The 230,686-nt window shown below is 43.4% G+C and carries 227 protein-coding genes, 2 tRNA genes, 1 other RNA gene, 12 pseudogenes, 1 riboswitch and 5 other annotated features (2 of these 248 cut by a window edge); of the genes and pseudogenes, 52 read left to right on the forward strand and 190 right to left on the reverse strand.

Going from position 1 to position 230,686, the window contains the following annotated elements; all coding sequences use genetic code 11:
• Together NSU16_RS12940 and NSU16_RS12945 are read left to right on the forward strand one after the other, a co-directional pair.
• Positions 1-511 carry the 3' portion of a sialate O-acetylesterase gene (locus NSU16_RS12940; RefSeq protein WP_339191077.1) on the forward strand. It extends 332 nt beyond the left edge of the window, so only the last 511 of its 843 coding nucleotides appear in the window; its start codon lies off the left edge, out of view; it ends in the stop codon at positions 509-511.
• Positions 508-1,035 carry a PadR family transcriptional regulator gene (locus tag NSU16_RS12945; RefSeq protein WP_339192689.1) on the forward strand — a complete coding sequence of 176 codons (528 nt, stop codon included), beginning with the start codon at positions 508-510 and terminating at the stop codon, positions 1,033-1,035. The genes NSU16_RS12940 and NSU16_RS12945 overlap by 4 nt, the downstream gene beginning before the upstream one ends.
• A gap of 748 nt (positions 1,036-1,783) precedes the next feature.
• On the opposite strand, the gene ant(6) is transcribed toward NSU16_RS12945, so the two are convergent.
• Entirely contained in the window at positions 1,784-2,638 is an 855-nt protein-coding gene (ant(6), locus tag NSU16_RS12950; protein ID WP_339191080.1) for an aminoglycoside 6-adenylyltransferase, read from the reverse strand.
• A 249-nt stretch (positions 2,639-2,887) separates the two neighbouring features.
• Here ant(6) and NSU16_RS12955 point away from each other — a divergent pair.
• Positions 2,888-3,159, forward strand: a pseudogene (locus NSU16_RS12955) (ImmA/IrrE family metallo-endopeptidase); the annotation flags it as partial.
• Positions 3,160-3,191: 32 nt separating this feature from the next.
• Here the strand turns inward: NSU16_RS12955 and NSU16_RS12960 are convergent.
• The 3 genes and pseudogenes from NSU16_RS12960 to NSU16_RS12970 form a co-directional block, all read right to left on the reverse strand.
• Positions 3,192-3,467, reverse strand: a complete 276-nt coding sequence (locus NSU16_RS12960) for a barstar family protein (protein ID WP_010335048.1) — start codon at positions 3,465-3,467, stop codon at positions 3,192-3,194.
• Positions 3,433-3,720 (reverse strand): ribonuclease domain-containing protein, encoded by a 288-nt coding sequence (locus tag NSU16_RS12965; RefSeq protein WP_339192690.1) that lies wholly within the window; start codon positions 3,718-3,720, stop codon positions 3,433-3,435. Before NSU16_RS12965 ends, NSU16_RS12960 begins: the two co-directional genes overlap by 35 nt.
• A gap of 59 nt (positions 3,721-3,779) precedes the next feature.
• A pseudogene (locus NSU16_RS12970) lies at positions 3,780-3,934 on the reverse strand (hypothetical protein); the annotation flags it as partial.
• On the opposite strand from NSU16_RS12970, the gene NSU16_RS12975 reads away from it, so the two are divergent.
• Entirely contained in the window at positions 3,933-4,199 is a 267-nt protein-coding gene (locus NSU16_RS12975; protein WP_339191083.1) for a hypothetical protein, read from the forward strand. The pseudogene NSU16_RS12970 and the gene NSU16_RS12975 sit on opposite strands and share 2 nt — an antisense overlap.
• Before the next feature lie 11 nt (positions 4,200-4,210).
• Here the strand turns inward: NSU16_RS12975 and NSU16_RS12980 are convergent.
• Positions 4,211-4,348, reverse strand: a pseudogene (locus NSU16_RS12980) (XtrA/YqaO family protein); the annotation flags it as partial.
• Here NSU16_RS12980 and NSU16_RS12985 point away from each other — a divergent pair.
• Positions 4,347-4,430 (forward strand): annotated as a pseudogene (locus tag NSU16_RS12985) (ImmA/IrrE family metallo-endopeptidase); the annotation flags it as partial. The pseudogenes NSU16_RS12980 and NSU16_RS12985 sit on opposite strands and share 2 nt — an antisense overlap.
• A gap of 139 nt (positions 4,431-4,569) precedes the next feature.
• Here NSU16_RS12985 and NSU16_RS12990 read toward each other — a convergent pair.
• From NSU16_RS12990 to NSU16_RS13005, 4 genes are all read right to left on the reverse strand, one after another.
• Entirely contained in the window at positions 4,570-5,178 is a 609-nt protein-coding gene (locus tag NSU16_RS12990; RefSeq protein ID WP_339191086.1) for an ABC-2 transporter permease, read from the reverse strand.
• 1 nt (position 5,179) lies between these two features.
• On the reverse strand, positions 5,180-6,040 hold the full coding sequence (locus NSU16_RS12995) for an ABC transporter ATP-binding protein (RefSeq protein ID WP_339191088.1): 861 nt from the start codon (positions 6,038-6,040) through the stop codon (positions 5,180-5,182).
• Positions 6,040-6,417: a GntR family transcriptional regulator gene (locus NSU16_RS13000; protein WP_010335052.1), complete on the reverse strand. Its 378-nt coding sequence runs from the start codon at positions 6,415-6,417 to the stop codon at positions 6,040-6,042. The genes NSU16_RS12995 and NSU16_RS13000 overlap by 1 nt, the downstream gene beginning before the upstream one ends.
• A gap of 463 nt (positions 6,418-6,880) precedes the next feature.
• Positions 6,881-7,132 (reverse strand): hypothetical protein, encoded by a 252-nt coding sequence (locus NSU16_RS13005; protein WP_339191089.1) that lies wholly within the window; start codon positions 7,130-7,132, stop codon positions 6,881-6,883.
• Between the two features lie 132 nt (positions 7,133-7,264).
• Between NSU16_RS13005 and NSU16_RS13010 the strand changes: the two genes are divergently transcribed.
• From NSU16_RS13010 to nikE, 7 genes are all read left to right on the forward strand, one after another.
• A complete protein-coding gene (locus tag NSU16_RS13010; protein WP_010335054.1) occupies positions 7,265-7,381 on the forward strand; it encodes a YjcZ family sporulation protein in 117 nt (38 codons plus the stop codon).
• Between the two features lie 170 nt (positions 7,382-7,551).
• Positions 7,552-7,641: a YjcZ family sporulation protein gene (locus NSU16_RS13015; protein ID WP_024122253.1), complete on the forward strand. Its 90-nt coding sequence runs from the start codon at positions 7,552-7,554 to the stop codon at positions 7,639-7,641.
• A gap of 366 nt (positions 7,642-8,007) precedes the next feature.
• The gene (nikA, locus tag NSU16_RS13020) at positions 8,008-9,624 is read left to right on the forward strand and encodes a nickel ABC transporter substrate-binding protein (RefSeq protein WP_339191092.1); all 1,617 of its coding nucleotides are present in this window, start codon (positions 8,008-8,010) and stop codon (positions 9,622-9,624) included.
• A gap of 9 nt (positions 9,625-9,633) precedes the next feature.
• Positions 9,634-10,578, forward strand: coding sequence for a nickel ABC transporter permease subunit NikB (gene nikB / locus NSU16_RS13025; RefSeq protein WP_339191095.1), 945 nt, complete (start codon positions 9,634-9,636; stop codon positions 10,576-10,578).
• On the forward strand, positions 10,575-11,405 hold the full coding sequence (gene nikC, locus NSU16_RS13030) for a nickel ABC transporter permease subunit NikC (protein WP_268505155.1): 831 nt from the start codon (positions 10,575-10,577) through the stop codon (positions 11,403-11,405). The genes nikB and nikC overlap by 4 nt, the downstream gene beginning before the upstream one ends.
• An 18-nt stretch (positions 11,406-11,423) precedes the next feature.
• On the forward strand, positions 11,424-12,251 hold the full coding sequence (gene nikD, locus NSU16_RS13035; RefSeq protein ID WP_339191098.1) for a nickel import ATP-binding protein NikD: 828 nt from the start codon (positions 11,424-11,426) through the stop codon (positions 12,249-12,251).
• Positions 12,252-12,282: 31 nt separating this feature from the next.
• A complete protein-coding gene (gene nikE / locus NSU16_RS13040) occupies positions 12,283-13,119 on the forward strand; it encodes a nickel import ATP-binding protein NikE (RefSeq protein ID WP_326218055.1) in 837 nt (278 codons plus the stop codon).
• 168 nt (positions 13,120-13,287) lie between these two features.
• Here the strand turns inward: nikE and NSU16_RS13045 are convergent, their stop codons facing one another.
• Positions 13,288-13,452 carry a hypothetical protein gene (locus tag NSU16_RS13045; protein ID WP_326218056.1) on the reverse strand — a complete coding sequence of 55 codons (165 nt, stop codon included), beginning with the start codon at positions 13,450-13,452 and terminating at the stop codon, positions 13,288-13,290.
• 298 nt (positions 13,453-13,750) lie between these two features.
• On the reverse strand, positions 13,751-14,515 hold the full coding sequence (locus tag NSU16_RS13050; protein WP_339191101.1) for a metal-binding protein ZinT: 765 nt from the start codon (positions 14,513-14,515) through the stop codon (positions 13,751-13,753).
• A gap of 200 nt (positions 14,516-14,715) precedes the next feature.
• Between NSU16_RS13050 and NSU16_RS13055 the strand changes: the two are divergent.
• A pseudogene (locus tag NSU16_RS13055) lies at positions 14,716-14,840 on the forward strand (hypothetical protein); the annotation flags it as partial.
• A gap of 99 nt (positions 14,841-14,939) precedes the next feature.
• Here NSU16_RS13055 and NSU16_RS13060 read toward each other — a convergent pair.
• The 4 genes from NSU16_RS13060 to NSU16_RS13075 all read right to left on the reverse strand — a co-directional run bounded on the left by NSU16_RS13060 (position 14,940) and on the right by NSU16_RS13075 (position 16,607).
• Positions 14,940-15,296, reverse strand: coding sequence for an SH3 domain-containing protein (locus NSU16_RS13060; protein WP_004398671.1), 357 nt, complete (start codon positions 15,294-15,296; stop codon positions 14,940-14,942).
• 48 nt (positions 15,297-15,344) lie between these two features.
• Entirely contained in the window at positions 15,345-15,704 is a 360-nt protein-coding gene (locus NSU16_RS13065; RefSeq protein WP_004399021.1) for an SH3 domain-containing protein, read from the reverse strand.
• 272 nt (positions 15,705-15,976) lie between these two features.
• Entirely contained in the window at positions 15,977-16,078 is a 102-nt protein-coding gene (locus NSU16_RS13070) for a hypothetical protein (RefSeq protein WP_251187865.1), read from the reverse strand.
• A gap of 142 nt (positions 16,079-16,220) precedes the next feature.
• Positions 16,221-16,607 carry a VOC family protein gene (locus NSU16_RS13075; protein ID WP_015251599.1) on the reverse strand — a complete coding sequence of 129 codons (387 nt, stop codon included), beginning with the start codon at positions 16,605-16,607 and terminating at the stop codon, positions 16,221-16,223.
• Positions 16,608-16,881: 274 nt separating this feature from the next.
• On the opposite strand from NSU16_RS13075, the gene NSU16_RS13080 reads away from it, so the two are divergent.
• The 3 genes and pseudogenes from NSU16_RS13080 to NSU16_RS13090 form a co-directional block, all read left to right on the forward strand.
• A complete protein-coding gene (locus tag NSU16_RS13080; protein WP_339191103.1) occupies positions 16,882-17,127 on the forward strand; it encodes a spore gernimation protein GerQ in 246 nt (81 codons plus the stop codon).
• A 17-nt stretch (positions 17,128-17,144) separates the two neighbouring features.
• Positions 17,145-17,507, forward strand: a pseudogene (locus NSU16_RS13085) (spore coat protein).
• Positions 17,508-17,524: 17 nt separating this feature from the next.
• Positions 17,525-18,235 (forward strand): annotated as a pseudogene (locus tag NSU16_RS13090) (alcohol dehydrogenase catalytic domain-containing protein); the annotation flags it as partial.
• A 152-nt stretch (positions 18,236-18,387) separates the two neighbouring features.
• On the opposite strand, the gene NSU16_RS13095 reads toward NSU16_RS13090, so the two are convergent.
• The gene (locus NSU16_RS13095) at positions 18,388-19,041 is read right to left on the reverse strand and encodes a VOC family protein (protein WP_339191105.1); all 654 of its coding nucleotides are present in this window, start codon (positions 19,039-19,041) and stop codon (positions 18,388-18,390) included.
• A 525-nt stretch (positions 19,042-19,566) separates the two neighbouring features.
• The gene (locus NSU16_RS13100) at positions 19,567-20,265 is read right to left on the reverse strand and encodes an aspartate/glutamate racemase family protein (RefSeq protein ID WP_268450280.1); all 699 of its coding nucleotides are present in this window, start codon (positions 20,263-20,265) and stop codon (positions 19,567-19,569) included.
• A 290-nt stretch (positions 20,266-20,555) separates the two neighbouring features.
• Here NSU16_RS13100 and NSU16_RS13105 point away from each other — a divergent pair, with 290 nt between their 5' ends.
• A complete protein-coding gene (locus NSU16_RS13105) occupies positions 20,556-20,942 on the forward strand; it encodes a CotD family spore coat protein (protein WP_339191107.1) in 387 nt (128 codons plus the stop codon).
• Between the two features lie 200 nt (positions 20,943-21,142).
• Here NSU16_RS13105 and NSU16_RS13110 read toward each other — a convergent pair whose 3' ends face one another.
• From NSU16_RS13110 to NSU16_RS13120, 3 genes and pseudogenes are all read right to left on the reverse strand, one after another.
• The gene (locus NSU16_RS13110) at positions 21,143-21,421 is read right to left on the reverse strand and encodes an HPr family phosphocarrier protein (protein ID WP_268505160.1); all 279 of its coding nucleotides are present in this window, start codon (positions 21,419-21,421) and stop codon (positions 21,143-21,145) included.
• A 141-nt stretch (positions 21,422-21,562) separates the two neighbouring features.
• A pseudogene (locus NSU16_RS13115) lies at positions 21,563-21,750 on the reverse strand (aldo/keto reductase); the annotation flags it as partial.
• 70 nt (positions 21,751-21,820) lie between these two features.
• The gene (locus NSU16_RS13120) at positions 21,821-22,225 is read right to left on the reverse strand and encodes a MerR family transcriptional regulator (protein WP_010335066.1); all 405 of its coding nucleotides are present in this window, start codon (positions 22,223-22,225) and stop codon (positions 21,821-21,823) included.
• 464 nt (positions 22,226-22,689) lie between these two features.
• Between NSU16_RS13120 and NSU16_RS13125 the strand changes: the two genes are divergently transcribed.
• Together NSU16_RS13125 and yraA are read left to right on the forward strand one after the other, a co-directional pair.
• Positions 22,690-23,739: an NAD(P)-dependent alcohol dehydrogenase gene (locus NSU16_RS13125; protein ID WP_229146712.1), complete on the forward strand. Its 1,050-nt coding sequence runs from the start codon at positions 22,690-22,692 to the stop codon at positions 23,737-23,739.
• Positions 23,740-24,049: 310 nt separating this feature from the next.
• The gene (yraA, locus tag NSU16_RS13130; RefSeq protein WP_010335069.1) at positions 24,050-24,559 is read left to right on the forward strand and encodes a cysteine protease YraA; all 510 of its coding nucleotides are present in this window, start codon (positions 24,050-24,052) and stop codon (positions 24,557-24,559) included.
• Between the two features lie 104 nt (positions 24,560-24,663).
• Here yraA and NSU16_RS13135 read toward each other — a convergent pair whose 3' ends face one another.
• The 6 genes from NSU16_RS13135 to NSU16_RS13160 all read right to left on the reverse strand — a co-directional run bounded on the left by NSU16_RS13135 (position 24,664) and on the right by NSU16_RS13160 (position 32,448).
• A complete protein-coding gene (locus NSU16_RS13135) occupies positions 24,664-26,712 on the reverse strand; it encodes a GH32 C-terminal domain-containing protein (RefSeq protein ID WP_339191110.1) in 2,049 nt (682 codons plus the stop codon).
• Positions 26,713-26,849: 137 nt separating this feature from the next.
• Positions 26,850-27,677, reverse strand: a complete 828-nt coding sequence (levG, locus tag NSU16_RS13140) for a PTS fructose transporter subunit IID (RefSeq protein ID WP_024122268.1) — start codon at positions 27,675-27,677, stop codon at positions 26,850-26,852.
• A gap of 20 nt (positions 27,678-27,697) precedes the next feature.
• Positions 27,698-28,501, reverse strand: a complete 804-nt coding sequence (gene levF, locus NSU16_RS13145; RefSeq protein ID WP_339192691.1) for a PTS fructose transporter subunit IIC — start codon at positions 28,499-28,501, stop codon at positions 27,698-27,700.
• 4 nt (positions 28,502-28,505) lie between these two features.
• A complete protein-coding gene (locus NSU16_RS13150; protein WP_339192692.1) occupies positions 28,506-29,006 on the reverse strand; it encodes a mannose/fructose/sorbose PTS transporter subunit IIB in 501 nt (166 codons plus the stop codon).
• Entirely contained in the window at positions 29,006-29,446 is a 441-nt protein-coding gene (levD, locus tag NSU16_RS13155; protein WP_326203133.1) for a PTS fructose transporter subunit IIA, read from the reverse strand. The genes NSU16_RS13150 and levD overlap by 1 nt, the downstream gene beginning before the upstream one ends.
• Positions 29,447-29,637: 191 nt before the next feature.
• Positions 29,638-32,448, reverse strand: coding sequence for a sigma 54-interacting transcriptional regulator (locus tag NSU16_RS13160; protein ID WP_339191113.1), 2,811 nt, complete (start codon positions 32,446-32,448; stop codon positions 29,638-29,640).
• Positions 32,449-33,125: 677 nt separating this feature from the next.
• Between NSU16_RS13160 and NSU16_RS13165 the strand changes: the two genes are divergently transcribed.
• Positions 33,126-34,499: an amino acid permease gene (locus NSU16_RS13165; protein ID WP_229146701.1), complete on the forward strand. Its 1,374-nt coding sequence runs from the start codon at positions 33,126-33,128 to the stop codon at positions 34,497-34,499.
• Positions 34,500-34,778: 279 nt separating this feature from the next.
• On the opposite strand, the gene NSU16_RS13170 is transcribed toward NSU16_RS13165, so the two are convergent.
• Complete coding sequence (locus tag NSU16_RS13170) at positions 34,779-35,411, reverse strand: LysE family transporter (protein WP_268445749.1); 633 nt, start codon at positions 35,409-35,411, stop codon at positions 34,779-34,781.
• 152 nt (positions 35,412-35,563) lie between these two features.
• Between NSU16_RS13170 and NSU16_RS13175 the strand changes: the two genes are divergently transcribed.
• The 5 genes from NSU16_RS13175 (at position 35,564) to NSU16_RS13195 (ending at position 40,757) form a co-directional block, all read left to right on the forward strand.
• A complete protein-coding gene (locus NSU16_RS13175) occupies positions 35,564-36,391 on the forward strand; it encodes a TrmB family transcriptional regulator (protein ID WP_339191116.1) in 828 nt (275 codons plus the stop codon).
• Between the two features lie 234 nt (positions 36,392-36,625).
• The gene (sigV, locus tag NSU16_RS13180) at positions 36,626-37,126 is read left to right on the forward strand and encodes an RNA polymerase sigma factor SigV (RefSeq protein ID WP_010335079.1); all 501 of its coding nucleotides are present in this window, start codon (positions 36,626-36,628) and stop codon (positions 37,124-37,126) included.
• Positions 37,126-37,983 (forward strand): anti-sigma-V factor RsiV, encoded by an 858-nt coding sequence (gene rsiV / locus NSU16_RS13185; RefSeq protein WP_229146698.1) that lies wholly within the window; start codon positions 37,126-37,128, stop codon positions 37,981-37,983. The genes sigV and rsiV overlap by 1 nt, the downstream gene beginning before the upstream one ends.
• A gap of 129 nt (positions 37,984-38,112) precedes the next feature.
• On the forward strand, positions 38,113-40,020 hold the full coding sequence (locus NSU16_RS13190; protein ID WP_339191119.1) for an acyltransferase family protein: 1,908 nt from the start codon (positions 38,113-38,115) through the stop codon (positions 40,018-40,020).
• Between the two features lie 449 nt (positions 40,021-40,469).
• Positions 40,470-40,757, forward strand: a complete 288-nt coding sequence (locus NSU16_RS13195) for a YrhK family protein (protein ID WP_010335082.1) — start codon at positions 40,470-40,472, stop codon at positions 40,755-40,757.
• 325 nt (positions 40,758-41,082) lie between these two features.
• On the opposite strand, the gene cypB is transcribed toward NSU16_RS13195, so the two are convergent.
• From cypB to NSU16_RS13230, 7 genes are all read right to left on the reverse strand, one after another.
• Entirely contained in the window at positions 41,083-44,247 is a 3,165-nt protein-coding gene (gene cypB / locus NSU16_RS13200) for a bifunctional cytochrome P450/NADPH--P450 reductase CypB (protein WP_339191121.1), read from the reverse strand.
• Between the two features lie 16 nt (positions 44,248-44,263).
• Positions 44,264-44,854 carry a TetR/AcrR family transcriptional regulator gene (locus tag NSU16_RS13205; protein WP_339191123.1) on the reverse strand — a complete coding sequence of 197 codons (591 nt, stop codon included), beginning with the start codon at positions 44,852-44,854 and terminating at the stop codon, positions 44,264-44,266.
• A gap of 222 nt (positions 44,855-45,076) precedes the next feature.
• Positions 45,077-45,634, reverse strand: a complete 558-nt coding sequence (locus NSU16_RS13210) for a methyltransferase domain-containing protein (RefSeq protein ID WP_339191125.1) — start codon at positions 45,632-45,634, stop codon at positions 45,077-45,079.
• Between the two features lie 178 nt (positions 45,635-45,812).
• Positions 45,813-45,968 (reverse strand): hypothetical protein, encoded by a 156-nt coding sequence (locus tag NSU16_RS13215; RefSeq protein ID WP_339192693.1) that lies wholly within the window; start codon positions 45,966-45,968, stop codon positions 45,813-45,815.
• Positions 45,969-46,134: 166 nt separating this feature from the next.
• Positions 46,135-46,284, reverse strand: a complete 150-nt coding sequence (locus tag NSU16_RS13220; protein ID WP_003237348.1) for a YrzI family small protein — start codon at positions 46,282-46,284, stop codon at positions 46,135-46,137.
• 396 nt (positions 46,285-46,680) lie between these two features.
• Positions 46,681-47,481, reverse strand: a complete 801-nt coding sequence (locus NSU16_RS13225; protein ID WP_010335087.1) for a formate/nitrite transporter family protein — start codon at positions 47,479-47,481, stop codon at positions 46,681-46,683.
• Between the two features lie 263 nt (positions 47,482-47,744).
• The gene (locus NSU16_RS13230; RefSeq protein WP_010335088.1) at positions 47,745-48,113 is read right to left on the reverse strand and encodes a DUF2294 domain-containing protein; all 369 of its coding nucleotides are present in this window, start codon (positions 48,111-48,113) and stop codon (positions 47,745-47,747) included.
• A gap of 317 nt (positions 48,114-48,430) precedes the next feature.
• On the opposite strand from NSU16_RS13230, the gene fdhF reads away from it, so the two are divergent.
• Positions 48,431-51,373 (forward strand): formate dehydrogenase subunit alpha, encoded by a 2,943-nt coding sequence (gene fdhF / locus NSU16_RS13235; protein WP_339191128.1) that lies wholly within the window; start codon positions 48,431-48,433, stop codon positions 51,371-51,373.
• Between the two features lie 19 nt (positions 51,374-51,392).
• Positions 51,393-51,875, forward strand: coding sequence for a DUF1641 domain-containing protein (locus tag NSU16_RS13240; protein ID WP_010335090.1), 483 nt, complete (start codon positions 51,393-51,395; stop codon positions 51,873-51,875).
• 32 nt (positions 51,876-51,907) lie between these two features.
• Here the strand turns inward: NSU16_RS13240 and NSU16_RS13245 are convergent, their stop codons facing one another.
• The 5 genes from NSU16_RS13245 to NSU16_RS13265 form a co-directional block, all read right to left on the reverse strand.
• Complete coding sequence (locus NSU16_RS13245; protein ID WP_010335091.1) at positions 51,908-52,138, reverse strand: YrhC family protein; 231 nt, start codon at positions 52,136-52,138, stop codon at positions 51,908-51,910.
• An 84-nt stretch (positions 52,139-52,222) separates the two neighbouring features.
• Positions 52,223-53,362 (reverse strand): bifunctional cystathionine gamma-lyase/homocysteine desulfhydrase, encoded by a 1,140-nt coding sequence (locus NSU16_RS13250; protein ID WP_339177406.1) that lies wholly within the window; start codon positions 53,360-53,362, stop codon positions 52,223-52,225.
• Between the two features lies 1 nt (position 53,363).
• Complete coding sequence (locus NSU16_RS13255; protein ID WP_339191131.1) at positions 53,364-54,287, reverse strand: O-acetylserine dependent cystathionine beta-synthase; 924 nt, start codon at positions 54,285-54,287, stop codon at positions 53,364-53,366.
• A 62-nt stretch (positions 54,288-54,349) separates the two neighbouring features.
• Positions 54,350-55,045: a 5'-methylthioadenosine/S-adenosylhomocysteine nucleosidase gene (gene mtnN, locus NSU16_RS13260; protein ID WP_286058256.1), complete on the reverse strand. Its 696-nt coding sequence runs from the start codon at positions 55,043-55,045 to the stop codon at positions 54,350-54,352.
• Between the two features lie 20 nt (positions 55,046-55,065).
• Positions 55,066-55,707 carry a class I SAM-dependent methyltransferase gene (locus tag NSU16_RS13265; protein ID WP_339191132.1) on the reverse strand — a complete coding sequence of 214 codons (642 nt, stop codon included), beginning with the start codon at positions 55,705-55,707 and terminating at the stop codon, positions 55,066-55,068.
• A gap of 192 nt (positions 55,708-55,899) precedes the next feature.
• Between NSU16_RS13265 and NSU16_RS13270 the strand changes: the two genes are divergently transcribed.
• Positions 55,900-56,103 carry a YrzA family protein gene (locus tag NSU16_RS13270; RefSeq protein ID WP_010335096.1) on the forward strand — a complete coding sequence of 68 codons (204 nt, stop codon included), beginning with the start codon at positions 55,900-55,902 and terminating at the stop codon, positions 56,101-56,103.
• Between the two features lie 34 nt (positions 56,104-56,137).
• Here the strand turns inward: NSU16_RS13270 and NSU16_RS13275 are convergent, their stop codons facing one another.
• From NSU16_RS13275 to cymR, 21 genes are all read right to left on the reverse strand, one after another.
• A complete protein-coding gene (locus NSU16_RS13275) occupies positions 56,138-56,848 on the reverse strand; it encodes a YrrS family protein (RefSeq protein WP_229146681.1) in 711 nt (236 codons plus the stop codon).
• Positions 56,849-56,912: 64 nt separating this feature from the next.
• The gene (locus tag NSU16_RS13280; protein WP_339191133.1) at positions 56,913-58,667 is read right to left on the reverse strand and encodes a penicillin-binding protein 2; all 1,755 of its coding nucleotides are present in this window, start codon (positions 58,665-58,667) and stop codon (positions 56,913-56,915) included.
• Between the two features lie 53 nt (positions 58,668-58,720).
• Positions 58,721-59,194 carry a transcription elongation factor GreA gene (gene greA / locus NSU16_RS13285; RefSeq protein ID WP_010335099.1) on the reverse strand — a complete coding sequence of 158 codons (474 nt, stop codon included), beginning with the start codon at positions 59,192-59,194 and terminating at the stop codon, positions 58,721-58,723.
• A gap of 248 nt (positions 59,195-59,442) precedes the next feature.
• Positions 59,443-60,078, reverse strand: coding sequence for a uridine kinase (gene udk, locus NSU16_RS13290; protein WP_010335100.1), 636 nt, complete (start codon positions 60,076-60,078; stop codon positions 59,443-59,445).
• 6 nt (positions 60,079-60,084) lie between these two features.
• Positions 60,085-61,353 (reverse strand): U32 family peptidase, encoded by a 1,269-nt coding sequence (locus NSU16_RS13295; protein ID WP_326191020.1) that lies wholly within the window; start codon positions 61,351-61,353, stop codon positions 60,085-60,087.
• 18 nt (positions 61,354-61,371) lie between these two features.
• On the reverse strand, positions 61,372-62,301 hold the full coding sequence (locus NSU16_RS13300; protein WP_168748336.1) for a peptidase U32 family protein: 930 nt from the start codon (positions 62,299-62,301) through the stop codon (positions 61,372-61,374).
• A 5-nt stretch (positions 62,302-62,306) separates the two neighbouring features.
• Positions 62,307-62,960, reverse strand: coding sequence for an O-methyltransferase (locus NSU16_RS13305; RefSeq protein ID WP_168748337.1), 654 nt, complete (start codon positions 62,958-62,960; stop codon positions 62,307-62,309).
• 151 nt (positions 62,961-63,111) lie between these two features.
• Positions 63,112-64,194 (reverse strand): endolytic transglycosylase MltG, encoded by a 1,083-nt coding sequence (gene mltG, locus NSU16_RS13310; protein WP_339191136.1) that lies wholly within the window; start codon positions 64,192-64,194, stop codon positions 63,112-63,114.
• A 126-nt stretch (positions 64,195-64,320) separates the two neighbouring features.
• Positions 64,321-64,602 carry a DUF1292 domain-containing protein gene (locus NSU16_RS13315; RefSeq protein ID WP_010335105.1) on the reverse strand — a complete coding sequence of 94 codons (282 nt, stop codon included), beginning with the start codon at positions 64,600-64,602 and terminating at the stop codon, positions 64,321-64,323.
• 17 nt (positions 64,603-64,619) lie between these two features.
• On the reverse strand, positions 64,620-65,036 hold the full coding sequence (gene ruvX, locus NSU16_RS13320) for a Holliday junction resolvase RuvX (protein ID WP_010335106.1): 417 nt from the start codon (positions 65,034-65,036) through the stop codon (positions 64,620-64,622).
• A gap of 7 nt (positions 65,037-65,043) precedes the next feature.
• Positions 65,044-65,310 (reverse strand): IreB family regulatory phosphoprotein, encoded by a 267-nt coding sequence (locus NSU16_RS13325; protein WP_003225903.1) that lies wholly within the window; start codon positions 65,308-65,310, stop codon positions 65,044-65,046.
• Positions 65,311-65,394: 84 nt separating this feature from the next.
• Positions 65,395-68,031: an alanine--tRNA ligase gene (gene alaS, locus NSU16_RS13330; protein WP_168748338.1), complete on the reverse strand. Its 2,637-nt coding sequence runs from the start codon at positions 68,029-68,031 to the stop codon at positions 65,395-65,397.
• 333 nt (positions 68,032-68,364) lie between these two features.
• Positions 68,365-69,426, reverse strand: a complete 1,062-nt coding sequence (locus NSU16_RS13335) for an AI-2E family transporter (protein WP_339191139.1) — start codon at positions 69,424-69,426, stop codon at positions 68,365-68,367.
• Between the two features lie 123 nt (positions 69,427-69,549).
• Positions 69,550-69,684 carry a YrzQ family protein gene (locus NSU16_RS13340; RefSeq protein WP_010335109.1) on the reverse strand — a complete coding sequence of 45 codons (135 nt, stop codon included), beginning with the start codon at positions 69,682-69,684 and terminating at the stop codon, positions 69,550-69,552.
• Positions 69,685-69,705: 21 nt separating this feature from the next.
• Positions 69,706-69,897, reverse strand: a complete 192-nt coding sequence (locus tag NSU16_RS13345; RefSeq protein WP_010335110.1) for a hypothetical protein — start codon at positions 69,895-69,897, stop codon at positions 69,706-69,708.
• Between the two features lie 10 nt (positions 69,898-69,907).
• Entirely contained in the window at positions 69,908-70,387 is a 480-nt protein-coding gene (locus NSU16_RS13350) for a PRC-barrel domain-containing protein (RefSeq protein ID WP_229146667.1), read from the reverse strand.
• A gap of 103 nt (positions 70,388-70,490) precedes the next feature.
• A complete protein-coding gene (locus NSU16_RS13355) occupies positions 70,491-72,887 on the reverse strand; it encodes an ATP-dependent RecD-like DNA helicase (RefSeq protein WP_326333910.1) in 2,397 nt (798 codons plus the stop codon).
• A 24-nt stretch (positions 72,888-72,911) separates the two neighbouring features.
• Positions 72,912-73,568, reverse strand: coding sequence for a tetratricopeptide repeat protein (locus tag NSU16_RS13360; protein ID WP_339191142.1), 657 nt, complete (start codon positions 73,566-73,568; stop codon positions 72,912-72,914).
• Positions 73,569-73,616: 48 nt separating this feature from the next.
• Positions 73,617-74,732: a tRNA 2-thiouridine(34) synthase MnmA gene (gene mnmA / locus NSU16_RS13365; RefSeq protein WP_286058251.1), complete on the reverse strand. Its 1,116-nt coding sequence runs from the start codon at positions 74,730-74,732 to the stop codon at positions 73,617-73,619.
• Positions 74,733-74,760: 28 nt separating this feature from the next.
• The gene (locus tag NSU16_RS13370; RefSeq protein WP_339191145.1) at positions 74,761-75,903 is read right to left on the reverse strand and encodes a cysteine desulfurase family protein; all 1,143 of its coding nucleotides are present in this window, start codon (positions 75,901-75,903) and stop codon (positions 74,761-74,763) included.
• 19 nt (positions 75,904-75,922) lie between these two features.
• A complete protein-coding gene (gene cymR, locus NSU16_RS13375) occupies positions 75,923-76,339 on the reverse strand; it encodes a cysteine metabolism transcriptional regulator CymR (protein ID WP_003225879.1) in 417 nt (138 codons plus the stop codon).
• 201 nt (positions 76,340-76,540) lie between these two features.
• Here cymR and NSU16_RS13380 point away from each other — a divergent pair, with 201 nt between their 5' ends.
• The gene (locus NSU16_RS13380) at positions 76,541-77,806 is read left to right on the forward strand and encodes a replication-associated recombination protein A (protein ID WP_339192694.1); all 1,266 of its coding nucleotides are present in this window, start codon (positions 76,541-76,543) and stop codon (positions 77,804-77,806) included.
• 42 nt (positions 77,807-77,848) lie between these two features.
• Here the strand turns inward: NSU16_RS13380 and NSU16_RS13385 are convergent, their stop codons facing one another.
• The 5 genes from NSU16_RS13385 to NSU16_RS13405 form a co-directional block, all read right to left on the reverse strand.
• Entirely contained in the window at positions 77,849-78,613 is a 765-nt protein-coding gene (locus NSU16_RS13385) for a tRNA threonylcarbamoyladenosine dehydratase (RefSeq protein ID WP_059293512.1), read from the reverse strand.
• An 83-nt stretch (positions 78,614-78,696) separates the two neighbouring features.
• Positions 78,697-78,889: non-coding RNA, 6S RNA (gene ssrS, locus NSU16_RS13390), on the reverse strand.
• Positions 78,890-78,949: 60 nt separating this feature from the next.
• Complete coding sequence (aspS, locus tag NSU16_RS13395) at positions 78,950-80,728, reverse strand: aspartate--tRNA ligase (protein ID WP_326227518.1); 1,779 nt, start codon at positions 80,726-80,728, stop codon at positions 78,950-78,952.
• Positions 80,729-80,741: 13 nt separating this feature from the next.
• On the reverse strand, positions 80,742-82,016 hold the full coding sequence (hisS, locus tag NSU16_RS13400) for a histidine--tRNA ligase (RefSeq protein ID WP_168748344.1): 1,275 nt from the start codon (positions 82,014-82,016) through the stop codon (positions 80,742-80,744).
• Between the two features lie 89 nt (positions 82,017-82,105).
• Positions 82,106-82,336: a binding site (T-box leader), on the reverse strand.
• Positions 82,337-82,392: 56 nt separating this feature from the next.
• Positions 82,393-82,563 (reverse strand): YrzK family protein, encoded by a 171-nt coding sequence (locus tag NSU16_RS13405; RefSeq protein WP_010335119.1) that lies wholly within the window; start codon positions 82,561-82,563, stop codon positions 82,393-82,395.
• 131 nt (positions 82,564-82,694) lie between these two features.
• Here NSU16_RS13405 and NSU16_RS13410 point away from each other — a divergent pair, with 131 nt between their 5' ends.
• On the forward strand, positions 82,695-84,248 hold the full coding sequence (locus NSU16_RS13410) for an SH3 domain-containing protein (protein ID WP_339191148.1): 1,554 nt from the start codon (positions 82,695-82,697) through the stop codon (positions 84,246-84,248).
• Positions 84,249-84,274: 26 nt separating this feature from the next.
• Here the strand turns inward: NSU16_RS13410 and dtd are convergent, their stop codons facing one another.
• From dtd to NSU16_RS13450, 8 genes are all read right to left on the reverse strand, one after another.
• Positions 84,275-84,715, reverse strand: a complete 441-nt coding sequence (gene dtd / locus NSU16_RS13415) for a D-aminoacyl-tRNA deacylase (RefSeq protein WP_168748346.1) — start codon at positions 84,713-84,715, stop codon at positions 84,275-84,277.
• A 12-nt stretch (positions 84,716-84,727) separates the two neighbouring features.
• Positions 84,728-86,932, reverse strand: a complete 2,205-nt coding sequence (relA, locus tag NSU16_RS13420) for a GTP diphosphokinase (protein ID WP_339191151.1) — start codon at positions 86,930-86,932, stop codon at positions 84,728-84,730.
• A gap of 167 nt (positions 86,933-87,099) precedes the next feature.
• Positions 87,100-87,612 (reverse strand): adenine phosphoribosyltransferase, encoded by a 513-nt coding sequence (locus NSU16_RS13425; RefSeq protein ID WP_010335123.1) that lies wholly within the window; start codon positions 87,610-87,612, stop codon positions 87,100-87,102.
• Positions 87,613-87,617: 5 nt separating this feature from the next.
• Entirely contained in the window at positions 87,618-89,978 is a 2,361-nt protein-coding gene (gene recJ / locus NSU16_RS13430; RefSeq protein WP_339191154.1) for a single-stranded-DNA-specific exonuclease RecJ, read from the reverse strand.
• A gap of 66 nt (positions 89,979-90,044) precedes the next feature.
• Positions 90,045-90,380 (reverse strand): lipopolysaccharide assembly LapA domain-containing protein, encoded by a 336-nt coding sequence (locus NSU16_RS13435; RefSeq protein ID WP_010335125.1) that lies wholly within the window; start codon positions 90,378-90,380, stop codon positions 90,045-90,047.
• Positions 90,381-90,456: 76 nt separating this feature from the next.
• Positions 90,457-90,954 carry a cation:proton antiporter regulatory subunit gene (locus NSU16_RS13440; RefSeq protein ID WP_268448753.1) on the reverse strand — a complete coding sequence of 166 codons (498 nt, stop codon included), beginning with the start codon at positions 90,952-90,954 and terminating at the stop codon, positions 90,457-90,459.
• Between the two features lie 158 nt (positions 90,955-91,112).
• Positions 91,113-93,326, reverse strand: coding sequence for a protein translocase subunit SecDF (gene secDF / locus NSU16_RS13445; RefSeq protein ID WP_339191159.1), 2,214 nt, complete (start codon positions 93,324-93,326; stop codon positions 91,113-91,115).
• 37 nt (positions 93,327-93,363) lie between these two features.
• The gene (locus NSU16_RS13450) at positions 93,364-93,660 is read right to left on the reverse strand and encodes a post-transcriptional regulator (protein ID WP_010335127.1); all 297 of its coding nucleotides are present in this window, start codon (positions 93,658-93,660) and stop codon (positions 93,364-93,366) included.
• A 115-nt stretch (positions 93,661-93,775) separates the two neighbouring features.
• Here NSU16_RS13450 and spoVB point away from each other — a divergent pair, with 115 nt between their 5' ends.
• On the forward strand, positions 93,776-95,332 hold the full coding sequence (gene spoVB / locus NSU16_RS13455) for a stage V sporulation protein B (protein WP_339191161.1): 1,557 nt from the start codon (positions 93,776-93,778) through the stop codon (positions 95,330-95,332).
• 3 nt (positions 95,333-95,335) lie between these two features.
• Here the strand turns inward: spoVB and NSU16_RS13460 are convergent, their stop codons facing one another.
• Positions 95,336-95,992 carry a DUF421 domain-containing protein gene (locus NSU16_RS13460; RefSeq protein WP_010335128.1) on the reverse strand — a complete coding sequence of 219 codons (657 nt, stop codon included), beginning with the start codon at positions 95,990-95,992 and terminating at the stop codon, positions 95,336-95,338.
• Between the two features lie 196 nt (positions 95,993-96,188).
• Between NSU16_RS13460 and NSU16_RS13465 the strand changes: the two genes are divergently transcribed.
• Positions 96,189-96,578: a TIGR04086 family membrane protein gene (locus NSU16_RS13465; protein ID WP_229146619.1), complete on the forward strand. Its 390-nt coding sequence runs from the start codon at positions 96,189-96,191 to the stop codon at positions 96,576-96,578.
• 55 nt (positions 96,579-96,633) lie between these two features.
• Here the strand turns inward: NSU16_RS13465 and yajC are convergent, their stop codons facing one another.
• The 9 genes from yajC to iolG form a co-directional block, all read right to left on the reverse strand.
• Positions 96,634-96,900 carry a preprotein translocase subunit YajC gene (gene yajC, locus NSU16_RS13470; RefSeq protein ID WP_010335130.1) on the reverse strand — a complete coding sequence of 89 codons (267 nt, stop codon included), beginning with the start codon at positions 96,898-96,900 and terminating at the stop codon, positions 96,634-96,636.
• Positions 96,901-96,947: 47 nt separating this feature from the next.
• Complete coding sequence (gene tgt / locus NSU16_RS13475; RefSeq protein ID WP_168748352.1) at positions 96,948-98,093, reverse strand: tRNA guanosine(34) transglycosylase Tgt; 1,146 nt, start codon at positions 98,091-98,093, stop codon at positions 96,948-96,950.
• Between the two features lie 26 nt (positions 98,094-98,119).
• Positions 98,120-99,148 (reverse strand): tRNA preQ1(34) S-adenosylmethionine ribosyltransferase-isomerase QueA, encoded by a 1,029-nt coding sequence (queA, locus tag NSU16_RS13480; RefSeq protein ID WP_339191164.1) that lies wholly within the window; start codon positions 99,146-99,148, stop codon positions 98,120-98,122.
• A gap of 26 nt (positions 99,149-99,174) precedes the next feature.
• On the reverse strand, positions 99,175-99,375 hold the full coding sequence (locus NSU16_RS13485; RefSeq protein WP_010335134.1) for a DUF2905 domain-containing protein: 201 nt from the start codon (positions 99,373-99,375) through the stop codon (positions 99,175-99,177).
• Positions 99,368-100,372: a Holliday junction branch migration DNA helicase RuvB gene (gene ruvB / locus NSU16_RS13490; protein ID WP_010335135.1), complete on the reverse strand. Its 1,005-nt coding sequence runs from the start codon at positions 100,370-100,372 to the stop codon at positions 99,368-99,370. The genes NSU16_RS13485 and ruvB overlap by 8 nt, the downstream gene beginning before the upstream one ends.
• A gap of 10 nt (positions 100,373-100,382) precedes the next feature.
• Positions 100,383-100,988 (reverse strand): Holliday junction branch migration protein RuvA, encoded by a 606-nt coding sequence (gene ruvA, locus NSU16_RS13495; RefSeq protein ID WP_010335136.1) that lies wholly within the window; start codon positions 100,986-100,988, stop codon positions 100,383-100,385.
• Between the two features lie 138 nt (positions 100,989-101,126).
• Positions 101,127-101,636: an intercompartmental signaling factor BofC gene (locus tag NSU16_RS13500; protein WP_326191005.1), complete on the reverse strand. Its 510-nt coding sequence runs from the start codon at positions 101,634-101,636 to the stop codon at positions 101,127-101,129.
• Between the two features lie 47 nt (positions 101,637-101,683).
• Complete coding sequence (locus NSU16_RS13505) at positions 101,684-102,991, reverse strand: MFS transporter (protein WP_010335138.1); 1,308 nt, start codon at positions 102,989-102,991, stop codon at positions 101,684-101,686.
• An 84-nt stretch (positions 102,992-103,075) separates the two neighbouring features.
• Entirely contained in the window at positions 103,076-104,101 is a 1,026-nt protein-coding gene (gene iolG / locus NSU16_RS13510) for an inositol 2-dehydrogenase (protein ID WP_010335139.1), read from the reverse strand.
• A gap of 237 nt (positions 104,102-104,338) precedes the next feature.
• Between iolG and NSU16_RS13515 the strand changes: the two genes are divergently transcribed.
• Positions 104,339-104,989 (forward strand): phosphotransferase, encoded by a 651-nt coding sequence (locus tag NSU16_RS13515; protein ID WP_010335140.1) that lies wholly within the window; start codon positions 104,339-104,341, stop codon positions 104,987-104,989.
• 41 nt (positions 104,990-105,030) lie between these two features.
• Here the strand turns inward: NSU16_RS13515 and NSU16_RS13520 are convergent, their stop codons facing one another.
• Positions 105,031-105,153, reverse strand: coding sequence for a hypothetical protein (locus tag NSU16_RS13520; protein WP_010335141.1), 123 nt, complete (start codon positions 105,151-105,153; stop codon positions 105,031-105,033).
• 204 nt (positions 105,154-105,357) lie between these two features.
• Between NSU16_RS13520 and NSU16_RS13525 the strand changes: the two are divergent.
• Together NSU16_RS13525 and NSU16_RS13530 are read left to right on the forward strand one after the other, a co-directional pair.
• Positions 105,358-105,685: pseudogene (locus NSU16_RS13525) on the forward strand (DUF5412 family protein).
• Between the two features lie 268 nt (positions 105,686-105,953).
• The gene (locus NSU16_RS13530; protein WP_268445646.1) at positions 105,954-107,408 is read left to right on the forward strand and encodes an alanine/glycine:cation symporter family protein; all 1,455 of its coding nucleotides are present in this window, start codon (positions 105,954-105,956) and stop codon (positions 107,406-107,408) included.
• A gap of 46 nt (positions 107,409-107,454) precedes the next feature.
• Here the strand turns inward: NSU16_RS13530 and NSU16_RS13535 are convergent, their stop codons facing one another.
• The 6 genes from NSU16_RS13535 to nadB all read right to left on the reverse strand — a co-directional run bounded on the left by NSU16_RS13535 (position 107,455) and on the right by nadB (position 113,827).
• On the reverse strand, positions 107,455-108,174 hold the full coding sequence (locus NSU16_RS13535; protein ID WP_268505184.1) for a YebC/PmpR family DNA-binding transcriptional regulator: 720 nt from the start codon (positions 108,172-108,174) through the stop codon (positions 107,455-107,457).
• A 103-nt stretch (positions 108,175-108,277) separates the two neighbouring features.
• Entirely contained in the window at positions 108,278-108,889 is a 612-nt protein-coding gene (locus NSU16_RS13540) for a YhcN/YlaJ family sporulation lipoprotein (protein ID WP_010335145.1), read from the reverse strand.
• Positions 108,890-109,037: 148 nt separating this feature from the next.
• On the reverse strand, positions 109,038-110,201 hold the full coding sequence (gene safA, locus NSU16_RS13545) for a spore coat assembly protein SafA (RefSeq protein WP_010335146.1): 1,164 nt from the start codon (positions 110,199-110,201) through the stop codon (positions 109,038-109,040).
• A 117-nt stretch (positions 110,202-110,318) separates the two neighbouring features.
• Positions 110,319-111,422 (reverse strand): quinolinate synthase NadA, encoded by a 1,104-nt coding sequence (nadA, locus tag NSU16_RS13550; RefSeq protein WP_339191167.1) that lies wholly within the window; start codon positions 111,420-111,422, stop codon positions 110,319-110,321.
• Positions 111,409-112,278, reverse strand: coding sequence for a carboxylating nicotinate-nucleotide diphosphorylase (nadC, locus tag NSU16_RS13555; protein WP_339191170.1), 870 nt, complete (start codon positions 112,276-112,278; stop codon positions 111,409-111,411). Before nadC ends, nadA begins: the two co-directional genes overlap by 14 nt.
• Complete coding sequence (gene nadB, locus NSU16_RS13560) at positions 112,232-113,827, reverse strand: L-aspartate oxidase (protein ID WP_339191173.1); 1,596 nt, start codon at positions 113,825-113,827, stop codon at positions 112,232-112,234. The genes nadC and nadB overlap by 47 nt, the downstream gene beginning before the upstream one ends.
• A gap of 102 nt (positions 113,828-113,929) precedes the next feature.
• On the opposite strand from nadB, the gene NSU16_RS13565 reads away from it, so the two are divergent.
• Together NSU16_RS13565 and NSU16_RS13570 are read left to right on the forward strand one after the other, a co-directional pair.
• The gene (locus NSU16_RS13565; RefSeq protein WP_339191175.1) at positions 113,930-115,111 is read left to right on the forward strand and encodes an IscS subfamily cysteine desulfurase; all 1,182 of its coding nucleotides are present in this window, start codon (positions 113,930-113,932) and stop codon (positions 115,109-115,111) included.
• Complete coding sequence (locus tag NSU16_RS13570) at positions 115,077-115,619, forward strand: transcription repressor NadR (protein ID WP_339191177.1); 543 nt, start codon at positions 115,077-115,079, stop codon at positions 115,617-115,619. Before NSU16_RS13565 ends, NSU16_RS13570 begins: the two co-directional genes overlap by 35 nt.
• A 21-nt stretch (positions 115,620-115,640) precedes the next feature.
• Here NSU16_RS13570 and pheA read toward each other — a convergent pair whose 3' ends face one another.
• From pheA to NSU16_RS13590, 4 genes are read right to left on the reverse strand one after another with little or no spacing between them, the layout of a single operon-like run.
• Positions 115,641-116,498 (reverse strand): prephenate dehydratase, encoded by an 858-nt coding sequence (gene pheA, locus NSU16_RS13575; protein WP_010335152.1) that lies wholly within the window; start codon positions 116,496-116,498, stop codon positions 115,641-115,643.
• Positions 116,499-116,515: 17 nt separating this feature from the next.
• A complete protein-coding gene (gene thrR / locus NSU16_RS13580; RefSeq protein WP_010335153.1) occupies positions 116,516-116,959 on the reverse strand; it encodes a transcriptional regulator ThrR in 444 nt (147 codons plus the stop codon).
• Positions 116,960-117,013: 54 nt separating this feature from the next.
• Entirely contained in the window at positions 117,014-118,300 is a 1,287-nt protein-coding gene (obgE, locus tag NSU16_RS13585) for a GTPase ObgE (RefSeq protein ID WP_010335154.1), read from the reverse strand.
• A 34-nt stretch (positions 118,301-118,334) separates the two neighbouring features.
• A complete protein-coding gene (locus NSU16_RS13590; protein WP_268448730.1) occupies positions 118,335-118,913 on the reverse strand; it encodes a sporulation initiation phosphotransferase B in 579 nt (192 codons plus the stop codon).
• 77 nt (positions 118,914-118,990) lie between these two features.
• On the opposite strand from NSU16_RS13590, the pseudogene NSU16_RS13595 reads away from it, so the two are divergent.
• Positions 118,991-119,113, forward strand: a pseudogene (locus NSU16_RS13595) (hypothetical protein).
• A 119-nt stretch (positions 119,114-119,232) separates the two neighbouring features.
• On the opposite strand, the gene rpmA reads toward NSU16_RS13595, so the two are convergent.
• From rpmA to valS, 16 genes are all read right to left on the reverse strand, one after another.
• Positions 119,233-119,517: a 50S ribosomal protein L27 gene (gene rpmA / locus NSU16_RS13600; protein ID WP_003222623.1), complete on the reverse strand. Its 285-nt coding sequence runs from the start codon at positions 119,515-119,517 to the stop codon at positions 119,233-119,235.
• A 12-nt stretch (positions 119,518-119,529) separates the two neighbouring features.
• The gene (locus NSU16_RS13605) at positions 119,530-119,871 is read right to left on the reverse strand and encodes a ribosomal-processing cysteine protease Prp (protein ID WP_026014751.1); all 342 of its coding nucleotides are present in this window, start codon (positions 119,869-119,871) and stop codon (positions 119,530-119,532) included.
• Between the two features lie 3 nt (positions 119,872-119,874).
• Positions 119,875-120,183, reverse strand: coding sequence for a 50S ribosomal protein L21 (rplU, locus tag NSU16_RS13610; protein WP_003222620.1), 309 nt, complete (start codon positions 120,181-120,183; stop codon positions 119,875-119,877).
• A gap of 13 nt (positions 120,184-120,196) precedes the next feature.
• Positions 120,197-120,274, reverse strand: a sequence feature (ribosomal protein L21 leader region).
• A 57-nt stretch (positions 120,275-120,331) separates the two neighbouring features.
• Positions 120,332-121,198, reverse strand: a complete 867-nt coding sequence (locus tag NSU16_RS13615) for a M50 family metallopeptidase (RefSeq protein ID WP_010335158.1) — start codon at positions 121,196-121,198, stop codon at positions 120,332-120,334.
• Entirely contained in the window at positions 121,191-121,985 is a 795-nt protein-coding gene (locus tag NSU16_RS13620; protein ID WP_339191181.1) for a M23 family metallopeptidase, read from the reverse strand. The genes NSU16_RS13615 and NSU16_RS13620 overlap by 8 nt, the downstream gene beginning before the upstream one ends.
• Positions 121,986-122,134: 149 nt before the next feature.
• The gene (gene minD, locus NSU16_RS13625; protein ID WP_010335160.1) at positions 122,135-122,941 is read right to left on the reverse strand and encodes a septum site-determining protein MinD; all 807 of its coding nucleotides are present in this window, start codon (positions 122,939-122,941) and stop codon (positions 122,135-122,137) included.
• Position 122,942: 1 nt separating this feature from the next.
• A complete protein-coding gene (gene minC / locus NSU16_RS13630; protein WP_168748367.1) occupies positions 122,943-123,623 on the reverse strand; it encodes a septum site-determining protein MinC in 681 nt (226 codons plus the stop codon).
• 52 nt (positions 123,624-123,675) lie between these two features.
• Positions 123,676-124,194 carry a rod shape-determining protein MreD gene (mreD, locus tag NSU16_RS13635; protein ID WP_339191183.1) on the reverse strand — a complete coding sequence of 173 codons (519 nt, stop codon included), beginning with the start codon at positions 124,192-124,194 and terminating at the stop codon, positions 123,676-123,678.
• A complete protein-coding gene (mreC, locus tag NSU16_RS13640) occupies positions 124,191-125,063 on the reverse strand; it encodes a rod shape-determining protein MreC (protein WP_010335163.1) in 873 nt (290 codons plus the stop codon). The genes mreD and mreC overlap by 4 nt, the downstream gene beginning before the upstream one ends.
• Positions 125,064-125,093: 30 nt before the next feature.
• Positions 125,094-126,107: a cell shape-determining protein MreB gene (mreB, locus tag NSU16_RS13645; protein ID WP_010335164.1), complete on the reverse strand. Its 1,014-nt coding sequence runs from the start codon at positions 126,105-126,107 to the stop codon at positions 125,094-125,096.
• A gap of 91 nt (positions 126,108-126,198) precedes the next feature.
• Positions 126,199-126,894: a DNA repair protein RadC gene (gene radC / locus NSU16_RS13650; RefSeq protein WP_326196290.1), complete on the reverse strand. Its 696-nt coding sequence runs from the start codon at positions 126,892-126,894 to the stop codon at positions 126,199-126,201.
• A 36-nt stretch (positions 126,895-126,930) separates the two neighbouring features.
• The gene (locus tag NSU16_RS13655; RefSeq protein WP_010335166.1) at positions 126,931-127,500 is read right to left on the reverse strand and encodes a Maf family nucleotide pyrophosphatase; all 570 of its coding nucleotides are present in this window, start codon (positions 127,498-127,500) and stop codon (positions 126,931-126,933) included.
• Between the two features lie 150 nt (positions 127,501-127,650).
• A complete protein-coding gene (locus NSU16_RS13660; RefSeq protein WP_339191185.1) occupies positions 127,651-128,649 on the reverse strand; it encodes an SPOR domain-containing protein in 999 nt (332 codons plus the stop codon).
• Positions 128,650-128,781: 132 nt separating this feature from the next.
• Entirely contained in the window at positions 128,782-129,528 is a 747-nt protein-coding gene (locus tag NSU16_RS13665) for an A24 family peptidase (protein ID WP_168748370.1), read from the reverse strand.
• Positions 129,529-129,668: 140 nt separating this feature from the next.
• Entirely contained in the window at positions 129,669-130,961 is a 1,293-nt protein-coding gene (locus NSU16_RS13670) for a folylpolyglutamate synthase/dihydrofolate synthase family protein (protein ID WP_339191188.1), read from the reverse strand.
• Positions 130,962-131,020: 59 nt separating this feature from the next.
• Positions 131,021-133,663, reverse strand: a complete 2,643-nt coding sequence (gene valS, locus NSU16_RS13675; RefSeq protein WP_010335170.1) for a valine--tRNA ligase — start codon at positions 133,661-133,663, stop codon at positions 131,021-131,023.
• Positions 133,664-133,722: 59 nt separating this feature from the next.
• Positions 133,723-133,944 (reverse strand) — a binding site (T-box leader).
• A 166-nt stretch (positions 133,945-134,110) separates the two neighbouring features.
• Between valS and NSU16_RS13680 the strand changes: the two genes are divergently transcribed.
• Positions 134,111-134,302, forward strand: a complete 192-nt coding sequence (locus NSU16_RS13680) for a hypothetical protein (RefSeq protein WP_010335171.1) — start codon at positions 134,111-134,113, stop codon at positions 134,300-134,302.
• Positions 134,303-134,321: 19 nt separating this feature from the next.
• On the opposite strand, the gene cotN is transcribed toward NSU16_RS13680, so the two are convergent.
• From cotN to hemA, 8 genes are all read right to left on the reverse strand, one after another.
• A complete protein-coding gene (cotN, locus tag NSU16_RS13685; RefSeq protein WP_168748373.1) occupies positions 134,322-135,347 on the reverse strand; it encodes a spore coat protein CotN in 1,026 nt (341 codons plus the stop codon).
• A 32-nt stretch (positions 135,348-135,379) separates the two neighbouring features.
• Positions 135,380-137,431, reverse strand: coding sequence for a LysM peptidoglycan-binding domain-containing protein (locus tag NSU16_RS13690; RefSeq protein WP_339191189.1), 2,052 nt, complete (start codon positions 137,429-137,431; stop codon positions 135,380-135,382).
• A gap of 135 nt (positions 137,432-137,566) precedes the next feature.
• Positions 137,567-138,859, reverse strand: coding sequence for a glutamate-1-semialdehyde 2,1-aminomutase (gene hemL, locus NSU16_RS13695; RefSeq protein WP_168748375.1), 1,293 nt, complete (start codon positions 138,857-138,859; stop codon positions 137,567-137,569).
• 29 nt (positions 138,860-138,888) lie between these two features.
• Positions 138,889-139,863, reverse strand: coding sequence for a porphobilinogen synthase (hemB, locus tag NSU16_RS13700; RefSeq protein ID WP_010335175.1), 975 nt, complete (start codon positions 139,861-139,863; stop codon positions 138,889-138,891).
• Positions 139,860-140,648 carry a uroporphyrinogen-III synthase gene (gene hemD, locus NSU16_RS13705; RefSeq protein ID WP_339191191.1) on the reverse strand — a complete coding sequence of 263 codons (789 nt, stop codon included), beginning with the start codon at positions 140,646-140,648 and terminating at the stop codon, positions 139,860-139,862. The genes hemB and hemD overlap by 4 nt, the downstream gene beginning before the upstream one ends.
• Positions 140,638-141,579 carry a hydroxymethylbilane synthase gene (gene hemC, locus NSU16_RS13710; RefSeq protein ID WP_010335177.1) on the reverse strand — a complete coding sequence of 314 codons (942 nt, stop codon included), beginning with the start codon at positions 141,577-141,579 and terminating at the stop codon, positions 140,638-140,640. The genes hemD and hemC overlap by 11 nt, the downstream gene beginning before the upstream one ends.
• Before the next feature lie 36 nt (positions 141,580-141,615).
• Entirely contained in the window at positions 141,616-142,446 is an 831-nt protein-coding gene (locus NSU16_RS13715; RefSeq protein WP_010335178.1) for a cytochrome c biogenesis protein, read from the reverse strand.
• 7 nt (positions 142,447-142,453) lie between these two features.
• Positions 142,454-143,821 (reverse strand): glutamyl-tRNA reductase, encoded by a 1,368-nt coding sequence (gene hemA / locus NSU16_RS13720; RefSeq protein ID WP_339191193.1) that lies wholly within the window; start codon positions 143,819-143,821, stop codon positions 142,454-142,456.
• Between the two features lie 230 nt (positions 143,822-144,051).
• On the opposite strand from hemA, the gene NSU16_RS13725 reads away from it, so the two are divergent.
• Complete coding sequence (locus NSU16_RS13725) at positions 144,052-144,549, forward strand: hypothetical protein (RefSeq protein WP_339191196.1); 498 nt, start codon at positions 144,052-144,054, stop codon at positions 144,547-144,549.
• Positions 144,550-144,574: 25 nt separating this feature from the next.
• Here NSU16_RS13725 and yihA read toward each other — a convergent pair whose 3' ends face one another.
• The 13 genes from yihA to ilvB all read right to left on the reverse strand — a co-directional run bounded on the left by yihA (position 144,575) and on the right by ilvB (position 161,671).
• A complete protein-coding gene (gene yihA, locus NSU16_RS13730) occupies positions 144,575-145,162 on the reverse strand; it encodes a ribosome biogenesis GTP-binding protein YihA/YsxC (RefSeq protein ID WP_010335181.1) in 588 nt (195 codons plus the stop codon).
• Positions 145,159-147,483 carry an endopeptidase La gene (gene lon / locus NSU16_RS13735; RefSeq protein ID WP_168748380.1) on the reverse strand — a complete coding sequence of 775 codons (2,325 nt, stop codon included), beginning with the start codon at positions 147,481-147,483 and terminating at the stop codon, positions 145,159-145,161. The genes yihA and lon overlap by 4 nt, the downstream gene beginning before the upstream one ends.
• Before the next feature lie 180 nt (positions 147,484-147,663).
• Positions 147,664-149,322, reverse strand: coding sequence for an ATP-dependent protease LonB (gene lonB, locus NSU16_RS13740; RefSeq protein WP_010335183.1), 1,659 nt, complete (start codon positions 149,320-149,322; stop codon positions 147,664-147,666).
• 152 nt (positions 149,323-149,474) lie between these two features.
• The gene (gene clpX / locus NSU16_RS13745; protein ID WP_010335184.1) at positions 149,475-150,737 is read right to left on the reverse strand and encodes an ATP-dependent protease ATP-binding subunit ClpX; all 1,263 of its coding nucleotides are present in this window, start codon (positions 150,735-150,737) and stop codon (positions 149,475-149,477) included.
• A 271-nt stretch (positions 150,738-151,008) separates the two neighbouring features.
• Positions 151,009-152,283, reverse strand: a complete 1,275-nt coding sequence (gene tig / locus NSU16_RS13750) for a trigger factor (protein WP_010335185.1) — start codon at positions 152,281-152,283, stop codon at positions 151,009-151,011.
• Positions 152,284-152,510: 227 nt separating this feature from the next.
• Complete coding sequence (gene ddcA, locus NSU16_RS13755) at positions 152,511-153,515, reverse strand: DNA damage checkpoint antagonist DdcA (protein WP_268445589.1); 1,005 nt, start codon at positions 153,513-153,515, stop codon at positions 152,511-152,513.
• 121 nt (positions 153,516-153,636) lie between these two features.
• Positions 153,637-154,236 (reverse strand): 3-isopropylmalate dehydratase small subunit, encoded by a 600-nt coding sequence (gene leuD / locus NSU16_RS13760; RefSeq protein ID WP_010335187.1) that lies wholly within the window; start codon positions 154,234-154,236, stop codon positions 153,637-153,639.
• Between the two features lie 12 nt (positions 154,237-154,248).
• Complete coding sequence (leuC, locus tag NSU16_RS13765) at positions 154,249-155,667, reverse strand: 3-isopropylmalate dehydratase large subunit (protein WP_339191199.1); 1,419 nt, start codon at positions 155,665-155,667, stop codon at positions 154,249-154,251.
• Between the two features lie 51 nt (positions 155,668-155,718).
• The gene (leuB, locus tag NSU16_RS13770) at positions 155,719-156,816 is read right to left on the reverse strand and encodes a 3-isopropylmalate dehydrogenase (protein ID WP_286058220.1); all 1,098 of its coding nucleotides are present in this window, start codon (positions 156,814-156,816) and stop codon (positions 155,719-155,721) included.
• A gap of 20 nt (positions 156,817-156,836) precedes the next feature.
• A complete protein-coding gene (locus NSU16_RS13775; RefSeq protein WP_010335190.1) occupies positions 156,837-158,393 on the reverse strand; it encodes a 2-isopropylmalate synthase in 1,557 nt (518 codons plus the stop codon).
• Positions 158,380-159,408 (reverse strand): ketol-acid reductoisomerase, encoded by a 1,029-nt coding sequence (gene ilvC / locus NSU16_RS13780; protein ID WP_010335191.1) that lies wholly within the window; start codon positions 159,406-159,408, stop codon positions 158,380-158,382. The genes NSU16_RS13775 and ilvC overlap by 14 nt, the downstream gene beginning before the upstream one ends.
• Positions 159,409-159,431: 23 nt before the next feature.
• Complete coding sequence (gene ilvN, locus NSU16_RS13785) at positions 159,432-159,950, reverse strand: acetolactate synthase small subunit (protein WP_326227480.1); 519 nt, start codon at positions 159,948-159,950, stop codon at positions 159,432-159,434.
• Positions 159,947-161,671, reverse strand: coding sequence for an acetolactate synthase large subunit (gene ilvB, locus NSU16_RS13790; RefSeq protein ID WP_010335193.1), 1,725 nt, complete (start codon positions 161,669-161,671; stop codon positions 159,947-159,949). The genes ilvN and ilvB overlap by 4 nt, the downstream gene beginning before the upstream one ends.
• A gap of 121 nt (positions 161,672-161,792) precedes the next feature.
• Positions 161,793-162,042, reverse strand: a binding site (T-box leader).
• 436 nt (positions 162,043-162,478) lie between these two features.
• Here ilvB and cotQ point away from each other — a divergent pair.
• From cotQ to NSU16_RS13805, 3 genes and pseudogenes are all read left to right on the forward strand, one after another.
• Positions 162,479-162,805: an inner spore coat protein CotQ gene (gene cotQ / locus NSU16_RS13795; RefSeq protein ID WP_229146574.1), complete on the forward strand. Its 327-nt coding sequence runs from the start codon at positions 162,479-162,481 to the stop codon at positions 162,803-162,805.
• A 170-nt stretch (positions 162,806-162,975) separates the two neighbouring features.
• Positions 162,976-163,430: pseudogene (locus tag NSU16_RS13800) on the forward strand (GNAT family N-acetyltransferase).
• A 185-nt stretch (positions 163,431-163,615) separates the two neighbouring features.
• Positions 163,616-164,443 carry a YsnF/AvaK domain-containing protein gene (locus tag NSU16_RS13805; protein ID WP_229146570.1) on the forward strand — a complete coding sequence of 276 codons (828 nt, stop codon included), beginning with the start codon at positions 163,616-163,618 and terminating at the stop codon, positions 164,441-164,443.
• Between the two features lie 54 nt (positions 164,444-164,497).
• Here the strand turns inward: NSU16_RS13805 and NSU16_RS13810 are convergent.
• From NSU16_RS13810 to sdhC, 18 genes and pseudogenes are all read right to left on the reverse strand, one after another.
• A tRNA-Arg gene (locus NSU16_RS13810) sits at positions 164,498-164,571 on the reverse strand.
• Positions 164,572-164,940: 369 nt separating this feature from the next.
• A complete protein-coding gene (locus tag NSU16_RS13815) occupies positions 164,941-166,971 on the reverse strand; it encodes a hypothetical protein (protein ID WP_339191203.1) in 2,031 nt (676 codons plus the stop codon).
• A gap of 14 nt (positions 166,972-166,985) precedes the next feature.
• Positions 166,986-167,462, reverse strand: coding sequence for a hypothetical protein (locus NSU16_RS13820; RefSeq protein ID WP_151280732.1), 477 nt, complete (start codon positions 167,460-167,462; stop codon positions 166,986-166,988).
• A gap of 11 nt (positions 167,463-167,473) precedes the next feature.
• On the reverse strand, positions 167,474-168,388 hold the full coding sequence (locus tag NSU16_RS13825) for a hypothetical protein (RefSeq protein WP_339191206.1): 915 nt from the start codon (positions 168,386-168,388) through the stop codon (positions 167,474-167,476).
• 594 nt (positions 168,389-168,982) lie between these two features.
• A pseudogene (locus tag NSU16_RS13830) lies at positions 168,983-169,612 on the reverse strand (recombinase family protein).
• A 66-nt stretch (positions 169,613-169,678) separates the two neighbouring features.
• On the reverse strand, positions 169,679-171,148 hold the full coding sequence (locus tag NSU16_RS13835; RefSeq protein ID WP_339191209.1) for a hypothetical protein: 1,470 nt from the start codon (positions 171,146-171,148) through the stop codon (positions 169,679-169,681).
• Between the two features lie 320 nt (positions 171,149-171,468).
• Positions 171,469-171,542 (reverse strand) — tRNA-Arg (locus NSU16_RS13840).
• Positions 171,543-171,672: 130 nt separating this feature from the next.
• Positions 171,673-172,182 (reverse strand): YfcE family phosphodiesterase, encoded by a 510-nt coding sequence (locus NSU16_RS13845; RefSeq protein ID WP_339191211.1) that lies wholly within the window; start codon positions 172,180-172,182, stop codon positions 171,673-171,675.
• Between the two features lie 14 nt (positions 172,183-172,196).
• Complete coding sequence (locus NSU16_RS13850; RefSeq protein WP_168748466.1) at positions 172,197-172,793, reverse strand: XTP/dITP diphosphatase; 597 nt, start codon at positions 172,791-172,793, stop codon at positions 172,197-172,199.
• A 12-nt stretch (positions 172,794-172,805) separates the two neighbouring features.
• Positions 172,806-173,543: a ribonuclease PH gene (gene rph, locus NSU16_RS13855; protein ID WP_010335199.1), complete on the reverse strand. Its 738-nt coding sequence runs from the start codon at positions 173,541-173,543 to the stop codon at positions 172,806-172,808.
• A 110-nt stretch (positions 173,544-173,653) separates the two neighbouring features.
• Complete coding sequence (gerM, locus tag NSU16_RS13860) at positions 173,654-174,754, reverse strand: spore germination protein GerM (RefSeq protein WP_029441379.1); 1,101 nt, start codon at positions 174,752-174,754, stop codon at positions 173,654-173,656.
• A gap of 115 nt (positions 174,755-174,869) precedes the next feature.
• Positions 174,870-175,688: a glutamate racemase gene (racE, locus tag NSU16_RS13865; protein ID WP_081720844.1), complete on the reverse strand. Its 819-nt coding sequence runs from the start codon at positions 175,686-175,688 to the stop codon at positions 174,870-174,872.
• A gap of 7 nt (positions 175,689-175,695) precedes the next feature.
• Complete coding sequence (locus NSU16_RS13870; RefSeq protein ID WP_010335201.1) at positions 175,696-176,136, reverse strand: MarR family transcriptional regulator; 441 nt, start codon at positions 176,134-176,136, stop codon at positions 175,696-175,698.
• A gap of 238 nt (positions 176,137-176,374) precedes the next feature.
• Positions 176,375-176,599 carry a spore germination transcription factor GerE gene (gene gerE / locus NSU16_RS13875; RefSeq protein ID WP_003184172.1) on the reverse strand — a complete coding sequence of 75 codons (225 nt, stop codon included), beginning with the start codon at positions 176,597-176,599 and terminating at the stop codon, positions 176,375-176,377.
• A gap of 115 nt (positions 176,600-176,714) precedes the next feature.
• Positions 176,715-177,158 (reverse strand): thioesterase family protein, encoded by a 444-nt coding sequence (locus NSU16_RS13880; protein WP_326190978.1) that lies wholly within the window; start codon positions 177,156-177,158, stop codon positions 176,715-176,717.
• A gap of 58 nt (positions 177,159-177,216) precedes the next feature.
• Positions 177,217-177,978: a succinate dehydrogenase iron-sulfur subunit gene (sdhB, locus tag NSU16_RS13885; RefSeq protein WP_010335203.1), complete on the reverse strand. Its 762-nt coding sequence runs from the start codon at positions 177,976-177,978 to the stop codon at positions 177,217-177,219.
• Positions 177,979-177,980: 2 nt separating this feature from the next.
• Positions 177,981-179,741, reverse strand: a complete 1,761-nt coding sequence (gene sdhA / locus NSU16_RS13890; protein ID WP_010335204.1) for a succinate dehydrogenase flavoprotein subunit — start codon at positions 179,739-179,741, stop codon at positions 177,981-177,983.
• A gap of 35 nt (positions 179,742-179,776) precedes the next feature.
• Positions 179,777-180,385, reverse strand: coding sequence for a succinate dehydrogenase cytochrome B558 (gene sdhC / locus NSU16_RS13895; protein ID WP_029441380.1), 609 nt, complete (start codon positions 180,383-180,385; stop codon positions 179,777-179,779).
• A 292-nt stretch (positions 180,386-180,677) separates the two neighbouring features.
• Between sdhC and NSU16_RS13900 the strand changes: the two genes are divergently transcribed.
• Positions 180,678-181,124, forward strand: coding sequence for a YslB family protein (locus NSU16_RS13900; protein ID WP_010335208.1), 447 nt, complete (start codon positions 180,678-180,680; stop codon positions 181,122-181,124).
• A 41-nt stretch (positions 181,125-181,165) separates the two neighbouring features.
• On the opposite strand, the gene NSU16_RS13905 is transcribed toward NSU16_RS13900, so the two are convergent.
• From NSU16_RS13905 to zapA, 14 genes are all read right to left on the reverse strand, one after another.
• Positions 181,166-182,398 (reverse strand): aspartate kinase, encoded by a 1,233-nt coding sequence (locus tag NSU16_RS13905; RefSeq protein ID WP_326332318.1) that lies wholly within the window; start codon positions 182,396-182,398, stop codon positions 181,166-181,168.
• A gap of 124 nt (positions 182,399-182,522) precedes the next feature.
• Positions 182,523-182,702: riboswitch (Lysine riboswitch) on the reverse strand.
• Positions 182,703-182,766: 64 nt separating this feature from the next.
• On the reverse strand, positions 182,767-184,539 hold the full coding sequence (gene uvrC / locus NSU16_RS13910; RefSeq protein WP_010335210.1) for an excinuclease ABC subunit UvrC: 1,773 nt from the start codon (positions 184,537-184,539) through the stop codon (positions 182,767-182,769).
• Positions 184,540-184,674: 135 nt separating this feature from the next.
• Positions 184,675-184,989 (reverse strand): thioredoxin, encoded by a 315-nt coding sequence (trxA, locus tag NSU16_RS13915; RefSeq protein ID WP_003222500.1) that lies wholly within the window; start codon positions 184,987-184,989, stop codon positions 184,675-184,677.
• 313 nt (positions 184,990-185,302) lie between these two features.
• The gene (locus NSU16_RS13920) at positions 185,303-186,790 is read right to left on the reverse strand and encodes an alpha-N-arabinofuranosidase (RefSeq protein WP_168748474.1); all 1,488 of its coding nucleotides are present in this window, start codon (positions 186,788-186,790) and stop codon (positions 185,303-185,305) included.
• Positions 186,791-186,994: 204 nt separating this feature from the next.
• Positions 186,995-187,972 carry an electron transfer flavoprotein subunit alpha/FixB family protein gene (locus tag NSU16_RS13925; protein ID WP_339191216.1) on the reverse strand — a complete coding sequence of 326 codons (978 nt, stop codon included), beginning with the start codon at positions 187,970-187,972 and terminating at the stop codon, positions 186,995-186,997.
• Positions 187,973-188,007: 35 nt separating this feature from the next.
• The gene (gene etfB, locus NSU16_RS13930) at positions 188,008-188,781 is read right to left on the reverse strand and encodes an electron transfer flavoprotein subunit beta (protein WP_339191219.1); all 774 of its coding nucleotides are present in this window, start codon (positions 188,779-188,781) and stop codon (positions 188,008-188,010) included.
• Positions 188,782-188,795: 14 nt separating this feature from the next.
• Positions 188,796-189,572, reverse strand: coding sequence for an enoyl-CoA hydratase (locus tag NSU16_RS13935; protein ID WP_268448271.1), 777 nt, complete (start codon positions 189,570-189,572; stop codon positions 188,796-188,798).
• 14 nt (positions 189,573-189,586) lie between these two features.
• Positions 189,587-190,171 carry a fatty acid metabolism transcriptional regulator FadR gene (gene fadR / locus NSU16_RS13940; RefSeq protein ID WP_251187590.1) on the reverse strand — a complete coding sequence of 195 codons (585 nt, stop codon included), beginning with the start codon at positions 190,169-190,171 and terminating at the stop codon, positions 189,587-189,589.
• A 118-nt stretch (positions 190,172-190,289) separates the two neighbouring features.
• The gene (locus NSU16_RS13945; protein WP_010335216.1) at positions 190,290-191,972 is read right to left on the reverse strand and encodes an AMP-binding protein; all 1,683 of its coding nucleotides are present in this window, start codon (positions 191,970-191,972) and stop codon (positions 190,290-190,292) included.
• 187 nt (positions 191,973-192,159) lie between these two features.
• Entirely contained in the window at positions 192,160-192,564 is a 405-nt protein-coding gene (locus tag NSU16_RS13950; protein WP_010335217.1) for a DUF350 domain-containing protein, read from the reverse strand.
• A 14-nt stretch (positions 192,565-192,578) separates the two neighbouring features.
• A complete protein-coding gene (locus NSU16_RS13955; RefSeq protein ID WP_339191222.1) occupies positions 192,579-194,936 on the reverse strand; it encodes an endonuclease MutS2 in 2,358 nt (785 codons plus the stop codon).
• Positions 194,937-194,956: 20 nt separating this feature from the next.
• Positions 194,957-196,669: a DNA polymerase/3'-5' exonuclease PolX gene (gene polX / locus NSU16_RS13960; protein WP_339191224.1), complete on the reverse strand. Its 1,713-nt coding sequence runs from the start codon at positions 196,667-196,669 to the stop codon at positions 194,957-194,959.
• Between the two features lie 72 nt (positions 196,670-196,741).
• Positions 196,742-197,275 (reverse strand): CvpA family protein, encoded by a 534-nt coding sequence (locus NSU16_RS13965; protein WP_339191227.1) that lies wholly within the window; start codon positions 197,273-197,275, stop codon positions 196,742-196,744.
• Positions 197,276-197,281: 6 nt separating this feature from the next.
• Entirely contained in the window at positions 197,282-197,539 is a 258-nt protein-coding gene (zapA, locus tag NSU16_RS13970) for a cell division protein ZapA (RefSeq protein WP_010335221.1), read from the reverse strand.
• 133 nt (positions 197,540-197,672) lie between these two features.
• On the opposite strand from zapA, the gene rnhC reads away from it, so the two are divergent.
• On the forward strand, positions 197,673-198,614 hold the full coding sequence (gene rnhC / locus NSU16_RS13975) for a ribonuclease HIII (RefSeq protein ID WP_339191230.1): 942 nt from the start codon (positions 197,673-197,675) through the stop codon (positions 198,612-198,614).
• 36 nt (positions 198,615-198,650) lie between these two features.
• Here rnhC and pheT read toward each other — a convergent pair whose 3' ends face one another.
• The gene (gene pheT / locus NSU16_RS13980; protein ID WP_339191233.1) at positions 198,651-201,065 is read right to left on the reverse strand and encodes a phenylalanine--tRNA ligase subunit beta; all 2,415 of its coding nucleotides are present in this window, start codon (positions 201,063-201,065) and stop codon (positions 198,651-198,653) included.
• A gap of 15 nt (positions 201,066-201,080) precedes the next feature.
• Positions 201,081-202,115: a phenylalanine--tRNA ligase subunit alpha gene (gene pheS / locus NSU16_RS13985; RefSeq protein ID WP_059335559.1), complete on the reverse strand. Its 1,035-nt coding sequence runs from the start codon at positions 202,113-202,115 to the stop codon at positions 201,081-201,083.
• 83 nt (positions 202,116-202,198) lie between these two features.
• On the opposite strand from pheS, the gene NSU16_RS13990 reads away from it, so the two are divergent.
• Positions 202,199-202,447, forward strand: a complete 249-nt coding sequence (locus NSU16_RS13990; protein ID WP_081720845.1) for a hypothetical protein — start codon at positions 202,199-202,201, stop codon at positions 202,445-202,447.
• A gap of 24 nt (positions 202,448-202,471) precedes the next feature.
• On the opposite strand, the gene NSU16_RS13995 is transcribed toward NSU16_RS13990, so the two are convergent.
• Positions 202,472-203,218 (reverse strand): RNA methyltransferase, encoded by a 747-nt coding sequence (locus NSU16_RS13995; RefSeq protein ID WP_339191235.1) that lies wholly within the window; start codon positions 203,216-203,218, stop codon positions 202,472-202,474.
• 120 nt (positions 203,219-203,338) lie between these two features.
• On the opposite strand from NSU16_RS13995, the gene sspI reads away from it, so the two are divergent.
• From sspI to NSU16_RS14015, 4 genes are all read left to right on the forward strand, one after another.
• Positions 203,339-203,554 carry a small acid-soluble spore protein SspI gene (gene sspI, locus NSU16_RS14000; RefSeq protein ID WP_010335228.1) on the forward strand — a complete coding sequence of 72 codons (216 nt, stop codon included), beginning with the start codon at positions 203,339-203,341 and terminating at the stop codon, positions 203,552-203,554.
• A gap of 68 nt (positions 203,555-203,622) precedes the next feature.
• Positions 203,623-204,729, forward strand: coding sequence for a sugar diacid recognition domain-containing protein (locus NSU16_RS14005; RefSeq protein WP_268505217.1), 1,107 nt, complete (start codon positions 203,623-203,625; stop codon positions 204,727-204,729).
• A gap of 103 nt (positions 204,730-204,832) precedes the next feature.
• The gene (gene glcD, locus NSU16_RS14010) at positions 204,833-206,245 is read left to right on the forward strand and encodes a glycolate oxidase subunit GlcD (RefSeq protein ID WP_339191237.1); all 1,413 of its coding nucleotides are present in this window, start codon (positions 204,833-204,835) and stop codon (positions 206,243-206,245) included.
• Positions 206,242-207,576, forward strand: coding sequence for a (Fe-S)-binding protein (locus NSU16_RS14015; protein WP_339191239.1), 1,335 nt, complete (start codon positions 206,242-206,244; stop codon positions 207,574-207,576). Before glcD ends, NSU16_RS14015 begins: the two co-directional genes overlap by 4 nt.
• A gap of 37 nt (positions 207,577-207,613) precedes the next feature.
• Here NSU16_RS14015 and NSU16_RS14020 read toward each other — a convergent pair whose 3' ends face one another.
• The 16 genes from NSU16_RS14020 to NSU16_RS14095 all read right to left on the reverse strand — a co-directional run bounded on the left by NSU16_RS14020 (position 207,614) and on the right by NSU16_RS14095 (position 224,841).
• Positions 207,614-207,997 (reverse strand): VOC family protein, encoded by a 384-nt coding sequence (locus NSU16_RS14020; RefSeq protein ID WP_339191241.1) that lies wholly within the window; start codon positions 207,995-207,997, stop codon positions 207,614-207,616.
• Positions 207,998-208,030: 33 nt separating this feature from the next.
• Positions 208,031-209,827, reverse strand: coding sequence for a carbon starvation protein CstA (gene cstA, locus NSU16_RS14025; protein WP_168748487.1), 1,797 nt, complete (start codon positions 209,825-209,827; stop codon positions 208,031-208,033).
• 111 nt (positions 209,828-209,938) lie between these two features.
• Positions 209,939-210,832, reverse strand: a complete 894-nt coding sequence (locus tag NSU16_RS14030; protein WP_339191245.1) for a DUF4097 family beta strand repeat-containing protein — start codon at positions 210,830-210,832, stop codon at positions 209,939-209,941.
• A complete protein-coding gene (locus tag NSU16_RS14035; RefSeq protein ID WP_326190963.1) occupies positions 210,829-211,383 on the reverse strand; it encodes a DUF1700 domain-containing protein in 555 nt (184 codons plus the stop codon). Before NSU16_RS14035 ends, NSU16_RS14030 begins: the two co-directional genes overlap by 4 nt.
• The gene (locus NSU16_RS14040; RefSeq protein WP_339192695.1) at positions 211,380-211,706 is read right to left on the reverse strand and encodes a PadR family transcriptional regulator; all 327 of its coding nucleotides are present in this window, start codon (positions 211,704-211,706) and stop codon (positions 211,380-211,382) included. Before NSU16_RS14040 ends, NSU16_RS14035 begins: the two co-directional genes overlap by 4 nt.
• Positions 211,707-211,857: 151 nt before the next feature.
• Positions 211,858-213,360 (reverse strand): alpha-L-arabinofuranosidase AbfA, encoded by a 1,503-nt coding sequence (abfA, locus tag NSU16_RS14045; protein WP_339191247.1) that lies wholly within the window; start codon positions 213,358-213,360, stop codon positions 211,858-211,860.
• Positions 213,361-213,378: 18 nt separating this feature from the next.
• The gene (gene araQ, locus NSU16_RS14050) at positions 213,379-214,224 is read right to left on the reverse strand and encodes an arabinose ABC transporter permease AraQ (RefSeq protein ID WP_026014752.1); all 846 of its coding nucleotides are present in this window, start codon (positions 214,222-214,224) and stop codon (positions 213,379-213,381) included.
• On the reverse strand, positions 214,225-215,166 hold the full coding sequence (locus NSU16_RS14055) for a sugar ABC transporter permease (RefSeq protein WP_010335239.1): 942 nt from the start codon (positions 215,164-215,166) through the stop codon (positions 214,225-214,227).
• Between the two features lie 35 nt (positions 215,167-215,201).
• Positions 215,202-216,503 carry an ABC transporter substrate-binding protein gene (locus tag NSU16_RS14060; protein WP_168748489.1) on the reverse strand — a complete coding sequence of 434 codons (1,302 nt, stop codon included), beginning with the start codon at positions 216,501-216,503 and terminating at the stop codon, positions 215,202-215,204.
• A gap of 30 nt (positions 216,504-216,533) precedes the next feature.
• A complete protein-coding gene (gene egsA / locus NSU16_RS14065) occupies positions 216,534-217,718 on the reverse strand; it encodes a sn-glycerol-1-phosphate dehydrogenase (RefSeq protein ID WP_339191249.1) in 1,185 nt (394 codons plus the stop codon).
• Positions 217,715-218,533, reverse strand: coding sequence for an HAD-IIA family hydrolase (locus NSU16_RS14070; RefSeq protein ID WP_339191251.1), 819 nt, complete (start codon positions 218,531-218,533; stop codon positions 217,715-217,717). Before NSU16_RS14070 ends, egsA begins: the two co-directional genes overlap by 4 nt.
• A complete protein-coding gene (gene araD, locus NSU16_RS14075; protein ID WP_010335243.1) occupies positions 218,511-219,200 on the reverse strand; it encodes an L-ribulose-5-phosphate 4-epimerase in 690 nt (229 codons plus the stop codon). Before araD ends, NSU16_RS14070 begins: the two co-directional genes overlap by 23 nt.
• A 12-nt stretch (positions 219,201-219,212) precedes the next feature.
• Entirely contained in the window at positions 219,213-220,898 is a 1,686-nt protein-coding gene (gene araB / locus NSU16_RS14080) for a ribulokinase (RefSeq protein ID WP_339191254.1), read from the reverse strand.
• 15 nt (positions 220,899-220,913) lie between these two features.
• Entirely contained in the window at positions 220,914-222,404 is a 1,491-nt protein-coding gene (araA, locus tag NSU16_RS14085) for an L-arabinose isomerase (protein WP_268472258.1), read from the reverse strand.
• 181 nt (positions 222,405-222,585) lie between these two features.
• Complete coding sequence (gene abnA, locus NSU16_RS14090) at positions 222,586-223,557, reverse strand: arabinan endo-1,5-alpha-L-arabinosidase AbnA (RefSeq protein WP_326218138.1); 972 nt, start codon at positions 223,555-223,557, stop codon at positions 222,586-222,588.
• Positions 223,558-223,755: 198 nt separating this feature from the next.
• Complete coding sequence (locus NSU16_RS14095) at positions 223,756-224,841, reverse strand: M42 family metallopeptidase (protein ID WP_029441383.1); 1,086 nt, start codon at positions 224,839-224,841, stop codon at positions 223,756-223,758.
• A gap of 187 nt (positions 224,842-225,028) precedes the next feature.
• Between NSU16_RS14095 and ysdB the strand changes: the two genes are divergently transcribed.
• Positions 225,029-225,421: a sigma W pathway protein YsdB gene (gene ysdB, locus NSU16_RS14100; RefSeq protein WP_010335249.1), complete on the forward strand. Its 393-nt coding sequence runs from the start codon at positions 225,029-225,031 to the stop codon at positions 225,419-225,421.
• A 17-nt stretch (positions 225,422-225,438) separates the two neighbouring features.
• Here ysdB and NSU16_RS14105 read toward each other — a convergent pair whose 3' ends face one another.
• The 4 genes from NSU16_RS14105 to infC are packed head-to-tail and all read right to left on the reverse strand — an operon-like array spanning position 225,439 to position 226,887.
• The gene (locus NSU16_RS14105; protein WP_010335250.1) at positions 225,439-225,708 is read right to left on the reverse strand and encodes a DUF1294 domain-containing protein; all 270 of its coding nucleotides are present in this window, start codon (positions 225,706-225,708) and stop codon (positions 225,439-225,441) included.
• Between the two features lie 53 nt (positions 225,709-225,761).
• Positions 225,762-226,121, reverse strand: a complete 360-nt coding sequence (rplT, locus tag NSU16_RS14110) for a 50S ribosomal protein L20 (RefSeq protein ID WP_003222420.1) — start codon at positions 226,119-226,121, stop codon at positions 225,762-225,764.
• Between the two features lie 31 nt (positions 226,122-226,152).
• Positions 226,153-226,353, reverse strand: a complete 201-nt coding sequence (rpmI, locus tag NSU16_RS14115; protein WP_003222418.1) for a 50S ribosomal protein L35 — start codon at positions 226,351-226,353, stop codon at positions 226,153-226,155.
• Positions 226,354-226,365: 12 nt separating this feature from the next.
• A complete protein-coding gene (gene infC / locus NSU16_RS14120; protein ID WP_071543361.1) occupies positions 226,366-226,887 on the reverse strand; it encodes a translation initiation factor IF-3 in 522 nt (173 codons plus the stop codon).
• Between the two features lie 56 nt (positions 226,888-226,943).
• Positions 226,944-227,074: a sequence feature (ribosomal protein L20 leader region), on the reverse strand.
• 337 nt (positions 227,075-227,411) lie between these two features.
• Between infC and NSU16_RS14125 the strand changes: the two genes are divergently transcribed.
• Positions 227,412-228,044 (forward strand): hypothetical protein, encoded by a 633-nt coding sequence (locus tag NSU16_RS14125; protein ID WP_339191258.1) that lies wholly within the window; start codon positions 227,412-227,414, stop codon positions 228,042-228,044.
• A gap of 31 nt (positions 228,045-228,075) precedes the next feature.
• Here NSU16_RS14125 and lrgB read toward each other — a convergent pair whose 3' ends face one another.
• The 4 genes from lrgB to lytS form a co-directional block, all read right to left on the reverse strand.
• Entirely contained in the window at positions 228,076-228,771 is a 696-nt protein-coding gene (gene lrgB / locus NSU16_RS14130; RefSeq protein WP_010335252.1) for an antiholin-like protein LrgB, read from the reverse strand.
• Between the two features lie 21 nt (positions 228,772-228,792).
• The gene (lrgA, locus tag NSU16_RS14135) at positions 228,793-229,233 is read right to left on the reverse strand and encodes an antiholin-like murein hydrolase modulator LrgA (protein WP_010335253.1); all 441 of its coding nucleotides are present in this window, start codon (positions 229,231-229,233) and stop codon (positions 228,793-228,795) included.
• 134 nt (positions 229,234-229,367) lie between these two features.
• Positions 229,368-230,093 carry a LytTR family DNA-binding domain-containing protein gene (locus NSU16_RS14140; RefSeq protein ID WP_229146524.1) on the reverse strand — a complete coding sequence of 242 codons (726 nt, stop codon included), beginning with the start codon at positions 230,091-230,093 and terminating at the stop codon, positions 229,368-229,370.
• Positions 230,071-230,686, reverse strand: partial view of a two-component system sensor histidine kinase LytS gene (gene lytS, locus NSU16_RS14145; RefSeq protein ID WP_268445487.1) — the 3' portion only. 1,166 nt of this gene lie beyond the right edge of the window; the window shows 616 of its 1,782 coding nt (coding positions 1,167-1,782); its start codon lies off the right edge, out of view; it ends in the stop codon at positions 230,071-230,073. Before lytS ends, NSU16_RS14140 begins: the two co-directional genes overlap by 23 nt.

Raw genomic sequence — 230,686 nt, forward strand, 5'->3', positions numbered from 1 at the left:
TTGTGGAATCCTTTGGCACCAAGGTGAGAGTGACAGTTATCGTTCACTACATGAAACGTATTACGAGAAATTAACTCTTATCATCGAGACGCTAAGAAACGAGTTGAAACTTGATGAGGTACCGTTGATTATTGGAGGGCTTGGTGACTTTCTTGGGAAGACCGGTTTTGGGCAGCACGCGACTGAGTTTCGACAGGTTAATGAACAATTGCTGCGTTTTGCTAATGAAAAACAGAATTGTTATTTTGTTACTGCAGCAGGTTTGACTGCGAATCCTGATGGCATTCATTTAGACGCAGTTTCACAACGCAAATTCGGTTACCGCTATTTCGAGGCTTTTTCGAAAAAGTACCATATCCTGAAACCCATTTCGGAAGAGGAGCAATCACTAAAAGTGAATGGTGACTATTCTAAAACAGAACAGATTTACCTTCATAGTATGGATTTGGCTTCGGGTAAAATCACGTACGCGGAATTTGAGGCGCGGATGGCGGAGGTGATGAAACCATAATTCCCTTACTTATCCTTGGCTTGCTTATCCAAAATCCCGGAGCTCACGGCTATGAACTTCTGGCCTTAATGGAAAAACGTCATTACAAATACATTGTTAACTTCACGAAAGGTTCATTTTATTACAATCTGCAGCAGCTTGAAGAAAAGTGTTTTATTGAACAGATTCAGCAGAAACCCTCAACCAGTGGGCGTGAAATCCGTAACTTTAAAGTCACAGAATCGGGAAGGGCAGAATTCGAGAAATTAATGATCAAATACGGCACCAAATCGGAATATGTGAACCTGCAATTTTATGGGGCGTTACTCTTTGCCGATGAATTCGACAAAAATAAATTACTGGATCTGATCCAATCACAAATCGACCAGACTAAAACTCGAATCGAGCTCCTTGATGAATACCTGTCCATCACTCAAGAACTTTCCGGCACAATCAATTACTTTCGCCGTATGAACGAAAATTCCCGTTCACATCACTTGGTTAATTTAGAGTGGTTCGAAAAATTGAAAGCAGAAATAGAGTGAACGATTGCATAATAAAAAAATGCAATGTTAAATGTAGTTACCTAAATATAAAACCTGTGTCGTAGATATCTAGTAACATCATTGATACAGGTTTTATACTCCTTCTTTATTTAAACCAGTAATAGGATTGTCAACACTTGCCCCCCAACAAGAGCAAGTGAATCTGCTGCGTGTTCTTCTTTTTCAATCCTTCGTATTAATAACCACGATTTACACCGTTATCTTTCTCATTTATGTTTCTTATATATTCTAATATATAAAAATGAAGTTGCTGATTACATAAGGAGCGTTTATTGTGAAGAGAACCATTGAGTTTTTTTTAAGTTTATAGGGAGCCTTTTGGGTGGGGTAGCATCTATTCTAGCTTTAGGTACCGCCTACCTTGATTTATTTTTTCATTTGATCAGATACTTTGAAATGACAAGCGACCTCCTTGTTGGTGCATGGGTATCTTTGATCTTTTCATGCGTTGGGTTTACCGCTTCAATTGTTGTCTTATTCAAACCAAAGTTGAGCAGTGTTTTACTTTTTATCTCAGGAGTTGGAGGACTTATATGTATTGATTGGTTTTACTTAATACCAGCTATACTTATGATCATCCCTGGAATCATGGTATTTGTAAGGAAAGGAAAAATGAAGACTGAAACAATTTAGAGAAGAGTATTATGATAGACTCTTCTTTTTTCATTAGTTTAATTTCTTCTTTGTACACAAGAAAACCTCCCGCTAAGGAGGCGGATTTATGCATTCATTTTAATGAGTTATAAATACTTTCCGTATACTTCGTGATAACTTTTCCATAATCTAGATACTTATATCTAAGACTTTTTGATACAACTTTTGAATATTTGCTAAATAATTCATAGCAAGTAAATAACGACTTCCACATTTCTTGATACCCATTCATAGAATATGTAGACATTAGCTCTTCCCATTCTTTATTTGAAAGGTAACGGTTAATAAATTTATAGTTCTTCCCCATACTAAATGTATACCCTTGCTGGGATGCAATATGCCATGCCATCATTCTCAATAAATTAGGACGTACAATCTCATTTAAATGGTCAATTGCAAAAAGTATTTCTTTTCTTGCTAATCCTTTTACTACGTATGTCGAAACCATCCAGAACTCATTACAGCAATCATCAAATTCCCTTGCAGAAGGCTCTTTAATCCAATATTGACTATCATTTGGGATTACTTTATTTTTGATGAAATTATCCTTATCAAGCAAGACCTCAACCAAACCATCGTTCTTAGCAAAATAATCTTCTACTTCACTGATTGGAATAAGGGTTAGATCTAATTTGTTACCATCCTCAAAAAGAATGATGTATGAAAACCAGTTACCTAATTCGGGAGGAAAAAGTTCCATATCTTCGGGTTTTTGCATCATAATCCGAGTACCAAAGCTTTCAAGCCACCGATCATTTTCTTTAAAAGATTCCATATCAGTTACAAAATAAGAAATGTCATAGTCTTGGAAGTTGTCGGGGAGAATATTTCTGTTTGTACGCGATCCTTCCAAAGTTACCAATCGGATTCTTTCATCATTCAAAGCAAAGTCTAAAAAAATGTCCAACATTACCTGTTCACTCCGCATTGCATGTATTCCTCCATTTCAACTTTTTCTTTTTGCAGCCTAAATACCTCTAACTCTAAAACCGAATATGGCTCTAATTATGAAACAAACACTTTTCATTATCGATTATTGTCATTAATTAGTTAGCAGCTCTTCAAGAAACACCACCCTTATCTTAGATGCATTTTCCCGTGAAAAAAGTCTTAGTTTTCCCTATAATATTTCACGAATCCAATTTTTAGATTGTCGTCTTTAAGGAGGTTTTTCATCTTGAGGTATACAAACAGTCATTTAGAGGATTGCTTGAAAACTTATACAGGAAGATTGATATGACAGAGCCTGAACGAATGAATTTTGAACGGATTTCCGAGTCTTTAGATATCAGGCTCTCATTTAAACCTGTTACAAGCTTCGCGCTAAAATACAGTGGAATTTATAATATATGCTTGGACAGCCGAAAAAGCCGAGTTGAACAATGGTATGATTTCGCGCAAGTTTTCCATATATAGACATGAAGGCGATAAAAAACAATGCCAGCAACTCTTTTCAAGTTCACAAAATTAAAAAAGAAAGTCTACTCTATTATTATTTTAAACTCATCCTCTAATTCCTCTTGAGCCTCGTGTAAAACTTCTAATGTATCATCAGCGTATGAACCTAAAAACTTTTTACTAAACTCAAAATGTCTCCAAACTAAAGTTTGCGGCAACTCTATCCACCCTGTAAGGCAATCCCATAAAGCATCTAAATTTTCCCCATAGTAGTCTGGGAAGTCTAATTTATCTTTTAATGCATTATGTAACCCTTCTTTATTTTCAAAATCTTTTCCATCTACAATTATTTTTTTCATTAAAAACTATGTCCTCCATTATTATATTTTTAACTAACGTTTTAGAATGATCTGTTGTTTTATATATTAATCCATCATTCGAATAGAGTAATCTGACATTCCCTCTGTAACCTGTGATATAGTTTATATCAGCTTCACGCCACACTGTATTTTTAGCTTTAGGAAGACGTTTTTCTCTGTTTTTGTAAATATCTCCCCCGATACTTTTCCCCGGTGCTACTTTTGATAAATTTACCTTTTTTGCTTTCCTAATTTTCTTGCTTCTCCTTTATTTATGTAATTTTCCGGCACCGGCCATTGATCGCCATCTCATCCATACTGAGCAACACCCCATTTCACATTAGAGTTGCTGAACCATAGAGTACTCCCGGCAACTGTTGAACCTCTTTCACCATCCAGTGATAGCTGTTGATTAGATTTTCCGTTATCCTTAAAGAACTAATACATATAAGCAGGGAGCTAGCCATGATTGAAAAATACACAACTGAAGTTTCTTTAGACTTTTTTAATGGTGATGAAACAGATTTAAAGGATACAATTGAGGAGATTAAACTTTTTGCAAAGACATATGAGAACGATAAAGTAACCGTGCTAAGTGTTACTGAAAACGAATCTTCAAAGGGAAAAAACTATAAAGTTCTTTTACAGCATGAAAGAGATACAGATAATCCAGGACGTAAATATGAATATGATGAAGAAAAACTATTCGGTTTTTTTGAAGATGAAGAATAGTTATTCCCCCGTTAGCGCATACAAAGAACCCACATTTTAGTGGGTTTTTTCAAATCTATCTGATGATTAATCCGCGCAAAGCTGCCCTTTACAGTTTGGTTCACTGTTCTGCCATGCTCAGGAGCTTCTAAGACATGCGCAGTACCCCGTTTGAACATATATTACAGGAAGCTGACCCAGCATTTATTTAATCAATCAGTGAGAGAAAATCTATGCTCCCCCCTTTTGTAATTAATAATGAAATCCCCATCATGCATTTACGCGAAATGAAAAAATGATTTAAGATACCGTTCCTTTTGCAACATATGAGAATAGGGATGGTTAAACCAATCAGTAAAAATCTCTTTCTGTAGAATTCTACACCCTTCCTTTAAAATACTTTATTTTTATAAATACGTATCGATAGAAGCCAAGAACAAACATATAAAATCATAACCGAAAACAGAATTAAGAAATAAATATTAAGATTTTGTAATGATAATAATATTCGAACACATTCTCTGATTATATCATTCAAATTTCGGAACAAGGTATTAACTAATACCATATAAATACCAAGTAAGATAAGTGAGCCTTTGAACAAATATTGGCTGTTAATCTGATAACTAAATGGAAAGATAAATGAAGCAGATACCATCACAAGGCATACGATAAACATTAGATCTATCCATGTTGTTAGTTCTCTATGAATGATCAAGTTCCCTATGAAAATGGTAAAAACTACAATCAAAGTAAAAATAAGTACCCCAATGTACTTTGAACTAACAATTTCCCTTCGTGTATAAGGCAATGAATTCAGCAGAGTATTTATTCGGACTTTTTCATCCATTGAAAAAGCGTTCATTATTATGACAATACTAAATAAAAAACCTGACCAGATATATGATATATTTAACGTTAAATAAACAAATAAAGCAGGCAGTAATATCATAAGAGATTTCTTTTGTAAAATGATATCTTTTCTTATTAAGTGAAACACCTTACTTAGCCCCTTTCTTTGTATAGAACATCAGCTCTTCAATCGTTGGTTTTTCGATCAATACTAAATCACCAAACACATCTTCTACCCGTGCTTTATTGGCTGCTAATGCCTCAAAACCAGCATTAGATTTCCGAATGGAGATGAACTCCTGTTCTGTATCTCGATCTAATAGCTCCATGCCTCCTTTTACAATGGCGTACTCTTCTTGAATTTGATACGATTTCTTTGTGAAAATATGCTCGCCATTATGAATAAAAGTAATATAATCTGCAATACGGTCTAAATCTGTTGTTATATGAGTAGAAAAGAAGATCGTTTTCTTTCCATCTTGCATTATATTATGTAGTATATCTAGAAACTCCCTGCGAAATATTGGGTCTAACCCCGATGTAGGTTCATCCATAATAATTAACTCTGCATGATGTGATAAGGCTATTGATAAAGAAGCTTTCATCATCATTCCTTTAGAAAATGATTTAATCTTTTTATTTAACGGCAGTTCAAATTTTTCAACATAGTAATTAAATAGGCTATCATCCCAATTCATATAGCAGGGCCTTATCACCTTCTTCATTTCTGCAAATGTTAAGTGTGAGTAGAACATATTTTCATCAAAGACAAAGCCAATCCGTCGCTTAATCTCTTTTTCATGTTTTTTATGATCTAGCCCAAATATTGATATTGACCCGCTATCTGGTTGCAATAAGTTCATCATAAGTTTAATCGTTGTAGATTTTCCAACACCATTACCACCAATAAACCCAGTTATAAATCCTTTTTTAACTGTCATTGAAATATCTTTTAGTTGAAAATCACCAAATGATTTATACACATGTTTTAATTCAATAACATTTTCCACTATTCTTCCTCCCTATATAATAGTGTAAGTATGTCCTTTAATTCTGTAAGTGAGATGCCAATTTCTTTACTGTTTTGAATTGCCGTCAACAATTGCTCTTCAATCACCTTCATTTTTCTCTCTTTCATCATCTCACTATCCTGCTCCGATACAAAAGAACCTTTCCCAACAACCGAATATATGAATCCGTTCTTCTCCAGTTCCTCATAGGCACGTTTTGTTGTAATAACACTTATATCCAAATCCTTCGCTAACTGTCGCATTGAAGGTAAGGATTGCCCTGCTTGTAATTCATTGGTCAAAATATGTTTTTTAATTTGAGTATAAATTTGCTCATAAATAGGTTCTTTTGAATGATTGGAAATGATAATTTGCATATAAAACCCCGCTGTCATATTGTATATATACTTTATATACAATATACCCAAATTAATATCTGAATACAACTCTTTTTTAATCCAATCCTTCGAGTTTATCGTTTGGTTAAGTGTAGAGCTGTAATGCTTCATCAGTTGAGAAGGTTTATTTCTTCACAATTTATAATTAAATTGCTAATTATGTATACACTCCAAATCAGAAAGAAACACATATTACATAAGAATTAGGATAAAATTTTTAATAATGTACAACATTAATGTAGTTCCCATGAGCAAAAGTTTTCTTTAAGGAGTGTAACAGCCTGAGATACAAACAAAAATAAGCCCCCTACCTAGAACATAATATCCAAGTAGAGGTGCATATAAAAATGAGCAGGTATATAATTGTGTGCCGACGTATTATCTCCAGGTTATTTCAAGAGAGACTCAAATCCCGATTTCGTTTTCGTTCCATAAATGCCGTCTATATCGGTATTGTTTGCTCCTTTATCTTGGTTGCCGCCAGTACTTTTTGAATTTGTGTTACCTTCCCCTCTCTCGTTGGGCCCTTCACTTTGAAAATGCCAGACGGCAGCGTATAAGACGTTTTTTTGCTGCTTGGGCTTAATGGTTTTTTTCTTGCCGCACTTGTTTGGCTTGAGCCTGATTTCCCGTCCGACGCCTTCCATTCTGCTTCTATGGCAGCCTTAACTCTGGCAAGATCCGATGTGGACAATACTTGCCTAACAATGATCTCTATTTCAATTTAGACTAAAGTATCATTTTAAAATTCATTTCAACTAGCATCCCTTTCAAAGGAACTCGACCCGCATATCATGTACTATCCTTTTTTACTGGAGGTGGACATATGGGATACTCAAATGGTTGTGGTAGCTCCTTCGCATTAATCGTGGTGCTATTCATCTTACTAATCATTGTTGGAGCAGCTTTCTTCGGAGGCTATCCAGAAGGCGTTCCTATTTAACCGATATGCAGGAGTACCACCCTGTTCTGTTTGACGCCATAAGAAACTTTTATGGCGTTTAAATTTGTTTTTTAGACAAAAAATTCATTTTTTCTTATTTAGACGTCAATCTATGTCGAAAACTATCGTTTGGCATATCTTATACTATCCTCACTAAAGGAGGTGGCAATATGTCTAATGGTTACGGTAGTTCCTTCGCGTTAATCGTGGTGTTATTCATCTTGTTAATCATTGTCGGAGCAGCTTTCTTTAGATATTAAGTTAAATCTAGACTAACTCCTCCCGTAGCAGCACCTCCCTGTTCGGCTAAACGCCATAAGAAATCTTTATGGCGTTTTGTAATGTGATTAACTCCTTATCCTGATGTTTCTGTACCAGGGAAATATAAATTACAAATCTTCATCTTTCTGAAACTCTATGAGCTTTTTTAAAACGTCCACAGTTTTACCTTACATCATTCATATTGATCCAGAGCCATTTTATACGCTCAGCTGAAGTTATATAGTGTAGCAATATAAAACAAGAACATCGGGTTCCAAAACAATACCTATATTCTTACATTGACAAGGGTATGCTGCCTCCTTAAAATGAAAATGATTATCAACGTCAATTAGGGGGAAATACAGATGCTTAGCGGGAAGATTCGTTTGAAAATTAAATTTACTTTCGTATCGATACTCATCTTTTCTATTTTATTAGCAGGATGTACAAATGCAGGACCAACAGAGAAGAAAGCTCCTCACAATATGGTCACAATTGCTTGGCCTAGAGATATAGGAGAAATAAACCCACATGTCTATAATCCTTCCCAATTGTTTACGCAGTCAATGGTGTACGAGCCTTTGGTCTCTTATGAAGCGGGCGGAAAGCTTAAACCGCATTTGGCTGAGTCTTGGGATATATCTCATGACGGCAAAGTGTATACGTTTCATTTGCGTAAGAATGTAACATTTTCTGATGGGACAACATTTAATGCAAAAATCGTGAAAAAGAATTTTGACTCCATTTTAAAACATCCTGAGTTACATAGCTGGTTAGGGTTTATTACAAAAATAGCTCAAACAAAAGTGATCGATAATCATACATTTCAATTGACACTGACTGAATCATATTATCCAACCATTCAGGAGCTTGCAGTTGTACGGCCTGTTCGGTTTTTAGGTGAGGCTGGGTTCCCTAAGGATGGCGATACATCAAAAGGTGTAGCAAAACCGGTCGGGACGGGCCCATGGGTATTGGAAGAGCATAAAACCGATGAATATGCGATTTTTAAACGCAATGAAAATTATTGGGGTGAAAAGCCTAAAGTCGAGAAAATCAAGGTGAAAGTCATCCCAGATGCAGAAACAAGAGTACTTGCATTTGAAAAAGGTGAACTGGACTTAATTTACGGTGAAGGCGTCATCAGTTTGGATGCATATAAGCAGCTGCAATCGACAGGTCAATATGAAACAAGCCTTTCCGAACCGGTGGCGACGAGACAGCTTGTCATGAATACAAAAAAAGAACAGCTTTCTGATGAACGTGTTCGCCAAGCCCTGCACTATGGTTTTAATAAAGACGCCATGGTGGAAGGCATTACCTCCGGATTAGAAGAAAAAGCAGATTATATTTTGCCGACAACCTTACCATACACGTCTGATATTGATGTAAAGCCAGTGAAATATGATGCGGAAAAAGCGGGAGCGTTATTAGATGCAGCAGGCTGGAAGCTTCCGAATGGCAAGACGGTGCGAGAGAAAGACGGAAAGCCTCTTGAATTTAGTTTAATGTATGATTCAGCGGAATCCATTCAAAAAGCAATGGCAGAAACGCTGCAAGCAGAGTGGGCAGCGATCGGGGTGAAGTTGAATCTTGAAGGAGTAGAATTGGCGACTCAGGTTAAACGGTTCAAAGCGAATGAATTTGATATGAACTTCTTTAGCAACTATGGCGCACCTTATGATCCGCATACCTTTGTAAACATTGTCGCGTCAAAAGGATTTGGATTTAATGAAGCGATTTCGGCATATCCAAACAAGAATGAGCTATTGAAGCAGATGGCAAAAGTTCCTGAAACAACTGATAAAAAAGAGCGTCAACATCTTTACTCATCTATTTTAACATCCCTTCAAGATCAGGGAGCCATCGTTCCGATCTCTTATATAAAAAAGACAGCGATCTACCAAAAGAATATTACAGACTTTACTTTCCCTGCCAACCGTGATGAACATCCATTTACAGGTATTCGCATTAAGCAGTAGGAGGCTTTTATGGGCATCTATATATTGAAACGAATCATGTCCATCATACCAGTGTTTCTTTTAGCTACAATTCTGACAACTGGAATGATTCAACTCTCACCGGTTGACCCGGCTGAAGCGTATGTAGCCGCAGCGCATATCCAGCCAACCGATGACATCCTAGAGCAAAAAAGACATGAGTTTGGCTTAGATCAACCATTCTTTATTCAATATGTAAACTCTATTTTGAAGAAATGCCAATTCGATTTCGGCATTTCTTATGTTTCGAATAAGCCGGTTTGGGACGAGGTTACACTCCGAATGCCAGCAACGATCGAACTGGCGCTTGGTAGTTTATTGATCGCGGTGGTTGTCAGTGTGCCTCTCGGCTTCTTTGCGGGAATGAAAAGAAATCGCGCAATTGATCATATCAGTCGCTTCATTTCCTTTTTCGGGGCATCCATTCCGACTTTTTGGTTAGGATATATGTTGGTTTTTTTCTTTTCAGTTCAATTAGATCTTTTTCCAGTAGAAGGATTTGGGACATGGCAGCACCTCGTACTGCCGTCATTGACGCTGGCGCTTCCTTTAATTGCAATGTATACAAGACTTTTGCGCGCCAGTGTTATAGAAAACCTGCAAGAACCATATGTACAATACGCAAAAATCAGAGGCTTGAAGAATAAAAGCATTATGGCTAAGCATGTATTGAAAATGGCCATTTCTCCGATGATTACAGGCCTAGGAATGAATCTTGGCAAACTTCTCACCGGAACCATTATTGTTGAAGTGGTTTTTTCTTGGCCTGGCTTTGGCCGTTATTTTATTGAGGCCATTTTCAATCGTGACATCCCTGTCATTCAATGCTATGTGTTCATAGCCGCCACATTTTTTATATTGAGTAGCTTAATCGTTGATCTCATTCAAATGTATATTGATCCGCGCATTTCCAGGAAAGAAGGGCAGTATCGATGATCACAAGCATACGCATGATATGTAAAAGTCAAAAAGTGATAACGGCATGTATTATCATATTATCAATTCTATTTCTCATCGCTGTATTTGCCCCTTGGATTGCGCCGAATAACCCTGTTGCTGTTCATTTGGCATATAAGCTGCACCCTCCATCCTTGGAATTCCCTTTAGGAACTGATCATTTAGGAAGATGCAACTTATCCCGCCTTTTGTACGGAACACGAATTTCTTTGGGATTTGCAGTGCTCATTTTTATTTCCTCACTTGTGATCGGTCTCATCGTCGGTACGATTTCGGGATATAAAGGCGGATGGATTGATCATCTGTTAATGAGATGTTGTGATGGTGTGATGGCCTTTCCGAACTTAATTTTAGTTCTTGGTCTAGTGGGCATATTCGGACCTGGACTTCCTCAAGTCATTCTTGCCCTCATGCTTGTGCAATGGGTCTATTATGCGAGAATCTTTAGAGGAATGGTGCTTAGTCTGAAAGAGGAGAACTTTATAAAAGCCGCACAAATCAATGGGTCATCACAATGGAAGATTCTGAAAAAACATATCATACCTAATGTGCTCCCTCCCCTCGTTGTCATGGGTACATTGGAAATGGGCTGGGCCATTATGGACATATCCGCTATGTCGTTTCTTGGATTAGGCGTCCAGCCACCGGCTGCGGAATGGGGAGCGATGATTCATGAAGGTAAATCGTATATCCGGACGAACCCTGAGTTGATGATTTATCCAGGGATGATGATCATGATTGTGGTTGTAACGTTCAATTTATTGGGCGAGAGCTTATCAGAAAGATACGGAGTCAAACGTCGATGATAAAAAGGAATGAGGAAGTTGGGAACAGAACAATCACCGGTGCTGCAAGTTAGAGATTTGCATGTACAGGCCAAAACGCACAAAGGAATTTCTACTCTAGTGCAAGACGTCAATTTCGAACTGAGGCGCGGTCAAGTCCTTGGCCTGATTGGTGAGAGCGGATGTGGAAAAACAGTAACAGGCATGTCCATTCTTCAGATGCTAGATCAGAAAACAACCAAGGTGAAAGGAAGCATTTCACTCCTAGGCCGAGAATTAAACGGATTGGCAGATAAAGAAATGCGCAAAATACGCGGCAAAGAAATTGCCTATATTATGCAAAATCCGATGAACGCTTTTACACCCGTTTTTACGATTGGTCATCAAATGATTGAAACGATTCGCTCTCATACGTCTTTTAACAAAAAGCAGGCAAAGGAGCTTGCAATCGAAGCGTTGCATAATGTGAGCTTATCCAATCCTATTAAACTTTTAAAATCTTACCCTTTTCAATTAAGCGGCGGAATGCTTCAACGGGTGATGATTGCAACTGCTGTATGCTTACATCCAAGCATTCTCATTGCGGATGAGCCCACAACCGCACTAGACGTAAATAATCAGAAGACCGTGCTGAAACATTTAGACGCCATGCGCTCTGAATGCGGAACGGCGATTTTGCTTATATCTCATGATCTGGGCGTCATTGCTGAAATGGCGGATGAAGTCGCTGTGATGCAGAAAGGAAGAATCGCAGAAAAAGCAGATGTGTTTCAGCTGTTTGATGCACCAAAGCATGAATATACAAAGAAGCTATTAGGGGCACGTTTGACATTGCCAATTGATGAACGTGCCATTGGGTCAATTTGACGAAAGAGCGGCATTTTAATGAGGTGAACAAGTGAGTTTATTACAAGTGAAAGAAGTCTCTCATCGTTATGCTGAGCGTTCATTATTCAAATGGAAATTTCAATCTAAACAAGTCCTATCTGATGTCAGCTTTTCGATTGAGAAGGGTACATGCTTAGGCTTGATTGGGCCAAGTGGAGCCGGTAAGAGTACATTGGGGAAAGTGTTGCTTGGTTTAGAACGGCCGCAATCAGGTCAAATCCTTTTTCAAGGCCATGATATGTATAGCGTAGATAAATCGATCCGGCGAAAAATCCGCCGTGACCTTCAAGCTGTCTTTCAAGATTCATACTCGTCCGTCAACCCGCGAATGACGGCGGAACAGATTATTGCAGAACCATTAGAAAACTATGAAACCCTCACTGCGGCGGAACAAAGACGAACCATTATCGAGTTGTTGGAAAGAGTAGGCCTAAGTGAAAATGATTTAACAAAATATCCGCACCAATTCAGCGGCGGGCAATTGCAGCGGATCAATATCGCCAGAGCAATTTCGCTCAAACCGAAACTGATCGTTTTAGACGAATCAGTCAGCAGTCTGGACATGGTTACCCAAACGCTTATACTCGATTTGTTAAAAGAGCTCAAAGAAGAATTTGGGTTATCGTATTTTTTTATTACGCATGATTTGAAAGCCGCTTATCAATTGAGTGACACATTAGGTGTACTAGATAACGGAAAATTAGTTGAGCTATACGAGTCCAAACTTCAGTTCTTTGCATCAGACCATCCAGCAGTAAAAGAAATGAGAAGCTCCATACTTGCAGAACACCCGCGCTTTCGTTCGATAGGAAGAGGAACGACGCTACAAGAAGAAAGGCGCGTGTAGATATATAGCATTTCCGGTTACATCGTTTTTTCATGATATTTGCTTTAACGAGCACGGCATGTCTCTTGTTGTTCAAAGCATGGAGTGCTGATATCAATAGAACGGTTGCACCGTTAACTGCTTTCAACTCACGGCTACTCATGCCACATTTTAACCAATGTTCCTGCTTTAAATATGACATTGAAAAAGAACCGCTGGCTTTAAACCATTGGTTCTTTTTCTCTTACTGTTTTTGCTTTCGTTATTGTGTTCGCATAACATACACTCACAGAACTTTGAAATAATACCAGAGAAAATAAAGCCACTACCAAGTGCTTCTTCATCTTTAGTCATTTCATTTTTTCCTCATACTCTCCCCTACTCTTCACCCTATCTCCAAAAAGCTTTTACCCAACCGTTAAGTTATTACGTATCTTAACTTTGTTAATGAGCCGTCAATCCCGTTGCGAAGAGAAAGAAACGGATAAAAACGAAAGTGGGCAAAAAAGCTGCTGACGAGGAGTCAGCAGCTAAAGGTATTTAAACATTCAAACTCCATAAAGGACTAAGCTTGTTTTTCCCCATTTTATCAATTTTCCACAGTGAAAAAATAACCGTTTGGAATAGAAATGCATGGTATGTTCCTCTTCATTTAATGCGCCATCATATCATGAGCAATATCGTGTCCGTCCATTTCTGACGGGTAGTAGGTAGGCCAGTTTTTCACTTCATCAAGTAAAGCTTCACGGTCCTCACCCCAATACAGATGGTAATGGCTAGCTTTAGTCGGGTAGATACTGTGATCGCTAAACTGAATATACTGAGGAAGTCCTTCAGCTTTTTTAGCTAGTTTAAATATGTATCTTACCCCTCTATTGCCCGCATCATATGTTAGAATTTCATACCCGTCATACGTATACTTACCTGAATATTCTTTTCCATTTTTGAAGAACGATACAGTATCTTTTTGGATTACAATACGGTCAACATCTGTTTTATACCCTTTTTTATAATACTCTTTATATTCTTCAGCTGTCTTGTCACCTTCATGTTTTGATTTATATGAAAATACTTCGTCCAGAGTGCCATCTTGCAGGTATGGATATACAGATTGCCAGTCTCCTTCCCAATCAGAAAGTGAACGATCCTTTACTTGGCTGTTTTTAAAATAGCCTTCATGAATTTTTTCTGTCTCTTCATCATGTGTATGACTATGACTATGGCTATGATTATGATCGTGATCATGAGATTCTGATGTTTGCTCTTGCGTGTTAGAAGAGTTTTCTTCACCTGCTGAGGGTGATGTTGCTGTTTTATTAGACTCACCTTTAGATGAACCTGAAGTCTGACATCCTGCCAATATTAGTAATAAACCAATCATAAATATCCCTAATCTCTTTGCAAATAAAATTTTCATTACAACACTCCTTTTCTCAAACCGAAATAATTACGATTTGTATTATACAATTATCTTGTTCAAAAATCAAAGGGAAAATGCTCCTAATCTCGCTTGAATGTTGCCGGGAGCAGATGGCAATGGCGATTTCATTAGAATCCTACTTTGTTAATCAGATATTCTTTTAAAATGCGAAAATCTATGATAGTCCATGAGCAGAGATTTGTTGTGAAGTACACCTTTTTAGGAGAACAGGATTGCGGGTCAGCCGTTTATGTTTAGGTGGGTCGATACAGATGAAAAGACCGAGTTCCATATTATGGATGAAGCGCTCGATAGCGGCATTCCACTAATGCAGGTGCGGAAGACATAATAATAGCAAAAACCATACCAATATTGTTGGTATGGTTTCTCTTGAAGAGACTCTATTGTACGAATTATATAGCTAGTTGCATTTGTAACCGACAGGGCCGTCTGAGCCTGTGTAGACATATGTGTCAGAAACATATCCAATGTTCACGACACCACGTGAATCTTTCCACTGGATTTGATCCCAAATATTACTCGTTCCATACTTTCCGGTAACAGTCGTCCCATAAGCGTAACAATAGTAAGGAACACGTGAACCGCTAGGAATGGAAAGCATAATAGGATAGTTTGTACCTGGACCGCTGCGCATATTTACAGGCGCACCGCTGCTTGTTGAGACAGTAAAGTACTGAACGGCAAGTGCTTGACTGGAAAAAATGAATAATGATGCGATCATCACGGTTAACATACTCAGCATTTTCAGTTTAGTCAATGTCATCCCTCTTTCTTCAATTTCTTCATTTTAAGAACGATACATATGCTACCAGCTGCATTTAGGAACTACCGGGCCGTCTGAGCCTGTATACATATATGTATCAGAGACAAATCCAGGAACGATCTCCCCGCTGGCAAGCGTCCGTTCTGTGTAGTTCCAAATATTACTCGTTCCATACTTTCCAGTTACAGTTGTACCGGTTTTGTAGCAGTAGATCGGGATGCGGGTTCCGCTCGGAATAGTAGTCACAATCCCCCAACTTGTACCCGGGCCGCTGCGCATATTGACAGGAGCACCACTGCTTGTTGAAACCGTATAATACTGAGCTGCAAGTGCATGGCTAGAAAAAATGAACACAGATGCAATCATCACCGTTAGCATACTTAGCCTCTTTAGCTTATTCACCTTATACCCTCCCCTTATAAATGCCGTACGTTTTGACTTTCTTACATCCAGTTAAGGATTTACTTTCAGATACCATGCCCCCTCCCCTCCCATATATTTATCAATGTACCATAAACTAGATCTTTCAAAAGTGGAATTATTCCTATGTTTTCGACAATTAAGGATACAAAATAAATGGTAGTCAGGCTTGATACTGATGGTGTGTTAAATTTGGCTTTTAATCATTTATCCAGTCAGTAATCACGATTGACAATTAGGAAAAAGGACATGGATCAAGCGGTTTCGTGCCCACCAATTAACTCAATCAGTGTACTGCTGCCTTGTATCCACGCTTCTCCTCGATTCATGGATACTCCACCTTTTTCACCAATCAAAAACGGACACCAAACAAATCAGCGTAAATGCTGCAAGTTCAGTGTCCGCAACCTATTATGACTTTGCTTTCTTTTACTAGGGCGTATAAAAATGATGAGGTACGTTATCAAACGTTATTCTATGATTTTGCGAGTCGAAAAATCATAACATTTTATATATTTCAATCAGATTATGATCTGGATCTCTGAAGTGAGCAACTCGGGCACTCCATTCCTTGCGATCATGCGGTTTATTCACACATTTAACTCCTTTTTCGTGTAAATCGTCATATGTTTTATCAACATCTTCTACCTTAAACTGAAGCAAAAATTTTGATTGAGCTTCTCCTTCCAAGGACTTTTTTTCCTCTCCAACGATTTCAGCCATCGTTTCTCGAGATAAAAGCTCTATTTTCGTTTCCCCATTATCAAAGAGTGCATATTCCATTTCATTCTCTAACCAACTTATCGGAAGTCCTAATGAATCTTTGTAAAACTCGACGCTTTTCTTAAAATCATTCACCAAAAGTCTAATTTGTAACAGCTTCATATCGAGTGCCTCCTATAAACCATACTTTTTACTGGTCATCCAATTTAATGATACAAAAGGAAACCTGACAGCACTATGTCAAGTTTACATAAATAAATTTCCATACTTCACCTTATTTCAGATTTAAGTGCAGTTTATTCCATGTCATAAGAAATGTACGCTAACGAGCAAAAACAGCGATTCTTAAAACAAAAAATGATACCGAGTGTACTTTCTGTAAGCTTCAACGTCATTTCCAGGAAATGTAACGTTGATAAAAGGAGGTTACATCAATATGGATCATCAAACATTGGCAGCTCACGAGGCTGTTGACTTACATGAAATCGTGAACTTTAAAACACTTTGTATAGCGAAATCAAAGTTAATGCAATGGCTTTTGTTTGACCAAGAACTGAAGGATTTGATGCAAAAAGATGTGCAGCAATCCATTCAAGACCTTACTGAATTACAGGCGGTGTATGAGCGTGTCTCATTTCAGGCCCCTGTCCCTCAAAGCCGCCCAACGCCAATCATCAATTGAAAGGAAGGTAAGCCTCTTTGAATTATTTAGACCCCATTAATTCGCTGAATGTGCCTGAACTAGCAGACACTACATTCGCGATGGATTTTCTTATACGAGCTAAGGAAGGCGTAAGGAATACTGCTGTAGCTTTGACAGAAACCGCTTCACCAGATGTAAGAGCTTTGCTGCGGAAACAGCTGATGCAAGGAATTGCGATGCACCAAGAGATTACGGAACTATGATCAGCAAAAAATGGTTCCATCCATATGAGTTGAAGCGAACAGTATAAGCTGGATCAGCTCTCTGCAAAAAACACGATCATGGTCGGCAATATGAACCTCTTTCCTGATGAAACAAATCGCAAAGGGATGTTTGACCGGACACCTGATGAACACTAACACTGGAGGTTTTAAGCATGAAGGCAGTAACGTATCAAGGCACTAAAAATGTTGTTGTCAAAGATGTCCCCGATCCAAAGATTGAAAAATCCGATGACATGATTATCAAAGTCACCAGTACAGCCATTTGCGGATCAGATTTACACTTAATCCATGGATTCATTCCTAATATGCATGAAGACTATGTCATCGGCCATGAACCGATGGGAATTGTTGAAGAAGTTGGGCCAGGGGTTACAAAGGTAAAAAAAGGTGACCGCGTCATTATCCCTTTTACGATCGCCTGTGGGGAATGCTTTTTTTGTAAAAACCAGCTGGAAAGCCAATGTGATCAGTCTAATGACAATGGGGAAATGGGTGCTTATTTCGGCTATTCAGGGCAAACTGGCGGTTATCCAGGCGGGCAAGCCGAATATTTAAGAGTGCCGTTTGCAAATTTCACCCATTTTAAAATCCCTGAATCTTGTGAGGAACCCGATGAGAAATTATGCGTGATTGCCGATGCCATGACCACCGGCTTTTGGAGTGTGGACAATGCCAGCGTAAAAGACGGCGATACAGTTATCTTTCTCGGCTGCGGACCAGTCGGCCTGGTTGCTCAAAAGTTTTGTTGGCTAAAAGGCGCAAAACGTGTCATAGCAGTTGACTATGTAAACTATCGCTTACAGCATGCGAAACGTACAAACAAAGTAGAAATCGTTAATTTTGAAGACCATGAGAATACAGGTATTGATCATATTACCATCAAACAGGTATATGAGAAGTGCCATTATTACTGAATTTTCCGACAGAAGAGAGGATAAAATTTGGGAATATAGGGATGACAATGCAAGCAAAAATAATGCATGAAAGATATGTCACACACCAATTAAAAGCTTGATTACTCATCAAAATTTTTGATGATCCCTCGGTCAGTTTCAATCATAAGTGGTGCATCTATACCGTATTTATCCGAGAATATCCACCTTCTTCCGACAGGACCTAATAAAATATAGACTCCCTCTTCATACTCCCCCATGAAATGTAAATGACTTTTTGAAAAAGGTTCATCATTTCTTTGCCGAATTCCCAACTTTAAAAGGTAATCAAAACATTCTTCAACATGATTTGTAGATAAACCAATCTCGCTTATCCCTATTACATTGTCGGGCGTGAATTCTTTTGACCTCGTTTCCGGAGAGGTTTCTAATCGAGAAATAAACTCAACAATATTACCTGCTGGATCTTCAAAATATATCGATCTTGCCTTTGCATTTGCAAAATATACTTCATCATCACCATTTTCTTCAAGTAAATTAACCTTCTTTTTCAGCCATTCTTTAGCTTCTGCGAAAATATTCGAATGGATATTAAACGCAAAATGATAGTAATAGCGATTCACTTCGTCTTGATGCAAGGTTAAAATGCTTTCTCCCACTTGAAATGTGGCTAATGTATCAGTTAACGCCAGCCTTTTAAATTGAAGGATATCTTTATAAAAGCTTACAGTTTGATTAAAATGAGAAACAAATATTTCAAGATTTTTTATTTTCATTATTCACACCCCCTCTCTTAATATATCTAAAATGAGAAACAAATTCTTTCTACATTTAGCTTATTTAATCTACATCATTAGACTGAAAAATAAAGAACTACATAAATTTGTTTTTCATTATTATTCATTAGCTTTAAGGATGGATGAAATGAATCACCTTGGTTTTTTATTTCAAAAATCTGTAACAGCTGAAGTAAGGTCATCATCAATCTATGCCTAGGCATAGGCTTCAGGATTGTCATCTGATTCCTGAACTCGTCACCCGTGTCATGTCTAAAACTGGATAGGTATACCGTTTAGTATATAAGAACAGATATACTCACCTCACTACGCAATTGTTTTCAAAGTCTATCTATTGTGTTAGTGAGACCTTGCTGCGTCTTCAATATCTTCAAACACAATTTTCAGTGGAAAGGATCATAATATTATCACCCCTATAAAGAGCCTCCTATTTTATGACTTGTATAAACATAATAAAAAAACCGCTCTTAAAAAACGGTTTTAGAGTATAGGAAGGAACTGATTCTAAGATGAAATCGAAAGAGATTTATTCACTGCTTCTCGAGCATGGATTAAGGTTGTATCAAATATTGGCACTTTGAAATCTTCAGCTTTTACTAGTAATCCAATTTCAGTACATCCGAGAATTATTCCCTCCGCTCCTCTATTCATCAAATTATTTATGATGGTGTGATAAATGTTTTTCGATGACTGTTTAATTTCACCCAAACATAGTTCTTGATAGATAATATTATTTATTAATTCTCTTTCATTATCATTAGGCACAATAATATTAATGCCATGAGTCTCAATACGAGTTTTATAAAAATTTTGCTCCATTGTATATTTGGTACCTAGTAATCCTGCTGAACGAATATCTTGTCTGTTCATTTGAGCAGCAGTTGCATCGGCAATATGTAAAATAGGTATTGTGATCATTGCTTGGATATAACTAATTACTTTGTGCATAGTGTTTGTGCATATTACAATAAAATCTGCTCCGGCTTTTTCTAATGATCTTGCTGCTTCCCCCAAGGTTTTACCAGCTTTATTCCAAGCTCCTTCTGATTGAAAGTGTTCAATCTCTTTAAAATTAACACTGTACAAAAGACACTTTGCCGAATGTAACCCCCCTAACTTCTTTTTTATTTCCTCATTGATAATTCGATAGTACTCAGCCGACGACTCCCAACTCATTCCGCCAATAAGACCAATCGTTTTCATAGCCCACCTCGATTTAAAATTCGAAATATTATTAGTATTTTAATATATAAGTCATTTTAATACCAGGACTGCTATTATCAATTATAAAATGATTGATTGGTCTTCCAGGCCCGTAGCTACGGTGGAAATATAATTAAAATGATAGAAAACTATGCCCCTTTCTTGTCATGTGTATCGAAATCCTAAAATAATAGCGGATTTTTTATAATATGAGTTTCTTGTCTAGGACAACCTTTTTTCTTCATCATAACTTATATTGTAAGACAAGATTTTTTGAGAGGGTGATTTTGATGAGCTGCAACAACGGTGGGTTTAGAACTGTGGACGAATTCATGTTCGGCTCTCGTCGCGGGAATAACGGTACCAATAGCTTCAATGGCTTCAATGGTTTTAATGGGGGTAACGGAGGTAATGGAGGTAATGGAGGTAACGGAGGCAACAATGTAGAAACAATTGTTTCTCCCACAAGAAATGTTGTAAATACGACTACCAATGAACGTACTGTTAGACGTGTTCAGCCTACTCATATTGTTAATGTTAATAGAAATGTTACAAGAGTAGAAAATTATTATCCAGTGACACAATCTGTAGAGAATGAAAATATCGTTGAGGAATATGATTGTGGAAGTGACTTAAGAAATCCATGCTGTAAACCAGTAAAAAGATGCAATAGGTAATCATTCAGTAAAGATTCATTTTAGGCATCCTTATGGATGCCTTTTTTATTACCCTATCCTTTCCAATTATAAGATTTCGGCTTTAAAATAAGAGAAATGAGTTGTTTCTTTAAAGATAGACATTTAACAAAACGCTCCTATAAAAAATAGGGACTTGGAGCGAGTCCCTGAAAATGATAAAAAAAGAGAGGTTTTCTACCTCATTTCTTTGTGAACTTGTTTTTTTGCAAATGATCTTCTATCACTTGTAAAGCCTGTTTCTCGTCAACGCCATTAGCTCTTACCCTAATGTGGGTATTAGGTTTAATTCCTAGTGACATCACATCAATGAGGGACTTGGGTGTATTTTTCAGATCGACAGCTTGCCCTTGATATTCAAGATATATACTGGAGCTAAATTGACAAGCCGCACGTACTAACAAGGCCGCTGCACGTGCGAAGCCTGTACTCGCGATCATTGTAAACTGTTTTTCTATCATTCTCCCTGCTCCTTAGGCCTGAGAATTCCTTGAAGAATTGGAATAGGCCAGTTTTTATCATACGCCCTCTATTCTTTCTCTCAATCCGAAACATAGTATCTTGTTGATTTCCAGCAATATCGTTTTCGAGCACAATAAATGATGACCAACTATTCGGTGAGGTACATATGGTTCTTCTAGAAACCTAACTTCTTGAGTCGTCAATTTAACTGCAAGAGCATCTACGGCATCTTCAAGGTGTGACATTTTCGTAGCACCGTTACAGGCTCTTTCTGCAGCAGCCAGGCAAACGCGATATGGATACGGGGAACACCGCGTTTTTCCGCGATTTCCCCTGCTCTTTTATGATAAATGTTAACAAAGAAGGAATTGTTTCATTCATTCTAGCCTTACTTGCACTTATCCATGAAAACTTTCCATTTTGGGTCTGCTTTTGAGTTTGTCCTCATTTTCGCGCAGTTTCCCATCATAATCCTCAATTTTTTTATTTAATCTTTTTATTGTTTCATCAATTTCTCTCCGCTTTTCTATCAATCGCTGTCTTTCGTCCGCCAGGATATTTTTGCGGGCTTCTACTGTTCGGTCTCCTTCAGTAAATAACGTTGTATATTCAATTAACGCGTCTATCGTTAGTCCAGCATTTCGCATGCATTTGATGAATTCAACCCATTTGATATCTTCTTCACCATAATCGCGGATGCCGCTTTCTTTTCGTTTTACCGGCGGGATCAATCCAACACGTTCATAATAGCGGAGCGTTGCGGCTGTTAGGCCAAACTGCTTTGCCACTTGCGTAATATTCATATTTTTCACCTCTTTATCCTGCTGTTTTTGAAGATAACACTTAAAGTTCACTTTAAGTCAAGAAGAAACAAATTGAAACTGCTGACGTATTTCTCAATCTCATTCTTCAGGAGATGTCGAGAATATTCCGCCGCACGCAAAACATTGGCATGGCGCAACTAAAGACAGTGGGTGTGTGCATATAGCCATTACTTCTGGAGAGGCGGACCTGTTCATGATGAATGGTATGATACATGATAAAACGAACGCATCGAGTCAATTGATTCGATGCGTTCGTTTTATTTGATCGATCATACAGAATTTAATACTTAATTGTTTACTCTTATACTTTTATAAAAATATGTTTCTTAAAAAACTCTTGCCTTAAAGTGGACTTCAAGGTTTAAAGTGATGTTGAACACACCTGACAAACATCAAGTGACATGTTCTTATCTGGAAACTGACTATATGAAAGGAAGGTCTGTATGTGTAATCATCATAAAACTCGTGTATTAAGCGTACCAAATGCTAAAGCGAAATTTGAACAGACTACAATTGAAAGAAGAGAATTACGGGCGCACGACGTCTTAATCGACATTAAATTCAGCGGTATTTGCCATTCCGATATCCACAGTGCGTTCGATGAATGGGGCGGAGGAATTTTTCCAATGGTTCCCGGTCACGAAATCGCCGGAGTTGTGGAGGCTGTCGGAGCAGAAGTCACAAAATTCGCTGTCGGAGATCGCGTTGGCGTCGGCTGTTTTGTTGACTCCTGCGGAGAATGCGAATACTGCCTCAGTGGTGAGGAACAGTTCTGCACTAAAGGTGTTGTCCAAACTTATAATTCACTGGACTATGATGGAAATCCGACGTATGGCGGGTACAGCCAAAAAATCGTTGTCACTGACAGGTTCGTTGTTCGGATACCGGACAGTTTGGAGCTGGATGTCGCCAGCCCTCTATTGTGTGCAGGGATTACAACATACTCCCCTCTAAAACACTGGAACGTCGGCCCAGGGAAAAAGGTTGCGATTGTAGGAGTTGGCGGGCTTGGTCATTTGGCGATTCAATTTGCGCATGCTTTGGGTGCAGAGGTAACCGTCCTGAGCCGCTCTATGAATAAGAAAGAGGAAGCTCTTGAACTAGGGGCAGACCATTACTATGCAACCAGTAATCAAGCTACATTTACTGAATTGGCCGGGCGTTTTGACGTAATCTTAAATACAGTATCCGCGAACCTTGATGTAGATGCCTATTTATCAATGCTTCGGATAGACGGAACCCTTGTGAATGTAGGGGCACCGGCCGAGCCGGACAAATATAGTGTATTCTCTTTAATCATGGGCCGCCGCAGCCTAGCGGGTTCTCTTGTCGGCGGAATTCCAGAAACACAAGAGATGCTTGATTTCGCTGCTCAGCATGGCATTGCACCTAAAATTGAGGTGATTCGTGCCGATCAAGTGGATGAAGCATATGAGCGTGTTCTTCGCAGTGATGTACGCTACCGATTCGTTATTGATATGTCTACATTATAAATCGGAATAGTTGTAAAAGGTGGGGGTAGCCATACTATTTTTTGTTTATTGCACTCCGCTCCACAGGACGTGAAAGTCATACCAAAAAGTCTACTTATAAAAAAAGAAACAGGTTGAGAAGATGCTTTCCTTCTGCTTCGTTTTGGCGGCAATTTTACCAAATTGTGATAAATGATATAAAAACCATAAAACCTATAAAGCAACGCCTTCGCAGGACTCCTGCGAAGAACATCTGACAAGCAAATATTTTGAAGGAAGATGTACCTGCCTGTTATTCTATGGTATATAAGATTTCATAGGAGGTATAAATATGAGCAAAAAAATCGCTGTTCTCGTTACAGACCAATTCGAAGATATTGAATATACAAGTCCGGTAAAGGCATACGAAGAAGCTGGGCATAGCGTCGTAGCCATTGATTTGGAAGCGGGCAAGGAAGTTACCGGTAAACATGGCGAGAGAGTGAAGATTGACAAAGCGATCTCCGATGTAGATGCTAGTGAATTCGATGCCCTATTGATTCCTGGAGGATTTTCCCCAGATTTGCTTCGCGGAGATGACCGCCCAGGTGAGTTTGCAAAAGCATTCGTAGAAAATGAGAAACCTGTTTTCGCTATTTGCCACGGCCCGCAGGTACTCATTGATACGGATCTTCTGAAAGGCAAAGACATCACTGGCTACCGCAGCATTCGCAAAGACTTGATCAATGCCGGTGCAAACTACAAAGACGAAGAAGTAGTCGTTAGCCACAACATTGTAACAAGCAGAACACCTGATGATTTGGAAGCATTTAACCGCGAATCATTGAAACTGTTGAAATAACACAAAGGCACAGACGGTTTGAGTCTGTGCCTTTTTTATAGAGAAGTGTATTAGGTCTTCTCTAATCACAAGTCCTTTGATTCAAGTATCATCTTTTCAATTCTTTATCTTCTGACATCCAAGCTTCCCGCGTTGACATTCTGGAAGGCTGCTGTTGCATCCCAAACGTTCAAGCCAAATTGGCCTTCTGAGAATGCAGAATCCTCAGCATCTATCACCAGACGGTCATCCAAATATATTTTAAAGTGAGTGCCTTGAGCCACAGTTTTCAGATGATACTTTTTATTTATATCTATCGGTGTTTTATATTCAGCAATAACAGTGGCAACACCATCCTCAAATTTAAAAAATTTCACCAGATCATGTTTCGCATCCACATTGGCTACATAACCATTTTGTGCATCTTTGTCTGAACGAAACACAAGAGCTCCTGCCCCTTTTCCGTTCCCATCTTTAACTGTAATGTCAGATTCATAGGTGGAATCTGCTCCAGATGCTGAAGACATAATGAAGGAATCGCCGTCTGATCGTCCTTGTTTTCCATCAATTGTGTCAGCCCACGTACCGTTTACAGTTGTCCAGCCAGTCAAATTGGATATAAACGGTGACGCTCCCCATACTTTATTTAAAGGATGAATCGTTAGGGAGTTTACCTTAATACGGCCATTAACAGCATATAATTCAAGACCTTTGCTTGATCGATCTGGAAGAATGATGTCAGTCAACACCTGCTGTCCGTCATTGCCAAATACTTCGACTGAAGAGCGGTCAACAAAAATACGCATTTTTATCTTTCCATTTACCGGCTTCAGCGGAGCTGCTTGTTTCCCAGTGTTAAAGGTTGGATTGAAGGTGACATTTCCGGATTGGCTTCGGTCAACGAACAGTTTGCCGCTCTTTTGATGGTAGCCGACTTTTGTATATTGATGTCTCCCTGTTCGAACCTTAAAACCAAATTCAGAAGCCGAACCTGGGTTCACTTGAAACTCTGCATTCATTTCATAAGCATCTCCAGATAGGCCCGCCAATACATTACTGCTCTCTGGCGATATGCTCTTATTTTTCCACTCATGTGAGGCCCCCCGGATGGATTGCAGCTCTGTTACTGGTGTTTGAATGACTCTGACCCCTTTAGAGAACGCTTTCAATTTTACTTCTCTTGGAATAGTCATTGCACTTCTCCATGGAGATGTAGGAACATCGTTGGCATATTGCCAATTGCTCATCCACCCTAGCCAAAGCCGCCGTCCGTCTGAAGATGGTGTATCAGACCAAGAAACAGCTGCATAAAAGTCTTTACCGTAGTCGGTCCATAATATTTTGTCTGGGGGGTTTTCGTTCTTAAAAGTTGTTCCATCGAAACTCCCTACAAAATATTGCATGCCTGATCCTCCTGAAACCGCACCGTTTCCGACACTGACTTGCATCACCCATTTCTTTTGTTTCGGATTGCCGTCTACAGGAAGCTCAAATAAATCCGGGCATTCCCATACGCCTCCATGACTACCTTGTCCTTGCCCAAACTCACTTGCATATGTCCACCGCTTCAAGTTTTTCGATGTATAAATGAGAATTCGGTCACCAGCTGCCAGCACCATCACCCACTTTTTATCTTTTTCGTACCAAAACACTTTCGGATCGCGAAAGTCTTTTTTTCCCGGGTTAGGAATGACCGGATTACCTGAGTATTTCGTCCACGTTCTTCCTTTATCATTACTATAGGCGATGCTTTGCACTTGGCCGTCTTCGTGATCCTGCGTATATATAGAGACAAGCGGCTTCTCCTTTCCGGTTTGAAAACCGCTTGTATTATTCCAATCGACCACTGCGCTCCCGGAAAAAATCGTGCCTTTTTCATCTGGTGACAGCGCTATAGGGAGATGCTTCCAATGAACTAAATCCTTGCTTACTGCATGGCCCCAATGCATTGGCCCCCATTGCAGACCATATGGATGATGCTGATAAAACAAATGATACTCCCCTGCATAATAAACCATTCCGTTTGGATCATTCATCCAGTTTGCCTCTGGTGTAAAGTGATATTGAGGACGGTAATCCTCATCATAGTAGCTTGAATCGGCTGCACTTACTGGTAGTGTCATAGTAAACAGCATGGTGAACAGGATCACGACTTGAATAAGCTTCTTTTTCATTCTGATTCTCTCCTCTCTAACATTTGAACACATTCAAGAGAGACAACTGCACGAGTGGATCCGTGATAAAAGCTGTATTAAATGATGAAGAGGTTATGAGAAAGACTGCAGGTTCTCCCCTTTTTACCTGTTAGCGCTTATGCCAGAAATCCAGCCCAATAGCCAAGAATACCGATCACAAATATGCCAACAATAATAAGGAGCGGATTTACTCCTTTTCGCAGCATCCATGCCACTAATAAAGTCAATCCTAAAGGCAGCACCCCCGGCATAATGCTGTCTAAAATATTTTGCACGGTTTGAACGTCAACTTTTCCGTTATCATCTTTAATTCTTGAAACAACGATTGGGATGTTGATGGTGGTCCACTTGGAGACCAAAGCTCCCATCACAAATAACCCGAGGATGGATGCACCTTCTGTCAGTTTTTGAATACGATTCCCTGCTAAATCCTGCAAAATCTCCATCCCTTTTACATAGCCGTACTTTAAACCGTAATATTTTGTGGTTAATCTGATGGCATTCAACAGAAAAAAGAACAGCAGAGGACCGGCAATGTTTCCGCCTAAAGCAAGAGAAGCCCCTAAAGCAGCCAATACGGGACGTACGGTTCCCCAGAAAATAGGGTCACCCACACCCGCTATCGGACCCATTAAACCGATTTTCATCCCGCTTATTGCTTTCCCGTCAATTCCTTTATTGTTTGCCATTTCTTCTTCCATGGCAGCTGTCACCCCAAATATGGGTGCGGACAGCCACGGATGTGTATTAAACCATTCCAAGTGCCGCTGCAATGCTGCGTTTCTTTTCGCTCCCGGACCGTACAATTTTTTGATCGCCGGTATCATCACATAGCAATATCCCATTGCCTGCACTCGTTCAAAGTTAAATGAGCCGAGCAAGAAATTCGAACGGATAAACATACTGAAAATGTCTTTTTTCGTTAATCTTTTTTCTTTCTCCATTTTTCATCCCCCCTCGTTCTTTATGCATCAAGATCATCATCATCATAGACAGCGGCATTGCTGCCGTCTGCGGCTGCGGCGACTGCTCCGTGTGCGCTATGTTTTTGCATAACCTGCTGATATAAAAGTGCCAGACAAAGGCCGAGAGCGCCAAACCCTACTAAATTGAAATCGGTAAACGCTGCCAACAAAAAACCAATATAGAAAAACGGCTTCAGATAAGGGATATTCATCATATTGATCACCATGGCATACCCCACAACAACAATGATGCCTCCGCCTATTTGCAACCCTTTGGTAATGACTTCCGGAATATTTCCCAAGAACGCCTGAACAGCGCTCACACTGATTAAGGCCACAATCAAAGTCGGTATCATGACACGCAGCGCTTGAAACACCATAGCGGTAATATGCATAATTTCAATTCCTTTGATATTTCCCTCCCTCGCATATTTATCAGCACGGTGAATGAAAAAGACAGTAATTGTTCGGACAAAAATAGTAAGCGCTTGACCTGCAGCTGCCAAAGCAACAGCGACGGCAATGCCTTCACCAATGCCTTGATCAGCGGTAATCACCAAAATGGTTGAAATCACAGAGGCAATAGCTGTATCCGGTGCCATGGCAAGGCCGACATTCATCCAGCCCAGCGCCATCAACTCCAGCGTTCCTCCTAAGATAATTCCTGTTTTCAGATCACCCAGCACCAGGCCAACCAACGTGCAGGCAATCAGCGGACGGTGTGTTTGTCCTTCATCCAATACACTTGCTATACCTGTAATGGCTGCAATGAGTAACAACAAAATAATTTGTATTGACGTCATCATCTCATCCCCTTGATGATTTTGTTACATTTCTTAAAATCTCCAAAAAGTCTTCGCTGGCATCAGAAGGCAACTGCCTCAATTCCAGTGTGACGCCTAATTCATTTAATAATTCAAACGCCTCTATATCCTTTTCCGTTACGCTGACTGATTTGGTGATTTGCCGGCGATTATTCTCAAAACGCATACCTCCGACATTTACGGTTTTGATAGGGACGCCTGCTTCTATGAGAGATACAACATCGGATGGGTTTTCAAACAAGAGCATCGCCGTTACCCCTTCGTAGCGCGGACTATGAAACGCCTTTGCCATTTTAGAAACTGATACGGCACTCGCCTTTACATTGGAAGGAGCAACCGAAAGGATCAGGGTTTTTCTCATTTCATCCTGCGCAACATCAGCTGACACCACGATGATTCGGTCTGCTGCATGGACTTTAATCCATCTTGTCAGGATTTGTCCGTGAATAAAGCGGTCATCAATTCTTGCCAATGTAATGTTCATCATAGTTCATCCTCTCTTTTTTCTTCGCTGACTGTTTTCACTTTTTCTAAATGTTCACTGCAAACTTGGAAGCTTTGCTGGCTCATTTTTTTTAAGTGATTCAGCAATTCTTTGAGTTTCATGTGTTCTCTTAGGCTTAATACCTCCAGTACGATCGGCAGGTTAATGCCGGCAGCCATATCCATCCTTTGATCCTTAACGATAAAGGAAGCAGCTGCGTTATACGGTGTACCTCCAAAAATATCAACTAAAAAAAGCACCTCATTTTCTTTCGGTATATCCTGAAGCGTCTGATGATATTTTTCTTGCAGCGTTTGGATGCCCTCTCCTTTAAAAAACGGAACCGCTATCAAATGATTTTCTTCCCCGAATATCATGCCTGAAGACTCTTTTAATGCTATGGGAAAGTCCCCATGCCCGCTAATAATGACTGAAATCATAACACGTTTGCTCCTTTCCTTTTTCATACACCCATTTATAATGCAAGTATCGTGCCAAAGAAGCTGTGTTAAGCGTTTTCATTTGTTTTACAGCACATAAAGAAAGCTGATTGAAACACTTGTGGATACAAAAATAAACCTGTATTAAAATGGCGTTCCATTTAATACAGGTTTACGTAAAAAAACCGCTTTTAACACATGTGGCCATATACTTCTTCAGCAAAAATGGCGGCTATATATAATTTTTCATCATCGCTTATGTTCAGCCCTAATTTTTCTTCATAAGGGATTAATGTTCGCTCTGTCACCTCAAAAATCTCTTTCAGCTGATCGGTTATTTCGTCTTCTTCGGAAAAGGCAATCGGATTCTGTTTAATCACCCTTTCAAAGGCAAAAGCCGTATGCATAATCACTTTAATCATCACTGTGTTATTAAAAATGATGCCTAGCTCGTCTTGAATGGTTTGAAGCCACTCTAATAAGATATCTATAATGTGATGGGGGTTCAAAAAAACCAGATACTTTTTCAAACTATCCTCGCAAAGCTCCCGTACAATGATGTTTGTGCCCGATAATCCATTACTCATCGGGATGGTGCCTTTTGTGATCGCCTGTTGGATCATCTTCTCTCCTTCACCTTCAATTAAGACCTCCAAGGATACATGCGGAGCATTGATTTTAGGATCTTTTGTTCCTACTGTCGCAAGGATCTCATACTCTTTTTCGATTTCTTTAATGCTGTTTGCCAATTTAATCGATGATACGGTCAATATGTGGATAGGTGCATCAGAGGCCTTGTTTACGATTGTTGTTAAGATGTCTTCCAGCTTTTTCGCCGTTCCGCTGCCTGTTGTGCAGATCGAAACCAACGCCCTCTTTTTGCCTGGTGAGGCGGCAGGCTGCCGATCCCATAACTCAATAAAATCCTTTGTGACCGAATCATATATGGCATGTAAATGTAAATTCAGATAGTTCACCTTTCTGACGGCGTCCAGCACCATTGAGGTCGTGACATTGCTGATTGTTTTGATTTTGATGCCTGTTTTTTCTTCAAGCTTGCTTTCCAGCATTGCAAGTGACCCCATGTCAACAAGCATTAAAACACCTTCACCTTCATCTACCTGCTTCATTTTCTCCGCTAAGCGTTCCATGATTTCCGCAGGTGAAACAGAAAGAGGCATATCGACGGCCGCAATTGGGGTGCTCCCTAAAAGCTCCGTCGCTACTTCAACCATTGAACTCGCCATGCTATTTCCATGTGCGGCAACCACAATTCCAACTCTTTTGTTTTCTTTTAACGTTTTGATGGAATGAATCAGCATCGTTAAGTAGATGACTTCTATTTCCGGGACGGTTACTCTGAAGTGTTCCTGAATTTTGTCTTTAAATATGAGCGCCACCTCATACTCTTTCACATGTGTATCACGGATTTCATCTGTTTCCTGCGCATTTAAAACATCAATTTGCTTACCGCGTTTTAAAAATGAATCGATATGCATACTTAAGAAATAAATAAATTTACGGTCAAATGTGCAATTTAATTCATCTTCTGCTACTTCTTTTAATTGCTTCGTCATTTGAATCACGTCGTCCTCAACAAATGTCAGCAGGTTGTCATTTCGAAAAGCCCTTTGGTTAAAAAAGCTTCTGACATGCAAATGAATATCCGTTAAAATATATTGGTTTATTTCCTTTTTGGACAAACCTTCTTTGTTTAACACTTCGACCTTTTTTTCTATCAAATGATACAAATTAAATGATAGATCATCATCAATTTTTGTTGTTTCATCTTCTACTATCGGGGATATGATGGTAGTGATATTGACATATTCAGAAATCGTTCTGCTTCTTTTCATGTTTTTGCTGCTTGACATCCAATCTTGCTTGATTTCATCCGGGAGATCCCGAACGGTTAGTTCCACAACTTCATCTCTGTCAAGATTATGTAAAAATCCATGTGCACAAACTAATTGTACATTTGATTTCAGCTGTCCCACATTTCCAAATTTCGCAGAATGAATCAATGCATTATATACATCGATATGCACACTTAGATTCTTCTTGATACGCTCTGCTTCTTTTCCCAATAAAAACGTTGTCAGATCAACTCTTTCTTTAAGAGATCGTTCTTCCAGCGATGGAATATGAATCGTCATTGGAATTCTTCGCAAAAATGTTTTTAATAAGGCAGAATTAGGATTTTCGGTAGTTGCGCAAATAAATAATACTTTCGATGTTCGTTTATGCTCAGTTTCTCCAAGGCGGTTATAAGATCCGCTGTCAATGAAATAAAACAGCATTTCTTGTCCCTCAGGCGGAAGACGATGGATTTCATCCATAAACAGAATGCCCCCGTCGGCCTGCTCAACTAAACCGGCTTTATCTTCGTTCGCGCCAGTATATGCTCCTTTCTTATGACCAAATAATTGAGAGAGTAATAATTGAGGATTGTTATAGTAATCTGCACAATTAAATGTGATGAACGGAGAACCAGGCTTCAAAATGTCAGAATAAGTCGCAAACTGATAAATTCGGTTCGCAAAAAGGGATTTACCGGAGCCTGTTGGCCCTAAGAGGAGCATGTGCAGACCGTGTGGAGGATAAAAGACAGCTGCTTTTGCTTGAGAAATTGCTTTCTTCAAACTCCCTTTTGCTCCAATCATAAGTTCTAAAGGATTCATAGAAATGTTTTGATGTATCTTTTTTGGGTTTTCAGAAAACTGCTTCAGCTCTTTAACTTCCATTATCTCTGTATCCCATTTTTTGTTGAATGCTTTCTCCACTACTTCCACCGGAATGTAGCGCACGGGGAACGTTTTAATCTTTATCACCTTTTTGGACCGCACGAGATTGTTTAATTCAAAACTGACATTGGACCGGTCTATCTTTAATTGCTGAGCAATTTCCTTTGCTGAATTTCCCTGCACGTTTAGAAGATGATGTACGTCAGTCTTATGAAAATTTTGCAGCAGCTGGCGGTATATTTTATCAATCCTTTTCATCTATATCATCCTTTGTCCTTATTAGTCAAAATGGAAAAAACGGACATCAGTTTTTATGCCTTGTACTGAGGGAATCTTATCTCATTTAAGACCTTGCATTCACATGGATCCTTTCTTTTTGAATATTCCGTTAAATGTTTTGATATGCAGGAAACAATCAGCATCCTGTCTCACTAGATTGCACCAATTAAAAATAATTACGAACAGACGCCCTTTCTATTTTTGGTGTTTTTGATCTATGATTTACTCAGGTTGTCCCCCTTCAAAAGTAATAATTCGTAAACAGTTTATCACTCTTCGGGAACATATTGATGACAAAATTCCGATACTGCGGTAAATGCATCTTATAGATCAGGACAAACAACCCAAAAACTCAATCTCTTATCTTGACTGAATGTTAACTAGTTATCTTCTTCTCACATTATTATTTTAATAAAAAAAAATAGTGGGATATATATGAGAGCGGTAGAAAAGAAACCCTTTACACCTCCTGATGGATATGACACCTTATAAAAATAGAAAAGAAAGATAATAAGTTAGTTACATTTAATTAAAAAAATCAATAAAATTTAATTTAATTTACGTTTCCTGTTATAATGATAGATAAAAAAATTTAGGAAGCTATGATACCTAAACAACCAAGATAACTTATATTTTTTATTGGAGGAAAACATAAAGTGACGGACGATTCCACTATGGACCATTCTCTGCACAAACGAAAATTGTCCAGAGGCCTTAAAAACAGGCACATACAACTCATAGCGATTGGGGGGGCAATCGGAACTGGTTTATTCCTAGGATCAGGGAAATCAATACATTTTTCAGGCCCCTCTATTTTATTTGCTTACATGATCACGGGTGTATTTCTCTTTTTCATTATGCGTTCACTGGGAGAGCTGCTCCTATCTAACGCGGGGTATCACTCTTTTGTTGATTTTGTAAGAGATTATTTAGGAAATATGGCAGCATTTATTACTGGCTGGACATACTGGTTTTGCTGGATCTCACTTGCTATGGCTGATTTAACAGCTGTCGGACTTTATACCCAATATTGGTTTCCTGATGTACCCCAATGGATGCCAGGGTTCATTGCGCTTGTGATGTTGCTCATTATGAATCTCGCGACTGTCAAACTTTTTGGAGAATTGGAGTTCTGGTTCGCGTTAATCAAAATCATCGCAATACTGGCACTGATTGTTATCGGTATTGTCTTGATCATAAAAGGATTTTCCACACAGTCAAGCACAGCCGCCTTCACGAATCTTTGGAGTCACGGCGGCATGTTTCCAAATGGTTTACATGGATTTATTCTCTCATTCCAGATGGTCGTGTTTGCGTTTACGGGCATTGAACTTGTGGGGCTTACTGCAGGCGAAGCAGAAAACCCAGAAAAAGTAATTCCTAAAGCCATTAACAATATTCCTATTCGGATTTTACTTTTTTATATTGGCGCTCTTCTTGTGATTATGAGTATTTATCCATGGAATATCATCAATCCTGCTGAAAGCCCATTTGTTCAAGTATTCTCAGCGGTCGGTATCATAGCAGCCGCCAGCATCATAAATTTTGTTGTACTGACATCTGCTGCTTCAGCTGGCAATAGTGCTCTATTTAGTACAAGCCGGATGGTATACTCGCTTGCCAAGGATCATCATGCACCTGAACCATTGCAAAAGCTGACTGCCTCAAATGTACCAAGCAATGCCTTGTTCTTTTCAGCCATTGCTATTCTGATTGGTGTTATTCTGAACTATATAATGCCAGAGCAAGTCTTTACGCTTATCACAAGTGTTTCTACTATCTGCTTCATCTTTATTTGGGGCATTATTGTGATTTGCCATTTGAAATATCGGAAAACAAGACCAGATGTCGCAAAGGTGAATACATTTAAAATGCCGCTTTTTCCATTATCCAATTACGTAACACTGGCTTTTCTAGTGTTCATCCTGGTGGTGCTGGCACTCGCGAAAGATACGCGTGTTTCTCTATTTGTCACTCCAGTTTGGTTTCTCTTATTGATGATTGCGTATAAAGTTCGTAATACTAAGTGAATATCATAAAAAAGACAAGGGAGTTATGATCCCTTGTCTTTTTTGTGTGCTTGCGAGGCACTAAAAAGCTTATTGTCCTTATAGAAATCAATGTATCAGGTAAACTGCAGAAACTAAAGGGCCTTCTATATATTTTCTGCTAACAATAGGATATTGCTTGTTTTATGATCCCGCTCAGTTAGTGACATGATGTTTTTCCATACGAATATCTACCAATACACTTATGAGGAAAATAAAGAATCCTTATTTATCCATAGACTCCGTATAAATGGCCGCTCATCAACTCAAACCAGTTTTGATACCAAACCCAACTAGCATGATCCCCGTTATTTTTTGAAAAGCTTTCTGGAACTTGGGATTTTTCATCCATTTTTTTGCGTAATCAATTATATAAACGAGAAAGAGGAACCATAACACCGCTAAAAGGGTGAGAATCGAAGCTAATATAATAAGCTGCTGGTTTACATTTCCCTTCAGATTGATGAACTGGGGCATGATCGTGACATAGACCAATACCGTTTTGGGATTGAGAATGTTGCTAAGAGACCCTTGCATAAAGGAAGATTTATAGTGTCGTTTCGGAGAAATTGCTGCGGTTTTTGCTTGGGCTTGCATGTCGTCTAAAGAGAACATATTCTTTGCAAAAAAACTTTTTATCCCTAAATAAATTAAGTATGCTGCTCCCAAATATTTGATCGTTGTGAAAAGAATCACCGACTTGGCTATAACCATTGATAAACCTAGAATGGCAATAACCGTCCAAAAAGAAAGTCCCGTTGCCAATCCGAGAATATTATAACGGCCAGCCTTTGCGCCATACCTAAGGGTATTTTTCATAACAAGCATCGTATCTGCTCCTGGAATGATAACCATCATAGCAGCTATTGGTATGTATGCGAGTAAGCTGTGCATGTTCTTTCCCCCTTTAAATGAATCCCCTAATACATAGTGACTACAAAAGTAACTCCTTATAAAAAGTGTATCAATACGTTTGGAAAAAATCAATATGGTTTGTTAAAATAGCGATTACAAAGGCAGCGACTGCTTTTTATATTGGAGGATGTATGAAGGAGAATATATTAGACATTTTAAAAAACCTCAATTTTACCGAATATGAATCAAAAGCTTATCTGGCCTTATTGCAAGAATCGCCTTTAACAGGCTATGCGGTAGCCAAAAATTCCGGCGTGCCTCGTTCAAAAATATATGAAGTCTTGGAAAGCCTTGTCTTAAGGGGAGATATTTTTGTAAGTCACGGAAATACGCCCCAGTATGTCCCCGTACCCGCTAAAGAACTGGTTAAAAACCGCCGGCGTAAAGCGGAAGAGAATTTTGACCAGGCTGAAAAATACTTTGAAAAATTTGAGCAGACCGCAAATGACCGGGAAAATATCTGGAATATCACCGGCCGCAATGAAATTCTTGAAAAGGTGAAGGCTTGTATATCATCAGCAAAAAAAAGAATCCTCTTAGAAATATGGAAAGAGGATTTTAAAGAAGTGGAATCAGAACTTAAACAGGCGGCAAATAAAGGTGTCATCGTCACTATTATTGCGTACGGAGAGATCGCATCTGATTTTGCTAATGTTTATCTTCATGATATGAGCAGTGAAATTACAGAAGAGTATGACGGACGGTGGCTTGTTTATAGCGGAGATGATTCAGAAGTTGTAGCAGGTATTGTCTCTCTTGGGAACGATAGCCGCGCTGCATGGACAATGCATGTAGGGTTAGTCATGCCTATTACAGAAGTAATCATTCATGATCTGTATCTCATGGAAATTATGAAGAAGCATAGAGGGCTTTTAGAAGATAGTTTTGGAAAAAACCTCATCCAGTTACGCCGCAAATTTTCAATCCACTCAGATTTTAAAAAACATTACTTGGAATAGAACTGTATATTATGTAACCAAAAAACATGGCTCGTCTCCACAAGCCATGTTTTTTTATGCACTCACCAATTAAAAGGATCTTTTCCGTTTATTTTTAAGCAATTGATCCTCCCCTCCCGCTCCTGATCATTTTTAAAAAAATGATATCTGCGCAAACTATTTTTTAAACTGCCTCGTCTATCCTAGGTACCATCCAACGATATACGTATATTCGAAAAGGAGCCCTTTATTGCAATGAAGAAAAAACAAACAACAAAAGCGTTGCTTGTCACGTGTATAACTGACCATAAGCAAGATTTCTACAGGTTAGCCTTCAGTTATGTGAAAAATCAAGATGACGCGTTAGATATTATTCAGGAATCTATAAAAAAAGCGCTCAGCTCAGTTGAAACGGTCAGAAACCCTGAGACAATAAAAAGCTGGTTTTATAAAATTTTAGTTCGTACAGCTATTGATTTTTTGCGAAAACAAAAAAAGGTAAAGGTGATGGATGACGAAACGATAGAGTTTTTAAGCTCAGGAAAGAAAGATCACTATAAGGACACTGATCTTCATGAAGCGCTCGACGAATTGCCGTCCCACTATAAAACAATTATTATTTTGCGTTTTTTTGAAGACCTCAAACTAGAAGAAATTGCGGAAATTACAGGGGAAAACTTGAATACCGTCAAAACGCGCCTTTACAGAGCATTGAAGCTGATGCGCATTCAGTTGACGAAGGAGGATCTTTCTTAATGGATAAGAGATTACAGCAATTAAAAGAAGAATATAAAAATGTTCAGATTCCTAAAGAACTGGATATCATTGTCGAAAAAGCCCTTCAGCAAAAACCAAAAAAGAAAAGAATCGTCATGTGGCCGACATCAGCAGCTGTCGCGGCAGCTATTTTATTCACTGCACTTGTCAACATCAACCCAGATGCAGCTCAAGCTATGTCAAAAATCCCTGTCATCGGCAAGATCGTCAAAGCCATCACTTTTATTGAGATCAAAGAAGAGAAAGATCAATCAAGCATCGATGTCAAAACGCCTGCTCTGTCGGGACTTTCTAATAAAGAGCTTGAAAACAGCATCAACCAGAAATATTTGAAAGAAAGCAAGAAGCTATACAAAGAATTTATACAGTCCACATCCAAAAACAAAAAAGGACATCTCAGCATCTACAGTGATTACGAGACAGTAACAGATACGCCAGATTTAATTTCTATTCGGCGTGATATTGAAAAAACACAAGCATCATCTTACACACAAAGCCGTTATATCACAATTGACAAAAAGAACGATATCTTACTTACCTTAAAAAGCTTATTTAAAGATGACCGCTATATCAAAGTCATCAGCCAAAACATCAAAGAACAAATGAAACAGCAAATGAAGGAAGATCCAAATAAAATCTATTGGGTCACTGACGAGATTGCAGAACCATTCAAACACATTCAGCCTGATCAAACGTTTTATATTACAGAAGACCATAAACTTGTGATTTCATTTGATGAATATGAAGTTGCACCCGGCTATATGGGCGTTACAGAGTTTAAAATTCCGACCAGTGTCATCTCAAATCTGCTCATGGGAGAACGTTATGTTCGATAACAGAAAAACATCCATGTCATCCTCTGGCATGGGAGTTTTCCCTTTCGCAAAGGGACCTGACAACTATCAAGAAGGCGTAATCTCGCAGCCAAAGCAACAAGAATATCTGCACATTATTGGAGGAATACCATGTATCACAAGACACAACATCACCGCTACATCACTGGACTCGATGGCCTTCGGGCCTTTGCCGTCCTGGCAGTTATCGCTTATCATCTAAACTTCAATTGGGCTAACGGAGGCTTCATTGGAGTTGATATCTTTTTTGTATTATCAGGCTATTTAATTACTTCTATCATATTACCGGCACATGGAAATGATATCAGCCTTGATTTTCGGGACTTTTGGGTGCGCCGAATGCGGCGGCTTCTGCCAGCGGCATATTTTATGATCATTTCTGCTGTTATTTGGGTCGTCGTGTGCAACCGGGAACTATTGCACACTGTACGCGGAGATGCCCTCTCTTCTCTCTTTTACATGAGTAATTGGTGGTTTATTTTTCATAAACTCTCGTATTTTGATAGCTTCGGCTCCCCGTCACCGCTTAAAAATCTTTGGTCATTGGCCATTGAAGAGCAATTTTATATGGTATGGCCGATGTTCTTGGTTGCTGGGATGTACATATTTAAAAACCGTGCTAAACTGGCGGCGGCGGTGTCATTGCTTGCGCTCTTTTCAGCCGTGATGATGAGCGTATTGTATGAACCCGGCGGAGATCCGAGTCGCGTGTACTACGGCACAGATACTCGTTCGTTTGAACTTCTCATAGGGTGTGCTATGGCTCTAATATGGCCGATGAAAAGACTGTCTTCAAACAGGCTGTCAAACAAACTGAAGCGCCTTTTGCATGTCACAGAACTTTCGGCGTTTTGTGTTTTAGTATTGTGTGTCTATTTTACAGATGAATACGAACCTTTTCTTTACAGAGGCGGAATGTTTTTAATAAGCACTACCGCAGCAGTCCTTATTGCATGTGTATCCCACCCTAGCAGCTTTTTGGGCATTCTGCTTTCATGGAGGCCTCTTCGTTGGCTTGGAACAAGGTCATACGGTATTTATCTTTGGCACTACCCTGTTATTGTGTTAAGCACGCCAGTTCAAGAAATCGGAAACCCTGTTTTATGGCATATCGTGCTAAAGATCATCGCTACATTTATACTCGCCGAGCTTTCCTATCATTTTATCGAGAAGCCTATACGGACACAGGGATTTAGATCGTTTTTTCGCCGTATTTTTATCCATAGAATCAGAGAATGGAAAACGACATCTGTCGTCAGCAAAATGTCAATTGGTCTCATCATTCTCGCTACACTTATTTTTGCGGGAGGGCTGTCTGGGCTAGCCGGGGAGCAAAAGCACCCCACCAAATGGACGTATAGCTCACAAGAAACAAACGGTGATACCAGCCAGGCTTCTGAGGATAGAAAGAAAGCTGAAGCCAATGAAGACAGTGAAAACAATCCCGAACAAAAGACAACAGACTCCAATCAAGATCAAAAGCAAAACAAAGATAATGAACAAGAGACTAGTAAAAATAAACACAAGCAATCTCAGCAACAGAAAGAGCCGGCAGCTACTGATAAAGAAGTATTAGCTATAGGGGATTCCGTCATGCTTGATATCGCCTCCAGCCTTCGCCAGTCACTTTCACATGTCACAATTGATGGGAAGGTGGGAAGACAAATGTCTCAGGCTTTAGAATTGACACGGGAATACAAGTCTTTTAATCAGCCGAATAAAGCTGTCATCATTGAGCTGGGAACCAACGGCTACTTTACAAACAGCCAAATCGATCAATTGCTTACATCTTTCTCAAAAGCTCATATCTATCTTGTCAATACACGTGTGCCCCGACAATGGGAAAGCAAAGTGAATGAATCTTTACGGCAGCAGGCTGACGCGCGTGACAATATTACGTTGGTTGACTGGCATGCAGAAGCTCTCCAGCATCCGGAGTATTTCACCCCTGACGGCGTACACTTGGTTCCTCAGGGGGCTAAAGCTTTAACCGCTCTTATCGTTCAGGCAATTAAATAGATTAGCAAAAAAGAGGTCCTGCTGAGGACCTCTTTTTTTGCGATAGATCAATTCCAGTTACAGGCCCATCGCATGCACAAATTGCTTTTAAAAAAGGATTGCCTGTCACATTGATGACATGGACCAGGCATAAAACCTAATCTATTGGAAATTTATATTCTGCATTCTAAAATTATTCCTTCCGTTTCGTTCTCAATTTCACTTAATACGATAATAATATTCGATCCGTTAGTCATACTGTCACCCCTTTCGTTTATGATTCATTAATATTACAATATATTTCACTTTATGTAAATAATTAGGTTTAAAAACCTCGCAATCTCTCTGCCTAACTTGAGAAATGGCTGACTTATTTATGGTCCTAATGGATCTTTATTTCTAGCTGTGAAGACCTTATGTTTACCTATCGTTTCCGTGAGGGTAAGCAAATATAGAATGGGGGGATCATAGTGTCAGCTAATGCAGAAAATGAAATGAAAAAGCAAATAAATCGGTATGAGCCATTTTTCAAAAAACGATATAAAGTTCTCTATACAGTAAATGATTTTATCATTGGCGCTTTATTTTTCATCGGCAGCTTTTTCTTCTTTTACGATGAATTAATGTCTGCAGGAATATGGCTGTTTGCAGTTGGCAGCTTCCTGCTTTTAATCAGACCGACGATTCGACTGGTTCATGATTTTCATTACAGAAAGCATCTTGAGCGTCAATATCAACAAGGAGTGTCCTCTGACTAGTTTGAAGAAGCGAACAGTCTGAAACCTGTGGGGCATTCAAGTGCCGGGTCTCAATCAGACAGTCTAACTCAAACGGCAGGATGAAGGCAAAACGCCTGATTAAGTCAATAAAAAATCGAACTCCAATACACAAATATATAACTTTATAACTATTTATATATAAAATAATAGAAAAAAACCTAAAGTTTTATATCTTTCGGACGATAATAATAATAAGGCCGGCGCGATACTCCCTATAACATCCTTTTCAGTAGATTTCAATATCGTGCCGGTTTTTTTCACATGCTAAAGTAATCCCGCCATCTCTGGCGGGATTTATTTTTACCTACATTCCTGTCCATACATCTTTTACATATCGTTTTTGATCTTGCAGCGTCTTCAGCCATTCTGCTGACGCTTCCTGACTTGCTCCTTTGTCACCTTCATAAGCCGCACGCAGAGTGTTCTCTACTTCAGGAGCCATATGCGCACCATCGCCGCATACATAAACGTGCGCACCTTTTTCGATCAGTGAAATTAATTTCTGTGCATCTTGTTTTAGCAAGTGCTGAACATATACTTTTGGCTCGTCTTCCATTCGTGAATAGCATCGATGGACTGTTACCAAACCGTCGTTTTCCGCCTGGTCAAGCTCTTCTTTATAAAGATCGTCATGATCAGGACGGCGGCACCCAAAGTATAAATGAGCTTCGCCAAGCGCACTTCCTTCCTTCTTCAGAACGGACCTGGCCTGGATGAAACCTCTGAATGGCGCAATTCCTGTGCCCGGTCCCACCATAATAAGAGGGGTTTCGGGATCATATGGCAGCTGGAATCCAGATTGCGGCGTCCGAATGAAACAGGCAATCGTATCACCTTGACGGAGTCCGGCTAAATAATTGGATGCAACGCCTTTGTATTCTCCGCGTCCACTCCAAGCTGTCGCCTTTACAACTCCTACCGTCATACTGACCTTATTTGCTTTGACCTTCGGTGAGCTTGAAATTGAATAATATCTCGGCTTTAGTGATGGTAAAAGCTCTAAAAACCGTTCAAACGGCATTTCACAGGCCGGATAGTCCTCTAACAGATCCAGCATGGTCACACGTTTGGTCAGAACCTGTTCCTTGTACATTTCATCACTTGATATAAGCAATTCCAGCTCTTTTTTATGAGGCGGGCATACTGTATATGAAGCCAGCTCACGAAGCTGAAGCCTTGAAGCAGAATCCTGCAGCTCTACGTAGGATGATAATAACTCCGTAACTCTGATTGGCCGATCCAGCGGAAGGTGAGCCATATGCGGGCTTCCGTTCATTTTTATCACAGCATGCGGCTGCAAATCGAATCGATTGAGAACCCGTTGAACCAGCTCTTGGCTGTTTTTCGGCAATATTCCGATGTGGTCGCCTTCTTTATACGTTTTTGAATCAGGGAGCTGCAATTCTAAATGACGAGTCGAACGCAAACTACTTGCTAACTGAAGTTCGCGATTTTCAAGAACGATACCTTCAAACGCGCCATACGCTTTGGCAAGCGGTGTCTCCGTTGTTTCACTGAGAAACGTAATGGATAGTGAAGGCTTCGCTTCTTTCTCTGTTATTTCGTTCACATGAAAGGCTTCCATTGTTTCCTTCCAAAAGCGGTTCTCCCAAGACTCGCGATGGCTTTCAAAGTCGTCAGCCGCATCTCCTTCCCCAATGGATGTCAAACGTGATGCTCCTTTTGATGCCATCATGTCATCGATAAGGCGAGGAATTCGCTGATACGTGCTGGCCCAGCTCCGGTTTCCGCAGCCGAATACCGCATAGGAAACATCCTTTAATTGACCTTCCTCCAGCTCTCCCAGCCACTCGACAAAGCCAGCAGCATTATCAGGCGGCGCTCCATTATATGAGGCAGTCACAATGACAACAGCACCTTGGTCAGGGAGTTTTCCGATGTAATCATCAAGAGATGCAGTTTCCGCTGTAAAGCCGAGCCGGCGCCCGTAAGCAGCCAATTCACCCGCCATGCCTTCTGCGGTGCCGAGATTTGAACCGTAAAGAACGAGTAAAGGTGTGCCGTGTTTAGGTTTTGACTCGTTTTCCTTCGTTTCTTGCGCGGTGCCAGTCTGTTCTTTTTTCTGAACATTCATTTGGACCGTTTTCCTTTGTTTCACTGTAATTTTAAAATTATCCGGTTTAATTGTTAATGCCTCTTTGATTTTGAGCTCATAACCGGTGTGATTAATCAATTCAAAATGCTTTAACACAAGGCCGAGAACCATTGTCGCTTCTTGAAGCGCAAACTGCATCCCGATACACGCGCGCTGGCCGTTTCCAAACGGTTTATACGCATGGTGAGGAATATTCTCAGGGTTCTCAAACCGTTCCGGACGAAAATCTTCTGCATCTTCACCCCAAGCGTTTTGGTCTCTGTGAAGTTTTGGGATCAAGACGGAGACGGGCTGTCCTTTACTGATAGGATATTCACCGCCTAAAACTGTATCCTCCTTGGCATAAAGAGAAAAAGCAGGCGCTGTCGGATACAGCCTAAGCGTTTCATTGAGTACCATCCGGACATATTTCAGCTGCTGAATATGTTTATATTCTGGCGTGTCTTCCGTTAACACGCGATCGGCTTCCTCCTGAGCTTTTTTTAGTTTTTCTGGATGTTTAAGCAGGCAGTAAATCGCAAAGGAGAGCAAGCCGCTCGTTGTTTCATGGCCTGCAATTAAAAATGTGATGATTTGATATCTGATATTTTCATCATCCAGTGTCTCACCCGTTACAGGATCTTTTGCATAAAGCATGAGCGATAACAGATCCTTAATATTTTGATCCGGATGTGCTTTTCGCTCTGCTATTATTCTGTCGACCAGCGAATTCATCACTTCGATATCCTTTTGAAACTGCTGTCTCGTTTTGACCATCATCTTATCCTGCAGGCCCAGTCTTTTTGTTTGATTCATTCCCTCTTTTAAAGCCCGGAGCATGCTGGTGATAAACGGATGCTGTGTATCACGGTAAAAGCTGTTAAACCGATAGTTAAATCCGCATAACCCGATGGTATCTAGCGTCAGGCGGGTCATATCGTCCGCCACGTCAATTTCTTCATTCGGATTCAGCCGGCTCCATTTTTGAATCAGCTGTGTCGCGATATCCAGCATCATAGAATGATAGCCTTTCATTGCTTTTTGACTGAAGCTCGGCAGCAGAATACGATGGGCTTTCTGCCAATTCGGCTCGTGCGTCCAGCTTGTAAACAATCCGTCTCCTCCGAACTCACGCACTTTCAGCAAGCCTTTTCCAAGGTTTTTGTCAAAGCGGCTCTCGTCACACACTTCAGCAACGAGTTCATGGCCTGATACGAAAACGCCGGATACACCTGGAAAATCAAAACGGAAAATCGGCCCTAACTCATCAGCAATCCGCCATAAGGATTGAGAAAGCTGTTCCTTTTCCAAATGCGGGAGGTTTTTTAAAGGTCCGTATGTTTTCGGCTGAGGTATTGCACTTGCCTGTTTCATAAACATCTTCCTTTCTTTATTCTTCTGAAGTCAATGAATGAAGTTTAATCGCGTCCCAGCAGCACTGCTCCAATTCAGAAATCAAATCAGCATTCATCTCTATATCACCTTGTTGCATTAGCTGGTACAGCTTGAGAAATGCGCCTAATACAATCGCAATTAATACATTGGAGGGCAAGGAGCGGATCACTCCTTCTGTTTTTCCCTTATTAAAGAAATCGTCAAGCATTTGAGTCAGGTTTTCTATCATTTTTTTGCTTGTTTCATTCAAATAGTGAGCATCCTTTTTCGTCTCAAGGAAAAAAAGCGAGTAGTCGCTCTCCTTCGTAAATTGAACGAGACAGCAAAATATGTGGCGAAAGCCCTCTCTGACAGGCATTTCTGAATAATTGCGCTTTACCTTTTCTGAAAAGCGCTGAATGCTTTCTTGAAACAAAACATTGACGAGTGTTTCTTTGCTGTCAAAGTAGCGGTAAATCGTGCCTGTACCAACTTCAGCTCTTTTTGCTATCATTGGGATGGTGGTGGCATCAAATCCTCTTTCCGTAAAAAGCGATAGCGATGCCTTCATGATCAAATCGTATTTACTGATAAGTGCGGATGCCATGTAAACTTAAAACCTCCGTTTCTATTAGGAATGAATATTCATTCCGCTTGTTCATAAATGATATCCACTCTGCCACGAATCACCTCTTACCCATACTTATGTTTATAGTTTATATGAAAAAAACTTTTTTTAATATAAATGCTATGCAAAATATATAAAATTAAGAAAATATACCCAATCCTCTAGATGTCAGAAGTCTGGATATATTTCCCGAGAAATTTTTTATTTAACAGCAATTATACAAAGACACGAATCACGTTCGATGACAGAAATGTCTCTAAAATGCTGATCTTGCAGCAATTGAATATATTTTTTCTCGCTTTTTTCTGCATTGTTATCAATACTGATGTAAAATCGGCCGTCAATTTGAAGCACTCGATAAATCTCTCTTAATGCGAGCCTGACATCAGTACAAGTCTGAACCGTATGTAACGAAAACACTTTATTGAAGGTACGGTCTTCAAAGGGGATCCTTTCCGGATGGCCATAGAGAATGTCCCCCTGATCTGTTTTCTTTTGCTTTCGGATTGCACGGGACATCTGTCTTACTTTTCGCTTAGAAGAATCGATGCTTTTGATGCTTCCCTTTTCAAGTTTTTCCGTTATTTTCTTAAAGACAGAGCCGTTTCCGGTTCCAATTTCTAAAATTCTGTCATTTTCTTGTATGTCTATAGAATCAATCATCATATGCTCAATTGTTTTCGTTTGCTTATATTTCCTAGAAAATAATTTCAATAGGTTAGATCGTTTATAAAGTTTGTTTTCTAGCATCTTAAACACCTGCTTTTGGTTTCCTGTGTTTATTTATTATATTGAAAAAATAAACATCGCTTCATTTCTTATACAGAATGAAGATATGAACTAGACGGCAATATGTTTAGAAATGTTTCAACAGAACTGAACATTTTCATTTTTTCCCGCAAAAAAGGCAGAAAACAAATTGTTTTCTGCCCGCTTTTTAATGCCAATGATATGGGAACATATACAGCCTTTGCTGCTGGTTCGCCAGTCTCTGCTGACGGAATGGATTGCCATAGCCGTGTTTGAAGGAATGCGGCATGGATGCATAACCATGGCCTATCGACGGCAGCCTTTTTTGTTGAAAGTTCATGATGCCATCACCTGCCCTTACATAAAGTGCTGCTGCTTTTTTATGATATGCAGGACAGCATTTCCTTGACAGCTTCATTCGCTACACTTGATCCTTCTCCATCGTATAATGCATCAATAGTTCCATTTTAAGCATATGTCATCTCTCCCTTCCTGTTTTTTATTTGCTCTTAGCGCCAGTTTGTCAAATAAAGATGTTTCAGCTGAGATTCTTTCATTTCGTCATAAATCTGCTCGATCTGCTGTTCTCGTTCGAACTCTTCCGGGCTTTTAAACCGTTTGTTGATCGTTAAAGTCAAAAAGAATAGGTTAATCGTCATATCGCTCACCCCCTTTCAAAGTCCGCTCCAAGCGAAATAACCCGCGGCATCTCCCTGCTGCGGGCACATAAAAAACCGCAGACAAAAGAAGACACCCATCCTCTACTGCCTGCGGGGAGTTGCGTATGTCCGACGATTCCGATTTTAATGCGTGCGATAAGCATCGGTTAAGGAAGGACACGAACTCTTCCACAGGCTGAATAAACCATTATACATTCCTTGTACATTACGTGAGCCACTAACTGGTCTGCGTCGTTGTCGCATTGTCATTTTGATTCAGCCTCCTTTGCTTTTTTTCTTACTTTGTAAGTATATCCACCAAATTCCATTTTGTAAACATCTTTTTCTAAAATTGGACGTAAATTGTGTGATTTATCGATTGTCTTTGTCCCTTGTTTATGAAACCTGCTTCATTTCTTTTCTTAAGCGGTCTTTCTTGTGATATGCAATAAAATAGATGAATCCGACAAACACGGCTCCTCCAATAACATTGCCGATAAAAGCCGGTATGAGGTTACCGATAAACTGCCCCCACGTAAACGAGCCGGCAAAAATGGCAGCCGGAATCACAAACATGTTGGCGACAACGTGCTGAAATCCGATTGCCACAAAGGCCATGACAGGGAACCAGATGCCAAAAATTTTCCCTGCCCCATCTTGAGCACCGAAGGAAAGCCAAACTGCAAGACAGACCAGCCAGTTACAGCCGATGCCGGAAACGAGAACCTTGCCAAAGCTCATATCAAGCTTTCCTTGCGCGACAGCAATCGTCTTTTCCAAATATGGCCCCGTTTCGGTTAACCCGACAAGATGACCGAAAAAGTAAGCAACAAACAAAGCGCCGATCAGATTCATAATGGTGACGATCACCCAATTAACCGCCAAATCCTTTAGTGATATTTTTCTGGAAAATAACGCCATTGCCACTGACATCATATTTCCTGTAATCAGTTCAGCCCCTGCAAGAACCACAAGTATCAGCCCTACAGGAAATACCGCAGCACCGATAAAACTGGACAGGCTTCCCCATTCTTTTGGAAGATCGCCGATCACCCTGATATCAAGCAAATAGCCGAATGCGATAAAGGCACCGCCTAAAAACCCTAGCACCAAGAGAGACAGCAGCGGAAGCTTTACCTTTTTCATCCCTGCTTCAATTGCTGCTTCTGCTATTTCATCCGGTTTCCGAAAACCCATACTACATACGCCTCCATTGTTTCTTCATTTTTACAGTTATAAAAGAAAAGCAACAAAAAAGGCAGCACTCAAATAACCTGTATCCATCAGGTGTTTGAATGCTGCCTAACTTGTTGCATACCCATACAACAACATCAAGCAGAATTAAGATGTTGGTAGAGAATATATACAGTTCGTGCATATATTCCATTGCTTTTGTCCTTCTATAACTGCAGTAAATACATCATAACAAATGTGACAATTTTGTGTCAACGGCAAATATGCTAGTTATAAAGGACTTCTTTTTGGTCATCAATTTTTCGATCAAAGACAAATACAGATACGGCGATATTTTCTTCAATTTTGATGTCAGAAAACAAATGAACAAGCTTAGCCCCGATCAGTTCCTCCATTCCTTCCGGCGTTTTTTTAGAGTAAAGGTCTTGAATCAGGCTTGTCCGGGCCGCATGCACCATTTCTCTTCCCTCAGGCGTGCGGGCGATAAACTGCTCGCTCGCGCTTAAATTGCCGTAGAGCGTTGACACAGCCATATTATCTACAAATACCGTGTGAATCCGTTCAGGTCCTTTTCCGAACAATTCTTTGCGAAGTTTTCGAATAATATCATTGAACTCATGAATTTTCTTTGACATGCTCATTACCCCTTCCGATTTTGCCTTCATAAAAGGCCGTTCCCGGTTCCCCTCAGGACATTTCACTTGGTTAAAATTTTCCTGTCATATTGTATTATAATAAATATCACTTTATAATAAAAGCAGTGTTGATGGATTTGTAATAGGATCTTGTTATGAGTCTATCGGTTTATAAAAATCAAGGATTGGTCTGTTAGTAAGACTTGCTAGTGAACTATTCCGCCATGTGTGTTTACACCTTCTGTGAATGAAAGACAGGTGTATCTATACATGGCTTTTTTTGACTTCTTGATAGAAAGATGGAGGGGAATATGAATATGATGGACGATAAGTCGATCAGTGTCCGCGTTGACGGAACAGAAATTCAAGCACGAGCAGGGGCCACAATTTTAGATATTTTAAATGGAAATGGGATTGAGTATCCGCAAATCTGCCATGTCCCAGAGGTTGACCCGATTCAAACATGCGATACATGCATTGTAGAGGCAGACGGAAAGCTGGTTCGTTCATGCTCTACGGTCGCTGAAAACGGAATGTCAATTGATCTTTCGGGAAATCGCGTGAAAGAGGCGCAAACCGAAGCAATGGACCGGCTGCTTGAAAACCATTTGCTGTATTGTACGGTATGCGATAATAACAATGGGAACTGCACGCTGCATAATACAGCGGAAATGATGGGGATCGAGCATCAAAAATACCCTTATACGCCAAAAGAAGATCCGTCTTGCGCGGTTGATATGTCTCACCCGTTTTACCGCTATGATCCAAACCAATGCATCGCCTGCGGCCAGTGTGTTGAGGTGTGTCAGAACCTTCAAGTCAATGAAACGCTCTCTATCGACTGGGAACGCGATCGTCCGCGGGTTATTTGGGATGAAGGAGTTCCCATCAATGAATCATCTTGTGTCAGCTGCGGCCAATGTGTCACGGTTTGTCCGTGTAATGCACTGATGGAAAAATCAATGCTTGGCCAGGCTGGCTTTATGACAGGTATCAAACAGGATGTCATGGAACCAATGATTGACCTTGTCAAAAATGTTGAACCGGGGTACGGCAGCATTTTCGCTATTTCTGAAGTTGAAGCGGCTATGCGTGAAACAAGAACGAAAAAAACGAAAACGGTATGTACATTCTGCGGCGTCGGCTGCTCCTTTGAAGTATGGACAAAAGGACGGGATATCTTAAAGGTCCAGCCTGTTTCCGACGCTCCGGTTAACGCGATTTCTACATGTGTCAAAGGAAAATTCGGCTGGGATTTCGTCAATTCTGAAGAACGGATTACAAAGCCTTTAATTCGTAAAAACGGGGCTTTTGTTGAATCTTCTTGGGAAGAAGCCCTCGATTTAGTCGCAAGCAGATTAGGTGCAATAAAAGAGACATACGGCAAAGGCTCTGTCGGATTCATTTCTTCTTCTAAAATTACGAATGAAGAAAACTATGTCATCCAAAAATTAGCGCGTCAGGTATTTGAAACAAATAACGTCGATAACTGCTCTCGCTACTGTCAGTCTCCTGCAACAGACGGGTTGTTCCGTACTGTCGGTATGGGCGGTGACGCAGGCACGATTAAAGACATTGCCAAGGCCGGTCTCGTCATCATTGTCGGCGCCAATCCGGCTGAAGGACATCCGGTGCTTGCTACACGAGTAAAACGTGCACACAAACTCCACGGACAAAAATTGATCGTTGCCGACCTGCGGAAAAATGAGATGGCTGAGCGGTCAGATCTGTTCATTAGCCCTAAACAAGGTACAGACCAAGTATGGCTGATGGCCGTTACAAAATATATGATCGACCAAGGCTGGCATGATCAAGCGTTTATTGATGAGAACGTGAACTACTTTGAAGACTATAAAGAAACACTTAAAACCTATACCCTTGATTATGCAGAACGCATCACAGGCCTCTCAAAAGAAAACATCATTCAAATTGCCGAGATGATTCGTGATGCTGACGGCACTTGTGTTCTTTGGGGAATGGGTGTTACTCAAAATACAGGCGGCTCCGATACGTCAGCAGCGATTTCGAATCTGCTTCTGGCAACAGGCAACTACCGCCGTCCGGGTGCCGGCGCTTATCCTCTGCGCGGCCACAATAACGTTCAAGGCGCTTGCGACATGGGAACATTGCCAGGCTGGCTTCCGGGATATCAGCATATTACGGATGACGAAGCACGTGCCAAATTTGAGAAGGCTTATGGTGTGGCGATTGACGGAAAACCAGGTTTAGACAATATCCAAATGCTTCATTCCATTGAAGAAGGTAAGATGAAGGCCATGTACCTTGTTGGGGAAGATATGGCACTTGTCGATTCGAATGCGAACCATGTGCATGATATTTTATCAAGCCTTGATTTCTTCGTGGTTCAGGATATTTTCCTGTCGAGAACGGCGCAATATGCCGATGTCGTCTTGCCTGCCGCTCCATCTCTTGAGAAGGATGGAACGTTTACCAATACAGAGCGCCGTGTGCAGCGATTGTATCAAGCACTTCCGACACTTGGAGACGCGAAACCGGACTGGTGGATTATTCAAGAAGTGGCAAACCGCTTAGGAGCCGGCTGGAACTACAGCCATCCAAGCGACATTTTCTCTGAAATGGCCAGCCTTTCTCCTCTGTTTGGAAAAGCCAGCTATGAGGTGCTTGAAGGCTGGAACAGCTTCCTATGGGGCAGCTTCACAGGTGAAAGCACGCCGCTTCTGTATGAAGACGGATTTAATTTCCCAGACAAAAAAGCCCGTTTTGCACTGTCTGATTGGACTGAACCTGCCGCTTTCCCTGAAGAATATGATCTTCACATCAATAACGGCCGGATGCTTGAGCATTTCCATGAAGGAAATATGACAAATAAATCGAAAGGCATTCAATCCAAAGTGCCGAATGTATTCGTCGAAGTATCGCCAGAGCTTGCACAGGAGCGCGGCATTTGTGACGGTTCACTGGTTCGCCTTGTTTCTCCGTTCGGAGCTGTTAAATTAAATGCGCTCATTACTGACCGTGTGCGAAAAAATGAACTCTACCTGCCGATGAACTCGACAGACAAGGATTCAGCGATTAACTTCCTGACTGGGCCTGCGGCAGATAAACGCACGAACACGCCTGCTTACAAACAGACGAAGGTTCGCATGGAGGTGCTTGGAGGCTGTGAAAGCACACCGCTTCCTAAAACAAACCCGCGTAACAAGAAACGGAATCCGCAAAACGGCGTCGAGGCAGAAAGAAAATGGAATCGTCCTGGTTATGTCCATTTGACTGATTAATTGAAAGGGGGAAACGAAAATGGCCACTCCGATTACAACGATCAAAAAAGAAACAAAAACAGCGGAGCAAATCAAGCTTGAGAAAATTGAGGAGCTGAAGGAGCTGTTGACGGAAAATGAGGATGCCGTCTCGAAAACGATGACGTTAATGAGTGAACTTAATGAGCTTGGTATCTTTGATGCAGCGGCAAGCATGCTGAGGGCGAAAGAAGACATCGCCAAAATCGCGCTTGGCCAGGTATCTCGCGAGCCGGTCACAAACCTCATCAACACGATGATGGCGGCTGGAGGCGCTTTGACAAAGGCTGATCCTGCGTTTACAGGCAAGCTATTAGAAAGCGTGATGGCGGGAACCGAACAGGCGCAAAGCTTTTTAAAAGAAGACAAGAAGGTCGGCATTCTCGATCTCTTAAAAGCGATGAACGATCCCGATATCAACAGAGCAGTCGGCTTCGGACTTCAGTTTTTAAAAGGCATGGGAAAAGAGCTGCGGGAAGAATAACAAAAAACAGCCATCAGTTGATGGCTGTTTTTTTACTCGTCGGCTTCTTCCAAGCGCTTCTTATATACGAGTGAACGGTCGGCGCAAAAGAAAGCGCCGGCTAAAAACACGCAATCCGTCATAAACATAACCGATTTCTGGCCTAACGTTAAGCCCTGATCAGGAAGAACCGCGCCTATATATAAAAAAGTGCTGACTGCAAGCAAGGTAAAAGCGAAATGCTTGTAGTCTTCTTTTAATGATTTCATTCTATTCTTCTTCATAAGAGAATCACCTGCCAGATTCATAGTATACGACTATTATAATATAATCTGGCAGCTTACAGAGAAAGTAAATCTATCCATTTGTTATAAAATGTTAAGAGCCTGCTCGATATCTTCCAGCAAATCCTCTCCATCTTCTATTCCCACAGAGATTCTGATCAAGCCGTCCGTAATGCCGAGTTCAAGCCGGCGCTCTCTCGGGATAGAGGCATGTGTCATCCTAGCCGGAACAGAAATTAAGCTTTCTACAGCGCCCAGACTTTCCGCAATTGTAAACAGCTTAAGTTTGCCTAAAAAGGCATCCACTCGCTCTTCACTGCCAATATCAAAGGAGATCATGCCTCCAAAGCCTGATCCTTGAGATGTCGCAAGCTCATGCCCCGGATGGTTTGGAGAACCAGGGTAATATAACGTTTGAACAGCAGGATGTTGCTCAAGAAAGCTTGCAATTTTCCGGGCGTTTTGATCAATTGCTTCCATTCTGAGCCCCAGTGTTTTGATTCCTCTCATTAACAGCCAAGAATCCTGAGGGCCAAGCACGCCGCCTGTTGAATTTTGCACAAAATGCAGCTCTTCTCCTAGCTCTTTCGAAGCTGTAATAACTAAACCGCCGACAACATCACTGTGTCCGCCGAGGTATTTAGTCGCACTGTGAAGCACGATATCAGCGCCTAAAGTAAGCGGCTGCTGAAAATACGGGGTGTTAAAGGTGTTGTCTACGATTAGAAGAACACCCGCTTTTTTCGCAATATCTGCCATCAGTGATAAATCGGTGATTTTGAGAAGCGGATTTGTCGGTGTCTCAATATAAATGGCCTTTGTGTTGGGACGAATCGCTTTTTCCACTTCTTCTCTGCTGCTTGTATCCACAAAAGTTGATTCAATGCCGAGACGGTTAAGCACTTTTGTCATTACACGATATGTGCCGCCGTACACGTCATCAGTCAATACAACATGGTCTCCGCTGTTAAACAGCATCATAACACCTGTGATTGCAGCCATTCCAGAGCTGAACGCATAGCCTGCTTCCCCGGCTTCGAGCTCTGTCACAAGCGTTTCCAGTGCAGTTCTTGTCGGGTTGGCCGTTCTTGAATATTCATAGCCCGTATGCTGGCCTGCTTTTGGCTGCTTGTACGTGCTCACTTGATATATCGGTACGGAAACAGCTCCTGTTTTCTCATCACCTGTAATCCCGCCATGTACCATCATTGTTTTTTTCTTCATATCAGATGCCTCCTTCGTATATATGTTTGCTGATATACCGATCACTGCTGTCTGGGAATACTGTGACAATATTTGTTCCGGCAGACGATTTTTTCGCTTCCTCCAATGCCGCATAAAGCGCTGCACCTGAAGAGCTTCCAATCAGCAGGCCTTCTTTTTCAGCCGCTTCTTTTACAAGCCTAAAGGCATTCTTATCTGTTACCGTATATATTGCATCAAAATGGCTTTCATCCATATAGTCAGGAATAAACTCCATGCCGATCCCTTCTGTTTTATGAGCATGAGGCTCTCCGCCGTTTAATATGGAGCCTTCCGGTTCGACAATCACTGTTTTGACTGCGGGATGTTTTTCTTTTAAGAAGGATGCTGTTCCCGCGAATGTGCCTCCTGATCCTGCACCTGCGACAAACGTATGAATATTGCCGTCAAGCGCTTTCCATATTTCAGGGCCAAGCGTCTTATAGTAAGTCGATGGATTTACTTGGTTTTTAAATTGCAAAACACAATAGGAATTTTCAATTTCTGTCTCCAGCTGTATCGCTTTTTGAATAGCTCCCTGCATTCCGTCTTTACGCGGCGTATGGACGATTGACGCTCCCAGCGCCTGCATAATCTGCTGCTTTTCTTTGCTGAAATGTTCTGGGACACAGAAAATGGCCTTTAAGCCATGTTTTCTGGCGTTAAGGGCAAGTCCGATACCTGTATTGCCGGCCGTTGCCTCTATAATAACTCCCCCGGGCTTTACTTTGCCTGATTCCAGAGCGTCACGGATCAGCATGTCTCCCAGTCTGTCTTTTATGCTGCCGCCAGGGTTCATCATTTCCAGCTTGGCATATATAAACACTCCTTCAGGAATATCGAAATTCTTCAAGCGGAGAAGCGGTGTATTCCCAATCAGCTCAGTAATGTCCGTAATAACTGTCATATATGTCCTCCTCCTTGATAGAGGTTGTTTTAAAGAAAACGGAGGAGAACACTCCTCCCGTTTTAATGAATTCGTTTGATCACTTTTAACACAAGCTCTGTTGAGTTAACAGCGGCCTGCTCTAAAAATTGGTCAAATGAAACATGTGATTCTTTTCCTGCGATATCAGATAATGCTCTGATCACAACAAACGGCGTTTTAAATTGGTGGCACACTTGAGCGACTGCCGCTGCCTCCATTTCAACCGCATACAGATCAGAAAATCTCGCACGCACCTCTTCGACCCGCTTCGGATCATTCATAAAGGAATCGCCTGTTGCGATTGTTCCCTTTGCAACTTGAATGCCATCAAGCTCAGAAATCGCTTCTTCAGTAATGCTGATCAGCTTTTCATCTGCGGCGTAAGCAGCCGGAAGGCCTGGCACCTGTCCGTATTCATAGTCAAAGGCCGTTACATCTACATCATGATGGCGAACGTCAGTAGAAATGACGACGTCTCCCACATTCAGTGTATGATGAAATCCGCCAGCTGAGCCTGTGTTAATCACATAATCAGGCTTGTAGCGATCAAGCAGAAGTGTCGTGCTAATCGCAGCATTCACTTTTCCGATTCCTGATTTTAAAAGAATGACTTCAGTTCCTTCATATTGGCCTGTTGTAAATTCACAGTGCGCGATCGTTTCTGTTTTGGCATTTTCCAGTTTGTTTCTTAGGATGGTTACTTCTTCTTCCATTGCTCCGATGACTGCTAGTTTCATCTATACACATTCCCTTCACTTTACCGTTTGATCGCCTCCATTATCCACACGAAATCGTTTTGCTGAATGAATTGGACTGCAAAACCTTCAGCTGTAAACATCTCTTTCATCGTTTCCAATGTGGGATAATGCTCCGTCTTTAAATCATTCGCCAGCTGATAAAAGCCCTGAGAACGCGCTTTATCAATAGCTTGATTATACGCTTCTTCATGTTCAAAGACAGTATCGGCAAACACTATTTTATCATGCATGTGAAGGTATTTGCCATATTGCTTTATTGCGGCTCGTTTTTCTTCGTCAGTTAAATGATGAAAAGCATATGAACTGACAATCGTGTCAGCCTGAAATGGCGGTTCAGGGAATGTCAGGAAGTCTCCGTCGACAATTTCTGCCCTGCCGCGGAGCTTGTCAGATGCTAACTTGCGCATCGCCGGAGATGGCTCGACACCAAATACAGATTTTCCCGCTTCAAGCAGTTTCGCTGTCAAGTTGCCGGTCCCTGGCCCAAATTCTAACACACGTATTCCTGACCGGCTGACAATGGCATCCAAAATGTCATTATAGCCTCTGAACGCCTCTTTATACTGAATATCAAAACCTTGAACTGTTTGATCATAAGTTGCGGCCCAATCCTCAAAGAGAGGGATAAATTCACGCCCCATAGTTGTCACACTCCATATTTTATAATTCCTATAAGTATACTATGAATTAATGATGGAACAGTTCCTATCTTACCACATCTTTTTGAAAGTAGGTACTAAAACACTTTGTGTTTTTTATCCAGTCATATATTGCGTGTATAGCATAAAAAGGCTTATACTTCATATGACTTGTAAAGGCGGAGGGGTCAAAAGATGAATTTTCAATTGGAACTGATTAAAGACAAAGTAGAATTTTTCGAAGCGGCATCCCTGCAGGAGCTTGAAAAGAAAATCAACACACAAATTGAAAACAATAAAGCAATCATGCTGCGTGTGAAATCTGTCTCGCATCAAACTGCTGTGGCAGACGGAAAATTTTTTTACAGCGCCGTTGTTCATTTCGCAGCTGAGGTGTAAAACAAAAGCAGCCGAAAGATTCGGCTGCTTTTGTTTATTTTAATTTTTCTACTTTCGTGGGCTTCCAGCCTTTTCCGTCAACCCATGTAATCGTTACCTGGTATTTCTCTCCGCTCGTTTTATCTAAAATCTTACCTTTGGCATCCTGAGGGCTGCCGTTATTTCCGAGCCAGAGGACGGTCATGTTATCTGTTGAAACACCGGTTGCATATGATATGGCTTTCAGCATTTCGGCCCAGTCTTGTGAGCTTGAATCATAAGTGGCGGCATGCTCACCCTTTTGCTCAGTTCCGACTGCTTTCCAGTCAGGATTTTCATACGTTTTTTCCACATCACTTGATGAGCCGCCTTCTGTGACTTTTGCGTCTTTAAGTGGGTCATCTGAATCTGAGCTTGAGTCTGAATCTGAATCAGAGTCATCACTTTTAGAAGAATCATCTTTTTTGGAATCTGAATCAGAGTCAGAAGATTTCTCAGAATCCTTTTCGCTTTTGTCAGATGTATCTTTCTTACTGTCTTTTATATCCTCATCCGATTTCTTTTCCGTCTTTCCTGAAGCCGGAGATTCCTGTTTTTGCGCCGTTTCAGAATCCTTGCTGACATCTTTGCTAGAAGGACTGTTAATGAACAGATTGGCTGCTACTACAACAATTAGAATAGATACGATTGCGATTAAGATGTTAAGCACTAAATTAGCTTTCCTGCGCTTATCACGGTTTTCATAACGAGATTGATTATTGCTCAATAATTCTGCACTCCTTTATCCCTCTTGGCTCAGCATATATTTTATCATGTGCTGAGAAGTTGTTCTATTTCTGATTGATTTCAATTTCGTGTACTTTTTTAACAATATCATAAAAAACCGAATTTGTCAGAGCCTTATCCCCCGGCGTATCCATGTGTAAAACGACAAGCGCGTATTTCGGCTTATCCGCGGGAAAATACCCGGCAAACCATTTTTCATAAAGCGTTTCTTTTTCTTTAGAAAGCTTGCCTGTCTGGGCGGTGCCTGACTTCCCTGCTACAGTATACGAAAGATCCTGAAACCTTCTGCCCGTTCCGGAAGGAGATTCCACCACCCGCCGCAGCATTTTTTGAAGCTGCTGCGCCGTATATTTGTCTATCGTTTCTCCTTTAAGCTTCTGATCTTTAAACTTCACAAGCGTTGTACCATTTTTGTATTCAATCTGCTCTGCGATTTTGATCTGCCGCTTTTCTCCGCCGCGGGCGATTGTCGCCATCATATTAGCTACCTCGAGCGGTGTTACCTTTACATTTTTCTGCCCGATCGCTGTTTGTGCAATTGCTTTTTTGACTGATTTGTCTTTTTCATCCCCCCAAATCACGCCGCTTTTTTCATTATAGAGTTGGCGGAAATCTGACTCGTGGTACAGTTTTCCTTCCCAGCCTGCCCGATCTGTAAGGGACAGCTTTTCTGACATGTCTTCAATGACGGAATGGTCTTTCTTCATTAATTGTTCGGCGAGACTTGTAAACGTGTAATTGCAGCTTTGCGCGAAACTTTCTTCAAAGGACAGGGTTCCTTTATCGTCCCCCGGTTCGCCGTACAAGTTTAAATTGCAATTAAAGGTTTGACTCGGCTTTACCGCGTTTTGCTCAATCGCAGCTGCCGCTATCACAGTTTTAAAAACGGAGCCGGGATAGATTGGCGTCAGCATGTAATTTTGAAGCGTGTTTTGCCTGGACACATCGGCATCCGGTTTGCTTACGATGCCCAATACACTGCTCTTTTCGATGTCCAGCAGCACCGCTCCTCCTTTTTTCAGCCCCTGATCATCTAGTATGCCTTCTATCGCTTTTTGAATGCTGTGATCAATTGTTGTTTTGACTTGCAGCGGATAAAATGAGTTGGCCTCAGCTGTATATTTGACGTCCATGCCGAACAAAGGGTTTCCTTTTCCGTCCACATGATACAAAAGCTTCGTGTCCTGTTCCGGAAGCAAAAACTCATCAAATGTCCGCTCTAAACCAGTTGTGCCGATTTTCGTTTTAATCGGCAGGTTTTCCTTATCAGGATACTTACTGCGGAGAAGCGCCGGATCTTGATTGGTTGTGCCTATCGTATGCGAGGCAAGACTGGGCTTGTCTTCATTTTCCATATATACGCCGTAAATGCCAGGATATTTCAAAGAATTGATTTTTGTAATAGATTCCTTCGAAAGTGTTTTGATTTTCTTTTGATGTAAAATGACTGGTTTTTTCGATTTGGCAAGAGTCTGATGCAAATCATCTTCAGTCATGCCGAGAATCTCTGCGACTTTTTTAATCGGCCAATCCTGTGTTAACAGAAAAGGGAACAAGACAACCGCAGGCTCGCTTGTGCCAGTCAGTGCCTGGCCGTTTCGATCTAAAAACGATCCTCTGCCATCAGAAATGAGCACTTCCTCCGTTCGCTGATTGACACTTTCCTGTATTAAATTAATTTTCTTTTTAGAAAATGATTCTGTGAAAAACAGCTGAATTTCCGCCAGCCTCAGCAGAAGCAGAAAAAACACGATTAAAAAAGCCAGAACAGCCAGCTTCATTCGTTTCGATATCTTCATAAAAAAACACCTCACCCACATTGTGGACGAGGTGTTTCTTTGTTAAACGGATATTATGAAATTTTCACAATTTTCACGAGCATTTCTCCGCCCGGTGTCTGAACTGTGACTTCATCATCTACTTTTTTGCCAAGCAGGCTTTTAGCAATCGGCGAATCGTTTGAAATTTTTCCTTCAAACGGATCAGCTTCTGCGCTTCCGACGATTGTATAAGATTCTTCATCGCCATCAGGCAGTTCGACGAAAGTGACGGTTTTCCCTAAACCGACAACGTTAGAGCCGCCGTCATCTTCAATGATTTTCGCATTGCGGATCATATTCTCAAGAGTCGTTACACGGCCCTCTACGAATGCCTGCTCTTCTTTCGCTGAGTCGTATTCAGAGTTTTCGGAAAGATCCCCAAAACTTCTCGCGATTTTGATGCGCTCTACTACTTCTTTTCGTTTAACCGTTTTCAAATATTCTAATTCTTGTTCAAGTTTTTGTTTTCCTTCTACAGTCATAGGAAAAACTTTCTCTTGTGCCATGTCCCTTCACTCCTTCTGGTTGTCCCTCAACATCTTCGATTATGTATGAGAGCATAAACTAAAAATACAAGAATGAGAACACAGGGCAGTCCTCGTTCTTCTCTCCCATATTGGTACTGTTTATCTTAAACTGAATCTTGTGGTTCTGCAAATATTTCGCGTTTATAAACAGGGAAAGAAGGGAATTTTACATCCCCTTCCTGCCTATACATAATATGGTCAGAGTTATTTATGTCTATGCTATGGTATTACAAAATCGCGTTTTGTTCAAGAATGGTTTGAATTTTTGTGACCATCAGATCAATTGCAACGTGATTTTGTCCGCCTTCCGGGATAATAATATCAGCGTACCGCTTTGTCGGTTCAACGAATTGATTGTGCATCGGGCGGACAACAGACACATATTGTTCAATGACAGAATCAATAGAGCGCCCGCGCTCATTAATATCTCTCATAATCCGTCTGATGATGCGCAAGTCAGCGTCTGTGTCTACATAAAGCTTGATATCCATCAGGTCGCGCAGCCTTTTATCTTCAAGAACAAGAATGCCTTCAAGAATAATCACGTCTTTCGGCTCTACGTGAACCGTTTCTTCCGACCGTGTGTGGAGCTTATAATCGTAAATCGGCTTTTCAATCGGACGGTAATTCAATAGATCTTGAATATGCTCGATTAAATAGTCATTATCAAACGCAAGCGGATGATCATAGTTTGTATTCAGCCTTTCTTCAAATGGAAGGTGGCTTTGGTCTTTATAATAGAGGTCTTGCTGGATCATTAAAATCGAGTGTCCTTTGAATTGTTCATAAATTGAACGTGTGACACTCGTTTTTCCTGAACCGGAACCTCCTGCGATTCCAATGACTACTGGACTCTTACCCATGGGTGATTACTTCCCCTTTCTCATCATGTTGCTCGGATAAATCTTTTTGTCTAATTTGAATTTGACAATTTGCAGGGGATGGCGGGCAGCGTCTAGCTCATTTCCGTCTTCGTCCCAAATGGTATCAATTGTATGTGTAAAGTTTTCGATTTCCGGACCAAAAAATTCCACTTCGTCACCTTTTTTGAAGAAATTGCGCTGCTGAAGAGTGACCATTTGTGTATCCTCATCATAATTCAGCACTAAGCCGACAAAATCAAATGTTGTTTTTTTGCCGTGCTCGCCGAACATTTGCTCTTCATAGCCTGGTGTTCCTTCGAAGAAGGCTGTCGCAGTGTCACGGTTGGCGCATTTATCAAGCTCTTCCAGCCATTCTTTTTGAATCACAAAGTTATCGGGATCAGCGCAATAAGCGTCAATTACTTTACGATATACGCTGACAACTGTCGCTACGTAGTGAATGGATTTCATCCGTCCTTCAATCTTTAAGCTGTCGATGCCCATTTCAATCATTTTCGGAATCGACTCAATCAGCTTCAAGTCTTTCGGACTCATTGCAAACGGAGCATCTTCTTCACTGTATAAAGCAACGGCATTGGCCCCGTCGGTTTGATATAAATCATAATCCCAGCGGCATGACTGGCAGCAGCCTCCGCGGTTGGAATCGCGGGCTGTCATGTGATTGCTCAGGACACAGCGGCCAGAGTATGCAATACACATCGCACCGTGGATAAAGGATTCAATTTCGATATCTACTTTTTCTTTCATTTCTCTGATTTCGAGCGCGCTTGTCTCACGGGCCAGCACCACACGGTCAAGCCCTTCTTCCTTCCAGAACTGAACAGCCTTCCAGTTGGAGAGAGATTGCTGCGTGCTCAAATGAACCTCAACGTGAGGCGCTACTCTGCGGCAGGTTTCGATAATAAGCGGATCGGCCACAATGATGCCGGCAACGTTGGCGTCGCCGAGAGCTTTTAAATATTCTTCAAGCCCATCAATATTCTCGTTATGAGCAAAAATATTTGTTGTGACGTAAATTTTCGCGCCGTATTTTTTCGCAAATTCCACGCCCTCTGCGATTTCTTCAATCGTAAAGTTATCCGCATTCGAACGAAGCCCGTATTCCTGCCCTCCGATAAAGACGGCGTCCGCTCCGTAATGTACAGCAATTTTCAGTTTTTCAAGATTCCCCGCAGGCGCGAGAAGCTCTGGCTTTTTCGTAATCACACGCTTACCATCAACTATTTTAGAAATCTTATCATTTACGGCAGTCATAGCGTAACCTCCTTTTCATTAATAAACCGTTTCTTTAAAGAAGAAGCCGGTATCTATTTTTCTGTTTACTGGCTGAATGTTTTCAATGCGTTCGATCCAGTCTTCTTTTTTCGCTTCATATTCGTCACGGTTTTCCGCACACAGATCAATCGCTTCTCTGTACATGCTGGTGACTTCCACTAAGTATTCAGATGATTTCAGAACACCGTCGATTTTGAACGAATCGACTCCTGCATCTATTAGATCTTCAAGTTCATCAATGATACACACATCGTTCGGGCTCATGATATGTGTGCCGTTCTCATCTTCGAAAATCGGATATTTATTATGGCGTTCCTTATCATGCAGGAACATGCCGGATTCTTTTTTCTTTCTTTCAATGTCCATGACTTTTCCTTGGTATTCGAAATAGTTTCCGATCAAGGAACGTTTCGATTGGAACATGCAGGTCATTCCATGCACCTGAACTTCAATTTCAACTTCTGCGTTTTCTTTGATCTCGACAATGCTGTCCATATTTAATTCTCTGGCAAGCACAGATCGAGCCGCGCCTTTACGTCCCCAGTAGTTGCATGTGTAATAGTTGGTTCCTGTCGTTTCTGTGCTCCAATGAAGCTTCAGATCCGGCGCTGATTCACGTGCAGCCATAAGAACGGCAGGATCGCCGAATACAGCTGCATCAACGCCCGTTTCCGCTAAGAAAGCAAGATAATCGCCTAGTTCTCCCACTTTATCGTTATGAAAAATTCCGTTTACGGCAACGTATACTTTTGCTCCTTCGTTATGGGCAATGTCTACGGCTTTCGTTACATCTGCACGTGAAAATTCCCCAGCTAATCTCAGACCGTATCTCTGTTCCCCAACTAAAAACGCAGTTGCCCCCGCCTGAATCAGCGGCAAAATGTCTGCCGTACTTGTCGGTGTGACTAAGAGCTCTGGTTTTTTCATGACGTTCACCTCTTCTTTTTACTAATCGCAAGCCCGTCCCCAACAGGGATAATCGCAGTTTGATAATCCGGATGATTCATCAGCCAATGATTATACTCATCGATTTTCGATACCAGCCTGCGCCTTCTTTTTGATTCTATTTTGCTGTAATCCTCTGCCACCAGACCTTTAAACAGCACATTGTCTGTTAAAATCACCCCGTCTGGCGAAAGCATCGGTTCATATAAGTGAAAAAAGTTTTGATATTGACCTTTAGCAGCATCAATGAAAATCACATCATATGGCGCTGTGACATGAACGGCTTCTGCTAATTCAAGCGCGTCCCCGTAAAACACATGGATTCGGTCATCAAGCTGAAAATCCTTTATGTTGTGAACAGCTTCCTCATGGCGTGTCTCATTGCGTTCAATCGTATATATTTCTGCAGACGGCAGTGCCAGCGCCATTCGGATGGCCGAGTAACCGATAGCCGTTCCGATCTCCAGTATTTTCTTCGCCTGTTTGACTGACAGGATTTGGAGCAGCACTTCTATGCCCGCTTTTTCCATAATCGGAACATGATGTTCTTCCGCATATGCTTCCAGCTTCCTCACGTTATCCGGCTGAGGCTTCAATAATGCTTCTATATAGTCATTTATTTGTTCATAGCGGTCTGTCACAACAAACAGCCTCCCGTTCTAAAAAGGAGTGCCCCAGTCTTTGACACAGGACACTCTCTGAGCACAACTTGTATACGTTAGTAAACAACCCGATATATTTTATCATAAAACCTTACGAAATGCGAATAAAAGGAGAGCTTTTGCTCTCCTTTTATTTCTGATTTTTTGCCGAAATATATTTTTCTTTTGCTTTATTATGTTCTTTTAATGTTTTCGTAAATACGACCTCACCGTTTGATTTTGCTAAAAAGTACAGATAGTCCGTTTTATCCGGATGAAGCGCCGCTTCCCAAGAAGACATTCCGGCATTGGCAATCGGACCTGGCGGCAGACCGGTGTTTTTGTACGTATTGTACGGCGAATCGATTTCAAGGTCCTTATAAAGCACCCGGTCTTTATGTTTGCCAGCCGCATACAAGACGGTCGGATCTGTCTGAAGCGGCATCTTCTTTTTCAGCCTGTTATAAAAGACGCTGGATATTTTATGGCGATCGGCTTTTTCAGTCGCTTCCTCTTCGATCAAAGAAGCCATCGTCAGCAGCTTATGCACAGAAAGCTTTTCTTTCTTCATTTCTGTTTTGTATGTCTTCACATAAGAATCTGTCTGTTTCATCATCTCAGTTATGATGTCCTCAAGCGACGTATCCGGATCGTGGAATGGATATGTAGCCGGGAATAGGTATCCTTCCAGCGGATGCTTTATATTTTTCTGAAAAACATCGTTTGTAACGGTGTCCGGAAATTCCTTTTTCAGCTGATTGATAAACGTTCTATCGTCCAGCTTTGTCATGACCTGTTTTGTTGAGTATTTCGTTTCCTCAGCAATGGCTGTGGCGATTTGTGTCAGCTGTTTCCCCTCAGGCACCGTAATTTGAAAGGCGTAGCTTGTAGCCCCGTTTGTCAGCTTCTTGATAATGGCATCCAGATCCATTCCTTTGTTCAGATGATAGTACCCGGCTTGGAATCCCGAAGCTTTTTTATATTTCACATAGTACTGAAATGCCTTTTCACTTTTTATGACATTGTTTTCCTTCAAAATCGATGCGATCGCAGATACAGATGATCCGCTCGGAATGTTAATATTAACTGTCGTTTTATTGTTTTTTTCAACAGGTTCCAGAAGTGATTTCCCATATAAAAATGCTCCGCCTATGATGAGAAGCAGCACAATAACGGAAGACAGTACAATTCTTTTTTTATTTAGAAATGATTTTTTTTGCTGATTAATATACATAAGGTCTCCTCCCATCAGCTTTTATACTACATGATTCATGCTGTTTCGGCAATTTATTACAAAAAAACGTCTCTTGATAAGCAGAAAAAAAGCCGGAGCAGTATAGGCTCCGGCTTTTGCGCGGTTTTACTCTTCGTCTTCTTCCGCTAAAAACGTGTTTAATGTCTCTTCGATCATATCCCATTCTTCATCGGTTTCGATCGGGAATAGTTCGCCGTCTTCACCATCTTCGTTTGGCGTAAAGCTGGAAGCAAGAATTTCTACTTCTTCGTCATTCTTTGTTTCAATTGGGTAGTACAAAACATAAGATTTGCCAAACTCTTCGTTTTCAAATGTAAACAGCACTTCGCAAAGCTGTTCATTTCCTTGATCGTCAACAATTGTAATATTTTTTTCGCCGTGTTCCATTATATTCACCTCTGGCTTTAATTTAAACTGTCAAGATATCCTTGCAGAATCATAACAGCCGCCATTTTATCAATGACTTTTTTTCGTTTCTGCCTGCTGACATCAGCGGCAATCAGCATTTTTTCAGCCGCCATTGTGGTAAGACGCTCGTCCCACAGCACAACAGGTACATTGTACGTGGTTTCAAGCACTTTCGCAAATGCTTGGCTGGCTTCGCCTCTCGGGCCGACAGTTCCATTCATGTTTTTAGGAAAGCCGAGCACGATCTTATCTATAGTATAGTCTTTTGTCAGTTCAGATAAACGAGGTAATCCGTAATCGCCCTCTGCTTCATTTATCTTTATGGTCTCAATGCCTTGAGCAGTCCAGCCCATTTCGTCGCTCAGAGCAACACCGAGTGTTTTGGTTCCTAAATCGAGCCCTAATATTCTCATTGTTTATTTACGCCTCTTTATGCTGTTCTAAATAAGACTTCACCAATTCCTCGATTAATTCGTCTCTTTCAAGTTTGCGAATTAAATTGCGAGCGTCACGATGCCTAGGAATATAAGCGGGATCACCTGACAGCAAGTATCCGACAATCTGATTGATTGGATTGTAGCCCTTTTCCTGAAGCGCGTCATACACTGTGATCAGCACCTCATTTACGTTAGTTTCGGCAGAATCATCGGAGAAATTAAATTTCATCGTTTTATCAAACGAGCTCACCGTTTTGCACCTCTTTCCCAAATTCGCAGGCAAAGTTCAGCCTGGGGTCCTTATCTTACCATCATTCTACACTACATGGGCAAATTATAAAACGGATTTCACCCAATCTTCTACAGAAGCCAAGGCTTCTTCTAATTTTTCCGGCTGCTTTCCGCCTGCCTGTGCCATGTCCGGACGGCCTCCGCCGCCTCCGCCGCAAACTTCCGCGGCTTGTTTGACAAGCTTGCCGGCATGAAGGCCTTTTTCAATCAGATCCTTAGTAACACCGGCAGAAATATTGACTTTATCATTTTGCACAGCGCCAAGCACGATGACCGCAGAGCCGATTTTTGCTTTCAGTTCATCAACCATTGTACGGAGATGGTTCATATCTTTGGCGTTTACCTTTTCCGCAAGCACGCTGACACCATCAACTTCTTTTACTTTTGATAGTATGGCGCCTGCTTCAACGTTGCCGAGTTTCGCCAGAAGAGATTCATTTTCTCTTTGCGCTTCCTTCAGCTCAGCCTGCAGCGCAGCAACGCGTTTCGGCACTTCTTTGATATTTGTTTTCAGTTCGTCGGCAGTCTGCTTCAAAACGGAGATCTGGCTGTTCATTTCTACGTAAGCGCCTTGTCCTGTTACAGCTTCAATCCGTCTAGTGCCAGCTCCGATTCCAGACTCAGATACGATTTTAAATAAGCCGATTTCCGCTGTGTTGCTGACATGGCATCCGCCGCAAAGCTCTAGGCTGTAATCTCCAACTTGAACAACCCTTACAATATCACCGTATTTTTCTCCGAACAGAGCCATAGCTCCCATTTCTTTTGCTTCAGCGATCGGTTTCAAATCAATGCTGACCGGGATGCTTGCCCAAATCTTTTCGTTTACAATAACTTCAATTCGTTCGAGCTCTTCTTTTGTCACTTGCCCGAAGTGTGAGAAGTCGAAACGAAGGCGGTTTTCAGTTACAAGAGAGCCCGCCTGATTGACATGCGTTCCGAGAACATCTTTCAATGCCTGGTGCAATAAGTGCGTTGCCGTATGGTTTTTAATGACGCCGCTTCTCATATGATCTTCAACCTCAGCTGTTACATGCATGCCTTTTTGAACGGTTCCGCTCTCGACAACACCTTCATGCACATGCTGGCCGTTCGGCGCTTTTTGCACATCTTTCACTTTTACCACTGCCAGCTCGCTGCGTAAAAAGCCTTTGTCGCCGATTTGACCGCCGCTTTCCGCATAGAAAGGTGTTTCGTCAAGAATGATCTGTACAGTTTCGCCTTCATGCGCTTCGTCAATTAACTGGCCGTCCCGCAGAAGCACAATCACATTGGCATCAGCCTTTGTTTGGGAGTAGCCGACAAAGGTGCTTTCTTCTGTTATGTCGCGTAATGCGCCGCCCTGCACCTGCATGCTGCCGACATCCTGACGAGCATTTCTGGCCCGCTCGCGCTGCTGGTTCATTTCTTCTTCAAAGCCTTTATGGTCAACTGTCATGTTCTCGTCTTCCGCATATTCTTCAGTCAGTTCAACTGGGAATCCGTACGTGTCGTAAAGTTTAAACACATCCGCACCTGAAATGACGCTGCTGCCCTTATCTTTTTCCTTTTTGATCATTTCTGACAAGATGGCAAGCCCTTCATTCAGTGTTTCGTGGAAGCGTTCTTCCTCTGTTTTAATGACTTTTGAAATGAATTCTTCCTTCTCTTTGACTTCAGGGTAAAAAGCAGCCATGATCTCAGCAACAACCGGAACAAGATCGTACATGAACGGACGGTTGATATTGATCGTTTTGGCATAACGCACAGCGCGGCGCAATAAACGTCTTAATACATAGCCGCGTCCTTCATTAGACGGAAGCGCCCCGTCACTGACAGCAAAAGCAACCGTTCTGATGTGGTCGGCGATGACTTTAAATGCAGTGTCTTTTACATTGTCTTGGCCGTATGCTTCACCAGAAATCGTTTCTGTCGCTTTGATGATTGGGACAAACAAATCAGTATCGAAGTTTGTCGGGACATTCTGGATGACAGATACCATTCTTTCAAGTCCCATGCCTGTATCAATGTTTTTCTTTGGAAGCGGCGTATAGGTGCCGTCCGGGTTATGGTTGAACTCAGAGAATACAAGGTTCCATACTTCAAGGTAACGGTCATTTTCTCCCCCAGGATAAAGCTCTGGATCATCTGGATCGTTCCCGTACGCTTCACCGCGGTCGTAGAAAATTTCTGTGTTCGGTCCGCTCGGCCCTTCGCCGATGTCCCAGAAGTTCCCTTCCAGGCGAATAATTCTTTCTTCCGGAATACCGATTTTTTTCGCCCAAAATTCATATGCTTCTTCATCTTCCGGATGAACCGTAACAGAAAGAAGCTCTTCATCAAAACCAATCCACTTGTCACTCGTTAAAAACTCCCAAGCCCATGTGATCGCTTCTTCTTTAAAGTAATCGCCGATGGAAAAGTTTCCGAGCATTTCAAAGAATGTGTGATGGCGCGCGGTTTTACCCACATTTTCAATATCGTTTGTTCTGATTGCTTTTTGAGCGTTTACGATTCTCGGATTTTCCGGCACAACGCGGCCGTCAAAATATTTTTTCAGCGTCGCAACACCGCTGTTGATCCAAAGCAGTGAAGGATCTTCATGCGGCACTAATGACGCGCTCGGCTCTACAGCATGTCCTTTTTCTTTAAAGAAATCCAAAAACATTTGACGCACTTCAGCAGAAGTTAAGTGTTTCATTGTATTTCCTCCTCTATAAAAATCGAAATTCTCTTCAGTGACAGCAAAAAAGCCCTCCCCCTATGCAAACCACACGTTTACACAGGGACGAGAGCTGTCTCGCGGTACCACCCTGATTACGGGCCTTATGATTCGCCCGTCACCTTTCATCCCATAACGCAGGATGTGCGGCAGCGATTAACTGCACTCAGGATTAGCTTCCTCCGATCTTCTGATAAAGCTCCTTTCAGCTTACGGAGCTTCTCTCTTTAACAGGGCTTCGGCGTACTCAGATCCGTCACTCGAGATTCGTATGTATTCTACGAGAAATTATAGACAAGCGGCACGCCAATGTCAATGCTCCGTCTGCATCCGCAGAAAATGGATCATCATCACCTTTAAAACAGCCGCAGCAGGCACTGCCAGAATCATGCCGACAATCCCCGCCAGCTCTCCTCCGGCAAGAAGCGCAAGCATAATCACTACAGGGTGCATCTTGAGGCTTCTGCCGACAATGAACGGACTGAGGACATTCCCTTCCAAAAATTGAAGCACGAACACCGTAATGACAACGACAAGGACGGCCTTCACAGAAATCGTCATCGCAATTAAAAGCGCAGGAACAGCGCCGATAAAGGGCCCGAAGTACGGGATGACATTCGTAATACCCGAGATAAGACCCAGTATCAGCGGATATGGAAGGCCAAATATCCAAAATGTGATACCGGCTACGGCTCCGAGAATCAAGCAGACGAGCAGCTGGCCGCGAATGTAATCACCGAGAGAATCATCTACATCTAGCAAAAAAGCGCTGCCCCGCTTCCTCCACGACTTCGGCGTCAAATACCACACCGTTTTTTTCATCAATTCGATGTCCTTGACCATATAAAACACGAGAAAAGGAATCGTTGCCGCAATTAAGAAATAGTCGAGCACTTTACGGATTCCGCTGATTGCCCCTTCGATTGTGCCGGCGAAAAACGCCTCTGTCTGCCTAATCATTTTGTCTATGCGCTGATGCATGCCGTCCGGCCAGTCATCTGTATGGTTATGCACATGGAGAAGGAGCCCATTGTACGTCTCGGCAAACATAGGTATATTTTCTGACAGATCCGTCAGCTGCACGATTAGAACAGGCACACCTTTATATAATGCCCAGCCCAGTCCGCCAAAAAAAAGGACGTAAATCACCAAAATGCTTAAAGTCCTTGGCAGACCTTTGTCATGAAGCCACTCAGTGACCGGCAGTAATAAATAAGAAATAAAAATAGAAATGATCAAGGGAATAAAGATTGATTTTATGACGAGCCACAGGGGAGACCATAACATATCAAGCATACAAAAGACATAGACTGTTAACAGGACCAATAAACAAATGGCCACCCATAACAAAAGCTGCACCGGTTTCTGGAGCATCTGCTTTCACCTCTCCTTTATCTTTTGAGGATTATAAGGAATTATTCTTTTATGTTTCCCCTTCACGACGGCTTACATAGGCTTACATAAAAAGGATACTCTAAAGAGAGTATCCTTCATTCCTTAAAACATTTTCATCATTTTTTTTCTCATCCGCTTCATGCTTCGATTATTATTCAGCATGTCAGATTGAGTCGCCATTCGGTACACGAGAGCCCCAGCTCCCATCGCCAAAAGAGAAGTCATTGTCCGATTCATCCTGCGCATCTCCTTTCGATATTAAAAATTGATGCTGCGTTCATCCTCAGAAAACAAATCATCCAGGCTGCTTAGCGTTCCGTCTTCTTCCACTTGATGAGTTTCAATCTTCCCTTTGACCACTGTCAGCTCAATGAAACAGCCCCAGCAATAATATTGGTTCACGCCGATTTTCCCGATGTCCTTACTTTTGCAGTTCGGGCATATAAGCATACTCACACCTCTATCCGTTCAGAACGATCTCGTCTTTCCGCACCTCTACAAGCGAATCTGCTCTTTGGATGTGGCGTTTACATCCCGCCAAGTCAGAAAAGAAACCGTCCGAGAGTTCATATGCTACGATTATGCCCCTGTCCAAACAAAAGTATACATCTTCCAGCATCCCCAAAATATCACCCTCTTGCGATTTCACGAGCTTCATTTTCATCTGCTCATATGTGAAGCATGATTTCGGAAGAGGCAGAAGCTGCTCTGCATTGACTGCAGCCAATATCCGGTCATGAAGAATGCAACTGATATCACATGCACGTAAAAGCGCATGATGGTTATGAAAAAGACGTTTTTGTTCAAGAATAAATCCGAGACAATTTCCTTCAAGAGAAAAACAAATATCAGAAATCGTCCCAAGATAAACAGAAGTTTGTTCTGAATATACAGGAAATCCTTCTACCTCATGGCATGTTCTCAAAGTGTGATCAACCACCTTTTGTTGAACAGGCTTAGGTTTTGCTTTTCACCTTTGACACATACGATGAAATCACTTCCACCCCCAATGAAAAAAGCCCCCGCAAACACGGGAGCCCCTTTTACAGCTGTTCTTCTTTCATAAAATCGAATGGCGTAATGCCTTCCATTCCGATATTTGCGTCGTGCACGCTGAACGGGAGCTCTTTTTGCAAAGCTGCAAGCTCAGCATCCATTTCAGCCACCTGCGCTGACAGCCTGTTTTTTAGTGAGGTCTGTCTGACAGTCGCGTCATTATTTTTCACGCCCCACTCCAGCGCTTCCTCTTCCCCGCATAAAATGAGAAATTTCTTCGCCCTCGTGATAGCGGTATATAGAAGGTTTCTTCTGAGCATTCTATAGTAGCCCTTCACTACAGGAAGAACCACGATCGGAAATTCACTGCCCTGCGATTTATGAATAGAGCAGCAATACGCATGAGTAAACTGACTGAAGTCTTTTTTCGTAAACGTCATTTCATTGCCGTCAAAAGAGACAACAGCCATGTCTTCTTTTTCTGTGTTTTCCTTCGCATAGAAAATGGAAGTGATTTCTCCAATGTCGCCGTTAAACACATTGTTTTCCGGCTGATTGACAAGTTGCAAAATTTTATCCCCGGTTCTATAGACAACGTCGCCGAACTTAATTTCCCTCCGCTTTTCTTTTGGAGGGTTTAAAATATCCTGCAGCATCACATTCAGCTCATTGATTCCAGCTTTCCCTCTATACATCGGGGCGAGGACCTGAATATCTTTTGCCGTATATCCTTTTTTCAATGCATTCGCGACAACCTTCTCAACCACTTCTTTAATTTGCGAACCACCGCAGCGAATAAAGGAGCGATCCTTTGTCGGAGCAGTCAGATTGTTTGGAAGCAGCCCGTTTTTCATCTCGTGGGCAAGCTCGACAATGGACGATCCTTCCGCTTGTCGATAAATGTCTGTCAGTCTTACAGTCGGAATCACCTGGGATGCCAAAAGGTCTCTGAGCACTTGACCGGGTCCGACGGAAGGCAGCTGGTCTTCGTCTCCGACAATGATAATTTGAATATGATCAGGGATCGCTTTAAACAAATGATTCGCAAGCCATATATCAAGCATACTCGCTTCATCGATAATCAAAAGCTTCCCTTCAATCGGCTGGTCCTCTGTATGAGTAAATCCTTCCGCACCGTTCCAGCCGAGCAGCCGGTGTATCGTAACAGCCGGAAGACCAGTTGACTCACTCATTCGTTTCGCCGCTCTGCCTGTAGGCGCGGCCAGCACAATCGGAAAGGCTTCATCTTTTTTATAATCCGACGGATCAAGTGAAACACCGTGAAGTTCTCCATACAATTCCACAATGCCTCTGATTACCGTTGTTTTTCCTGTACCCGGTCCTCCCGTTAAAAGAAGCATCGGTGACGACAGCGCTTTTTGTATCGCTTCCTTCTGACTCGGCGCGTACTGAACATTCATACGCTCTTCCAATTCTCCCAAAGCCATCAGAAATTCTGATTCTGGAAACTGGTCGTCATATTCAGTTTGGCTTGCGATCTGTTTCACACGCTTTGCCACATTTTGTTCAGCGAAAAACAGCGACGGAAAGTAACATCGTTCATCTTCTATAACAATATCCTTATTTTCTCCAAGCGCAATAATCGCGTTAGCGGCATCCATTTCTGCAATGCGCTGCCCATCTGCCGCTGACTGGTTTAACAGCGTTTGGGTTTCGATAATCAGCTGTTTCGTTTCTATGTACGTATGCCCTTCTGACAGGCATGTCGTTTCTAGCGTGTATAAAATAGCCGCTTTTACCCGCTCAGGATGATTCCCTGAGAGCCCCATTCTTCCGCCGAGCTCATCTGCTTTTCCAAACCCGATGCCTTCCACATCTCTTACAAGCTGATAAGGGTTCTCCTGAATTTTTTCCAGCGTCTCGGATTCATAGGCCTGGTAGATTTTCATAGACAGCTGAGGGCCGAAGCCAAATTGATTCAGCGAAATCATAATTTGCTCCAGTCCCTGATGCCGTTGCAGGGCACCGGCAAGGGTGTCAGCTTTCTTTTTTGACAGTCTCGGAACATCATAAAGGACTGAAGAATCAGCCAAAATTTTATTAATCGCTCTGTCACCCAGCTTTTTCACAATCTCTTCAGCGGTTTTTTTACCGATTCCTTCAAACAGATCGCTCGACAAATACTGAATGACGCCTTCTTTTGTTGTCGGGATCTCCTTTTTGAAGTGCTCAGCTTGAAATTGCAGTCCGAACTTTGGGTGAGTAACGGTTTTTCCGTAAAACGTGTAGGTCTCTTCTTCTTGAAGCGCAGGGAAGTAGCCCGTCACGGATACGACTTTATCTTCAATAGCTTCGGAGGTCTCTGTGACTTTCACTTTCAGAACCGTATATAAATTGGCGTCATTATGATAAATGACGGTGTTTACTGTCCCTTTTAAAAAGGGCTCCTCCTCCATTTTCAGCTGATCCGGGTGCTGCTGCACGAGCCGTCCCTCCTCCTGAGCTTTTTATGATGGGTCGATTAGGTTTTTTGCATGAAGCGCCAGCATATGATCCGGCTGGATTTCGATTGCCTTGTCCAGCATTTCAAGCGCTTTTTCACGATTTTCTTTATAAGCATAAGCGACACCGGAATTATAAAACGCATCCGCGTGCCCCGGGTCTTGCTCTGTTACAGCTTCGAATTGGCTGAGTGCTTCGTCCAGCATGCCTTCGTTCGCCAAGCACATCCCGAATTGGAAACGCGCTTCTGTATCGTCTTCATTCAGCTCGACCGCTCTTTGTAAATATGGCAGAGCGAGCTTAGGCTGCTCAAGCTTTACGAGAACCGTTCCGAGCATGTAGAAAAGATCACCGTTCTCCATTCCGGCACGCAGCGCTTTTTCAAACATGTCTTTCGCTTCTTTGTACTTTTCTTTTACCACATAGACATTTCCTGCTCCATAATAAGCAGTGGCGGCGCTGCTGTCTAATTCAAGCGCTTTATCATAAAACGCTAAAGCCCGTTCCAGTTCATTTACGGATGAAAGCAGGTTAGCAAAGTTAATATAAGGAATTGCGTCTTCTTTGTTTTCTTCAATCGCTTTTGTAAAAGCCTCTGCCGCTTTTTCGTAATCGCCTTCTTGCATTGCCGCTATACCGGCTTCATTGTAATCCACAGTCATCTTCCTTTCATTAAAAAACCCCAACTCGCTGTTGAGGTTTTTTTCATTTTATACATACCACAATTTTGTGCCATCTTTATATACGTCATCAATGGTTCCGCCGCCAAGGCATTCTTCGCCATCATAGAAGACAACGGCTTGTCCCGGTGTGACAGCACGAACCTGCTCGTCGAAAATAACCTCCGCTTCGCCTTCTCCAGTCATTCGAACTGTAACTTTATGGTCTTCTTGACGGTAACGGAATTTGGCTGTGCAGGAAATTTCTTCGCCATCCATTATATCCGAACGAACCCAGCTGATATTAGTCGCTGTGATTTTATCGGAGTAGAGGAGCGGGTTGTGGAACCCTTGGTCGACGTAAAGGATGTTCTTTTCAAGATCTTTACCGACCGCAAACCAAGGCTCGCCGCTTCCGCCGATTCCAAGGCCGTGACGCTGACCGATCGTGTAGTACATTAATCCGTCGTGGCGTCCTTTTACTTCACCATCCATCGTCATCATATCACCCGGCTGCGCAGGGAGATATTGACTGAGGAATGTTTTGAAATTGCGTTCGCCGATAAAACAGATGCCTGTACTGTCTTTTTTCGCCGCCGTTGCCAGATCTGCTTCTTTGGCAATTTCACGTACACGGCTCTTTTGAAGCTCGCCGATCGGGAACATCACTTTGCTTAGCGTATCTTCTGTCAGCTGATTCAAGAAATACGTTTGATCTTTGTTTTCATCAATGCCGCGCAGCATTCTGACTTTGCCGCCGCTTCTGTCGACCCTTGCATAGTGGCCAGTCGCTAAATAGTCGGCGCCAAGTGACAGTGCATGCTCCAAAAATGCCTTGAATTTAATTTCTTTGTTGCACAGCACATCCGGGTTTGGTGTTCTGCCTGCTTTATATTCATCGAGGAAGTATTGAAATACCTTCTCGTAATATTGCTTTTCAAAATTAACGGCATAGTACGGAATTCCGATTTGATTGCAGACGCGGATCACATCTTCATAATCCTCTGTCGCCGTGCAGAAACCATTTTCGTCCGTATCATCCCAGTTTTTCATAAAGATTCCGATTACGTCATAGCCCTGTTCTTTTAACAGCAGAGCCGCCACAGATGAGTCTACTCCGCCGGACATGCCGACAACGACTCTTGTATCCTCCGGCCGTTTTTCCATTTCATTCACTCCAATAATTAAGTCCGCCTTATTGTGTTAGCCGCTTTACAACAGCAGCCACATGTTTGGCAGCGGTTTTCACTTGCTCAGCCGTATTTCCGAGACCGAAGCTGATTCGAATTGAGGACGTCAGCCGTTCGCTCTCTTCACCGAACATGGCAGTCAGAACATGTGACGGCAGGACTGAACCAGCAGTGCACGCTGATCCGCTGGAGACCGCGACTCCCGCCATATCAAGATTTACCAGCAGTGCCTCCACAGATACACCGGGAAAATAAAGGTTCATGACATGCGGAAGGCTATGCTCTTGATCTCCATTGATCTCGAATGCCACACCGGCATCCTTAAGCGTGCCGGCTATGATTGTTTTAAACGATTGATACTTCTCGTTTTTTTCGTCCCGATCTTCGCCCGACAGCTTGACCGCTTCTTTCAGCCCGACAATTCCCGGAACATTTTCTGTTCCGGCACGGCGTTTTCTTTCTTGCTCTCCTCCGAATAACAACGGAGAAAGCTTTACATCCTTACTTGCATATAAAAAGCCTGTCCCTTTTGGCCCGTTGAGCTTGTGCCCAGAAACAGACAGAAGGTCAATATGGCTGCTTTTCACATCAATTGAAAAAAACCCGAATGCCTGAACAGCATCGGTATGAAAATAAGCCGTGTGTTCCTTCAGCAGCTGGCCGATTTCATCGATCGGCTGCACAGTTCCGACTTCGTTATTTCCATACATCACCGTCACAAGGATTGTATCATCACGGAGTGCTTCTTTCACCTGATTTGCACTGACTCTGCCGTTTTCATCAACATCCAGATACGTCACTTCAAATCCGTCTTCCTCCAGTTTTTCACATGTGTGAAGCACGGCGTGATGCTCAATTTTTGTCGTGATGATATGTTTTCCCTGATTTTTTCTGGCAAGCGCAGTTCCCATTATTGCTAAGTTGTCAGCTTCCGTTCCCCCGCTAGTGAAAATAATTTCCTGTTCTGCCGCACCAATTTCAGCTGCAATGTGCGCTCTTGCTTCGTCCACCCATTTCCGTGATTCCCTTCCAAATGAATGAATGCTGGATGGATTGCCGAAATTTCCGGAGAAATGCGGTATCATTTTCTCCAACACGCGATCATCCATCGGAGACGTTGCGGCGTGATCCAAATAAATCCGTTCCATTTTGTTTTACACCTCTGATCTAAATATAGAACATATAAGCTTCTTGCTCTCCATCTGTGTAGCTGGCAAGGTCCTCTAATGTTGTGCTGTCTAACACTTCTTTGACAGCGTCCCGTATGCGGATCCACAGCTCCCGTTTGGCAGGCTCCTCGTCTTCGAGCACTTCCACAGGGCTGATCGGGCCTTCAAGCACGCGGATGATGTCTCCAGCTGTAATGGCATCCGGCTCACTTCCTAATACGTATCCACCATAAGCGCCTCTGATGCTTTTGACTAAGCCCGCATTTCGGAGCGGTGATACCAGCTGCTCTAAATAATGCTCTGACAGATTATTCGTCTGTGCGATGCTTTTTAATGAAGTCGGGCCTTCGCCATGCTTTTTCGCGAGCTCAATCATAATGGTGAGACCGTATCTTCCTTTAGTTGATATTTTCAACATGAACACCTCTGTTATTTCATGATTTTCCACATATATAATGGTAATTTCTATATAATTCGTCCGTTTATTAAATAATAGACCAACTGCTATTATAGCATACCTTGTTCGAATTTTCATGGAAGCCGGAGGAAACGCGGCTTCCCCCTTTTCTAATTTCCGGTTTTCCGTTACCCTGTAATTAAGTAAGGAGAGATGATGATGAAGCCATTGGCATATCGGATGCGTCCGACGAAAATAGAGGATATTATCGGCCAGCAGCATCTGGTGGCTGAAGATAAAATTATCGGCAGAATGGTTCAGGCAAAACATTTGTCATCGATGATTCTGTACGGGCCGCCCGGAATTGGAAAAACCTCAATCGCAACCGCAATCGCGGGTTCAACAAGTATTGCTTTCCGCAAGCTGAATGCCGTTATTAACAATAAAAAGGATATGGAGATCGTAGCTCAAGAAGCCAAAATGTCTGGCCAGGTCATTTTGATTTTGGATGAAGTCCACAGACTTGATAAAGGAAAACAGGATTTTCTATTGCCTTATTTAGAAAATGGCATGATTATTTTAATCGGCGCCACTACAGCTAACCCATATCACGCCATAAATCCGGCCATCAGAAGCCGCACGCAGATTTTTGAGCTTGAGCCATTAACACCCGAATTGATTAAACAGGCTTTGGATCGGGCTCTTCATGATGAGCACCGGGGGCTTGGCACATACTCCGTTTCTATTGATGATCAGGCGATGGAGCATTTTGCCCAAGGATGCGGGGGCGATGTCCGTTCCGCTTTAAATGCGCTTGAGCTTGCTGTATTGTCAACAAAGGAGTCTGCGGACGGCGTGATTCACATTACATTAGAGACTGCGGAAGAATGCCTGCAGAAAAAGAGTTTTTCCCACGATAAAGACGGTGATGCGCATTATGACGTATTGTCCGCCTTTCAAAAATCGATCCGAGGCTCTGATGCCAACGCCGCTCTTCATTATTTGGCTAGATTAATTGAAGCGGGTGACTTGGAAAGCATCGCGAGAAGACTGTTGGTTATCGCCTATGAAGATATCGGCTTAGCCAGCCCGCAAGCAGGGCCGAGGGTGCTGCACGCAGTTCAGACCGCCGAACGGATTGGGTTCCCTGAAGCGCGCATACCGCTGGCCAATGCGGTCATTGAGCTCTGCCTCTCGCCGAAATCCAATTCAGCTATTCTAGCTATCGATGAAGCGCACGCGGACATCAGAGCAGGAAAAATCGGCGATGTCCCAAAACATTTAAAAGACGCGCATTATAAAGGGGCACAGGAACTAGGAAGAGGCATCGACTATAAATACCCTCATAATTATGAAAATGGATGGGTTGAACAGCAGTACCTCCCTGATCCTTTAAAGAACAAGCAATATTACAAACCGAAGCAGACTGGTAAATTTGAATCTGCGTTAAAGCAGGTGTACGATAAATTAGTAAAAAGAAAATAAAAAAACAGCCTTGAATATGCTTCAAGGCTGTTTTTTATTCCATTATTTATCCTTCACGCGTTTAATTTCAATATCTTTCAAAAGATCCATGACAACATGACCGCCCATAATCAATCCTGCAACAGACGGCACAAAAGCATTAGAGGACGGCGGCATTTTGGCTTTGCGAATTTTCGCATCGTCATTTCCGACTTCTTTTCTGACGTCTTCCCGGATCACAATCGGGCTTTCATCGGAGAAAATGACTTGAACGCCCTTTTTGATGCCTTCTTTACGGAGTCTCGTACGAACCACCTTTGCGATCGGGTCCGTATGCGTTTTAGAAATATCAGCGATTTGGAAACGTGTCGGGTCTGTCTTGTTCGCAGCACCCATGCTGGAGATCAGCGGAATATCGCGTTTCAGACATTCTTTCATTAAATGGATTTTATAATGAATGGTGTCTGACGCATCAATCACATAGTCAAGGTTATACTCAAAGAATTGCTCATACGTTTCTTCCGTATAGAACATTTTTAAGGAAATCACTTCACACTCAGGGTTAATGTCCGCAATTCGCGCTTTCATTAAATCTACTTTCGGCTGACCGACAGTAGAAAGAAGAGCATGAAGCTGACGGTTTACGTTTGTAATGTCCACATCATCCTTATCAACAAGCAGGATGCGCCCGACGCCTGAACGTGCAAGCGCCTCCGCTGCGAACGATCCGACGCCCCCAACTCCGAGCACAGCAACTGTGCTGTTTTTCAGCGTTTCAAGGCCTTCTTTTCCAATAGCTAATTCATTGCGTGAAAACTGGTGTAACAAGAACCTCACTCCACATTCGTAATCTGGTTTTCATATGATAAATGGCTGTTACAGAAACAGCCGTTTTTTCTGCGCATAAAAAATAAAGTCCCAATTGTGCCGTTGCAGCTTTCCTTTGTTTTGAACCCGCTCTCAGCAGGTGGGTGCCCTCTTTTAAATCTTGTAAGTCCTCTTTACCGAATGAAAAGAGGCATGTACGCCATTTAAAAATGCGGGCTCCCAAATCAAAAAAATGTTCGGTCAAAACTAGGTGTACAACTAACACATCAGGACTTTATTTAACTTGTCAAAATCATATCACAGACGATTTTGATTTTCAAGAATCGAACTGCACATTCAGTTCTTTACTTTTGATTTAATAGAAAGGTGAAGTTCATCAAGCTGCGCGTCGCTTACTTCTCCCGGCGCATCTGTCATCAGACAGCTTGCACTTGCCGTTTTCGGGAAAGCGATCGTATCTCTCAGATTCGTACGGCCGGCAAGAAGCATCACGAGACGGTCTAAGCCAAGCGCGATTCCGCCGTGCGGAGGAGCGCCGTATTCAAATGCCTCAAGAAGGAATCCAAACTGTTCTGCTGCTTCTTCTTTTGTGAAGCCAAGCAGTGTAAACATTTTTTCCTGAATATCCTTTTCAAAAATACGGATCGATCCTCCGCCAAGCTCATAGCCGTTTAAGACGAGGTCATAGGCTTGTGCTTTCATGTCCTCAGGCGCTGTTTCAATCAGCTCAAGGTCTTCACGGACAGGCATTGTAAACGGATGGTGCGCTGCGTAAAAACGGCCTTCCTCCGCATCATGCTCTAAAAGCGGCCAGTCAATCACCCATAAGAAATTGAAGAGGTTTTCGTCAATGAGTCCGCGTTCTTTCCCAAGCTTTAAGCGCAGGGCGCCGAGTGATGCGGCAACAACTTCGAATTTATCCGCTCCGAACAGCAGCAAGTCACCCTCAGCGGCTTCAAGCGCTTCAATTAGCTTAGACTGCTTTTCATCATCAAAGAATTTGGCGATTGGGCCTTTCACTCCGTCTGCTTCGACCTTCACCCAAGCAAGTCCTTTCGCTCCGTAATTTGCGGCAAACGCACCTAGAGCATCAATGTCTTTTCTTGAGTAATCGCCGGCTCCGCCTTTTACGTTGATGGCTTTGACTACACCGCCGTTTGCCACAGCTGATGAGAACACCTTAAATTCAGTATCTTTTACAATGTCAGATACATCTGTCAAAAGCATGTCAAAGCGAGTATCTGGTTTATCAGAACCGTATTTGTTCATCGCCTCGTCATACGTCATTCGAGGCAGAGGAAGCTTGAGTTCCACACCTTTCGTTTCACGCATAATCTTTGCCATCATATCCTCAGCCAATGACATAATGTCTTCCTGGCTCATAAAGGACATTTCAATATCGATTTGCGTAAACTCAGGCTGGCGGTCCGCACGCAAGTCCTCATCACGGAAACAGCGGGCAATCTGATAATAGCGTTCAACGCCTGAGACCATCAGAAGCTGTTTAAATAGCTGCGGAGATTGAGGCAGCGCATAGAATTCACCTTCGTGCACACGGCTCGGCACCAAATAGTCACGTGCCCCCTCAGGTGTGCTTCCTGTTAAAATCGGCGTTTCAATATCAAGAAACCCTTTTTCATCTAAAAAGCCCCGAGCAGCTCTCGTCACGTTATGGCGCAGCTGGATCGTTTGAAACATAGCCGGTCTGCGCAAATCTAAGTAACGGTATTTTAAACGCACGTCCTCTGATACATCATCCGCTTGATCAGAAATGGCAAACGGAGGCGTCTTCGCAGCACTCAATACAGTCACTGCATCAGCGTGAATTTCAATCGCGCCTGTTTTCAAATTCTTATTCACTGTACCTTCTTCGCGGGCAACCACTTTTCCTTGAATATCAAGTACATATTCGTTTCTGATGCCTTCCGCAATAGCAAGCGCTTCTTTTGATACATCAGGGTTAAAAACGACTTGAACAATTCCCGTACGGTCACGCAAGTCAATAAAAATCAATCCGCCGAGGTCCCGTCTTTTTTGGACCCAGCCTTTCAGCGTTACAGATTCGCCAATTGCTTTTTCAGTCATTTCGCCGCAATAATATGTTCTTCCAAACAATGCGTTCCACTCCTTATCCCTTTTGGTTTGCTTTCATTACATGTATCAATTCATCAAGAGCCACTTCAATCTGTTCGCCTGTTTTTGCATCCTTTACGTTGATTTTGTTTTGAGCAAGCTCATCCTCTCCCAAAATCGCAATAAATCTGGCGTTGAGGCGGTCAGCTGTTTTAAACTGGCCTTTCATTTTTTTATTTTCGTAATCAATCTCACTGGAAATGCCGGCTTCTCTCAGTTTGTATACCAGCGAAACGGAATAATCCTTCGCTTTTTCGCCAAGCGTCACGATATAGCAGTCAATTCCCTGGTCAACCGGCAGTTCTCTTTTTTCAGCATCAATTGCGGCAAGCAGGCGTTCAATGCTCATCGCAAATCCGATGCCGGGCGCCTCTGGTCCGCCGATTTGTTCGACCAATCCGTCATAGCGTCCGCCGCCGGCAAGCGTTGTAATCGCGCCAAAGCCCTCCGCATTGCTCATGATTTCAAATGCGGTATGGTTATAATAATCCAGCCCTCTCACAAGATTAGGATCAATTTCATAAGAAATGCCGAGATCGTTTAAATATTGCTTCACTTTTTCAAAATAAGCGGCTGATTCTTCATTTAAGTAAGTAAGAATAGAAGGTGCCGATTTCATCAGCTCATGATCCCGGTCCTTTTTGCAATCCAAAATTCTGAGCGGGTTGGTGTGCAGGCGTGACTGACAGTCTGAACAAAATTCCTCGATGCGCGGCTCAAAGTGTTTCACGAGCGCTTCTCTGTAGCTTTTGCGGCTGTCCCGATCGCCAAGACTGTTTATTACAAGCTTGACGTTTTTCAAGCCGGCCTTCTGGTAAATACCCATCGCCAGCGCCATTACTTCAGCATCTATTGCAGGGTCTTTCGAACCGATCGCTTCGATGCCAAACTGATAAAACTGGCGGTAACGGCCCGTCTGCGGACGTTCGTAACGGAACATCGGCCCGACATAATACAGCTTTGTCGGCTGAACAGGATTTGCAAATAATTTATTTTCATTAAAAGCGCGAACTGTTGCAGCAGTTCCCTCGGGGCGAAGCGTCAGGCTTCTGCCTTTGCGGTCCTGGAAGGTGTACATTTCTTTTTGCACAATATCCGTAGACTCCCCGACGCCTCTGGCGAACAGTTCTGTATGCTCAAAAATCGGCGTGCGGATTTCTTTATATTGATAAGTTCGGCAAGTGTCTCTCATGATTTGTTCAACATACTGCCAGCGCTCTGATTCTCCAGGCAGAATATCTTGTGTTCCTCTTGGAATGTTATATCCCATGTGTAGACCTCCTATGTATTCCTTATAAAATATACATTTATCGTCAATGATGAAAATGAAAAAAACTCCCGCCCCTACTATACACTTATAGTAGGGACGAGAGTTATACCCGTGGTGCCACCCTAGTTGGAATATTTTCGTATTCCCGCTCGATCCTTTAACGCAGGTTCACGTTCACTGCCTAATGACGGTATCACGCGTTCAGCAGGAAACCTCCGGAGTGTTGTTTCGAGAAAGACGCAATGGGAGCCGCTTTCAGCCTGGGGCGGTTCCTCTCTAGCCATGCAATCTGACCTACTCTTCTCCATTATTGGTTCAACAATTTAATTTATTATGTACTCGATTTCTATTATAATAATGGCATTGCTGTACTCTGTCAAGCTTTATTCCGGTTGTTTTTCTGCTGTGATGCTTCTTTGGACATAAGACCAAATTCAGTTGCCGTTTCAGTGAGATAACCAATTGTATCTGGATCGGCATGATCACTGAAATGCAGGTTTCCTTCGCCGTCGTGAAATGCACGCCCCATTTTTGGATGATATTTCATGATTTGCACACCTTTTTCATTGTATTTATGCCTAGTATAAACAAATCATTTTATTTTTATTTAAAAATCAGAAAGGACTTTACGATATTAAAAAAGAATGCTTTTTTTAGATCATTAGAAAGGAGGACACAATGAGCAAGAAACACTTTGTTCTTATTGTATGTATTATCGTCGCCGGGGCGCTTTTCCCGCCATTTTCTGCCGTTACAGCCGCTCAGGGAGAAGCGGTCATCGCAACAGATGAAATGAATGTCAGAAGCGGCCCGGGACTTAGCTACGGCATCATGGCGGAGGTGAAAAAAGGAGAACGCTACCCCATCTTGAAGGAAGACGGAGACTGGGTGCAAATACAGCTTGGTTCCGGAGATAAAGGGTGGGTTGTCTCCTGGCTTATTACTAAGGAAAAACAGGCAGGCACAAGCTCCACTGACAGCAGTAAAACTGTTACATCAACAGATCCAGATTTACGGATGAGAACAGGCCCTGGTACATCATACGAAGTCATCGGCAAATTCCCGCAGGGCAGCCAAGCCTCAGTGATTGAAAAGGATTCCGGCTGGGTCAAGATTTCATATCGAAATTCCACCGGATGGGTATCTTCCGAATACGTCACATCAGGCAGCGGCAGTTCAGCGTCTGAGGAAAGTGATCAGACAGAATCATCTGGTTCAACAACGGGAACGGTTGGCGTTTCTTCACTGAATGTCAGAGGCTCCGATTCACATGATGCAGCGATTATAACAAAACTTTCACGAGGAACGAAACTTACAATCCTCGAAGAGAAAAACGGCTGGCTCCATATTGAAGTGAATGGGCTAAAAGGCTGGGTCGCAAGCCATTACATTGTGACCAGTTCTCACCCGGATGAAAATTCAGCTGATGTCAGCAGTTCAGACAGTACCAAAAAAGCCTATATCGTATACGAAGGAACGAATTTAAGAAGCGATGCCTCAACGTCAGCTTCTATCGTTAAACGCACAGCCAAAGGCGATGCGTACACCATTACCGGATCAAAGGGCAGCTGGTATGAAGTAAGACTTGACAATGGGCAGACCGCTTATGTCGCCAACTGGGTTGTGCAGACGTCTAAGAGCGCTGAAGAATCTGGGGAGCCGCCTGTCGCTGATTCCGCTTCCGGAAGCGGGTCGCTGAAAAATAAAGCGATTGTTGTCGATCCGGGGCATGGAGGAAAAGACAGCGGAACAATCGGCTATTCAGGCCAATTCGAGAAAAAACTGACGATCAAAACGGCGCAACTGCTGGCCAGCAAACTTAGATCAGCAGGAGCAGACGTGTATGTGACACGGCAGGATGATACATTTGTCAGCTTACAGTCACGAGTCTCGACGTCTCATTACCGCAACGCAGACGCCTTCATCAGCATTCATTACGACAGCTTTGCGGATACTTCTACAAGGGGCAGCACAGCTTATTACTACAGTCCTGCAAAGGATCAAAAACTGGCATCAGATGTACACTCTGAAGTGGTTAAGCGATCTTCAATTCCTGACCGCGGGGTACTATTCGGAGATTATTATGTGCTCCGCGAAAACAAACAGCCCGCTATGTTGTACGAGCTAGGATATGTAAGCCATCCGCAGGAAGAAGCCATTGTACATAGCAATTCATACCAAGAAAAAGTAACAGACGGAATTGAGAGCGGATTGGAGAAATATTTTCAATAAAAAAAGCTGCCTTTTGGCAGCTTTTTTTATTTTGAATCCATAATCAATGTAACCGGTCCGGAGTTTGTGAGCTTTACATCCATCATAGCCCCGAATTTTCCGGTTTCTACTTTGATTCCTTTTTCACGAAGCAAGTCATTCCATTTTTCATAAAGGCCCAAAGCCTTATCAGGTTTTGCGGCGTTCATGTAGTTCGGGCGCCGTCCTTTTCTCGTATCTCCGTAAAGCGTAAACTGTGAAACAGACAAAACCTCTCCGCCTGTATCCAGAAGCGACAAATTCATTTTTCCATCACTGTCATCGAAAATGCGAAGATTCACCATTTTTTCCGCTAAGTAAGCGGCATCCTCTTCTGTATCATCGTGAGTAATGCCAACCAGGACCATAATGCCCTGTCCAATTTGGCCGATCACATCTCCATCAACGGTTACGCTTGCTTCTGTTACTCGCTGAACGACTAATTTCATTTTCTGACTCCTTTAATTCATGACGCGGCGCACAGAATATATATCCCTTATTTGCTTAATGCGCTCGACGACTTTATGCAGATGATTGATGTTCTGGATAAAAATAGCCATATGAATGGTTGCCACTTTGTTGCGATCCGATTTGCCAGAGACAGAAGAAATATTTGTTTTCGTTTCATTCACTGCCTGAAGCACCTCGTTAAGCAATCCGCGGCGGTCATACCCAAGAATCTCGATCTCAACATTGTATTCCTTGCGTTTTTGCACCTGTGATTCATGTTCCCACTCTACGGGAATTAGCCGCTCCTGCGCTTCATTCGTTTTGACATTCGGGCAGTCGTCGCGATGGACGGAAACCCCTCTGCCTTTTGTAATAAAACCGACAATATGGTCACCAGGCACAGGATTGCAGCATTTCGATAAACGCACAAGAAGATTGTCGATCCCCTTGACGCGAACGCCAGCTTCACGCTTTCTTCCTTGCGGATACGGTTTAGGCTCAGCAGTGACATCCTGAACAATTTTTTCTTGTTCTTCCTGATCACGCTGTTTTCTTTCTTTTTCCGTCAGCCGGTTCGCCACCTGCAGGGCTGTGATGCCATTGTAGCCGACCGCTGCATACATGTCTTCTTCATTTGAGAAGTTAAATTTATCTGCAACTTTTTGGATGTTCTCCGGTGTCAGGACGTCCTTCACTTCAAAGTCCAGATTTTTAATTTCTTTTTCAACCAATTCCCGGCCTTTTTCGACATTTTCTTCGCGCCGCTGTTTCTTAAAGAATTGACGGATCTTATGCTTCGCTTGTGAGGTTTGAGCAAGCTTCACCCAATCCTGGCTCGGGCCATAAGAATGCTTGGAGGTGAGAATTTCAACGATATCACCTGTCCGGAGCTTATGGTCAAGGGTCACCATTTTTCCGTTGACCTTCGCACCGATTGTTTTATTGCCGATTTCAGAGTGAATCCGGTAAGAGAAATCAATCGGGACAGAACCGGACGGAAGCTCGATGACATCTCCTTTTGGCGTAAAGACGTACACCATATCCGAGAACAAATCGATTTTGAGCGACTCCATAAATTCTTCGGCATCTGTTGATTCATTTTGGAATTCCAAGATTTCGCGGAACCATGAAAGCTTTTTCTCAAATGTCGCGCTTTCACTCGCTGCTTTTCCTTCTTTATAAGCCCAGTGAGCTGCAACCCCGTATTCCGCAATTTCATGCATTTCAAAGGTGCGGATCTGCACTTCCAGCGGGTCGCCTTTAGGCCCTATAACTGTTGTATGAAGCGATTGATACATGTTCGGCTTCGGCATTGCGATATAATCTTTGAACCTGCCGGGCATCGGCTTCCAGCATGTATGAATAATGCCTAGCACCGCGTAGCAGTCCTTTATGCTGTTCACGAGAATCCGGACAGCAAGCAGATCATAAATTTCGTTGAATTGCTTATTTTGCAGCACCATTTTTCTATAGATACTGTAAATATGCTTCGGCCGGCCTGAGAAGTCAGCCTTAATGTTGACTTCTTCGACACGTTTTTTCACCTCATTGACAACCTCGTCGACATAAAGCTCGCGTTCTGCGCGTTTTTTCTTCATGAGGTTGACAATTCTGTAATATTGCTGAGGATTCAAATAACGGAGCGCCGTATCTTCCAGTTCCCATTTAATCTTTGAAATCCCGAGGCGATGAGCCAAAGGAGCAAAGATTTCCAGCGTTTCATTAGAAATTCTCCGCTGTTTTTCTTGGGGAAGATGTTTCAGTGTCCGCATATTGTGAAGACGATCCGCCAGCTTGATCAGTATGACCCGGATATCTTGAGCCATAGCGACAAACATTTTGCGATGATTTTCCGCCTGCTGTTCCTCTTGAGATTTATATTTAATTTTACCGAGCTTCGTTACACCGTCCACAAGCATTGCCACTTCCTCGGAGAATGCTTCCTTCAGGTCATCAAGCGTCACATCAGTATCCTCCACTACATCATGCAGAAATCCGCCCGCGATTGTGGATGGATCCATTTCAAGATCAACGAGAATTCCCGCAACCTGAATCGGATGAATAATGTAAGGCTCACCTGATTTGCGGTATTGCTCGCGATGAGCATCTTCAGCGTACAGGTATGCTTTTTCGACAAATGTTATATGCTCATCGGATAGATAACTGCGCGCTTTATCAATAACTTGCTCGGCAGTCAATACTTGTTCGTTCGCCATGGAATCACCTTTTTTAAAATGTAAACTGTATTGTAGTTTATTATCAAGAAAAAAACGATAGATGTAAAGAGCAGAAGTTCAAATCACCAAATAATATATCAAATAACTGCAAAACAATAGGAAAAAAGCACCCTGTATCGAGTGCTTTTTCCTTTATGAGGTTATCTTTAGTATTTCATTAATGTTAAGATGTCATAATTATCAAGTTTATTTCTGCCATCAAGGTAAGAAAGCTCGATTAAGAAAGCGATACCAGCTACAATGCCGCCAAGCTCCTCGACAAGTTTGATTGTTGCTTCAATTGTGCCGCCTGTTGCAAGCAGGTCATCTGTAATAAGCACACGCTGGCCCGGTAAAATCGCATCTTTGTGGATCGTTAATACGTCTTTGCCATACTCCAAACCGTAATCCACTTTGATGACCTCACGCGGCAATTTGCCTTCTTTGCGCACCGGTGCAAAACCGACGCCAAGCGCGTAGGCAACCGGACAGCCGATAATAAAGCCGCGTGCCTCTGGACCGACAACCAAATCAATTTGTTTTTCTTTCGCATATTCAACAATTTGATCTGTTGCATAGCGATAGACATCGCCTTTATCCATCAGTGTCGTAATATCTTTAAATTGCACGCCCTCTTTCGGGTAATCCGGTACAATTGTTACGTATTGTTTTAAATCCATCTGTTTTATGTCCTCCTCGTACTTTCATAAGCCTCTGAATCTTGTTTCATCAGCTTATTCAGCCATTCCTTCAGCTCTTCAGCCGCAGAATAATTCAGCTTTTGATCCAGCTCCATCAGCTGCTGTTTTGCTTGATATGTTTGCGAGTCTGTTAAATCGCGTTTTTTCGCTCCGCTTATTACAGACAGCACACCATTCTCTATTTTAACAAAACCGAGATCAAAAAACACCTTTGTCATGAAATTGATTGTTTCAACCGACCAGCCTTTATGCCTCGCAAGCTCTGAGCCGTGTTTATTCAAGTCAAAAGTGCCTCTTTTCAGCAAGAATGCATAATACCATTTAAAGTGGTCTCTTGCCGGAAAAGATGATAAAAAGTGTTCCTCATGATTGAGAAAGATGAAGTAAATCCGCTCAGGCGCTTTGCCTTCTAGCAAACGTGCGAGCATGTCCAGCGAAGGCGGAGAATCCAGTAATACAATATATGCATTGTCAAGTTCACATGCCTTCGCTTGGTCTTCAGAACTGATAACGTGCACGTCATGGCGAAAATCTTCAGACTGAAGAAGCGCTTTGGTTTCTTCTTTGAAGGAGACAATGACTCGTTTATCAGACGGAAGGGCGGAAAGCGTATCTTTCCACGTGCGTTTTCCTCTTAAGTCAAACAGCTGCCATTCAGCAACAGCCGCATCCTTGATCATCAGCTGAGGTTTTTTTCTGTTATTCCATTCGTTGATCGACATTTCGCCAACAATCGAAATTTTTGAGCCGGGCACAATATTTTCCTCAAGCTCGCCTTTATTGAAACCGACGCAGTCAAGCTGGGAGGAATCGTTTCTAATCGTCATTTTGACATGATTTTTATTCGCCCCGATTTTGCGGACATCTTCCAGCACTGCGTTTTCTACCATTACATGCGGTTTCGGGTTCAGCATGCCGAAGGGAGAAAGCAGATTCATCTCTGTGATGCTTTCAACCGTAATGTCCTCCACGCTGCATACGAGGTCTACTTCCTGTACAGGAATAAAATCTTCTTCCGTAAGCGTATGGTCAGCTATCTCATTCAGCCTGTTCCGCAATTCCGGCACATCCTCGGCATTCAGCGTCATGCCAGCCGCCATTGGATGGCCTCCAAAGTGCGGAAGAATATCTCTGCATTCAGAAAGGCTTTCAAACAAATTAAATCCCCTAATGCTTCGTGCCGAACCTTTGGCGATCCCTTTTTCTTCATCAATTCCAAGGACAATGGCCGGGCGGTAAAAACGGTCTACAAGCTTTGAAGCTACAATTCCGACGACTCCGGGATTCCACCCTGCTTTTGCCACGACAATTGCAGTTTGAGTAAGCCCTTCTTGTTCAACCATTTCAATCGCTTCATCCGTCATTTTACTGACCATCTTTTGCCGTTCTTTATTAAGCTGATCGATTTCAGCGGCAAGCTCTTCCGCTTCAAACAGGTCCTCTGACATCAACAGATGAACAGCAGGATCGGCCTGTTCAATTCTTCCGACTGCATTCAGTCTCGGTGCGAGCTGAAATCCGACGGTTTCTTCGTTCGCTTCTCCGATGTCTCCGCCTGAGAGCTTAATCAGCTCTTTTAAGCCAAGCCGTTTCGTCCGCCGGAGCTTTTCGAGACCTAATGTTGCAATTAATCTGTTTTCATCATGCAGCGGAACTAGATCGGCAATGGTGCCGATTGCCGCCAGGTCAAGAAGTTCATCTGGCCATTCGCCCAATAATGCGTGGGCAAGCTTAAACGCTACTCCCACTCCTGCAAGCTCCTTAAAAGGATAGGTGCAGCCAGGCTGCTTCGGGTGAACGATCGCATGAACATCCGGAAGCTCTGGTCCAGGCTCATGGTGGTCGGTAATGATGACATCTAAGCCAAGTTCCTTTGCTACCTTCGCTTCATGGACAGCGGCAATCCCCGTATCAACCGTAATAATGAGTGAGAAGCCTCGTTCTTTAATCGAACGAAACGCCTGTTCATTGGGGCCGTAGCCTTCTTTAAACCGGTCAGGTATATAAAAATCAACTTGCGCTGACAGCTTTTGCAAAGTGTGCAGCATCACTGACGTACTGGTAACTCCATCGGCATCATAATCGCCATATATCATAATCTGTTCTTGTTGTGAAATCGCCTGTTTTATTCGTTCAACCGCTTCTTTCATCCCCTTCATCTCATAGGGATCATAGAATTCGGCATCCTTTGTATGTAAAAACAGTCTCGCGCTTTCTGCCGTATCAAAGCCTCTTTTTACAAGCAGCGACGCAACAAGAGGTGTTATGTCCAATTGTTCTGTGAGTGATTTGACCTTTTCCTGATCTGGTCTCTGGATTTCCCATCGCATTTTTGACGCTAACATAAATTCACCCCTCAACCACCCTATTATACTAGAGCAGGCTGAGGGGTTTCAAATATAATTCGAAAACTAGTCTTTTTTCTCAATAATGGCGGATGCATCCTGTGTGTCGGCTTGGACATCATTCAAATGAGCATCCTCTTTGTTATGTATCACGTCCTGTGCGGTTTTGTTTTCTTTCCGCAGCGCTTTTATTTCTCTCTTTAATTTCATGACTTGAAAAATCCCGGCAGAAAAAACGATCAGCGCCCCCATCAGTACTGAACCTAAAATGACGAGAATAAGCGGCCACTCTGATCTGCCAAACAGGTAATCAACTTCTACGGATCTTACATTAATGACTGCGAATACAGCGACAAGCAATGTAAAAATAAGTGCAAATATAATCGTCCATTGTTTGTTCATTCGATTACCCCCAAACTTCACTTATTGAGGTTAGTTTCCCTATTCACATTCGTTTTAAACATGGCTTGACGTGAGGTCAAGCCCCCAATGCGGTTAATTTTTCACGAATCAGCCTCTTCAGTCCTTCTCTCTCTCCAGAGATGACGAGTGTATCTCCTTCTTCTATCACTGTTTCAGACCCAGGATTCAATTGCTTTGCCTGATTCTTTTTTAATATAGCAATGACAGTCGCTTGATATTCCTGCCGCACGTCCAAATCACCGATGGTCTTGTGAACGGCTGCTGCTCCTGCTTCTGCTTTAAACCATTCTATGATCAAATCGTCAAGAGCTACTTCCACGGTTTCTAACGCTTTCGGTTTATATGCCATCCCGCCCAGAATCGCAGAAATCTGCCTCGCTTCCGCATCATCAAACTGTACGGATGTCACACATTCTTCATGATCATTTTCGTCAAAATAATACAGCTCTCTTCTGCCGTCGTCATGAATAATAATTGATATTTTATCTTGGTTTCTGGTGACAATCTCAACTTTTTGCCCGATACCCGGCAGCTCCGACTCGCGAACCTTCATAGCCAAACCCTCCCACATATATGAAAACCTGTCACAAATCCTCTTCACACCATTTATATGATTAATTGTAAGCGTATGTCATTATAGCAAATGTCTATTTTAAGATCAATCAAACGCGAAAAATCAGGCTGCCATAAAGGACAGCCTGACCATTTACTCTATTGTTCCGTACCTTTTTTTAATTCTTTCCCTTTCCAAACAAGCCAAATTTGCGCGGCAATGTAGAGGGATGAATAAACACCTGTTAACAGCCCAACCAATAGAGCGATTGAGAAGTTTGTAATAGAAGATGCCCCAAAGATCAGCAGTGTTATGACTACAATTACTACAGTTAATACAGTATTAACGGATCTTGTAAAGGTTTGCTGCAAGCTGAGGTTTACGATATGGCTCAAATCGGCAAACGTTTTCGGCTTGCGCTTTTTCATATGCTCGCGAACCCTGTCAAATGTAACGATTGTATCGTTAATTGAATAACCGACAATCGTCAGAACGGCTGCAATAAAGGTAACATCTACCTCCAGCCTTGAAATGCTGAAAAATGTGATGATAAAGAAAGCATCATAAAGCAGTGAAACAATTGCAGCAATTGCCATTTTGTACTCGAATCGGATGGAAACGTAAATAATGATTCCGATTGAAGCAATGGCTACTGCGTACAATGCGTTTCTCGCCAGCTCTTTACCAACAGTAGGTGACACCGTGCTGACATTCGGCTCGGCTCCGTACTTGTCTTTAAAGTAATCTTTCACTTTTGCAATGGTTTCTTTATCAGGCACTCCTACAAAGCGGGCAACACCAATATTGCTCTTTTCGCCTGACAAGACAACCGTGTCAGGTTCCATGCCAAGTGATGCAAAGTCCTTCTCCACCTGCTCTGTCGTCAGCTTATGGTCACTTTGCACTTCAATCCGTGCGCCGCTCGCAAAGTCAATGCCCAAATTCAGCTTAAATACAAGCAGAATAATAATCCCGGCAACGGTAACTGCACTTGAGAAAATAAAGAAAATTTTTCGTTTGCTCGTAAAATCCCATTTTTGGAACGGCGTATACGGTTCTGTATTTTCATCTGTGTCCTGGATGTCCACAATATGTTTCTTTTTGACGCCAAACCAGACTTTTTTGCGGTCTAACCATCTGCTTTCCACAAGAAGCGAAAGCAGAAATCTTGATAAGAAGACTGCGGTAATAAAGCTTGTCAGTATCGACAGTATCAGCATTGTCGCAAACCCTTTAACAGAGCTTGTCCCAAAGACAAAGAGCACAACCGCTGCAATAATGGTTGTAATATTCGCGTCAAAAATCGTCGCAAATGACCGTCTGTTTCCTGAGCGGAAGGCAGAACGGACTGACTTTCCTAGTTTGAGCTCTTCCTTAATCCGCTCATAGGTGATGATGTTGGCATCTACAGCCATCCCAACGCCTAAAATGAGTGCGGCTATTCCCGGAAGAGTGAGAACAGCGTTCATCCAGTCAAAAATCTGGAGCGTAATGTATACATAAACTGATAGCGTAATCACCGCAATCAATCCTGGCAGGCGGTAATAGAAAAGCATAAATAGGAAAATAATAGCGATCCCGATAATACCTGCAAATACCGTATCATGCAGCGCCTGCTGTCCGAATTGTGCGCCTACTGATGTTGAGTATTTTTCAGTCAGTTTCACAGGCAGCGCCCCGGCATTTAAAATGCTGGCTAAATCTTTCGCTTCCTGGACTTTAAAATGCCCTTCGATTTTTACATCTTTTGTGTTTAATTCCTGGCTTACATTCGGAGCGGAAACATATTTAGGGTTCTCTTTCTGAACTTCTTTTTTAAAGGAGTCGCCTTTTTCGTAATCCAGCCAAATAACAAGCTGGTTGTTCGGCGCCATATTCATGACCTTTTTCGTCACTTCTCCGAATTTATCAGCATCTTTCAATTTGATAGTGACAATCGGTTCATTTGTTGTACTATCATAAGTTTGTTGTGCGCCGTTTTCGACGAGATCCGCACCATTCAGCAATTCTTTATCATTTGCATCTCTGAAAGAAAGCTGAGCCTCAGTCGCCAGAATTTCCCGCGCTCTGTTTTGGTTTGTCACACCAGCGAGCTGAACACGAATCCGGTTATTTCCTTCAATTTGGATGTTCGGTTCACTGACACCGAGGACATTCGCCCTGCGGTTCAAAGCCTCTACTGTGCTGACCAGAACGTCTTTTGTGATTTTGTCACCTTTTTTTACAGGCTGTACGTCATACAGCACCTCAAATCCGCCTTGCAAATCCAATCCTAACGTAATATTGTTTGCGGCAGGCTTCGTAAAGTAGCCTAGGCCCGTGCCAATCAATAGAACGAAAAGGAAAAACGCAATCAAGCGTCCTTTTTTCATTATGTATATCCTCCCTTAAACCTATGCAGATCAACTGCTACCTCAGTAGTTCTTCTAATGCTTCCTGACCCTCTTCACTGCCCAGCCAATTAGACGTTTTAAATGACTCAACAGTTGCATAGTTCATAAATTCTCCAATTTTCACTGATAAAATATCTCTTGTCAGTTCATAGATGTGCAATTCCGATTTCTTTTTCCACTTCTTGTTTTTTAAGTATGACCACAAACTATCGAGTTCAACATCATCATATCCCAGAATCTTAAACTCTTCCAGTTTGCTGTAAAGAAACGGCCTTACGTGGTCTTTATATAGATCGGCTGGATGCTTATCCACGAATTCCACGCTCCTTTTTTATTGTTTTTCAAGAAGACTTGTCATGCTTGGACGATATATACGCATATCTTTATTGTATATGATTCCAGGTAGTTTGAGAAGGCAGGGGGTAAAAATGGCGAAACAGACGTTTTTAAAGGGCACTCTTATCCTTATCGCAGCAGGGATGGTCACAAGAATGCTCGGCTTTGTCAACCGGGTGGTCATCGCCCGTTTCATAGGCGAAGAAGGGGTCGGGCTCTATATGATGGCAGCTCCTACCTTTTTCTTAGCCACTACATTAACTCAATTCGGTCTTCCCGTCGCAATCAGTAAGCTAGTCGCTGAAGCCAGCGCACGCGGAGATCATCAAAAAACGAAAAATATTTTAGTCATGTCTCTTACCATCACTGGGATTCTCAGCCTGATTTTCACACCGTTGTTTTTATTTTTCGCCCCGATCATGGCGGAAACCATGCTGACAGATCAGAGGACGCTGTATCCCCTCTTGGCCATTACTCCGGTCGTGCCGATTATCGCCATATCCAGTGTGCTAAGAGGGTATTTTCAAGGAAAACAAAATATGAACCCGCTTGCCGTTTCACAAGTCCTAGAACAAGTCATCCGTATTTCTCTCGTGGCTGTATGCACGACGATTTTTCTCCCTTACGGAATTGAATATGCCGCAGCGGGAGCCATGCTTTCTTCAGTTGCAGGAGAGCTGGCGTCACTCGTTTATTTATTCATTTGTTTTAAATTCAAAAAGACAATTAAAATCAGAAAACATTTTTTCCAATCGATTAAAAATGGAAAAGAAACTTTTTCCCAATTAATGAGTGTCTCCCTTCCTACAACCGGCAGCCGTTTTATCGGCAACCTTTCATGGTTTTTTGAACCCATTGTTGTAGCACAAAGCCTTGCAATTGCCGGAGTGGCGACAGTTGCGGCAACAAAGCAATACGGGGAACTGACCGGCTTTGCCATGACGCTGCTGACTCTGCCCAGCTTTATTACATATTCTTTGTCGACCGCGCTTGTTCCTGCGATAAGTGAAGGAATGGAACAGAAAAAACTTCAGGTGGTTGAATATCGATTGGAGCAGGCCATGCGGCTGTGCCTGCTTAGCGGGGGCATTTCAGTTGTGATTTTATATGTGTTTGCGGATGAGCTGATGAGCGTGATGTATGGGTCCTCAGGCGCAGCCGTGTTTATAAAAGTCATGGCTCCGTTTTTTCTGCTTTATTATTTTCAGGGTCCGCTTCAGGCTGTGCTGCAGGCGCTCAATTTAGCAGGGGCTGCAATGATGAACAGCTTGATCGGAGCTCTTGTGAAAACAGGCCTCATTTTCGTCCTTGCCACGAGACCGTCTCTCGGCATCATGGGTGCTGCATTAGCGATTGTAACGGGCATGGTGCTCGTCACCCTTTTGCATGCAGCGACAGTGAGCAAGGTGCTGCCAATCAGCATCAAAATAAAAGAGTACGTGCTCTGCTTCGCGGTTATTTTTATATGCGGGTTCCTCAGCTCTGCTGTCAAACAATATGTGCGCTTCGGAGAGTCAGAGGCTGTGAATGTTGCCGGATGGATTGCGATCAGTGCTGTTTTCTATATCATCTTGCTGCTCGTTTTCCGTTTAATCAAAAAAGATGAGCTTCGCCGCATCCCTGTTATCGGACGCCTGATTGTCCGATGAAGATCAGGGGCGGTGCCCATCTTTTTCATCAATAAAAAATTCACCGTCAGTAAACGAACAAAATGATATACCTGAAGGACTCGTGTATCCCTGTTTCAATAAATTCTCCTCAAGCCACTTGCTATCTTTGCCGATCCTAGCCAGGTTCTCAGTTTGAATGTCACCGTCAATGATAAGCGGCATCTCCAGCTGTCTATGTTCATCATCTTTTTGTTTTTTTACGACAGTCAATTTGCCTGACGGCTCTAATATAGCAAATGATACATCAGCTACTCTTTCGACATTATTTTCTCTAAGCTGAACCATCAAATCATCAAAATTATAACGCTGTGATTTCATAGCGTCTTCGTCAATTTTTCCGTATTTAATGATAATGGTCGGCTTGCCGTCAAGCAGCTGACGAATACGCCGGTTTTTTAAGGATAGGTATGCAAATGTCACTTGGATCATCATTAGCACAAGCATTGGCAAAATGGTATGAAACAGATGGTCATCTACGTTTTCTATGGCCAGGACGGCAATTTCAGCCATCATGATAAAGACAACGAGATCTAATATACTAAGCTCTCCGATTTCCCGCTTGCCCATGAGACGAAAAATAATCAGGATCACAAAATATAATATGACTGTGCGAAACGTTATAGTAAGAAGCTCTTCCATGATGCACCTCCAACTCATCATAGCATGCAACAAAACAAACGATTTATGTAAGAAAAAGTGATCGTATTTCATAAAGCTTTTACGTCTAATTCACGGATCTAGGGAATACATTTTTACAAAGACGAGCCATCAGCATGTCTGAAGCTTTGTTTAATAAGAACAGAAGCCTTTATAGATAGGCAGGGAGGAGAAATTCATGGAGGAAACGAAACAAGTTGGAAAAGGCATACTCTACGGCTTAATCGCCATATTTTCAGCCATGCTCCTAACGAGTTTAGCCGTTTCACTTTTACTGACAGCAACCTCGCTTGAAGAATCATCATTCAACTGGCTGATCACCGCCGTATCATTCCTTTCTTTGTTTATCGGCGGATTCATATCTGGCGGGAAAGGGAAGGAAAGAGGCTGGCTGATTGGGGCATTGACTGCTTTGAGCTTTTCCTTGATTATTTTACTGTTTCAATATTTAGGATTCGGAAAAACATTTACAGTAGAACAATTGCTCTTCCATCTTGGCTTTTTAGGCGTATGTATGCTTGGCGGTATTTTCGGAGTGAATTTGAGAGGAAGCAGATCTTCCTCATAAAAAAAGAGCGGGGGCTACCCGCTCTTTTTTGTTTGCTATGTATGAACTCCTGCTGTTATTCAGCAGCAGAAGTTTCTCTGATCGCGCGGCGGTCGAAAGTAAGACGTGTGTTATCACCAGTCTTAATGACGACTTTGCTTTCGTCGATAGAGTCAACTGTACCGTGCAATCCACCGATTGTCACGACTGAATCGCCTTTTTTCAGTTCCTCCTGCATTTGACGCACAGCTTTCTGCTGCTTCTGCTGTGGACGGATCAGCAAGAAATAAAGAACCGCAAACATTAAAATAATAGGAACGATTGTACCTAAAGTACCTGTCATCTTTTTCCCCCCTTTCTGAAACAAACTTGCCATTATGGCTTTTTATATTAGAAGCTTTTCGCATTTGGCTTATTATAGCCGTAACGCTCAAAGAACTCTTCTCTGAAATCACCCAGACGATCCTCGCGAATAGCCTGTCTTACCTGCTCCATTAAGTGTAACAGAAAATGAAGGTTATGGTAAGTTGTTAATCGGAGTCCAAACGTTTCATTGCAGCGAATCAAGTGTCTAATATACGCCCGTGTGTAATTTTTGCATGTGTAGCAATCACACTCTTCATCAATCGGACGGAAGTCTCGCTCAAATTTTGCGTTTTTCATATTGAGCCGGCCTTCAGCAGTAAACACCGTGCCGTTCCGTGCAATACGGGTAGGCAGCACACAGTCAAACATGTCTACTCCGCGGATCGCTCCGTCAATCAGAGCATCTGGAGAACCAACTCCCATCAGATACCTCGGCTTATCCTTCGGTAAAAGCGGAGTCGTAAATTCAAGCACCCGATTCATAACGTCTTTCGGTTCACCCACGGACAATCCACCTATAGCATATCCCGGAAAATCAAGGGAAATCAAGTCTTTCGCGCTTTGTGTACGCAAATCTTCGTATTCTCCCCCTTGAACAATACCAAACAGGCCTTGCTCGTCCTGACGGGCATGGGCATTCAGACAACGTTCGGCCCAGCGGCTTGTCCGCTCAACTGACCGTTTCATGTAATCGTATTCTGCCGGATATGGAGGGCATTCATCAAATGCCATCATAATATCAGAGCCGAGTGCGTTTTGGATCTCCATCGCTTTTTCCGGGGATAAAAACAGCTTATCTCCATTTAGGTGATTGCGAAAGTGAACGCCCTCTTCCTCTATATTACGAAACTTGCTTAATGAAAAGACCTGAAAACCGCCTGAATCTGTTAAAATTGCGCGGTCCCAGTTCATAAATTTATGGAGTCCGCCAGCTTCTTTTACAATATCGTGCCCCGGGCGGAGCCATAAGTGATATGTGTTGCTTAAAATAATGCCAGCGTCCATTGCCTTTAGCTCTTCAGGCGCCATTGTTTTAACTGTCGCCAGTGTGCCGACCGGCATAAAAACAGGCGTTTCAAAGGAGCCATGGGGAGTATGCACTCTGCCCAGGCGCGCCCCTGTTTGTTTGCATTCTTTTATAAATTCATAGCGTATTGGTTGTTCAGCCACTTTTTATGAGGCCTCCTGTTCTCAAGTTATATAATCAGCATTGCGTCGCCGAAGCTGAAGAAACGGTATTCTTCTTCAACCGCATGGTTATACGCACGCAGGACGTTTTCTCTGCCTGCAAGCGCACTGACCAGCATAATCAATGACGATTTCGGCAGATGGAAGTTTGTAATCATTCCGTCAATGCCTTTGAATTCATAGCCTGGATAAATAAAAATAGATGTCCATCCGCTTGATGCTTTAAATCGACCATCATGTTCACCGGCAATCGTTTCAAGCGTGCGGGTTGAGGTCGTGCCGATAGAAATAATCCGTCCGCCCTTTTCCCTTACGCTGTTTAAAGCAGCGGCCGTTTCTTCTGACATTTGATAGAACTCTGCATGCATATTGTGCTCTTCCACTTCATCTGCACTGACTGGACGAAACGTTCCGAGTCCGACATGCAGTGTGATGAACTCAATTTGAACGCCTTTGTCCTTTAGCTGCTGTAAAATGTCTTCCGTGAAATGAAGGCCGGCTGTAGGAGCAGCGGCAGATCCGATTTCTTTTGAAAACACCGTTTGGTAGCGCTCTCTGTCATCAAGCTGTTCCTTAATATATGGCGGAAGCGGCATTTCTCCGAGAGATTCCAGCACCTCATAAAAAATACCGTCATAATGGAACTCAACTTTTCTGCCGCCATGCTCCAGTTCTTCCGTGCAGACAGCTTTTAATCTACCGTCTCCAAATGTTACAACGGTTCCTTTTTTTACCCGTTTTGCCGGTTTGACGAGTGTTTCCCACCTGTCACCGGCTTCCTGTTTCAGCAAAAGCAGTTCTACTTTTGCCCCTGTATCCTCTTTTGTTCCGAATAACCGGGCAGGCAAAACGCGGGTATTGTTCAGGACGAGACAATCCCCTTCTTTAAAGAAACTGATAATCTGTTTAAACGAGCTGTCTGTCAGCTCTCCTGTATGTTTATCAAGCACCATCAGCCTTGAAGCATCACGCTGTTCCAATGGCACCTGTGCAATTAAACGTTCCGGAAGTTCAAAATCAAATAAATCAACTTTCATAATTTCACCTTTATTCTAGTCTTTTGTTATTTCATTCTGCCGAAAAGATTAAGCAAGATTGATAATACCACACTTATGATAATACAAGTGACAACCGGGAAGAAAAACGTGACATTTCCTTTTTTCACAAAAATATCTCCCGGCATCTTGCCAACAAAATGCAAAATTGCTCCGATGATAAGCAAAACAGCACCAAGAATCATAATGATCTTAGGAAATTCAGTCATATCGGGGGGCCTCCATTTGAAAATGATGATAAACGGCCGGTGTGACGATCCTTCCCCGCGGCGTTCTCTGGATAAAACCGATTTGCAGAAGATACGGTTCGTACACATCTTCAATCGTATGCGGTTCTTCGCCAATCGTGGCTGAAATCGTATCAAGCCCCACTGGACCGCCGTTAAATTTTTCGATCATTCCCATCAGCAGCTTGTGATCAATGTGATCCAAGCCGAGACGGTCAACTTGAAGCCGCTCCAAAGCGTCCTGAGATATCTCTTCTGTAATCCGGCTGTCGCCTAACACCTGTGCAAAATCCCGGACCCTTCTCAGCAGGCGGTTCGCCACCCGCGGCGTTCCTCTTGATCTTCTGGCAATCTCAAGCGCTGACGGCTGATCAATTTCAACCTCAAACACATCAGCCGTTCTCGTAACAATATCAGCCAGCTCTTCTTGTGTATAATACTCAAGCCGCGACATAACGCCGAATCGATCTCTTAACGGCGCCGTCAAAAGCCCTACTCTTGTCGTGGCGCCGATCAATGTAAAAGGCGGAAGATCAAGACGGACTGAACGGGCAGAAGGCCCTTTTCCAATGACAATATCAAGACAAAAATCTTCCATTGCCGGATAAAGCACTTCTTCAATCGATCTGTGCAGCCTATGTATCTCATCGATAAATAATACATCCCCCGGCTCGAGCGCCGTTAAGATCGCAGCCAAATCACCCGGTCTTTCAATCGCAGGGCCCGAAGTCGTCCGCAACTCCACTCCCATTTCGTTGGCGACGATGGATGCAAGCGTCGTTTTTCCGAGCCCAGGCGGACCGTACAAAAGAACATGATCAAGCGTTTCCTGTCTCATTTTTGCGGCATCTATAAAAACACGCAAATTCTCTTTTACCTTATGCTGCCCGATATATTGAACCAGGCGCTGAGGCCTCAGGCTTTGCTCTATCACTGATTCATGGTTGTCTGCTTCACTTGAGACGAGCCGTTCATCCATGAACATCACCTTACTTCAATAGTTTTTGTAATGCTTTTTTTACGTATTGGTCTGTTGTCAGACCAATATCCTCTTTTAAGTGAGGAAGTACCTTTTTGATTTCTTTTTCGGCATAACCGAGTACCCTGAGGGCCTCGAGTGCTTCTTCAAGCGCCGTTTCTGCCGTTTGTTTATCAAGTCTTTCTTCATGATTGAACAGGTTCTCAATCATTTCAGGCACGACGTCAGCCAGCTTTCCTTTTAAATCAAGGATAATCTGGCGCGCAGTTTTTTTGCCGACGCCCGGAAACTTGACTAAAAAGGCTTCATCTTCATTTTCAATTGCTTGAATGACCGCTCCCGGGTCACCTGATCCCAGAATGGCGAGTGCCCCTTTTGGACCGATACCGGTCACATTTAACAGCTTTGTAAAGAGCGCTTTTTCCTCCCTTGTTGAAAAGCCGTATAGTAAAAACGCATCCTCTCTTACATGATGGTACGTAAAAATGGTTTCTTGACTTCTCTCCTTATATATAAACGGATTTGGCGTAAAAATCTGATAGCCGATGCCGCCGTTTTCTATCACAATATATTGGGGAGAAACATAATCAATCGTCCCTTTAACAAATTCGATCACGAACATTCACCTCTTTGACTGTTCTTCATTGTACCATAAAAACAGCAAAAGGCTTAAAGAAAAGTTAACATATGTTCGCTTGTCTTTCGTTGTTCCACGAAAAAAAAGACATGAGCACATGTCTTCAATCAGCAGTGGTCACCCGCTGTACGTCTTGATATGTTCTATGACATCTTTAAACTCCGCTTTCGTCCGAAACGGAATGCCTTTTTCGAGATTTTTTTGCATATGGCTCTCCAGTCTTTCTAAGTCAATTTGAAAAAAAGATTGAATGGGTTCAGCATCCGACTCCGGCCGTCCATGAAAGGTGGAAATCACTCCGCTGTCAGAAACGCCGATATACCCATTCACCTTGCTGAGCGGAGAAATATCGTCCACCTGCTTCCGAAATAGAACGTACCCATTTTTATGTTCGACAAGCGTCCATCCCGCATAATCCGCCCAAAAGTCATCCATGGAGAGCACCTTTTCACGCTTATGCTCGATGCTGACCTCTCCATCCAAATACACTTTTTCAAGCTGCACATGTACCTGCAGCGGTTCATAGTGCTCCACTTCTGCCCCTAACGCGCTGGGAGCACCCATTACAAAAGCTGCGGCTGAGCAAAATAAACCCAGCAACAGATACGCAGTGCTAAACCGTTTCACCTTTTACACCTCTTTGCACACGTTTATGACTAGTCTGACCAAAGAGGCTACTGCTTAACCGTTTTCTCAAAATTTGTTTGCACATTTTTCCTGACAAGCCGTTCTTCTGGATACATATCGGCGTTTCGTTCCGAAATCGTCAGAAACTGTGTCAGGAAAGCACTGAGAAAATATAATGCCGCAAAAATCCAGATCACGCCGCCTGCGCCAAGCGGACCGATAAAAAGGCTCACGATGCCGGGAGCAATAAAGGCGCACAAACCCGACCCCAGATTTAACACGGACATGGCAGCACCTTTGTTATCAGGCGCAAGCGTCGGCAAAAGCGCGCTTAACGGAACATATCCGGCCAGTGCCGCACCGTAGCAGCAGGCAATGATCATCAGCACCCAGTACTGATGGCCGATCAATTGCGGCGTGTAATAAAGCGCCAGTGTAAAAATACCGCAGCCGACACCGCCGAACCACATGACTGTATTTCGCCAGCCCAGTTTGTCTCCGACTGCGCCGAAAATGATGTTAAATACAATGTTGACAAAAAACAGCGTTCCCCAAATTTGCAGCCACTCTGAAACAGAATAGCCGTAACGCGCTAAATATGTCGGAAGAAATATCGCAAATCCGAATTGTCCGAGAGCATTAATTGTCTTGACCACGCCGCCGATGCCGACTTTAGGATTTTCATACATAATTGTAAATGCCTTCGACAGCTCTTTCCATTTCGGCTGATCTTGTTTCTGTACAGGCATAAATTTATCTTTATTAAAAAACAATGCGAGAACTCCGCCTGCTGCCACAAATAAGAGAGCGCTCCAAAGCGTATTGATTTCTCCAATCGCCGGAACCGCATAGCTCGAATAAAACGGCCCAAGCACGTTCAGGCCGCACGTGAACATAAACCAAAACCATCCGACGGCTTTACCAAGGATTTGCTGAGAGGTGCTGTATGATACCCATACTAGAAACGAGTATGCAAACAGCGGGTATCCCAAGCCCCTAAGCGCGTAGCTGCCCAAGAGAGCCGGATAGTACATATGAGGAATCGCCCAGCCGATAAAAGCAACTGAACCGAGGATAAAAGCTAGTAAACCGACCGTCATCGTTTTCCTTGGCCCCCAAGTCTGGACAAAGGTTCCTGATAGCCAAGCCGAAATCGTGACCGCAATGCCATACACCGTAAATAGAGAAGCAGATTGCTGCATACTGAGACCGTGATCAACAAGAAAAGGAGACAGCCATCCTTGCTCAAGTCCGTCTCCAACCATAAAGATGACCACACCAATATAACCCCAAATCATGTGAGAAGGAATCCCAATTTTGTTCAGAGCATTTCCTTTAGCATGTGCTGTATTCATGATTTCCACCGCCTACTTTTTATAAAGTATCAATGGAATGTATATACCCAAGCTTGCTGTATTGTAATCCTTTCTTTCTGAATATTAAAAAACAATTTTTTCAGTATGTTCAATGGTGACAGGCATGCCTAAAGCGAGCGACTGCTGAGCCGCCCTTGCTATTCGTTCCGCCTGAAAGCCGTCATCGCCAGTGCAGGCAGTCTCTCGATTTGTTTGGATGGCTTCTGCAAACTGAAGAATCTCCTCTACATAGGCTTCCTTATAGCGTTCAGGGAAAAAGAAATGCGGTTTATCCTTCATGACAACGTCAGCGGTCGACACTTCTACCGTCGTCGGCCTGCTATTGTCCGCTGCTGCCGAGCCTTTCGTGCCGAAAACCTCGACACGCTGGTCATATCCGTACACAGCTTGACGGCTGTTGTCTATCACACCCATGGCACCGTTTGCAAATGTCAGGGTAATGACAGCCGTATCAATGTCCCCCAGCTCTGCAAAGGACGGATTCACCAAAGCCGCTCCTTTTGCATACACTTCCGTCACTTCACTTCCCATGATGTATCTGGCCATATCAAAATCATGAATCGACATATCGATAAAGAAGCCGCCTGATGTGCGGACATAATCAACATTCGGCGGTTCAGGGTCCCGTGACGTAATTTTTAATAAATGAGGCGTGCCGATTTCACCATTTGAGACAATGGTTTTGATTTTCCTAAAATGAGGGTCGAAACGGCGGTTAAATCCGACTTGCAGTTTAACCCCATGTTTCCGGACAGCCGCAAGTGCCTCCTTCGTTTCATCGGGAGAAAAACTAATTGGTTTTTCACAAAAAATATGTTTTTTCGCCTCAGCTGCTTCTCTGATGATTTGCGTATGTGTGTTTGTTGGCGAACAGATAAAAACAGCGTCAATATCAGGATCAAGTAATAAATCTCTATAGTCAGCGGTTATGTATTCAATGTGGTGACTGGCGGCCCAATCCTGTAAACAGCTTGCAGAAATATCAGAAACCGCTTTTATTTTCATATGAGGAATCCGATGTATATTTTGAACATGAAGTTTGCCGATGCGCCCTGCACCGATAATTCCTGTCACCATCTGTTTCGTCATAGCGTGTTCCCCCTTGAAAGTTTACGAAAGCGCTTTATTTCAAATTAATAGTATCCCATTTGTAAGCGCTTTTCAAGGAGTGGCATAAACGTTTTCATGTCTCTTTTATCACAATCAAAGCTTATAGGTAGCCTTCTTTCCCAAGACCAGATACACTATATTTAGGCTCTTTTTCCTGAACAGTTTTGGATTTTCCTATAAACAACTGCATAAAATAGAGCAAAGAAGGTGAATGAAATGCTGACAAAAGCAGAGGCACTGGCCCATTCAGTCATATACCGCCAAAACAGCAGATTTGATAAAGTCAAAGAGAAACCCGAGGAATTGACATTAATCGGCAAGGGACGAAGCGCCTATGTGTTTGCCATAACAGAAGGTGACCGAAAAATGGCGCTGAAGGTATTCTTTCCGGAGTATCAAGCGACAGCCGTCAAAGAAGCAGCGATTTATGAAAAATTAGCCGGATCCGCATTCTACCCTGACATTTATGAAACTGGTGATTCATTTATTTTAATGGAATATATTAAAGGCGATACTTTTTACAACTGCCTGAAAAAAGGCATCGCGATCAGCGACGATATGATTCAGCAGGTAGAGGACGCACTTTCTGACGCCCGTGCAGCCGGTCTCAACCCGTCAGACATTCATTTGCGCAATCTGATTCTGACAGAATCCGGAGCAGTGCGGGTCATTGATGTCGCGAGATTTGAACAGACAAAAACGTGCACACAGTGGGACGATTTAAAAACGGCGTATCATATGCTTTATAAAAAGCCGATTTTCCCGAAAAAAATCCCGGGCTTTTGGCTTGAGCTTATCGCTTTTTTATATAAAAAAGATTGGTTTCAGAAGCACGTAGCACAACGGAAAAGAAAATATTCTTCATAGAAAAGGCAGCCGCTTATGCGGCTGCCTTTATCACTTTATTTTTACTTTCTGAGAGCAGAAATCAATTTCATTTGTTCAGGCGACAGCTTGATGCGATATCCTCTCACACTCAAATAAACCGCTTCTGAGTTCTTTTCGCTGGAATGACAATATGTGTTTTCCATTTCTGTCTCCCCCACCCTTTATCTATTTTCCTTTATCATACCTGCACTTTATTGAGGAAATTTTAAAGAAATGTAAAGATCGTATAAAATCCTTGATATGGTAAAATGAGAGAAAAAAAGGGAGAGAGTCACATCAAAACACGCAGTAAAGTCCCTCTTATTATATTCTCATGTCTCCTGTTCTTCGGCGGTGCCGTTTATTGGATGTTTTTTTCACTCAAAAACGTTCCGAAAGGCAGCCTTGTACAATCAGTGGAATCTCCGGACGGAAGCTATACGCTAAACACTTATGTATCCAAAAATACCTTAGGCTTAGATGCCGCCAGAGGCGAACTCGTGAATGAAAAAACACTTGTCAATAAAACAATCTACTGGAATTATCCTGACAGCAGACTAGCTGTTAAGTGGTTGAACAACAATACAGTAAAAATCGGCGGCCAGACTTTACCATCTTGATATCGATGAAACTTATGATTGGCGAAAGGATAATCATTGGATTCGTGAGGAGCCGCCGCAAGCATCAGTGAGGTAAGATGATGAAAGATCCCTATCGCCTTGCCTTTTATATGCGCAACGGCAGAGCTTGGCTATTTATTTCTCTAGGACTGTTTACAATTGGTGACATGCCTTTTTAAACAGAAGCGCGGCGTACTTCATACGCTGCGCTTTTTTTCACCCCATTCACCCCTCTTATGATCATTACACGTTATATAATGTGACAGATTGATTGTAAAAATAGTTCAATTAACCCAAAATCCTCTTTATAAAATGAAATCGAAACGACATGAGGAGGAAGCTTGATGGCAGATTTTGTTGCTAGTTTAAACGCGGTCTTATGGAGTACACCCGTCATTTATACTTTATTAGGAATTGGTTTGATCTTTTCTATTGTGACCCGTTTTTTACAAGTCAGACACATCAAAGAAATGATTGTGCTGATGTTTCAAGGAAAGAGCTCAGAGGCAGGGGTATCTTCTTTTCAAGCATTATCAATCGCGCTGTCCGGCAGGGTGGGAACCGGAAACATTGCAGGTGTGGCAACAGCAATTGCCTTCGGTGGACCCGGCGCGGTGTTCTGGATGTGGGCCATTGCTTTTATCGGTGCTTCGAGCGCCTTTGTTGAATCTACTCTTGCCCAAATTTATAAAGTGAAACAAGGCGGCCAATATCGAGGCGGACCCGCTTATTATATAGAAAAAGGATTAGGCATTAAGTGGTTTGCTGTTTTATTTGCGGCTGCGGCACTGATTGCAATGGCTCTCCTTATGCCAGGGGTCCAGTCCAACTCCATTGCAGCGGGCGTCCAAAATGCATTCGGCATATCTCCTGCCATTACTGGCTGTTTTCTTGTTCTCTTATTAGGTTTTATCATTTTCGGAGGTGTAAAACGTATTGCCAGTGCAGCACAAATGATTGTCCCGTTTATGGCAGTCGGATACATTCTGCTCTCCCTGATCATCATTGTGATGAATATTTCTGAACTGCCTGCTGTGATTTCTTTGATTTTCAGAAGTGCATTTGCGTTAGATTCCGCATTCGGCGGTCTCATCGGCATGGCCATTTCATGGGGCGTCAAACGAGGCGTTTATTCAAACGAAGCCGGCCAAGGAACAGGCCCTCATCCCGCTGCCGCTGCAGAGGTGTCCCATCCAGTAAAGCAGGGATTGGTTCAGGCATTTTCTGTTTATATCGACACTTTATTTGTATGTTCCGCTACTGCATTCATGATTTTATTTACCGGTATGTACAATACACAGGCTGCCGACGGATCATTTATTGTCAATCACCTGAAAGGCGTAGAAGCTGGACCGGGCTTCACTCAGGCCGCCATTGACAGTGTGCTGCCCGGCTTTGGTGCAGGCTTTGTCGCTATTGCTTTGTTCTTCTTCGCTTTTACAACCATTATGGCTTATTACTACATCGCTGAAACAAATATCGCGTATTTAGCGAGAGGCAGAGAAAGCAAGTGGGCTATGCTTGGCTTAAAACTGATCATTTTAGCCGCGACATTCTACGGTGCGGTCAAAACCGCTACACTCGCTTGGGCTCTAGGTGACGCGGGACTTGGCATTATGGTTTGGCTGAACGTCATTGCCATTGTTTTGCTCGCCAAGCCAGCGCTTATTGCGTTAAAGGATTATGAGCAACAGAAGAAACAAGGGTTAGACCCAGTCTTTGATCCTAAAACACTCGGCATCAAAAACGCTGATTTCTGGGAGAAAGAATACACATACGAAAAAGAGCACGTCTCCTAAGATAAAAAAGACCGGCCTAAGAGCACTTTGCGCCGGTCTTTTCATATTACTGGTAATTGGTATACACTGCCTGAACATCATCATCGTCTTCAAGCGTATCGATCAATTTTTCCAGTTTTTCAACAGCCTCGTCATCAGCGTCTGCATATGTTTTCGGTATCATGGTCACCTCAGCTGAATCGACTGGATAATCCGCTTCAAGTGCTGCTTTTACCTTTTCAAAACGTTCAGGCGCTGATAATACTTCAAAGTATTCTTCCTCTGTCCGCAGCTCTTCGCCGCCCGCTTCTATGACATCAAGCATCAGTTCATCCTCTTCTATTTGCCGCTCTGTACGGTCAATTGCAATGTATCCCTTCCGTTCAAATAAAAATGCTACACATCCGCTTTCTCCGAGACTTCCGCCGTTTTTATTGAAAGCTGTCCGCACATTTGTCGCCGTACGGTTTTTATTATCAGTTAAGCACTCCACCATGACGGCAACCCCTGATGGGCCGTAGCCTTCATAGGTGATTTCCTCATAGCTGCTATCGTCCTGGCTTCCTGCGGCTTTTTTAAGGGCACGGTCTATATTTTCATTTGGCATATTGGCGCCTTTTGCTTTTTCAATTACAAGCCGCAATGCTGAATTTGCTTCAGGATCGGCTCCGCCTTGCTTCGCAGCCACATAGATTTCTTTAGCAAGCTTCATAAATATTTTACCGCGCTTTGCATCTTGCGCATTTTTTCTTTTTTGTATGTTTTTCCATTTAGAATGGCCAGCCACGCTATCACCTTCCTTGATATTTCTATGTACACTTTAATGGGTATTGCAATCCGTTGTAAAGAAAAAGACCGCCGGGAATCACTCTCCGGCAGCCTTCTTAGTCCTAGCGTCTGTTCATTTTATGAAGTCTTGTGAACAGTCCTTTATCTGTAGATACTTGAATGTCACGGCCATCCGCATAGTTTCGTGCGGCTTTTGTGACATTTTGCCTGTCAGACTTTGTGAAATCAGCGTGGCTTCTGACTGCGATGACGACTTTGTCATCCGTAACCATGACTTGTGTGTCATTGACGTTTTTGACTTGTTTCACACGATTGGCGATTTTTGCGGCAAGTCTTCTGTTCTCTTGGTTGTCATACCCGTTGTTGTTCGTCCCATTTCGGTTCATGTTTCTGTTATTAGTGTTGTTATATGTTCCGTCTGTTGTCAATGGGACGCGATCATCGGCAGTAACACGGTCGTTTACATTGGTTGTGTTTCGGTCACGGCCGTTCTGGCCGTTCTGGTCTTCCATCAATTCAGAGACCGGGCCGTCGTGATCCATCCCGTCTCCCTGTCTGTCAGCGTCGTTCTCATTTGTATAATATCCGATTGGACGGGTATTACCGTTATTACCGTTATTACGCGTATCATTAAGGGCATCATTATTTGCGCCGCATGCTGTTAATCCGGCTGTCATCAAAATGAGACCTGCAATTGTTAACTTTCTACCCAATGGAAAAACCCCCCGAGGACTGATTGAGCATGTTGTGCTCGTTTTTATCATGCGCATCAGGGAGATATGTTAAGCGTGTCAGTTATGACCATTCGTCTTGTACAAAACAATAACTAAAAAAAGGAACGATTTACATCGTCCCGAGCAATCATTCACTTTCTTCTTCCGGCCGTCCAAACATCTGATTTGTTGAAGGCTGATTTGGCATGGATGTTCCGGCTCCATACGGATTCGGATTTGCTCCTCCGTAAGGCATATAAGGCGTTCCATATGCGCCTCCCTGATAACCAGGTGCTGAGAAGTATGGCTGCTGATCATCGTCACACCCGCAATCATCATGATCCTTAAATGGCGGCATATAACCATGCGCCATATTTGGCTGATAAGCACCCATCACTTGAGGAGCGCCATAATAAGGACCATATGGCATATGCCCATAAGGAGATCCATAAGCCGGCGATGCATATTGAGGCGCGCCGTGCGAAGGCTGATATCCGTAATGCCCGTGATGGCTGTTTTCATGATGCTGGTTATCATATTTACCCGGATCATATTGCGAAGGTGAAGCAAAACCTGGCTGATAGCCATAAGGCTGATGCATCGGAAATGCATGTGCAGGATAGTATGGGTAGCACAGGCCGGAACCAGGCAGAACCGGTGAGACAGGAACCGGACATGGTACAAAATGGGTTGGATACGGATAATATGGCTGAACTGCCGGCATATTCGGAACAGTGTGGTGGATGTTTTCTTCTTCCAGACCGCCTACATCTGGCGCTTTAGGCGTATTAGGCATATTCGGATAATTTGCATTTTCCATATTACTCATTGCCTCCTGTTGTGGAAATTGATCTTGCATGTGATACATATGATCTATATTTCCGTCATGATGCTTTTTAGGCTCCTCCGGTTTAGGAGGTGACCAAGGCTGAAAAAGCTGATTCATATCATAATAATCGTTTACATCAGCTTCAGGATACACATTATCATGCAAATTCGGCATCGGCGGGACAAAAGGAACTGACTGCTTTTCTTTCGGTTTTGTGTCTTCTACGTCGACAACGGATTTAGGCTTCTCCTTGGAATATGGGTGTTCTTTCTTCTCATTCCCGGATGCCGCCGGACTTTTGCCAGCTTTTATCTCTTTTCTGACCGGAACACCTCCAGACGGCACTTTTATTTTCATCCCAGGCATAATTAAATCTGGATTGCTGAGCTGCGTATTGAGTTTTTTCACTTCCTCAACATCAACTCCGTATTTTTCAGCTATTTTCCAGAGTGAATCGCCTTTTTGAACGATATGGATTTTCAACGTTTTCCCCTCCTATGCAAAACGTGAACAGTTCAGTTGTGTGATTACAATATGTTTCTTCACAACATATGCCTGCTCAAAAGAAGTTATGAGTACAGGAGGGGAAATATTTCTGATTTACGTAATGGAAAGCATTCGATTCAGTGCAAGAAGGGCATCGTCCTGAATGACTTTCGGCACTTTGATCACGCCTGCTGGTTCTCCTTTTTCGATTTGTTCTAAAGACCAGAGCAAATGCGGGAGGTCAATTCGATTCATCGTCAGACACGGACACATATCCGGATTCAATGATTCGATCTGTTTGTCGGGATATTCTTGAATCAGTCGCTGAACAAGATTCATTTCTGTACCGATTGCCCACTTGCTTCCCGGCTGAGCGCGGCTGACGGTATCAATAATATATTTCGTTGATCCGCTGTCGTCACTTTGCATTACAACTTCATGAGAGCATTCGGGATGAACAATGATCCGGATGTCAGAATCTCGTTCTCTCAAATCATTTATATTTTTTACAGTGAATTTTTCATGAACAGAGCAGTGGCCTTTCCAAAGAATAACCTTGATATCGTTATGTTCTGCTTCGTTCTCCAATTGATCTTGAATCGGGTCCCAGACAGCCATGTCTTCAAGCGGGATACCCAGTTCATAAGCGGTGTTTCTCCCTAAGTGCTGATCAGGCAGAAATAAAATGCGTTTTTTCTGTGTAAACGCCCATTCAAGCACTTTTTTTGCATTCGATGAGGTTACAGTCGCTCCCCCGTGCTTTCCGACAAATGCCTTGATCTCCGCTGTGGAATTCACATAAGTTAATGGTATGATCGTGTCGCCGAATATATGCTGAAGTTTCTCCCACGCCCTGTTCGTCTGCTGCATATCAGCCATATCAGCCATGGAACAGCCCGCTCTCATATCTGGCAGGATGACCGTTTGGTCCGCACCCGTCAGCATATCAGCGGTCTCTGCCATAAAATGTACGCCGCAAAATACAATATATTCCGCATCCTTATTTTTTTCCGCCATTTGGGCAAGCTGGAGAGAATCGCCCGTTTGGTCAGCAAATTGAATCACTTCATCCTTTTGATAATGATGGCCTGGAATAAGCAACCTGCTCCCGAACTTTTCTTTGATGGCGGCAACACGTCTCTCCATCTCCCCCATTGACAGACCTTTATAATGATCAGGCATCATTTCAAATTGCTTCATTGCATCAAGAATTGACATAATCGCACTCCTCCACTGGCTGATTTGTTAACGCCACATCCATGCTGATATCTAAGCTTTTGACCGAATGAGTCAGAAATCCTAAAGAAATATAATTCACACCCGTTCCTCTAAAAGCGGGCAGAGATTCTAATGTAATGCCTCCGGAAGCTTCGGTTTTAATGTGATCCGGTGTGATATTTGCAAAATGGCGGACAGTATCAGGCGGACAATTGTCAAACATAATGACATCAGCTTCAGCAAGAATGGCTTCTCTGAGCTGCTCCTCAGATTCAATTTCCACTTCAATATTCACCATATGCCCTGCCGCCTGTCGCGCTTTTTCACACGCCTTTACAATGGAACCGCAAGCTGCAATGTGATTATCTTTGATCATGATTCCGTCGTATAGGCCGAATCGATGGTTATATCCTCCTCCGACCCTGACCGCATATTTTTCGAGCATTCTTAACCCCGGCGTCGTTTTCCTTGTATCACAAATCTTAATGTGATCATCATCAAGCCGTGCAACAGCCTGTCTTGTCATCGTCGCAATACCCGACAGCCTTTGAATAAGATTTAATACTACCCTCTCTCCAGAAAGAAGAGCAGCCGCCGGCCCGCGTAAGACGGCAATCACATCACCTTTTTGCAAATGATCTCCATCTTTTTTGTGCAAACACGTCTGAACCTTTTCATCTAATAAAGCAAATCCTTCTTTGATCACCGCAGCTCCGGCGAAAATGCCGTCTGACTTTGCAACAATTGAGGCCTCACAGTTCTGTCCTTCAAAGATGGACTGTGATGTAAGATCTCCCGTCCCTATATCCTCATGAAAAAAGTGATTCAGCAATTTTTTCAGCTGTAAAAGATTCATTTTTCCAAATCCCTTCGTTTTTTCTCATTCTTGTTCCCTTTTTTGTATGAACAATTTGGAGTCCTTGCCAGCCTGCATCAGCCTGAGGGATATCAATTCGAAAATGCGCCCCCCTGCTTTCTTCCCGCAATAGAGCAGACGAGGTCATCAGCTTTGCAACCTGCCACAAGTGAGAAAGCTCCAGCTGCGAAATTGTGATATCCTTCACATTTAAGTTCTGAGAAGGGAGCCCATATAGCCAATTGCTCATCTCAATCAGTCTGTCTTTTTCTCTTATTATGGACATATCGCTTGTCATTCTGTTTTGCAGTTCAGAAAGCTCAATATTCGGCACCTCATAAACTCCTCTGGCTTCACTGGTGAATTGACTATACCTGTTATCAACCGGTTTTCTCATGATGTGTTCTGCTGCTCGTTTCCCAAACACAAGTGCCTCCAGCAAGGAATTGCTCGCAAGACGATTGGCTCCGTGTAAGCCGGTGCATGCTGTTTCCCCTATCGCGTAAAGCCCGGGCACAGTTGTTTCTCCCCACCGATTGACTGAAACGCCACCCATTAAAAAATGCATTCCCGGCGCAACAGGTATTTTTCTTTTACGAATATCGACTCCTGCCTTTTCGCAAATAGAGGTGATTGTGGGAAAACGCACTTCGAAGTCAGAAATAGTACTGCAATCGATATACACACGTTTTCCTTTTGCTATTTCTTCATGAATGATCCGCGAGACGACGTCCCGTGGTGCTAAATCCTCCAGTGGGTGCCGTCCGGCCATAATGCGGCGGCCGTTTTGGTCTGTTAAAAAACCGCCCTCACCTCTGACTGCCTCAGAAACAAGCCCACACGAGACGCCATTTTTGACAAGCAGTGTAGGGTGAAACTGGGCAAACTCTAAATCAGTTAATTCCGCTCCGGCCCGATAAGCAAGGGAAAGACCGTCACCAGTGACAGATGGATCGTTCGTATGGTGCTGAAACAAGCTTCCGCATCCGCCAGCTGCCAGCACAACCTCATCTGCATGCCGCAAATTGATCCGACCGCGGCTGTCTTTCGTCACGACACCAACACAGCGCCCATCCTTCATCAGCATATCAACCGCTGTTTCATTCTCGATTACTTCGATTTGGCTTTTGATTTGTTTCAGCAAATAATCAATGAGCATGCTGCCTGTAGCGTCTCCGCCTGCATGAAAAATGCGGTTGTTCGTATGGGCTCCTTCCCTGCCGAGGCTGACGTGGCCTTGTTCATTCCGGTCAAATGGAAAGTCATTCTCCAGAAAGTTCTCGATAATGGTTTTTCCTTCAAGTAAAACGTCTGATACGATGTTTAGATCGTTATGTCCGCAGCCTGCATATAGCGTATCCTCTATATGAGACGCAATCGAGTCATTTTTTGCATAAGCCGCAGCAATTCCTCCCTGTGCATGTCTTGAATTGCTGTTTTTTATGCCTTTTTTCGTGATGACAGTCACCTGGTATGATGGCGGAAGTGCAGAAGCCAGGGCAAGTGCTGCCGCTCCTGAACCAATGACCGCAATCGTCTTTATAGACATATGCCACCTCCTGTTGTTTACACCTGTCTTGACACCTATATTTACACAAGGATAAAATAAACTCAAGAGTTTTTTATGAAGAACATATGGAGGAAAGACCGGATGATTTATTTAGATTATGCAGCAACCACGCCAATTTGCGAGGAAGCTCTGGACGTATTTCAGAAGCTCAGCATTGAAATGTACGGAAATGCCAGCAGTTTGCATGATGCTGGGGGAAAAGCAAAGCATATACTGGAGTACTGCCGAGGGAAAATAGCTGCCATAATCGGCGGAGAAACAGATGGGATATATTTTACAAGCGGCGGTACTGAATCCAATTTTCTTGGCATTCAATCATTGTTAAACGGCCTGCCAAAAACAAAAAGACATTTTATTACGACGGCCATGGAACATCAATCAATCCATAACTGTGCTGCTTTTCTGCATAATCATGGCTTTGACGTGACAATCATTAAGCCTAATGAGTATGGACTTATTACCGAGGAAATATTGGCAGCCCATATTCGCCCGGACACAGGCCTGGTTTCTATTCAGCATGCCAATTCAGAAACAGGAATCATTCAGCCCATTAAACACCTGTCATCGTTTCTTCACAACAGGAAAATTCTTCTTCATTGTGATGCGGTTCAAACATTCGGCAAACTGCCCATCAATACTGAGGAAATGGGGGTTGATGCTCTCTCTGTCTCCAGTCACAAAATCCACGGCCCTAAAGGAGTCGGAGCTGTCTATATTCGACCGGACGTTAATTGGAAGCCGGTATACCCTGACACCGCTCACGAGAATGGGTTTCGAGCAGGCACGGTAAACGTACCGGGTATCGGAGCCTTTACAGCGGCAGCGGAGCTGATCGCAAGTGAAATGGAAAAACAGATATCCCACAATCAAATGCTGAGACAATACTTTTTAGAACAAATCCGTATTCGGTCTCTCCCTGTAACCCTTGCGGCAGACGGTGCAAACACAGAATGTCTGCCCCATATTATCGGGTGTTTTTTTGGCTCATTTGAAGGACAATATGTTATGTTAGAATGTAATCGGAATAATATTTGCATTTCAACGGGAAGCGCTTGTTCTGCAGGTTATCACGGGCCGTCTGAAACGATGAAAGCGTTAAGAAAAACAGAACAGGAAGCCTTGCAATTTATCCGGATCTCTTTCGGAAGAAACACAACCACTGAACAGCTGGATATGTTATTACATACGTTTACAGCGCTTTTGGAACAAAGGAAAGGAGAATATCATATTGACCGAAGAATTAAAGCTCATGGGCACCAATAGGCGTGAGCAGCTTCTTTTGTGGCTGAAGGAATCCCAATCGCCGCTGACAGGAGGAGAGCTCGCCAAAAAAGCAAATGTTTCAAGACAGGTGATCGTTCAGGATATCTCGCTTTTAAAAGCGAAAAATGAGCCGATTATCGCCACAAGCCAAGGGTATGTCTATCTGGACGCCGCCGCTCAAAAGCATCAGCAGGCAGAAAGAATCATAGCGTGTTTGCACGGACCTGAACGGACAGAAGAAGAATTGCAGCTCATCGTGGATGAAGGGGTAACTGTAAAAGACGTAAAAATTGAGCACCCTGTATACGGCGATTTAACTGCAGCGATCCAAGTCGGCACGCGAAAAGAAGTCAAACATTTCATCAAAAAGATCAATTCCACAAATGCCGCCTATTTATCACAGCTGACAGATGGTGTGCATCTCCATACACTGACAGCGCCGGATGAACATCGCATCGATCAAGCCTGTCAAGCGCTCGAGGAAGCCGGCATTTTGATTGAAGACTAAAAAAAGCCCTATTAGGGCTTTTTATAATTGATAAGATTGATATGTACCAAGCAGCTTTACTTTGCAACCGAGCGCTTCAAGCTCCTGCATAGCTCCAGGGATTAATACTTCATCAAACGCCTGTTCAATATCAATAATAAAGAAATAATTCCCTAACCCGGTTTTGGTCGGACGGGACTCGATTTTTGACAGGTTTAAGTTTCTCCAAGAAAAAGCAGACAGCACTCTATGCAGCGCTCCGGATTGATCATCCTGGGGAAGCATCACCATCAGTGTTGTTTTTGGTCTTGAATTCAATTTTGAATTCACTTCAAAGGTTATATTTTCATCAGGAGACAGAATGACAAATCGCGTATGATTGTCTCTATAGTCCTGGATATCCCGTTTTACGATTTTTAATCCGTATGTAGAAGCCGCCATTTCATTGGCAATCACCCCGATATTCAGCTCGGGATGGTCACTGACAAACTTTGCCGCCGCTCCAGTTGAATTGGCGTATTCATACGGGACGGAAGAAAAATGCCGATGGAGAAACTTATGGCACTGCGCAATCGCATGTGAGTGCGAATAAATTTTGTTCAGGTCTTTCCATGCATTCTCTCTGGAAGGATGAACGAGTAAATGCTGATGTATCGGCAATGTCATTTCACCTACGATAGGCAGAGGCTGTTCATGTATTAAATAGTCTATTGTTAAGTTTACTGATCCTTCTAATGCGTTCTCTAAAGGCACAAAAGCGAAATCAACCTCACCCGCAACTGCCGCATCTATACATTCCGGTATCGTGCGGTAAGCAACATGCTCGGCGCCATTTAGAAAACAAGAACTGACTGCTAGATGTGTGAATGTAGCTGCTGGACCTAAGTAACCGACTTTCATGACGATATTCTCTCCCCTTACGCTCCTGAACCTAATATTTCAACCTTTTCTACAAAGTCAAACTTTCTCATCTTGTTCATTAATGTATGAATGTCCTCTTCCATTGCGGATGTACTGATAGACAGCGTTACGTTTGCTCTCCCTTGAAGCGGAATGGTCTGGTGAATGGAAAGAACGTTGCTTCCAGAGTCAGCCACCGCCTGAAGGAGCTGAGATAACGCGCCTGAGCGATCCTCTAAATGAAAGAAAAGTGTGATAATTTGTTCTTTAACCATTGTATAAAAAGGAAAAACGGCATCTCTGTATTTATAAAATGCGCTTCTGCTTAAATCTACCTTTTGAACGGCGTCTGCCACTGATTCTGCTTTTTTTCGATCCAGCAGTTTTTTGACTTCCAATGTTTTTCTCATCGCATCAGGCAACACATCTTCACGGACAAGATAAAACGTCTCCTCTTTCACTTGCATCCCCCCTTTTGAAAATAGAGAGCCTGATATCCAGGCTCTCACCCATTATTAATCAATAAATTCAAATTCAAATTCAAGAAGTCTGATAATGTCTCCGTCTTTGGCCCCGCGTTCTCTGAGTGCTTCATCAACACCCATCCCCCGCATCTGTCTTGCAAATCGTTTAACAGATTCATCACGTGAGAAATCAGTCATCTTGAATAACCGCTCAAGACTGTCTCCTGAAAGCACAAAGACTCCGTCAGGTTCTCGCGTAATGTTGAATGGCACTTCTTCATTCTCCATCGTGTACATGACACGGTTTTGCGTAAGCTCTTCCTCGTCATACAGCGGGAATTCCGGAGTGTTTTCCAGCTGATTGGCGACTTCGTACAAAAGCTCGCGAAGACCTTCTCTTGTCACTGCACTGACTGGGAACACCGGATAATCATCCTTCAGCTTTTCTTTGAAGCCTTCAAGATTTTCCGCCGCCTGCGGCATGTCCATTTTATTCGCGACAATAATTTGCGGGCGCTCCGTGAGACGCAAATTGTACTCGCTCAATTCCTGATTAATCGTCACATAATCCTCATACGGATCGCGGCCTTCCAAACCGGACATATCAATGACATGAACGATAACGCGGGTCCGCTCAATATGGCGCAAAAATTGGTGGCCGAGCCCGACGCCTTGATGAGCCCCTTCAATCAGGCCAGGCAAATCGGCCATAACGAAGCTCCGTCCGTCATCTGTTTCGACCATGCCAAGATTCGGAACAAGTGTCGTAAAGTGATAATCCGCAATTTTCGGTTTGGCAGATGAAACGACGGACAATAAAGTCGATTTCCCTACACTTGGAAACCCGACAAGCCCGACATCTGCAAGCACTTTTAATTCAAGAACAACATAGCGTTCTTTTCCCGGTTCACCGTTTTCTGAGAGCTGAGGTGCAGGGTTTGCCGGTGTGGCAAAGCGTGAGTTTCCTCTTCCGCCTCTTCCGCCCATTGCGATGACTGCCTGCTGTCCATGCTCGGTTAAATCGGCAATGACCTGCTTTGTATCATCGTCTGTCACAACTGTGCCGGGCGGAACTTTAATGACCATATCCTCCGCATTTCGTCCATGCTGGTTTTTTGACATGCCATGCTCGCCGCGAATCGCTTTAAAGTGTTTTTTATATCTAAAATCCATAAGAGTACGGAGACCTTCGTCCACTTCAAAAACGACGTCTCCTCCCTTTCCGCCATCTCCGCCGGCAGGGCCGCCTTTCGGCACATATTTTTCACGGCGAAACGCAACCATCCCGTTGCCTCCGTCGCCGCCTTTTACATACACTTTCACCTGATCTACAAACATAATGTCCTCCGTTCTAAACCGTTAAAAAACACCGCTAGTTCAACCCAATTTCAATTAGACATTCGTGGCTTGTGATCCCAAAACGCATGATATCAAAGTCCTCATATCCATTTTGCCGAAAATCATCAAAGGCAGATATATTGGCAAAAGTTCCGTGAAAATCAAGGTACAGTATCAGCTGTCTGTCAGGATGATCGGTTTGAAGCGAAACGGTTAAATGATTTTCACTGCCTCTAGAAACTGCTTGTTCAAACAGATGAAACAGCTTTCTCATCAGTTTCGCCAATTTTTGATCATAAGCTGACAAATCCTTAATTTCCCCGAGAACTTCATATTCAAGCGTCATACATTGGGCTTTCCAATTAAACGTAAGAAAATCAAACGCTAAATGCGGTGTTTTCAGGTTTGAGAGCTTTGATTCGTGTTTAGCGTCTATCACCATTTCTTCAATGATTTCAAAGACGCGGTCATACTTCTGCAAGCTTAAGTTTCCTTTAATAAGCTGCAGCTTATTCATCCAATCATGCCGGGAATGGCTGAGAAGATGAATCAGTTCATTTGTTAAAGCTGTATCGCTTATATTTTCTTCTTGATTTTTTGAAACATCCTTCATTTTCGCACTCCCAATCATTTGATTTCTTATTTAGGAGTCTGTATAAGTGTGTATTATGAATTATAACAGAGAAGGCTTTGATAGAAAAACAATTGTTTTTCCCAGAAATATCATGTTCCTTTTTTCTGGCTTAGGTTGATTTTCAGCCAGGCAGAACATTTTATGTATTACTGCTTGGGGAACATATCCAGTGGGTTTGAGACATTCGTTCTCATTCTTGGCGGGGTCTGCTCGCACATACTCTGCATAACATTCTTGATGCTTACTCCGCATATTGCAAAAAAAACTCCAGTCATTATCGACCGGAGTTTTTGAATCATTATTGAGCTACAGGATATACGCTCACTTTTTTGCGGTCACGTCCGAAACGTTCGAATTTAACAGTTCCGTCGATTTTCGCAAAAAGAGTGTCATCTCCGCCGCGGCCCACGTTTTCACCTGGGTAAATTTTTGTTCCGCGTTGACGGTAAAGGATAGAACCGCCTGTTACGAATTGACCGTCAGCACGTTTAGCACCTAAACGTTTAGCCTCAGAGTCACGTCCGTTCTTTGTAGAACCTACTCCTTTTTTAGAAGCGAAAAACTGAAGATCTAATCTAAGCATGTAGCTCACCTCCTATATTATGTTTGTGGTCACACGCAAGTGATCTTTGTAATCCCGTTCGATTGTCTCTAACGAAACAATCATGCCTTCAATCAGCAGCTGAGCTTTTTGGCGCGCCTCCGGATCGAGAGATTCAGGGAATTCAAAGTAAAAATAACCCCCATCTTCTCCTATATCAAGAAGCGGCTCGAAGCCCGCCAACGCGATGACCGCGTTAACGGATCCAAACACAACAGCTGTCACTCCGGCACAGACGAGATCTTGTCCATGTTCAGCAAAATTCGCGTGGCCCGTCATTTCAAAAGACAATACGCTTTTGTCAGCACGGGACCTTCTGATTGTTGCCTGGATCATGGCTTACGCGTTGATTTTTTCGATCGTCACTTTAGTGTAAGGCTGACGATGACCTTGTTTTTTATGAACGTTTTTCTTTGCTTTGTATCTGAAAACAGTGATTTTTTTCGCGCGGCCTTGTTTTTCAACTTTAGCCGTTACTGTTGCGCCTTCAACTGTAGGGTTGCCGACTTTCACATTGTCTCCGCCAACAAACAAAACGTCTTCAAAAGTAACTGTTTCACCTGCTTCAGCAGCAAGTTTCTCGATGTAAACAGTTTGGCCTTCTTCAACTTTAATTTGTTTACCGCCTGTTTTAATGATTGCGTACATTCTCTGCACCTCCTATTAGACTAAGACTCGCCAGATACCAGGGGGCTGTAAAACAACTCTTAACACCTGTACTGAGCGGTTGTAGCATTGGTGCTACATCCATAACATTAAAAAATATATCAAAATACAAGGCGTTTGTCAATCGATTTTAATAAGGCAGCAGCAGTTCCTCCATGGAGGAATTTGTCCGTTTATCAGCAAAGTAGGCATGCAGCACTTCATTCTCATCCAGCTGGCTTAACTTCTCTCCTGACTTTTCTATAATAATGGGGTGCTTACAGCCTCGTTTGAATTCCGCCATTACATGATAGACTTTATCCTCAGCATTAACGGTAAGCGGAAGCAATTTTTCAAGCTCACGGTTTTTCCCATAGTATCTTTCCAAGAGAAACCTCACATGGATGTAGTGTCTTTGCCTGTACTCCTCAAACAAAGAAACAGCCAGAAAGACAAACAAAACCCATGCGCTGATTTGCAGAGGAACCGCAAATAAAACCCAGCATGCGAGAAGCAGGCAGCACACAAGTGAAGTCTTTAGATTCAGCCGATGCGCTTTTTGAAAAGCCAGATGCTTTGAAAAAAATAAAAATAACAGCTTGCCGCCGTCAAGCGGCCAAATCGGCAGCAGATTCACAAATAAAATAGATAGATTATAAAATGTAAACAGTTCAAAGGTCTCATGATTAATTATTGAGAGGCCTGCAAGCATCCAAGCCGCAAGCTGGAGCCAAATGTGCTGAAGAGGTCCGGCAATAATAACCGCAAACTCTTCCTTTAACGGCCGATTTCCGTGCTCTTCCACTTCAACCGTTCCTCCAAATGGCAGCAAAAAAACACGCTTGATTCTCCAAGAAAAAAACACGGCCAGAGCGGCATGCCCCAGCTCATGGATCAGGACAATCACAAGCAAACATAGCAATGCTTTCATATGCCCTGTAACCAGCCCCAGCGCCATGATAATCCAAAGAAAAGGATGAACATGAATTTTCAAGATGAGGTCAAGCCATTTATTCAAATGAGATCACCTGAATCGGATCAATAAATTTGTCGCCGTCTTTCATGGCAAAATAATAGAGCCCTTTGTTATGATCATCGAGTTTAATCGTACCGAGCTTTTTGCCTTTATCTACAAAATCATATAAAGCGACATCCACGTCTTTCAGTTCACCATAAATGCTGTAGGTATTGTCAGCATGCTGCACTTTTACTGTAAGCCCCGTCTCACCGTCTTTACTGACTTCAACAACATAGCCTTCTTTTATACAATCGATTGTATCACTGCTTGTTTCGACTTTAATGCCTTCCCCGTTGTCCTGAAAATCCTGCTGAACTTTACCAGACGCGGGTGCAACAAGATCTTGACTCACTTCAACCTGCTGTTCCTTATTTTTCTTTTCAGGAGCGAGAAATGCAAGCGGGCTGCCAAATTTCGTTTCAAACCAATGGCTTGCTGAAGCAAATTGAAATTCTGTTTCGAAGGCTTGTGCAACGACCGGCTTGATCTGGCTGATGGGTCCAATGTTTGTTTTATAGGCTATGGCAGAAACCAGAACAAGGCAGGCCGATAGAAGGCATTTCAGAATCATTGAGTCTGTTTTCACCAAAGGGTGTCTTCCGCTGAAATTCGAATTGCCATCTTCATATACCGGGATAGCCCCATGTTTTTCCTGATCAGATACCATGACCCAAGACGGCGGTTTTTGCTTTTCGGAACCTGTCTGAGTAGGGAAACGTTTTGAGCCGGAAACCTGTTTCCTTCTTTTCTCTAATCGTTTTCTGATTTCATCTGCTCTGTGACTCATTGCCATCATCCTTTGCATTCGTTGGGTTTGTACATCATATGTCTTGTCCACGGCAATTATTCGATTTACCTTCAGCACAGAGCAGTCAGAAACAAAAAAACCTGACACAGCATTTGCTTTGTCAGGTTCTTCTCTTTTATTCTATGAAATTAAGATCTTACTCCGAAAAATGACTTAATCTTAGCCATCATTCCCTTGTTTTGCTCTTCAAGCACCTGCAAAGGAACAGATTCGCCTAAAATGCGGCGGGCAATATTGCGATATGCGATGGAAGCGCGGTTTTTCGGATCCATTGCAATTGGTTCGCCATGGTTAGATGCCTTAATCACTTCATCATCATCGGCAACGATACCGAGCAAATCAATCGACAAATGCTGAACGATTTCATCGATATCCATCGTGTCACCGTTTTTCATCAGGTGATTTCTGATTCTGTTTACAACGAGCCGCGGCGGTTCAATATTTTCTTCTTTTTCCAATAGCCCTATAATGCGATCAGCATCTCGCACAGCTGAAATCTCAGGCGTTGTGACCACTACCGCCTTGTCAGCCCCAGAAACGGCGTTTTTGTATCCTTGCTCAATTCCTGCGGGGCAGTCTATGATGACATAATCAAATTCCTGCTTGAGCTCTTGGACCATAGTTTTGATTTGTTCAGGAGCAACAGCCGTTTTATCGCTCGTTTGAGCAGCGGGCATTAAATAGAGCAAATCATCAAACCGTTTATCCTTTACGAGCGCCTGATGCATTTTACATCTGCCCTCTACAACGTCGACGAGATCATAAATAATTCTATTTTCAAGACCCATTACTACATCCAGGTTGCGCAGTCCTATATCAGTATCTACTAAACATACACGCTTCCCTAAAATGGCTAAGGCGGTACCGAGGTTAGCAGATGTTGTTGTTTTACCTACTCCGCCTTTTCCCGAAGTTATTACGATAGCCTCACCCAATTCACATTCCTCCCTCAAGCCTTGTTAGATCAGGTCTTAAATGAGCCAAATGTTGAAGGCGTTCAATGACCATATTTCCGTCTGTATCTAAATAAGCACATTCCATTTCGTTCCCTTTTTGAATGTGGTCTGGGGAGCGATTTAACACGTGATTGATTCTTAACTGTGTCGGCAGCATTTCAGAGGCAGCAATAACCGCATGATTATTTCCGTTAAATCCGGCGTGGGCAATCCCTTTCAGCGAACCCAGAACAAAAATGTTTCCGCCGGCTCTGACTGTCCCGCCCGGATTCACATCTCCGATCAGAAGCAAATCGCCCTTCACCTCGAGCACTTGGCCTGAACGGACAATTTTTGAGACAGAAATAATTTCCGCTTCCTCTTTCATACGCTGTGCTTCTTTTTTAGTAATGACTTCACTCTCAATAGAATGAACAAACAAATCTTTTTTTGACGCAATTATTTCGGTCAGCTGTTCCTCTTGCTCCTGATATAAGCATCGATTGCCCAGCTTAATGTGAACGCTGATTTTCTGGCCTTTTCCATCTGTATATTGTTCAATTGACAGCATATTCTGAAGACCATCGAGAAGCTCATCAAAAGAACATGCATCGTCAAGATGCAATGTCAAACCATTCTTTGTTCCTTTTATCGTTACATATTGCTGCTTTTTGGTCTTCACAATATTCACCTCAACAACATACTCATTTCGTCAAAAAAAGATAAAATCCTTTTTACTCATCTCTCAATTCTTTCTTTAGACTCATAAAAAATAATCTAAATGGGAGAACCAGGATGAGTGCGCTTATCATATTTAATAAAACTGTCGGTATAAACCGGTCTAGCACAAAGCCATTAAACGTCATAATGTCTTTGTGAATCAGCGACTGAATACCGAACACATAAAATTCTAGCAGACAAACAGCGAGAACAGCAATCAGGATGACGACAAATGCGTTTGTGTGCAGCACTTTAAACGCTTTTGACGCCAAATAGCTTAGCCCCGCAAAGCCAAACATATAAACACCTAATAGACTTGTATAATTCATATCATATAGAAAGCCGAAAATAAAACCGTAGATCACTGCGTGTTTTTGATTGATAAAAGCCGACATAAAAATCAGCGCAAGCATCAGAAAACGCGGGACGAGCACCTGGTCATCCGTAACAAACGGGAAATGCACCAGATCAGTAAAAATGCTTTCCGCCGAAAAAACCAACATCATAACGAAAGGGAGAAGGAAACGTTTCACGATCCTTCCTCCTCTGTATCGACAGTCGGTACATCACGATTAACAACGATCACATTATTTAAATCTGAAAGATCAGCCGCAGGTTTTACATAGGCAACTTTCGTTAATCCATAAGAGTCAGACTCGATCTCAGTCACTTCACCGATTGTCAGCCCTTCTGGAAATACGCCTCCTGTGCCTGACGTTTCAATCAGATCGCCTTTTTTCACGTCTTGTTTATCCTTGCGTTCGATTATGGTCATCTTAAGCCGTTTTTTGTCTTTATCATAGCCTTCGATTAAACCGTAGCCTTTGCTGCCTTTTTTCCCGGAAATGGTTGTTGCGACTCTGTTATTACGGTCAGTATCGCTTAAAAGCTGGACCGTAGACGTAAAGTTATTAAGGCCTGAGCTTTTAATCTTCCCGATTAATGCGCCTTTTTCGTTCGTTACCGCCATATCTTTCGCTACGTTTTGCTGTGTCCCTTTGTTAATGGTCACTTGTTTCGCCCAATTATCAGGGCTTCTGGCAATGACTGTCGCCAAAATCGGCTTGTAATCTTTTATTGATTTCACATGGCCGAGTTCGTCACGCAGGGATTTGTTTTCGTCTTCAAGTTCTTGAAGCTTGGCTTCATATTTTGTTTGCCCGTCAAGCTTTTCTCTCAGACGCTCGTTTTCTTCGTATGTGTTTTTTAAATCACTAATGTTCTCAAATATCCCTGCAAAAAATTCGGCAGGCGTATGAAAAATGTTTTGAAATACTCCCGTCGTATCACCGATCAGTTTCTCAGGCCAGGTGGTATTACGGCCGTCCTTCAGCGAAAATCCAATCATAGCCACCAATATGATAATACACAGAAGTAATAGCATTAACCGTTTATTCGGCATCGTGTTACACCTCTTCTATTGAACTCCCGATTATCTTGTTTTTCCTTTGAAAAGATGGATGTGCTCCAGTGCTTTTCCTGTCCCGATCGCTACACAATCAAGCGGGTCTTCAGCGATAAGGACCGGCATTTTTGTTTCTTCGCTGATGACTTTGTCCAAATTACGAAGAAGCGCTCCGCCGCCGGTTAACACAATACCTCTGTCCATGATATCTGCGGCAAGCTCAGGCGGTGTTTTTTCAAGTGTGCTTTTCACTGCCTCTACAATGGTTGACACCGTGTCACGCAAAGCATTAGAAATTTCTTTCCCGGTAATTTCGATCGTTTTCGGCAGACCTGTCAGCAAGTCACGGCCGCGGATTTCCATTTTATCGGATTCTTCTGCGGATTCAGCAGAGCCGATATCCATTTTAATCGCTTCAGCAGTGCGGTCCCCGATCATCAGGTTGTATGTTTTTCTGATGTAGTTGATAATCGCATCGTCCATTTCATCACCGGCAACGCGGATGGATTGAGATGTTACAATACCTCCGAGGGAAATAATTGCAACTTCTGTCGTTCCGCCCCCGATATCAACAACCATGCTTCCAGTCGGTTCCCAAACCGGGAGATTGGCGCCGATAGCCGCAGCAAACGGCTCTTCGATCGGATACGCGTCACGCGCTCCGGCTTGTCTTGTCGCATCGATAACCGCACGCTCTTCAACCGCAGTAATGCCGGATGGCACACAAACCATCACATAAGGTTTTCTGGCAAACATGCCTTTATTTTTAATGGCCTGATTAATGTAATATTTCATCATGGTAGCCGTTGTTTCATAATCAGCGATAACGCCGTCTTTCATCGGGCGAAGAGCCACTACGTTTCCAGGCGTCCGTCCGATCATATTTTTCGCATCATTTCCGACAGCAACAATCGATTTCGTATCCGTTTGCAGCGCGACGACTGACGGCTCCCTCACAACAATTCCTTTACCTTTTACAAAAACAAGCGTATTCGCAGTTCCAAGATCTATACCAAGGTCTCTTGTACCAATTCCAAACATATGTATGTATCTTCCTTTCTTAAAGCAAAAATACCCTAAAGGGAAAAACTCATAAACTCTATTATAGCTTAATTCGACGAAAAAAAAAGTGTTACAAATATCCTTTTTCCTTTAAACTCACAAATTTTTTGTCGCCAATCACCAAATGGTCAAGCAGCTCGATGCCAATCAGGTTTCCGCATTCAAACAGCCGTCTTGTCACTTCAATATCTTCCCTGCTCGGCGTCGGATCCCCCGAAGGATGATTATGGATACAAATAAAGGAAGCGGCAGATCGTTTGAACGCTTCTTTAAAAACCTCCCGGGGGTGGACAATGGATGAATTCAGACTTCCGATAAAAACAGTGCGTTTATGGATGACTTGGTTTTTTGTATTTAAATATAAACAGACAAAATGCTCCTGGGTCAAAAAGCGCATATCCTCCATGACCAGATTTGCGCCGTCTTCCGGGGAGCGGATTACAAAATGTTCTTCATTGGCTAATTTATGAATACGGCTTCCCAGTTCAATTGCTGCCAGTATTTGCACAGCCTTCACCAGACCGATTCCCGGGATGCTGGACAGTTCCTCAACTGAAGCTTCTTTCAGCAGGCGCAGCCCGTCAAACGAACGCAGAAGCCGGTTTGAAAGGTTCATAACAGATTCGTTCTTTGTGCCTGTCCGCAATAAAATAGCCAAAAGTTCGTTGTTTGCTAAGTTCTCGGCTCCGACTTTCAGCAGCCGTTCTCTAGGCTTTTCTTTCTTTGGGAAATCTTTGAGTTTAAATGGCAGATCGTGTATGATCAAGCCCTCCTTTTCTTTCCCTTCCCGTTTATAAAACCGTCAGGCTTCTACATCAAAATCCTTCAGAACTCTCATTGTTTTTGATATAGGGAGCCCTACGACTGAATAATAATCTCCGTCTATTTTCTTTACAAAAAGTGCGCCTTTTCCTTGGATGCCGTAAGCACCTGCTTTATCCATCGGCTCTTTTGTTTCAATATAAGTCCAAATATCTTCTTCACTGAGGGGCCAAAACACAACTTCTGTCTTGTCATAGAACGTTTCGCTGTGATTTGCGGTTTGAATACTGACAGCGGTTATCACGGTATGACTCCGGCCGGAAAGCCTGCGGAGCATAGCAGCGGCTTCTTCTTGATCTTGCGGTTTGCCGAGGCACTCACCGTCAAGACATACCATTGTATCAGCACCGATTACAATTGCGCCCGGATTGAGATCGGCCACAGCCTTAGCTTTTTGTTTTGCCAACCATTGGACGTTTTCTTCAGGTGAAAAGTTTCGATTTAATTTTTCCTCTACTTCACTGACAATAATGGTGTAGGGAATCTGAAGCAGATCGAGGAGTTCTTTTCTTCGCGGAGATTGTGATGCAAGTATAAGCGGCTTAGCCATGTTCGTCATCCTTTCAGGGTTTGCTTAAGAAAAAAAGATACTCATTTATCCTACCAAATCACGAGGCTCGCCACAATTTCAGAAAAATAACTTTTTCATGACAAAATAAAAAAAGCCTGTCACTAAGGACGAAGGCTCAGGCACTTTCTATTATTTAATTACGGCTAAAAGCTGCTGCTGAGCCTTCCATCCGGCTTCAGCACTTGGGTCCTCTAATTCCTTTAACGCCTGCAAAATTGCTTTTTTCTCTCCCGTTTCAGCTGCTTCTGTTTTACCGAGCGAATTTTTTATTTTTTCAACACTCGCTTTTGTAATATCTTCTCCCAAGATCGCCTTCGCTGAGAGCTCCGCTGTTTTCTTGAAAGGACCTGTCATATCCGACTCTATTGATAAGGATAGTTCCTTGCCCCCCCATGCTTCAAAATCGCTGTCGATTAAAAGCTGCCCTACCTGCTGTGATACAGCCTTATCACTTGCCAGGCCCGCGATGACATACGTGTACCCGTCATCCTTTGACAGGGAAACGGCGGAATATCCTTTTTCAGTCAGCTGTTCAGTTAACGTCTCTGCACCCTTTTCATTTGAAAACTTTCCTGCTTGCACTGCATATGTTTTATATGTACCTTCCGTTTGTGCCGCTTGTTTTTCTCCGGCGGTGCTTTGTTTCTCCGCAGCTGTATCTCCTGCTTTTGCCGTCTGGCTGCCTAAAGAGGCATCTAAAGAGGCTGGCGCCGACGCTTCTTTATTGCCTGATATATTTAATGCAAATAACCCTAAGCCGGTGCCTAAAACCGCTGCAAAGGCAATCGTTGCCGCCACTCTTTTTACCGGTTTGGCCGTCCCTGTCTTTCCTTTTGAATAGAGCTTCGATTTTTTCTTTTGATAGGGCGGAACAACTTTGGGATCATCTTTAAACACCTTATCCTCCTCTGAATCCCAGTTAAATTCATCTTCATCAGGATGTTCATGGGAGGCTGCAACCTCCTGCTCCGCCTTTCTCTTTTCCTCCCAATTTGAAAATGTCATGTTTTTTTCTTGCTCTGTCTTCGGTATCTCCTGCTCGTAAACTGTTTCTTCTTTTCCATTAATCGTCACCTTAAGGGCTTTTTCTTCCGCTTTACTGATTTTTTTTTGCTTCCTTTTTTTCAATTTTGCTTCCTCCCTTCATTTGTGTGACCGTTCTTGTGGCTTTTCATGCTACACACTTTAGCACAGGCGAAAAAAAAAAGAACAAGACTTTTGTCGCCTTGTCCAAAAAACGTTCGTCAAATTTTTCATCGGTCACCCTAACGCCATTTTGACATAAAAGGAAATGATAGAGTCACCGTATAAATAAGCGAAAATGCTTCCTGCCGCAATTGCCGGTGCAAAGGGAATTGGCTGTTTTCTGCCCAGCCTTCCGAACAGTACAGCGGCAGTTCCGTACAATGCTCCTATAAGTACGGAAAAGAAAAACGCGGCAGCAAGCATTTTCACACCAAGCACAAGGCCGATGACGGCAAGTAATTTAATATCCCCTCCCCCTATTCCTCCATGAGTGATGACGGCAATAAAAGCCAGCAAAAGAAAACCGGCAGCCGCACCTATGAAGCCTTCATACCATGAATAAAGCGGAGAAATGATTCTGCCAGCCGCCAGAAAGGGAAGAAAGAATAGCAATATGCGATTTGGAATCAGCATAAAGTGAATATCTGTCACAGAAACAATGATAAGAAGAGAAAGAAACAGCAACGCAACAATCAGTTCCCAAGACAAACCAAAACGAAATCCCGCGGCTGCAAATAAACACGCTGTCGAGAGCTCTGCCGCTGGATACATAAGAGAGAGCTTTTGGCCGCAGCTTTTGCATCTGCCTTTTAGCAGAGCAAAAGATAAAACAGGGATTAATTCTGCCGGGGTTAAGGTTCTCCGGCAAAAAGAACATGCCGAACGAGGGTTTATGATGGACATGTGTAAGGGGATACGGCATCCTGCCGTGTAATAAAATGAACCGAGGATAAGGCCGAGGACAAAAAGAATCGGAATCATAGACAACACACCTTTACTCTCATTAGATTATGCTATGGATTGTAGCACGGTTAGTATATTGAACTATAATAAGCAATTTTAGATTTTGACAGAAAAAATCCCGGCAGAATATCATTATTGATTCTGCCGGGACAAAGTCATTACAGCATTCTTTTTCGAATGTCAGAAATAAAATATAGTGATCCCGTAATGAGCACGATATTATTTGAGCCTTTTTTGCTTTCTATTAATTTGATCACTTGCTCCGGATCTTCACTCCAGCTTTTGCTGCCGATTTCACTAGCATCATACAGGTCTTTCGCAAGTGAAGCACGCGGAAAATCAAAAGAAGCAAAATGAATCGAGTGCGCGATGGTTTCCAGTTTCTTAATCATGTCATGATACGGCTTGTCCTTTAACGCGCTGAACACCACACAAATGTCGGAATCCGGGAAACGCTGCTTCATTGTTTCAGTCAGCTTATCGATCCCTTCTTCATTATGGGCGCCGTCTAAGTATACCGGCGGATGTTCCTGAACCAACTCTAATCTGCCCGGCCAAGCAGCCTTTACGAGCCCGCTTCTTATAGCAGCATCACTAATTTCAGCAATGTTTTCCCTGTTAAGCCACTCGGCAGCCAAAATGGACAAAGCCGCATTTTGTCTTTGATGCGTGCCGATGAGAGATGTTCGAATATCTGCATAACACTTTTCTCCTGTTTTAAAAGAAAATTGTTCTCCCGCTGGAAGAGCCTCTTCATTATAAATCCTGCATGTATCATGCAATGACTGAAAAGGAGCAGATTTTCGTTCAGCTTCATGTCGGATTACCTGTAAGGCTTCCGGCTGGGTAACGGCTGTCACCATCGGAATGCCATCTTTAATAATCCCGGCTTTTTCTCCTGCGATTTCTGCAATGGTGTTTCCTAAAATGTTCATATGGTCGTGACCGATGCTTGTGATGGCAGTTAAAAGCGGTTCGACAACATTAGTAGAATCGTACCTTCCGCCGAGACCTGTTTCAAAAATAACAAAATCGACCTGATGATACGCTGCAAAATATAAAAATGCACAAGCCGTCATAATTTCAAATTCTGTCGGCTGACCGTGTTCAGTTTGGTCAAGCTCTTCAACGATCGGTTTCACCTGATTGACGAGTGTGACCCACTCCTCGTCTGTAATAGGTGTGCCGTTTACGCTGATGCGCTCATTAAATGTAATGATATAAGGCGACGTAAACGTACCGACAGTGTATCCCGCTTCTTGCAGCATAGAACGGATAAAAGCAACAGTTGATCCTTTGCCGTTTGTTCCCGCCACGTGGAGCGCGCGGATTTTCTTTTCAGGATGGTCCAATCGCTCCATCAGCTGCTTCATTCGATCAAGACCGGGCTTCACTCCGAATTTTAGACGGCTGTGAATCCAGCTGCGCGCTTGTTCATATGCATTAAACAATGATAATCCCCTCTTTTATAAGACAAGGCGGTTTCTCAAGAAACCGCCTCGGCTTTTCATTAGCCCTTAAGCTCAGCCATTCGTTTTTGAACAGCGTCACGCTTCGCCACGTAATCTTTCTCTTTCTCACGCTCTTCATCAATTACGTGCGCAGGCGCTTTTTTTATAAATCCTTCGTTTCCAAGTTTCTTTTGAACACGTTCGACTTCTTTCGTCAGCTTATCGAATTCTTTTTGCAGTCGGGCTATTTCTTCATCGATATTAATTAAACCTTCAAGCGGAAGTATAACCTCTGCACCTGTGACAACTGCCGTCATTGCTTTATCAACTGCCTCGATATCTGTACCGATTTTCAGCACGCTCGGATTTGTAAAGCGTTCTACATATGAACGGTTTGCTTCGAGACGGGCTGCGACCTCGTCCGTGCTCGCTTTAATGTACAGTTCAACTTGCTTGCTCATCGGTGTGTTTACTTCGCTGCGGATATTACGCACTGAACGGATCAGTTCAACGAGAAGCTTCATGTCAGCAGCAGCTTCAGTGTCTGTATGCTCAGGCACAACAACAGGCCATGTGCTCACAGTAATGGATTCTCCTTGGTGAGGCAGGTGCTGCCAAATTTCCTCCGTTAAGAATGGCATAAACGGATGGAGCAGGCGCATCGTTTGATCCAGAACATAAGCAAGGATGGAACGGGTTGTTTTCTTAGCCGCTTCATCTTCTCCGTATAGAGGAAGCTTCGCCATTTCAATATACCAATCACAGAAATCGTCCCAAATAAAGTTATATAAATGGCGGCCGACTTCACCAAATTCATATTTATCAGCGAGCTGTGTCACACTTTCGATCGTTTCATTTAAACGCGTTAAAATCCACTTGTCAGCTACTGATTTCTCACCTGAAAGATCAAGCTCATCATATGTCATGCCGTCCATGTTCATTAACGCAAAACGAGAAGCGTTCCAAATTTTATTGGCGAAATTCCAAGTTGATTCCACTTTTTCATAGCTGAAGCGAAGATCTTGGCCAGGAGAGCTTCCAGTCGCCAGGAAATAGCGAAGGGAATCGGCTCCGTACTTGTCAATCACGTCCATCGGATCGACACCGTTGCCAAGAGATTTACTCATTTTTCTGCCCTGCTCATCACGGATTAAACCATGGATTAAAACATCTTTAAACGGACGTTCTCCAGTAAATTCAATTCCTTGGAAAATCATGCGTGACACCCAGAAGAAAATGATGTCGTAGCCTGTAACAAGAACGTCAGTCGGATAATAGCGTTTAAAATCTTCAGCTGTCAGATCAGGCCAGCCCATAGTGGAGAACGGCCAGAGCGCAGAACTGAACCAAGTATCCAGCACGTCTGTATCCTGCTCCCAATTTTCGCTGTCATCTGGCGCTTCAAGACCGACATATAGCTCGCCGGTTTCTTTATGATACCAGGCAGGAATGCGGTGGCCCCACCATAATTGACGGGAAATACACCAGTCGCGGATATTTTCCATCCAATGCAAATACGTTTTTTCGAAGCGGTCAGGAACAAAGTTGACTTTTTCTTCTTTCTCTTGCAATTCTATTGCTGCATCAGCAAGCGGCTGCATGCGCACAAACCATTGGGTAGAAAGGTACGGTTCAACAACTGCTCCGCTTCGTTCACTATGCCCGACAGAGTGCAGGTGATCCTCGATTTTGAAGAGAACGCCTGCCTCCTGTAAATCTTTAACGAGCTTTTTGCGGCATTCGAAGCGATCCATGCCTTGATATTGCAGCGCATTTTCATTCATCGTGCCGTCTTCATTCATGACAAGAATGCGCTCTAAGTTATGACGGTTGCCAAGCTCGAAGTCGTTCGGATCATGGGCAGGCGTAATTTTCACTGCACCTGAACCAAATTCCATATCAACGTAGTCATCGCCGACAATCGGTATTTCACGATTTGTGATAGGCAGAATAACCGTTTTCCCGATCAGGTGCTTGTAGCGCTCATCCTCAGGGTGTACCGCAACGGCTGAATCACCAAGCATCGTTTCTGGACGTGTCGTCGCGATTTCAATTGAACCTGATCCGTCAGCAAGCGGATAGCTCATGTGATAGAATGCGCCTTGAACGTCCTTGTAAATGACCTCAATGTCGGATAAAGCTGTTTTTGTTGCAGGGTCCCAGTTTATAATGTATTCGCCTCTGTAGATCAAGCCTTTTTCATAAAGTTTAACGAATACTTCACGAACCGCTCGGTTTAAGCCTTCATCAAGCGTAAAGCGCTCACGGGAATAATCTAGGCCAAGCCCTAATTTCGCCCACTGGCTGCGAATGAAGTCAGCATATTCTTCCTTCCACTTCCACGTTTCTTCAAGGAATTTCTCACGGCCTAAATCGTAGCGGCTTGTGCCTTCTTCACGAAGTTTCGCTTCAACTTTAGCCTGTGTCGCGATACCGGCGTGGTCCATACCCGGAAGCCACAGCACATCATAGCCCTGCATGCGTTTCATTCTTGTTACAATGTCTTGCAGCGTTGTATCCCACGCGTGGCCAAGGTGAAGCCTTCCTGTTACATTTGGCGGCGGAATGACAACAGAATATGGCTCTTTTGTCTGGTCACTGCCCGCTTCAAAAAACTTACCTTTTAGCCAAAAATCATATCGGTCTTTTTCAACCGCAGCCGGATCATATTTTGTCGGCATTGTTTGTTCATTCGTTTCCATCATAACCCTCCAGCATGTGTAAAATGGCTGAGAACGAAAAAAGAGCCCTTCATCCTTGGGAAAAGGACGAAAAGCTCTTTCGCGGTACCACCTTTTTTCATGAACCTTTTCAGTTCATGCGCTTCAACGGATAACGGGGGTCTCCCGAATTTCTCTACTCTTCTTTCAAGAAATTGTGCTCCCGGGCGACCTTCCAATCAAACAACATAAGAAGCCTTTCAGCAAGCGGCTTCTCTCTCTGCATGCGTCTTTCTTGTACTCTTCCCGTTCTAAGCAGGTGTATCTATCAGCTCATTATATTCTTTATTTATGTTCTTTATTATAGTAAAAGTGTTTTTGATTCGTCAATCATCTTTTCCAAAAATACTGCTTCTTATACAAGATGGGCAGGCACCTATTGACCAAGTATACATATGATGCTTGTAAATGCGTAGAGGAGGATGCACCGTGAAGAAACGTTTCAGCTCTTATTCCCTGCCGCCGTGGGTCAGGCAAATTCGGCTTGTATCCGCGCAAGTGATTATTCCGATAACGATTTTCCAGGGTATCAGAACCATTTTCTTTCCGACAACCTTTGATGTCTTGCTGCTCGCACTATTGATTTTTTTAGCCTGTGCGCTTCATTTGGAATGGATATAAACAAACAAGTCCGCGCCAATTAAGACGTGGACTCGTTTTCCGCCTGAAATTTTTTCTCTTGTTCAATTTGATGAATTTTCATCACAAACGGCTCTATATTTTTCATTTGCCAGTATGCCTTTAATAAGTGTGTACATTCATCTTTTTCACGGCGCCTTTTCCCGGTCTGATAGCGGTTCAGCACTTTGTACACCGCTGCCGGATAAGCCATGTAACTGAGAAAAAGACTGATTTCAGCCTCATGCAGAGGAAATGCTTTCGTATATGCATAAAACCAATCGACACACTCAGGACAAGCTTTTGGAAAACCGCTGAACATTCGTGTATAAAAGCCGAGCAAGTCGTTTTGCGGCGGCCCCACAGACGCTCTCTCAAAATTCGTAAAATATCCGGTTCCTGCATCATTGTACAGAAAATGGTGAATAGACAGGCTGCCATGGTTAATGACAACCCTTGAGGTGCCTTTTTCTTTTGCCGCTTCATACCAGTCCTTAATCCGCTCAAGCGCAAAGTTTACAGCGGAAATGGTTTCTGAAAAATAGGTTACAGCCTGCAGTTCAAAGGGAGAAAGGTACCATTCTTTCTCCGCTCTGTCTACAAACTGTTCATAAATGATCTTTTCATTTTCCCACTTTTTTCTCGTTTGTTCATAGTGGCGTTCAATGTCTTCACGCCTGACCTTGATTTCTTGCGCAGTTCTTTCGTGGAGGCGGGCTGTTTCTCTAAATAGATAGCCATGTTTCTGATCCCGCTCTTCCTCTTGGTCAAATTGGAGCCAAGGCATTAAGTAATAGGAGTCTCCCGTTTGTACGCCCCCGGAGAAAAACTCCCCCCCATTTGTTCTGTAAATAGGAACAAAGGAATGAAAGCCTTTTTCCTCAATTGCCACCATTTGATCTGTAAAATGTCTGCCGCGAACCGATTTCATTTTTTTCAGCGCAAATACCCCATAATCTGAATACACTTTCCACACACGAGGACTGACTGGCTCAATAAATTGAGCCGTCAGTCCGTATTCCTGAAGAACCGATTGGACATCTTCCATTCCATTCACCACATTTTCCGATCGCTTACGGCTTACGCATGGCTGCTTTTGTATTGAGGGATATAAAGAATCTGCCCTGCTTTCAATTCATCATCCAGCGCCAAAGAATTCATCCTGATCAGCTGCTGGGAGGTAATGTCGTACCGTTCGCATAAACGTTCAATGGTATCTTCCTGCTGAACAATACATATTTTCATTCTAGAAAACTCATCCTCTTCTCTCGTAAAGAGTTTTGTTAAATAAAGAGAATTATGATTTTCCTTTGTTTCAGGTTCCTTCGTTTGAGCAGCAGGAACATCCCTAGCAACAGCATCTGTTTCCTTCCTTTCAAGGTCGGAAGTGTCAGGCAGCTGGTAAGAATGAAAAGACGTCTCTTCCTCAGGTTCTTCAGGTGAAGGTGTTTTTCTCACTTCAATTTCAAAGCTTTCTTCCTTCTGCTCTTCTTCCTCCAGCAGCTTAGGCGCTGAATAGAAGGAATGCTCTTCTGAATCTTGTTCCGGCAGGAAGGTACGATAGGCCGGAGTGATCTCTTCTTCCTGAGATTCCTCTTCAGCACTTATCTTTTGATTAAAATGCAGGGTTGGAGCTGCTGCTTCTTCCTTTAAAAGTGCAGCTGGCACTTTCTCCTGCTCTCTGCTTTCTTCTTCTAAAGAAACAACGTTTTCAGGTACAGTTTCCCGGACTTCCTCCAGTTGTTCTGCATCCTGTCGGAGTGCAGGCTCGATGTGATCCGATAGCTCCGATTCTGTTTCTTGTGATTCTTGACGCCGAGCATGCTCAAGAATAGGAGAATCTCGCTGTTCTATTTTTTCTTCTCCACGCTCAGCCTCTGCAGCAGGTGATTTTTCCGTCTCTAAAACAAGCGGTTCTGACAGTTCAGCCTGCTCTTCTTCCGTCTCTGCTTTTTTGCGGATCTCTCTTCCTGAAGCAGCCTTTGCTGCTTCTATTGTCTCCACTTCCTCACGAAGCCCTGCCTCTGAAAGAATGAGCTCCGGCTGCTTCGCTTCTGCCGCATTTATATCTTCGCTGCCCTCTGCTTCTAAAGCAGGTGATTCTGATCGTACAGTTTCTTTCTCTTCATTCGCCTGCTCTTCACGAAGCCTCGCTTCCGAGAAATGAAGCTCTGGCGCCTCGGCTGGCGCTTCTTCCGTCTTTATATCTTCGCTGTCCACCTCTAAAGCAAATGGCTCTGACCGCTCAGCTTCTTCCTCTTCATGTTCCTGCTCTTCACGAAGCCTCGCTTCCGAGACATGAAGCTCTGGCGCTTCATTCGCTTTTATTTCTTCGCTGTCCTCCAAAGCAGATGGCTTTGATTGCTCAGCTTCTTCCTCTTCATTTTTCTGCTCTTCACGAAGCCTCGCTTCCGAGAAATGAAGCTCTGGCGCCTCGGCTGGCGCTTCATTCGCTTTTATTTCTTCGCTGTCCTCCAAAGCAGATGGCTTTGATTGCTCAGCTTCTTCCTCTTCATTTTCCTGCTCTTCACGAAACCCCGCTTCCGAGATATGAAGCTCTGGCACCTCGGCTGGCGCTTCTTCCGTCTTACTATCTTCGCTGTTCTCTGCTTCTAAAGCAAATGGCTCCGCTTCTGAGACTAGAAACTCTGGCGGCTCAGAAAAACCTTCACTAGGAGCTTCATAGAGAGGAATATCCGGCTCCCTGTTCGCTGTGTCATCAAGAAGGCCTTCTATTGCTAGATCAGCTTGGATCGTAAGGATGCGCGAGTTTGTTAGTTGATAGTCAAATGCATCAATAAACACAAAAACTTCATGTAAATGACTGACTTTGTTTTTCGGGATGGTAATATCGACAGGGAAACAATGAGTCAGTTCCGCTGTTCCATCCTCTCTCGTTCTGACCTCCTCGACAAACCGCTTATCAGTATAAAACTCTTCAGCATTTTTGCTTTGATCTATGTTGTACTCACCTGTAAGTTCAAGCGATCCTCTGATTGAAACGTAATCATTCACTTCCTGAACCCTAATATCAGGATCTAATGAAATGGAAAGCAGTTCAGAAACTTCCTGTCCTTTTTGGAAACAGATCGTTTCTTCTACAGAAAATTGCAATCGATGATTTTGCGGCAAGTTCATATCCTCCTTTCATCTAATCCTTAAAATTAGATGTCACTAAAGGTGTATGTATGAATTGGAGAAAATATGAATGAGGATGCACAGAAAAAACCGGTACAAGGAAATCCTTGATACCGGTTTTGATAGTACTTATCCGCGGCTGATCTCAGCGAATACGTTCTCAGCTGCCTGAATTGTTTTTTCAATATCCTCATCAGTATGCGCCGTCGAGAGGAAGAGTCCTTCGAATTGAGATGGCGGAAGGAACACACCTTCATTTGCCATTCCTTTATAATACTTGGCAAACAGCTTCAAATCTGATGCTTTGGCTGTTTCATAATTGATGACAGGTTCATTTGTAAAGAAGAAACCGATCATTGAACCTGCGCGGTTAAAGGTATGCGGAATACCGTGCGCCTCTGCCGCTTTTGAAATGCCTTCTTCCAGTCTGTCGCCTTTTTTCATAAAGGTCTTGTATGATTCAGGCGTGAGCTGCTTTAATGTTTCGAGTCCAGCCGTCATTGCAAGCGGGTTGCCTGACAGCGTACCTGCCTGGTAAATCGGACCGCTTGGAGCAATTTGCTCCATAATTTCAGCTTTACCGCCATAAGCGCCGACAGGAAGTCCGCCCCCGATCACTTTTCCTAAGCAAGTCAGATCAGGCGTTACACCGAAATAACCTTGTGCGCAGCTGTAATCGACCCGGAAGCCAGTCATGACTTCATCAAAAATCAGCAGCGTGCCGTACTGTTCAGTAATATCCCGCAGCCCTTGCAGGAAGCCTTCTTGCGGCGGAACCACACCCATGTTTCCGGCAACCGGTTCTACGATGACGCCTGCAATATCTTCACCAAACTGTTGGAATGCAAGCTTTACACTTTCTAAATCATTGTACGGAACAGTGATGGTGTTTTTCGCAATGCCTTCAGGTACGCCCGGGCTGTCAGGCAGACCGAGTGTTGCCACTCCTGAACCCGCTTTAATCAGCAGAGAATCTCCGTGTCCATGGTAGCAGCCCTCAAATTTCAAAATCTTATTGCGGCCTGTATATCCTCTTGCCAAACGAAGCGCGCTCATGGTCGCCTCGGTTCCCGAGCTGACCATCCGTACAATTTCTATTGACGGCACTCGATCAATGACGAGCTTCGCCAATTCATTTTCCACCTCAGTCGGAGCCCCGAAGCTTGTCCCGTATTCAGCCACTTTTTTAAGGCTCTCTACAACACGGTCATTTGTGTGTCCTAAAATTAAAGGCCCCCATGACAAGACGTAATCAATATACTCATTTCCATCAATATCATAGATTTTAGAGCCTTTTCCGCGCTCCATAAAAATCGGGTCCATGTCTACCGATTTAAAGGCGCGAACGGGGCTGTTTACACCGCCCGGCATGAGTTTTTGCGCTTCTTTAAAAGCCGTTTTTGATTTTTCATAGCTTCTCATCTGCCTCAACTCCTGTCAACTGAATAAGATTACTCCGCAAGCCATTTTGCTGCGTCTTTTGCATGATACGTGATAATCAGGTCGGCACCCGCACGCTTCATACTTGTCAAAATTTCTAAGACAATCTCTTTTTCCTTGATCCAGCCGTTCTGAGCTGCAGCCTTCACCATAGAGTACTCTCCGCTTACATTATAAGCCACAAGCGGCAATGTGAACTCATTTTTTACATCCCGCATGATATCCATATAAGAAAGTGAAGGTTTCACAATCAGGAAGTCCGCACCTTCCTCAACATCTGATTGTGCTTCACGGAGTGCTTCCAGACGGTTGGCAGGATCCATTTGATACGTTTTGCGGTCGCCAAATTGAGGCGTGCTGTTTGCTGCATCACGGAACGGACCGTAAAACTCACTTGAATATTTCACAGCGTAAGACATGATCGGAATATTGATGAATCCTTCTTTATCTAACGCTTCTCTGATAACCGTCACAAATCCGTCCATCATGTTAGAAGGCGCAATGATATCCGCTCCGGCTTTTGCTTGGCTGACAGCTGTCTGCGCCAAAAGCTCCAAGGATTCATCATTCAAGATCTGTCCGTCTTTGACGAGACCGCAATGTCCGTGATCTGTATATTCACATAGGCATGTATCAGCGACGACAACCAGCTCAGGGAAATGCTTTTTAATTTCCGCAATTGCTTCTTGCACAATCCCATGATCATGGTAAGCTTGCGTTCCGCAATCATCTTTTTCTTCAGGTATGCCGAAAACAATGACGGATTGAATTCCGAGACTGACCAGCTCAGCCACTTCATCCTTTAATAGATCTAAAGATACATGATAAACATCAGGCATTGAAGGAACAGCTTTTTTTCCTTCTAAACCTTCAACGACAAAGATCGGGTAAATAAAATCAGATGGATGCAGACGAGTTTCTTTTACCATCTCTCTCATTGCTTTTGATGACCGCAAACGGCGGTGTCTGTTAAATGATTGACTCATATTCTATCTTCCTTTCTAGACATGCGGCACATTAAATCAAGCATACCGTCAATTGTAAATGTATCAGGCATATACGACGTGATTCCGTACGACAGCAGAGCGTCCCTCGTTAACGGTCCGATGCTGATGCAGGCCGTCTGGTGCGCCGGCCATTTTTTTAATCCTTCTCCCAGAACATGCATAAATGTATGTACGGTTGATGAGCTTGTAAATGTCACAAAATCAAATGAATGCTGCTTCGCGGCATTTTTTAATTCCTTGATGCCATCTTCATCAGGAACAGTTTCATATACAACCCATTCCTTCACAACAAAGCCAAGAGGCGTAAGCTCTTTTTTTATCACATCGCGAGATAAATTGCCTTTTATGACCGTAATCCGTTCTGACGGTTCGGCATGCTGCTTAAGAGCGTCCGCCAATTGTTCTGCAATATAGTCATGAGGCATTACATCAACCGATACGTCATACGATTCCAAACGGCGTGCGGTTTTTTCACCAACAGCCGCAATCTTTTTATGACCGGGAACAATCAACTGATTTTCTTTTAGATAAGAAAAAAAGAAATCGGCTCCATTTACACTCGTAAACACAAGCCAGCCAGGTACGGCAAGATCAATTCGCACCTGTTCCGCCAGATCATTCGGCAGAGCTCGGCGAAACGTGATCAACGAGGTCAATACCGCTTTTCCGCCAAGCTTCTCCACTTTCTGCTGAAACGATTTTGCCTGCGTCTTATTGCGGGTGACAAGCACTGTTTTTCCTTTCAAAGGAACATCATTTACCATCCTCATCAAGCTCCCGTTTTACGCGATCAATTAAAGCTTTAGCGCCTTTATCAGTCATGAGAGCCGCACAGCGCTTACCGACTTCCACCGGGTCGTTTCCGGTGACGGTTTCTTTGAAAGTCATTTTTCCATCTGGTGAAGCCACAAGCCCTGTCAGTTCAATTTCATCCTGGCCGTTTATCACCGAGTAGCCGGCGATCGGCACCTGACAGCCGCCCTCCATCGCGTTTAAGTAGGCACGCTCTGCCAGTACAGTCCGTTTTGTGTACTCATCCGTAAACTGAGAAAATAACGCTAAAAGCTCTTGATCCGATTCTCGGCACTCAATTGCAAGAGCGCCCTGGCCAACAGCTGGAAGACAGCGCTCAGGCTCAAGAAATTCAGTTACGACATCCTGCTTCCAGCCCATTCTGGAAAGCCCTGCCGCAGCTAAAATAATTGCATCGTAATCTTCGTTTTCCAGCTTTTGAAGTCTCGTATCTATATTACCTCTAATCCATTTAATTGTAATGTCAGGGCGCTCAATCAAAAGCTGTGCGCTTCTTCTTAAACTGCTTGTGCCGATAACAGCACCTTCCTTCAATTCAGAAAGCTTTACACGATTCTTTGAAATAAGAGCGTCACGAGGATCTTCCCGTTCAGGAATACAGCCGATCACAAGGCCTTCAGGCAAAACGGCAGGCATATCCTTCATGCTGTGAACCGCCATATCAATGTCTTCGTTTAAAAGCGCTTGTTCGATTTCTTTAACAAACAGCCCTTTTCCTCCCACTTTTGACAGGGTAACATCGACAATCCGGTCACCCTTTGTGACGATTTCTTTTATGTCAAAAGCAAAAGAAGGATTGATTTCCTTCAGTTTGCGGATGACCCATTTTGTTTGGGTCATAGCGAGTTTGCTCCGTCTGGAACCTACTTTTATCGTTCTCATATTTTCTTTCCTCCCGAATCTGCTTGGGCACATTATTTAACTGAACCAATGGAATTGAGACAGGCTTCCGAGCAGGAAATAATTGATCATCAGCACGAGAAAACAAGCCGTATTCCACAGTGCGGCGACCTTCCCCTGAAGCTCTTTAATCAGCCTGATATAGAGATAGTAGCTGTACAGAAGCAGGACGACAAACGAACCAAGCACTTTGGCGTCGAACCAATACAGCGTTTCTAGTGACACATACGCCCAAATGACGCCGAGAATCAAACTCAGCAAGAGCATCGGGACGCCAATGACATTCAGTACGTACGCCATATAATCAAGCTTAGACAAATCTTCTATTCTCAACAGCCACTTTCCCCATTTTTTCTTTTTTAACAAATGATATTGAAACAAATAGAGCACAGAAAATACAAAGGAAAGGGAAAAAGCGCCGTAAGAAAGAATTGCCATTGTAATATGAATCACTAATAGCTCTGATACGAGCTGACCCGAAAAAGCCGCTGACTGCTGCTCCGTCGGTGAAAATGTATGAATGGCGATCATAGCAAACCCTATTACATTTGTAAAAAACACAATAAAATCAACACGCAGCAGCTTTGTCAGCACAAGTGACAGTGTGACAAGCACCCAAGCATAAAAATAAAGCGCCTCCGTCACATTTAATACCGGAAACCTCCCCGTCACCCACATAAAATAGGCTAAATACACGGTTTGCAGAGTCCAGACAATAGAAAGCAACCAGAAGGCCATTTTCCCAGCCTTCCGGTTGTGTTGAAGAAAATCTATAAAATAAAAGAGTACACTTAATGCGTAAATGACGATTGTCCCTTCATTAAGCCTTGCCATTGCAGTATCAATCATTCAGCTTTCACTCACTTACAAGTGGGGCAAACCCCGCTCTTGATTCAGCCTTCTTATAAGAATGGACCTCTTGGCTGCCTTCAATGCTTTTGATCATTTGCCGGCCCGCAGCTTCTTCAATATCAAAAATCTGCATAAATAAAGCCAGCTTTTCTTCAGAATCAGCCTCTGCCGCAAGTTCTTTCACCTTTAATATTGGGTCGCGCAGCATTTGGTTAATGATACTTTTCGTATGTTTATTCAAAAGTTTTTTCTCTCTTGTCGTCAAATGTGGAAGCTTCCGTTCGATGCTGTCCATCGTTTCAGACTGGATTGCCAGCGCCTTTTCACGCAATGCGGAAATGACGGGCACTACACCGAGTGTATTCAGCCATTGTTTAAATTCAACAATGGTTTCTTCGATTAACAGTTCAACCTTCTCAGCGGTTTCTCTCCGCTCTTTCAGGTTCGCTTCTACGATCCCTTCAAGATCGTCTATATCATAAAGGAAGACGCCTTCTAGATCGTTCAAAGCGGGATCCAAGTCTCTTGGCACGGCGATGTCCACCATAAATAAAGGACGGCCCTTGCGAAGCTTATTCGCGTTTTCCATCATTTCTTTAGACACAACAAAATCACTCGCACCGGTAGAGCTGATTAAAATATCGGCTTCTGCAAGCGCGCTTTCAAGCTGATTTAAGCTTCGCGCTTCACCGGAGAAACGGTCTGCAAGTTCTTTCGCTTTCAAGTATGTTCTGTTAATGACGGTCACTTTTCCGATTCCCTGTCCATGCAGATTTTCGGCTGCAAGCTCGCCCATCTTTCCTGCACCAAGGATCAATATATGCTTGCTTGAAAGGTTTCCGAAGATTTTTTTCGCAAGCTCAACGGCCGCATAGCTAACAGACACTGCATTAGAGCCAATGTCTGTTTCGGCGTGAGTCCGTTTACCCACTGTAACCGCCTGCTTAAACAACTCATTAAAAATCGTGCCGATCGTTTTTTCTTGCTGAGCTGTTTTGAAGCTGTCGCGCACCTGGCCGAGAATTTGCGTTTCACCGATCACCATAGAATCCAATCCGCAGGCTACACGGAACAAATGCTCAACAGCCGCATCGCTTTCATAAAATCTTAAAAACGGCGACAGGTCTTCTTTGCTTAAGTGAAACCAGTCAGCTAAAAATTTCTTTATATAATAACGGCCGGTATGGAGCTGGTCGACTACCGCATAAATTTCAGTGCGGTTGCAGGTAGATACGATGATATTTTCGAGAATGCTTTTCTCTGCTTTTAGCTGCACCATCGCTTCTGCAAGCTCATTCGGCTGAAAACTTACTTTTTCACGTATCTCAATAGGGGCGGATTTATAATCTACTCCCACAACAAGTATATGCATAGCTTTCCTTACACCCCCAACACCCAAACTTTAATTTATAATCATTCTAACATAGAATTCATTATTTATAATAATTATAACATAGTTTCTTTCGCAAATTGTGAACAGATTTCAAAAATCTTGTGCTATATTAGAAAAAGCTTCACGAACAAAATATGTTCCTATTGACAATACCAAAAACAGCAGAAAATTACTCAAAATCAGCTCTAGAAAACAAGAAGGTGATATGCATGAAACAAAAATCAATTTTATTTCCTTGTCTGCTGCTCGCCGCATCCGTTTACGCATGGCTTGAAAGCGGCCAAGCCGAACTGTTTTCAGGACAGGATCAATGGCCTGTTCTTCTTATGCTGTTAGGCGCAGCCTTTATATACCAAGGAAAAAAAGAAGCAGTTTCCCCGCATTTCTTTATCGGCTTGCTTCTCTTCGGAATCGGTTTGCACTTTTTCGTTAAGCCAAAGTGGACATGGTGGCCGGATGATTTTGAAATGCTTCTCTTCATGGTCGGCATCTCGCTGCTCGTTTCAACCGTTCAGAAAACAGAATATGTATATGAAGCTGTTTCGATGATTTGTTTTTCCCTGTTTCTTTACTTTTTCAAACAGATTATGGCTTGGCTTGAGTCTGCGCATATTCCCACGACCCTGCTGAAAGAGTATTGGCCGTTTGTGTTTATCGGAATCAGTTTATTGTTATTATTGATAAAACGAAAAAAATCTATACGATAAATAAAAAACCGGCAGAGATCAATCTCTACCGGTTTATCATTTTTTTGATCACTCCCCAAGCTTCGTCTTTCCCCTTTTTCGTTTCTGAGGAGTAGAGAATCAGCTCGTCTTCCGGATCAATATTTAATGTCTGTCGGACAACCTTCGCGTGTTTGTCCCATTTTCCTTTCGGAATCTTGTCCGCTTTTGTAGCGATAATAATAACAGGAATGCCGTAATACTTTAAGAATTCATACATCTGCACATCATCATTAGACGGTGCATGCCGCAAATCAACAATCTGCACAACTGCTTTCAATTCCTCGCGTGTCGTGATGTAGGTTTCAATCATTCTGCCCCAAGCTTCACGCTCGGATTTTGATACTTTGGCAAAACCGTAACCCGGTACATCAACAAAATGCAATTCGTCATTAATAATGTAGAAATTTAATGTTTGTGTTTTTCCCGGTTTTGATGATGTTCTCGCAAGATTTTTACGATTAATCAATGAATTGATAAAAGATGACTTTCCTACGTTCGATCTTCCGGCCAATGCAATCTCCGGAAGCCCCCCTTCAGGGTACTGTTCAGGTTTAACTGCACTGATTACGATTTCTGACTTTGTGACTTTCATTTCTTCTCTCCTACTAGGGCATGTTCCAGAACTTCGTCTAAGTGGGATGCCAATATAAATGTGAGCCCCTCTCTGACGCTTTCTGGAATATCCTCTATATCTTTTTCATTATCTTTTGGTGCAATAATCGTCGTCAATCCCGCTCTATGTGCCCCGAGTGCTTTTTCTTTGAGTCCGCCGATCGGCAGCACGCGCCCGCGAAGTGTAATTTCGCCAGTCATTCCGACTTTACGCGATACCGCCCGTCCTGTTAAAGCAGAAACAAGCGCAGTCGCCATTGTTATACCGGCAGAAGGACCATCTTTAGGCACCGCACCCTCAGGAACATGTATGTGAATATCATACTTCTCATGAAAGTCAGGTTCAATGCCAAGTTCTTCTGTTTTTGAACGCACGTAGCTGAAAGCCGCCTGAGCAGACTCTCTCATGACATCGCCAAGCTTACCCGTCAGGATCAGTTTGCCTTTCCCTGGAGAAAGCGATACTTCGATCGACAGCGTATCTCCGCCGACAGTTGTATAAGCCAGCCCCGTGACTACGCCCACCTGATCTTCCGTTTCTGCTTGTCCGTATCTGAACATTCGTTTTCCGATAAAGTCATGAAGATTTTTCTCCGTAACTGTAATCCGTTTTCTATCTTCAGAAACAATGGCTTTTGCAGCCTTGCGGCAGATGGCAGCAAGCTGGCGCTCGAGGTTTCTCACACCTGCTTCTCTCGTATAATAACGGATAATATCAAGAATGGCCTGATCACGCAGCTGCAGGTTGCTCTTTTTGAGCCCATGCTCCTTGATCTGCTTCGGAAGAAGGTGATCTTTCACAATTTCAAGTTTTTCCACTTCCGTGTAGCCCGCAATATTAATGATTTCCATTCTGTCTCTAAGCGGTCCCGGGATTGTCGCTAAATTGTTAGCCGTAGCGATAAAGAGCACTTTTGACAGATCAAAGGTCTCCTCAATGTAGTGGTCGCTGAAGGTGCTGTTTTGCTCTGGATCAAGCACTTCAAGCATTGCGGATGACGGATCGCCTCTGAAATCAGAAGACATTTTATCAATTTCATCCAGTAAGAATACCGGATTCAGCTTGCCCGCTTTTTTCATGCCTTGAATAATACGTCCCGGCATTGCCCCGACATATGTCCGTCTGTGCCCGCGAATTTCTGATTCGTCGCGCACCCCGCCAAGTGAAATTCTAACAAATTTCCGATCCATACTTTTAGCAATCGATTTGGCTAAGGACGTTTTTCCGACCCCCGGAGGTCCTGCCAAACAGAGAATCGGGCCTTTTAAGGATTTTGTCAGCTTCTGAACCGCCAAATACTCTAAAATACGCTCTTTCACTTTTTCAAGTCCATGATGTTCTTTGTCCAAAAGATGTTCAGCCTCTTTTAAATCAAGCTTATCTTCTGTCTCATCCGTCCATGGGAGAGCGACCAGCCAGTCAATATAATTGCGGATAACAGAACTTTCGGCAGAACTGGACGGAATTTTTTCATATCTGTTTAATTCCTTAAGAGCCGTTTCCTTCACATGGTCAGGCATACCCGCTTCTTCGATTTTTTCGGTCAGCGATTGAACTTCACCTGTTTTGCCTTCTTTATCGCCTAGCTCTTTTTGGATCGCCTTCATCTGTTCGCGCAAATAATATTCCTTTTGCGTACGCTCCATTGAACGTTTGACACGCTGGCCGATTTTTTTCTCGATCTCAAGCACTTCTTTTTCATTGTTGATAAAATCAATGACCTTATTCAGTCTGTCTTTGACATCGGCCGTTTCTAAAATATCCTGCTTATCCTTTAGTTTAAGAGGCAGGTGAGAAGCAACAATGTCTGCCATTCTGCCCGGCTCTTCGATATCAGTAACGGCGGCGTACGTTTCGGCTGAGATTTTTTTCGAAATTTTTATGTACTGATCAAAGTGGTCCAACAAAGTCCGCATCAGCGCTTCGTCTTCTGTATCTTTTGAATCATCTTCTTGGATCAGCTGAATGTCTACCGACGTATAATCCTCATGCTCATTGTAATCAATGATCTGGGCGCGCTGTATACCTTCCACCAGCACACGGATTGTACCGTTTGGAAGCTTCAGCATTTGTTTAATTTTCGTATAGGTGCCGACAGTAAAAATTTCGTCTTCACCCGGTTCGTCTATCGAAATATCCTGCTGAGTAGCTAAAAATATCATATGATCATGCATCATTGCCTGTTCAAGGGCCTGAACCGACTTGTCACGTCCTACATCTAAGTGCAAAACCATTGTCGGGTACACTAATAAACCTCTTAAAGGGAGGAGCGGGATGCTGCGTTTTAATTCTTCTGCCATGTGACTGACACCTCCGTGACTTTAGTATGAACCATTATAATACAACTTTTTCATCCTTGTACAATAAACGGCATGGTTCAGCTTTTCTATAACACAGTCTCCTCGTAGTATACCCTTTCTTTCTCATCTGAAAAAGGAAAAGATGTCCTTCATAAAAAAAACCCTATTTTAAAAATAGGGTCAGACTGATTCTTTATTCATTTGCATGTTTAACGGTTTTTGTTCAGTAGGCGGATTCACTAAAATTTCATCAAGCACTTCCTGGAACGTTTTCACCGCCACAATTTTAATTCCTTCAATCTGTTTTAAAATTGATTGCTGATTTTCATACGGGATAATGACTTTTTTGGCACCGGATTGTTTTGCGGCTTTAATTTTCGGGATCACGCCCCCAATCGGTTTTACAAGTCCGTTTAGACTGATCTCGCCTGTCATAGCTACCTTGTTGTCAATCGGAATTTTATGAACGGCTGAAAAAATTCCCGCCGCCATGGCAATACCTGCTGACGGCCCGTCAATCGGAATGCCGCCCGGAAAATTAATGTGGATATCGTAGTCAGAAGGCTTCATTCCCATTGTACGCAATACGGTTAGCACATTTTCAACCGAGCCCTTTGCCATGCTTTTCCGGCGAATTGATTTTGATTGGCTGCCGATGCTTTCTTCTTCTGCTATTCCGGTAATGTTAATTGACCCTTTATCCTGAGCCGGTGTTACGTTCACTTCGATTTCCAGCAGCGAACCGCTGTTAGGGCCATACACTGCGAGTCCATTTACAATGCCGATTTGCGGTGCAGAGCCGATTTTCTGCTCGTGCTTAGGGGTAAGCTGACTGGAATGAATCACCCATTCTATATCCTCAATGGTGATGTCCTTCCGGTCCTCGGTCACCGCCATTCCCGCCGCGATTTGAATCATATTGACGGCTTCCCGGCCGTTCCGTGTATAGCTGGTCAGCAAATCAAGTCCCTCTTCAGAAATATTCTTTTCAATCTTATCCACGGCTGTTTTGGCAACCGATTTCAGCTCATCTTTCTCAAGCTCGCGGAAAAACACTTCTAGACAGCGGGATCGGATTGCCGGAGGGATTTCGTTTGGCATTCTTGTTGTCGCACCGATCAAACGAAAATCGGCTGGAAGCCCATTTTGAAAAATATCGTGAATATGGTTCGGTATTTGTGTATTTTCTTCGCTGTAATAAGCACTGTCTAAAAAGACTTTCCGGTCCTCAAGCACCTTCAGCATTTTATTCATTTGAATAGGATGCAGCTCCCCAATTTCATCAATAAACAATACACCGCCGTGGGCATGCGTGACAGCCCCCTGCTTCGGCTGCGGAATACCCGCCTGTCCCATCGCTCCGGCCCCTTGGTATATCGGATCATGTACAGATCCAATAAGCGGATCCGCAATTCCTCTTTCATCAAATCGAGCCGTTGTCGCATCGAGTTCCACAAAAACAGCCTGCTCTTTAAAAGGTGATTGCTTATGTTTTTTGGCTTCCTCTAACACAAGCCGTGCAGCAGCTGTTTTTCCGACTCCCGGCGGTCCATAGACAATGACGTGCTGGGGGTTCGGTCCGCACAACGCCGCTTTTAACGCTTTAATCCCGTCTTCCTGGCCGACGATATCTTGAAAGCTTTTGGGGCGCACCTTTTCAGATAACGGTTCGGACAAGCTGATAGCCCTCATTTTGCGAAGCTGCTCCATTTCCTTCTTTGATTCCTTATCTATCGTGACTTTTTGTGTCCTCTGATTTTTAAGCAAATTCCAAAAATACAAACCAATGATGATCCCAAAAAACAGCTGAATAAATAATGCGATCCCTGTCCAACTCATGGTGGTCCCTCCTGAAAAACAATTTATGTATCCAATTCATTCCTCTGATTGCTAGTATCTCCCACAGAAGAGGGGAATAAACGTTTTCCGGAAGAGTTTACACAACAAAAAAACCTCCTGAATGTTACCACTCAGGAGGTTCTTTTTCATTTTTAAGCAGACGTTTTATCTTGGCTAACCTCAGTACCGTCCTTTAACAAAAGGCGAGGCGGCTCTCCATGCGTTACAGTCGCTCCAGTAATCACACATTTTTCAATGTCATCACGGGAAGGCAGGTCAAACATCACATCAAGCATAATGCCTTCAATGATAGAACGGAGTCCGCGTGCTCCAGTCTTACGCTCAATTGCTTTTTTGGCAATTTCAGACAGCGCTTCTTCTTCAAACTCAAGCTCAACATTATCCAGCTCAAGCATTTTCTTAAATTGCTTCACAAGAGCGTTTTTCGGTTTTGTTAAGATCGCAACCAATGCTTCTTCATCAAGCTTTTCAAGGCTTGCAATCACAGGAAGACGTCCAATGAACTCCGGAATTAATCCGAAACGGAGCAAGTCTTCTGGAAGCACTTTTGAAAGAAGGTCTTCTTTCTCCAGATCTGCAACCTTATTATCAGAACCAAAGCCAATCACTTTTTGTCCTAAACGGCGTTTGATGATTTGTTCGATACCATCGAAGGCACCGCCGCAAATGAACAAAATGTTTGTTGTGTCAATTTGAATAAACTCTTGATGAGGGTGCTTACGTCCGCCTTGAGGCGGCACACTCGCCACAGTTCCTTCAAGAATTTTCAGCAACGCCTGCTGCACACCTTCACCTGACACATCACGTGTGATAGACGGGTTTTCAGACTTTCTTGCCACTTTATCGATTTCATCAATATAAATAATGCCTTTTTCCGCTTTTTCCACGTCGTAGTCAGCAGCTTGGATGAGTTTCAAGAGAATATTCTCTACATCTTCACCCACATATCCAGCTTCTGTCAGGGACGTAGCGTCAGCAATCGCAAACGGCACATTTAAAATACGGGCTAACGTTTGCGCAAGAAGGGTTTTACCGCTTCCTGTCGGGCCGATTAATGAAATGTTACTTTTCGAAAGCTCGACATCGTCCACTTTGCTGTTGGAGTTAATGCGCTTATAGTGGTTATACACAGCAACAGCGAGTGATTTCTTCGCTTGATCCTGGCCGATGACATATTCATTCAGAATTTCACGGATTTCCTGCGGCTTCGGCACATCTTTAAATTCTACTTCTTCTTCTGTTCCGAGTTCTTCCTCCACAATTTCAGTGCAGAGTTCGATACATTCGTCACATATATATACACCAGGTCCAGCTACAAGCTTACGAACCTGATCTTGTGTTTTTCCACAGAACGAGCATTTTAATTGTCCTTTTTCCTCGTTGAATTTAAACATTCTTTCACCCCTTAATCTTGTCTCACTTTTTCTTTTACCGGCAGAGCAAAAGAAAATGATTCTTGAAACGAACGAGTATGTATTGCATTTTACCATACTTTCCAAAAAGACGGTAACATTGTGTTTCTGACTTGCACATTCTATATGTATGACAAAAAACAGCCCTGCATTAACTATCTTGCCCCAAGAAAAAGAGATATATCATAATTGTACAAAACAAGGCACGAATGATTCGCGCCCTGTTTTATTATTACTATTATTATGCAACATATTAACGGTTTTCTACAAGAAAATCAATTGCTTTGCGAACTTTTAAATCTTCTTTCATCGCGTCAGTAGAACCGATGGCTTGTTTGATATTTTCAACAGGCATGTTATATGCTTCAGCCATTTTAGAAAGCTCAGCATCAACTTCCTCATCTGTTACTTCAAGGTTTTCCGCTTTCGCAATTGCCTCAAGAGTCAGGTTAGATTTAACGCGTTTTGCAGCATCTTCTTTCATTTGCTCTTTTAACGCAGCTTCATCTTGGCCTGAGAATTGAGTGTAAAGCTCAAGGTTCATGCCTTGCATTTGAAGACGCTGTTCGAATTCTTTCAGCATGCGGTCAAGCTCAGTATCGATCATCGCTTGAGGAACATCGATTTCAGCGTTTTCAGAAGCTTTCAGAACAAGTTCTTCACGCAATTTAGCGTCAGCTTCGTTTTCTTTTGCTTCTTCTAAACGTTTCTTCGTTTTTTCAGTCAATTCAGCAAGTGTTTCCACTTCTTCATCGATATCTTTTGCGAATTCATCGTCAAGCTCAGGAAGCTCTTTCGCTTTGATTTCGTGAATTTTCACTTTGAAGACAGCTGGTTTGCCGGCAAGATCTTCAGCATGGTACTCTTCAGGGAATGTTACTTCAACATCCTTCTCAGCACCTGCTTCAAGGCCGACTAACTGATCTTCGAAGCCAGGAATGAATGAACCAGAACCCACTTCAAGTGAATAGTTTTCAGCTTTTCCGCCTTCGAATGCTTCGCCGTCAACGAATCCTTCGAAGTCAAGAACAACAGTGTTTCCTTCTTCAACAGCGCCTTCTTCTTTTACAACAAGCTCAGCTTGACGCTCTTGAAGCGCTTTTAGTTCGTTTTGAACATCTTCGTCAGTTACAGCTGTGTCGTCTTTTTCGATGCCTAAGCCTTTGTATTCGCCAAGCTTCACTTCAGGTTTCACTGTTACTTTTGCAGTGAAGATTAAGCTTTCGCCTTTTTCGATTTTTTCAACATCGATTTCAGGACGGTCTACAGGCTCGATTCCAGCTTCTTCAACCGCTTTAGGGTATTCTACAGGAAGAAGAATATCCAAAGCATCTTGGTAAAGAGCTTCTACGCCAAAGCGCTGTTCGAATAAACCGCGAGGAATTTTCCCTTTACGGAATCCAGGAATTGAAACTTGCTTAACTACTTTTTTAAATGCATCATCAAGTGCCGTTTTAAATGTTTCAGCATCAACTTCAACAGTTAAAACGCCTTCGTTGCCTTCTTGTTTTTCCCATTTTACAGACATGTGTTTCCCTCCAAAAATCTATTCAGGTTGTGTCGGTCTTCCATTCTAAAGCAATCATTCGGCTTCGTCCAACAAAAACGAAGCTGCCAAAGATCAGAATCATTATGTATCCATTTTAATAATGAACTGTAAAGCCTGTCCAACCGTATTTCTAATAACCCGTTATACACAAATACAACCATTATATTATAACATAACACATACCGCTTTCAACTATATGGCGTGATTTACAAATAAGAAATTTCTTCAATATCTTTAATCATTGTGCACGCTTCATCAAGTTCTCTGTCGGTAAACTCATACATCATATGCAGCTCTTCGCTTTCAATCTCAATCCCATGCATTTCATAGCCGACTTTATGCAGGGCCGCCGCCCAAAGATCAGCAGACAGCAATTTAGGCTGAAATGGATATAAAACGTACAAATGTCTTCTCCACAGTTCTTCTACCGCTGCATACAGGGTTGGATTTTCATTCCCAAGCGTTTCATCCAGCACCCGGAGAACGCGGTGCAAAATCGGGGAGGCATCAGGCGGGACAGTCTCGCTCGGCTCGATTGTCATAGAGTCTCCGAATTTTGTAATGTGGACCGGTTTGCTGTAGTCGTGTTCCGCCATTAACATCACGATCATCGTCTTGATAATCGGGTGGGCAGCGGGATCTTCAAGGATTGTTTTTAACAGCCCCGTATACTTCGCTACATTGCGGTCTTTCAATGAATGGATCAAATTCATTTGTTCCTCTGGGCTGGCTAACACTTTCTCCGTGTCGATCACATCTTCATACTCTTCGGCCCAAGCCTCGTCCTCTCGCTCTGGATCGGTCATTTTACGGCTGAAATCAAGCAGTTTATAAAATTGCTCGGCGCTTTCCGCAGGCAGCTGATTTTCCTCAAGGACAGCTTCAATCGTGCGTTTTACTTCTTCGTATTTCTTAAGCTGTATTAAGATCGTCATGTACACTTGTAAGACCGTAAAATACTGGCCATATCCTTCTTTCAGCATCTTTTCGCATACACGTTTTGCCTCTTCCAATTCGCCCAGCTCCAAAAAGCAAATGGCCATGCCCAAGTGAAGATCTGATTCAGTATCATCATATTTCATTGCTTCTGAGAACAGTTCCAGCGCCTCTTGATACTTTTTCTCCTTCAGCGAGGACATTCCTTTTTCCACTAGACGGTCTTTCAGATGAGGAAAAGGAATAATTTTTGCGTTTTTCTTGTCATGCGTCATACCTATATTCCTTTCAGGCATTTATTTTGTTCAAGTGTATCAACACCCGTACACAAAAACAAGAAAGGAAAGGTTCTGCCAGGCAAAAAAAAGCTGCCGGACAAATTGCCGGGCAGCTTTTTTAAGCTTGAAGCCAAGAGCTTCTCTGTGACTCAAATTGCTTGATTTCATCTTCAAGTAAAAGCGTTAATGAAATTTCATCATAGCCGTTGATCAGCATTTCTTTCCAATGCGGATCGACTTCGAATGAGATCTGGTTGCCTTCGCTGTCGTGAATAAGCTGATTCTCAAGATCGACTGTCATTTGCAGTGACTGATTTTCGTATTGTCCGACAAGCTTTTTCCAATTGTCATATGGCATGCGAATCGGCAGCATACCGTTTTTAAAGCAGTTTTGGTGGAAAATATCAGCAAATGACGGTGCAATAATGATTTTAAAGCCGTAATCATCAAGCGCCCACGGAGCGTGTTCACGCGATGACCCGCAGCCGAAGTTTTCTCCCGCTATTAAAATGGATGCCCCTTCATAAGCCGGCTGGTTCAGTTCAAATTCCGGGTTCGGTTCACCATTCGCATCATATCTCCAGTCAAAGAATGCAAAACGGCCGTAGCCCGTTCTTTCAATTCTCTTCAGAAATTGTTTCGGAATGATCTGATCTGTATCAACATTAATACGATTTAATACGGCCGCTTTCCCCGTATGTGTTTTCAAAGGTTCCATCTCGTGCACTCCTTACACAACTGTTTTTTCCTGATAAAACTTCCTGACATCCACGAAATGGCCGTGAATGGCGGCCATCGCAGCCATCGCAGGGCTGACGAGATGTGTTTTCGCGCCTTTTCCTTGTCTGCCCTCAAAGTTGCGGTTAGAGGTTGACGCACAGCGCTCTCCTTCAGGAACAACGTCATTATTCATGCTCAAACACATGCTGCAGCCTGATTCTCTCCATTCAAATCCAGCGTCTAAGAAGATCTGATGAAGCCCTTCCTTTTCAGCCTGAAGTTTTATGCTCTGAGATCCAGGCACGACGATGGCTCTAACACTTTCAGCTACCTTTTTTCCTTTGATCATATCGGCAGCCTGGCGGAGGTCAGTCATGCGTGAATTAGTACAGGAACCGATAAATACGTGCTCCACTTTGATATCTTCAATTTTCTGATGAGGTGTCAGCCCCATATATTCATAAGCGCGAATCGCTTCTTTTTTGTCATCTTCCGCTGAAAAGCTTTCCGGTGCCGGAACTTCAGAATCGACAGGAAGAACCATTCCCGGGTTGATACCCCATGTCACCATAGGAGAAATGTCATTGCCGTCAAGCACTATTGATTTATCGTAAACAGCGCCTGGATCAGTGCGCAGCGCTTTCCATTCTTCTACGGCTTTATCAAATTCTTCTCCATTTGGCGTATACTTGCGATTTTTGCAATATTCAAATGTCACTTCGTCAGGCGCAATCAAACCTGCTCTTGCTCCGGCTTCAATTGACATGTTGCAAACGGTCATCCGCTCATCCATCGACATGTTTCTGAATACTTCCCCAGTGTATTCAATGACGTAACCGGTGCCGAATTTCACGCCGTATTTACCGATAACAGCAAGAATGACATCCTTTGCGGTTACCCCTTTTTGCAGTGTCCCGTCTACACGCACCTCAAGCGTTTTCGGACGCTGCTGCCACAGTGTCTGTGTAGAAAGAACATGTTCAACCTCACTCGTTCCGATTCCAAATGCCAGGGCGCCGAATGCACCGTGAGTCGAAGTATGGCTGTCGCCGCATACGATCGTTTTTCCCGGAAGCGTTAAGCCAAGCTCAGGCCCGACTACATGGACAATCCCCTGATCTACACTGTGAAGATCGGCAAGGCGTACGCCAAACTCTTCGCAGTTCCGCTCAAGCGCTGTCACTTGTCGTTTCGCAACTTCATCCGTTATCTCAAAGCGATTGACGGTTGGAATGTTGTGGTCCATCGTCGCGAAAGTATTTTGCGGTTTTCTGACCTTTCTTCCCTTTTGTCTCAACCCTTCAAATGCCTGAGGGGATGTCACCTCATGGATGAGATGCAAATCAATATAGAGAAGATCCGGTTTTCCCTCACCATGTTTTACAATATGCTGATCCCAAATCTTTTCGATGATCGTTCGAGGCATCATCTTTATTTCCTCCCTCTACCTATGAACTAAGACCGCTTACACCATAAGCTGTCACACGTTAGAAATTGTATTTTCACTCATCAATGCTGTCTTAACTTCCTCTGTAATGGCCTGAGTGCTGCTGTATTCTTCACCTCTTGCCAAGTCTCTTGTTCTTTTTCCAGAGGTAAGAACCTGGTTGACCGCATCTTCTACAGCTTTCGCTTCTTCTTCAAGCCCGAAAGATGTTCTCAAAAGCATTGCCGCTGACAATATAGCCGCAAATGGATTTGCCATTCCTTTCCCTGCTATGTCAGGTGCAGAGCCATGTACAGGCTCGAACAAATGGAGTCCTGAGCTTGATAGGCTGGCTGACGGAAGCATTCCGAGAGAACCTGTTAGCATGGACGCTTCGTCACTTAAAATGTCACCAAACATATTTTCAGTCACCACGACATCAAATTGATTCGGTGCATAAATCAGCTGCATTGCCGCGTTATCAACGAGCATATGCTCAAGTTTCACATCAGGATAGTCTTTTGCGACGTCTTCAGCCACTTCGCGCCACAGCCTGCTTGATTCAAGAACGTTCGCTTTATCAACAGAGGTAACCTTGCCTTTTCTGGCAGCCGCCATTTTAAAGCCCTCTCTAATCACGCGTTCAATTTCTTCCCTCTTATAAAACAGTGTGTCTACCGCTTCTTGCTCACCTTCACTGTTTACATAGCGTTTGCTCGGCTGGCCGAAATACAAACCGCCTGTCAGTTCACGAACGATAACGAAATCAACGTTATCAATATATTCTTTTTTCAAAGGCGAAGCGTCAGAAAGGCTTTCAAACACTTTCACAGGCCGCAAATTCGCAAACAGGTCAAGCTGTTTTCTAATGCCGAGCAGCCCTTTTTCTGGCCTCAGTTCCGAAGGGTTTTGATCCCATTTCGGGCCGCCGACAGCACCGAGCAAAATAGCATCAGCCTTTTTACAAATCGCAATGGTTTCCTCTGGGAGAGGGTTGTTGTGTTCGTCAATTGCCGCTCCTCCAATAAGGCCGTATTCAAATTCAAATTCATGGCTGAAGCGTTCGGCAACACTTTTCAGCACGTCTGTCGCTGATTCTAATACTTCAGGGCCGATCCCGTCTCCGGGCAATAGAGCAATCCGTTTCTTCAAGTTAACCGTTCTCCTTTCTATTATGATCCGACAGCTGTATGGTTTTGCAGTCCGTTCATATTAGACTGGAAAACCAATTGACGGTTGACTGCGTTCAGATAGGCTTTCGCCGAAGCTTCTAATACGTCTTGCGCTATGCCCCGCCCTGCGGATTCTTTTCCGTTTACTACTACTCTTACATAAACCTGGGCAAATGCGTCTTCGCCCTTTCTATTAGACTGAATGCGGTAGTCTAAGAGCTCCACATCTTTATCGATACAGCGTTCAAGGGTATTGTATATCGCTTCCACGCTACCGGCTCCTGTAGCCGCTTCCTGAATAAGCTGGGCGTTTTCTTGGTTTTTCAAAGAAACCGTAGCCGTAGGAACCTGAGATGTTCCATAATGGACTTGCAGAGAAAGAAATTCATACCCAATCTTGCGGTCTGTTACTTTTTCTTCTAAAATAAGAGAGACAAGATCCTCATCAGTGATTTCTTTTTTCTTCTCAGTCAACTCTTTAAACATCGTAAAGAACTTATTAATTTCTTCACTATCAAATTGGAATCCCAATGCCGTCAGCCGGTCTTTAAATGCATGGCGTCCTGAATGCTTGCCTAGGACAAGCGCATCTGCCGTTACACCGACAAGCTCTGGTGAAATAATTTCGTATGTTGATTTTTCTTTTAGGAAGCCGTCCTGGTGGATGCCTGATTCATGAGCAAATGCATTGTCGCCCACTACCGCTTTATTTCGCGGAACAACCATACCTGTAAACTTACTTACTAAATCACTAGTGCGTTTTATTTCATTTAGCGTAATGCCTGTTTCGACTTGATAGAAATCTTTTCTGGTATGAAGGGCAACTGCGATTTCCTCTAAGGCAGCGTTTCCGGCTCTTTCACCAATTCCGTTAATCGCACATTCAATTTGATCAGCGCCATTTTCGATCGCTGAGAGAGAATTGGCGACTGCCATTCCCAAATCATCATGGCAGTGAGCTGACAGCTTTGCTTGATGTATGTTTGGAACGTTCTCTTTCATATATTTAAAGATATTCCCGTATTCAGCCGGAGCCAAATAGCCGACTGTATCCGGAAGGTTGATGACAGTAGCCCCTGCATCAATCACTTTTTCTACGATTTCTGCTAAAAACGGCAGTTCAGTTCGGCAGGCATCCTCAGCAGACCATTGAACAATCGGGAAACGCTCTTTTGCGTATTTCACCATTTCAACCGCTCTTTCAATGACCTGTTCACGCGTCATTTTCAGCTTGTGTTTTAAATGAATGTCCGATGTGGCAATGAAGACGTGAATTCTTGGCTGAGCACCGTCTTTTAACGCTTCCCATGCAGCATCAATATCACCTTTTACACAGCGGGCAAGACCTGTCACAGAACAATTTTTAATGGTTTTTGCGATTTCCTGCACAGCTAAAAAGTCACCTCGGGACGAAGCGGGAAATCCCGCTTCAATGATATCTGCCCCGAGTCTTTCGAGCTGCTTTGCTATGGCAAGTTTCTCCTGTGTATTTAAGTTCACACCAGGGGACTGTTCACCATCACGAAGCGTCGTATCGAAAAAATTAATTTTGCGCAACGGAGACCACCGCTTCCTTCTTCTTGCCTTGTTTGACAAACGGCATCATTTCACGAAGCTTTCTTCCCACCACTTCGATTTGATGTTCGTTTTCGCTCGTATTGATAGCGTTGAAACGAGGACGGTTTACTTGGTTTTCTACGATCCACTCTTTTGCAAATGTTCCGTCTTGGATGTCTTTTAAGACTTCTTTCATTGATTCTTTTACTTTTGCGTCTACAACACGCGGCCCGGATACGAAGTCTCCCCATTGAGCAGTATCAGAAATAGAGTATCTCATGCCTGCCAATCCTTCTTCATACATCAGGTCAACGATCAATTTCAGCTCATGAAGACATTCAAAATATGCAAGTTCCGGCTGATAACCAGCTTCAGTTAATGTTTCAAAACCAGCTTTTACCAGGGACGTTAATCCTCCGCAAAGTACAGCTTGCTCACCGAACAGATCCGTTTCTGTTTCTTCTTTAAATGTCGTTTCCAAAACGCCTGCTCTTGCTCCGCCGATTCCTTTTGCATATGCCAAAGCTTTATCTTTCGCTTCACCTGTCACATCCTGATAGATCGCGAACAACGCCGGTACGCCTGCTCCCTGCTCATATGTTCTTCTAACCAAATGTCCAGGACCTTTAGGCGCTACCAAGAATACGTCAACATCTGCCGGAGGAACAATTTGGTGGAAATGAACGTTAAATCCGTGAGCGAAGACCAATGACTTGCCTGCAGTCAGCTCATCTTTGATTTCAGCTTCATATACTTTTTGCTGCTGTTCATCCGGAAGAAGAACCATAATGATTTCAGCTTGAGCCGCAGCTTCTTTTACTGTAAATACTCGATGTCCGTCTTCTTGCGCCTGAGTGAAAGATTTTCCTTGTCTGACACCGACAATCACGTCAATTCCGCTTTCTTTCAGGTTCAGCGCATGTGCATGCCCTTGTGAGCCATAGCCGATAATCGCTACTGTTTTCCCAGCCAATACGTTCTCTTTGATATCACCGTTATAATATACTTTTACCATTTCAATCTCTCCCTTGTTATGTTTTATACAATAGATATTGTTTTATTGGATGACGCCTTTTGCTGAGTGCCCCTCGCAAAAGCCGTTGTACCTGTTCTCGCAATTTCTTTGATTCCATAAGGCTTTAGTAATTCAATCAGCGCTTCAATTTTGTTTGATTCGCCAGTCACCTGTACAACGATGCTGTCTCTGCTGACGTCAACGACAGAAGCTCTGAACGGCTCTATCATTCCGTTAATCTCTGTCCTCGTTGACGGTGCGGAAACGACCTTGATTAAGGCCAGCTCCCTTTGGACAATTGATTGATTTGTGATGTCAGTGACTTTCAGCACATCAATTTGTTTGTTAAGCTGTTTTGTCAGTTGTTCAATATCATTTTCTCCTTCAACGTGAACGACAAAGGTGATTCTGGAAACGCCAGTTGTTTCTGTGTGTCCAACTGTAATGCTTTCAATGTTGTAGTGTCTTTTTGTAAATAGACCGGTGATCCGGTTTAACACGCCGGAGCGGTTCACCACAGTCAATGTGATAATTCTTTTCAAGGTTTCACCCCCACCATTTCATGCAGCCCTTTCCCCGGAGCCACCATCGGGAATACTTTTTCTTCACTGGCAACCCGAACGTCAATGACAACCGGTTCTTTTGATGTTAATGCCTCTTCCAGCTTTTCCTTCGCTTCTGCATCAGAGGAGATTCTGATGCCTTTAATGCCGTATGCTTCTGACAATTTGACAAAGTCAGGCTGTGAAGCGAATTTAGATTCTGAATAACGCTCTTCATAGAAAATTTCCTGCCACTGTCTTACCATTCCGAGACAAGCGTTATTCAAGATCACAACTTTAACCGGCAGATTCAATTCGCGAATAACATCAAGTTCCTGAAGCGTCATTTGAAAACCGCCGTCTCCAAGCACCGCCACCACGGTTGCATCTTTATCGGCCAGCTGTGCGCCAATCGCTGCCGGAAGGCCGAAACCCATCGTACCAAGACCGCCTGATGTCACCCATTTATCTGCCTTTTGGAACGGATAAAATTGTGCTGACCACATTTGATGCTGGCCGACATCCGTTGCGACAATGGCTTCGCCCTTTGTAAATTGATGAATGTACTCAATCAGTTTCTGAGGTTTAAAGCCTTCTTCTTCATTGTCTACATACCAGAGCGGATACTCTTCTTTCCACTCGGCAAGCTGTTTTTTCCATTCGCTTGAATCGCCTTGTTTGCCGTTTTGTTTGATCAGCTCTTGCAGGACAACTTTGCTGTCGCCGACAACCGGAATCTGCGTTTTCATGATTTTTCCGATTTCAGCCGGATCAATATCAATGTGGGCAATCTTTGCGTTTCTCGCAAAATGCTTCAGGTTTCCAGTGACACGGTCATCAAAACGGGCGCCGATACTGATTAATAGATCACAGTCATGAAGGGCCATGTTCGCTGTATAAGTGCCGTGCATACCCGCCATTCCTAAGAAAAGCGGATGGTCTGCCGGGAATCCCCCGAGCCCTAAAAGCGTGTGTACGACCGGAATTTGCTGCTGCTCGGCATAATTTTTTAATTCTTCTGACGCTTTTCCGTGCAATACGCCCGCGCCCGCTAAGATAACCGGTTTCTTTGCGCTGCTTACGGCTTCCACAAGCTTGCGGATCTGCAAATAATTCGGCTCCGTTGTCGGCTGATATCCCGGGAGATTCATCTCGTGATCATAGCTGAATTCCCCTTCAATTGTTGCAACATCTTTCGGAATATCGATTAGTACAGGTCCCGGTCTTCCCGTTGTTGCAATATGGAATGCTTCTTTAATGATGCGCGGCAGGTCTTCCGGCTGGCGGACCTGATAGCTGTGTTTTGTAACCGGCATTGTAATTCCTAAGATGTCCGCTTCCTGAAAAGCGTCGGTGCCGATAACGGAGGTTGCCACCTGTCCTGTAAAGACGACTAAAGGCAGTGAATCAATCATAGCATCCGCAAGTCCAGTAACAAGGTTTGTCGCTCCCGGACCTGATGTCGCAATAACGACTCCTGGTTTTCCAGAAACTCTCGCGTATCCTTCCGCTGCATGAATAGCGCCTTGCTCGTGTCGGGGAAGGATATGTACCATTCCCGAATTGTACAGCTTATCGTAGATCGGAAGTACAGCTCCACCCGGATAGCCGAATATCATTTCTACTTTTTCTTTCTTTAATGATTCAATCAGCATTAACGCTCCGCTCATCGTCTGTGTACATTTGGCAGATGCTGAATCCACCTGTACATTAGTCCCCATTTTTAGTTCCTCCTTTTGGATTTTCATCCTCTAAAGATCATCAATTATTAGCTTTATAGCTGATTATTCAATAAAAAAAGCCCTTCCGCCCACAATCAGCCGCGCAGTGAATGCGATAGCCAAAAGGGGCGAAAAGGCTCTTCTTTCCGCGGTACCACCCTTGTTTACGGCCTTTGATACGGCCGTCTCATGGATATTCCTATCCGTTTTAATAACGAGTAAACATCATCGTTCACCCGGCCAAGTCCTACTGTGATTTCAGACTGGCACTCTGAGGCGAGTTCACCTTGTAAAGCTTCGCCGGTTCTCAGCTAATCCGGTTCTCTGTGGAAAGCTTTTTCAAGGCTACTTATCCTCATCTGCGCTTTTCATATTCAGTCTCTTGAACATCTATTCTGCCGTCCAATAAGATCATTTTTTTAGTATCCTATTGCAATCATTTGTGCTTGTGAAACTTGCGTTTATCTTTTGTTGAACTCATATTACGCCGCTTTGGACGCAGTGTCAACAGCATTTTTAAAATTATTAGACAATTTAGATTAATCAAACTATACTGTATACGCTTTCATTATTGGTATATAAGGAATTTCAAAAGATAAAAGTTTTTGTAATTTTTTTATTAATCTATCAAGTTTACACTCGAATTTTTCAATTTCATATAAACATGTCACATAATATGACGTGTTTTTGTTTCGAGGAGACGTATATACGGAAGATCTTCTGGCAAAAAACAATTTCAGTTCGGATAGGCTCTTTCATTATTTTTCGTCATACACTGGTGTTATCTTGCAAAGAAAAGGTGATACGATGAATAAATCATTTGCAGACATCCAAGGATTTCCCGGGGGTTTTCCAAGCTTTCCCCAGCCATTTTATCCGGCAGCCCCTGGCTTTTATCAGCAAGGCCACCAGCCATATGGAGGCTTTGGATACGGACAGCCGTTCAGCCAGGCATACAGCCCGCTAAGCACCCCCTCTGCTATGTACTCTTCATTTCCATATGCTTCAGGATTTTACGGGCAGCAATTTTCAGGTGCCGGCTATAGCGGTCATGGCGGCGGTTTTAGTATCCCGGCGACGCACGCCGGAGGGTTCAGCGGAGCATCTGGTGTACACGGAGGATTTCGATATTAAATATCATCAGGTGCCGAACATCTATGTTCGGCACTTATTAATTTATTCATCTTTACATAAAGCTAATAGAATGTGAGGTTTCCTATCTTACTATTTGGAAGCAAAAAGGATATATTTTAAGATAAAGGATAAGTATGTTCAGAGTGACGGTTTTTGAGGAGGAATTCATTTTGCATATTAAAGTAGATGATTTGACCGGACATCAAGTGATCGAATTAGTAAGTGAGCATTTACATAGCATGACTCTCATGTCTCCGGCTGAAAGTATTCATGCCTGGACATAGAAAGGCTGAAAAAACCTGAGATTACATTTTGGAGCGCATGGGACGACAATGAATTGGCCGGCTGCGGAGCACTAAAAGAACTGGACAGCCGGCATGGAGAAATTAAGTCGATGCGAACCTCTTCTTCCCATTTAAGAAAGGGCGTCGCCAGCAAGGTTCTTCAGCACATTATAGAAGAAGCCAAGCGGCGCGGCTATCAGCGCTTGAGTTTGGAAACGGGGTCGATGACTTCTTTCGAGCCGGCAAGAAAACTTTATGAAAGCTTCGGTTTCCTGTATTGCCAGCCGTTTGCAGACTATACGGAAGATCCGAACAGCGTGTTTATGACAAAGGAATTGTGAAATATAGAGGATAGATAAGTGCAGGACTATGTTTCTGTCTTATCTATCTTTTTTATTTTCTCCCGTCTTTCGCATAAATGCTGTTAGCGCACCAAGTGTTTTCGATTTTGTTTATTTTAAAACGTAACGGGAATTAAAGACGACAAGAACGATAAAATTTTATTTTTACAGAGGAGGAGATTAATATGACAAAAAGTGTAGTTGGTGTATACGAAACTCCACAAGAGACCATTGCAGTGATTGAAGGCTTACTAACAAAGGGGTATGATTCTGACGATATTTCTGTTGTCACAAATCGCCGGGATACCGATTATCTCGAATCTCGTACAGGGACAGAAGTAAATCAAGCCCTTGAAGCAAATGATAGTGATTCTGAATCCTTTTTCGATAAACTGAAAGATTATTTCACAATGGATGATACAGGCGCACACAGCAAAGCATTATCAGATCTGGATATCTCAAATGATGAAATAGACAAGTATCAAGAGGATCTGGATGACGGAAAGCTTCTCGTAGCCGTTGATACAGACGCAGACTTAGATACGCCTATTGATAATGGCAATGCCCTTTCAGGCGGCTTTGCAAATGCAAATGAGACAGTGGATTATACAACAAAAGAAGAAAAGACCCTGCCGCTTCGAGAAGAACAGCTGAAAGTGGATAAAGAAGATATCCAAATCGGTGAAGTGGAAATCGGAAAAGAAGTCAAAACAGAACAAAGAGATATAGACATTCCGGTAAGACATGATGAAATTTACGTTGAACGCCGTCCGGTGGATGAAAACACGGCAGACGCTTCTCCCGTAAATGACTCAGAAACGGTCAGAGTTCCTATCGTTGAGGAAAAGCTTGAAGTGACCAAAAAACCCGTTGTTACGGATGAAGTGGTTATCGGGAAACGGACTGTCGAAGAAAATGAGCATATTTCTGAAACTGTAAAAAAAGAAGAACCTCGTCTGAATAAAGAAGGAAATGTCCGCGACCTGGATGATGATACGTTAAATAACAAATAAGCATCATAAACAAAAACCTCAAATCCTTAAAGGATTTGAGGTTTTTTCTTGGTACGTCCCAGGAGAGATTCGAACTCCCGACCGACGGCTTAGAAGGCCGTTGCTCTATCCAGCTGAGCTACTGGGACAAACCTCTATTTCTCTTCCAGTATGTATAACGGTCACTTTTCGAACTTAGACCGATTGACCCTTTATTATTATAATTGCACACGCATTGTAATTCAATAATAAAAAATTTGAAAATAGTCCCGTTTCAGTATCTATACAAATGAAATATAAAAGGATTGTGCGTAAACTACATATGGATTAATCCCTTTCACGCCCTTTTGAAAATGAGGATAACCTGCCCACTTTTCCAACCCAAAAAAAGTGACCCCTTTAGAAGTCACTGTTTAATAGTTAGCATAATCTTACTTTGAATATTTTGCTGTACATATGTTTATAGTTATAACTTCGAGTCATTCACTTCATTTAGTATAAACATACTGAAGAAACCCCTATAAACCGTCTTTACCTACTTTGGATAATATCTTTCCGTGTATACCAATATAATGATGTTCTATATCGCCATCATTTAATAATTCCTTTAGAGGTCCTTCTTCTTCACTTGTTGCGAATATTACTTGTTGATTGTATTTTTTTGACTTAGAAGCATCCTTCAAGAATTCTCTCAAGCTTTCAAGAGCAGTACTTTGCTGTCTTGGTTCATCCAAGACCAACAGACCAAGATGATTTGAATCAAAGTCTCTACTTAGTTCTAGAAGGGATATTAAATAAGCCCATATCATTCTAATTAAGTCACTAGCTGATAAATCAAACTGTAAATCAAAAGACAATTCGAAACCATCATGTATTGGCTTATAAGTATCCGTGGAAATACTTAAAGTTTCAGGCTTTACACTTTTTAAACCATAATCTTTAGAATGTCTTTTGAATATTTTTTCGAGGCTCTTCAATTTAATGTAGTCATTTCGGGATATCAAATTATTTGGGAGTTCATTTAACTTATTTACACTTGCTTCATATAGTTCTCCTAATTCATACATATCCTCTACAATTTCGTGAATTAATTCATCTGTTTCTTCATAATGCTTTATATCTTCTTCAAGTCTCATTCTTTCCTTCAATTCATATAAAGATGGAATTCTTTCATCAGAAATCAGTGTTTGTTTCATATCTCTAACAGACTCCTGCAGCTTCTTAATCTTATTTCTGGTTTGGTTTAACTCTTGTATTTTAAATTCAATTACTTTATTGGTATTCTCTTTTGCATATTTGATTGTTTGTTTTTGTCCATACAAAAAGTTAATACTTTCATCTATACTCATAGGGTTATTTTGTTGAGTTTGTGGAAGAAGTGTATCAGTTACCCCTTGATGACAAGTTGGACACTGACCATTTGTAAATTGGATATTTTGCATAGAACCCAGTTGCTTAATTCTTCGAACATCCTTGTATTTTTGTAAATCCTCTTCTATTGCTGTTAATCTCTCCTCATATTGCTTCTGCTGTAACCTTTCCATTTGTAAGGCTTCCAATTTTTCATTATAAGTAATTTGATTCTTTACAATTGCCTCTGCTGCTATATCAATTTCTTGTTGTACTCTCCTGATATCCTCTTTAACTTTTGGTATAGCATCTGAGTTTCTAAGCTTTAGGTTGTTTTTCATTTCAGAAATCGTGTAGGAAATTTCACTTTTTTCACCATCTACTTCAACTAATACCCTAGGGGAAAAAACCCCAGTAGGCTCCCCTGGTAATGCCTCAATGGTTACATCGGTTTTTTCAGAAATGTTTTTTAGCTGCTTGATAAACATCTTCCATTCGGTTTTGTATTCTTTTATTTTTTCGATTAATGATTGCTTTTCAAGAAAGAGTTCATTAGCATCAAGTTTCAATATAAATTCAATTGCTCTTTTTTCTACCTCTCTTATGCCGTATTGTTTAGGAGTATTAGCTTGGATAGCAGACCAACCTCTTTTTTGTTCAATAATCATTAAGGGTAGTATACATTCCATATACAGCAACATGGCATTGCCATTGTAATGAAGAACCTCAGGTATATTCCAACCCAAGAAATCAGCTAGCTTCTTATGAAAGCCTCTCTCCCTTTGAGCAGCTCCTCCTTCCCGCACGAAATAGTCTTTTTGTAAGTAGTTATTTGAAGGGTGAGTTAACGCTGGACCTTCAAAAGTGCTAATTAAATGTTTGTTTCTTTCACCTTTTACTGTTCTTTGAATCGTAAGAATTTCTTCTTGTTGATTGGATATTTCAAGATATACTTCAGAACCTCTTACACTAATTTCTTCGCCATCGCCATTAACTTCAATTAAATCTGTCATTGCATGTGGTAAAGGAACTTCATGGCTAGCACTCAACATTCCTTCTAAACCTAGTGCATATATTATAGATTGCACACAAGTAGATTTCCCACTTGAATTATCAGCACGAAATATATTTAAACCATTTTCAAATCGTAACTTCGTTCCAAATTCACCTTTCTCTGTATCAACGACAAGTTTTAACATTCGTATTTTCAAGCTCATAGATGTGTAACCGCCTTTACTAATTCATCAAGCTTATTTTCAGTCACATAGCTTTTAATATTTTTCAAAAAAGTCTTCTCATCTGAAAAGTAACTTTCTTCTTTTATGATTTCTTCAACAAATCTGTCTCCAGCGTCACTAAGTTGGAAACTCTTACCATTTACAACTTCAATAAGTCCTTCAGCTACTGCAATATCCAATATTCTATTTAACCAAGGCTCATGTCTTACTATAATATCGAAAGGTTTTGTATCATTTTCAATCAACCTTTTAAAGGTATATCTTGTTTTGCTACTCTTAATCGCCCAATTCAATACCTGAATTCTGTTAAACGATGACCGATTACCGCGACAACAAATTTTCAAAATTAAGGTTAGCAACACTAAGTTTCTTTCAACATTTAGGTCTGGAGAAAAATACTGAGGCCGAGGGTTAAAAGAAAATTCAACATCTAAAAACTCTAATACATTCATATTATCACCTCTTAATAAAAGTCCAGAGGACAGCGTAGTAACCAGTCTGAAACAGCCTCAAGTACCAGGATATTTTGTGTTTGACTTGATATTCCCTTAACTTCTTCTTTTAATGCTGCTCTGTACCTATCCATTGACTCACTTAACAGTAAAGGACTACCTCCTTGATGCAATAAGGATTCTGTTTTTAAATATGATTCTCTACTCCTCTTAGTCATAGATAGATTCTCATATATATATGGATGATTATCTTTTAAGTATTCCACCATGTTTTGTCCTGAAATAAAATTCTTCAACATTTCATTTCTAAATAAATTCTTTTTAATATCGTTATCTAACGTAGGGAGCTTTCCCATCTTATTCTCAAGGTTTACTACCAGTTCATTATCGTTTTCTTTAATCCATTTTTCTATATCCTTCTGTTCTACTTCCTGTGGTGTTATGCTTAATCCGTGTGTTTCTGACTGCCTAAGGACATTTAACTCTTTTTTAAAATACGTTTCATTTACAATATGTATATAAAATTCGTCTGCTACATATGGCAACTGCGCCTCTCTTACCAGTTTTGCTTTTTTTTCAGCATGTTTTACTAACTTAGAAGTGTCATGTCTGGGAACTACTAATATCCACCTATTAATTTTTGTAGGACCAAAAAACTCATATAAAGCCTCTTTATTTTCAATAAATTTGTTTATATCGTCAGTAATTTTCTTCCTTTGTTTCTTATATAAATCCTCAACTGATAACGGCTCAACTGGTGCATAACACTGAAAGCATTTACCGTCACGTCCGAAGCCCTCAATCCCACTATCTCCACCATCACGGTCAGGAATGCCTACATAATCTCCGATGGAATAATACATTTTTAACAATGTTTCAATATGGATTTGCCATGCATCCCCATCCCAAAATTTCACACTTTCCATGAAGCAACCCCCAAAAATGTTTATATACAAAGTTTCGACATTTCACAGAATATACCTTCTATTTTTCCAGCTCGATATATGACTTGATAACTGTCTAGCATTTTCATACTGCATATTTTGTTTAGCTTACTTTAGTAAAACAATCTACTCCTACCATTTTACTAGATTTGGCAAACTGTTTCGACATTAACTGCTTAGAAAGCTGAATATTTTGTATCGTAAAGGAATAATAGTAGACTTCGAGAAATCACTTTGCAAATGATTACTTATTATAAAGCAACTACACATAGATGCGTCGAAGCATGCTTTTTACAAATAAGGTTCTACCGAAATTAAAAAAGCCCTCTATCCCAGTTATATCAATACTTAGAAGGTTAGAAGACTTCTTTTTGTGTTAAAGGCGGTGTTAAACAATGAAATATGCGAAATGCTTTTGCTACAGTTCTCTACTCATACTAATCTTTCTGTATAATGCTATGACAGCCCTGTTCTTGCTCTCTTAGGCTGCATTTCGTAGAGCAGGGACTTTGGGATCCTTCTCCATTTCCTCCGATTAATTTAGCCAAGCTACGGCTTCTGGAGAGCTCCCTTTCCTCATATGCTTGATGTATTTGGCTTAAAGTCCACCCCTTCCTCCTCTGCTTCAACCTCCTTCACCAACTTATAAAAGGTTGTGCGCTTCATCACTGCTTCCTCAATGGCAGCCGTGGCAGTTATTTTTCCTGCTTTCCATTTGCTGTATGCTTGATAAAACCCTTCTGCTGGTTCCGCTTTTGGCCTGCCGAATTGAACACCCTTCTTTAATGCAAAGTCTATTCCTTCCCGCTGCCTTTTACGGACGCGCTCCCTTTCTTCCTGGGCTATCCAAGACAATATTTGTAGCACAAGGTCAGATATGAAGCTTCCCATGCTGTCTTTATATTTCGTTGTGTCAATAGAGGCATGTCCAGCACAACAATATCAGCTTTTATGTTCTTGGTGATTCCCTGCCATTCATTCAGGATGTCATCTTTGTTCCTGCCGAAACGGTCAAGTGAATGTATATATAGAACATCACCTTCACGCAATGACCTTTTCATAAGTTGGTAGTCGTAACGCTCAAAATTCTTCCCTGATCGCTTATCAATGTACCTGTTCTTCAATGTCTTGCTCCTTCATGGATTCAATTTGTCTACCTTCATTCTGGTCTTTGCTGCTTAAACGGTCATAGCCAAACTTTTAAATGTTCTCTTTTTTCCTCCCTTAATAGTGGTAAAAAAAAGACCACTGGATGTGGTCTTGGGGTACTCCTTAAGCGGTTGAAGCTGACGGTTTATTGTCATTTCTTGCATCAATAAGTATTATATTCTGTGCTTCTGTTAGCTTTAATTCTCGCAGAATTTTATCTACCTTATTCAGTTCTTGTTCAGAAAAATAAAGGATGACTTTAATTGATTTTTTGGTGTCATTTGCTTTCTCATATACTTCTACTTGCTTTTGTAAGTTTCTCTTTAGTTGTGAATTGTTGGCTAACTTAAATTCAATCAATGTTTTATCTTTATTGCCCCTGGACACTTTGTAATCCACTGGACCTCGACCATTATTCACCTCCCTATTAACGTCTGACTCACTTGCGAACCAGGTTAACCTATATAAGATTTGGAGGTCTTCTTCCCTTTTAATTGGCTGGCCTTTGGAGTAGAATATGCGATATCCATCATTGTCCTCAATAACATGCTTCATATATTTGACTCTTTTCAAGGATTCCTCAAAGGTATCATCTTTCGTTTGATAAAATTCCGTTTCTTTCTCCAGTAAATCAATCAGGGATTTAAAATTGTCAACGTAAAATCTTGCTGATTCTTTCACTTTCTCAATACTTGTTGCTTCCGCCTGGTCTCCTCGTTCTTCCTTATACTTGATATAGTAATCAACGAATTCTGGGTATTGAGATATAACCCTACCTACAGCAAGGCTTCTGTCTTTTTGAGATGGCTTTTTGGGAAGTATAGACATGAAATAATTATTGATTTGAAACCTCAACTGTTCGTTATCAATACTCGCTGGGATAAGAGAAAAATCCTTTACCATATCTGCTTTGTTTATCCATGTTTCGTCCTTTGTTAAGATATCAACTGGCGAGAGCAGCACATAATCTCCATTCATATAAGGTAATTGAAAAGTGTCATTCTCCCATGTCTCCGTTTTATAATTAAATCTCACATTATTAACTGAAACCTTTTTAACGTCCTTCTTGTCTAAATGCTGCAAAGCAAACGTTTGAGTATACTTAAGTAAATATTCATGAATCAATCTTGTAGTAAAATCACTTATACTGTCCTTCCCAACCTTCTCTTTAATTATACAGAGCTTTTCAAGGTGGCTGCTTTCTGTTACTTTTTCTTCTCCAAAATTCGAAAGTACATTATTTAGATTGGAATACAAAGCTTTTGCGAAATCTTTCCCTAGACCACTGCCTCCATTTCCGCTCTTAGAAAATCCAAGCCAGTTCTGCTTAATTTCTGGAAACATAAACCATGCCTTTAATAGACCATCGGAAATCTTTTTTACTTGTGCTTTATCTCTTAAGAACATCAAATACTTAATCATTCCATCATGTAGTTCTTGGTACTCTTTCTTACTACTATTAAAAAGCAGAAAGGGGTCAATAAATAATGGAAAATCATTTATCAAGGAAACATCAAAAGCTCCATAATTTTCAACCACTTTTGCATCTATATTGAAAAAGTCAGAAAAGTAAACATTTACACTCATTGCCATCCCTCTGTTCTTAGCGCTTTTATACTGTTAATTCTATCCAAACGAAACAGATGTTTCAACAACAATCGGAATATTCTTTCGTGCTTTGACATTATTCAACTTAATTTATGTGGTGACAAAGATACATGTTCGAAAAATTAGGTGATACTAAATGACATTTGTAAAGTCTGTTTAAACAATTACGTACGGGGAAAGTGCAGGTTTTTCATACTCTTAAGCCTGTTCGCTTACGTACAACGAAAAAACCCGCTATGTCAGCGAATATGTCATCGTTGATTCAACGTAGACAATCCGCAATCCATAACGGGTCATGATAGGTACGTCCCAGGAGAGATTCGAACTCCCGACCGACGGCTTAGAAGGCCGTTGCTCTATCCAGCTGAGCTACTGGGACACGTTTTGTTTTTTTGTTTTCGCTTTAACTATCAGCGACAAGATTTATTATATATGGGTTGCAATGATAAGTCAACGGTTTTTTAGAATTTTTTTCATGAGGAAGAAAATTTTCTTCCTCATGTGATATTTCATAGGGTTACACGGTGTTGCAAATCAATGATTTCATCGCCTGCTTGGTTATAAAAACGCACTGTTGCTGTATCATTTTCTAAAGACAGTATAGCATAGCTTTCTGTGCTGCGCACCCTTGGAAGGCGGATGCTGCCTGGATTAATCATCAGTTTTCCGCGCAGCATTTCGCTTCCTGCGATGTGTGAATGCCCGAAGCAAATGATTTCCGCTCCAAGCTCCTCTGCACGATAGTATACGTTTAGCAAGGTCTGTTTAATACCATGAAGGTGTCCATGCGTAACCAATATTTTTTTGGAACCGGCCATCAGCAGGAGCTCGTCCTTAAAATCGCCGATAAAATCACAATTGCCTTTTACAACGGAATAAGGCTCTAACGCCGGATGGCCGGTTTCAAGCTCAGAGTCTCCGCAATGAATCATGAGATCAACATCCGCTTCATGACGTTTCGCGATGGTTTGGAGTTCTTCTTCAAGTCCATGGCTGTCACTGATAATCAGCACGTTCATATATACGCTCCCCCTTATGCCTCCAACAGCTTCGACAGCTTTTTAAGTGCGTCAGCCCTGTGGCTGATTTTATTTTTTTCATCACTTGTCAGCTCTGCCATTGTCTTATCTTTATCTTTGACGATAAAGATCGGGTCATAGCCAAAGCCGTATTCTCCTTTCGGCTCCTCGGCAATATACCCTTCAACATGCCCCTCAACAGTTTTTGTTTCCTCTCCCGGAATACTCACGGCAAGCGCGCAGCGAAAACGGGCCGTACGCTGCTCTTTTTCGATGCCTTTCAGCTCACTCAGCACTTTATCGATATTCGCCTGGTCATCTTTCTGTTCCCCTGCATAGCGTGCTGAATAGACGCCGGGGCGGCCTCCTAAATTATCAACGGACAAACCCGAGTCGTCTGCAATGACCATTTTGTTCACTGCTTTTGCCACCGCTTCCGCTTTTAGAATCGCATTTTCTTCAAACGTATGGCCTGTTTCTTCTATCTCTTCTGTAAATCCGATTTCAGCTAATGATTTTACCTCGTACCCTCTCGGCTCAAGGATTTCTTTAAACTCCTTCACTTTTCCCGGATTGTGAGTCGCAATAATTGCTTCTTTCATGATGATCAAGCCTTTCTGTCATTATTTCAGTTCTGGAAGAGAATCGCCCAGTACTTCTTTTTGCTTGTCAATCAGTTCCTGAATGCCTTTTTCTGCAAGACTGAGAAGGCCATTCAGATCCTCACGTGAAAAGGTTGCCTCTTCCCCTGTTCCCTGAAGCTCCACAAAGCGGCCGCTGCCTGTCATGATGACATTCATATCAACTTCAGCAGCAGAATCTTCTTCATAATTTAAATCTAACAAAATTCCCTGCTCTTTATCAATTCCGACAGAGATCGCTGCCAGGAAATCAGTGAGCGGGTTTGTTTTAATCGTTCCCGCTTTGAGCAGCTTGCCAATTGCAATCGCCATGGCAAGATATGCTCCGGTAATGGAAGCCGTTCTTGTTCCTCCGTCCGCCTGAATGACGTCACAGTCAATCCAAATCGTACGTTCACCCAGTTTCTCTAAATCAACGACTGCCCGAAGCGCACGGCCGATCAAACGCTGAATTTCCATCGTTCTGCCGGAAATTTTCCCTTTGGAAGATTCTCTGATCGTTCTTTGATTTGTAGCCCGCGGCAGCATGCTGTACTCAGCTGTAATCCACCCTTTGCCTCCGCCCCGCAAAAACGGTGGTACGCGATCCTCTACAGATGCGTTGCAGATTACTTTTGTATTTCCCGCTGTTATTAGAACAGACCCTTCCGGATGGCTGATAAAGTCCAAATCAAATGTAATTGGACGCAGCTCATCATGTTGTCTTCCGTCATGTCTCATGTTTTACCTCCGATTGTATGTACATAAACCATTTTTGTCCCGGAATTGAATAAAGAAAGAGGCAGCCGGAACGCTAACCTCTTTCTTTCTAGTATATCAAAAATCCCAATTTAAAAACTACCCGTATTCACTTGAGACGGTCTGGATACCGCTTCTGAAAGTTTTTCGCCTTTTTCGTTCACAAGCTCGGCTTTCCCGTTCACTTTAACGGATACGCTTTTTACATCCGGCTGCTCTGTTAGAGTCAGCACAATGCTGTTAAGCACTTCTGAAGAAATCATTTTCGTCTTTTCATCGGCGCTTCCAAAAATGGATTGATTAAAATCTAGCGTTACACGTCCATCTTTGATTTTCGGCTTACTGACCAGCTTCACATCTTCGCTGAAATCCGTCAACAGGCCGCTCGCCTTGCTCGGGCCCTCAGCCAGTTCATTAATAGCCGCTGTAATGTCGTCTGTTTTGGAATTGTCAATTCGTTTTGTTACCGGCACGTAATATTCACTGTCATCGTTTTCCGCTAAATAATAGACTGTCAGCGGATGTGTAGCTGTGAGATCATTGACGCCGGCAGTTTCCAAATTAATCCCGTCCTTACGGCTTAAATCGTCTGAGATCGGCGTGCCGCCTACAGGCATCTCCTTCAGTTCATGGCCGTTGATTCTCAGCTTCACTTTATCAATTGAACTGAATTGAGTCAGCGTCCACGTCACCGATTGGACGATTTTCTGTTCATCTTCCTTCTTATAGTTTTTAAATTCTTTCGAGAAGTCCGCTATAGCAGTGCCATCTTTTTTGATGTCTACGTTAACAGTTGTGTCAGCCGGCAAAACGGCTCTGAAGCCATTCGGCAGAATCTCTGACACAGGCCCGCCCTGCACAAGGTATTCAAGCGCCTGCTTAGCCGTTCCTTCACTTTTCGGAAGAGGCATCGTTTGCGCAACGACATAACCGTTTTTATCAATGAGATAAAGCTCCCTCATCACTGTAGAAGAGTCCTGATTCGCTTTTTCGGTATCACTTTTTTCATTTTTTGTTTTTTCGGCTGCTGTTGTATTTGAATCGGTCCCCGCTTCATCATTTACGTATGTAACGTCTTGAGGCGGATCGATTTCCTCGGCTGTCTTATCGGATTGAAATAAACCGCACCCGGATAAAAGCAAGGCAGAGGTGAGACAAGTGGCACCAATGACTGCAGGTCCTTTTTTCAGCATACTTTTCCCTCCTAAGGCTGTTTGTACTACTATGTATACGAGCCTCAGCGGGAAATAGACCGATGAATTCCATTAAAAACACAAAAAACCCGCAACACGCCGTTGCGGGGCAAAACTATCTTCTAATTGGTTCTCGCAAAGAGATGCATTCTACGTGACCTACTTCATGGCCAAACCAGTCATCTGCTATTTTCGCAAACTGATCCCGTTCTCCTGTAGTCAGGAATTGATGATTCGGGGTAAACGAAGATTGATTCAGCAGTCCTTTATACGATAGAATCGTACTTACTTCCCGGGCTGTTTCATCGCCTGACGAAATAATATTCACTTGCTCTCCCATATATCTTTGAATCGCGTCTTTTAAAATAGGGTAATGGGTGCAGCCTAAAATCAGCGAGTCAATCGATGTATCTTTTAACGGAGATAGTGATGTTTTGACAATCTCGTCTGCTGTTTTGTCCAGAAACTTTCCGCTTTCCACAAACGGCACAAGCAGCGGACAGGCAAGATTTTCAACCTTCAGTTCGGCATTTAATGCCAGAAGGGCTTCTTCATAAGCATTGCTCTTAATGGTATTTTCTGTGCCGATCACACCGATATGCTGGTTTCCCGTCACTTTTATCGCTGCCCGCGCACCAGGCTGGATCACCCCGACCACCGGAATATCGACGTCGCGCTGGATGTCTTCCAGTGCAATTGCTGTCGCGGTGTTGCAGGCGATCACCAGCATCTTAATGTGGTGGTTTTTCAACAAATAATTTGTCAGCTCCCGCGTGTATTGAAGCACTTCTTCTTCAGGACGCGGGCCGTACGGACACCGTTTCGTATCCCCTACGTAAATTATATTTTCTTTTGGTAGCTGTCTCATGATTTCCTTTGCAACGGTTAACCCGCCAACCCCGGAATCAATGACTCCTATTGGTTGTTCCAACAAAATCGCCTCATTTTCTCTTCATTTCTTGCTGCAGTTTCATCAATGATTTTTCGAAGATGGCTATTTCTTCATCTGTAAACGTTTCGAACATATCACGCAGGTATTCCTGCCTTTTTGTAATGACTTCTTGGATAATGCGTTCTCCTTCTGGCAGAAGGTGTATCCTGACGACACGTCTGTCCGCCGGGTCCTTTACCCGCTCGACAAGCTCATTTTTTTGCATACGGTCGATGAGATCCGTCGTCGTGCTGCATGCCAGATACATTTTCCCCGATAGTTCGCCGATTGTCATGTCTCCTAATTCATAAAGCCATTGCAGACCGACAAATTGCGGCGGCGTGATTGCGTATTGGTTTAGGATTTCTCTTCCTTTTTGTTTAATGATCGCGGCAATGTGGCGGAGCGACTTTTCAATGTCCGCAACATGCTCCAAAGGTTTTGATGTCATTTGTCCATCCCTCACTCAAGGATCTCTTACGCACAAAAGCGTTCCGTGTCTATTTTCCTTCTTTTTTATAGAAAATGCAAGACTCGCGGGACGAGAAATAGAGGGACATTAGGCAAATGAAAGCAAATTGAAATCTCGTTTTATATCGTATCATCCTGGTTTAAAATAGGAATTCGGAACTTTTCAAACAAACAGTAATAACCGGCTCCCTCCTGAAAAGAAGGAATACCGGCAAGGATTAAAGCTCTAGCTCACCCATTCTAAGAAGCTCAACAACGGCTTGCGAACGCCCTTTCACACCCAATTTCTGCATGGCATTTGAAATATGGTTTCGAACGGTTTTCTCACTGATAAATAGCTCGCTTGCAATCTCCTTTGTTGTCTTATCTTGAACGAGCAATTCGAACACTTCTCTTTCTCTTTTCGTTAGCAGCGGCTTCGATTGAAATTCTTTCTCCTTCAAGTATTGTAACCCTCCTTGCTAAGGTGAGAGCGAATCTGAAACGAATGGGTTTTGATATAGTCAAGATATCATATGTCAGGAGGGCTCAGGAGGTGACGTTTACAGAAGAATTAGTTTATGGTGTATGGAGAAGCTTTTCTTTCTCCTCATTCGTCCAGCTGACAGCCTTTCCGCTTTCCTTTGACACTTGAACCATGACAACAGCTCCGGTGAAGCAGGGCTCCCCTACGCTATTTTCTCCGAGGTAATGCAAGGTGAGGGATGAACTGCCGACAGCGCTTGTTTTCACATAAATACGCAAGTCTTCATAAGGCATGACTTGGCGCAGATAATCACATTGCTGACTGGCGACGACGGTCATGGTTGGCTTATTTTGTTTCATCATATTCAAATGTTTAAAATAAGATATCCTCGCTTCTTCAAAATAGATGAAAGGGATTACATTATTCATATGTCCAAACATATCTGTCTCAGAAAATCGTACAGAAACTTCATTAAAAAAAGAAAAGGATTCTTTCCATTTTTGAAACGGCATGTCAATGTAAGCAGGAAGCTTCATTTCACTCATCTCCTTATTGTTAAAAAAACCTCTCCCATGCGGAAGAGGTTTTTTCTTCTTATACTCTGTCGCTTCCGAAGAAATTGCGGAATGCTTGTAAGTTTGTATCCCTGTTTAAGGCAGCGATAGAAGTGGTCAGCGGAATGCCTTTCGGGCAGGATTGAACGCAGTTTTGCGAGTTGCCGCAGTCTGCAAGGCCCCCTTCTTCCATCAGTGCTTCCAGCCGGTCAGATTTGTTCATGGCACCTGTCGGATGGGCGTTAAACAAACGGACCTGAGACATCGGAGCAGGCCCCATGAATTTCGATTTGCTGTTTACATTCGGGCAGGCTTCCAGGCAGACACCGCACGTCATGCATTTTGATAATTCATATGCCCACTGGCGGCGTTTTTCCGGCATTCTCGGTCCCGGTCCTAAATCGTACGTGCCGTCGATTGGTATCCACGCCTTTACTTTTTTCAGCGAATTAAACATTCTGCTGCGGTCAACCTGCAAATCACGCACGACCGGGAATGTTTTCATCGGTTTTAAGCGGATCGGCTGTTCAAGCTGGTCAACAAGCGCCGTACACGACTGGCGGGGCTTTCCGTTTATGACCATTGAACATGCGCCGCATACTTCTTCAAGACAGTTCATATCCCAAGTAACAGGAGTCGTCTTTTCACCTTTCACGTTAACCGGATTCCGTCGGATTTCCATTAGAGCGGAAATAACGTTCAGATTCGGGCGGTATGGAATCTCAAATTCTTCATCGTAAGGCGTGCTGTCGGGTGTATCTTGACGTGTGATAATAAATCGTATGGTCTTTTTCTCACTCATGATTATTTCGCCACCTTCTTCTTCGAGTAATCCCGTTTCCGAGGCGTTATCAGTGATACATCGACATCCTGATACTCAAACTCCGGCGCTTCATACGGGCTTACATGTTTAGCCATTGTTGTTTTGAGCCATTCATCGTCATTACGCTCAGGGAAATCCGGTTTATAATGGGCGCCCCTGCTTTCATTACGGTTGTAAGCACCCAGCGTAATCACCCTGGCAAGCTGAAGCATGTTTGAAAGCTGGCGTGTAAACATAGCTCCCTGGTTGCTCCATTTTGTCGTGTCATTGATGTTAATCTTTTTATACCGCTCCATTAGCTCCTGAATTTTGTCATCTGTTTTCAACAGCTTGTCGTTATGGCGGACAACCGTCACATTCGCCGTCATCCATTCCCCGAGCTCTCTATGGAGGACGTACGCATTTTCGTTTCCGTCCATATTCATAATCTCAGCCCATTTATCTTCTTCTTTTTTCACGTGGGCATCGAATATCGATGAAGACATATCCTCTGCGGAAGATTCTAAGCCGTTTACATATTTAACAGCATTCGGCCCGGCTACCATTCCTCCGTAAATCGCGGAGAGCAGGGAGTTTGCTCCCAAGCGGTTGCCGCCGTGCATGGAGTAATCACATTCTCCAGCGGCAAACAGTCCCGGAATATTTGTCATTTGATCGTAATCAACCCATAAGCCGCCCATTGAATAATGAACCGCAGGGAAGATTTTCATCGGAAGTTTGCGCGGATCGTCTCCCATAAACTTCTCATAAATTTCAATGATGCCGCCGAGCTTAATGTCAAGCTCTTTTGGATCTTTATGAGACAAATCGAGATATACCATGTTCTCGCCGTTGATGCCGAGTTTCTGATTCACACACACATCAAATATTTCGCGTGTCGCAATATCACGCGGCACCAAGTTTCCATATGCAGGATATTTCTCCTCAAGGAAATACCACGGTTTACCGTCTTTGTATGTCCATACACGTCCGCCTTCACCGCGTGCAGATTCACTCATCAGCCTTAATTTATCATCCCCCGGTATGGCTGTCGGGTGGATCTGAATGAATTCTCCATTTGCATAATACGCTCCCTGCTGATAAACGATCGATGCAGCAGACCCTGTATTAATCATGGAGTTTGTGGATTTACCGAAAATGATTCCCGGTCCGCCCGTCGCCATAATCACAGCGTCTGAACGGAAGGATTCAATTTGCATGTTTGTCAGGTTTTGGGCGACAATTCCGCGGCAGGTTCTGTCATCATCTAATACAGCGCCAAGGAATTCCCAGCCTTCGTATTTTGTGACCAGACCTGCAACCTCATATCTGCGCACTTGCTCGTCCAGAGCATAAAGCAGCTGCTGGCCAGTCGTCGCACCTGCATAAGCTGTTCTGTGGTGCTGTGTACCCCCAAACCGGCGGAAATCAAGCAGCCCCTCAGGCGTCCGGTTAAACATGACGCCCATCCGGTCTAATAAGTGGATGATTGACGGCGCCGCTTCACACATCGCCTTAACCGGCGGCTGATTGGCAAGAAAGTCTCCCCCGTATACAGTATCGTCAAAATGTTCCCACGGAGAGTCACCTTCCCCTTTTGTGTTGACCGCTCCGTTGATGCCGCCTTGGGCACAAACCGAATGAGAACGTTTCACAGGAACGATGGAAAACAGCTTAACCGCCATTCCTGATTCCGCTGCTTTAATTGTCGCCATGAGGCCGGCAAGACCCCCGCCGACTACGATAATGCTTGATTGACTCATGATAGCCCCTCTCCCTCTAGTAATCTAGTACTCTCTTATACAAATGCAAAAATTGCTTTTAAGCCTACGTAAGACAGTGCAACAAAAATAATCAGCGTAACGTATGTCGAAATTCTTTGAGAACGAGGCGTTACCGTGATGCCCCATGTAACAGCGAAAGACCATAAACCGTTCGAGAAGTGGAAAATGGTTGATAGTACACCTACAATGTAAAAGCCCAGCATAGCCGGTGAGCTCAAGATATTCGCCATCATGTCAAAGTTAACCTCAGCGCCCATCTGTGCAGCAATGCGTGTTTCCCACACATGCCAGCTCACAAAAATGAGGGTGATGATACCCGTTACACGCTGCAGGACAAAGAGCCAGTTTCGCATATAGCTATATTGGCCTGCGTTATTTTTCGCAGTAAACGCTATGTACACACCATAAACTGCATGATAAATTAAAGGTAAGAAGATAATAAAGATTTCCAGAGCATACCTGAAAGGCAGACTATCCATAAAATGAGCAGCATTATTGAATGCTTCCGCGCCCCTTGCGGCAAACTGGTTGACGACCAAATGCTGAATCAAAAAGATGCCGACCGGTATGACGCCAAGCAAGGAATGCATTCTTCGAAAATAAAACTCTCTGTTCCCAGACATTACTTTACCCCCTGTTTGATAAGTGCGAAATGTGCTAAATCTCTTCCCCCACTTCTTTCAATTGTAAGCACTTTATTAAGATTTATTGACAATTTCATTTTACTCCTACCACAAAAGGGCGTCAAGAAAACGCGTACATAAATTCTAATTTTCCGAATTGATTAGTTGATTCAAAAATTTTATTTTATCAATATATAATTCTTTCTTAATTTTTCATGAGAATTACAGGATCATTCTGTAATCCTCCCCCCGGTTTGGGCTATAATATACGAAGGAGAGAGGGGAGACAGATATGAAGTCTAAATATGAAGCATCAATACATAATCTAAAAGAAATTGAAATGAACGCCTATGCCTATGAACTGATACGAGAGATTGTTCTCCCAGACATGCTTGGCCAAGATTACTCTTCCATGATGTATTGGGCAGGGAAACATCTCGCCCGAAAGTTTCCTCTTGAATCATGGGAGGAATTTCCGGCTTTCTTTGAAGAAGCAGGCTGGGGAACCCTCACAAACGTTAGCGCAAAGAAACAGGAGCTAGAATTCGAGCTTGAAGGACAGATCATTTCCAATCGGCTCAAATATCAGAAAGAACCGTGCTTTCAGCTGGAAGCTGGCTTCATCGCCGAGCAAATTCAATTGATGAATGATCAGATTGCCGAATCATACGAACAAGTAAAAAAGAGAGCCGATAAAGTGGTTCTGACTGTTAAATGGGATATGAAAGACCCTGTTTAATGAAAAAGGCGGTGACTGCATGAGTCCCGCCTTTTTGGTTGTCATGACACAGCTGAAGGGTGTTTCGAGAGTTCAAACGCATCGTGCAGTGCTTCCACCGCTTTTACCATGTCATTTTCGCTCACTACTGTTGAAACTTTGATTTCAGATGTGCTGACCATTTTGATTAATATGTTTTTTTCCGCCAGTACAGCAAACATTTCAGCTGCTACACCGGGATTTGATACCATGCCTGATCCAACAATGGATACTTTGGCCAATTTGCTTTCAGTCTCAATTTTTTCGAATTCAAGCGCGTCTTTGTACTCTTCAAGTACGGCAACAGCCTGATCCGCGTCTTCTGATTTAACAGAGAAGGAAATACCGGTCTCATGGTCTCCCGCCTGCGTTTGGATAATGATATCCACATTAATGTTTCGTTTTGCAAGAGTTGTAAAAATAGTAGACAAAGTGGTCAGGCCGCTTGTCAGCCCGTAGATGGTTACCCTTGTGATTTGATCTTCGAACGCGATGCCTCTGACGATAAGGTTCTGCTCCATGGATGATTCCTCCTCAATTAATGTTCCCGCTTCTGTTTCTGTACTTGAACGCACTTCTAACGGCACTTGGTAATTTTTCGCGAATTCAACAGCTCTTGGATGAAGAACACCGGCGCCTAAATTGGCAAGCTCCAGCATTTCATCGTAAGAGATGCCGGCAAGCTTTCTCGCTGATTTCACGTAGCGCGGATCGGTTGTAAACACGCCGGGCACGTCGGTATAAATATCACATTTGTCCGCTTTTAATGCGGCAGCCAAAGCCACTGCTGTTGTGTCTGAACCGCCCCTGCCCAAAGTCGTGATTTCACTGTCGTCTGTCATGCCTTGAAATCCTGCCACAACAACTACTTTTCCCTTTTGAAGCTGGTTTTCTAAGGCAGACGTGTTTATATCCGTAATTCTGGCATTGCCATGGACGTCCTCGGTGCGGATTCCCGCCTGCCATCCTGTATAGGAAACGGCGTCATAGCCTTTTTCCTGCAGCGCCATGGAAAGCAGGGAAATGGTGACCTGCTCGCCTGTTGCCAGCAGCATATCCATTTCACGTTTGCTCGGCTGATCAGTGATGTCTTTTGCAAGGCTGACCAATGCATCAGTGGATTTCCCCATAGCTGATACGATAACGACGACTTGATGGCCTTTCTGTTTTTCCGCAATGACGCGATTTGCTGCATTTTGAATTTTTTCGACTGAGCCGACGGAAGTACCTCCGAATTTTTGTACAATGAGACCCATGTTAACCACCCTTTACATTTTGGTTCGTGCGGGTGAGGAGAAAGAGCGCTTTGTCCACAATAAAAAAAGCAATGAGAGGAATTGCTCTCATTGCTTATCAATTAATCATCAAGATGATTATGAACAACGAGATAGCCCTCCAAGAAAATGATTTCTTGACAGCCTTACATTTATTCAATGCACGGCCAGCAAATAATACCGATGGGGTTTTATTTGCTTCGGCGACGCTCCCCTTTCAGCCTTTTTCTCAGAATCCATCTTTCTCCAAAGGCTTACTCTTGAAGTTCGCACCTCTATCTTCACCATATTACACGATCTAATTATGAAATTAGTTCACATTTTATCAGAACTTTTTCAAAAGGACAACATTATTTTTGCAATTTGTCATAAAGCAGCTGTGCCGGCGCTTCGGGAACCCCTGCTTTTTTGATGTCCTCAAGGCTTGCTTCCTTCATTTTTTTGACGGAACCGAAATGCTTTAACAGCATTTTCTTTCTTTTTTCTCCGATACCCGGTATGTCGTCCAAAACAGATTGAAATGCGCTTTTCCCGCGGATCTGTCTGTGGAAGCTGATCGCAAACCGGTGCACCTCATCCTGAATGCGCTGAAGCAGGTAAAATTCCTGGCTGTTTCGTTCAAGGTAAACCGCCTCAAGCGGATCACCGATTAATAAATTGGAGGTTCTGTGTTTATCATCCTTTGCCAAACCGGCAATCGGGATGTCCAGGCCGAGTTCGTTTTCTACGACGTCACGGGCTGCGTTGATCTGGCCTTTCCCTCCGTCTATAATGATCAGATCAGGCAGCGGCAGGTTTTCACGAAGCACTCTCGTATATCTTCGTCTGACAACCTCTCTCATTGAGCCGTAATCATCTGGCCCTGTGACAGTTTTGATTTTGTACTTGCGGTATTCCTTTTTGTATGGTTTGCCATCGATGAACACAATCATCGCCGAAACCGGGTTAGTCCCTTGTATATTCGAGTTATCGAACGCTTCGATTCTGTGCGGGGTATAAATATTTAAGGCGTCTCCGAGTTTCTGCACAGCACCGAATGAACGCTCCTCGTCACGTTCGATTAAAGAGAATTTTTCTTTAAGCGCGATTTTTGCGTTTTTATGTGCCAGCATAAGCAATTCTTTCTTCGCCCCTTTTTTCGGCTGATGGACGTTTGTTTCCAACAGCTGCTCAATCATCGATTGATCAACGCTGTCCGGCACTAAAATTTCCTTCGGCAGAAAATGGTTGTTTTTTGAATAGAACTGCCCGATGAAGGTAAGGAACTCTTCATCTGCTTCCTGATAAAGCGGAAACATGCTGACGTCACGTTCAATAAGCTTTCCTTGCCGTACGAAAAAGACCTGTACGCACATCCAGCCTTTATCATAAGCGTAAGCGAATACGTCACGGTCGACTAAATCGTTCATGGTCATTTTTTGTTTTTCCATCGTTGAATCGATATGAGCGATTTGGTCACGAAGTTCCTTTGCCCGTTCAAACTCAAGGTTCTCAGCCGCCTCAAGCATTTTCTCTTCAAGCTCTTTTTTGACGTCGTTATAGCCGCCCCTTAAGAAACGGGTAATGCTCTCTACCAGTTCTCTGTTTGTCTCTTCTGAAATGTCCTTTACACACGGAGCGAGACATTGTCCGAGGTGATAATAAAGGCACACTCTGTCCGGGAGCTTGGAGCATTTTCTGAGAGGGTAGAGACGGTCGAGCAGCTTTTTTGTCTCCCTTGCGGCCTGCACATTCGGATACGGTCCGAAATAGCGCCCTTTGTCTTTTTTGACGTTGCGGGTGACAATCAGCCTTGGGTGGCGTTCATGGGTGAGTTTTATAAAAGGATAGGTTTTATCGTCTTTCAGCATGACGTTATATTTCGGATCATGCTTTTTAATCAAGTTCATTTCTAAAATAAGCGCTTCAAGATTGGAGGACGTCACGATATATTCAAAATCCTCAATTTCCGTCACAAGCCTCTGTGTTTTTGCGTCATGAGAGCCGGTAAAGTAGGAACGCACTCTGTTTTTCAGCACTTTTGCTTTTCCTACGTAGATCACTGTCTGCTGACGGTCCTTCATTAAGTAACACCCTGGCTGATCGGGAAGGAGGGCGAGTTTTTCTTTCAGTTGTTTGTTCATATGTTACCCTTCCTTATATTTAGTCCTTTGCTTCCAGTTTAACACGAACAGGTGTTTTTCTCCATGATTCACGATTGGCGAATAAAAAAAGCGATCCCTCAATTGGAATCGCTCTGGCATGTATGCAGCCGAAAATTAAAGATGTTTGTTTACAAGCTCTTGAAGCGCTTCTTTCGGTTTGAAGCCGACAGATGTTTCAACAACTTCTCCGTCTTTTAAGACAAGAAGTGTCGGGATGCTCATAACGCCGTATTTGCCGGCTGTTTCTTGGTTCTCATCTACATCGATTTTCACGATTTTTAGTTTGTCGCCCATTTCTTGATCCAATTCTTCAAGAACAGGTGCAATCATTTTACAAGGTCCGCACCAAGGGGCCCAGAAATCAGCCAGTACGACGCCTTCGCTTGTTTCAGCTGAGAAAGATTGATCAGTTGCTTTTACGATAGCCATTATTGAATTCCTCCAATTGTGAAATGATGATTTTTAGTATAGCATCTCCCATTCGTTCACGCTATTTAAATGCTTATAAATTATTTTTTCCTGATCACAATCGGTTTACTCATAGAATGGGGCATTTCGAAATTAAAACACGAATCTGATAATCGCTCCGATCACCACAATTGCGCCGATGATCATTAAAATTGTACGAAGCATAGGACAACATCCCTTCTATAACCGTCATATACTTTACCATGCCCTTTCGGAGCTGTTTCAAAACAAAAAAGAGCGCTGTCCTCTAATGGATCGGCGCTCCTTTTTTTGGTTAAGAATCAGTCCGTAATGTGAGTAAGACAACTGCCATTGGCGGCAGCTTTGCTTTCAATTTGTTTTTATTTACAGAATAACGGCTGAACGATTCAGGTTTTACGTGCTCCGGGTCATCAAACGTGTTATGGGCGTTCATCTTCTCCGCAGTCAGGATAACGCCGGAATGATCCACAGTCTTATGAAGACCTCTCAGCTCAATCTCCACCTCTGCTTTATTTTGATGATCAATGTTACAGATGCTGACGTTTATATCGCCTTCCGCATTTCTTGATGCCGACACACTGATTTGAGGCAGCGTTTCTCCCTTCCATTCATAGTCAGCGGACGTTGTTTCAGTATCTAAAAGAGAGGCATCCTGATGTACCTTAAACATATCAAACACATGGTATGTCGGCGTTAATAGCATTCGTTCCCCCTCAGTCAGAATCATAGCTTGAAGAACATTTACCGTCTGCGCGATGTTGGTCATTTGCACCCGGCGGCAATGCTGATGGAAAATGTGAAAGTGAGAAGCTGCGACAAGCGCGTCACGAATGGTGTTTTGCTGATATAAAAAGCCTGGGTTCGTGCCTGGCTCAGGATCAAACCATGTGCCCCATTCGTCTATAATCAGTCCGACCCGCTGCTCCGGATCGTACCGGTCCATAATTGTGCCGTGTTTTTGAATCAATTCATCAATGTATTTGGCCTTTTTCATTGTGATGAACCATTCGTCCTCTGTAAATTCTGTGGCCGATCCTTTGCCCTTCCAGAAATCTCCCGGAATCGTGTAGTAGTGGAGACTTAGCCCGTCCATCAGGCCAGCTGCTTTTTTCATGAGCACGTCCGTCCAATTAAAATCATCAACGTTTGCACCGCCGGCAATTTTATAAATTTCATTGCCGCTGTAATTGCGGACATACGTTTGAAAACGGCGGTATAGATCGGCATAGTACTCTGGGTGCATGTTGCCGCCGCAGCCCCAATTTTCATTGCCTACTCCAAAATATTTCAGCTTCCAAGGCTCTTCTTTTCCGTTTTGTTTTCTCCAGTCTGACATTGGCGTGCCTTCTTTAAAGGTCATATATTCGATCCATTCCGCCATTTCCTGAACTGTTCCGCTCCCTACATTGCCGCAAATGTAAGGTTCGCATTCAAGCAGCTCGCACAGCATCATAAATTCATGTGTCCCGAATTCATTTGATTCAACTGTGCCGCCCCAGTGAGTGTTGAGCATCGTCTTGCGGTCACCCACACCGTTGGCCCAATGATATTCATCCGCAAAGCAGCCGCCCGGCCATCGGAGGACAGGAATACGCAGCTGCTTCAGCGCTTCTAACACATCTTTTCTTATACCGTTTATATGAGGAATGCTTGATTCCGTTCCGACCCAAATCCCTTCATAAATCCCTCTTCCTAAATGCTCAGCAAAATGACCGTATATATTTTTGTTGATCGTTCCTTTTACAATATCCGTTTGAATCACTGCTGTATGTTCAGACATGCTTGATCATTCCTTTCATACAAATATGAAAAGCACCACAGTCAAATATAGATTTGTGTTTGGACTGAGGAGTCAGCATGAATGTAAGCGCTTTTAAAGTAACCTTATTATATATGTCCGTACATGTCAACGACTTTTTTTGTTAATAATGATTTGTACGTATGTATTTAAAAACCCCGAACTTCTGCAGTCCGGGGCTTCCCTTTATGAGTGAATATTCAGTTGTTTGAATTCTTCCGTCAGTAATGGGACGACTTCAAATAAATCGCCTACGATACCGTAATCAGCTATTTTAAAAATATCGGCTTCTGGATCTTTATTGATGGCGACAATCACCTTGCTGTTGGACATACCCGCCAAATGCTGGATAGCGCCTGAAATTCCGCAGGCGATATACAAATCGGGAGTGACAACTTTTCCGGTCTGTCCGATTTGGAGAGCATAGTCGCAATAATCAGCGTCACACGCCCCGCGTGAAGCGCCGACTGCTGCGCCCAGCACCTCGGCAAGCTCCTGCAACGGCTGAAAGCCTTCCTTGCTTTTTACTCCGCGGCCGCCCGCCACAATGATTTTCGCTTCAGAGAGATCAACGCCGTCCGCTGTTTTTTTGACGATCTCTTGTATGACGGTACGGAGATCTGTAAGGGAAACTTCGATGCTTTCCATGCTGCCTGCCCGGCTGGTGTCTTTTTCTAACGCTTGAATGTTGTTGGGGCGAATCGTCACAAGCGTCATCGGATCCGTTGAAATGACGCGTTCAAATGCCTTCCCTGAGTAAACCGGTCTTGTAAAAACGACGTTATCTCCGGTAACGCTTACATCTGTAGCGTCAGAAATCAATCCTGTTTGGAGCCGGGCTGCAAGCTTCGGCGACAGATCCTTCCCCATTGCAGTGTGTCCGCATACGACCGCATTAGGTGTTTCCTTTTCAATAATGGTTCGCATCACTTGGCTGTATCCGTCTGCCGTATATGCCTTAAGCTTTGGGTCCTCAGCTGTGAGAACTTTGTCTGCACCGTAGTGGATAAGCTCCTCTGCATGCTGTGATACGTTTTCTCCTATAAGAACACCGATTACTTCTCCATCATCTGAAATGGTTCTTCCAGCGGAGATTGCTTCAAAGGTGACATTTCGCAGTTCTCCGTCACGCATTTCTCCGAGTACGATCACTTTTTTTCCCATTCTAACATCCCCCTGTTTCTTTGAATGTGCAAGCGCTAAATGACTTTCGCCTCGCTGCGGAGCAATGATATGAGCTCTTTTGCCTGTTCGGCAGGCTCACCCTGCAGAAGCTTCCCGGCTTCTTTTTTCGGCGGCAGAAAACGTTCAATTGTTTTCATTTTTGGTTCAGCATCTTCTTCATCCAAGTCCAGATCATCCAGCTCAAGCTCTTCAAGCGGTTTTTTCTTGGCTTTCATAATTCCCGGAAGCGATGGGTAGCGAGGTTCATTTAAGCCTTGCTGAGCTGTGACAAGCAAAGGGAGAGTCGTTTTGATTTTTTCAACATCCCCTTCAACGTCCCTTTCTGCTTCTACGTCACTTCCATTGATATCGAGTTTAGTAATCGTCGTGATGCACGGAATGTCTAGAAGCTCAGCCAGACGTGGCGCCACTTGTCCTGAGCCTCCATCGATCGCGACATTTCCGCCGAGAATGAGGTCAAACTCCTGATCCTTCATATAGTGGTATAAAACTTGAGAGATGGAATACTGGTCGGGTTCTTCGAGATCATCTTCTATGTTGATTAAAACGGCTTGGTCACATCCCATGGCAAGCGCTGTACGCAGCTCCTTTTCCGCTTCTTCGCCGCCGACAGTAACAACAGTTATGGTGCCGCCGTGTTTTTCCTTCAGCTGAATAGCTTCTTCAATCGCGTACTCATCGTACGGATTGATAATCCATTCAGCCCCGTCATCCTGAATCTTTCCCGCGTCAATGACGATTTTTTCTTCTGTGTCAAACGTCCGTTTCATCAGTACAAATAGATTCATGATCATATCCCCTTTTATTCGCCTTTGAACTGAGGCTTTCTTTTTTCGAGAAATGCCTGAATGCCTTCCTTGGCGTCCTCCGACTCAAACGCTTCTCCAAACCGCTTTGCTTCAAGCTTTAAGCTGCCTTCATAGGAATACACCTTGTTTGTATAGAGAAGCTCAAGCAGAGACGCCATCGTTTGCGGACTTTTTTCTGCAAATTTGGCGGCAAGCGTTTTCGCTTTTTCAAGCACTTCTGCTTCATCTTTTGCTCCAATTGTCACAAGTCCGAGGTCAAGCGCTTCTTTTCCCGATATCGGTTCTCCTGATCCAATGAGCTCCAATGCTTTTGCTGTACCAATGTATCGCGGGAGCCGCTGTGTTCCGGCAAAACCGGGAATAATGCCGAGGTTAAGCTCCGGAAGCCCCAGCTTGGCATCTTCTGCCGCGATTCTGATATGGCAGGACATTGCAAGTTCCAGCCCGCCGCCGAGGGCAGCTCCGTGAATCGCCGCGATAATTGGTTTAGGAAAGCTCTCAACCCTCTCCATCAGCTGCTGCCCTCGTTCAGCCAGCAGTGAGGAATCCTCACTGTTTCTTAGTGATGTAAATTCTTTGATATCAGCGCCGGCGGAGAAAAACCTTCCCTCGCCGTGAATAACAATGCATCGCACGCCGGCATCTGTTTCACACTGATCTAGACAGGAGGACAGTTCTTCTAATATACGGCTGGAAAGCGCGTTTGCCGGCGGATTGTGAATGGTCATAACTGCAACAAATTGATCAACTGCGAGTGATATTGCATTCATAGGACAGAACTCCTTTACTTATTGTGAATTCCGGATACCAGTAATTCTAAAACACTGTCTGACAAAGCAGCCAGATCATACTTTTGATCATTCATCACCCAGGTCGTCACGGTTTCGTCAATCGTTCCAAAAATCATCTGCCGGGCGAGACGGACATCAAGGCCTTCTTTTAACTCGCCTGATTGTATTCCTTCCGTCAGAATGCTGTCTAAAATATTTAAGTAGCCTTTTAATATTTCATTAATTTTCTGCCGGAGCTCCAAATTGGATTGGCGGAGCTCCAGCTGAGTGACAATAGCGAGGTTATGGTCGCCCGCCAAAAGTGAGAAGTGTTTTGAAATCACGAGCGCCAATTTCTCTTTTGCTGTTGCCTTTTCTTTTATGTCCTCTTCCATCCGCTCAATGAATTGGCCCATTTTTTCTTTAAACAGAGAAATTAAAATGTCTTCTTTATTTTTAAAATAAAGATAGATGGTGCCGTCCGCTACTCCGGCTTGTTTGGCGATTTTAGATACCTGTGACTGGTGGTAGCCGTTTTCCGCAATGACTTCAACTGCTGCATCAATGATCTGCATATACTTTGGCCGTTTTTGCTTCAATTTTCATCGTTCCTTCCTATATAAATGAATGACTATTCATTCATAATTTTATGATAAGAAGGATTTTCCGCTTTGTCAAGTTTATTCATTAATGTTCTCTTTTTCATGGCTCTATTTATTACTTGATATGATGATTTTCGGTTTCTTCTTCAAGTAAACGCCTTCTTAAAATTTTCCCAACCGCTGTTTTCGGGAGCTCTTTTCTGAATTCATAGGCTTTCGGCACTTTATAGGGTGCAAGACGGGCTCTGGCGAAAGCGTCCAGCTCTGCTGCATCGGCTTGTGCGCCTTTCTTTAACACGACAAACGCTTTTACCGTTTCCCCTCTGTACGAATCAGGCACGCCTGCAACGACAATTTCCTGAATCGCTTCATGTTCGTACAGCGCTTCTTCAACTTCACGCGGGTAAATATTGTAGCCGCCTGCGATAATAATGTCCTTCTTCCGGTCGGCTATATAGAAAAATCCATCTTCATCCATATAGCCCATGTCCCCAGTGAAGAGCCATCCGTCCCTTAAGACTGCAGCCGTTTCCTCCGGCTTGTTCCAGTATCCCTTCATGACCTGCGGGCCTTTAACGATGATCTCACCATGCTCATACGGAGCAGCAAAATGGCCAGTCTCCTCAGAGTAAATGGCTGCGTCTGTATTCGGCCAGGGACAGCCGATACTGCCGGGTTTGTTTTTCCCCCAGATAAAATTAGCGTGTGTCACCGGAGACGCCTCGGATAAACCATATCCCTCCACAAGATTTCCGCCAGTCACCTTTTCAAATTGCTGCTTCACCTCAACAGGGAGAGCGGCTGATCCGCTTAGGCAGCTTTTAATAGATGACAGATCGTATTGCTGTAATTGAGGATGATGCAAGAGGCCAATATAAATCGTCGGCGCGCCTGGGAACAGTGTCGGTTTTTGTTTATCGATAATTTTGAGCGTGTGCAGCGGATCAAACTTGGGAAGCAGGATCATTTCAAATCCTTGTTTAATCGAATAATTCATCACGGCTGTCAGCCCATAGACATGAAAAAACGGGACTATGCCAAGCACTTTTTCATCGCCTTCCTTTACGTTGTACATCCATGCCGCACACATTTCGGTATTGGCTAAAATATTTCTGTGCGTAAGCATGACTCCTTTTGGCGCTCCCGTCGTTCCTCCGGTGTATTGCAGAACAGCGATATCATGCTCGGGGTCAATGTCCGGAATTGTGATTAGCTCTGTTTTTTCCCGCTTCATGCTCGAAGCAAAGGTATGAATATTGTCGTTTTCATCAAAGTCAATGTGCACTTTTTGTTTTTGCGTAAGCGGATAGAGAATATTTTTTGGAAACGGCAAATAGTCTTTTATACTCGTCACCAAAATCTGATCTACAATTGATAACGTTTTCATTTTTATTGCCTTCGGGAAGAGCAAATCTAAGGTGATGATCACGCTGGCCTCTGCGTCTCTCAGCTGATATTCGAGCTCATGCTCGGTGTAGAGCGGGTTTGTCTGCACTACGATACCGCCGGCAAACAGCACCCCATAATAGGAAATGATGGATTGCGGACAGTTAGGCAGCATGACAGCCACTCTGTCTCCTTTTTGCAGGCCATTTTGCTGCAGAAAAGCTGCGAGTTTAAGAGCATCCGTCAAAATGTCATGAAAGGTGAGTTTTTTTCCGAAAAAAGATACGGCTGTTTTGTCAGGAAATCGTGCGGCGGAGTCTGTCAGGATGGATTGCAGGGTTTGGGTCGGCAACGGAAGCTCATGCGGGATATCTTCGGGATACTCGGCTAGCCACGGCTTTTGAGACTGCATAAAACCTCCCCTTTCGGTTTTAGAGTTCACCCTATTATTATAGCAGATGGACGGCAAAAAAAAGAAAAAGAAAGGAAAATCTTTCTTTTTCTCAAAATATAAACAGATATATAAGACCAATCAACAAAAAGATTCCCGCCGCGGCGAGCAGTATTTTTGCAAGCTTTTCCATCTATTCTCCGTCCCCTTATATTCCGGCTGCCACAACAAATGAAAGCCCGACAGAAATGACAAATGAGATAAAGCCGACAGCCCGGTTATCGTTTTCAATTTCTTGATCAATTTTAAACCGCGGTGTCAAAAACTCAAAAATGAAGTAGCTGATCAAAAGCATAACAAACCCGTACACACCCCAGCCGATCATTTGCAGCAGAGAATTGTGCTGAGAGATGGAGTGCTGGAACACATTTGCTATCCCTAAAATTTTCCCGCCGGTCGCCATTGCCACAGCGAGATTACCATTTTGAATCTCTTCCCAGTTTTTATAAGCTGTCACCAGCTCAAACACAGTCAAAAAGAGGACGAGGCAGAGAACCGCGACACTGTAATACGCCGCGATTTCCACAAGCTCGTTTTCCCAAAAATCACTCATGGCCATACTCCCTTTTATTTTAGTTCAACAATTGTAACGCCTGATCCTCCCTCACCAGCTTCACCGAAACGGGAGCTTTTAACGCTGCGATGATTTTTCAGGAGATCCTGCACGCCTTTTCTTAAAGCACCGGTACCTTTGCCATGGATAATGGACACTCTTGGATATCCCGCTAACACCGCGTCATCCAAGTATTTTTCAACACGGCTGAGTGCATTTTCATAGCGCTCGCCGCGAAGATCAAGTTCAAGCGATACGTGGTAATCTTTGCCCTTAACCGCTGTAATGTGTTTTTCTTTTTTTGATTCCGGAGCCGATTTGATAAATTCCAGATCTTTTTCTTTCACTTTCATTTTCAAAATGCCGATTTGAACATTCCATTCATTGCCGCCGGTTTTTTCAAGCAATGTACCTTTCTGCCCGAACGTAAGGACTTTTACTTCATCCCCAGGCTTCAAGACGCGTTTCTGCGTTTTCGGTTTTTCCGGTTTTTTGGACTTTTCAAAGGTCGGCATAGCGTCTTCTAATCGTTTCTTCGCGTTGATTAGTTCGTGATCCTTGAAAGGTTTGTGTTCTTCTTTAATCGAGCGTAATTCGTAAATGATGTCTTCAGCTTCTTTTGTGGCCGCTTTAACTTTTTCAGCCGCTTGCAGTTCGGCCTCTTCCATCAATTTGTCTTTTTTGCTGTTGAGTTCGATGATTTGCTGCTGCAGCTCTTTATGCAGCTTTTCGGCCTCTTTTCTGATCGACTCTGTTTCAGAAAGCTCTTCTTCCGCCCGTTTTTTGCTTTGTTCAAGAGACGCAATCATCGTATCGACCTCATTATGCTCGGCCGTCATTTCTGATTTCGCCTGCCCGATAATATGGTCCGGAAGCCCGAGCCGTTTAGAAATTTCAAAGGCGTTGCTTCGTCCCGGTACACCGATTAAGAGCTTGTAGGTTGGTGAAAGGGTCTCGATGTCAAATTCGACACTGGCGTTCATGACGCCTTCTCTGTTATAGCCATACGCCTTTAGCTCCGGATAATGCGTCGTCGCTAACACTCTGGCATTGGTGCGGTGGACTTCATCTAAGATGCTCATGGCGAGTGCCGCGCCTTCTTGCGGATCTGTACCCGCGCCCAGTTCATCAAAGAGCACAAGGCTGTTTTCGTTGACTTGCTCTAAAATGCCGACAATGTTCACCATATGGGAAGAAAATGTACTTAAGCTTTGCTCGATCGACTGTTCATCGCCGATATCAGCGAACACATGCTCAAATACAGCGGCTTCCGATCCTTCATCTGCCGGAATATGAAGGCCCGATTGCGCCATTAAGGTCAACAGCCCCAGTGTTTTTAAGGTAACTGTTTTCCCCCCGGTATTCGGCCCTGTAATCACGATCGTTGAAAAATCGCCGCCCAGCTCGATATCATTGGCGACCACTTGATCAGGCGGAAGCAATGGATGGCGCGCTTTTTTCAGACGGATAAAGCCGCTGTCATTCATGGTCGGTTTTGTTGCTTTGACCGCTTTTGCGTACCTCGCTTTTGCAAAAATGAAGTCTAGCGTCTGCAGGACTTGCAAATCTTGAAAAAGCTCCTCTGTGTGCTCTGCCGTATGCTCTGTCAGCACGCGTAAAATCCGTTCAATTTCTTGTTTTTCTTTCACTTTCGCCTGCTGAAGCGAGTTGTTCATATCTACAATCGCCTGCGGTTCAATGAACAGGGTTGCGCCAGAAGAAGAGGTGTCATGCACAATACCTCCGTAGCTCGATCTGTACTCTTGTTTGACCGGGATAACAAAGCGGTCATTTCGGATGGTAACAATCGTATCAGACAGCATTTTGGAAGCGGAAGAGGAACGCAGAATGGATTCTAAACGGTCTCTGATTCTCGATTCGAGCGTTCTGAGCTGCGTGCGGATACCTCTTAACGTTTCTGACGCGTGGTCAAGCACTTCGCCGTGATCATCTATGCAGGAATTGATTTCTCGTTCTAAATCGGGCAGTGTAATGAGCTGTTCAGTATATTGCTGCATCAGCGGAATGTCGACTCCGTCTTCAGCCATTTGTCCGAGAAAATGTTTCATTTGTTTGACTGCGTAAAGCAGCCCTGATATTTCAGTGAATTCCGAGGGACTGAGAACGCTGCCGATTTCTGCCCGTCTTAATGCCCCTCTGATATCGGTAAGGCCGCCAAACGGCGCCTGGCCTCGCAGCCGGATGATCGCAGAGGCTTCATCTACCTCATCCAGCTGTTTTTTGATTTCGTCAATCGAAGCAGAAGGCTTTAGCTGGAGAAGCATTTCTTTTCCGAGCGAAGAAGCGGCGTGCTCGATTACCTGTTCTTTCACTTTATGGAATTCAAGAGATGATAATACTTTTTGCTGCACGGTTGTGTGAGCCTCCTTACTTAATCGTTGCGCTTCAGGAATGCCTGTACGTCTTCAAGCGACCGGGCATTCAGGACGTTTTTCGTTTCCGTCCAGCCTTTGCGCGCGGCAGTGACGCCGGTTTTCATATCGTTTAACATCTCGATGTTATGGGCATCGGTATTAATGACCAATGTAACCCCTTGTTCATTTGCTTTGATTAAATGCTCTGTCCGCAGGTCAAGACGCGCAGGATTAGAGTTGAGTTCAAGCGCCGTATTTGTTTTCTTCGCGAGCTCAATCAGTTTGTCGATATCGATTTCGTAACCGGCACGTCTGCCGATGAGGCGTCCGGTCGGATGTGCGATAATGTCGACATGCTTGTTGGTCAGTGCCGTCTCAAGCCGCTTCATAATGACGTGCTCCGGCTGATTAAAGCTTGAATGGATTGATGCAATGACAAGATCCATTTCCGCCAGCACATCGTCATCATAATCAAGTGTGCCGTCAGGAAGAATATCCATCTCAACGCCTTTAAAAATACGGAAGTTCTCAAACTCAGCATTCAGCGCGTCAATTTCTTTCGCCTGCTGCTTGAGCCTTTCAGCAGTCAGCCCGTTGGCGACCTTTAAATATTGGGAGTGATCAGTGATGGCCATGTACTGATAGCCATTTTTCATGCATGCTTCAGCCATTTCCCTGATCGAAAAGGCACCATCGCTCCATGTGGAGTGCATGTGGAGATCGCCTTTAATTTGATCGTGCTCTATGAGTTCAATGCTGTCATTGTAGGATTCCACCTCTTGTCCGCTTTCACGGAGTTCCGGCGGAATCAGGGGCAAGCCGAAGTGTGCGTAAAATTCCCGTTCGCTCGGGAAGGTTTTGATTTCTCCTGTTTCAACCGTCTCGACACCGTACTCACTAATCCGTTCGCCGCGTTCTTTTGCTATTTGCCGCATTTTGATATTATGGTCCTTCGATCCCGTAAAATGATGAAGAGTTGTCGGGAATTGTTCTTCCGTCACGAGACGGAAATCGACACTGGTTTCATATTCAAAGGAAAGAATGACGGATACCTTCGTGTCCCCGCTGGCAATGACGCTTTTGATGTTTGGCAGCGCAAGCAGCTGCTCTCTTACTTCAGCGGGATGATCCGTCGCAATAATATAATCCAGATCTTTGACGGTTTCGCGTGCTCTTCGGAGACTTCCGGCACGGGAATATTTGATGATGTCTGTCAATTGAGAAAGATGCTCTTCAATTTCCCGCGCGACCCGGAGCGCATAGCCAATCGGAAAACGTTCAGGCTGTTTTCCGGCTTCCCCGAGCGCCTGCAATATTTTTTCTTCTGATTTCTTGCCGAATCCCGCCAGCCCTTGGACTTTCTGCTGCTCGCAGGCTTCCTTCAATGATTCTGCATCATGTACGCCGAGCTCTTTATACAGCTTTGCGATTTTTTTGCCGCCGAGCCCCGGCAGCTTCAATAAAGGCACCAGTCCTTCCGGCACCTCCTGCTGCAGAGATTCGAGCGTACTTGACTTTCCTTCATCTATATATTCTTTTATGACGCTGTACGTGCCTTTCCCGATACCGGACAGCGACATCATGTCGTCCATTTCTGATAAACTGCGGTCGTCCTGTTCCAGGGCTGCCGCTGCTTTTCGGAATGCCGAAACTTTAAACGGGTTGTCCCCTTTCAGTTCCATGTAGACTGCAATGGTTTCCAGCAGCCGGATAATATCTTTTTTATGCATAGAATAACCCCCAGACCTTCACATATGTTTCCATCATACTTGAAAAAAACTTCTCCGGACAAGAGAAGTTTTTTATCCTCCGTATTGCGTCCAGAGCTCCTGTAAAAGCCCTGACAAATACGGTGTATGGTTAATCATGACATTTGCGAGAGATGAATGCCCCATCATTTGCTGTAAGCCGTCTATCGGAAGTACGGAAGCAACATACAGAAGCACAAATGTAAATAAATAGACTTCCAGAAAACCGAGAACAGCGCCGAGCATTTGGTTGATTTGTTTAATCAAAGGAATGCTCGCTATAATACTTAGGAATGAGCCGATGATTCTCAGTAAGATTTTAGCGATCATAAACAGAACGACAAATGCAATCGCATTATAATAGGCTGCTTCCAAATTTCCCGAGAAAAAAGAAAACGCCGGCTGTCCCGCTGAAAAATCGGGCGCGGGAATCCACTTCAAATGCGGCGCGACATTCTTATAGAATAAAGACGCAAACGCGATCGAAAGAATAAAGCTCGTCAAGCGGATAAACTGGAGGATAAAACCGCGTTTTAATCCCAGTAAAGTCCCCATCAGGAGCAAGATTAAGATGATGATATCTAGCATAGTTGTTCAATCCTTTTCTTTAAGCTGACGCTCCAGTTTTTCATATTCCTCTTTTAATTTCACATAGTCATGCACCACATTTACCGCTGTCAGCACTGCAAGTTTATTTATATCAAGATATGGATTTTTTTGATTGATTTCTCTCATTTTATCATCAACAATTCCGGCCACATATCTCATATGGGCTCTGCTTTCTTCACCGATAATAGTGAAGTGCTGGCCGTAAATGTCAACGGTTGTTTTCGTTTTTTCGCCGTCAGACAACGTTTCTCCTCCATTCCGTGAGAATCCTAGTTCCTATCATAACACGTTTATTAATTGAATGGAAAGACGAGCCTCCCGCTGTTATGATACACTGGTAGATACAGCGAAACGTGTAAAAAAAGGAGATTATTACGTGTCCCATTCTGTGATAAAAGTACCAATGTCTGCTATTGACCAAATGAAAACAGCGTATAACAGTTCACTTACTGCATCTGTGCCGCAAGGTGCCATTTTTCAGGCAAAACCGGCAGGCTGTACCATTACAGCCTATAAGTCAGGTAAGGTATTGTTTCAGGGAAAAAACGCAGAGACAGAATCTGCCCGCTGGGGAACTGCTGAGCCGCAGGAAAAGAAGAAAACAGCAAAAAAGCCGGCTGATTCACGCTACGCCCCTCCCACAGACATCGCAGGCATGTCTGTCATCGGTTCTGACGAGGTCGGAACCGGAGATTACTTTGGACCAATGACGGTTGTGTGCGCATACGTTGACAAAACAAAGCTTCCTTTAATGAAGGAACTCGGTGTAAAGGATTCTAAACACTTAAAGGATCCGCAAATCATTGAGATCGCCCGAAGCCTGATCAAAACCATTCCGTACAGCCTGCTCGTTTTAAAAAACGAAAAGTACAACAGCATGCAGGAAAGAGGCATGAGTCAGGGAAAAATGAAAGCTCTCTTGCATAATCAAGCCATTACCCATCTTTTACGAAAAATGGACGGAGTAAAGCCTGAGGCGATCCTGATCGACCAATTCGCCGAGCCCGGCGTCTACTACAACCATTTAAAGGGAAGAGATATTGTACAGGAGCGCACCTATTTCAGCACAAAAGCTGAAGGCATTCACCTATCAGTCGCTGCTGCATCGATTATTGCGAGATATTCCTTTTTAATGGAAATGGATAAGCTTTCGCGCGAGGCGGGGATGACACTGCCGAAAGGGGCCGGCCCTCATGTAGATGAAGCGGCCGCCAAACTGATCATCAAAAAAGGGGTACCCGCTCTCCGAACCTTTACAAAGCTTCATTTTGCCAATACCCAGAAAGCGCAGCGCCTGGCAGATAAAAAACGTTCATAGAAAAAAGCTTGCAGATGTTCTCTGCAAGCTTTTTTATTAGCCTCTCAATACGGCCTGATAAGTGTTTTCCAACGCTTTCAGGACTTTGTCGTGCGCTTTTGTCACTTCTTCTTCAGTCAGCGTTTGCTCTGGATTTACATATTGGAGTGAGAAAGCGACTGACTTTTTGCCTTCCTCCATATGCTCGCCTTCGTAGACGTCAAAGACGGTTACTTCTTTCAGAAGCTTCCCGCCCGCCTCTTTGATGACGCTCTCGAGCTGGCCGCTTGTCACTGATTGATCTGTCACAAGCGCGATATCACGTGTCACAGACGGATATTTCGGAATCGCTGTGTACACGAGCGGCGCCGTGTCTGCTGTAAGCAGCGTGTGAAGATCAAGTTCGAACACGTACGTTTCTTTAATATCCAGTTCTTTTTCCAGTGAAGGATGGACTTGGCCAATAAAGCCGATAAGAGAACCGTTTAAAAGAATATTCGCAGTTCTGCCCGGGTGCAGCTGTTTTCTTTCTGATTGCACAAATTCAATGCTGTCCAGGACGTTCAGTTTATCTAACAGCCCTTCTACAATTCCTTTTGCGACAAAGAAATCGACTGGTTTTTTCTCGCCCTGCCACAGATGCTTGCGCCATAAACCGGTTACCGCACCTGCCACGCGCTCCGTTTCAACAGGTTTCGTATCCTCTTCCTTCGTCAGGAAAACGGAACCGACTTCGTACAATGCAACCGAATCAGTTTGTCTTGCCAGGTTGTAAGAAACGGATTCAAGCAGATTCGGAACAAGGCTGTGTCTGAGAATGCTTCTTTCTTCACTCATTGGAAGCGCAAGGACAGTGTTAAACGATTTTTCAATCGCAAATGCCGCCGCTTTTTTCTCGTTTGTTAATGAGTAGGTAATCGCTTGTGATAAGCCGGCCCCTTCTAGAAAACGTCTGACTTTACGGCGATTTGCCTGGTAAGGCGTCAATCCGCCTGTAGTTCCCGCTGTTTCAGGAAGTGTAGACGGAATGTTGTCGTAGCCGTACAATCTTGCCGCTTCTTCAACCAAATCCTCTTCGATTCGAATGTCACCTCGGCGTGACGGAACAGTCACAACGAGCAAGTCATTTGCTTCTCCGACAGTAAAGCCAAGACGCTTATAAATGCTGATCAGTTCTTCTTTGCTGATCGTCATGCCGAGAACGCTGTTCACCTTGTCGGCCGATACATGAATGTTGTTTGCTTCGATTGTGAGATGGTCTTCTTCAACGGTTCCGGCAAGCACTTCACCGCCGGCATACAGGTGGATCAGCTGTGCCGCGCGTTCTGCCGCAAGACGCACACGCGCAGGATCAATGCCTTTTTCGAATCTTGCACTCGATTCACTTCTCAAACCAAGATCTTTTGAAGCCTTGCGAACCGTCTGCCCGTTGAAGAACGCAGCTTCAAGCAAAATCGTTGTTGTGTCTTCCCGAACTTCTGATTCTGCTCCTCCCATGACACCAGCAACAGCTTGTGCTTTAGACCCGTTTGTAATGACAAGGTGATCGGCAGACAGTTTTCGTTCTTGATCGTCAAGTGTTAAAATCGTTTCATTTTCAACAGCTTTTCTGACGACGACTTCCTTAGAGCCGAATCTGTCATAATCAAACGCGTGAAGCGGCTGTCCATACTCCAATAAAACAAAATTTGTGATATCAACGACGTTGTTATGCGGGCGAATGCCTGCATTCATCAGCTTTGTCTGCATCCAAAGCGGTGACGGAGCTATTTTTACGTTTTTAATGATTTTTGCTGCATACAGCGGATTTGCTTCCCGGTCTTCAACTTTGACAGAAATGTAGTCTGACGCTTGTTCTGAAGCGACTGGGTAATCCGTTTGCGGAAGCTTTACCTCTGTGTCTAAAATCGCCGCAACCTCATAAGCAACTCCAAGCATGTTCATCGCATCAGCGCGGTTCGGTGTTAAACCGAGCTCTAAGACAGCATCGTCGAGCTGTAAAGCCGCTAACGCATCACTTCCTGTTTCAACATCATTTGGGAAAACGAAAATGCCTTCCGCATATTCCTTCGCCACAAGCTTGCTCTCAATACCGAGCTCTTGTAAGGAACAGATCATGCCGTTTGATTCTTCGCCGCGAAGCTTGGCTTTTTTGATTTTGAAATTGCCCGGAAGCACCGCACCGACTGTAGCGACTGCAACTTTTTGCCCTTTATCCACGTTTGGCGCGCCGCAAATGATCTGTACGGGTGCCTCCGCTCCAATATCTACAAGGCACTTATTCAGCTTATCGGCGTTTGGATGCTGCTCGCGCTCCAGCACATGGCCGATAACAACGCCTTTAATGCCTTCCCCTTTATACTCAATTCCTTCAACTTCAATACCGGCTCTTGTTATTTTCTCAGCAAGAACAGCCGGATCCATGCCTTTTAAATCAACATAATCCTCTAACCATTTATAAGAAACAAACATTCTAGCATCCTCCTCTTACGCCTGTTTAAACTGCGAAATAAATCTGACATCGTTTGTGTAGAAGTGGCGGATATCATCGATGCCGTATTTCAGCATCGCGATGCGCTCAACACCCATTCCGAACGCAAAGCCCTGATATTCCTTCGGATCAAAGCCGGCCATTTCCAGCACATTCGGGTGAACCATGCCGGCACCGAGGATCTCAATCCAGCCTGTTCCTTTACATACAGAGCAGCCGTTTCCTCCGCACTTAAAGCACGTTACGTCTACTTCTACTGAAGGCTCGGTAAATGGGAAGAAGCTTGGGCGCAGTCTGATTTCACGGTCTTGCCCGAACATTTTTTTCGCAACGAGTTCAAGGGTTCCTTTTAAATCACTCATGCTGATGTTTTTATCAACAACAAGCCCTTCAATCTGCATAAATTGGTGAGAGTGTGTCGCGTCATCATTATCGCGGCGGTATACTTTCCCAGGGCAAATGATTTTAACAGGCCCTTTGCCTTTGTGCTTTTCCATCGTCCGTGTCTGAACAGGAGAGGTTTGCGTTCTCATCAGCATTTCCTCTGTGATGTAAAAGCTGTCCTGCATATCGCGGGCAGGGTGTTCTTTCGGCAGGTTAAGCGCTTCGAAGTTGTAGTAATCCGTCTCGACCTCAGGGCCTTCTTCAACGGTATAGCCCATTCCGATAAATAGATCTTCAATTTCTTCAATGACAACAGTGAGCGGATGGCGTCCGCCGATTGCGACAGGATTACCCGGGAGTGTGACGTCAATTGTCTGTCCCGCTAGCTTCTGTTTCATTTCTTCTTCCTCAAGCTTTTCGTTTTTAGCTGCAATCGCATTGGCGATTCGTTCTCTTACCTCATTGGCAAGAGCGCCCATTTTCGGACGCTCCTCCGCAGAAAGCTTGCCCATTCCGCGCAGCACTTCTGTGATCGGCCCTTTTTTTCCGAGATATTGAACCCGAATATCATTGACAACCTTCAATGAGCTTGCCGCTTCTACTTGATCTAAAGCTTCTTGTTCCAGCTGTTTTAGCTTTTCTTCCATTTTGCATCCTCCTTTTATGTAAACAAACCGTTATATGTCTTTGGAAAACAAAAAAACCCGCCCCTTGTAGGACAAGGGACGAGTTGTGGCCGCGGTACCACCCTTATTTCAGACAGACTGATGCTGTCGTCAGCTTCATTGACATAACGGAATCAGATTCCGGTTCACCTTTACGCGCAAGCTGCGCGGTCCCGGTGACAACTCGAGAGGCGAAACCAATTTCCGGCTGCATTAAAAATGCTCTCAGTCTGCGGCATTTTCTCCCTGGAAGGCAGTTGATCAGAAATCGAGATCCTCTGTCACGGTTTTTCAAATATTATGTTCTATTATAGTGAAATACTCCGCTCGGCGCAACACTATCCTCGCAAGTGGTACACCAGGATAGCCGCCGCAATTGCAACGTTCAGTGATTCAGCCTGCCCGTACAGCGGAACGTACAGGTTCAAATCTGTTTTTTCCAGCAACCCTGCATCCACCCCCGCCCCTTCATTGCCGACGATTAAAGCAAATGAACTGGATGGTGAAATGTCCTGGTAAGGCGCCCCGTTTTGCAGTGCTGTGCCGTACACTTTTACGCCCTCTGCTTTTAATTCATCCACGTATGATTGTAAATTTCTTCTCACAACAGGAATGTGAAAATGGGAGCCTTGCGCGGACCGCAGCGTTTTTCCGTTAAACGCATCCGCCGTGCCGTCACCGAGCACAACCGCATCCAAACCGGCTGCGTCCGCCGTGCGAATCATCGTGCCGAGATTCCCCGGATCTTGAACAGCGTCAATCAGCAGCACCCGTTTAGGCGACGCGAGCTTTTCTTCTGGCATATGGCAAACAGCGGCGATCCGCTGCGGTGTTTCCGTTTCTGTTACAGCTGAAAACGCGTCTTCGCTCAGCACGTAGCACTGGATGCCTATATCAAGGTTCGGCGGGATGTCCGCTTCATCCTTGACAAGAATTTCTTTCACCGCACCCGGGCTCTTTAAGGCTTCTTCAACAAGATGTTCTCCTTCAATCAAATAGGTATTCGTTTTTGTTCGTTCTTTTTTTGTATGAAGTTTTTTCCAATCCTTCACTTTTTGGTTTTTTGCCGATTCTATTTGTTTCACTGTCTGTGTGGCTCTCCTTTTTTTAACATGATGTTATTATATCGCAAGAACAGCACATAATAAACCGGGTGCGGGGTTAGAATATACGTATTACATTTTAGAAAAAAAGGAGCGCTTCATATGGATCTTAATTTACGTCATGCCGTCATTGCCAATGTAACGGGCAATGATCAGGAGCAGCTTGAGCACACAATAGTGGACGCAATTCAAAGTGGTGAAGAAAAAATGCTTCCGGGACTCGGCGTTTTGTTTGAAGTCATTTGGCAGCACGCATCCGAGAGTGAGAAACAAGAAATGTTAAAGACGTTGGAAGGCGGATTAAAACCTGCCCAATAGCCATCAAAACCGGGTGACAGCGCCCGGTTTTTTTCTTATATAATAAAAACATGAGGGGGATCGCCGCCATGTTTTTACAACCGCTGTTAGCGAAAAAAATCATTGCCGAAGTGAAAAAAATGTATGAACGTGAAGTCATTATTGTCAGCACAGACGGCCTCATTATGGCAAGCACTAATGATGAGCGAGTCGGGCTATTTCATGAAGGAGCGCTCATCTGCGCGAAAGAGAAACGCAATGTGATCATTACAAAAGAAGATGAAAAGAGACTCAAAGGGGTAAAGGCGGGGTTGAACCTCCCCGTATTTTCTGAGCGTGATGTCATCGCCGTGTTCGGACTGACGGGAGAGCCTGCTGAGATTCAGCCGTATGGAGAGCTGCTCAGGAAAATGACAGAGCTCTTCATTAAAGAATCGTGGCATTTGGAGCAGACCCAGTGGCGCGAGAGAATGCTGGAATCCTTTATGATCGACTGGCTGCAATTAAAAGAATGGTCTCCGGGTTTTCTCGAAAAGGCGCAGATTCTTGGCGTTGACCTTACCTCCCTCCGCCAGGTGATCCTCATTCAAGGGCACGAATGGTCTCCCGGCGATATTGATCAAATGGCACGTTCTTGGAAGTCAGTGTTTCCATCCGATCTATTCATCAGATGGGGAAATGAACGTATTCTGATTAATCACGAAGTGCCGAACCATGAACAAAAGGAGCAGCTTTTGCGGCAAATTCAGCTTATTTGTTCATTGGCTGAACGCCTCGGAAACAGCCGAGCAGCTGCCGGCGTTGGGAGAGCTGTCAGCGGCTCCGGCCTGCCGCAGTCATATGAACAGGCTGAAAAAGCGCTGGCCGTCAGCCTTAAACGCAAAACCGCAGTATGTGAGGAAGATCTTAAGCTTGACATGTGCCTGACTGAGATCAGCCCGGGCACACGACATGAATTTCCGCAAAGAGTGCTCCAGGAAGCGCTCCGAAACGAAGAGCTTATGAATACGATACGAACGCTCTTCCATCACGATTTGTCCCTGAAAAAAACGGCTGAAGAGATGCATATACATATCAACACGCTCCGCTATCGCATGTCAAAGGCTGAACAGCTGACGGGTTTAAGTTTTCAGTGTACAGAGGACATCGTCACGATGTACGTCGCGCTTTATTTTTTAGATCAAGATACAAACTAGAGAGAGTTTCAGTTTCATATTTTGTATATTTCTCCATAGAAGGCTTCTCTTTTTTTCTTTTACAATAGATTGAAAGCGTTTTTTGACAGGGGGATGGGTGAACATGATCACCAAAGACGTAAAAGAACAGCTGATCCAAATCGTCGGACCGAAAAACTACGATGACTCGAAAGCCGGCCGTCTCGTGTATTCATATGACGCGACACCGCAATTTCAGTCTATGCCGGATGCTGTGATTGCGCCGAGAGATACACATGAAGTATCACGTATTTTGGAGATTTGCAGTGAGCATCGTGTACCGATTGTTCCAAGAGGATCGGGGACAAACCTGTGCGGGGGCACGTGCCCTACTGAAGGCGGGCTTGTTCTTCTCTTTAAGCATATGAATCAGATTCTTGAGATTGATGAAGAAAATTTGACGGCCACAGTCCAGCCTGGCGTGATTACCTTGGATATGATCCGTGCGGTTGAAAGCAAGGGATTGTTCTATCCGCCTGATCCGAGCTCTATGAAAATATCAACCATCGGAGGAAACATCAATGAAAATTCCGGCGGTCTTCGCGGCTTAAAATACGGCGTCACCCGTGACTACGTCATGGGGCTGGAGGTTGTTTTGGCAAACGGAGATATGATCCGCACCGGGGGAAAGCTTGCAAAGGATGTAGCCGGGTATGATCTCACGCGCCTTTTTGTCGGCTCAGAAGGGACACTCGGCATTGTGACAGAAGCGATTCTCAAACTCGTGCCAAAGCCAGAAACAAAGAAGACGCTGCTCGCCCTTTATGAAAATATTGATGCCGCTGCTCAAACGGTGTCAGCCATTATTGCCGAAAAAATCATACCGGCTACGCTTGAGTTTCTCGATCAGCCTACCCTTTTGGTGATTGAGGATTATGCCAAGATCGGCCTGCCGACAAATGCGAAGGCGGTTCTTTTAATTGAACAGGACGGGACAGCTGAAACCGTGGCTCGTGACATGGAAAACATCGAGGCAATTTGCAAAAAAGGCGCTGCCGTCTCCGTTCAAACTGCACAAACAGATGAGGAAGCATTCGCCCTCACTGAAGCCCGGCGTTCAGCGCTTTCTGCACTTGCCCGCTTAAAGCCGACCACCATTTTGGAGGATGCCACTGTACCGCGTTCAGAAATCGCGAATATGGTGAAAGCCATTAATGACATTGCCGCGAAATACGATATTTCGATCTGCACCTTTGGCCATGCCGGGGATGGAAACCTTCATCCGACATGCACGACAGACATAAGAAATAAGGATGAAATGGAGCGAGTCGAACAGGCTTTTGCCGAGATTTTTGAAAAAGCGATTGAGCTTGGCGGCACGATTACCGGGGAGCACGGGGTTGGGGCCATGAAAGCGCCTTACTTGGAAATGAAGCTGAAAAAAGAAGGCATCGCCGCGATGAAAGCAATAAAAGCGGCTTTTGATCCAAAAAACATCTTAAACCCTGGCAAAGTGTTTGCGAAAGATGCCAGAAAACGGGTGGTGACGGAAAGATGACAACAGAAAAAGAAATGAAACAGATCCAACGTGAGTTTAAAGAGCGTATGGATGAGAGCGAACTTTTGAATTGTATGCGCTGCGGATTCTGCCTGCCTTCTTGCCCGACCTATATCGAATCCGGTTTTCAGGAATCTCACTCGCCGCGCGGGCGAATCGCCTTAATGAAAGCAGTCGCCGACGGTGTGATTGAACCCGATGAAGATGTCGAGCGTTCACTGTCTCTTTGCCTCGGCTGCCGCGCATGTGAACCGGTATGCCCATCAGGCGTTAAATACGGACAGCTGCTGGAGGAAGCAAGAGATATTATCCACCAAAATAAAAAACACTCGCTCAGCACACGTGTGATGAGAAAAGCGGCTTTTCAGGAGCTCTTTCCGCATCAAAACCGGATGCGTTCGGCTGTGAGTCTCATCGGTTTGTACCAGCGGTCAGGGCTGCAGGCAGCTGTGCGAAAAACCGGCATGCTCCGTATTCTGCCTGAGCATTTGCGCACGATGGAAGCCGTTCTTCCGGATGTGCCTAAACGTGAAGAAATGAAGCAACGGCCGCGTTTATTGCCGGCGGCCGGCCCAGCTAAAAAAAGGGTCGCCTTTTTTTCAGGCTGTTTAATGGATACGATGTTTTTGCCGACAAACAATGCCACGCTGAAACTGCTACAGCTGGCAGGCTGTGAAATTGTCATCCCGCCTGAGCAGGCATGCTGCGGCGCACTGCATGGACACAGCGGTGAAAAAAATGCAGGACAGGAGCTTGCGAAACAAAACATAGCCGCGTTTGAAGCGCTAGACGTAGATGCTGTCATTACAAACGCGGGCGGTTGCGGAGCCTTTCTCACTGAATACGGCCATTTGCTGAAGGATGACCCCGAATGGGCGGAGCGGGCTGTTTCATTTGTTAAGAAGCTAAAAGATTTTTCATCCGTTTTGATTGAGCTTGATTTTCACCAGCAAGACTTGCGGCTTGAGACACCGAAGCTGATTACCTATCAAGATTCGTGCCACTTGAGAAATGTAATGCATACATCTTTGGAGCCCCGAAAGCTTCTTCAAAGCATCAAGGGAGCTGAATTCAGAGAAATGGATAAAGCGGACAGTTGCTGCGGATCAGCGGGAATTTACAATATCGTCGAAGCAGACATGTCAATGAAAATACTGGATAGTAAAATGGCTGCTGTCAAAGCAACTGAAGCAGCGGTCATTGTAACCGCCAATCCAGGCTGTCTTTTACAGATGAAGCTCGGCATTGAACGAGAGGATTTAAGCGGCAGGGTTCGAGCTGTTCACCTTGCTGATTTGCTATTGGAAGCCGCCGGGCCGCTAACATCATAAGAAAGCCCAAAACAGTGTCTGTTTTGGGCTTTGTGCTTTATTCCATCGGACTGCAAATTTCAATATAATGTCCGTCGGGATCGGCGATATAAGCGACCGTCTGTCCCCATGGCTTCACTTTAGGCTCCCCGATGATGGTTACACCGTGTTCTCTTACTTTTTTGATGACCGCTTCGACATTTTCAGTGACAAACCCGATTTCAAATGTTTGTGAAGAAACGGGTGTTTCCGGTATCTCTAACGGCGTCATTTCCTTGACACTTTCTCGTGTATTGAGCGCCAAAATGGTCGAGCCGGTATCAAACTCTACATATGTGCCGTGTTCTGCGCGGATCGGCAGCCCCAAAATATGCTCATAAAAATGAATCGAGCGCTGGCTGTCCGATACATACAGGATGATATACTTCATTGATAAATTCATATCTTTTCCCCCTTAAGGTTTCCATTTTTCCTTCTATCCCGGTATAGAGGCTTCCATTCTTAAGCTAGGATCTCTCCACATCTGCGCCCATTTTTTCACTGCCGCCACGATAATGATGAAGCCTAACAGCAGCATGATGATAGATAAAACGCCATTCAGGACACTGTACCCCGCAGCGTCTGGATTAAGATACACATAGCGCACCATCCAATAGCCAGCGTAATTCACAGTCACATATAAATAGGCGAGCGGAATGAGGCAGGTTAGGATATAACGGCGTTTGTCGGCGATTTTCAGCACAATGGTTGCCCCGATAATCAGACCCACTGAAGCCATCAGCTGATTGGAGACGCCAAACAGCGCCCAAATGGATCCGATATCTCCTGAGTAAAGCAAATAGCCCCACATAAAGCAGGCAAGCGCACTGGCAAATACAGCTCCGGGAATCCAGTCCGTTTTCTTCAGCGGCTTATACACCTCTCCGAAGAAGTCCTGAATCAAATAGCGTGCCACACGCGTGCCGGCGTCGATCGCCGTTAAAATAAACACTGCTTCAAACATAATGACAAATTGGAAAAAGTATGAGGCCAGATGACTGAAAAACGGAATTCCGGTAAAAATATAAGTCATCCCTACCGCAAGCGTGACGGCTCCCCCTGTTCTTCCCTCTAAGTCCAAACCGATGTCCCTGCTCAGTTCAGGCAAATGCACAACATCCATGCCGAGCGTACGGAAAACCTCAGGCGTGCTGTTGATCGCAAAGTAATCTGCAGGTTGCAAAGCAGTCGCCGCAATCAGCGCCATAATGCCGACAAGGCACTCAACAAGCATTGCACCGAAAGCAACCGGCTTCATATCACTCCATTTATTAAGCATTTTCGGCGTGGTGCCGGAACCGACAAAGGCATGAAACCCCGAGATCGCGCCGCAGGCTATCGTAATCGAGATGAATGGCCAGACAGGACCCGCAAGCACCGGCCCGCCTCCTTTTACAAATTCCGTAAAAGCCGGAAATGGAATGGACGGATTTACAACAAACACACCCGCAATTAAAGCGATAAACACACCGATTTTCATAAAACTGCTTAAATAATCGCGCGGTGCGAGCAGCAGCCAGACCGGCAGCGCCGCTGCAAAAAATGCGTAAATCGGCAACGCAATTGCGAGCGTTTTCGTATCAAGGGTTAACAGATCACCAAATGCGGTAGTCTGCACCCAAGGGCCGATAAACACTCCAGCCATTAAAAATACAAAACCAATAGAAGACGCCAGCTTTAAATTCCCTGTTTTCTTATACAACAAGCCGACGCCCATCGCAATCGGTATCGTAATCCCTACAGCAAAAGTCCCCCACGGATTCCGTTCAAGCGCATGCAGCACAACCATCGACAGGCCCGCCATCGTAATGGTAATAATAAACAGCATCGACAGGCCCGTACAAAAACCGGCAACAGGACCAAGCTCATCCTTCGCCACTTCTGACAGTGACTTTCCGTTTTTACGCATTGACGCGAACAGCACAACAATATCATGAACGGCTCCCCCTATCACCGCCCCGATTAACAGCCATAATAATCCCGGCAAATAACCGAACTGCGCCGCGAGAATCGGTCCGACCAGCGGCCCGGCCGCCGCAATGGCCGCGAAATGATGACCGAATGAAACCCATTTATTCGTAGGCACATAGTCTTTTCCATCCTCAAGCGCATGTGCAGGCGTTGGCTTTTCATCATTCACTTTGAGAACCTTCACCATCATAAATGTTCCGTATAAACGATAGGCGATAGCCAATATACACATTGACGCTATCACAATTGTAACCGCATTCATTCCTCCCCAACCCCTTTGCTGTTTTTCATAAATATATCATAATTTCATGGTGAAAAGCGGTCATTTTTTCCTATACAAAAAAGCCGGCTTGAATGGGCCGGCTTGAGGCTGTTAGTTTAATTCAAAGTCTCCTGATGTTGTACGAACGTTTAAAAGATTAGAGGTTCCGCTTTCACCCATATAGCCTGTAATACGACGATCTGATTTTTCTTGATACATGATTTGATCTAAATTAACTGACGAATCACCTGAGTCAGTCTGAAAATCTACTGCCAAAGATGCCGGTTCTTTCTGATACTCTACGGACACATCTCCGCTCGTTGTATTGATGCTGATGTCTTCGTTCTTTTGCCCCTGAAGAAGATCAATATCCCCGGAGGTTGTCTTATAGCTCATCTTTTTAGATGTTGTGCGGCTGCTTTCTATTGATCCGCTTGTTGTCTTTACCTCACCTTGCCCCAATGAATTTTGGTCTGCTTGAACATCTCCGCTCGTTGTTTTTACCGTCATCTCGTTTTTGATGCGTGAGTCCTTCAGCTCAATATCTCCTGATGTAGAGTCAGCCGCTGATTGATCCATTTGCACATTTTCAATCAGAATATCGCCAGAGGTTGTCGTTACGGTTATCTCATCATACTTCTTTTCCGGAATAATGATTGTGATTTTCATATCCTTTTCGCTGCTCCACGGTATAAAGGAGATGCTATTCCTGTGCTCTTTTTGGTTAATCGTTAACGATTTGCCATCTTGGCTCACATCGAACAGCTTTTTACTTTTATCACTGATTTTTCCTTGAGCAGCTACCTGAATATCATCTGTTTGTCCGCTTTTGACCTCTGCATTCATCGAGCTCGTTGTTACCTTAATTTTTTTAATATCTGCAGCATCATAGGTTTCTTCAGCTTTCACCTCTTCATTTGTAAAATCCGAAGCAGCTGCAGAGATGACAGCTCCGATTACCCCAACTGCAAATACTGCCATCAATCCAATTATGATCTTTTTCATGCCTGCGCCCCCGTCACTAGCTTTAGGTTGTATCTGATATATCGTAAACTCATGCTATACAGCAGCTTGCCTAAATACCAAAGCCCTATACAAGATAGCAGCCCCAGACTGCCAAATGCGAGTGATAAAAAGAACTCCAGCATCATGTGCGTATTCGTATGAAACATTACCATACCGACAAACATAATCGGTGACACAGAAAGTGCAAGCGCCGCCCCGCATAGACCCACGTACACTCCAAAAATGCCAATAGCCGGTCCCAGCACGAAAATCAAATTTAACATGCTTATCGCTGCTGCTGAACACACCATGTGAAAGAGGTTCTTCTTAGGGCGCTGCACTGCTGGAGCAGTTTCCGTGACATCTGGAACCAATTCCTTTGCAATTTGTTTTGGAGAGCCGAGTTCCCTGATGATATCAGCTTCTAGCCTGCCTTCTTTCATCCCTTCGGTAATATGTTCTTCAAAATCAAATAAGATCTCACTCCGCTCTTCTTCAGAAAGCGGCTGTAACGCTTTACTTAACTCCTGTAAAAACAATTCTTGATTCATCGTTCTCCTCCCCTTGCCGCATCAATGATTTGATTGACAGATGCTGTGAACTGATCCCATTCTGCCAGCAGCAATTTCATTCGCATGAAACCAAGCTTTGACATCGTGTAATATTTTCTGGCAGGCCCTTCGGAAGACGGCGCCATATATGTTTCTAAATACTCTTCTTTCGTCAGTCTTCTGAGTAGAGGATATAAGGTGCCTTCTGCAATCGCCATGTGCCTGGAAATGTTTTGAGAAAGCTCATATCCGTATTGGTCTTTTTCAGATATTAATGCGAGCACACATAGCTCCAATGCTCCCTTTTTAAATTGAGCATTCATCATAAGATCCTCCTTGAGGCTTTTTCATTTTGTTTATTTTTTCCACCGGTTAACCATATCGTAACACCTACTATTGAACATTACAAGGTACTGAATCATATCCACTGTAAAAAAACAAAAACCGGAGAGTGATCTCCGGTTTTTGTTTCTCTTATGACTGTTTTTTCAGACGGATCACATTCCATGAAAGCGGCGTGAAATGTGCAGTTAAGCCGTTCTCGCTGACGGAAGACGTTCCGTTGGAATGCGGAGTGACATTTTTTCTGTTATGCTGGTTTGTCGCTTTAATATCCTGATGCTCGAGTACGATGTGCTCTGCGATTTGATACGATTCAAAGCCTCTGAGCGAAATCTCCGTCTCCATCTGATCCTCAGCTTTGTTTACCGCAAAAATGGTGAGTGTTTCTTCCTCTTCGGAGTACACAACAGCAGCGTCAACATACGGCACATCAGTAAAATCAGCGCAGTCATACTTCGGTGAAGAAATAAGCGGTTTCAGTGACTCTCCTCGGCCGTAGACAGAAGCATGCATGTACGGATAAAAAATCGGCTGTCTCCATGCTTCTCCGCCTTTTTCCGTCATGATCGGCGCGATGACATTCACAAGCTGTGCAAGACACGCGATTTTCACACGGTCTGCGTGCTGCAGCATCGTAATGAGCAATGAGCCCACCAATAAGGCATCTTCAAAATTATAAATGTCCTCTAAAATCGGACGCGCAGTAATCCACGGCTCGACTTTTTTATCAGCTTCATTTGAGTGATACCATACGTTCCATTCGTCCAGAGAGAGATTGATTGTTTTCTTGCTGCGTGTTTTTGCTTTTACATAGTCACAAGTTGCAGCGACAGATTTAATAAAATGATCAAGATCCATAGAACGGGCCAGATAGTTTGGCAGATTGTTATCCCGGTTTCCGTAATACGTATGGAGAGAGATATAGTCTACATGCTCATACGTATGCTCCAGCACCTTCGCTTCCCAATCGATAAACGTCGGCATGCCGCTGTTTGAGCTGCCGCAGGCAACGAGTTCAATTGATGGGTCAACCCATTTCATGACCTTGGCAGTCTCCGCGGCTAGCCGTCCGTATTCGTCAGCGGTTTTATGCCCGATCTGCCACGGGCCGTCCATTTCGTTGCCCAAGCACCACGTTTTGATGCCGTACGGCTGTTCATAGCCATGCGATCTTCTCAAATCACTCCAGTAAGAGCCTTTCGGATGGTTGCAGTATTCTACGAGATTGCGGGCAGCATCTATCCCTCGCGTGCCGAGGTTAACAGCCATATTGACTTCTGTGTTCACCTTTTTTGCCCAAGTTAAAAATTCATTCGTTCCCACTTCATTGGTTTCTGTCGTTTGCCATGCCAAGTCAAGGCGTCTCGGGCGTTTCTCGACAGGTCCGACGCCATCCTCCCAATTATACCCTGATAAAAAGTTTCCGCCCGGATAGCGGATGATCGGAACCTGCAATTCCTTGATCAACGCCTGAACATCCTTACGAAACCCGTTTTCATCAGCCTGAGGATGATCAGGTTCATATATACCTTCGTATACAGCACGCCCCATGTGCTCGATGAACGACCCGTAAATCCGTTTGTCGACTTCACCAATTTTATATTCTTTGTCCACAATCACTCTCGCTTTTTTCATTACACGTTTCCTCCTTCATTATCCTTTGACTCCGCCTACTGTCAGGCCGGAGATAAAGTACTTTTGGAAAAACAAGAAAATGATAATCACCGGCAAGATGGCAAATACTGAGCCGGATATGAGCATGTCATAGTTGTTTCCGTAAGGGCTAAGCAAGCTGGAAAGCCCGATTGGAAGCGTAAACATTTCTTTCGACCGAAGCACAATCAAAGGCCATAAGAAGTTGTTCCAGCTGTTTAAAGACTGGAGAATGATCATTGCTCCGAATGCCGGTTTCATCAAAGGCGCCATAATCCTGAAAAAGATGCCGAATTCCGTGCATCCGTCCATTCTCGCTGAATCCAGCAGGTCTTTTGGAAGGCCGAGTGCATATTGCCGGAAAAAGAAAACAGCTACCGGCGAAACGATAAACGGCAAAATGACACCCGTATACGAATCGATCAAATGCAGCCCGACTGTAAGCTTAAACAACGGGAGCATCATCACCTCAAGCGGGACCATCATAATAATCAGCACAAGAACAAAAATAATATTTCTTCCTTTAAATTCATAAACCGCCAGTCCGTACCCGATCATCGAAGAGAAAAACAAGGTTAGCACTGTCGTTAATAGACCAAGCACAAGGCTGTTAAAAAACCATTTAAAATAAATGCTGCCGCCGTTAAACAAAAATGTATAGTTATCAAGACTCATCACTTTTGGATCAATGTCAACATTCAGCCCCACCCGTAAAAGCTCAGATGATGGCTTTAATGATCCTAAAAGCAGACAGAAAATCGGGAAAATATACAACAGGCTCAGCATGATAAAAAATAGAGTAAGCGCGATTCTGTACACCCGAAACTGAGGACTGTGCCGCAACATTTACCCCTCCCCCTTAAACGAGCCTGACAGTTTTAATGAAATCAGGCTGACAACAAGTATGACAATCAAAAGCACAATGCCAATGGCCGCCCCGTATCCCATTTCATTGTAAGCAAGGCCCTGCTGATACAAATATCCGACAAGCGTCAGGCCGATATTACCCGGGGAATTATTTTGCCAAAGGACGTAGCTTTCCTCAAACATCCTGAACCCGCCAATGATACTGATGGTTAAAACATAGACGGATACAGGCTTCAGAAACGGCAGCGTAATGTGCATAAATTTTTTCATCGTATTTGCTCCGTCAATATCAGCGGCTTCGTACAGCTCTTTCGGCACATTTTGCAGTCCGGCCAAAAAGTAAAGGATGTTGATCCCCATCCATCTCCACGAAGCAAGCAGCACCATCAAAAACATGCCGGTATGTTCATTGTTCATCCAGTTCTGAGGTGAAAAGCCGAGTTTGAGTAAGATGGAATTGGCCAGAGACGTTTCCATTTCTCCGAAGATCAGACGAAAAATAATCCCTGCCACAATGGTGGAAGTCAATGCCGGAATGAATAGTGCTGATTTGAATATATTTCTAAACTTGACCAGCTTTGAATTCAGGAATATGGCCAGAAGCAATGGAACTGGAATCAGCACAATCAGCGTCCAAAATGTATACTCCAGCGTATTAAAAAGGGCGGTATAAAACGTCGGGTTGTTAAGCGCGGTGTAATTGGATAACCCGACAAACGTCACCTCTCCAGGCAATATTCTTTGAAAGCTCATGATGAAGACACTAATGATGGGGTATAGAAAAAAAACAAGAAAGGATAATACAAATGGCGCTGTAAACAGATATGGCGCCGCTTTTTTCGAATAAAAAATACCTCGCCAGCCTGATTCTTTCGCAGCCGAAGGAACGGGATGAGCCGTTCCCGTTTTCACAGGTTTCATGAGAACCTCCCCGCTTTCACTTTTTGAATGGGATTCTATTTCTGTTTCAGTTCACCTGCCGCTCTGTCCAAGGCTTGTTTTGGCGTCTTTTGCTGAGATTTGAGCGCGTCGAATAATACGCTTCTGTTGACAAGGTCTGAAGCCTTGGCAAAATCCTCATGTAAATAAATCGGATTGATTTCATCCTTGATATCGAGCAGCACAGAAAAAATGCCTGTTCCGTTTTGGAAGTAATCCGTGTATTTGTTTTTCTCTTTTAATTCCTTGGAGCTCCAGACATCCCAGCGCAGCGGATCGAACCCGAGCACACTCCAAAGCTTTTTGTTTCCTTCTTCAGAACCCTTCGCAAAGGCGAGAAACTCTTTCGCTAATTCGACATGTTTGGCCTGCTTTGGCACAACGGTGGCTGTGCCGCCCAAACCTGCTGAACGATCGCCTCCTTCTTCCCATGCCGGAAGCGGCCGAATGGCAATCTTCCCTTTCAGGTCAGGCATATAATCTATGAATCTTCCCATATACCAAATCGGCATCAGAACAGAAGCCGCTCCGCCTTGGTTCATAAAACCGTAATATTCTTCACTGTGATGCCCGCCGCCCGGTGCGGCGATCATTGTTTTATCATTAATCATGTCTTTTAAATACTGAAGCGTTTTTACATTGGTGTCATTATTCAGGATCAGCTTTCCGTTTTTATCAAAATACCCTGAGTTTTGCTGTGAAATCATTGATAAAAACGTTGCTGAATCATTTGTTTCCACCGTTCCCATCGGCTTTCCGGTCGCTTTGCGCACTTTCTGTCCGGCTTTGCGGTAATCATCCCATGTTTTAATATCATCCGGGTTGATGCCGGCCTTTTTCATAATATCCATGTTATAGAACATCACCGTCGTCCCTACATGAGTATCCAGCCCATATAGCTTGCCGTTTTTGCTGTACAGCGTAAGACGCGCCTCTACGAATTTATCCCTGTCCTTTTCAATAAGCGGGGACAAATCGGCAAGCGGGACATCGGAGCCCTTCAGAAAGTTTGAAAACCGGGCCAATTCGACATCTGCAATGTCAGGCACGCCTTCCCCGGCGATTAAGGAAATCGACAGATTATCGTGCATTTGGCCATACGGATAAACGACCGTATTCAGTTTGATTTGACGGTCAGGATATTTCTTATTCCACTCTTTCACCATTTCCACATAAAACTGCTCATGAAGTCCGTTAAATGTCCAAAAAGTCAGCTCCGTTTCACCCGGTTTACCGGATGACCGTTCCGCTGAACACCCAGCGATGAATAATGTCAAAACCATCATGAGCGCAAGAAAACAGGCAGTCATCTTTTTCATCTACGTTACCCCTTCCATTCGAGGTGCGGGCTATTCATAAAGACCATGATTGACAAGCGTTTTGTTTTCATTGATGAGTCTTAATCCGGTGCAGCGGTCTCTTAAGGTGTGCGCGTGTCTGAAGGCATTCTTGACGGAATCCTGCCCGACACCGATTTCGTCAAAATACGCAGGGCCTCCGGCAGATTTCAGCCAGCCGGCCAGCTTTTTTCCTTCCGGCAGCGTTTCATAAGCCGATTGAATGACTTCCCTTTGACGCGGAGAAAATTCATTCAGCCCTTCAGCCTGGATCAGCTTTCTGTACGTGTCAGTCAATAAAACGGCCGCACAGCCCACTTTTGCCCCATGGAGAATCTGAGGCCGTTTTTTCTCCATTAATTCCATCTCAATCCAATGGGAAATATGATGCTCCCCTCCTGATGCAGGACGGGAATGGTCCAAAGCCAGCATGACAAGTCCCGATACAATTAAGGACTCCATCAGAACCCGGATGCCAGTTTCCGTTTTCATTGCAATATCTTCAGCGTGTTCGATACAGGCATCAAGTGCTTCTTGTACGAGCTTTGCGCCTATTGGTGAATAAGGCTCACCAGCGAGCTGATGAGAAATGTTCCAATCAGCCAAAGACGTCATTTTGCCTAGCATATCCCCAAATCCGGCCGCCACCATAGGCTGCGGCGCCGCTTTTAAGATATCAAGATCAGCGAACAGCGCGGACGGGGCCTTCGTTTGGATGGTTGTTTTCGTACCGTATAAAATAATGGGCGCACCAGCTGATGTAAATCCGTCAACGGATGGGGCAGTCGGATATGAAATAAACGGCAGCCTCCTCTGGAAGGCGGCAAAACGCACGATATCATGGATAGTCCCCGAACCGACTGCAATCATGATATCTGTTGATTTTTTCGTGTGGACCAGCACATGAATGAGTGATCGTTCATCTGCCGCCACATCTCCTGCTTCATTTTCCGGAATAATCAGGCACTCCGCCTGAAGCCCTTCCTTTATCAAGCGGTCTTCTAACTCGATCCCCGCTATGCGGTGCGTATTCCGATCACAGACAAGGACGATACGCTGATCATTCCTTCTTTTTACATAATCCAACAACCGATCGGCTGCTTGTTTTTCAAGAACAATTTCGTCTACTCCTAGAGGACATGTCATCTCCCCCGCGTGTTCAAAAGCACGCTGAACGTCAGCTGCGATATGATTCATAGCAGAATCCCCTCCTCAGCCAGTTTGGTTACATCCTTAATGGACTCCAGTACATAATCCGGCGTATATAAACACTGTTCTCCCGGTTTCGCAGAACCAGTCAGCACTAAAGCGCTCTTCATGCCATACAGCTTTCCCATTGCGATATCAGATTCAATGCTGTCTCCTATAATCATACATTCATGCGCGGAAAGCCCCAGCGCAGTACAGGCAGCCTCCGCCATCAGCCATGATGGCTTTCCGACGACAAGCTCCGTCTTCGCCTGAGCAGAAGCTTCTATCGCCCCAATCATTCCCGCAACGTCGATGGCATTTCCGTCCTCATTTGGAAAATAGCGATCTTTGTTCGTGGCAATTATACGAGCGCCTGCGGCGGCCGCTTTAAAGGCTTGATTCAAGTCTTCGTAGGTGAGTGTTTCATGAAGCGAGATGACAAGCCAATCCGCTTCCTTCGGTTCATCCGCTGTCTGGACACCCGCCAGCCTCAGTTCGTCTATCAAGCCCTGTTCTCCAAGCACCCATACCTTTGAAAAACGATAGTTTCTTTTTAAAAAGGCTGCTGTCACACTTGATGACAAGACAATTTCGCTTATATCTGCATCTATACCGGCACCAAGCAGTTTTTTTCTGCACATGGCACGGGAGATATTTCCCCGGTTGCTCAAAAAGACGATTTTCCTTCCCATATTTCGAAGTGTACTGATGGCTTCTCTTGCTCCATCGATCAGTTCGTTTCCTCTGAATACGGTACCGTCCAAGTCAATCAGAAAACCGGCCGGTGACACTGCGGGATTATGACTGGCCATAATACGCATTTGCTCCGTGTTTTCGATAGAAGTGCTTTTCGTGGAGAACAGTATTGATCGGGCTGAGATTCTTGTTCAGCATCATAGAGTGATACGCCATTTCCGCAACCGTTTCTAACACCACCGCGTTATGAATGGCGTTTAAGGCGTCTGTGCCCCAGCAGAACGGGCCGTGGTTATTAACGAGCACACCCGGCACCTGCTCGTATTTATGATGCTGAAAGGTCTCCGCAATCACTTTGCCTGTATTCAGTTCATAGTCATGGATAATTTCTTCATCGTACATTTCTCTTGTACACGGAATCGCACTGTCGAAATAATCGGCATGTGTCGTGCCTAAAGGGGGTATGTCCCTTCCGGCTTGCGCCCAGCTTGTCGCCCATTGAGAATGGGTATGAACAATCCCGCCGATATTCGGAAACGCGTGATACAAATAAACATGAGTGGGTGTATCAGAAGAAGGTTTGAGCGAGCCTTCTACGACCTCACCTTCCAAATTCAAAACAACCAAGTCATCAGCTGTCAGCTCGCTGTATTCGACTCCGCTCGGTTTAATGACGATTAACTCTTTTTCACGGTCAATACCGCTTACATTTCCCCACGTAAAGGTCACCAGCTGATGCTCTTGAAGCTTCAGGTTGGCAGCCAGCACCTCTTTTTTTAACGTTTCAAGCATGCTCATCACCCTTTATGAATTCTTTTGTGCGGCAGATGAAAATTGAAGATTTTTTATCGTTTTCAGACGTTTCATGACATGATTCTCTTTACCGAAATATTGAACCAGCTCTTTATATTCAGCATATAGCTTTTCATATACGGCGGCATGTTCAGCGTTTGGCTTATAGGATATATCTTTCAGTTTCCCCATGTGCGCCGCTGCCTCTGTGACATCATCATAGCCGCCGTTTTCTTTACCGGCCGCAAGCGCGCCGAAAATGGCAGAGCCTAAGGCTGGGGCTTGCGGTGAACCTGAGATTTTAATATCCATGTTTGTGACATCCGCATAAATCTGCATGACAAACGGGTTTTTCTCAGCAATACCGCCAGCTGCGTACAGCTCTTCAATTGGCACACCGCTTTCTCTAAATGTTTCAATAATCATCCTTGTGCCGTATGCTGTTCCTTCAACTAACGCTCGGTAAAGCTCTTCAGGTTTCGTCAGCAGCGTCATGCCAAGCAGCATCCCTGTTAGATCAGCATCAACTAAAGTTGAACGGTTTCCATTCCACCAATCCAGGGCAAGCAGGCCGCTTTCACCCGGCGCTTGCAGATTTGCTTTCTCGCTCAGCAGCTCGTGAATACTGATGTTTTTTTTCTCAGCTTCGTCTTTATATGCTTGCGGGACACACGTTTTTACAAACCAGTCAAAATGATCGCCCACACAGGACTGACCGGCTTCATACCCCGCAAATCCCGGCAGAATGCCGTTGTCCACGACCCCGCACATGCCGGGCACAATGTTTACCTCGTCTCCTAAGAGAACGTGGCATGTTGAGGTTCCCATAATCATCAGCATTTTTCCTGGTTCTGTGATACCGACAGCAGGAACAGACACATGAGCGTCAACATTCGCAACAGCAACCGCTGTTCCCGGAAGAAGGCCAGTCAGCTGTGCCATTTTTTCCGTCAGCCCGCCTGCTTTTTCCCCTACTGAGTGAATCGATCCCGCTAACTTGTCTTTTGTAATCGTTTTCATTGCAGGGTGAAGTTTTTCAAAGAAATCCTCTGAAGGATATCCCGCTTCCTCACTCCAAATCGCTTTATAACCGGCTGTGCAGTTGCTTCGCTTCAGCGAGCCGCACAGCTGATACACGATCCAGTCAGCTGCTTCGATCATCCGATCAGCTGCTTCATAAATGTGCGGCGCTTCTTCGGCAATCTGCATCACCTTCGGAATCATCCATTCTGATGAAATCTTTCCTCCGTAGCGCTGTAAAAAAGCTTCTCCTTCTTCTTCGGCGATTTGGTTGAGCCGATCAGCATGCTTTTGGGCGGCATGATGCTTCCAAAGCTTCACATAGCTGTGCGGCTCCTCTTCAAATTCCGGCAGCATACATAATGGCTGCCCTTCACTGTCGACAGGCAAGATCGTACATGCCGTAAAATCAATTCCGACCCCGATGATCTCTTGTGGATCAACACCAGTCTGTTCAAGTAATGACGGAATCGTTGTTTCCAAGACTTCCAGGTAATCTGCCGGATGCTGAAGCGCCCAGTCCCGCGGCAGCTTTTGACCCGTTTTGGGAAGTACGGTATCAATGACAGCGTGTGGATATTCTTTGACAGCAGCGGCCAGCTCTTCTCCAGTTTTGACGTGAACGAGAACCGCTCTTCCTGATAATGTTCCGAAATCAACACCTATTGTGTAAGCCAAGTGACATCCCCCTCTCTACTTTTGAAGCCTGTAAAGCGCCTCGTTCCATTTCAATTCATGTTTCAGCTTGTGAATCGATGTATCACGAGAAATTAAGATACTTTCAACCCCCGCCATTTCCGCCCAATCCATCAATTGCTCCGCTGTCAATTCGTAAGACAAGCAGGTATGGTGTGCGCCGCCGGCTAAAATCCATGCCTCCGCCGCTGTTTTTAATGAAGGCTCAGGCTTCCAGAGAACGCGGGCGACAGGCAGATTCGGCATATCTTTCTCAATTTCCTGTCCGTTTACCTCATTGAGCACGAGACGGAAACGCCCTCCGATATCAACCAGACTCGCTTGAATGGCTGATCCGCTGATGCCATTGAATACAAACCGCGCCGGGTCATCCTTGCCTCCGATAGACAGCGGATGAACTTCAATTTTCGGCTGATCCAAAGCAACTGTCGGGCACACCTCCAGCATGTGTGAGCCAAGAATCATTTCATTTCCAGGTTCAAAATGGTACGTATAGTCCTCCATGAAGGACGTTCTTTTACCTTCAGCCATGATTTTCATCATCCGGACGAGTGCAGCCGTCTTCCAATCACCTTCTCCGGCGAATCCGTAGCCTTTTTCCATAAGCCTCTGAACAGCCAGCCCAGGCAGCTGTTTCATTCCGTGCAGCACTTCAAATGAAGTCGTAAAAGCCGTGTATCCGCCTTGTTCAAGAAAAGCGGTTAGGCCAAGTTCAATTTTCGCCTGTTCTTTAATGGACGCTATCTTTGCTTCGTCTCGTTTCGTTTCCTCGCTGATGACATAAAGCTTGTCATACTCTGCATAGAGTGTTTCGACCTCATCGTCCGTAATTCCATTCATCACTTCGACGAGATCCCCGATGCCATAGCCGTCAACCTGCCAGCCGAATTGAATATGCGCTCCCACCTTGTCGCCGTCCGTTACTGCAACGTGACGCATGTTATCTCCGAATCTGGCAACCTTGATATGCCTGCTTTCATTTAGCGCAGCCGCCGTATTCATCCACTGAGAAATTTCTTTCTTCACCTCTTCATCATCCCAATAGCCTGCGACAACTTTACGGCTCAGCCCCATACGAGAATTGATGTACCCGTACTCGCGATCGCCATGTGCGGATTGGTTGCTGTTCATAAAATCCATGTCAATCGTATTCCATGGAATATCCCGATTGTATTGAGTGTGCAGATGCATAAGCGGTTTTTGGTAAGAGGAAAGGCCTTCTATCCACATTTTTGCGGGAGAAAATGTGTGCATCCATGTAATGATTCCGGCGCATGTTTCACTGTACTCCGCTTCTCTTAACAGCTGTCTGATGGTTTCCGAGGAAGTGACAACAGGTTTATGCTTAATTTTATATCTGGAAGAAATGCCGCTAAGTCCCTCACAAATGCTTTTTGCATGCTGGTCGACCAGCTGCAGCGTTTCTTCTCCATAAAGATGCTGGCTTCCTGTTACAAACCAGAATTCATAATCTCTTGTCTGAAGCATGTTAACTGCCCCTTTCTTATAAAATAAAACGCTTCCAATTCTAGAATGATAGATACGTACTAATAAACAAAAACTAGTGAATTATTATTAATTTGTACGAACAACTTTATTATAGTAATTCAGTAGGATACTGTCAATCTTTTCTTTTAAAAAAAGCCAGGAGTTCACCTGGCTTATCAGTTTAATAGGACGGCCAGCCTGAACTCCAATTCAAATCATTGATTAATAGCTTTGGAATGCCGTTATCTTTCGCGTCATAGGCATGGCGCACGAGTATGTTTCCATTTACAATATCCTGACCTCCAGGCCCTTTCCATTGTTCATTGCCGGAATCTAAGATGGTGCCCCCTCCTTCCAGCATACTTTTTCCGCTTTTATCAAGATAAGGCCCTGTTATGCTTTTAGATCTTCCATAAGCAATTTTGTACGTACTATTTACTCCATCACAGCATTTATCAAATGAAACCATTAAATAATAATAACCATTTTGATATGTGAGGGTAGGAGCTTCCAGCGCTCCGCCATTACTTGGCCTCGACGCGATGGAATAAAGCGACCCAGTAGGCTTCATCGTGTTCTTATCCAGCTTGGTCAGCTTGATTCCGCTCCAAAACGAGCCGAACGCAAGCCATGGGTTGCCATCCTTGTCAAAGGTGAGTTCCGGATCGATGGCGTTATAATTATTGGAGCTCGTTGACCGGATTACCAGGCCTTCGTCTTTCCAGCTTCCCGAGCTGATGCTTGTTGAAGAAGCAAGGCCTATGGCAGAGATATTTTTTCCGAAAGAAGAAACTGAATAATACAGCCAGTACTTTCCGTTATAATATTGAATATCCGGCGCCCACTGGTTTTGGCCGTAATTCGGCACATAAGCGGACCACCATGATAAAGGTGTGCTGAAAATCGATTTTTGCACGGTCCAGTTTTTAGCATCCGAAGATTTGAGTACCCGCAGCCCTCTTTCTTCCGTAAGACCTGTTCCAAACGCGTACCACGAGCTTCCCTCTTTGATCATCGTTGGATCATGAAGCAGTTCATTAGACGCTCCCCAGAATGCAGCGGATGCCGGTGAAGCGGAACTCAATAACAAACCCGCTGTCAGAGCAGCACTCGAAAAGTGAAAGAACCGTTTCCATGCTTTTTTCTTTTTCAATTTTGTCAAACCTCCTTTATTTTAGAAAGCGCTTACAAAACCTGAAATTGAATCCTCCTTTCCTTACAAATGAGCGGCATATCGTACGGGATCAGATTCAGGAAATTTTCGGTATCTTCTTTCATTTTAGTCACTCCGTCATAATTTGTACAGACAAAAAAATAGAATCCGCCTCACAAGGCGGATTCTTCCGTATCTTTATTGGTACGTAATATCGTCAACCGTTTGGCGATCTAACTTCTTAATGACTTCGGTGATTAATTTTACCGCGTTTTCATAATCGTCACGATGCAGCATGGCAGCGTGCGTATGAATGTATCGTGTTGCAATGGTAATGGACAGCGCAGGAACACCGTTTGCCGTCAAATGAATGGACCCGGAATCAGTTCCTCCACCGGCGATCGCGTCAAATTGATATGGAATGCCTGCTTCTTCTGCTGTATTGACAACTAAGTCACGAAGTCCTTTGTGGGAGACCATAGATGCATCGTACAGAATAATCTGTGGTCCTTCTCCCATTTTGCTTTGCGCTTCCTTCTCAGAAATCCCTGGCGTATCTCCGGCTATCCCTACATCAACACCGAAAGCAATATCAGGCTGTATCGTGTGCGCAGAGGTCTTCGCTCCTCTTAGGCCAACTTCTTCCTGTACAGTTCCAACGCCATACACAACATTTGGATGATCTGTGTTTTTTAAATTTCTCAAAACATCAATGGCGATCGCACAGCCGATACGGTTGTCCCACGCCTTTGCTAAAAGAAATTTTTCATTGTTCATTACCGTAAATTCAAAATGCGGAACGATCATATCGCCTGGGAGTACGCCCCATTCCAATGCTTCCTCACGGCTTGAAGCCCCGATATCAACGAACATCTCTTTGATGTCTACCGGTTTTTTTCTCGCCTCAGCAGATAAAATGTGCGGAGGCTTAGATCCGATAACCCCTGTGACCTCTCCCTTTTTCGTCACGATGGTGACACGCTGAGCCAGCATGACTTGAGACCACCAGCCGCCGACAGTTTGAAAACGGATAAAGCCTTTATCGGTGATTTGTGTCACCATAAAACCGACTTCATCCAAATGCCCGGCAATCATAATTTTCGGACCGTTTTCCGCGCCTGTTTTTTTCGCAATTAAACTGCCAAGCCGGTCAGTTGTCACTTCATCAGCAAATGGTTCTATGTATGATTTCATCACTTGCCTTACTTCTCTTTCATTTCCCGGAATACCTTTTGCATCAGTTAATTCCTTCAGCATGGTTAATGTTTCATCCAATTTAGCCATGATTCCAAAAACCTCCCTCATATGTCCTGCATTATTATTATACAAAACCTGACGGTAACCATACGACTATTTCACTTAAAAAGCGGGTATATCTTTTTTAACAAACTTCTTTTAGAAAAAGTGAAACCTTTTTCTATGCACTTCGTATTACATCAGATCATCACAATGAGGGAGGTGCCTTCACACAATGTTTATCATGGTTCTCCGGATACTATTGCTTGCTTTATTTGCTTACTGTATTTATGCCTTGGTCAAATATGTCGCAAATCCAAAGAGAAGACTGAAGCTGGCCCAATCAAAAGAACTTTTTTATATTATCGATGAACAGAACAATACCCGAAAGAACTTTCAATTGACGTATAAAGGCGTGCTTTTTGAAGGAGAAAAGCATATTCCTTCCAAGGATCATCCGCTGTTCATCCACACCATCTTCGTATGGACAGAGTCTCCTGAAAAGCTGAAAAACTTTTCTGCAAAAGATTTTGAGAACATTGAAGAAAAAGTACTGGAACGATATCCGGATTGCAAAATTGACTGGGATCAGCCCATAAAACTTGCAAAAAAAGCAGAAGAGCGCTAAACGCTTTTCTGCTTTTTTTATAAATCAAACGGACTGTAATAGATACCGATCAACACCGCTTCAATTACCAAAAGAAACGGCACACCGTATTGAAATGATGTGTGCTTCGTCTTATGTCTGAAGGTCTGCATGCCGAGCCAGACACCAAGCGCTCCAAACACAATGGCAATCAGCCACAGCCGATCTTCAGAAATTCTCCATTTGTGGTGCTGCGCTCTTCGTTTATCTGCGCCCATCACCCAAAAACCGCACAGATTGATCAGAACTAGATATACAGCAATTATCATGTTGCCTCATCCTTTATATAAAAAAGCCGCTCTTAGAGAGCGGCTCTATATCATTATTTGTTTAATTGAGCTTTAGCAGCATCAGCAAGCTGATTGAATGCAGTAAGATCGTTTACAGCAAGATCAGCAAGCATTTTACGGTTTACTTCGATACCAGAAAGCTTAAGACCGTGCATTAAACGGCTGTAAGAAAGACCGTTCATGCGAGCAGCTGCGTTGATACGAGTGATCCAAAGCTTACGGAAATCACGTTTTTTCTGACGACGGTCACGGAAAGCATAGTTTCCAGATTTCATGACCTGCTGGTTAGCTACTTTGTATAATGTATGTTTTGAACCGAAATAACCTTTTGCTAATTTAAGAACCTTTTTACGACGCTTACGTGTAACAGTTCCGCCTTTTACTCTTGGCATTAAATTTCCCTCCTAATTGTTCCTTGTCCGATTACTTGATGTTAGCAAGCATTTGTTTGATACGTTTGAAGTCTCCTGCGCTTACAACAGCACTCTTGCGAAGCTTACGCTTTTGCTTTTGAGATTTGTTGGCGAATAAGTGACTTGTGTATGCATGAGAACGTTTTAACTTCCCAGAACCTGTCTTTTTAAAACGTTTAGCAGATCCGCGGTGAGTTTTCATTTTTGGCATGGGATTTCCTCCTTATTGCTTTTCGTTTTTCGGCGCGAGCATGAGGAACATGCTGCGGCCGTCCATTTTTGGTTTTGTTTCGACTGTCGCAACCTCAGCACATGCTTCAGAAAAACGGTCTAGTACACGTTGGCCGATTTCTTTATGAGTAATTGCGCGTCCTTTAAAGCGGATAGAAGCTTTCACTTTATCGCCTTTTTCAAGGAATTTAATCGCATTGCGCAACTTCGTGTTAAAGTCGTGCTCATCGATTGTCGGACTTAATCTAACTTCTTTTAAGTTAATGATTTTTTGATTTTTGCGTGCTTCTTTGTCCTTTTTCTGCTGCTCGAATCTGAACTTTCCGTAGTCCATGATGCGGCAGACAGGCGGTTTTGCATTTGCTGCAACTAACACAAGGTCAAGATTTGCGCGGCCGGCTATTTCAAGTGCTTCCTGACGGGACTTGATTCCAAGCTGGTCGCCATTTTGTCCGATTAAGCGGACCTCACGTGCACGGATACCCTCATTAACCAATTGATCTTTGCTAATAATGAGCCACCTCCATAGTTTCTTCGAATTGATTCACACTCTTTTGACTGCATTCTGCAGGCAAACAAAAAGTGCGGGCATTATAAAACACCCACACTACGAACATCTGTATCAATAAAAATGTACGGTCAACCTGCCAACTACATGAATGTGTCAATCAGGTGAGAAGCGGGTGCTTCTGCTTGTGATTTATATTCAATTCAATAACTATTCTACACAATGCCGGATGTTTAGTCAAGGATGACTTACCCGGAACAACTTTCTCATTGTAACATGGGTTATTTATGAGTGCAAGAGAGAAAACGAAAATCTTTTATTCTTATCCAGCATGCAAGTGTTCTAAACCCTCCAGACAATCATGAAGGATTTGGTTAAACAGCATTGGCTGAGCCATACGAAGATCCAATATACTCCCCCATCCTTCTCCTTATTGCGCAGTTTATCAAAAACCACATATAGGAAAATGCTAAACAAAGTGAACCTCATACTAAAAAAGCCGATATAAGAACCAGAAGGGAGTCCGACACATGAACAAACCGATTCAGCTTACTCTATTTTTGACATTGATAATAACCGGCTGCTCCAATAGCAACAGCATATCTTCAGAGCCAAAAGAAGAGACTGTTATCACAGCCGCAGCGTTTCATGAAAACAAGCTGGAGAAAGAGCTGAAAAACCTAAAACCCGTTTCATTGAAAATGGTGAATCCGCTCGCAACTGAATTAGGAAAGCTGAAGGCGAAGCAAGAAGCCGAGAAACAAAGACAAATCACTGCAGCGAAAAAACGCGAAAAAGAGCAGCGAGCGAAACGAAAGAAACAACAGGAGGAAGAAGCGGAAAGGCAACGATTGGCACAGGCAGCAGCAGAAAGACAAGCTGAGCTTGAAAGGCAGCGTCAGGCAGCAATCCAAAAACAGCAGGAAGCAAATGCCGAAAAAGAACGGCAAGCGCAGGAACAGCGTCAGCAGAATGAGGCATCCTCATCTAACAGCCAAAATGCGCCATCTTCCCCGAGCCAGACAGATGATGCCATTCAACAGCCGGCTTCTGAGCTCCCTGATGACGACGGCTATGGTTATGAAGAACGAAAAAAGTGGCATGACGATCAAGTGGAATGGGGCATTAAACAAGGATATATCGATCCGGAAGACGCACCATAAAATAGAAAAAGCCAAGGCTGTCAGCCTTGGCTTAACCTCCAATCAGCTGTATAAACACAGGAATGACCAGAACCGTTACGACCCCGACAACGACAACAGCAATACTTGCCATCGCGGCTTCGACTTCACCCATCTCGATCCCAACGGCTACACCGAGTGCGTGTCCGGACGTTCCGAGAGCCAACCCTTTTGAAATGGGATTCTTCACTTTAAATACCTTTAAAAACAAAGCGCCGAGCGCATACACAATGACGGCGTTAAAGATGACCGCAAAAGCTGTGATATCGCTGATGCCGCCAATATCTTTTGATAAAGGAAGCGCAATCGCCGTTGTTGCCGCCTGCGGAAGCATACTTTTCATAACAGCCTCATCAAGGTGAATCCCTTTTGCTAGCAAATAGACAATCGTGACAGAGCAGATAGAGCCTGCGATAATGGAGGACATAATTTGCCACCAGTATTTTTTCAGTTTATCTCTTTGTTTGTACAATGGAATGGCAAAAGCAATCGTCGCAGGTTCCAGGAAAAACTTAATGATTTCTCCTCCGTTATTATAGTCAGCGTAAGAGAAACCGCCGATTTTCAAGAATGCAATTCCAAGCACCATCGCAACAAACAATGGAGTGAAAAGGAAGAACCCTTTTGTTTTTTTAAATAAAAAGGTGCCGATGCCGAAAGCGGCCAGTGATACGACAATTCCGAAATAAGGACTCATTGTGCTTTCCATTTCATGAACCTCCTGTTTCTTTTAATGATGAACAAGTTCGTTTTTCTTCTGCGGCGGCTGCACTGTTTTTGCTTTTATGTCATCGGCAGTCTTGCGTTTTCCGCTCAATGTAAGAATAAGCTGAGAAAACAATCCTGTTGCCCCCAATAAAATAATCGTTGCGAGAAGAATGACAAGGACGATTTGCAGGCCGTATTGCTGCATCACACCAAGAGAATTCATAACAGATATACCTGATGGAACAAATAAAAATCCGATCAATGAGGTTAAAGACGTTCCGAGCGTTTCTACTTGTTCCAGTTTAATCACTTTCAAACATAATAGGAGAAATAATAAGACCAATCCTACAACTGACGCCGGTATAGGAATTGGGACAAAAGCGGCAATCATATTGGAAACCATCATAATGACGGCAAAAATAAATGCTTGTGTTAAAAATCCGTACACTTTTTTAGCACTCATTTTCTTCACCTCTTTCTCTTTTGTACCCTCATTATAAATAAGAATTTCTATCTATTAAGCGCTTACATGATAACTTGCCGAATATTTAAGGTGAGTTGCAGCATAAAAAGGATGAAATACAAAAAGCCGCCCCGTCAAATATGGAGCAGCTTTTTTAATTCCTTGGCATATGTCCGGCTGACCGGTATTTTCGATCCGTCTTTCATGATCAGGTTATAGGTGGAATTAAACCAAGGCTGTATCTCTTTGATGTACTCAGTATTAACGACAAAGCTTCGATGGACGCGGAGAAAATCAGGTTCCGGAAGCTTTTTTTCAATGACAACGAGCGTATCATTGACTGAATAAGAAGCATCAAAGGTTTTTACATTGACATGGCCATCTTCGGTTCCCGCAAAGATTATATCCTTCGTATCCACAATCACAATCGATTCACCGACAGATAAGGCTAATTTATGCTGGCTGGCATGGCCGGTCTGTTCTGGTTCAGCAATCTCCCGCTTTACCTTTTTATACTTTTTCATTGTTTGCCGAACCCTTTCTTCATCGAAAGGTTTGGTTAAGTAATCGAGAGCGTCCACTTCAAAAGCTTTAAGTGCATACTGGTCATAGGCCGTCGCGAACACAACCGCCGGAGGATGCTTCATATTCTTCAATCGTTTTGCGATATCAAAGCCATTCTCACCGGATAAATCAACGTCTAAAAACAGCAAATCAGGCTTTTGATCCATCATTTGGTCAAACGCTGATTCAATATTTTCTGCTTCATTGATTTCTAATTCCTCATTTGTCCTTTTGAGTAAATAGGCCAGTTCATCTCTTGCCAGAATCTCATCATCAACTATTAACACCCTGAGCATGTTCTTCTCCCTCTTTCATTTGTTGCATAGGCACTTGAAAGGAAACCTCTGTCCCTTTATGTACCTCACTCTTGATATGTAATGCAGCCTGCTGGCCGAATAAACCAATCAGCCGCTGATTCAGATTATAAAGCGCAGTCCCTGTTCCTTCCTTAGAAGGCAGCGGTTTATTCCCCAGTTCCGGCAAGACGTCCGGCGGAATTCCACGACCATTATCCGTGACCTTCATATAGACGGATGACTCATCAGATAAGACACAAACCGTTACCTTGCACATGTCTTGTTTTTTGGGAAACGCATGCCGCAATGCGTTTTCAACAAGCACCTGTAAGACAAACGGAGGAATCTCAATTGGCTCCAGTCTGCTGTCAATATCAAGCTCAATCTCATATTTCCCGGGAAAACGCGCCTGTTCTAATGACAGATAGGCTTGAAGATGATTCAGCTCCTTTGAAAGCGGGATCAGCAGCTGTCTTGCTCCTTGGAGATTAGAACGAAAGTACACACTAAGCTGCAGCAAAAGCTTACGGGTTTTTTCAACATCTGTCCGGCATAAAGCAGAAATCGTATTGATGGCATTAAATAAAAAATGC

The sequence above is a fragment of the Bacillus sp. FSL K6-1003 genome (genome assembly GCF_037964945.1).
GTDB classification, from domain to species: Bacteria; Bacillota; Bacilli; order Bacillales; family Bacillaceae; genus Bacillus; species Bacillus mojavensis.

Coding starts and splice junctions, on each gene's coding strand:
- NSU16_RS13410 (WP_339191148.1), top strand. CDS start 82,695: ATGAGCAAGAAACACTTTGTTCTTATTGTATGTATTATCGTCGCCGGG.
- NSU16_RS13435 (WP_010335125.1), bottom strand. CDS start 90,380: ATGAACAAACAATGGACGATTATATTTGCACTTATTTTTACATTGCTT.
- NSU16_RS13945 (WP_010335216.1), bottom strand. CDS start 191,972: ATGCAGTCTCAAAAGCCGTGGCTAGCCGAGTATCCCGAAGATATCCCG.
- yihA (WP_010335181.1), bottom strand. CDS start 145,162: ATGAAAGTCACAAAGTCAGAAATCGTAATCAGTGCAGTTAAACCTGAA.
- queA (WP_339191164.1), bottom strand. CDS start 99,148: ATGAAAGTTGATTTATTTGATTTTGAACTTCCGGAACGTTTAATTGCA.
- ysdB (WP_010335249.1), top strand. CDS start 225,029: ATGTTTATCATGGTTCTCCGGATACTATTGCTTGCTTTATTTGCTTAC.
- lonB (WP_010335183.1), bottom strand. CDS start 149,322: ATGAGTTGGACAGGGATCGCATTATTTATTCAGCTGTTTTTTGGGATC.
- sspI (WP_010335228.1), top strand. CDS start 203,339: ATGGATCTTAATTTACGTCATGCCGTCATTGCCAATGTAACGGGCAAT.
- NSU16_RS13095 (WP_339191105.1), bottom strand. CDS start 19,041: ATGAAAATAAAAAATCTTGAAATATTTGTTTCTCATTTTAATCAAACT.
- rplU (WP_003222620.1), bottom strand. CDS start 120,183: ATGTACGCAATCATTAAAACAGGCGGTAAACAAATTAAAGTTGAAGAA.
- nikB (WP_339191095.1), top strand. CDS start 9,634: ATGGGCATCTATATATTGAAACGAATCATGTCCATCATACCAGTGTTT.
- glcD (WP_339191237.1), top strand. CDS start 204,833: ATGATCACCAAAGACGTAAAAGAACAGCTGATCCAAATCGTCGGACCG.
- NSU16_RS13360 (WP_339191142.1), bottom strand. CDS start 73,568: ATGACTGTGGATTACAATGAAGCCGGTATAGCGGCAATGCAAGAAGGC.
- levG (WP_024122268.1), bottom strand. CDS start 27,677: ATGGAGAAAGAAAAAAGATTAACGAAAAAAGACATTTTCAGTATGTTT.
- NSU16_RS13345 (WP_010335110.1), bottom strand. CDS start 69,897: ATGCTTATATGCCCGAACTGCAAAAGTAAGGACATCGGGAAAATCGGC.
- levF (WP_339192691.1), bottom strand. CDS start 28,501: ATGACGTCAATACAAATTATTTTGTTGTTACTCATTGCAGCCATTACA.
- clpX (WP_010335184.1), bottom strand. CDS start 150,737: ATGTTTAAATTCAACGAGGAAAAAGGACAATTAAAATGCTCGTTCTGT.
- uvrC (WP_010335210.1), bottom strand. CDS start 184,539: ATGAACAAACAACTGAAAGAAAAACTCGCCCTCCTTCCCGATCAGCCA.
- NSU16_RS13370 (WP_339191145.1), bottom strand. CDS start 75,903: ATGGAACGGATTTATTTGGATCACGCCGCAACGTCTCCGATGGATGAT.
- trxA (WP_003222500.1), bottom strand. CDS start 184,989: ATGGCTATCGTAAAAGCAACTGATCAATCTTTCTCAGCTGAAACAAGC.
- araD (WP_010335243.1), bottom strand. CDS start 219,200: ATGCTTGAAACGTTAAAAAAAGAGGTGCTGGCTGCCAACCTGAAGCTT.
- sdhA (WP_010335204.1), bottom strand. CDS start 179,741: ATGAGTCAATCAAGCATTATCGTAGTCGGCGGGGGTCTTGCCGGCCTC.
- ruvB (WP_010335135.1), bottom strand. CDS start 100,372: ATGGATGAACGGCTCGTCTCAAGTGAAGCAGACAACCATGAATCAGTG.
- hemD (WP_339191191.1), bottom strand. CDS start 140,648: ATGGTAAATGATGTTCCTTTGAAAGGAAAAACAGTGCTTGTCACCCGC.
- lrgA (WP_010335253.1), bottom strand. CDS start 229,233: ATGAGTGCTAAAAAAGTGTACGGATTTTTAACACAAGCATTTATTTTT.
- NSU16_RS13925 (WP_339191216.1), bottom strand. CDS start 187,972: ATGGGAAAAAAAGTGATCGTACTCGGAGAAATGCGTGACGGAGAACTG.
- nikC (WP_268505155.1), top strand. CDS start 10,575: ATGATCACAAGCATACGCATGATATGTAAAAGTCAAAAAGTGATAACG.
- NSU16_RS14060 (WP_168748489.1), bottom strand. CDS start 216,503: ATGAAAAAGATGACTGCCTGTTTTCTTGCGCTCATGATGGTTTTGACA.
- araQ (WP_026014752.1), bottom strand. CDS start 214,224: ATGTTGCGGCACAGTCCTCAGTTTCGGGTGTACAGAATCGCGCTTACT.
- NSU16_RS13530 (WP_268445646.1), top strand. CDS start 105,954: ATGGCAGATTTTGTTGCTAGTTTAAACGCGGTCTTATGGAGTACACCC.
- pheT (WP_339191233.1), bottom strand. CDS start 201,065: ATGTTTGTTTCTTATAAATGGTTAGAGGATTATGTTGATTTAAAAGGC.
- NSU16_RS13620 (WP_339191181.1), bottom strand. CDS start 121,985: ATGAGTCACAGAGCAGATGAAATCAGAAAACGATTAGAGAAAAGAAGG.
- NSU16_RS14070 (WP_339191251.1), bottom strand. CDS start 218,533: ATGCGTATTATGGCCAGTCATAATCCCGCAGTGTCACCGGCCGGTTTT.
- NSU16_RS13255 (WP_339191131.1), bottom strand. CDS start 54,287: ATGACAGTTATTACGGACATTACTGAGCTGATTGGGAATACACCGCTT.
- NSU16_RS13835 (WP_339191209.1), bottom strand. CDS start 171,148: ATGGCAATGAGTGTAAATGTTTACTTTTCTGACTTTTTCAATATAGAT.
- NSU16_RS13815 (WP_339191203.1), bottom strand. CDS start 166,971: ATGTTAAAACTTGTCGTTGATACAGAGAAAGGTGAATTTGGAACGAAG.
- NSU16_RS14125 (WP_339191258.1), top strand. CDS start 227,412: ATGAACAAACCGATTCAGCTTACTCTATTTTTGACATTGATAATAACC.
- NSU16_RS13515 (WP_010335140.1), top strand. CDS start 104,339: ATGCTGACAAAAGCAGAGGCACTGGCCCATTCAGTCATATACCGCCAA.
- egsA (WP_339191249.1), bottom strand. CDS start 217,718: ATGAATCATATCGCAGCTGACGTTCAGCGTGCTTTTGAACACGCGGGG.
- NSU16_RS13160 (WP_339191113.1), bottom strand. CDS start 32,448: ATGAAAAGGATTGATAAAATATACCGCCAGCTGCTGCAAAATTTTCAT.
- rplT (WP_003222420.1), bottom strand. CDS start 226,121: ATGCCAAGAGTAAAAGGCGGAACTGTTACACGTAAGCGTCGTAAAAAG.
- NSU16_RS13805 (WP_229146570.1), top strand. CDS start 163,616: ATGACAAAAAGTGTAGTTGGTGTATACGAAACTCCACAAGAGACCATT.
- NSU16_RS13295 (WP_326191020.1), bottom strand. CDS start 61,353: ATGACTGCCGTAAATGATAAGATTTCTAAAATAGTTGATGGTAAGCGT.
- lrgB (WP_010335252.1), bottom strand. CDS start 228,771: ATGGAAAGCACAATGAGTCCTTATTTCGGAATTGTCGTATCACTGGCC.
- NSU16_RS14095 (WP_029441383.1), bottom strand. CDS start 224,841: ATGGCTAAATTGGATGAAACATTAACCATGCTGAAGGAATTAACTGAT.
- NSU16_RS13220 (WP_003237348.1), bottom strand. CDS start 46,284: ATGACGATTAACCTATTCTTTTTGACTTTAACGATCAACAAACGGTTT.
- NSU16_RS13565 (WP_339191175.1), top strand. CDS start 113,930: ATGATTTATTTAGATTATGCAGCAACCACGCCAATTTGCGAGGAAGCT.
- NSU16_RS13125 (WP_229146712.1), top strand. CDS start 22,690: ATGTGTAATCATCATAAAACTCGTGTATTAAGCGTACCAAATGCTAAA.
- NSU16_RS13950 (WP_010335217.1), bottom strand. CDS start 192,564: ATGAGTGATTTTTGGGAAAACGAGCTTGTGGAAATCGCGGCGTATTAC.
- NSU16_RS13010 (WP_010335054.1), top strand. CDS start 7,265: ATGGGATACTCAAATGGTTGTGGTAGCTCCTTCGCATTAATCGTGGTG.
- obgE (WP_010335154.1), bottom strand. CDS start 118,300: ATGTTTGTAGATCAGGTGAAAGTGTATGTAAAAGGCGGCGACGGAGGC.
- NSU16_RS12960 (WP_010335048.1), bottom strand. CDS start 3,467: ATGAAAAAAATAATTGTAGATGGAAAAGATTTTGAAAATAAAGAAGGG.
- NSU16_RS13110 (WP_268505160.1), bottom strand. CDS start 21,421: ATGATAGAAAAACAGTTTACAATGATCGCGAGTACAGGCTTCGCACGT.
- valS (WP_010335170.1), bottom strand. CDS start 133,663: ATGGAAACGAATGAACAAACAATGCCGACAAAATATGATCCGGCTGCG.
- NSU16_RS13280 (WP_339191133.1), bottom strand. CDS start 58,667: ATGAAGATATCGAAACGAATGAAGCTGGCTGTTCTGGCTTTTTTAATC.
- NSU16_RS14035 (WP_326190963.1), bottom strand. CDS start 211,383: ATGAATCAAGAATTGTTTTTACAGGAGTTAAGTAAAGCGTTACAGCCG.
- NSU16_RS14020 (WP_339191241.1), bottom strand. CDS start 207,997: ATGAATTTATCAATGAAGTATATCATCCTGTATGTATCGGACAGCCAG.
- nadB (WP_339191173.1), bottom strand. CDS start 113,827: ATGTCTATAAAGACGATTGCGGTCATTGGTTCAGGAGCGGCAGCACTT.
- levD (WP_326203133.1), bottom strand. CDS start 29,446: ATGATTTCAGTCATTATTAGCGGGCATGGGGACTTTCCCATAGCATTA.
- mtnN (WP_286058256.1), bottom strand. CDS start 55,045: ATGAAACTAGCAGTCATCGGAGCAATGGAAGAAGAAGTAACCATCCTA.
- NSU16_RS13270 (WP_010335096.1), top strand. CDS start 55,900: ATGAATTTTCAATTGGAACTGATTAAAGACAAAGTAGAATTTTTCGAA.
- tig (WP_010335185.1), bottom strand. CDS start 152,283: ATGTCTGTAAAATGGGAAAAACAAGAAGGCAACGAAGGCGTTTTAACT.
- NSU16_RS13175 (WP_339191116.1), top strand. CDS start 35,564: ATGAAGGAGAATATATTAGACATTTTAAAAAACCTCAATTTTACCGAA.
- NSU16_RS13050 (WP_339191101.1), bottom strand. CDS start 14,515: ATGAAAATTTTATTTGCAAAGAGATTAGGGATATTTATGATTGGTTTA.
- mnmA (WP_286058251.1), bottom strand. CDS start 74,732: ATGGAAAAACGGCCGGAGGATACAAGAGTCGTTGTCGGCATGTCCGGC.
- NSU16_RS13335 (WP_339191139.1), bottom strand. CDS start 69,426: ATGCTCCAGAAACCGGTGCAGCTTTTGTTATGGGTGGCCATTTGTTTA.
- NSU16_RS13460 (WP_010335128.1), bottom strand. CDS start 95,992: ATGGAAGAGCTTCTTACTATAACGTTTCGCACAGTCATATTATATTTT.
- NSU16_RS13605 (WP_026014751.1), bottom strand. CDS start 119,871: ATGATCCAGGCAACAATCAGAAGGTCCCGTGCTGACAAAAGCGTATTG.
- NSU16_RS13905 (WP_326332318.1), bottom strand. CDS start 182,398: ATGGGTCTCATTGTACAAAAATTCGGAGGTACTTCCGTCGGCTCAGTC.
- NSU16_RS13440 (WP_268448753.1), bottom strand. CDS start 90,954: ATGAAGGTTCGCGAGTCGGAGCTGCCGGGTATCGGGCAAAAAGTTGAG.
- NSU16_RS13405 (WP_010335119.1), bottom strand. CDS start 82,563: ATGAAATATCATCCAAAAATGGGGCGTGCATTTCACGACGGCGAAGGA.
- lon (WP_168748380.1), bottom strand. CDS start 147,483: ATGGCAGAAGAATTAAAACGCAGCATCCCGCTCCTCCCTTTAAGAGGT.
- NSU16_RS13265 (WP_339191132.1), bottom strand. CDS start 55,707: ATGGGGCGTGAATTTATCCCTCTCTTTGAGGATTGGGCCGCAACTTAT.
- NSU16_RS13485 (WP_010335134.1), bottom strand. CDS start 99,375: ATGACTGAATTTCCTAAGATCATTATGATTCTTGGTGCTGTTTTGCTT.
- nikA (WP_339191092.1), top strand. CDS start 8,008: ATGCTTAGCGGGAAGATTCGTTTGAAAATTAAATTTACTTTCGTATCG.
- NSU16_RS13845 (WP_339191211.1), bottom strand. CDS start 172,182: ATGAACGTGCTGATTATCAGTGACAGCCATGGACTTGAAGAAGAACTC.
- NSU16_RS13205 (WP_339191123.1), bottom strand. CDS start 44,854: ATGGCATCCGCACTTATCAGTAAATACGATTTGATCATGAAGGCATCG.
- NSU16_RS13425 (WP_010335123.1), bottom strand. CDS start 87,612: ATGGATTTAAAACAATACGTAACAATTGTACCGGATTACCCGAAAGAG.
- leuC (WP_339191199.1), bottom strand. CDS start 155,667: ATGATGCCTCGAACGATCATCGAAAAGATTTGGGATCAGCATATTGTA.
- cstA (WP_168748487.1), bottom strand. CDS start 209,827: ATGAATGCGGTTACAATTGTGATAGCGTCAATGTGTATATTGGCTATC.
- nadC (WP_339191170.1), bottom strand. CDS start 112,278: ATGAATCTTTTACAGCTGAAAAAATTGCTGAATCACTTTTTTCATGAG.
- rph (WP_010335199.1), bottom strand. CDS start 173,543: ATGAGACATGACGGAAGACAACATGATGAGCTGCGTCCAATTACATTT.
- hemA (WP_339191193.1), bottom strand. CDS start 143,821: ATGCATATACTTGTTGTGGGAGTAGATTATAAATCCGCCCCTATTGAG.
- NSU16_RS13135 (WP_339191110.1), bottom strand. CDS start 26,712: ATGAAAAAGAAGCTTATTCAAGTCGTGATCCTGTTCACCATGCTGTTT.
- NSU16_RS13225 (WP_010335087.1), bottom strand. CDS start 47,481: ATGGGTTTTCGGAAACCGGATGAAATAGCAGAAGCAGCAATTGAAGCA.
- sdhC (WP_029441380.1), bottom strand. CDS start 180,385: ATGTCTGGGAACAGAGAGTTTTATTTTCGAAGAATGCATTCCTTGCTT.
- NSU16_RS13230 (WP_010335088.1), bottom strand. CDS start 48,113: ATGTCAAAGAAAATTCATGAGTTCAATGATATTATTCGAAAACTTCGC.
- NSU16_RS13045 (WP_326218056.1), bottom strand. CDS start 13,452: ATGACTAAAGATGAAGAAGCACTTGGTAGTGGCTTTATTTTCTCTGGT.
- hisS (WP_168748344.1), bottom strand. CDS start 82,016: ATGGGATATAACATTCCAAGAGGAACACAAGATATTCTGCCTGGAGAA.
- hemL (WP_168748375.1), bottom strand. CDS start 138,859: ATGAGAAGCTATGAAAAATCAAAAACGGCTTTTAAAGAAGCGCAAAAA.
- NSU16_RS13380 (WP_339192694.1), top strand. CDS start 76,541: ATGAAGCCATTGGCATATCGGATGCGTCCGACGAAAATAGAGGATATT.
- pheS (WP_059335559.1), bottom strand. CDS start 202,115: ATGGAAGAAAAGCTAAAACAGCTGGAACAAGAAGCTTTAGATCAAGTA.
- fdhF (WP_339191128.1), top strand. CDS start 48,431: ATGATGGACGATAAGTCGATCAGTGTCCGCGTTGACGGAACAGAAATT.
- NSU16_RS13120 (WP_010335066.1), bottom strand. CDS start 22,225: ATGAATATTACGCAAGTGGCAAAGCAGTTTGGCCTAACAGCCGCAACG.
- NSU16_RS13655 (WP_010335166.1), bottom strand. CDS start 127,500: ATGGCTAAGCCGCTTATACTTGCATCACAATCTCCGCGAAGAAAAGAA.
- pheA (WP_010335152.1), bottom strand. CDS start 116,498: ATGAAAGTCGGTTACTTAGGTCCAGCAGCTACATTCACACATCTAGCA.
- gerM (WP_029441379.1), bottom strand. CDS start 174,754: ATGCTGAAAAAAGGACCTGCAGTCATTGGTGCCACTTGTCTCACCTCT.
- relA (WP_339191151.1), bottom strand. CDS start 86,932: ATGGCGAACGAACAAGTATTGACTGCCGAGCAAGTTATTGATAAAGCG.
- NSU16_RS13245 (WP_010335091.1), bottom strand. CDS start 52,138: ATGAAGAAGAATAGAATGAAATCATTAAAAGAAGACTACAAGCATTTC.
- recJ (WP_339191154.1), bottom strand. CDS start 89,978: ATGTTAGCGTCAAAAATGCGATGGGAAATCCAGAGACCAGATCAGGAA.
- NSU16_RS13820 (WP_151280732.1), bottom strand. CDS start 167,462: ATGAATGTATTAGAGTTTTTAGATGTTGAATTTTCTTTTAACCCTCGG.
- NSU16_RS13015 (WP_024122253.1), top strand. CDS start 7,552: ATGTCTAATGGTTACGGTAGTTCCTTCGCGTTAATCGTGGTGTTATTC.
- mreB (WP_010335164.1), bottom strand. CDS start 126,107: ATGTTTGGAATTGGTACAAGAGACCTTGGTATAGATCTTGGAACTGCG.
- polX (WP_339191224.1), bottom strand. CDS start 196,669: ATGCATAAAAAAGATATTATCCGGCTGCTGGAAACCATTGCAGTCTAC.
- NSU16_RS13465 (WP_229146619.1), top strand. CDS start 96,189: ATGGAGGAAACGAAACAAGTTGGAAAAGGCATACTCTACGGCTTAATC.
- NSU16_RS13240 (WP_010335090.1), top strand. CDS start 51,393: ATGGCCACTCCGATTACAACGATCAAAAAAGAAACAAAAACAGCGGAG.
- NSU16_RS13250 (WP_339177406.1), bottom strand. CDS start 53,362: ATGAAGAAAAAAACAATGATGGTACATGGCGGGATTACAGGTGATGAG.
- ilvC (WP_010335191.1), bottom strand. CDS start 159,408: ATGGTAAAAGTATATTATAACGGTGATATCAAAGAGAACGTATTGGCT.
- NSU16_RS13920 (WP_168748474.1), bottom strand. CDS start 186,790: ATGTCTGAACATACAGCAGTGATTCAAACGGATATTGTAAAAGGAACG.
- NSU16_RS13825 (WP_339191206.1), bottom strand. CDS start 168,388: ATGGAAAGTGTGAAATTTTGGGATGGGGATGCATGGCAAATCCATATT.
- rpmA (WP_003222623.1), bottom strand. CDS start 119,517: ATGCTTAGATTAGATCTTCAGTTTTTCGCTTCTAAAAAAGGAGTAGGT.
- spoVB (WP_339191161.1), top strand. CDS start 93,776: ATGGCGAAACAGACGTTTTTAAAGGGCACTCTTATCCTTATCGCAGCA.
- cotN (WP_168748373.1), bottom strand. CDS start 135,347: ATGGAAGATGTCCAATCGGTTCTTCAGGAATACGGACTGACGGCTCAA.
- NSU16_RS13870 (WP_010335201.1), bottom strand. CDS start 176,136: ATGACATCAAAACCTTTGGAGCATGTTGCGGACATTGAAAAGTCGCTC.
- rpmI (WP_003222418.1), bottom strand. CDS start 226,353: ATGCCAAAAATGAAAACTCACCGCGGATCTGCTAAACGTTTTAAAAAG.
- mreC (WP_010335163.1), bottom strand. CDS start 125,063: ATGCCGAATAAACGGTTAATGCTATTACTTCTGTGTATTATCATATTG.
- abfA (WP_339191247.1), bottom strand. CDS start 213,360: ATGAAAAAAGCGAGAGTGATTGTGGACAAAGAATATAAAATTGGTGAA.
- araA (WP_268472258.1), bottom strand. CDS start 222,404: ATGCTTCAGACAAGAGATTATGAATTCTGGTTTGTAACAGGAAGCCAG.
- NSU16_RS13105 (WP_339191107.1), top strand. CDS start 20,556: ATGAGCTGCAACAACGGTGGGTTTAGAACTGTGGACGAATTCATGTTC.
- NSU16_RS13520 (WP_010335141.1), bottom strand. CDS start 105,153: ATGGAAAACACATATTGTCATTCCAGCGAAAAGAACTCAGAAGCGGTT.
- NSU16_RS13725 (WP_339191196.1), top strand. CDS start 144,052: ATGAAACAAAAATCAATTTTATTTCCTTGTCTGCTGCTCGCCGCATCC.
- leuD (WP_010335187.1), bottom strand. CDS start 154,236: ATGGAACCTTTGAAAACACATACGGGGAAAGCGGCCGTATTAAATCGT.
- nadA (WP_339191167.1), bottom strand. CDS start 111,422: ATGTCAATTCTTGATGCAATGAAGCAATTTGAAATGATGCCTGATCAT.
- NSU16_RS13080 (WP_339191103.1), top strand. CDS start 16,882: ATGGATCATCAAACATTGGCAGCTCACGAGGCTGTTGACTTACATGAA.
- NSU16_RS14040 (WP_339192695.1), bottom strand. CDS start 211,706: ATGAATGCTCAATTTAAAAAGGGAGCATTGGAGCTATGTGTGCTCGCA.
- NSU16_RS14105 (WP_010335250.1), bottom strand. CDS start 225,708: ATGATAATTGCTGTATATCTAGTTCTGATCAATCTGTGCGGTTTTTGG.
- etfB (WP_339191219.1), bottom strand. CDS start 188,781: ATGAATCTATTTGTACTGATGAAACGGACGTTTGACACAGAAGAAAAA.
- NSU16_RS13590 (WP_268448730.1), bottom strand. CDS start 118,913: ATGAAGGATGTTTCAAAAAATCAAGAAGAAAATATAAGCGATACAGCT.
- NSU16_RS13900 (WP_010335208.1), top strand. CDS start 180,678: ATGAAGTCTAAATATGAAGCATCAATACATAATCTAAAAGAAATTGAA.
- hemC (WP_010335177.1), bottom strand. CDS start 141,579: ATGAGAACGATAAAAGTAGGTTCCAGACGGAGCAAACTCGCTATGACC.
- sigV (WP_010335079.1), top strand. CDS start 36,626: ATGAAGAAAAAACAAACAACAAAAGCGTTGCTTGTCACGTGTATAACT.
- NSU16_RS14055 (WP_010335239.1), bottom strand. CDS start 215,166: ATGAAACCTGTGAAAACGGGAACGGCTCATCCCGTTCCTTCGGCTGCG.
- secDF (WP_339191159.1), bottom strand. CDS start 93,326: ATGAAAAAAGGACGCTTGATTGCGTTTTTCCTTTTCGTTCTATTGATT.
- NSU16_RS13665 (WP_168748370.1), bottom strand. CDS start 129,528: ATGATTCCGATTCTTTTTGTCCTCGGCCTTATCCTCGGTTCATTTTAT.
- cotQ (WP_229146574.1), top strand. CDS start 162,479: ATGAATAAATCATTTGCAGACATCCAAGGATTTCCCGGGGGTTTTCCA.
- NSU16_RS13170 (WP_268445749.1), bottom strand. CDS start 35,411: ATGCACAGCTTACTCGCATACATACCAATAGCTGCTATGATGGTTATC.
- NSU16_RS13505 (WP_010335138.1), bottom strand. CDS start 102,991: ATGAATACAGCACATGCTAAAGGAAATGCTCTGAACAAAATTGGGATT.
- NSU16_RS14030 (WP_339191245.1), bottom strand. CDS start 210,832: ATGAAAAAGATCATAATTGGATTGATGGCAGTATTTGCAGTTGGGGTA.
- sdhB (WP_010335203.1), bottom strand. CDS start 177,978: ATGAGTGAGAAAAAGACCATACGATTTATTATCACACGTCAAGATACA.
- NSU16_RS13075 (WP_015251599.1), bottom strand. CDS start 16,607: ATGAAGCTGTTACAAATTAGACTTTTGGTGAATGATTTTAAGAAAAGC.
- rsiV (WP_229146698.1), top strand. CDS start 37,126: ATGGATAAGAGATTACAGCAATTAAAAGAAGAATATAAAAATGTTCAG.
- udk (WP_010335100.1), bottom strand. CDS start 60,078: ATGGGTAAGAGTCCAGTAGTCATTGGAATCGCAGGAGGTTCCGGTTCA.
- NSU16_RS14140 (WP_229146524.1), bottom strand. CDS start 230,093: ATGCTCAGGGTGTTAATAGTTGATGATGAGATTCTGGCAAGAGATGAA.
- iolG (WP_010335139.1), bottom strand. CDS start 104,101: ATGACGAAACAGATGGTGACAGGAATTATCGGTGCAGGGCGCATCGGC.
- NSU16_RS13300 (WP_168748336.1), bottom strand. CDS start 62,301: ATGAAAAAACCAGAGCTCTTAGTCACACCGACAAGTACGGCAGACATT.
- mltG (WP_339191136.1), bottom strand. CDS start 64,194: ATGTATATTAATCAGCAAAAAAAATCATTTCTAAATAAAAAAAGAATT.
- NSU16_RS13935 (WP_268448271.1), bottom strand. CDS start 189,572: ATGAATGCAATATCACTCGCAGTTGATCAATTTGTTGCAGTTATGACC.
- NSU16_RS13315 (WP_010335105.1), bottom strand. CDS start 64,602: ATGGAACACGGCGAAAAAAATATTACAATTGTTGACGATCAAGGAAAT.
- NSU16_RS14015 (WP_339191239.1), top strand. CDS start 206,242: ATGACAACAGAAAAAGAAATGAAACAGATCCAACGTGAGTTTAAAGAG.
- yajC (WP_010335130.1), bottom strand. CDS start 96,900: ATGACAGGTACTTTAGGTACAATCGTTCCTATTATTTTAATGTTTGCG.
- NSU16_RS13880 (WP_326190978.1), bottom strand. CDS start 177,158: ATGAAGCTTCCTGCTTACATTGACATGCCGTTTCAAAAATGGAAAGAA.
- ilvB (WP_010335193.1), bottom strand. CDS start 161,671: ATGGGGACTAATGTACAGGTGGATTCAGCATCTGCCAAATGTACACAG.
- ddcA (WP_268445589.1), bottom strand. CDS start 153,515: ATGACGCATGACAAGAAAAACGCAAAAATTATTCCTTTTCCTCATCTG.
- NSU16_RS13100 (WP_268450280.1), bottom strand. CDS start 20,265: ATGAAAACGATTGGTCTTATTGGCGGAATGAGTTGGGAGTCGTCGGCT.
- hemB (WP_010335175.1), bottom strand. CDS start 139,863: ATGAGTCAATCATTTAACAGACACCGCCGTTTGCGGTCATCAAAAGCA.
- ruvX (WP_010335106.1), bottom strand. CDS start 65,036: ATGAGAATATTAGGGCTCGATTTAGGAACCAAAACACTCGGTGTTGCT.
- cypB (WP_339191121.1), bottom strand. CDS start 44,247: ATGAAACAGGCAAGTGCAATACCTCAGCCGAAAACATACGGACCTTTA.
- NSU16_RS12975 (WP_339191083.1), top strand. CDS start 3,933: ATGATTGAAAAATACACAACTGAAGTTTCTTTAGACTTTTTTAATGGT.
- NSU16_RS13190 (WP_339191119.1), top strand. CDS start 38,113: ATGTATCACAAGACACAACATCACCGCTACATCACTGGACTCGATGGC.
- NSU16_RS13715 (WP_010335178.1), bottom strand. CDS start 142,446: ATGATTGATACTGCAATGGCAAGGCTTAATGAAGGGACAATCGTCATT.
- NSU16_RS13340 (WP_010335109.1), bottom strand. CDS start 69,684: ATGAATCGGACAATGACTTCTCTTTTGGCGATGGGAGCTGGGGCTCTC.
- yraA (WP_010335069.1), top strand. CDS start 24,050: ATGAGCAAAAAAATCGCTGTTCTCGTTACAGACCAATTCGAAGATATT.
- alaS (WP_168748338.1), bottom strand. CDS start 68,031: ATGAAACACTTAACTTCTGCTGAAGTGCGTCAAATGTTTTTGGATTTC.
- NSU16_RS13000 (WP_010335052.1), bottom strand. CDS start 6,417: ATGCAAATTATCATTTCCAATCATTCAAAAGAACCTATTTATGAGCAA.
- greA (WP_010335099.1), bottom strand. CDS start 59,194: ATGGCACAAGAGAAAGTTTTTCCTATGACTGTAGAAGGAAAACAAAAA.
- NSU16_RS13965 (WP_339191227.1), bottom strand. CDS start 197,275: ATGCTAGATATCATCATCTTAATCTTGCTCCTGATGGGGACTTTACTG.
- NSU16_RS13150 (WP_339192692.1), bottom strand. CDS start 29,006: ATGAACATTACATTGGCAAGAATTGATGACCGCTTTATTCACGGACAA.
- NSU16_RS14005 (WP_268505217.1), top strand. CDS start 203,623: ATGTTTTTACAACCGCTGTTAGCGAAAAAAATCATTGCCGAAGTGAAA.
- dtd (WP_168748346.1), bottom strand. CDS start 84,715: ATGAAATTAGTCGTTCAGCGAGTAACAGAAGCAAGCGTAACCGTTGAT.